Annotated in this window: 214 protein-coding genes (2 of these 214 only partly in view); 119 read left to right on the forward strand and 95 right to left on the reverse strand. The window is 50.5% G+C overall.

The genetic code is table 11. The features are described from left to right. The 9 genes from H8K29_RS10595 to H8K29_RS10635 all read right to left on the reverse strand — a co-directional run. Nucleotides 1-324, reverse strand: partial view of a Swt1 family HEPN domain-containing protein gene (locus H8K29_RS10595; RefSeq protein ID WP_222611468.1) — the 5' portion only. Its footprint begins 258 nt before the window's first position; 324 of the gene's 582 nt are visible here — the first part of the coding sequence; its start codon is at nucleotides 322-324; its stop codon lies off the left edge, out of view. Further along, nucleotides 321-941 (reverse strand): DUF5343 domain-containing protein, encoded by a 621-nt coding sequence (locus H8K29_RS10600; RefSeq protein WP_186897580.1) that lies wholly within the window; start codon nucleotides 939-941, stop codon nucleotides 321-323. The genes H8K29_RS10595 and H8K29_RS10600 overlap by 4 nt, the downstream gene beginning before the upstream one ends. Nucleotides 942-1,578: 637 nt before the next feature. Beyond that, nucleotides 1,579-2,580: a DUF535 family protein gene (locus H8K29_RS10605; RefSeq protein WP_186897581.1), complete on the reverse strand. Its 1,002-nt coding sequence runs from the start codon at nucleotides 2,578-2,580 to the stop codon at nucleotides 1,579-1,581. 352 nt (nucleotides 2,581-2,932) lie between these two features. Then, the gene (locus H8K29_RS10610) at nucleotides 2,933-3,319 is read right to left on the reverse strand and encodes a VOC family protein (RefSeq protein ID WP_186897582.1); all 387 of its coding nucleotides are present in this window, start codon (nucleotides 3,317-3,319) and stop codon (nucleotides 2,933-2,935) included. Between the two features lie 154 nt (nucleotides 3,320-3,473). Then, nucleotides 3,474-3,773, reverse strand: a complete 300-nt coding sequence (locus H8K29_RS10615) for a hypothetical protein (protein WP_186897583.1) — start codon at nucleotides 3,771-3,773, stop codon at nucleotides 3,474-3,476. 24 nt (nucleotides 3,774-3,797) lie between these two features. After that, nucleotides 3,798-4,667 (reverse strand): hypothetical protein, encoded by an 870-nt coding sequence (locus H8K29_RS10620; protein WP_186897584.1) that lies wholly within the window; start codon nucleotides 4,665-4,667, stop codon nucleotides 3,798-3,800. A 233-nt stretch (nucleotides 4,668-4,900) separates the two neighbouring features. Continuing rightward, the gene (locus H8K29_RS10625) at nucleotides 4,901-5,251 is read right to left on the reverse strand and encodes a hypothetical protein (protein ID WP_186897585.1); all 351 of its coding nucleotides are present in this window, start codon (nucleotides 5,249-5,251) and stop codon (nucleotides 4,901-4,903) included. Nucleotides 5,252-5,415: 164 nt separating this feature from the next. Then, nucleotides 5,416-6,162, reverse strand: coding sequence for an alpha/beta fold hydrolase (locus H8K29_RS10630; protein ID WP_186897586.1), 747 nt, complete (start codon nucleotides 6,160-6,162; stop codon nucleotides 5,416-5,418). Next, a complete protein-coding gene (locus tag H8K29_RS10635; RefSeq protein ID WP_186884280.1) occupies nucleotides 6,159-7,169 on the reverse strand; it encodes a M14 family zinc carboxypeptidase in 1,011 nt (336 codons plus the stop codon). Before H8K29_RS10635 ends, H8K29_RS10630 begins: the two co-directional genes overlap by 4 nt. 277 nt (nucleotides 7,170-7,446) lie before the next feature. On the opposite strand from H8K29_RS10635, the gene H8K29_RS10640 reads away from it, so the two are divergent. Then, nucleotides 7,447-8,238 (forward strand): TIGR00266 family protein, encoded by a 792-nt coding sequence (locus H8K29_RS10640; RefSeq protein ID WP_186897587.1) that lies wholly within the window; start codon nucleotides 7,447-7,449, stop codon nucleotides 8,236-8,238. A gap of 177 nt (nucleotides 8,239-8,415) precedes the next feature. Here the strand turns inward: H8K29_RS10640 and gshA (H8K29_RS10645) are convergent, their stop codons facing one another. Continuing rightward, nucleotides 8,416-10,008: a glutamate--cysteine ligase gene (gene gshA / locus H8K29_RS10645; protein WP_186897588.1), complete on the reverse strand. Its 1,593-nt coding sequence runs from the start codon at nucleotides 10,006-10,008 to the stop codon at nucleotides 8,416-8,418. A 288-nt stretch (nucleotides 10,009-10,296) separates the two neighbouring features. On the opposite strand from gshA (H8K29_RS10645), the gene H8K29_RS10650 reads away from it, so the two are divergent. After that, nucleotides 10,297-10,689: a VOC family protein gene (locus tag H8K29_RS10650; protein WP_186884283.1), complete on the forward strand. Its 393-nt coding sequence runs from the start codon at nucleotides 10,297-10,299 to the stop codon at nucleotides 10,687-10,689. A gap of 107 nt (nucleotides 10,690-10,796) precedes the next feature. Further along, nucleotides 10,797-11,300 (forward strand): hypothetical protein, encoded by a 504-nt coding sequence (locus H8K29_RS10655; RefSeq protein WP_186897589.1) that lies wholly within the window; start codon nucleotides 10,797-10,799, stop codon nucleotides 11,298-11,300. Between the two features lie 82 nt (nucleotides 11,301-11,382). Here the strand turns inward: H8K29_RS10655 and H8K29_RS10660 are convergent, their stop codons facing one another. Further along, a complete protein-coding gene (locus H8K29_RS10660) occupies nucleotides 11,383-16,359 on the reverse strand; it encodes a PAS domain S-box protein (RefSeq protein ID WP_186897590.1) in 4,977 nt (1,658 codons plus the stop codon). 146 nt (nucleotides 16,360-16,505) lie between these two features. Further along, nucleotides 16,506-17,678 carry a two-component system response regulator gene (locus H8K29_RS10665; protein WP_186897591.1) on the reverse strand — a complete coding sequence of 391 codons (1,173 nt, stop codon included), beginning with the start codon at nucleotides 17,676-17,678 and terminating at the stop codon, nucleotides 16,506-16,508. A 312-nt stretch (nucleotides 17,679-17,990) separates the two neighbouring features. On the opposite strand from H8K29_RS10665, the gene H8K29_RS10670 reads away from it, so the two are divergent. The 3 genes from H8K29_RS10670 to H8K29_RS10680 all read left to right on the forward strand — a co-directional run bounded on the left by H8K29_RS10670 (nucleotide 17,991) and on the right by H8K29_RS10680 (nucleotide 21,169). Continuing rightward, nucleotides 17,991-18,749, forward strand: a complete 759-nt coding sequence (locus H8K29_RS10670; protein WP_186897592.1) for a DUF1700 domain-containing protein — start codon at nucleotides 17,991-17,993, stop codon at nucleotides 18,747-18,749. Between the two features lie 82 nt (nucleotides 18,750-18,831). Next, a complete protein-coding gene (locus tag H8K29_RS10675) occupies nucleotides 18,832-19,656 on the forward strand; it encodes a head GIN domain-containing protein (RefSeq protein ID WP_186897593.1) in 825 nt (274 codons plus the stop codon). 406 nt (nucleotides 19,657-20,062) lie between these two features. Further along, the gene (locus H8K29_RS10680; RefSeq protein ID WP_186897594.1) at nucleotides 20,063-21,169 is read left to right on the forward strand and encodes a substrate-binding domain-containing protein; all 1,107 of its coding nucleotides are present in this window, start codon (nucleotides 20,063-20,065) and stop codon (nucleotides 21,167-21,169) included. 86 nt (nucleotides 21,170-21,255) lie between these two features. Here the strand turns inward: H8K29_RS10680 and H8K29_RS10685 are convergent, their stop codons facing one another. The 4 genes from H8K29_RS10685 to H8K29_RS10700 are packed head-to-tail and all read right to left on the reverse strand — an operon-like array spanning nucleotide 21,256 to nucleotide 27,132. After that, a complete protein-coding gene (locus H8K29_RS10685) occupies nucleotides 21,256-22,530 on the reverse strand; it encodes a TolC family protein (protein ID WP_186897595.1) in 1,275 nt (424 codons plus the stop codon). Beyond that, nucleotides 22,527-22,850 carry a DUF3240 family protein gene (locus H8K29_RS10690; protein WP_186884291.1) on the reverse strand — a complete coding sequence of 108 codons (324 nt, stop codon included), beginning with the start codon at nucleotides 22,848-22,850 and terminating at the stop codon, nucleotides 22,527-22,529. The genes H8K29_RS10685 and H8K29_RS10690 overlap by 4 nt, the downstream gene beginning before the upstream one ends. An 11-nt stretch (nucleotides 22,851-22,861) precedes the next feature. After that, on the reverse strand, nucleotides 22,862-25,942 hold the full coding sequence (locus tag H8K29_RS10695) for an efflux RND transporter permease subunit (protein WP_186897596.1): 3,081 nt from the start codon (nucleotides 25,940-25,942) through the stop codon (nucleotides 22,862-22,864). Further along, nucleotides 25,942-27,132: an efflux RND transporter periplasmic adaptor subunit gene (locus tag H8K29_RS10700; RefSeq protein WP_186897597.1), complete on the reverse strand. Its 1,191-nt coding sequence runs from the start codon at nucleotides 27,130-27,132 to the stop codon at nucleotides 25,942-25,944. Before H8K29_RS10700 ends, H8K29_RS10695 begins: the two co-directional genes overlap by 1 nt. 112 nt (nucleotides 27,133-27,244) lie before the next feature. Between H8K29_RS10700 and H8K29_RS10705 the strand changes: the two genes are divergently transcribed. The 7 genes from H8K29_RS10705 (at nucleotide 27,245) to H8K29_RS10735 (ending at nucleotide 32,972) form a co-directional block, all read left to right on the forward strand. Further along, on the forward strand, nucleotides 27,245-27,931 hold the full coding sequence (locus H8K29_RS10705; RefSeq protein WP_186897598.1) for a response regulator transcription factor: 687 nt from the start codon (nucleotides 27,245-27,247) through the stop codon (nucleotides 27,929-27,931). Beyond that, complete coding sequence (locus H8K29_RS10710) at nucleotides 27,928-29,361, forward strand: ATP-binding protein (RefSeq protein ID WP_186897599.1); 1,434 nt, start codon at nucleotides 27,928-27,930, stop codon at nucleotides 29,359-29,361. The genes H8K29_RS10705 and H8K29_RS10710 overlap by 4 nt, the downstream gene beginning before the upstream one ends. A gap of 143 nt (nucleotides 29,362-29,504) precedes the next feature. Next, nucleotides 29,505-30,782, forward strand: coding sequence for a TIGR03862 family flavoprotein (locus tag H8K29_RS10715; protein ID WP_186897600.1), 1,278 nt, complete (start codon nucleotides 29,505-29,507; stop codon nucleotides 30,780-30,782). Nucleotides 30,783-30,889: 107 nt separating this feature from the next. After that, nucleotides 30,890-31,216, forward strand: a complete 327-nt coding sequence (locus H8K29_RS10720) for a PilZ domain-containing protein (RefSeq protein ID WP_186897601.1) — start codon at nucleotides 30,890-30,892, stop codon at nucleotides 31,214-31,216. A 112-nt stretch (nucleotides 31,217-31,328) separates the two neighbouring features. Further along, a complete protein-coding gene (locus H8K29_RS10725) occupies nucleotides 31,329-31,826 on the forward strand; it encodes a YbaK/EbsC family protein (protein WP_186897602.1) in 498 nt (165 codons plus the stop codon). Beyond that, nucleotides 31,823-32,029, forward strand: a complete 207-nt coding sequence (locus tag H8K29_RS10730; RefSeq protein ID WP_186897603.1) for a DUF1289 domain-containing protein — start codon at nucleotides 31,823-31,825, stop codon at nucleotides 32,027-32,029. The genes H8K29_RS10725 and H8K29_RS10730 overlap by 4 nt, the downstream gene beginning before the upstream one ends. 22 nt (nucleotides 32,030-32,051) lie before the next feature. After that, nucleotides 32,052-32,972 carry an MBL fold metallo-hydrolase gene (locus H8K29_RS10735; protein ID WP_255423342.1) on the forward strand — a complete coding sequence of 307 codons (921 nt, stop codon included), beginning with the start codon at nucleotides 32,052-32,054 and terminating at the stop codon, nucleotides 32,970-32,972. A gap of 14 nt (nucleotides 32,973-32,986) precedes the next feature. Here H8K29_RS10735 and H8K29_RS10740 read toward each other — a convergent pair whose 3' ends face one another. Beyond that, nucleotides 32,987-33,841, reverse strand: a complete 855-nt coding sequence (locus tag H8K29_RS10740) for an enoyl-CoA hydratase-related protein (RefSeq protein WP_186897604.1) — start codon at nucleotides 33,839-33,841, stop codon at nucleotides 32,987-32,989. After that, a complete protein-coding gene (locus tag H8K29_RS10745; protein WP_186897605.1) occupies nucleotides 33,838-34,497 on the reverse strand; it encodes a TetR/AcrR family transcriptional regulator in 660 nt (219 codons plus the stop codon). Before H8K29_RS10745 ends, H8K29_RS10740 begins: the two co-directional genes overlap by 4 nt. A gap of 161 nt (nucleotides 34,498-34,658) precedes the next feature. Between H8K29_RS10745 and H8K29_RS10750 the strand changes: the two genes are divergently transcribed. The 3 genes from H8K29_RS10750 (at nucleotide 34,659) to H8K29_RS10760 (ending at nucleotide 38,061) form a co-directional block, all read left to right on the forward strand. Then, nucleotides 34,659-35,636 (forward strand): nitronate monooxygenase family protein, encoded by a 978-nt coding sequence (locus H8K29_RS10750; protein WP_186897606.1) that lies wholly within the window; start codon nucleotides 34,659-34,661, stop codon nucleotides 35,634-35,636. Nucleotides 35,637-35,838: 202 nt separating this feature from the next. After that, nucleotides 35,839-36,897, forward strand: coding sequence for a carbonic anhydrase (locus tag H8K29_RS10755; protein WP_255423343.1), 1,059 nt, complete (start codon nucleotides 35,839-35,841; stop codon nucleotides 36,895-36,897). Nucleotides 36,898-37,281: 384 nt separating this feature from the next. Continuing rightward, nucleotides 37,282-38,061, forward strand: a complete 780-nt coding sequence (locus H8K29_RS10760; protein ID WP_186897608.1) for an EAL domain-containing protein — start codon at nucleotides 37,282-37,284, stop codon at nucleotides 38,059-38,061. A gap of 150 nt (nucleotides 38,062-38,211) precedes the next feature. On the opposite strand, the gene H8K29_RS10765 is transcribed toward H8K29_RS10760, so the two are convergent. The 10 genes from H8K29_RS10765 to H8K29_RS10810 all read right to left on the reverse strand — a co-directional run bounded on the left by H8K29_RS10765 (nucleotide 38,212) and on the right by H8K29_RS10810 (nucleotide 50,546). After that, nucleotides 38,212-38,670, reverse strand: a complete 459-nt coding sequence (locus tag H8K29_RS10765) for a cache domain-containing protein (protein WP_186897609.1) — start codon at nucleotides 38,668-38,670, stop codon at nucleotides 38,212-38,214. A 480-nt stretch (nucleotides 38,671-39,150) separates the two neighbouring features. Beyond that, nucleotides 39,151-41,403: a xanthine dehydrogenase family protein molybdopterin-binding subunit gene (locus tag H8K29_RS10770; protein ID WP_186897610.1), complete on the reverse strand. Its 2,253-nt coding sequence runs from the start codon at nucleotides 41,401-41,403 to the stop codon at nucleotides 39,151-39,153. A 14-nt stretch (nucleotides 41,404-41,417) separates the two neighbouring features. Next, nucleotides 41,418-41,876, reverse strand: coding sequence for a (2Fe-2S)-binding protein (locus H8K29_RS10775; protein WP_186884307.1), 459 nt, complete (start codon nucleotides 41,874-41,876; stop codon nucleotides 41,418-41,420). A 206-nt stretch (nucleotides 41,877-42,082) separates the two neighbouring features. Then, complete coding sequence (locus H8K29_RS10780) at nucleotides 42,083-43,330, reverse strand: phenylacetate--CoA ligase family protein (RefSeq protein WP_186897611.1); 1,248 nt, start codon at nucleotides 43,328-43,330, stop codon at nucleotides 42,083-42,085. Nucleotides 43,331-43,401: 71 nt separating this feature from the next. Next, complete coding sequence (locus H8K29_RS10785; protein ID WP_186884309.1) at nucleotides 43,402-44,244, reverse strand: ABC transporter ATP-binding protein; 843 nt, start codon at nucleotides 44,242-44,244, stop codon at nucleotides 43,402-43,404. A 69-nt stretch (nucleotides 44,245-44,313) separates the two neighbouring features. Next, nucleotides 44,314-45,615: an ABC transporter substrate-binding protein gene (locus H8K29_RS10790; protein ID WP_186897612.1), complete on the reverse strand. Its 1,302-nt coding sequence runs from the start codon at nucleotides 45,613-45,615 to the stop codon at nucleotides 44,314-44,316. A gap of 82 nt (nucleotides 45,616-45,697) precedes the next feature. Further along, a complete protein-coding gene (locus H8K29_RS10795; RefSeq protein ID WP_186884311.1) occupies nucleotides 45,698-46,756 on the reverse strand; it encodes a branched-chain amino acid ABC transporter permease in 1,059 nt (352 codons plus the stop codon). A gap of 118 nt (nucleotides 46,757-46,874) precedes the next feature. Beyond that, nucleotides 46,875-47,777: a branched-chain amino acid ABC transporter permease gene (locus H8K29_RS10800; RefSeq protein ID WP_186884312.1), complete on the reverse strand. Its 903-nt coding sequence runs from the start codon at nucleotides 47,775-47,777 to the stop codon at nucleotides 46,875-46,877. A 24-nt stretch (nucleotides 47,778-47,801) separates the two neighbouring features. Beyond that, entirely contained in the window at nucleotides 47,802-48,590 is a 789-nt protein-coding gene (locus tag H8K29_RS10805) for an ABC transporter ATP-binding protein (protein ID WP_186897613.1), read from the reverse strand. Between the two features lie 9 nt (nucleotides 48,591-48,599). Beyond that, nucleotides 48,600-50,546, reverse strand: a complete 1,947-nt coding sequence (locus tag H8K29_RS10810) for a long-chain fatty acid--CoA ligase (protein WP_186897614.1) — start codon at nucleotides 50,544-50,546, stop codon at nucleotides 48,600-48,602. 473 nt (nucleotides 50,547-51,019) lie between these two features. Between H8K29_RS10810 and H8K29_RS10815 the strand changes: the two genes are divergently transcribed. Together H8K29_RS10815 and H8K29_RS10820 are read left to right on the forward strand one after the other, a co-directional pair. Further along, nucleotides 51,020-51,673, forward strand: coding sequence for a Crp/Fnr family transcriptional regulator (locus H8K29_RS10815; RefSeq protein WP_370527181.1), 654 nt, complete (start codon nucleotides 51,020-51,022; stop codon nucleotides 51,671-51,673). Continuing rightward, nucleotides 51,670-52,503, forward strand: a complete 834-nt coding sequence (locus H8K29_RS10820; RefSeq protein ID WP_186897615.1) for a Rossmann-like and DUF2520 domain-containing protein — start codon at nucleotides 51,670-51,672, stop codon at nucleotides 52,501-52,503. Before H8K29_RS10815 ends, H8K29_RS10820 begins: the two co-directional genes overlap by 4 nt. Here the strand turns inward: H8K29_RS10820 and H8K29_RS10825 are convergent. Together H8K29_RS10825 and H8K29_RS10830 are read right to left on the reverse strand one after the other, a co-directional pair. After that, nucleotides 52,488-53,948 (reverse strand): sensor domain-containing diguanylate cyclase, encoded by a 1,461-nt coding sequence (locus H8K29_RS10825; RefSeq protein ID WP_255423344.1) that lies wholly within the window; start codon nucleotides 53,946-53,948, stop codon nucleotides 52,488-52,490. The two genes, H8K29_RS10820 and H8K29_RS10825, sit on opposite strands and share 16 nt — an antisense overlap. 194 nt (nucleotides 53,949-54,142) lie before the next feature. Beyond that, nucleotides 54,143-54,649 carry a glycine zipper 2TM domain-containing protein gene (locus tag H8K29_RS10830; RefSeq protein WP_255423345.1) on the reverse strand — a complete coding sequence of 169 codons (507 nt, stop codon included), beginning with the start codon at nucleotides 54,647-54,649 and terminating at the stop codon, nucleotides 54,143-54,145. A 337-nt stretch (nucleotides 54,650-54,986) separates the two neighbouring features. Here H8K29_RS10830 and H8K29_RS10835 point away from each other — a divergent pair, with 337 nt between their 5' ends. From H8K29_RS10835 to H8K29_RS10890, 12 genes are all read left to right on the forward strand, one after another. Beyond that, the gene (locus tag H8K29_RS10835) at nucleotides 54,987-56,000 is read left to right on the forward strand and encodes an AI-2E family transporter (RefSeq protein WP_186897618.1); all 1,014 of its coding nucleotides are present in this window, start codon (nucleotides 54,987-54,989) and stop codon (nucleotides 55,998-56,000) included. Between the two features lie 76 nt (nucleotides 56,001-56,076). Continuing rightward, nucleotides 56,077-56,379 (forward strand): antibiotic biosynthesis monooxygenase, encoded by a 303-nt coding sequence (locus tag H8K29_RS10840; protein WP_186897619.1) that lies wholly within the window; start codon nucleotides 56,077-56,079, stop codon nucleotides 56,377-56,379. 138 nt (nucleotides 56,380-56,517) lie between these two features. Further along, nucleotides 56,518-57,816 carry a glutamate--cysteine ligase gene (gene gshA, locus H8K29_RS10845; RefSeq protein WP_186884320.1) on the forward strand — a complete coding sequence of 433 codons (1,299 nt, stop codon included), beginning with the start codon at nucleotides 56,518-56,520 and terminating at the stop codon, nucleotides 57,814-57,816. A 51-nt stretch (nucleotides 57,817-57,867) separates the two neighbouring features. After that, a complete protein-coding gene (gshB, locus tag H8K29_RS10850; protein ID WP_186897620.1) occupies nucleotides 57,868-58,815 on the forward strand; it encodes a glutathione synthase in 948 nt (315 codons plus the stop codon). A gap of 88 nt (nucleotides 58,816-58,903) precedes the next feature. After that, nucleotides 58,904-59,311: a PTS sugar transporter subunit IIA gene (locus H8K29_RS10855; protein WP_186897621.1), complete on the forward strand. Its 408-nt coding sequence runs from the start codon at nucleotides 58,904-58,906 to the stop codon at nucleotides 59,309-59,311. A gap of 21 nt (nucleotides 59,312-59,332) precedes the next feature. Then, nucleotides 59,333-59,602 carry an HPr family phosphocarrier protein gene (locus tag H8K29_RS10860; protein WP_186884323.1) on the forward strand — a complete coding sequence of 90 codons (270 nt, stop codon included), beginning with the start codon at nucleotides 59,333-59,335 and terminating at the stop codon, nucleotides 59,600-59,602. 124 nt (nucleotides 59,603-59,726) lie between these two features. Further along, on the forward strand, nucleotides 59,727-61,493 hold the full coding sequence (gene ptsP / locus H8K29_RS10865) for a phosphoenolpyruvate--protein phosphotransferase (protein WP_186897622.1): 1,767 nt from the start codon (nucleotides 59,727-59,729) through the stop codon (nucleotides 61,491-61,493). Nucleotides 61,494-61,721: 228 nt separating this feature from the next. Next, complete coding sequence (locus H8K29_RS10870; RefSeq protein WP_255423346.1) at nucleotides 61,722-62,873, forward strand: homoserine O-acetyltransferase; 1,152 nt, start codon at nucleotides 61,722-61,724, stop codon at nucleotides 62,871-62,873. Next, nucleotides 62,870-63,478: a methionine biosynthesis protein MetW gene (gene metW, locus H8K29_RS10875; RefSeq protein ID WP_186884326.1), complete on the forward strand. Its 609-nt coding sequence runs from the start codon at nucleotides 62,870-62,872 to the stop codon at nucleotides 63,476-63,478. Before H8K29_RS10870 ends, metW begins: the two co-directional genes overlap by 4 nt. 115 nt (nucleotides 63,479-63,593) lie before the next feature. After that, on the forward strand, nucleotides 63,594-64,484 hold the full coding sequence (locus H8K29_RS10880) for a M48 family metallopeptidase (RefSeq protein WP_186897624.1): 891 nt from the start codon (nucleotides 63,594-63,596) through the stop codon (nucleotides 64,482-64,484). A gap of 630 nt (nucleotides 64,485-65,114) precedes the next feature. Beyond that, nucleotides 65,115-67,496: a TonB-dependent receptor gene (locus tag H8K29_RS10885; RefSeq protein WP_186884328.1), complete on the forward strand. Its 2,382-nt coding sequence runs from the start codon at nucleotides 65,115-65,117 to the stop codon at nucleotides 67,494-67,496. A 109-nt stretch (nucleotides 67,497-67,605) separates the two neighbouring features. Then, the gene (locus tag H8K29_RS10890) at nucleotides 67,606-69,294 is read left to right on the forward strand and encodes a bifunctional UDP-sugar hydrolase/5'-nucleotidase (protein WP_186897625.1); all 1,689 of its coding nucleotides are present in this window, start codon (nucleotides 67,606-67,608) and stop codon (nucleotides 69,292-69,294) included. Nucleotides 69,295-69,407: 113 nt separating this feature from the next. Here the strand turns inward: H8K29_RS10890 and H8K29_RS10895 are convergent, their stop codons facing one another. Then, complete coding sequence (locus H8K29_RS10895) at nucleotides 69,408-70,181, reverse strand: exodeoxyribonuclease III (protein WP_186897626.1); 774 nt, start codon at nucleotides 70,179-70,181, stop codon at nucleotides 69,408-69,410. Between the two features lie 393 nt (nucleotides 70,182-70,574). Between H8K29_RS10895 and H8K29_RS10900 the strand changes: the two genes are divergently transcribed. The 6 genes from H8K29_RS10900 to H8K29_RS10925 are packed head-to-tail and all read left to right on the forward strand — an operon-like array spanning nucleotide 70,575 to nucleotide 81,313. After that, complete coding sequence (locus H8K29_RS10900; RefSeq protein WP_186884331.1) at nucleotides 70,575-71,393, forward strand: ABC transporter permease; 819 nt, start codon at nucleotides 70,575-70,577, stop codon at nucleotides 71,391-71,393. Continuing rightward, the gene (locus tag H8K29_RS10905) at nucleotides 71,383-72,777 is read left to right on the forward strand and encodes an ABC transporter ATP-binding protein (RefSeq protein ID WP_186884332.1); all 1,395 of its coding nucleotides are present in this window, start codon (nucleotides 71,383-71,385) and stop codon (nucleotides 72,775-72,777) included. Before H8K29_RS10900 ends, H8K29_RS10905 begins: the two co-directional genes overlap by 11 nt. A gap of 25 nt (nucleotides 72,778-72,802) precedes the next feature. Continuing rightward, nucleotides 72,803-73,405, forward strand: a complete 603-nt coding sequence (locus H8K29_RS10910) for a methyltransferase domain-containing protein (RefSeq protein WP_222611470.1) — start codon at nucleotides 72,803-72,805, stop codon at nucleotides 73,403-73,405. Nucleotides 73,406-73,437: 32 nt separating this feature from the next. After that, complete coding sequence (locus H8K29_RS10915; RefSeq protein ID WP_186897627.1) at nucleotides 73,438-78,234, forward strand: glycoside hydrolase family 99-like domain-containing protein; 4,797 nt, start codon at nucleotides 73,438-73,440, stop codon at nucleotides 78,232-78,234. Then, nucleotides 78,234-79,196, forward strand: coding sequence for an NAD-dependent epimerase/dehydratase family protein (locus H8K29_RS10920; protein WP_186884334.1), 963 nt, complete (start codon nucleotides 78,234-78,236; stop codon nucleotides 79,194-79,196). The genes H8K29_RS10915 and H8K29_RS10920 overlap by 1 nt, the downstream gene beginning before the upstream one ends. A 59-nt stretch (nucleotides 79,197-79,255) precedes the next feature. Continuing rightward, nucleotides 79,256-81,313 (forward strand): acyltransferase family protein, encoded by a 2,058-nt coding sequence (locus tag H8K29_RS10925; RefSeq protein ID WP_186884335.1) that lies wholly within the window; start codon nucleotides 79,256-79,258, stop codon nucleotides 81,311-81,313. A 21-nt stretch (nucleotides 81,314-81,334) separates the two neighbouring features. On the opposite strand, the gene H8K29_RS10930 is transcribed toward H8K29_RS10925, so the two are convergent. From H8K29_RS10930 to H8K29_RS10940, 3 genes are all read right to left on the reverse strand, one after another. Continuing rightward, nucleotides 81,335-83,020 carry a GspE/PulE family protein gene (locus H8K29_RS10930; protein ID WP_186897628.1) on the reverse strand — a complete coding sequence of 562 codons (1,686 nt, stop codon included), beginning with the start codon at nucleotides 83,018-83,020 and terminating at the stop codon, nucleotides 81,335-81,337. Nucleotides 83,021-83,184: 164 nt separating this feature from the next. Next, entirely contained in the window at nucleotides 83,185-83,730 is a 546-nt protein-coding gene (locus H8K29_RS10935) for a hypothetical protein (protein ID WP_186897629.1), read from the reverse strand. A gap of 187 nt (nucleotides 83,731-83,917) precedes the next feature. Next, on the reverse strand, nucleotides 83,918-85,675 hold the full coding sequence (locus H8K29_RS10940) for a hypothetical protein (protein WP_186884338.1): 1,758 nt from the start codon (nucleotides 85,673-85,675) through the stop codon (nucleotides 83,918-83,920). A 513-nt stretch (nucleotides 85,676-86,188) separates the two neighbouring features. On the opposite strand from H8K29_RS10940, the gene H8K29_RS10945 reads away from it, so the two are divergent. From H8K29_RS10945 to H8K29_RS10990, 10 genes are all read left to right on the forward strand, one after another. Then, on the forward strand, nucleotides 86,189-87,391 hold the full coding sequence (locus tag H8K29_RS10945; protein WP_186884339.1) for a type II secretion system F family protein: 1,203 nt from the start codon (nucleotides 86,189-86,191) through the stop codon (nucleotides 87,389-87,391). Nucleotides 87,392-87,452: 61 nt separating this feature from the next. After that, nucleotides 87,453-87,923, forward strand: coding sequence for a type II secretion system major pseudopilin GspG (gene gspG / locus H8K29_RS10950; protein WP_370527171.1), 471 nt, complete (start codon nucleotides 87,453-87,455; stop codon nucleotides 87,921-87,923). A 56-nt stretch (nucleotides 87,924-87,979) separates the two neighbouring features. Next, complete coding sequence (locus tag H8K29_RS10955) at nucleotides 87,980-88,447, forward strand: prepilin-type N-terminal cleavage/methylation domain-containing protein (RefSeq protein ID WP_186884341.1); 468 nt, start codon at nucleotides 87,980-87,982, stop codon at nucleotides 88,445-88,447. Beyond that, the gene (locus H8K29_RS10960) at nucleotides 88,444-88,932 is read left to right on the forward strand and encodes a type II secretion system protein J (protein WP_186884342.1); all 489 of its coding nucleotides are present in this window, start codon (nucleotides 88,444-88,446) and stop codon (nucleotides 88,930-88,932) included. The genes H8K29_RS10955 and H8K29_RS10960 overlap by 4 nt, the downstream gene beginning before the upstream one ends. A 1-nt stretch (nucleotide 88,933) precedes the next feature. Then, nucleotides 88,934-89,602, forward strand: coding sequence for a type II secretion system protein (locus H8K29_RS10965; RefSeq protein ID WP_186884343.1), 669 nt, complete (start codon nucleotides 88,934-88,936; stop codon nucleotides 89,600-89,602). Continuing rightward, the gene (locus H8K29_RS10970; RefSeq protein WP_186897630.1) at nucleotides 89,602-90,639 is read left to right on the forward strand and encodes a type II secretion system protein GspK; all 1,038 of its coding nucleotides are present in this window, start codon (nucleotides 89,602-89,604) and stop codon (nucleotides 90,637-90,639) included. The genes H8K29_RS10965 and H8K29_RS10970 overlap by 1 nt, the downstream gene beginning before the upstream one ends. Then, nucleotides 90,608-91,846, forward strand: a complete 1,239-nt coding sequence (locus H8K29_RS10975) for a hypothetical protein (RefSeq protein WP_186897631.1) — start codon at nucleotides 90,608-90,610, stop codon at nucleotides 91,844-91,846. Before H8K29_RS10970 ends, H8K29_RS10975 begins: the two co-directional genes overlap by 32 nt. A gap of 1 nt (nucleotide 91,847) precedes the next feature. Then, entirely contained in the window at nucleotides 91,848-92,480 is a 633-nt protein-coding gene (locus H8K29_RS10980; RefSeq protein WP_186897632.1) for a GspMb/PilO family protein, read from the forward strand. 21 nt (nucleotides 92,481-92,501) lie between these two features. After that, nucleotides 92,502-93,020, forward strand: coding sequence for a hypothetical protein (locus H8K29_RS10985; RefSeq protein ID WP_186897633.1), 519 nt, complete (start codon nucleotides 92,502-92,504; stop codon nucleotides 93,018-93,020). Next, a complete protein-coding gene (locus H8K29_RS10990; RefSeq protein WP_186897634.1) occupies nucleotides 93,017-95,515 on the forward strand; it encodes a secretin N-terminal domain-containing protein in 2,499 nt (832 codons plus the stop codon). Before H8K29_RS10985 ends, H8K29_RS10990 begins: the two co-directional genes overlap by 4 nt. Before the next feature lie 119 nt (nucleotides 95,516-95,634). On the opposite strand, the gene pyrE is transcribed toward H8K29_RS10990, so the two are convergent. The 4 genes from pyrE to gatC form a co-directional block, all read right to left on the reverse strand. After that, nucleotides 95,635-96,312 carry an orotate phosphoribosyltransferase gene (gene pyrE, locus H8K29_RS10995; RefSeq protein ID WP_186897635.1) on the reverse strand — a complete coding sequence of 226 codons (678 nt, stop codon included), beginning with the start codon at nucleotides 96,310-96,312 and terminating at the stop codon, nucleotides 95,635-95,637. 34 nt (nucleotides 96,313-96,346) lie between these two features. Next, nucleotides 96,347-97,813, reverse strand: coding sequence for an Asp-tRNA(Asn)/Glu-tRNA(Gln) amidotransferase subunit GatB (gene gatB, locus H8K29_RS11000; RefSeq protein WP_186897823.1), 1,467 nt, complete (start codon nucleotides 97,811-97,813; stop codon nucleotides 96,347-96,349). Nucleotides 97,814-97,940: 127 nt separating this feature from the next. Continuing rightward, nucleotides 97,941-99,395 (reverse strand): Asp-tRNA(Asn)/Glu-tRNA(Gln) amidotransferase subunit GatA, encoded by a 1,455-nt coding sequence (gene gatA, locus H8K29_RS11005; protein WP_186897636.1) that lies wholly within the window; start codon nucleotides 99,393-99,395, stop codon nucleotides 97,941-97,943. A 19-nt stretch (nucleotides 99,396-99,414) separates the two neighbouring features. Then, nucleotides 99,415-99,717, reverse strand: coding sequence for an Asp-tRNA(Asn)/Glu-tRNA(Gln) amidotransferase subunit GatC (gene gatC / locus H8K29_RS11010; protein WP_186884352.1), 303 nt, complete (start codon nucleotides 99,715-99,717; stop codon nucleotides 99,415-99,417). 287 nt (nucleotides 99,718-100,004) lie between these two features. On the opposite strand from gatC, the gene H8K29_RS11015 reads away from it, so the two are divergent. The 6 genes from H8K29_RS11015 to H8K29_RS11040 all read left to right on the forward strand — a co-directional run bounded on the left by H8K29_RS11015 (nucleotide 100,005) and on the right by H8K29_RS11040 (nucleotide 107,093). After that, nucleotides 100,005-101,048 (forward strand): rod shape-determining protein, encoded by a 1,044-nt coding sequence (locus H8K29_RS11015; RefSeq protein WP_186884353.1) that lies wholly within the window; start codon nucleotides 100,005-100,007, stop codon nucleotides 101,046-101,048. Between the two features lie 251 nt (nucleotides 101,049-101,299). Next, on the forward strand, nucleotides 101,300-102,319 hold the full coding sequence (gene mreC, locus H8K29_RS11020) for a rod shape-determining protein MreC (RefSeq protein ID WP_186897637.1): 1,020 nt from the start codon (nucleotides 101,300-101,302) through the stop codon (nucleotides 102,317-102,319). After that, nucleotides 102,316-102,834: a rod shape-determining protein MreD gene (gene mreD / locus H8K29_RS11025; RefSeq protein ID WP_186897638.1), complete on the forward strand. Its 519-nt coding sequence runs from the start codon at nucleotides 102,316-102,318 to the stop codon at nucleotides 102,832-102,834. Before mreC ends, mreD begins: the two co-directional genes overlap by 4 nt. A 58-nt stretch (nucleotides 102,835-102,892) precedes the next feature. Then, entirely contained in the window at nucleotides 102,893-104,893 is a 2,001-nt protein-coding gene (mrdA, locus tag H8K29_RS11030) for a penicillin-binding protein 2 (protein ID WP_186897639.1), read from the forward strand. A 2-nt stretch (nucleotides 104,894-104,895) separates the two neighbouring features. Continuing rightward, nucleotides 104,896-106,008: a rod shape-determining protein RodA gene (gene rodA, locus H8K29_RS11035; RefSeq protein ID WP_186884357.1), complete on the forward strand. Its 1,113-nt coding sequence runs from the start codon at nucleotides 104,896-104,898 to the stop codon at nucleotides 106,006-106,008. Next, complete coding sequence (locus H8K29_RS11040; RefSeq protein WP_186897640.1) at nucleotides 106,005-107,093, forward strand: septal ring lytic transglycosylase RlpA family protein; 1,089 nt, start codon at nucleotides 106,005-106,007, stop codon at nucleotides 107,091-107,093. Before rodA ends, H8K29_RS11040 begins: the two co-directional genes overlap by 4 nt. On the opposite strand, the gene rsmI is transcribed toward H8K29_RS11040, so the two are convergent. Then, nucleotides 107,090-107,998, reverse strand: coding sequence for a 16S rRNA (cytidine(1402)-2'-O)-methyltransferase (gene rsmI / locus H8K29_RS11045; RefSeq protein WP_186897641.1), 909 nt, complete (start codon nucleotides 107,996-107,998; stop codon nucleotides 107,090-107,092). The genes H8K29_RS11040 and rsmI overlap by 4 nt on opposite strands. 41 nt (nucleotides 107,999-108,039) lie before the next feature. On the opposite strand from rsmI, the gene H8K29_RS11050 reads away from it, so the two are divergent. Genes H8K29_RS11050 through H8K29_RS11070 form a run of 5 tightly spaced genes read left to right on the forward strand, consistent with a single transcriptional unit; the run spans nucleotide 108,040 to nucleotide 112,357 of the window. Continuing rightward, nucleotides 108,040-108,426 (forward strand): YraN family protein, encoded by a 387-nt coding sequence (locus H8K29_RS11050; RefSeq protein WP_186897642.1) that lies wholly within the window; start codon nucleotides 108,040-108,042, stop codon nucleotides 108,424-108,426. A 25-nt stretch (nucleotides 108,427-108,451) separates the two neighbouring features. Continuing rightward, nucleotides 108,452-109,057 (forward strand): phosphoheptose isomerase, encoded by a 606-nt coding sequence (locus tag H8K29_RS11055; protein ID WP_186884361.1) that lies wholly within the window; start codon nucleotides 108,452-108,454, stop codon nucleotides 109,055-109,057. Beyond that, complete coding sequence (locus H8K29_RS11060; protein ID WP_186884362.1) at nucleotides 109,044-109,709, forward strand: BON domain-containing protein; 666 nt, start codon at nucleotides 109,044-109,046, stop codon at nucleotides 109,707-109,709. The genes H8K29_RS11055 and H8K29_RS11060 overlap by 14 nt, the downstream gene beginning before the upstream one ends. Before the next feature lie 53 nt (nucleotides 109,710-109,762). Further along, on the forward strand, nucleotides 109,763-110,353 hold the full coding sequence (locus H8K29_RS11065) for a LemA family protein (protein ID WP_186897643.1): 591 nt from the start codon (nucleotides 109,763-109,765) through the stop codon (nucleotides 110,351-110,353). Between the two features lie 27 nt (nucleotides 110,354-110,380). After that, on the forward strand, nucleotides 110,381-112,357 hold the full coding sequence (locus H8K29_RS11070; protein WP_186897644.1) for a M48 family metallopeptidase: 1,977 nt from the start codon (nucleotides 110,381-110,383) through the stop codon (nucleotides 112,355-112,357). A gap of 82 nt (nucleotides 112,358-112,439) precedes the next feature. On the opposite strand, the gene H8K29_RS11075 is transcribed toward H8K29_RS11070, so the two are convergent. The 3 genes from H8K29_RS11075 to H8K29_RS18210 are packed head-to-tail and all read right to left on the reverse strand — an operon-like array spanning nucleotide 112,440 to nucleotide 113,850. Then, nucleotides 112,440-112,865: a BLUF domain-containing protein gene (locus H8K29_RS11075; protein ID WP_186884365.1), complete on the reverse strand. Its 426-nt coding sequence runs from the start codon at nucleotides 112,863-112,865 to the stop codon at nucleotides 112,440-112,442. 17 nt (nucleotides 112,866-112,882) lie between these two features. Then, nucleotides 112,883-113,590, reverse strand: a complete 708-nt coding sequence (folE, locus tag H8K29_RS11080; protein ID WP_186897645.1) for a GTP cyclohydrolase I — start codon at nucleotides 113,588-113,590, stop codon at nucleotides 112,883-112,885. A gap of 53 nt (nucleotides 113,591-113,643) precedes the next feature. Then, nucleotides 113,644-113,850, reverse strand: a complete 207-nt coding sequence (locus tag H8K29_RS18210; RefSeq protein WP_186884367.1) for a cysteine-rich CWC family protein — start codon at nucleotides 113,848-113,850, stop codon at nucleotides 113,644-113,646. Nucleotides 113,851-113,986: 136 nt separating this feature from the next. On the opposite strand from H8K29_RS18210, the gene argB reads away from it, so the two are divergent. The 11 genes from argB to H8K29_RS11135 all read left to right on the forward strand — a co-directional run bounded on the left by argB (nucleotide 113,987) and on the right by H8K29_RS11135 (nucleotide 125,887). Further along, nucleotides 113,987-114,913, forward strand: a complete 927-nt coding sequence (argB, locus tag H8K29_RS11085) for an acetylglutamate kinase (RefSeq protein WP_223827036.1) — start codon at nucleotides 113,987-113,989, stop codon at nucleotides 114,911-114,913. Nucleotides 114,914-114,953: 40 nt separating this feature from the next. Next, a complete protein-coding gene (locus H8K29_RS11090; protein WP_186897646.1) occupies nucleotides 114,954-115,664 on the forward strand; it encodes a pyrimidine 5'-nucleotidase in 711 nt (236 codons plus the stop codon). Nucleotides 115,665-116,001: 337 nt separating this feature from the next. Beyond that, nucleotides 116,002-116,805 (forward strand): PhnD/SsuA/transferrin family substrate-binding protein, encoded by an 804-nt coding sequence (locus H8K29_RS11095; protein WP_186897647.1) that lies wholly within the window; start codon nucleotides 116,002-116,004, stop codon nucleotides 116,803-116,805. A gap of 248 nt (nucleotides 116,806-117,053) precedes the next feature. Continuing rightward, the gene (gene slmA, locus H8K29_RS11100) at nucleotides 117,054-117,629 is read left to right on the forward strand and encodes a nucleoid occlusion factor SlmA (protein ID WP_186884370.1); all 576 of its coding nucleotides are present in this window, start codon (nucleotides 117,054-117,056) and stop codon (nucleotides 117,627-117,629) included. A 166-nt stretch (nucleotides 117,630-117,795) separates the two neighbouring features. Further along, entirely contained in the window at nucleotides 117,796-118,251 is a 456-nt protein-coding gene (locus H8K29_RS11105; protein WP_186897648.1) for a DUF962 domain-containing protein, read from the forward strand. A 217-nt stretch (nucleotides 118,252-118,468) separates the two neighbouring features. Beyond that, nucleotides 118,469-120,349 carry an aminodeoxychorismate synthase component I gene (pabB, locus tag H8K29_RS11110; RefSeq protein ID WP_370527172.1) on the forward strand — a complete coding sequence of 627 codons (1,881 nt, stop codon included), beginning with the start codon at nucleotides 118,469-118,471 and terminating at the stop codon, nucleotides 120,347-120,349. A 155-nt stretch (nucleotides 120,350-120,504) separates the two neighbouring features. Next, nucleotides 120,505-121,668 carry an ABC transporter substrate-binding protein gene (locus H8K29_RS11115; protein WP_186897649.1) on the forward strand — a complete coding sequence of 388 codons (1,164 nt, stop codon included), beginning with the start codon at nucleotides 120,505-120,507 and terminating at the stop codon, nucleotides 121,666-121,668. A 158-nt stretch (nucleotides 121,669-121,826) separates the two neighbouring features. Then, nucleotides 121,827-122,882: a branched-chain amino acid ABC transporter permease gene (locus H8K29_RS11120; RefSeq protein ID WP_186897650.1), complete on the forward strand. Its 1,056-nt coding sequence runs from the start codon at nucleotides 121,827-121,829 to the stop codon at nucleotides 122,880-122,882. Then, nucleotides 122,879-124,696, forward strand: coding sequence for an ATP-binding cassette domain-containing protein (locus H8K29_RS11125; RefSeq protein WP_186897651.1), 1,818 nt, complete (start codon nucleotides 122,879-122,881; stop codon nucleotides 124,694-124,696). The genes H8K29_RS11120 and H8K29_RS11125 overlap by 4 nt, the downstream gene beginning before the upstream one ends. Further along, the gene (locus tag H8K29_RS11130; protein ID WP_186897652.1) at nucleotides 124,696-125,466 is read left to right on the forward strand and encodes an ABC transporter ATP-binding protein; all 771 of its coding nucleotides are present in this window, start codon (nucleotides 124,696-124,698) and stop codon (nucleotides 125,464-125,466) included. The genes H8K29_RS11125 and H8K29_RS11130 overlap by 1 nt, the downstream gene beginning before the upstream one ends. A gap of 28 nt (nucleotides 125,467-125,494) precedes the next feature. Next, nucleotides 125,495-125,887, forward strand: coding sequence for a VOC family protein (locus H8K29_RS11135; protein WP_186897653.1), 393 nt, complete (start codon nucleotides 125,495-125,497; stop codon nucleotides 125,885-125,887). A 24-nt stretch (nucleotides 125,888-125,911) separates the two neighbouring features. Here H8K29_RS11135 and H8K29_RS11140 read toward each other — a convergent pair whose 3' ends face one another. The 6 genes from H8K29_RS11140 to gpmA all read right to left on the reverse strand — a co-directional run bounded on the left by H8K29_RS11140 (nucleotide 125,912) and on the right by gpmA (nucleotide 131,785). Then, on the reverse strand, nucleotides 125,912-126,697 hold the full coding sequence (locus tag H8K29_RS11140) for a spermidine synthase (protein WP_186897654.1): 786 nt from the start codon (nucleotides 126,695-126,697) through the stop codon (nucleotides 125,912-125,914). Next, the gene (locus H8K29_RS11145) at nucleotides 126,694-127,335 is read right to left on the reverse strand and encodes a glutathione S-transferase family protein (RefSeq protein WP_186897655.1); all 642 of its coding nucleotides are present in this window, start codon (nucleotides 127,333-127,335) and stop codon (nucleotides 126,694-126,696) included. Before H8K29_RS11145 ends, H8K29_RS11140 begins: the two co-directional genes overlap by 4 nt. Before the next feature lie 69 nt (nucleotides 127,336-127,404). Then, nucleotides 127,405-128,157 carry a molybdopterin-synthase adenylyltransferase MoeB gene (locus H8K29_RS11150; RefSeq protein ID WP_186897656.1) on the reverse strand — a complete coding sequence of 251 codons (753 nt, stop codon included), beginning with the start codon at nucleotides 128,155-128,157 and terminating at the stop codon, nucleotides 127,405-127,407. 41 nt (nucleotides 128,158-128,198) lie between these two features. Next, on the reverse strand, nucleotides 128,199-129,680 hold the full coding sequence (locus H8K29_RS11155; RefSeq protein WP_186884380.1) for a S41 family peptidase: 1,482 nt from the start codon (nucleotides 129,678-129,680) through the stop codon (nucleotides 128,199-128,201). Nucleotides 129,681-129,694: 14 nt separating this feature from the next. After that, nucleotides 129,695-131,032 (reverse strand): murein hydrolase activator EnvC, encoded by a 1,338-nt coding sequence (locus tag H8K29_RS11160; protein WP_186897657.1) that lies wholly within the window; start codon nucleotides 131,030-131,032, stop codon nucleotides 129,695-129,697. Between the two features lie 6 nt (nucleotides 131,033-131,038). Then, nucleotides 131,039-131,785: a 2,3-diphosphoglycerate-dependent phosphoglycerate mutase gene (gene gpmA, locus H8K29_RS11165; protein ID WP_186884382.1), complete on the reverse strand. Its 747-nt coding sequence runs from the start codon at nucleotides 131,783-131,785 to the stop codon at nucleotides 131,039-131,041. A gap of 101 nt (nucleotides 131,786-131,886) precedes the next feature. Between gpmA and H8K29_RS11170 the strand changes: the two genes are divergently transcribed. The 5 genes from H8K29_RS11170 to H8K29_RS11190 all read left to right on the forward strand — a co-directional run bounded on the left by H8K29_RS11170 (nucleotide 131,887) and on the right by H8K29_RS11190 (nucleotide 135,013). Further along, a complete protein-coding gene (locus H8K29_RS11170) occupies nucleotides 131,887-132,288 on the forward strand; it encodes a rhodanese-like domain-containing protein (RefSeq protein WP_186884383.1) in 402 nt (133 codons plus the stop codon). Between the two features lie 24 nt (nucleotides 132,289-132,312). Beyond that, nucleotides 132,313-132,573: a glutaredoxin 3 gene (grxC, locus tag H8K29_RS11175; RefSeq protein ID WP_186897658.1), complete on the forward strand. Its 261-nt coding sequence runs from the start codon at nucleotides 132,313-132,315 to the stop codon at nucleotides 132,571-132,573. Nucleotides 132,574-132,753: 180 nt separating this feature from the next. Then, nucleotides 132,754-133,227, forward strand: coding sequence for a protein-export chaperone SecB (gene secB, locus H8K29_RS11180; protein WP_186884385.1), 474 nt, complete (start codon nucleotides 132,754-132,756; stop codon nucleotides 133,225-133,227). Nucleotides 133,228-133,290: 63 nt separating this feature from the next. Then, a complete protein-coding gene (locus H8K29_RS11185) occupies nucleotides 133,291-133,740 on the forward strand; it encodes an SH3 domain-containing protein (protein WP_186884386.1) in 450 nt (149 codons plus the stop codon). A 274-nt stretch (nucleotides 133,741-134,014) separates the two neighbouring features. After that, nucleotides 134,015-135,013 (forward strand): NAD(P)H-dependent glycerol-3-phosphate dehydrogenase, encoded by a 999-nt coding sequence (locus tag H8K29_RS11190; protein WP_186897825.1) that lies wholly within the window; start codon nucleotides 134,015-134,017, stop codon nucleotides 135,011-135,013. Nucleotide 135,014: 1 nt separating this feature from the next. Here the strand turns inward: H8K29_RS11190 and H8K29_RS11195 are convergent, their stop codons facing one another. The 11 genes from H8K29_RS11195 to H8K29_RS11245 all read right to left on the reverse strand — a co-directional run bounded on the left by H8K29_RS11195 (nucleotide 135,015) and on the right by H8K29_RS11245 (nucleotide 144,957). After that, nucleotides 135,015-135,227 carry a hypothetical protein gene (locus H8K29_RS11195; RefSeq protein ID WP_186884387.1) on the reverse strand — a complete coding sequence of 71 codons (213 nt, stop codon included), beginning with the start codon at nucleotides 135,225-135,227 and terminating at the stop codon, nucleotides 135,015-135,017. 126 nt (nucleotides 135,228-135,353) lie between these two features. Continuing rightward, entirely contained in the window at nucleotides 135,354-135,869 is a 516-nt protein-coding gene (locus tag H8K29_RS11200) for a GAF domain-containing protein (protein ID WP_186897659.1), read from the reverse strand. 75 nt (nucleotides 135,870-135,944) lie between these two features. After that, nucleotides 135,945-136,142, reverse strand: a complete 198-nt coding sequence (locus H8K29_RS11205) for a hypothetical protein (RefSeq protein WP_186897660.1) — start codon at nucleotides 136,140-136,142, stop codon at nucleotides 135,945-135,947. Nucleotides 136,143-136,174: 32 nt separating this feature from the next. Then, complete coding sequence (hslU, locus tag H8K29_RS11210) at nucleotides 136,175-137,515, reverse strand: ATP-dependent protease ATPase subunit HslU (RefSeq protein ID WP_186897661.1); 1,341 nt, start codon at nucleotides 137,513-137,515, stop codon at nucleotides 136,175-136,177. Nucleotides 137,516-137,584: 69 nt separating this feature from the next. Continuing rightward, nucleotides 137,585-138,121: an ATP-dependent protease subunit HslV gene (gene hslV, locus H8K29_RS11215; RefSeq protein WP_186884391.1), complete on the reverse strand. Its 537-nt coding sequence runs from the start codon at nucleotides 138,119-138,121 to the stop codon at nucleotides 137,585-137,587. A gap of 251 nt (nucleotides 138,122-138,372) precedes the next feature. Continuing rightward, a complete protein-coding gene (locus H8K29_RS11220; RefSeq protein WP_186897662.1) occupies nucleotides 138,373-139,800 on the reverse strand; it encodes a hypothetical protein in 1,428 nt (475 codons plus the stop codon). A 259-nt stretch (nucleotides 139,801-140,059) separates the two neighbouring features. Continuing rightward, nucleotides 140,060-142,054 carry a TonB-dependent receptor gene (locus tag H8K29_RS11225; protein ID WP_186897663.1) on the reverse strand — a complete coding sequence of 665 codons (1,995 nt, stop codon included), beginning with the start codon at nucleotides 142,052-142,054 and terminating at the stop codon, nucleotides 140,060-140,062. Between the two features lie 110 nt (nucleotides 142,055-142,164). Next, complete coding sequence (locus H8K29_RS11230; protein WP_186897664.1) at nucleotides 142,165-142,539, reverse strand: hypothetical protein; 375 nt, start codon at nucleotides 142,537-142,539, stop codon at nucleotides 142,165-142,167. Nucleotides 142,540-142,762: 223 nt separating this feature from the next. Further along, nucleotides 142,763-143,167: an RNA polymerase-binding protein DksA gene (gene dksA / locus H8K29_RS11235; RefSeq protein ID WP_186884601.1), complete on the reverse strand. Its 405-nt coding sequence runs from the start codon at nucleotides 143,165-143,167 to the stop codon at nucleotides 142,763-142,765. Nucleotides 143,168-143,374: 207 nt separating this feature from the next. Next, a complete protein-coding gene (locus H8K29_RS11240) occupies nucleotides 143,375-144,448 on the reverse strand; it encodes a GTP-binding protein (protein ID WP_186897665.1) in 1,074 nt (357 codons plus the stop codon). A gap of 17 nt (nucleotides 144,449-144,465) precedes the next feature. Beyond that, complete coding sequence (locus H8K29_RS11245; RefSeq protein ID WP_186897666.1) at nucleotides 144,466-144,957, reverse strand: Fur family transcriptional regulator; 492 nt, start codon at nucleotides 144,955-144,957, stop codon at nucleotides 144,466-144,468. A gap of 282 nt (nucleotides 144,958-145,239) precedes the next feature. On the opposite strand from H8K29_RS11245, the gene H8K29_RS11250 reads away from it, so the two are divergent. Further along, a complete protein-coding gene (locus tag H8K29_RS11250; protein WP_186897667.1) occupies nucleotides 145,240-147,207 on the forward strand; it encodes a PhoX family phosphatase in 1,968 nt (655 codons plus the stop codon). Between the two features lie 245 nt (nucleotides 147,208-147,452). On the opposite strand, the gene H8K29_RS11255 is transcribed toward H8K29_RS11250, so the two are convergent. The 7 genes from H8K29_RS11255 to H8K29_RS11285 all read right to left on the reverse strand — a co-directional run bounded on the left by H8K29_RS11255 (nucleotide 147,453) and on the right by H8K29_RS11285 (nucleotide 156,452). Beyond that, entirely contained in the window at nucleotides 147,453-148,205 is a 753-nt protein-coding gene (locus tag H8K29_RS11255) for a hypothetical protein (RefSeq protein ID WP_186897668.1), read from the reverse strand. A 126-nt stretch (nucleotides 148,206-148,331) separates the two neighbouring features. Next, a complete protein-coding gene (locus H8K29_RS11260; RefSeq protein ID WP_186897669.1) occupies nucleotides 148,332-149,738 on the reverse strand; it encodes an alkaline phosphatase in 1,407 nt (468 codons plus the stop codon). A gap of 33 nt (nucleotides 149,739-149,771) precedes the next feature. After that, a complete protein-coding gene (locus H8K29_RS11265; RefSeq protein ID WP_186897670.1) occupies nucleotides 149,772-151,220 on the reverse strand; it encodes an alkaline phosphatase in 1,449 nt (482 codons plus the stop codon). A gap of 348 nt (nucleotides 151,221-151,568) precedes the next feature. After that, nucleotides 151,569-152,519 carry a tyrosine recombinase XerC gene (gene xerC / locus H8K29_RS11270; RefSeq protein WP_186897671.1) on the reverse strand — a complete coding sequence of 317 codons (951 nt, stop codon included), beginning with the start codon at nucleotides 152,517-152,519 and terminating at the stop codon, nucleotides 151,569-151,571. A gap of 26 nt (nucleotides 152,520-152,545) precedes the next feature. Further along, complete coding sequence (locus tag H8K29_RS11275; protein ID WP_370527173.1) at nucleotides 152,546-153,205, reverse strand: DUF484 family protein; 660 nt, start codon at nucleotides 153,203-153,205, stop codon at nucleotides 152,546-152,548. 8 nt (nucleotides 153,206-153,213) lie between these two features. Further along, the gene (dapF, locus tag H8K29_RS11280) at nucleotides 153,214-154,065 is read right to left on the reverse strand and encodes a diaminopimelate epimerase (protein ID WP_186897672.1); all 852 of its coding nucleotides are present in this window, start codon (nucleotides 154,063-154,065) and stop codon (nucleotides 153,214-153,216) included. Nucleotides 154,066-154,115: 50 nt separating this feature from the next. Then, on the reverse strand, nucleotides 154,116-156,452 hold the full coding sequence (locus H8K29_RS11285) for a methyl-accepting chemotaxis protein (protein WP_186897673.1): 2,337 nt from the start codon (nucleotides 156,450-156,452) through the stop codon (nucleotides 154,116-154,118). 342 nt (nucleotides 156,453-156,794) lie between these two features. Here H8K29_RS11285 and H8K29_RS11290 point away from each other — a divergent pair, with 342 nt between their 5' ends. The 3 genes from H8K29_RS11290 to H8K29_RS11300 all read left to right on the forward strand — a co-directional run bounded on the left by H8K29_RS11290 (nucleotide 156,795) and on the right by H8K29_RS11300 (nucleotide 162,345). Then, entirely contained in the window at nucleotides 156,795-160,376 is a 3,582-nt protein-coding gene (locus tag H8K29_RS11290; protein ID WP_186897674.1) for an indolepyruvate ferredoxin oxidoreductase family protein, read from the forward strand. 119 nt (nucleotides 160,377-160,495) lie between these two features. Beyond that, nucleotides 160,496-161,971, forward strand: coding sequence for a peptide MFS transporter (locus H8K29_RS11295; protein ID WP_186897675.1), 1,476 nt, complete (start codon nucleotides 160,496-160,498; stop codon nucleotides 161,969-161,971). Beyond that, complete coding sequence (locus tag H8K29_RS11300) at nucleotides 161,968-162,345, forward strand: DUF423 domain-containing protein (protein WP_186897676.1); 378 nt, start codon at nucleotides 161,968-161,970, stop codon at nucleotides 162,343-162,345. Before H8K29_RS11295 ends, H8K29_RS11300 begins: the two co-directional genes overlap by 4 nt. 94 nt (nucleotides 162,346-162,439) lie before the next feature. Here H8K29_RS11300 and H8K29_RS11305 read toward each other — a convergent pair whose 3' ends face one another. Continuing rightward, nucleotides 162,440-163,051 carry a glutathione S-transferase family protein gene (locus tag H8K29_RS11305; RefSeq protein WP_186884407.1) on the reverse strand — a complete coding sequence of 204 codons (612 nt, stop codon included), beginning with the start codon at nucleotides 163,049-163,051 and terminating at the stop codon, nucleotides 162,440-162,442. 89 nt (nucleotides 163,052-163,140) lie between these two features. Then, entirely contained in the window at nucleotides 163,141-164,604 is a 1,464-nt protein-coding gene (locus H8K29_RS11310) for a M20/M25/M40 family metallo-hydrolase (RefSeq protein ID WP_255423348.1), read from the reverse strand. 127 nt (nucleotides 164,605-164,731) lie between these two features. Between H8K29_RS11310 and H8K29_RS11315 the strand changes: the two genes are divergently transcribed. The 5 genes from H8K29_RS11315 (at nucleotide 164,732) to H8K29_RS11335 (ending at nucleotide 168,916) form a co-directional block, all read left to right on the forward strand. Beyond that, nucleotides 164,732-166,027, forward strand: coding sequence for an acetyl-CoA hydrolase/transferase family protein (locus tag H8K29_RS11315; protein ID WP_186897827.1), 1,296 nt, complete (start codon nucleotides 164,732-164,734; stop codon nucleotides 166,025-166,027). Between the two features lie 277 nt (nucleotides 166,028-166,304). Further along, entirely contained in the window at nucleotides 166,305-166,523 is a 219-nt protein-coding gene (locus H8K29_RS11320) for a DUF4124 domain-containing protein (RefSeq protein ID WP_186897677.1), read from the forward strand. A 225-nt stretch (nucleotides 166,524-166,748) separates the two neighbouring features. Further along, nucleotides 166,749-167,510 carry a head GIN domain-containing protein gene (locus H8K29_RS11325; RefSeq protein WP_186897678.1) on the forward strand — a complete coding sequence of 254 codons (762 nt, stop codon included), beginning with the start codon at nucleotides 166,749-166,751 and terminating at the stop codon, nucleotides 167,508-167,510. Nucleotides 167,511-167,641: 131 nt separating this feature from the next. Then, a complete protein-coding gene (locus H8K29_RS11330) occupies nucleotides 167,642-168,571 on the forward strand; it encodes an alpha/beta fold hydrolase (protein ID WP_186897679.1) in 930 nt (309 codons plus the stop codon). A gap of 15 nt (nucleotides 168,572-168,586) precedes the next feature. After that, entirely contained in the window at nucleotides 168,587-168,916 is a 330-nt protein-coding gene (locus tag H8K29_RS11335; RefSeq protein ID WP_186897680.1) for a cytochrome c, read from the forward strand. A gap of 655 nt (nucleotides 168,917-169,571) precedes the next feature. Here the strand turns inward: H8K29_RS11335 and H8K29_RS11340 are convergent. Continuing rightward, the gene (locus H8K29_RS11340; protein ID WP_186884413.1) at nucleotides 169,572-169,784 is read right to left on the reverse strand and encodes a cold-shock protein; all 213 of its coding nucleotides are present in this window, start codon (nucleotides 169,782-169,784) and stop codon (nucleotides 169,572-169,574) included. 536 nt (nucleotides 169,785-170,320) lie between these two features. Here H8K29_RS11340 and H8K29_RS11345 point away from each other — a divergent pair. After that, complete coding sequence (locus H8K29_RS11345) at nucleotides 170,321-172,720, forward strand: TonB-dependent siderophore receptor (protein WP_186897681.1); 2,400 nt, start codon at nucleotides 170,321-170,323, stop codon at nucleotides 172,718-172,720. A 201-nt stretch (nucleotides 172,721-172,921) separates the two neighbouring features. On the opposite strand, the gene H8K29_RS11350 is transcribed toward H8K29_RS11345, so the two are convergent. Together H8K29_RS11350 and H8K29_RS11355 are read right to left on the reverse strand one after the other, a co-directional pair. Further along, nucleotides 172,922-173,668 carry an alpha/beta fold hydrolase gene (locus H8K29_RS11350; protein WP_186897682.1) on the reverse strand — a complete coding sequence of 249 codons (747 nt, stop codon included), beginning with the start codon at nucleotides 173,666-173,668 and terminating at the stop codon, nucleotides 172,922-172,924. Continuing rightward, a complete protein-coding gene (locus H8K29_RS11355; RefSeq protein WP_186897683.1) occupies nucleotides 173,665-174,429 on the reverse strand; it encodes a DUF1045 domain-containing protein in 765 nt (254 codons plus the stop codon). The genes H8K29_RS11350 and H8K29_RS11355 overlap by 4 nt, the downstream gene beginning before the upstream one ends. Nucleotides 174,430-174,756: 327 nt before the next feature. Here H8K29_RS11355 and H8K29_RS11360 point away from each other — a divergent pair, with 327 nt between their 5' ends. The 3 genes from H8K29_RS11360 (at nucleotide 174,757) to H8K29_RS11370 (ending at nucleotide 176,896) form a co-directional block, all read left to right on the forward strand. Continuing rightward, nucleotides 174,757-175,152, forward strand: coding sequence for a VOC family protein (locus tag H8K29_RS11360; protein WP_186897684.1), 396 nt, complete (start codon nucleotides 174,757-174,759; stop codon nucleotides 175,150-175,152). A gap of 25 nt (nucleotides 175,153-175,177) precedes the next feature. Continuing rightward, on the forward strand, nucleotides 175,178-175,576 hold the full coding sequence (locus H8K29_RS11365) for a VOC family protein (RefSeq protein ID WP_186897685.1): 399 nt from the start codon (nucleotides 175,178-175,180) through the stop codon (nucleotides 175,574-175,576). A 165-nt stretch (nucleotides 175,577-175,741) separates the two neighbouring features. Next, nucleotides 175,742-176,896 (forward strand): alpha-D-ribose 1-methylphosphonate 5-triphosphate diphosphatase, encoded by a 1,155-nt coding sequence (locus H8K29_RS11370; protein WP_186897686.1) that lies wholly within the window; start codon nucleotides 175,742-175,744, stop codon nucleotides 176,894-176,896. Between the two features lie 78 nt (nucleotides 176,897-176,974). On the opposite strand, the gene H8K29_RS11375 is transcribed toward H8K29_RS11370, so the two are convergent. Both H8K29_RS11375 and H8K29_RS11380 read right to left on the reverse strand, forming a co-directional pair. After that, entirely contained in the window at nucleotides 176,975-177,640 is a 666-nt protein-coding gene (locus H8K29_RS11375) for a hypothetical protein (protein ID WP_186897687.1), read from the reverse strand. A gap of 447 nt (nucleotides 177,641-178,087) precedes the next feature. Further along, nucleotides 178,088-178,753, reverse strand: a complete 666-nt coding sequence (locus tag H8K29_RS11380; RefSeq protein ID WP_186897688.1) for a hypothetical protein — start codon at nucleotides 178,751-178,753, stop codon at nucleotides 178,088-178,090. A 509-nt stretch (nucleotides 178,754-179,262) separates the two neighbouring features. Here H8K29_RS11380 and H8K29_RS11385 point away from each other — a divergent pair. Next, nucleotides 179,263-180,456 carry an ABC transporter substrate-binding protein gene (locus H8K29_RS11385; protein WP_186884421.1) on the forward strand — a complete coding sequence of 398 codons (1,194 nt, stop codon included), beginning with the start codon at nucleotides 179,263-179,265 and terminating at the stop codon, nucleotides 180,454-180,456. A 41-nt stretch (nucleotides 180,457-180,497) separates the two neighbouring features. On the opposite strand, the gene H8K29_RS11390 is transcribed toward H8K29_RS11385, so the two are convergent. The 3 genes from H8K29_RS11390 to queC all read right to left on the reverse strand — a co-directional run bounded on the left by H8K29_RS11390 (nucleotide 180,498) and on the right by queC (nucleotide 183,485). Then, nucleotides 180,498-181,925: a bifunctional serine/threonine-protein kinase/universal stress protein gene (locus tag H8K29_RS11390; protein ID WP_186884422.1), complete on the reverse strand. Its 1,428-nt coding sequence runs from the start codon at nucleotides 181,923-181,925 to the stop codon at nucleotides 180,498-180,500. A gap of 1 nt (nucleotide 181,926) precedes the next feature. Further along, complete coding sequence (locus H8K29_RS11395; RefSeq protein ID WP_186897689.1) at nucleotides 181,927-182,670, reverse strand: metallophosphoesterase; 744 nt, start codon at nucleotides 182,668-182,670, stop codon at nucleotides 181,927-181,929. 95 nt (nucleotides 182,671-182,765) lie between these two features. Next, nucleotides 182,766-183,485: a 7-cyano-7-deazaguanine synthase QueC gene (queC, locus tag H8K29_RS11400; protein WP_186897690.1), complete on the reverse strand. Its 720-nt coding sequence runs from the start codon at nucleotides 183,483-183,485 to the stop codon at nucleotides 182,766-182,768. Between the two features lie 103 nt (nucleotides 183,486-183,588). Here queC and H8K29_RS11405 point away from each other — a divergent pair, with 103 nt between their 5' ends. Then, entirely contained in the window at nucleotides 183,589-184,887 is a 1,299-nt protein-coding gene (locus H8K29_RS11405) for a lipopolysaccharide biosynthesis protein (protein WP_186897691.1), read from the forward strand. 162 nt (nucleotides 184,888-185,049) lie between these two features. Here H8K29_RS11405 and H8K29_RS11410 read toward each other — a convergent pair whose 3' ends face one another. Beyond that, nucleotides 185,050-185,805 (reverse strand): DUF3108 domain-containing protein, encoded by a 756-nt coding sequence (locus H8K29_RS11410; protein ID WP_186897692.1) that lies wholly within the window; start codon nucleotides 185,803-185,805, stop codon nucleotides 185,050-185,052. A gap of 1 nt (nucleotide 185,806) precedes the next feature. After that, on the reverse strand, nucleotides 185,807-186,976 hold the full coding sequence (locus H8K29_RS11415) for a DUF3108 domain-containing protein (protein WP_186897693.1): 1,170 nt from the start codon (nucleotides 186,974-186,976) through the stop codon (nucleotides 185,807-185,809). A 112-nt stretch (nucleotides 186,977-187,088) separates the two neighbouring features. On the opposite strand from H8K29_RS11415, the gene H8K29_RS11420 reads away from it, so the two are divergent. From H8K29_RS11420 to H8K29_RS11430, 3 genes are all read left to right on the forward strand, one after another. Continuing rightward, nucleotides 187,089-188,360: a branched-chain amino acid ABC transporter substrate-binding protein gene (locus H8K29_RS11420; RefSeq protein WP_186897694.1), complete on the forward strand. Its 1,272-nt coding sequence runs from the start codon at nucleotides 187,089-187,091 to the stop codon at nucleotides 188,358-188,360. A 72-nt stretch (nucleotides 188,361-188,432) separates the two neighbouring features. Further along, nucleotides 188,433-189,275 carry a PhaM family polyhydroxyalkanoate granule multifunctional regulatory protein gene (locus tag H8K29_RS11425; protein WP_186897695.1) on the forward strand — a complete coding sequence of 281 codons (843 nt, stop codon included), beginning with the start codon at nucleotides 188,433-188,435 and terminating at the stop codon, nucleotides 189,273-189,275. 48 nt (nucleotides 189,276-189,323) lie between these two features. Continuing rightward, the gene (locus tag H8K29_RS11430) at nucleotides 189,324-190,013 is read left to right on the forward strand and encodes a VIT family protein (protein ID WP_186897696.1); all 690 of its coding nucleotides are present in this window, start codon (nucleotides 189,324-189,326) and stop codon (nucleotides 190,011-190,013) included. Nucleotides 190,014-190,139: 126 nt separating this feature from the next. Here H8K29_RS11430 and H8K29_RS11435 read toward each other — a convergent pair whose 3' ends face one another. The 4 genes from H8K29_RS11435 to H8K29_RS11450 all read right to left on the reverse strand — a co-directional run bounded on the left by H8K29_RS11435 (nucleotide 190,140) and on the right by H8K29_RS11450 (nucleotide 195,394). Next, the gene (locus H8K29_RS11435; protein ID WP_186897697.1) at nucleotides 190,140-191,033 is read right to left on the reverse strand and encodes a hypothetical protein; all 894 of its coding nucleotides are present in this window, start codon (nucleotides 191,031-191,033) and stop codon (nucleotides 190,140-190,142) included. A gap of 171 nt (nucleotides 191,034-191,204) precedes the next feature. Next, nucleotides 191,205-194,138: a serine/threonine-protein kinase gene (locus H8K29_RS11440; protein ID WP_186897698.1), complete on the reverse strand. Its 2,934-nt coding sequence runs from the start codon at nucleotides 194,136-194,138 to the stop codon at nucleotides 191,205-191,207. A gap of 78 nt (nucleotides 194,139-194,216) precedes the next feature. Next, on the reverse strand, nucleotides 194,217-194,765 hold the full coding sequence (locus H8K29_RS11445) for an ECF-type sigma factor (protein WP_186897699.1): 549 nt from the start codon (nucleotides 194,763-194,765) through the stop codon (nucleotides 194,217-194,219). 95 nt (nucleotides 194,766-194,860) lie between these two features. Beyond that, nucleotides 194,861-195,394, reverse strand: coding sequence for a PadR family transcriptional regulator (locus tag H8K29_RS11450; RefSeq protein ID WP_186897700.1), 534 nt, complete (start codon nucleotides 195,392-195,394; stop codon nucleotides 194,861-194,863). Nucleotides 195,395-195,543: 149 nt separating this feature from the next. Between H8K29_RS11450 and H8K29_RS11455 the strand changes: the two genes are divergently transcribed. Both H8K29_RS11455 and H8K29_RS11460 read left to right on the forward strand, forming a co-directional pair. Further along, the gene (locus H8K29_RS11455) at nucleotides 195,544-197,559 is read left to right on the forward strand and encodes an NADPH-dependent 2,4-dienoyl-CoA reductase (RefSeq protein ID WP_186897701.1); all 2,016 of its coding nucleotides are present in this window, start codon (nucleotides 195,544-195,546) and stop codon (nucleotides 197,557-197,559) included. Between the two features lie 21 nt (nucleotides 197,560-197,580). Further along, complete coding sequence (locus H8K29_RS11460) at nucleotides 197,581-198,027, forward strand: nuclear transport factor 2 family protein (RefSeq protein ID WP_186897702.1); 447 nt, start codon at nucleotides 197,581-197,583, stop codon at nucleotides 198,025-198,027. Between the two features lie 53 nt (nucleotides 198,028-198,080). On the opposite strand, the gene H8K29_RS11465 is transcribed toward H8K29_RS11460, so the two are convergent. Genes H8K29_RS11465 through H8K29_RS11495 form a run of 7 tightly spaced genes read right to left on the reverse strand, consistent with a single transcriptional unit; the run spans nucleotide 198,081 to nucleotide 203,815 of the window. Next, nucleotides 198,081-198,521 carry a nuclear transport factor 2 family protein gene (locus tag H8K29_RS11465; protein ID WP_186897703.1) on the reverse strand — a complete coding sequence of 147 codons (441 nt, stop codon included), beginning with the start codon at nucleotides 198,519-198,521 and terminating at the stop codon, nucleotides 198,081-198,083. Further along, nucleotides 198,522-199,289, reverse strand: coding sequence for an SDR family NAD(P)-dependent oxidoreductase (locus H8K29_RS11470; RefSeq protein WP_186897704.1), 768 nt, complete (start codon nucleotides 199,287-199,289; stop codon nucleotides 198,522-198,524). It lies immediately after the preceding gene. Continuing rightward, a complete protein-coding gene (locus H8K29_RS11475; protein WP_186897705.1) occupies nucleotides 199,286-199,843 on the reverse strand; it encodes a DUF3833 domain-containing protein in 558 nt (185 codons plus the stop codon). Before H8K29_RS11475 ends, H8K29_RS11470 begins: the two co-directional genes overlap by 4 nt. Nucleotides 199,844-199,868: 25 nt before the next feature. Beyond that, a complete protein-coding gene (locus H8K29_RS11480) occupies nucleotides 199,869-200,435 on the reverse strand; it encodes a chalcone isomerase family protein (protein WP_186897706.1) in 567 nt (188 codons plus the stop codon). Beyond that, the gene (locus H8K29_RS11485; protein WP_186897707.1) at nucleotides 200,432-201,676 is read right to left on the reverse strand and encodes a cyclopropane-fatty-acyl-phospholipid synthase family protein; all 1,245 of its coding nucleotides are present in this window, start codon (nucleotides 201,674-201,676) and stop codon (nucleotides 200,432-200,434) included. Before H8K29_RS11485 ends, H8K29_RS11480 begins: the two co-directional genes overlap by 4 nt. Then, nucleotides 201,673-202,500: a DUF1365 domain-containing protein gene (locus H8K29_RS11490; protein WP_186897708.1), complete on the reverse strand. Its 828-nt coding sequence runs from the start codon at nucleotides 202,498-202,500 to the stop codon at nucleotides 201,673-201,675. Before H8K29_RS11490 ends, H8K29_RS11485 begins: the two co-directional genes overlap by 4 nt. Before the next feature lie 31 nt (nucleotides 202,501-202,531). After that, nucleotides 202,532-203,815, reverse strand: a complete 1,284-nt coding sequence (locus H8K29_RS11495) for an NAD(P)/FAD-dependent oxidoreductase (protein WP_186897828.1) — start codon at nucleotides 203,813-203,815, stop codon at nucleotides 202,532-202,534. A gap of 221 nt (nucleotides 203,816-204,036) precedes the next feature. Here H8K29_RS11495 and H8K29_RS11500 point away from each other — a divergent pair, with 221 nt between their 5' ends. Continuing rightward, nucleotides 204,037-204,666: a TetR/AcrR family transcriptional regulator gene (locus H8K29_RS11500; protein WP_186897709.1), complete on the forward strand. Its 630-nt coding sequence runs from the start codon at nucleotides 204,037-204,039 to the stop codon at nucleotides 204,664-204,666. A gap of 128 nt (nucleotides 204,667-204,794) precedes the next feature. Here H8K29_RS11500 and H8K29_RS11505 read toward each other — a convergent pair whose 3' ends face one another. Beyond that, complete coding sequence (locus tag H8K29_RS11505) at nucleotides 204,795-205,373, reverse strand: glutathione peroxidase (RefSeq protein WP_186897710.1); 579 nt, start codon at nucleotides 205,371-205,373, stop codon at nucleotides 204,795-204,797. A gap of 168 nt (nucleotides 205,374-205,541) precedes the next feature. Here H8K29_RS11505 and H8K29_RS11510 point away from each other — a divergent pair, with 168 nt between their 5' ends. From H8K29_RS11510 to rfaE2, 13 genes are all read left to right on the forward strand, one after another. Then, nucleotides 205,542-206,555: a sulfate ABC transporter substrate-binding protein gene (locus tag H8K29_RS11510; protein WP_186897711.1), complete on the forward strand. Its 1,014-nt coding sequence runs from the start codon at nucleotides 205,542-205,544 to the stop codon at nucleotides 206,553-206,555. A 32-nt stretch (nucleotides 206,556-206,587) separates the two neighbouring features. Then, nucleotides 206,588-207,172, forward strand: a complete 585-nt coding sequence (gene ssuE / locus H8K29_RS11515) for an NADPH-dependent FMN reductase (protein WP_186897712.1) — start codon at nucleotides 206,588-206,590, stop codon at nucleotides 207,170-207,172. Between the two features lie 271 nt (nucleotides 207,173-207,443). After that, on the forward strand, nucleotides 207,444-208,403 hold the full coding sequence (locus tag H8K29_RS11520; RefSeq protein ID WP_255423361.1) for a sulfonate ABC transporter substrate-binding protein: 960 nt from the start codon (nucleotides 207,444-207,446) through the stop codon (nucleotides 208,401-208,403). Nucleotides 208,404-208,422: 19 nt separating this feature from the next. Beyond that, entirely contained in the window at nucleotides 208,423-209,568 is a 1,146-nt protein-coding gene (gene ssuD, locus H8K29_RS11525) for an FMNH2-dependent alkanesulfonate monooxygenase (protein WP_186897829.1), read from the forward strand. Between the two features lie 9 nt (nucleotides 209,569-209,577). After that, nucleotides 209,578-210,474: an aliphatic sulfonate ABC transporter permease SsuC gene (ssuC, locus tag H8K29_RS11530; protein ID WP_186897714.1), complete on the forward strand. Its 897-nt coding sequence runs from the start codon at nucleotides 209,578-209,580 to the stop codon at nucleotides 210,472-210,474. Between the two features lie 74 nt (nucleotides 210,475-210,548). Then, nucleotides 210,549-211,526 (forward strand): ATP-binding cassette domain-containing protein, encoded by a 978-nt coding sequence (locus tag H8K29_RS11535; RefSeq protein ID WP_370527182.1) that lies wholly within the window; start codon nucleotides 210,549-210,551, stop codon nucleotides 211,524-211,526. Between the two features lie 167 nt (nucleotides 211,527-211,693). After that, nucleotides 211,694-211,909: a molybdopterin-binding protein gene (locus tag H8K29_RS11540; RefSeq protein WP_186884449.1), complete on the forward strand. Its 216-nt coding sequence runs from the start codon at nucleotides 211,694-211,696 to the stop codon at nucleotides 211,907-211,909. 96 nt (nucleotides 211,910-212,005) lie between these two features. Next, nucleotides 212,006-212,875, forward strand: coding sequence for an EAL domain-containing protein (locus H8K29_RS11545; RefSeq protein WP_186897715.1), 870 nt, complete (start codon nucleotides 212,006-212,008; stop codon nucleotides 212,873-212,875). 175 nt (nucleotides 212,876-213,050) lie between these two features. After that, nucleotides 213,051-213,911 (forward strand): sulfate ABC transporter permease subunit CysT, encoded by an 861-nt coding sequence (gene cysT / locus H8K29_RS11550; RefSeq protein ID WP_186897716.1) that lies wholly within the window; start codon nucleotides 213,051-213,053, stop codon nucleotides 213,909-213,911. Next, a complete protein-coding gene (gene cysW / locus H8K29_RS11555) occupies nucleotides 213,911-214,816 on the forward strand; it encodes a sulfate ABC transporter permease subunit CysW (RefSeq protein ID WP_186897717.1) in 906 nt (301 codons plus the stop codon). Before cysT ends, cysW begins: the two co-directional genes overlap by 1 nt. Nucleotides 214,817-214,831: 15 nt before the next feature. Continuing rightward, on the forward strand, nucleotides 214,832-215,896 hold the full coding sequence (locus H8K29_RS11560; RefSeq protein WP_186884453.1) for a sulfate/molybdate ABC transporter ATP-binding protein: 1,065 nt from the start codon (nucleotides 214,832-214,834) through the stop codon (nucleotides 215,894-215,896). 13 nt (nucleotides 215,897-215,909) lie between these two features. After that, entirely contained in the window at nucleotides 215,910-216,842 is a 933-nt protein-coding gene (locus tag H8K29_RS11565) for a CysB family HTH-type transcriptional regulator (protein WP_186884454.1), read from the forward strand. Between the two features lie 151 nt (nucleotides 216,843-216,993). Then, nucleotides 216,994-217,473 (forward strand): D-glycero-beta-D-manno-heptose 1-phosphate adenylyltransferase, encoded by a 480-nt coding sequence (gene rfaE2 / locus H8K29_RS11570; RefSeq protein WP_186897718.1) that lies wholly within the window; start codon nucleotides 216,994-216,996, stop codon nucleotides 217,471-217,473. A 47-nt stretch (nucleotides 217,474-217,520) separates the two neighbouring features. Here the strand turns inward: rfaE2 and trmL are convergent, their stop codons facing one another. Then, nucleotides 217,521-217,991 carry a tRNA (uridine(34)/cytosine(34)/5-carboxymethylaminomethyluridine(34)-2'-O)-methyltransferase TrmL gene (gene trmL / locus H8K29_RS11575; protein ID WP_186884456.1) on the reverse strand — a complete coding sequence of 157 codons (471 nt, stop codon included), beginning with the start codon at nucleotides 217,989-217,991 and terminating at the stop codon, nucleotides 217,521-217,523. Between the two features lie 9 nt (nucleotides 217,992-218,000). Then, nucleotides 218,001-218,576 (reverse strand): ComF family protein, encoded by a 576-nt coding sequence (locus tag H8K29_RS11580; RefSeq protein ID WP_255423362.1) that lies wholly within the window; start codon nucleotides 218,574-218,576, stop codon nucleotides 218,001-218,003. Nucleotides 218,577-218,836: 260 nt separating this feature from the next. Between H8K29_RS11580 and H8K29_RS11585 the strand changes: the two genes are divergently transcribed. The 7 genes from H8K29_RS11585 (at nucleotide 218,837) to H8K29_RS11610 (ending at nucleotide 224,657) form a co-directional block, all read left to right on the forward strand. Further along, entirely contained in the window at nucleotides 218,837-219,751 is a 915-nt protein-coding gene (locus H8K29_RS11585) for a methyltransferase domain-containing protein (protein ID WP_186897720.1), read from the forward strand. A 232-nt stretch (nucleotides 219,752-219,983) separates the two neighbouring features. Continuing rightward, nucleotides 219,984-221,156 carry a cytochrome c oxidase subunit II gene (gene coxB / locus H8K29_RS11590; RefSeq protein WP_186897721.1) on the forward strand — a complete coding sequence of 391 codons (1,173 nt, stop codon included), beginning with the start codon at nucleotides 219,984-219,986 and terminating at the stop codon, nucleotides 221,154-221,156. Nucleotides 221,157-221,188: 32 nt separating this feature from the next. After that, the gene (ctaD, locus tag H8K29_RS11595; RefSeq protein WP_186884459.1) at nucleotides 221,189-222,784 is read left to right on the forward strand and encodes a cytochrome c oxidase subunit I; all 1,596 of its coding nucleotides are present in this window, start codon (nucleotides 221,189-221,191) and stop codon (nucleotides 222,782-222,784) included. Nucleotides 222,785-222,833: 49 nt separating this feature from the next. After that, a complete protein-coding gene (locus tag H8K29_RS17760; RefSeq protein ID WP_222610806.1) occupies nucleotides 222,834-222,941 on the forward strand; it encodes a cytochrome oxidase small assembly protein in 108 nt (35 codons plus the stop codon). 13 nt (nucleotides 222,942-222,954) lie between these two features. After that, nucleotides 222,955-223,545 (forward strand): cytochrome c oxidase assembly protein, encoded by a 591-nt coding sequence (locus tag H8K29_RS11600; RefSeq protein WP_186897722.1) that lies wholly within the window; start codon nucleotides 222,955-222,957, stop codon nucleotides 223,543-223,545. Then, on the forward strand, nucleotides 223,542-223,757 hold the full coding sequence (locus H8K29_RS11605) for a DUF2970 domain-containing protein (RefSeq protein ID WP_186884461.1): 216 nt from the start codon (nucleotides 223,542-223,544) through the stop codon (nucleotides 223,755-223,757). Before H8K29_RS11600 ends, H8K29_RS11605 begins: the two co-directional genes overlap by 4 nt. A 39-nt stretch (nucleotides 223,758-223,796) precedes the next feature. After that, nucleotides 223,797-224,657 carry a cytochrome c oxidase subunit 3 gene (locus H8K29_RS11610; protein ID WP_186884462.1) on the forward strand — a complete coding sequence of 287 codons (861 nt, stop codon included), beginning with the start codon at nucleotides 223,797-223,799 and terminating at the stop codon, nucleotides 224,655-224,657. A gap of 89 nt (nucleotides 224,658-224,746) precedes the next feature. Here H8K29_RS11610 and H8K29_RS11615 read toward each other — a convergent pair whose 3' ends face one another. Continuing rightward, nucleotides 224,747-224,947: a twin transmembrane helix small protein gene (locus tag H8K29_RS11615; protein WP_186897723.1), complete on the reverse strand. Its 201-nt coding sequence runs from the start codon at nucleotides 224,945-224,947 to the stop codon at nucleotides 224,747-224,749. A 59-nt stretch (nucleotides 224,948-225,006) separates the two neighbouring features. Between H8K29_RS11615 and H8K29_RS11620 the strand changes: the two genes are divergently transcribed. Genes H8K29_RS11620 through H8K29_RS11640 form a run of 5 tightly spaced genes read left to right on the forward strand, consistent with a single transcriptional unit; the run spans nucleotide 225,007 to nucleotide 228,875 of the window. Further along, nucleotides 225,007-225,735, forward strand: a complete 729-nt coding sequence (locus H8K29_RS11620) for an SURF1 family protein (protein WP_186897724.1) — start codon at nucleotides 225,007-225,009, stop codon at nucleotides 225,733-225,735. A gap of 46 nt (nucleotides 225,736-225,781) precedes the next feature. Further along, nucleotides 225,782-226,330: a cytochrome C oxidase subunit I gene (locus H8K29_RS11625; RefSeq protein WP_255423363.1), complete on the forward strand. Its 549-nt coding sequence runs from the start codon at nucleotides 225,782-225,784 to the stop codon at nucleotides 226,328-226,330. A gap of 3 nt (nucleotides 226,331-226,333) precedes the next feature. After that, nucleotides 226,334-227,407, forward strand: a complete 1,074-nt coding sequence (locus tag H8K29_RS11630; RefSeq protein ID WP_186897726.1) for a heme A synthase — start codon at nucleotides 226,334-226,336, stop codon at nucleotides 227,405-227,407. Nucleotides 227,408-227,412: 5 nt separating this feature from the next. Then, the gene (gene cyoE, locus H8K29_RS11635) at nucleotides 227,413-228,297 is read left to right on the forward strand and encodes a heme o synthase (protein ID WP_186897727.1); all 885 of its coding nucleotides are present in this window, start codon (nucleotides 227,413-227,415) and stop codon (nucleotides 228,295-228,297) included. Continuing rightward, on the forward strand, nucleotides 228,294-228,875 hold the full coding sequence (locus H8K29_RS11640; RefSeq protein ID WP_186897728.1) for an SCO family protein: 582 nt from the start codon (nucleotides 228,294-228,296) through the stop codon (nucleotides 228,873-228,875). Before cyoE ends, H8K29_RS11640 begins: the two co-directional genes overlap by 4 nt. A gap of 199 nt (nucleotides 228,876-229,074) precedes the next feature. Here H8K29_RS11640 and rpoH read toward each other — a convergent pair whose 3' ends face one another. Together rpoH and H8K29_RS11650 are read right to left on the reverse strand one after the other, a co-directional pair. Next, nucleotides 229,075-229,965, reverse strand: a complete 891-nt coding sequence (rpoH, locus tag H8K29_RS11645) for an RNA polymerase sigma factor RpoH (protein WP_186884469.1) — start codon at nucleotides 229,963-229,965, stop codon at nucleotides 229,075-229,077. 289 nt (nucleotides 229,966-230,254) lie between these two features. After that, on the reverse strand, nucleotides 230,255-230,686 hold the 3' portion of the coding sequence (locus H8K29_RS11650; protein WP_186884470.1) for an ABC transporter permease. The gene runs 483 nt beyond the window's last position; 432 of the gene's 915 nt are visible here — the last part of the coding sequence; its start codon lies beyond the right edge, outside the window — the gene reads right to left on this strand; the stop codon is at nucleotides 230,255-230,257.

Below are 230,686 nucleotides of genomic sequence, written 5' to 3' on the forward strand. Positions count from 1 at the left end.
TGTTTTCTGTCTAGTTTCAGCATGTTGTTTTACTTTTTGCGGCAGTTTATCAATCCAATCCACGCCTTCATTTTCAGATAATGTTTGCCTTATAAACTCTCGTACATGATTCTCGAAAGAGAATAGAACAGCATATAACCTAGCCATTTCAAGGGCATTGTTCCTTAAGTTAACTGGGAATGCTGCTAGAGCCTCCGCCAAAAGACGCTCTTCAGTTTCTGTTTGATCTGCCCCAATTTTTATTCCTGCTTTTTGAAAAATAGATGCTTCAGCTTCAAACAATAATCCCCTAAACAGAAAGTCTCTTAGCTCCTTGTGCTTCAAAATAGATGTTCCTTCAGCGACTTAAATATTGCGTTATAAACTTCAATATCCTTTGTTGCAGGCAAATGTACCTGAATGTTGTAATGCAACCCTGGCGTTTTGATGTGCACTGCCGGAGCACTTGTAGGAACCTCTGTTACAACACTCGCTGGTTCGTGGCTTTCTGTTGGTTCAGTTATTTTTTTTGAGGATTGTTTTGCCTTTAAATCCGCCAAATCCAGGAGGGAAAAAAATGTTCGCCTCATATTCAAGGCCACATTATCACTTGCGTTGTGATAGCTCTTAAACTTGCCCTCAATCGCAGAATGATCCGCTGATGTCGGATGTTCTTTTATAAGGAAAATGTCCGCATATGCTTCCTTTAAAGCTTCACCCATAATTTGTTTGGATTGGGAGTGGTCTCGGTAATCTTTGTAGCGTGCTGTAGGCTTGCCGTCAGGCGTTAAAAAACCAAGAGCTTTTAGCAATGGTATGTATGCACGTTGCTTGTTAGATTTAAATCCTAGGTCAATTAAGAATTGTTGTGTGAATTGAGGCGGAGCCTGTCCATCTCTTAGCTTGCTAAAAAAATCGCCTAGTTTGCCATAAGCTTCTGTGTAAGCATTTGATAAAGCCAATTTCGTCTCCTTCCTCAATTCACATAATGTGATTTAATTTTCATTTTTGAAAGATAACTGACTGCCAAAATAATTGCAATTTGTTTACATCCTTTTGAAATCTGCATGGCGCTTGATTGTTTTTAGTTATACCTGATCAATCGCAGGTATAACTGAATCAATAAAAAGTGCAGATCGAATCAACTCAACGCGCATCGTGTTAGCACCAGGCAAGCAGCAAAAAAAGGGCAGCCAAAGCCCCCGTTTCTTATCAAACCAAAAATCAGAATCTGACTACGTGCGGTCTGTGTGGAAACGGAACCACATCGCTCTTTGAATCATGTCGTTTTTGGCAAAAACAGGGGAGTATGTGTAAAAAATGCCCCTATCTCTTAATAAAACAAAGGGGTTTTAAATATACTCCAACCAGTATATTTTCAGCTCTGGCAGGTAAAAAAGAGGAAAAAACAGACAGTGCTGGTCTCAGTTCTCCAGCGATGTCAGTCATTTTGGAATGGTGAAAACGTCGCTGCGGGTGAGTGCGGACAGTGGGGTGGTGCCGATTGCCACAATGCGCCACGTTGCGCGGCTGATGTCGTCGGCGGTTTTTTCTTCTGGCGATATCCAATTACGCCAGATCGTCAGCAGGATGTGATCGTTAGTTGTGGCTATGCTGGAGATGGTGATTGCGGTCGTGGATGGCGGCGTGCATTTGTGCGCGCATGGCATCGGTCAGCGCTGCGCGGCGGCGATATTCGCTGCGTTTGTTGGATGGTCGGGATTCAATCGGCTTTTCATCCGGTGCATGCGGGATCTCGAAATTTCCTCTGTGATTTTGATATCCGCCAGCGAGCAACCATAACTGGTCGTACTCGGCATAAATACATTTTTTCAGGCGATAACGCCATGCGCGGTGTATGTGGTTTTCTTTACTGACGCATTCTATCGTTGTGCAATGGATTTGCGAGGCGAGGTTGCGTAATACGTCGATCAATAACAGGCGTGGCTGTATCCCATGCAATGCGCTGGTGGCTGTGCGTGCCAGTTGACGGCAATTGCCGCGGTTTGATTGAATGCCGCCGACCTTAATCGCATTGCCGTGGTGATTTTTCACCAGGGTGAACGTGACATAAAGCAGCGTCTCGTCATTCATACTCAGTGCAAGTGTGAGGCCGCCTTCGCGTTTAAATGCATCATCCCGCAACAGGTGAATGGTGAAGTGTTCCTCATTTTTTCCGGCAAACCTGGACAGTAAAAAACGATGGCCACTGACAATGTCTGCCGTATTTTTTGCACCCAACAGACTATGCAGTAATTCGAAATGGCAGGCGAGCATGTTAACCCGTTCCATTGCGCCGAGATTGCGATCAAAGAATGGGCGATGAATAACATCAAGCAGGTTGGCATCGCGACCAACGAGCTGCCGTAAATAACTGCTTCTGACAAACTGATACCAAGACAGGCTGGGTTTTAAATTGAGCAGCGTGCGGGCTACAAATTTACTTTTTCGCTCAAGGCTGACGGTGTCTGCGGCGGACGTCATTTTGTAGGCCCATGCCAGACTGGCTGTGACCTCATTTGTCCACTGATAGCATCGCTTCAGATGTGCAACCAGGCCGGGTGCACATAAAGCGGAAATATTTTGTTCAAGCTGTGACACAGCGCGACCTATTTATGCAACATAATGTGGCTGATTGTAACCCAATGTATCCACTTCACAATTGGAGCGATGCTTCAGGAAGGGTGAAAGCAGTACACAAATCTGGCTGATTTCTAACGATTTAACAATATTTATAGTTTTGCGGTCGCTTGTTCGTCAGGTTTGGGGCAACGGTGTCCCGTTTGTCTGGAACGCAGCAAGAACGAACCGTGTGTGGCCGGGCGCGACCCACGCCGGTGCCGGCACTGAAAGATGAGCGCGCCGCCGTTTGTGCAACAACACCGCACGCTGTTTTATCTATATTGGTAGCGGGGAAGGCATCCCGCAATTTGATGTCAAAAGACTTGCGCGCTCACTGGCCTTGCGGTGCTTGCCACAGTTCGACTTTATTTCCCTCAGGATCAATCACCCAGGCGAATTTTCCATATTCAGATTCATCTGTCTGATCGAGCACGTGACAGCCTTCGTCCTTTAACGCCTTGACTAATGCGTGCAGGTCCTCCACCCGGTAATTCACCATGAAGGAGGCCGAACCCGGTGCGAAATGATCGCTGTCTTGCGGGTGTATGCACCAGGCAGTGGTGCCCGCAACCGGCTTGCCATCGGCATCTGCCCAGTCAAAAGCTGCGCCGCCCCAGACCTGAACATCAATTCCCAGATGTTGCTTGTACCACGCCTGCAATGCCGGTGCATCTTTGGCTTTGAAGAAAATGCCGCCTATGCCTGTGACTCGCTTCATAGCAACTCCGCTGTGTGATGGTAGAAAAAGAAATGGGCTGATGATGGGGGTATCTGAGAAAACAGAAACCTGAACGCAGGGAGAACAGCCATCGGGCGTGTCCAGCCGTTGTGAAGGATACTTGTAGTGCGCTATCTCTGCAACGATACTGCGCTCAGGCGGCAGCAATCAAGGCGACGATTTTTGTGATGGCGATCAGCAAATCCTGACGGTCGGCATCGTCGCTGATGGCGGTTTGTATGGCTTTCATTTGCGCCAGTTCTGCATCACTGGTGATGGTGCCGGCTTTCAGCAAACGTGCCTGATAGTCACCGTAGTCTTGCAGCAGTTCTTTGAGTGGTGCGATCAGCACGGCTTTATCATCCAGTGTGGCAGCGCGATACTGGATTTGCAGATCGGTGATGGTGTTGCCCATCACGCGCAACATTTCAGCGTCATTGTCTTTGACAGGCATGGTGTCTCTCCCTTTAACAGCGCATTATTTCTGGCTGACGACGGCATCCAGCAAAGGACTGAGCGCAGCGTCATTTTTCAAGTTCGCTTCTACGCGGTTGATGCTGTTGATGGCACTTTGTGCTGTGGCTGCGCGGTTGGTGATGTTGCCGTACAGGGCAGAAAATTCTCTGAGTGATTCCAGCAAATCAGCCACTGTCATCTGATCGTAATGGACGCTGGTTTGCGCCAGTTTTTCTCCGAGTACAGTCGCTTTTGCAAACTGGCTGAGAATGAGGTCGCGGCTCTGTGCCTCGTTGGTTTGATTCAGCAGGATATCGTCAGCAACGCTGCCGAGCAACGCGGCGCGGGCTTTTTCGTCAGCAACGGCCATGGCTTTGCTGCGGGCTTCGATAATGCGGATGCGGGAAATATTATCTCTGCCGGTGGATGGCAATTCAGCAAAGATATGCCCCAGTCTGGCAAAACGTGCCGTGACATTGACTACTAGTTTCTGCGCTTTTTTTACCTCATCCGTTGCCAGCAGATAGCCGCGCGGCAAATCGGTATACATAGCGGCGAGCTGCCGGTGTGCCTCGCACGCCTGATTCAGGGCAGTCAGCGCCGGGGCGTTTGCGCTGTCGGTAATGCTGTTGTCGGCATAGATTAAATCGAGCTCAGTAGCGCCAAATTTTTTAGCCTGCGCCAGCGATGTGGCAATGTCTGAGCGGGTAAGTGCAGGCATTGCCACAGCCGCTTGCAAACTATCGGCACCCATTTTGCAGGCGCGGTCTGCTTCATTGCTGAATGTGGTCGCGGCAAGCTGCAACGCCTGCGCTTTTTCCTGATTGCACGCGGAAAGACAACAAACGCTCAATAAGATCAGAGCGCACTTGATTGCTGGCAGGGTATTCACGCGGCACTCCTGGTAAGTAAGGTCAAGGAAGGCAGAACCTTAGTTCATGATCAGCAATTTAACAGTGGCATTGAAAATGTCAATAATTTAATAATTTGTCTGATGTTTCTGTCGCGCCAGAATCGCATCCAGCCCAAATCCGATGTGATAAAAAAGGGAAGGCATTGATGCGATGCGCCTTGGCGAGCGGAATGTGGCCAGCAGGCGCATCTTGATTGGGGGGGATATGCAGCTTATTTTTTTACGGCAGGCAGATTGTATTTTGCACGGCAGGATTGGCGCATTTCCATTTCCTGATTCAGGCTTTCCTGTAACGGTGTCTGATTGGCGGCAGATTGCGATTTGAGTGCGCGTTCGAGGAATTTATCCGCAAAACATTTGCAATAATCATCCAGCTTAGGATTGCCTTTGAGGTCACTTTCCCCGGTCGGCATATTGACCGATTTTTTGCACATATCAGCATAACCATTCGATGCCTGAACGAGTTGTGCGGCGGTCTGTGCGGATGCCGTGACACTGAACAATGCGGCAGCAGCGCAGGCGGAAGCGATGGAAGCGAAGCGAAAAGCTGAAGGGCGATGCATAAAATTTCCTTCTGATGTGAGTTGAAGCTCTATTTTTGAAGTTCTATTTTAACAATGCACGCTTTTTTACCTCTTGATAAAAGTGTAAGTAAATGTATACGTGGCGACAGATCGGCGCGCTGCGTATGTCGCGTCGATGCGGCGCCGAGGAGATGAGGAGCTGATTAACTCAGTGTTTGCTGTATGACCCAGGCGGGATCGTCGAGTGGCAGGTCGTGTCCGGCATCAGGATGGATGCGCAATTCGACCTGCCAGCGGTGAGCCAGAGTAGCGGAGCATTGCGGGCTGACCAGCACGTCCTTGGCGCCAGCCAGCATCAGCAGCGGCACTTGCGGTGCCTGTGCGGGCGCGCGGTAGCGCATCGCGGCGACCAGTTGACGTAGGATGTTGCGGCGGCGGATAGGGTATTGCTGCGCGTAATGAACCCAGTCGTTGAGCAGTTGTTCTGCTTGAGGGGCATCGCTCTGATGGCTGGTCAGACGCAGGATCAGTTCTTCGCGCTGGCGCTGTGTTCCCGTCAGCATCGTCGCGATGATGGCAGGGTAATTGGAGGGGCGCAGGCGCTGATAAAACGGGTTGTGTGGTGCGAGGCTGGTGTTGATCAGCACCATACGTCGCAGCTCTTGCGGATAGCGTTCTGCCCACGCCACCGCGACCATACCGCCGAGCGAGATAGCGAGCAGTTTGATCTCGCTTTCGACTTGCTGCTGAAGTTCTTGCCGAACTTGCCCGCGCGCCTGTTCGACCATCGCGCCTATGCTGGTGGCGCTGGTTTGCTGATATAAAGAGCCATTACCGGCAAAATCGAGGGTGATGATGCGTTCGTTCGGATGGGCTTGTGCAAACTGTTGCGTGAAGTTGCCCCAATGCCGTTGTTCGCGCATCAGGCCGCGCAGCAGTACCCAGGTCATGGGCGATACCAGCGTTGCACGGCACGCTCTTGCAGACGCAGACGGGTCGGGCCTTGCGCCAGCCATTCCTGATGGCCACAGGTGGCGCGCATTAAAAAATCCAGCCACGAAGTATGCCGCCGTAAAACACGGTGCAGGCGATGCTCTGCCACCGGATTGAACATGCCGTGACGCGAAAATAATTGACGCGGATTTTTTTTGACCCACAGCCACGAGCCCATTTCCAGCGTCAGCGGCAGAAAGGTTTTGCCGGGCTGTTCTTGTGATTGTAGGTACAGATAATCCCAGATATCGCCATGTGTGCGGTATTGCAGGCTTTGCGGCTCAAACAGGTAGCGATGATTCGGATGAGTTTGCTGAAACAGTTCTTCCAGCGACAGAATATCGGCCAGATGCGGAATCGGATGCACGCTGTGCGCATGCGGAAACCAGACGCGGTCGCGCAGGCCAAAGCCGGAATGGCAGTCGATTGCGATGCTGAACTGGCGCGATAATAATTCTTGCTGAACCGTGCGTACCAGCGCAATATTTTCAGCTTCCATGTCAGCGTCTGCCGGCCCCCGGTACCACGGCAAGTGTTTGCTGATGCGATGCCCGCCGAGCAGGAACGGCACTTTTTCGGTTGCTTCTACCGGCGCATTGCGCATCAGATCGACGCCATTCGGATTAGCGCGCGTTGCCTGCCACATGCCGCCGGGATTCACCAGTGGCATAAAAACCAGCCGCACATCCTGCAGCATGTGTTGCAGGCTTTTATCCCATTTCAGACGGGTCAGTAATCCACGCAGAAAAGATAGCAGCACTTGCGAACCTATACGCTCCAGCCCGTGGATGCCGCCAAAAAAACCTATCGCAGGCAAGGATGGGTCGGGATTGCCCAGTGCCAGTTTGTACACCGGAAAGCGCTTGTGCTGGACATCGATCTCGCACAGTACGTCAACCTCCAGATGCGGATGTCCGAGTTGAATGATGTGTTCGAGTTCTTTTAATTCAGGCAAGGCGGGCATGGAGGTGTGCTTGAAAATGGACTGTGCCATGCTAGGGGAGTGGCGGCAAGAATGCAAGAATATCCTTGCGCAGTGCGCATGGATCAGACGCTGACGGCCGATGGGCGCTGGTGCTCAGAAAAATAGCTGCCGGGCGACGAACTGATGTGTTTTGTAGCGCGGTATTTTCAGAAAAATATTACCGGGCGAAAAACTAGCGTTCGCGCTGGTGTTCTGGCTACAATGCCGCTCGCTGTGTTTTGCACCGGTCAACCTTTTTTCATCAGGAAAATTCATCATGGCAATGGACGTTATTGATTATCAGATTTTCGGCGACGACATGCAGTTTGTCGAAATTGAACTCGACCCGAATGAAGCGGCGGTCGGTGAAGCCGGTGCGATGTTTTACATGGAAGACGATGTGCAGATGGAGACGATCTTCGGTGACGGCTCTGCTGCGCAAAGCGGCATTTTCGGCAAACTGCTGGGCGCGGGTAAGCGTCTGGTGACCGGCGAATCGATGTTCACCACGGTGTTCATGAACGGCGGCAGACAAAAACGCAAAGTGGCTTTTGGTGCCGCATATCCCGGCAAAATCATTCCTATGGATCTGGCGCAACTCGGCGGCACTTTACTGTGTCAAAAAGATGCTTTTTTGTGCGCGGCAAAAGGCGTGGCGCTCGGCATCGCATTTCAGAAACGTCTGGGTGCAGGTTTCTTTGGCGGTGAAGGTTTTGTATTGCAAAAGCTCGAAGGCGATGGCCTCGCATTTATCCACGCCGGTGGTGCGATCATAGAAAAGACCTTACAACCAGGCCAGACCTTGCGCGTCGATAGTGGCTGCGTGGTCGCCTTTACGCAAGACATCGATTTCGATATTCAGTTTGTTGGCGGCGTGAAGACCGCCTTGTTTGGCGGTGAGGGCATGTTCTTTGCGACCTTGCGTGGTCCGGGCAAAGTCTGGCTGCAGTCGCTGCCATTATCCCGCCTTGCTAACCGAATCGTCGGTGCTTCTAAAATCGGCGGTGGTAAAGGCGCTGAACAAGGCTCTGTACTTGGTGGCCTGGGTAATCTGTTTGAGGACGAATAAATTGTTCTGACTGAATAAAAAAGCCGCCAGCAGTCTGATCTGCTGGCGGCTTTTTTGATGGTCAGGACTTATGCAAAATCACCACGGCGATGTTATGACTCCTTGCCGTACTGTTCGTACTGTCTTCGTCGCCATGCCTTGCCGCGACGACTTTGCGTAAGTCCTATGGTCGCTAAATCAGCTTTCGCAGCATAATTGACTGGACGTGCGGGAACGGTAATCGGTGATGAATTCATCAAAGCTGCCGGTTTGCGAACGTTCCATTTCTTCCTGTTCGGCGACGGAGGCTTTGGCCAGTTCTTCGAAATAGCGACGTTCTTCCTCGCTTGGCGGGCGGGCGCGGAATTGTTCTGCCAGTACCTTGCTTTGTTTCAGAGCAAACTGATAAAACGAATTATTTTCGGCACGTATCGCGGCTAAAACCTGCGCGGATGGCGTCAGATCGGGGTTTTGTAATTTTTCGCGCTGCACCTGCAGAGAATCAGCATGCACACGATCGCCGCGTTGTGCATCTAGCAGTGCGGCTACCGGTGCAATTTTTTCTAATAATTCCAGCCCCCAGTTTTGCAGGGAAATTTCTTGCCCGCCATGACGCAGCATGAGACCAGGGCGGCGTCCTTCTTTGACTGTCAGCGCAAAATTGCGGGTATTTTCCTCGCCTTCGGCCTGATTGGTCAGCGGGCTTTCATCCAGCGCACAGAACAATAAAAACGCATCCAGAAAACGCGAGGTTTCCAGATTAATCCCCAGCGGATCAAATGGATTCACATCCATACAACGCACTTCAACATATTGCACACCGCGCGCGCAAAGGGCTTCGATAGGGCGCTCGCCGGTACGGATCACGCGTTTCGGGCGTATGGTCGCGTAAAACTCGTTTTCGATCTGCAGGATATTGGTATTGATCTGTACCCATTCACCGTTGACTTGCGTACCGATTTTTTCATACGCCGGATACGGTTTGCGAACAGCGATAGACAAGCTGCGCATGTAATCCATCAGGCTGTTATACGGCGGAACCAGACCATCCTGCGCATTATTCTGATAACCCAGATCGCTCATGCGCAGGCTGGTCGCGTAAGGCAGATACAGCGTATCTTCCGACAGGCTTTGTAACTGATGCGTACGGCCACGCAAAAACGATGTTGCCAACGCTGGCGAGGCTCCGAACAGATACATCAGCAACCAGCTGTAACGTTTGAAATTGCGGATCATGGCGATGTAATTTTCTGACTGCACGTACATGGCGTCGCCGCTGGTGTTTTCTGCTTTTTGCAAGACTTTCCAGATGTTTTCAGAAATCGAGTAGTTGTAATGAATACCCGCAATACATTGCATGCTTTTGCCATAACGCAATGCCAGACCGCGCCGGTACACATGCTTGATCATGCCGATGTGCGAGTTGCCATACCAGGCGATCTGTATGTCTTTTTCGTCTGGCAAAGGGCAAGGCATGGACTGGCTCCACAACATTTCGTTGCCCAGTTCGGTATAGGCGAAGCGGTGAATCTGATCCAGTTTTTCCAATGCCAGCGAGATATCCTGTTCTGCCGGCGTGATGAATTCCATCAGGGACTCGGCATAGTCGGTTGTGATCTGCGGGTGGGTCAGCGTTGCACCCAATGCGGCCGGGTGTGGCTTCGGCGACAGGTGTCCTTCTGCATCAACGCGCAGGGTTTCGCGTTCTATACCACGCAAGCCCTGTCCGAGCAGAGGGCGGTACGTGTCGTTATCCAGTAGTGCCAGTCGTCGGTTTAACAAGTTGCTCACGAGAATTCCTTCTAAATTACGGTGTTTTGCATCATCTGCATCAATTTTCGAGCAAGCATAGCCGAAATTTGCATTTGGCATCGTGACCCGCATCAGTGTTTGCTTTTCAGCGATTGATGAATCTGAAAATAAAAAAGCAAAACATTGTAATTTTGGTTATATTGTAATGATGACGCTGAGAAATTGTACGGTGGATTTATTGCAGGCATATTTTCCCGGGTGGAATCTCTTGTTGAGTCTGTTTTTAGTTCCCGGCCGCCTTAATCATTATTCATGGGGAGTCAGTTGATGCAATTCGCTTACACGATTATTTACGTACCTGACGTTGCCGCGTCGCTCAGTTTTTTTGAAAAGGCTTTTGGCTGTCGTCGTCGTTTTTTAGATGATTCAGGCATGTATGGCGAACTCGATACCGGTGCAACCAAGCTGGCATTTGCGGTACATGAAATGGGGACTTTTAATTATCCCGGTGGTCATGTTGAAGCCCATAAGTCTGCGCAACCACTTGGTTTTGAAGTCGCCTTTGTCACTGATGATGTGGCGCAGGCACATGCGCACGCTTTGCAGAGCGGTGCCAGAGAACTTTCGCCGCCTTCACAGAAACCGTGGGGACAGACGGTTTCTTACCTACGCTGCCCCGATGGCATCATGGTTGAGTTGTGCACGCCGTTGCCAGACTGAATTCGTGAACGACAGACGCAAGGAAGTGCTTAAAAAACTTGCAGATCTGTGGCGATAGTACAGAATACAGTGCTGTCCTCGTCGTAATTTTTCAGTCGGAGTCCGCCATGATGACCGTGCCTATTGTGATCGCGTTTGAAGCCTCGGGTTTTGGCAGAGGCAGTTATCCGGTTGAAGTCGGTTTTTCTCAGCGTCACGGCGAAGGCTGGTGCAGCCTGATCCGGCCAGAACATGACTGGAATCTGTGGGACGAGATTGCTGCTGGCTTACACCAGATTCCGCGTGAAATTCTGGTGGCGAATGGTAATCCCGTGCGGATGGTGGCCGAACAGCTCAATAGCCAACTCGATGGATATACCGTGTACACCGATGGCTGGGTACATGATTACATCTTGATGGCACGTTTGTTTGAGGCGGCGGCGTGTTCACCGAATTTCCGATTAGCCGATCTGCGCGAAATCATTTCACCGCAGCAGGAATCCATGTGGCAGGCAACCAAAATACAAGTTGAGGACGAACTCAATCTGGCGCGTCATCGTGCCAGCAACGAGGCGCGGATACTGCAATTGACATGGTTACGTACATTTGATGCCTGTCGTATCCTTCATTAATGAGCGCAACGCCTCATTTTTTGCGGGCGTGGGTTGTTGCAGAAACTAGCCATTTTTCTTCCTTTAACATCGGCCTGACAGGCTAGATGTCGATTCCATGTATCGCCATTGCTTCCCGCAACTGATCTGCAGCAAGAGCAAAATTAAAATCATGTATGGCGGACGCAAGTGTAATAAAACGTTCACCGAGAGCCGCCCGCATCAGCGCTTCGTGTTGATCAAAGGTATCGCTGCTGGCAAAATCATCCGCCGCAAGTTCTGCGGCGAGACGAATGCTTATTTCACGCAATTCGCCCAGGTCAACAGCCACCGCGCTCTGTACTGACTCGACTACCGGAAAGCGCTTATCGATTGCGCTAACGAGTTCTGCCAGCGTGCCTGGAACGAGTTTTAGTGTTGCTTGAATTTTCTCCTTCGGCTCTCTATTCCTGATGGACTGTTCAAGTGACTCGGCCATCGTGCGCAATTCTCCGGCACCAATTTGTCCGCATAAACCTTTGAATGTGTGTGCCAGACGTTCCGCCAACACCAGATCGCCTTGTGTCATTGCCTCTGCCAGCCGCTCTGGAAAATCTTTCTGGCCGTCACTGAACTTGCGTAGTAAAGACGTGTACAGCGCTTCTTTTCCCAGCGCATGATGTAAGCCAGCCTTCACATCAAGCCCGGCAACAGGTGCGATCGTGACAACGTCAGATTGCTTATGTGCAGGTTTGATGGTGGCGAGAGTCACTTCCCGTAGCGGTTTAATCCAGCGCCGCAGGGTCATCCATAACTGATCAGGATCGATAGGTTTGACGAGGTAATCATTCATACCGGCGTCGATGCAACGGTCACGATCGCTCGCCATCGCATTGGCTGTCATCGCTATTATCGGCAACGCCGACCACTTTGCCTGCTTGCGAATTTCGCAGGTTGCGGTGACGCCATCCATGATCGGCATTTGCATATCCATCAGAACCATATCGTAGTCCTTGTCCTGATTGTTCAGCATATTCATCGCAATCGCGCCGTTATCAGCAATGTCGACCAGAAACCCAGCCTGATGAAGCAGTTCCATCGCGACTTCCTGATTCAGTTCATTGTCCTCAACCAGTAAGATGCGGGCACCGGCAATCGCTGCCAGATCGGTTCCTGGCGCCGGATGTTCTGCCGAGCGCAACTGGCTGTTCTGGGTGGTGCCGAGGATGCGCATTGCGGTGTCGAACAAGAGTGACGAAGTCACAGGCTTGATCAGAACATCATCGATTCTTGCATCGTCCGCCGCCTTCATAACTTCGTCGCGACCATAGGCTGTGATCATCACCATGTGCGGCGCATTTATCGACATGCTGTCGCTGATTTTCCTGGCGGTGGCAATACCGTCCAGACCGGGCATTTGCCAGTCAAGAAACACAATTTCATAGGGCTCGCCCGCGTTTGCGGCGCGTACAATTTCGGCGATACCGGCTAACCCTGAAGGCGCGAGTGAAACAACAAACGACATGTTGCTTAACATGTCGCCAATCACTTCGCGGGCGTGATCGTTGTCATCAATCACCAATACGCGGCGGCCACGCAGATCCGGTGCCGGTAGCAATTGTTGTTGTTTTCCCTCGCGATGACCAAGCGGTACGGTGAACCAGAACGTGGAGCCTGTTCCCAGTTTGCTGTCGACGCCAACCTCGCCGCCCATCAGGCTGACCAGTTGGCGCGAGATGGCAAGACCCAAACCAGTGCCGCCATACTTGCGGGTTGTGGAGGAGTCGGCTTGCTCAAAACTTTGAAATAAGCGATTACGTTGTTCCTCATCCAGACCGATGCCAGTGTCGCTGACTGAAAAATTGAGAATGAGCTCACGGGACGAAGCACGCGCAACGGCGACCCGGATCGCGATATTGCCCTGCTCAGTAAACTTGACGGCATTATTGGCATAGTTAATCAGCACCTGACCGATACGCAATGGATCTCCGATCAGGCTGTGAGGAACGTCTGCATCAATTTCCAAGATCAGTTCGAGGTTTTTGGCGGCTGCTTTTTCGGAAATTAACCCGATCACATTTTCTAATACCTGATCCAGCTCGAAATCGATGGATTCGACAGTCATCTTGCCAGCCTCTATCTTCGACAGATCCAGAATGTCGTTGATGATGCCGAGCAGGTGCTGGCTCGACCACTGTATCTTTTTCATGTAATCGCGCTGGCGTGGTGTCAATTCAGTCTTCATTGCCAGATGCGACATCCCGATAATCGCATTCATTGGTGTGCGGATTTCATGACTCATGTTGGCGAGAAAATCTGATTTCATGCGCACTGCGTTTTCAGCCAGTGTTTTGGCTGCGCGCATTTGTTCTGTGGCGGCACGTTCGGCGGTAACGTCCTCGAAGACCACAACGTTGCCGCGCGTCGTATCAGCCGGATCAATGGCCCGGCTGAAGGTACGGCACCAAAGCGAGCTGCCATCTTTGCGTAACAGATTCATCTCGCGGACATCGATTTTTCCGTGCAGGATGTTCGGATAAATCTGATCGCCTGCGTTAATGTAGGCATTCTCATCATGGAACCAGATGCGGGTTGATTGTCCGATTTGTTCGCCGAAGGCATATCCCAACATTTCATCCATGCGCCGGTTGCAGCGCATGACGATTCTGTTTTTGAGCAAGACAATTCCGGTACTCGCCGCATCAAACAGCGCGTCCCGCTCGTGAATTGTGGTATTCAATTCGGCGGTTCGTATCTCTATCAGTTGCTCAAGGTGTTCACGATGTCGTTCAAGTTCATCAAGCATCGCCTTTTTCTCGGTGATGTCTTCCTTGATTGCAAGATAGTGCGTTATTTTGCCATCGGGTTGACGTATTGGTGCAATGTTGGCGAACTCCACATATTCGCTTTGATCTTTGCGCCGGTTGACGAGCTCGCCGCGCCAGATTTCACCGCGCGAAAGCGTCGCCCACATGTCGTCGTAGGTTGACTGTGGTGTACGCCCGGATTTGAGGACACGTGGATTGATGCCGATGGCTTCTTCTTTTGTGTATCCGGTGTTGCGCTGAAAAGCATCATTGACATATTCGATTCTGGCATTGATATCGGTAATGACGATACTGTCCGGGCTTTGCTCGACCGCAAGAATCAATTTACGTAATTGATTTTCCTGTTGCTTCCTGACGGTAATATCCTCTTTGATCGCAACATAATGGGAAATACTGTCATCCGGCTGGCGTAGCGGCACAATAATCGCCGCTTCTATCTGTTCCCGCCCCGCGCGATCGAGGTTGATGAATTCGCCATGCCATGTCGTGCCGTTTGTCAGCGCCTGCCACATGGAATCATAGACTGTCGCCGTTGTTTTGCCTGACTTGAGCAAGCGGGGATTTTTTCCGATCACATCTTCGCGTGTGTAACCGGTATTGCGGGTGAAGGCATCATTCACATACTCGATGCGGCAATCCAGATCGGTGATGATAATGGAGTTGGGGCTTTGTTCAATGACCAGCGACAGTTTCCGTATCTCTGCCGCGCCTGCCTTCTCAGCAGTAATATCGCGCCAGATCGCCACCAGATAGTCGCGCTCTTTTTGCCGAATTGCTTTGACGTTGACACGAACCTCGATGACTGTGCCATCTTTGCGCCGGTGACGATTTTCGAACTCCACTCGACCGTGGTCTGCGACGTTTTTCCTGAGTTCGGCGAATTTTTCTTCAGTGTCCATCGTTGCCTGCGTATCCGTCACGCGCATGCTGAGCATTTCTTCGTGCGTATAACCCAGCAGTTTGCAGCTCGTTGCATTTGCTTCGATAAAGCGCAGGGTTTCCATATCCACGAGTTCAATGGCATCCGGCGCTTCAGCAATGACAGTGTCAATCAGCGCCTGCCGGTCCGCTTCCTCGGCTGCGATAAGGTGTCGCTCGACGGCAGCAGCCATGTGGGTCGCGATGGCTTCCAGCAGGCTCTGTTCTTCGGGAATGAACGGCGCTCCCGCATCGACAGGCAGTGCTGCGGTATAGACGACGGAGACCCGCGCATTTTGCCCCTGGATGCCGATGAAAGAGGCACTCAGGCGCTCCCCCGAGGCTTGCTTACCGTAATGCTTGTCACCGCAATCGATGAATCCTGTTGCCATATCAGGAAAGCGCATCGCCGCCGGCAGCCGCGCTGCGACTAAATCAAACATACTCTCAATCGCGATGTCGTCGCGGACAGTGATACGCAAGATATCGAACAGGCATGAAAGCTCTTTCATGCGCTCACCAAGATCATACTGCGCTTGGCGGTGCGCCAGACTGGTCTCGCGAAAGGCAAGCACGGCACGCGCCAGATCACCCAGCAGACTGCCTCTTTTTTCTGCGATGACTTGTACGTCTGGCAGCAATTTCGGGGTCAGAACACCTTCTGATAAACCATCCAGAGCAGACGTTAGCATCGACAAGCGACCAGTCAGACGCATGATCAGGCGTAGCCATATCACGATCAGCATCAGTATCAACAAGCCGCCGATCACAACGTTCTGGATCGCATGTGTCTGAAAGTTTTTTTCCCGTGTTGCACTGCGCTGTGCCATCTGATCGTTGAGGTTGGCCGCGACGATGCGCACTTGTTGCGAGATATGTTGCTGACTGAGGTTTGCCTGATACGTATGGCTCATCGCACTGGACGTATCGGTTACGGCCAACGTTGTCGCCGCAAGGACGGCATCGCGATAATCCTGAAAATTTTGCTGCAAATCCCGCAGGTTCTTCTCATCCACAGCTTCTTTTGCTGCTACCAGCTGTTGTTCCATTTCGGTCAACTGGTTTGCCAGTTGCTGATGTATACGGTTGGCAACCGCCTCATCAATCTTTTGCAAACGGGCTTGCTCTATCAGCGTGGCGAGCTGAACCTGAATCGCTGTGATGCCATTGTTGATATTCCTGTTGAGTCTCAGTTTTCTTTGATCCTCAGCTGTTTCGGCAAGCGCGGTCTGATGTTCCTTGTTTAGTTCGCGGAAGGACAGCAGATTAAGCGTGCCTGCCAACAGCACAAACAGTGCTACCGGCAAAAAAAAGCCCATTATGTAAGGTAGCATCGGGCTACGTAAAAGCTTCATTTGTAATCCTGACGTCATTGATGAAATGTTTCAGCACTTACTGCAATCCCGACAAACTCTGTAGTGTTGACCTATGACCGATCGCCGCGACTAATCTGAGTGATGGCCGGTGTTGTCGGATAAATTTTCGTTGAAGTCTTTCTGACTCAGCTTTTCTCTGTGACAGGATCAGCGTATCGCGCAGCAATCTCGGCAAAGCGTTCGCGGCAAGCGACAAAAGCATCAACGACCGCTGGATCAAAGTGCTTGCCCCTCCCATCCATGATGATTTTTGTTGTCTCGTCGAGCGTCATTGGTGGTTTGTAAACACGGCGTGTCATCAGTGCATCAAAGACATCTGCCAGCGCCATCAGGCGTGCCGACACCGGAATCGCGTCACCGGCAAGACCGGCGGGATAGCCGCTGCCATCCCATTTTTCCTGATGGCTCAGAGAAATTTCGCGAGCTACCTTGAGAAACGCAAACGCACTACCTGCAATTTCTTCGATAGCGTCATCCGCACCAGCTAATGCCTGCTCCATTGCCTTGGTAATCGCATCGGCACCGATCGTCGTATGTGTTTTCATGATCTCGAATTCCTCCACGGTGAGACGACCCGGTTTGAGGAGGATCGCATCCGGTATGCCAACCTTGCCAAGATCGTGCAGCGGCGCTGCTTTGACAATCATGTTAAGTCTGGGGCCTGCCAGCGCATCGCGGAAACGTTCGTGCTCAGCCAGATTTCGTGCCAGCAAATCCACGTATATCTGGGTCCGCACGATGTGCTGACCAGTCTCGTTATCACGCGCTTCAGCAAGACAGGCGAGTGCCCGTATACTCAAATCCTGTATCAGCAGGTTTTCGCGCATACGGCGTGCCACCTCGCGTTCTAGCCAGTCGTTTTCATTGGCAAGGCGATCGCGTGCGCGCTTAAGTTCCAGTTGCGTATGAACGCGCGCCAACACGATAGAAGGATTGAACGGCTTGGTAATGTAATCAACCGCACCGAGTTCGAGGCCAAATTCTTCGTTTTCCGCAGTCGCCATGGCGGTGATGAAGATGACGGGTATGTTTTTTGTATTTCCATTAGCGCGCAGATGGCGCAATACTTTGTAGCCATTCATTCCGGGCATCATCACGTCCAGCAGAATGAGATCAGGGCGAGGGTCAGAGTCGGCTGCATGCAAAGCCCGTTCACCGGAGTTGGCAGCACGGATGTGGTAGTCCTGTTTCAGGAGTTCTCCCAGCACCTTGATGTTTTGTGGCGTATCGTCGACGATCAGAATGGTGGTGGGTGACGCAGAGTCCGAAAGGGAACTTTGCGATATGCTTTCATGCATGACATTATTCTCTTATTGTGACTGGCGATTGTAGGAGTCCCGAATTCAGTATATCTGAGATGCTTTGGTCTGGAAAGCGGTGCATCCGCAGCGTTTTATCGTATGTCCAGACTGCCTTTGATGTTGATGCGCAAGACATATTTTTCGCTGTATGTTTTCCCATCGGCATGAATATTCTTCCCCTCCTGTCTGCCGTTTCTGCATTTCATTCCTGGGTTTTGACACGCTGTCGCATGGGCATCGCTTCGTGCTGAATAAATCCGTATTCTGTTTCCATCGTATCCGGAAACAGAATCAGGGAGGGAACATAGCATGACTAAAACCGATTATATGAATGCACTCAAGCTGGCTCTGCAAGATTTGCCGGGAGATATTCAGGAAGAACTGTTGTGGACGTATGAGGGAAAGTTTATTGATGGCATGGTTGCAGGAAAAAGTGAGCAGGAAGTCATTGCCCAGCTACCTGCACCCGCGCTGGTTGCCATCCAGCAAAAAGCAGCAATACATCTTCGTCAGTTTAAAAACAAAGTCAGCGTCGGGAACCTCGCACGCTTAATTGTTGCTTTGTTTGGACTGATGATTTTCAATCTGCTGATGCTGATTCCTGCGCTGTTCTGTTTCGCCATGTTAAGCAGCGCTTTTATTACGGCATTGTCTTTGTATTTCGCGGGTATTTTGCTGACCGCTGGCGGTATTACAGGCGTTGATGAATTGCATATCCATGACATGCCGTATCAGCTTGTTGTTGGTCACTCGCCTATGACTGCAGATCGTCAGATAAATAATCAAGCCCGGGTCGATATTTCAGCGTCCGGGATTCAGGTCAATGGCGAATCTGTTGCGGAAGATGAGCAGCAGACAAAACGACTCCGGATCGCAGAGCCGGTCGACATCCAGATTAATCTCGGCAAACAACTTGATCTCTACGATGTATTCAAAGGTATCGGCATGATCATAGGATCGGTGGCTTTGCTGATGTTGAGTATGTTTCTGACTAGGCTTAGTTTCCGTGGATTCAGACAGTATCTGCGCTGGAATTTTTCGCAACTCAGACTCACCCCAGCGACCTGAGTCAATGCGAAAACCGATGAATGTCATTCCCCCGTTACTGTTACTAACAGCGATTAACCAGAACGACTGAAAGGATTAGGAAATGAAATACATACTTCGCACAGGAGCAGGCATGCTGGTGCTGGCAATCATCCTGACCGCTGCTTCGGCTTTTATCATGCAAGCACATGCCGCTACCACGCTGACAGAAGCTGCTGCCGGTAATTTTTTTTCCGGTGACAGCAACGATACCCGCCCGGTGACAGCGCAGGTGACGCAAATAGTGTTAAGCGGACCGATTGATTTACTGTTGCGCTCGTCTGCAGTTCCATCTTTGTCGGTGAAGGGCGACCCTAAGGTGGCTGGACGGGTGACCACCAAAATTGAGGGCAATACTTTATACATTGCAACGCGCGGCATTTTTATCATTTTAGGTAAGTACGAACCTATCAAGGTGGAACTGAATTTGCCCGCGCTTGAAAAATTACAGTTGTCTGGCAGCGGTGACGTGAATGTCAAAGGCTTTAAAGGAAAGAGGCTGGAGTTCAGCATGCGCGGTTCCGGCGATCTGATATTTGACGGCGATTTCACTCAGATATTGGGCGCGATGAGCGGGAGTGGCGACTTAAATTTATCGCTGGCGAATAGTGAGCAAGTCACGTTAAGCATGCAGGGGTCAGGTGATGCGATGTTAAAAGGTCAGAGTGTTGCACTGACTGTCAAATTATCGGGCTCCGGAGACTTACATGCGGAAGCGTTGAAAGCGAAGCAGGTGTTTATCGAATCCCGGGGTTCGGCAGACAGCAAGATTTTTGCGACTGAAGAGGTGAATGCGCGTCTGATGGGGAGCGGTGATCTGTCAGTACAGGGAAACCCGGTACGGAGAAATGCTGAACGACTGGGTTCCGGCGACATTATCTGGCGATAAAAGGAGAAAACTTCTGAAAAGTGTTGCAAATTGAACTCAAAATTTGCCTCGTTTTAGTGCGAAACAAAATTTTGAATGGTGCATTGAATTTTATGTAATTCAAAATATTGTTTAGTTGCCTGTATGAAAAATTAAATTGTATTTCGTCAGACTTGGTATTGAAACTCTATTTATCTCGAAAAAATTTCTGCAATAATCGTTTCGGAAATGTAAATATTTGTTTCAATTTGATTGATGCAGCAACAAGTAACAGCGGAACTCAGCGTAAACAGACTGTTTCCTTGTATCAGAGACAGTCGTGCTGGTGAATTTCGCATGACACCTGTTGTTGTCATCTGGAAAAGATGAAACGCCCATCTGCGCAAGAATTGCGCAGTTTCGTTTTTAACCTGACCAACCAAGAACCATGACTGCTAAGCTAAGTAAATGCCTGACCGTGTTATTTGTTGTGTTTAGTTTCATCGCTGGCGCGACAGCCCAAGAAAACCCCGTGCAATTCATGAGCCGTGCCAATGCTAAAGTGGCTCGCGCCGCCGCTTTAAAAAACCGCTGGGAAGGGCCGGTGGATGGCCCTAAGATACACAAGAAAAAGAAAATTATTTTTATTGCCGGTGATATGAGTGATGCAGCGATTGCAGGTGTCTTTCACGGCGTCCGTGAAGCCAGTGCGGCGGGTGCCTGGGAGACATTGTCGATTGATTGCCGTGGTCGCTGTAATCAGGGCGCAGCCATCATTTCTCAGGCAATCGATATGAAGGCGGATGGCATTATTCTGGCAGGTGTCGATGTCGCGACGCAGGCCAAAGGAATCGCGGCAGCGGCAAAAGCGAAAGTACCTGTCGTTGGCTGGCATGCGTCTGTCAAGAGTGGCCCGACTGATGGTTTGTTCACAAATATCACCTCGAATCCAAAAGAAGCTGCGCAAGTAGCGGCCTTATTTACGGTCGTCGATTCGAACAGCAAAGCCGGTATCGTCGTTTTCACCGATTCCAGCAATCCCTATATGGCAGCCAAGTCGGCGGCAATGATAGAAGCGATCAAGCAATGCGACGGCTGCCGTATCCTCAGCGTCGAAGACGTGCCGCTCAGTGACGCGTATCTGAAAATGAAAGGCGTGGTGGAGAACGTTATCAAACGTCACGGTGCGAAATGGACGCATGTGATGGCCGTGAATGACTTTTATTTTGATTTGCTGGATGCCTCAAGTATCGCGCCATTGGTGGCGTCCAACAAACTCTCGGGAATTTCCGCCGGTGATGGCTCTGCGACTGCCTACCGTCGTATCCGTAGCAAAGGAATACAAAGTGGCACGGTTCCTGAGCCTCTGACTATGCATGCGTGGCAACTGGTGGATGAACTTAACCGTGCATTCTCAGATCAGCCGGCCAGTGCGTTTGTGACGCCGGTACATCTGGTGACATCGCAAAATATCGCCTATGACGGTGGCGAGAAAAATACCTTTGATCCCGCCAATGACTATCGTAATCATTATCAGCATATGTGGGCGAAATAGCTCGCAAGCACAGAGGCGTATCATTACACCATCAATAAAAAAGGCAGCTCACGCTGCCTTTTTTATTATTCATCGATTTTTTTACATCAATCAATCACCCATAGTTTGTGCGCATCCAGCTCCAGACGGGCGTGGGCAAACAAAGCATCTATTTGCGCGGCTTCAGCGGCGAGTGTCGCATCAATCGCATTACGACGGATTTGCAATGTATCGCTGAGCGAGACCTCGCCCAGCTTATAGGCGGCCAGCGCCGTTGTTGCCTGCGCCTGACTTTGCTGCTGTACTGCGTGCATGGTTTGCCAGATCGTGTACTGCTTTTGACTTTCCGATACCACGCGCTGCGCCTCACGCGTTACTTTGAGCCGTGTGAACTGATATTTTTCTTCCGCCATTTTCGACTTCAGTGCCGCTGCACTGGCATCCGCTTTGCGAGCCGTACCTGATAAGGGAATAGAGATGCTGATGCCGTAGATACGTTCCTGCCCGCTGCGTTCGCGCGCTGCACGTATGCCCACGGTTGGGTCGGGCATCGTTTCGGCAGCAATTCTCGACGCCTGTAATTTTGACAGCGCCGCTTCTGCTTCGGCCAGTTCCAGCTCATGATTATCGTCCATGATCTGATCGACCCAATAGCTATGGCTTTGTTCTGTTTTCAAGGGCACCGGCAGTTGTGGCAGCTCGCTGATCTGCAGCCCTGAATACAAGGTTGCCAAGGCCTGTTTCTGCTGTTCTTCACGCAGTTGTGCTTGCTGCAATTGGGCTTCCACCCGTTTTGCTTCGGTATCTGCCAGCATCAGTTCCAGCCTGGCAGCGTCGCCTGCTTTCACGCGTTTTTCCGCCATGCTGCGCAGTTGTACCGTGATATCAACTTGCTCTTGCAGGCGTTGGCGATAGGCGACCGCGCGCAAGGTGTCGAACCAGTCGTTGAGTAAGCTGCGACCAGCTTCATGCCAGCTGTCGGCATATGACAGTTGTGCCATATCGACGGTTTTGTCACCGATGGCGGCATCTTTACTGGCTTTGCCAAACCAGCGCAATGGCCGTTCTATGGCGATTTCCTGATCGCGTAAGCTGTCGCCATTTTGTTCGGTGCGGCGTGCTTGCGAGACCCGCATAACCCATTCATGGCTACCGGCTTCCAGACGTTGCTTGCTGGCTTGTGCGAGTTCTTTATTCAGTGTGCCAGAACGCAGTTGCGGTAAATTTTCCAGCGTTTTTCTTACCACTTGCTCCGGCGGCAGAATCGCAGCGATATCTGCTGGCGTTGCCGGAGGCAACACATTGGTCGCTCCAGCGATTGCTGAATAACTGGCGATACTGATCAGAGCCAGACGCATGGCGGTAGGTAAGATGTTGTTCATGACAGTCTCCCGAATTGCAAAACGGGGGTAATCCAATAGCTGATGTCCTGGCTTTTGATTTCCAGCGACAATTCTTTTAACAGCTGGCGCAGTTTCTCCTGCTCGCCGACGACCAGGAACAGCTTGCGTTTGCAGCGCCCCTGCACCTGTTCCATGGAACTCAGCAGATTGGCTCCTTGTCCCATGCCTTGTGCTGCGACGATAGTGAAGCCGCTCGCCAGCGCCGGGCGGAGTAATAAGAAGTCAGCAACCTCGTCTTCGAGTGTCACCGGGATCGCCAGATTCAGCAGGGCATCCATGTTTTTTTCAGATTGAGTCATGCCATATCCGTTCAGTTTTGTTTCGCGCGTTTGTCGGTGGGAATGCCGAAACGCTGAAATAGTATCGGTAACAGGATCAGGGTCAGCAGCGTCGCTGACACCAGACCGCCTATCACCACGATCGCCAGCGGTTTCTGGATTTCAGAACCGGGGCCGGTCGCCATCAGCAAGGGAATCAGACCAAAACCCGTGATGCTGGCGGTCATCATGACCGGGCGGAAGCGCCGTAATGCGCCTTCAGAAACCACTTCTTTGAGGGCAATACCGCGCGCCACCAGTTGATTGAAATAGCTGATCATGACCAGACCATTGAGCACCGCAATCCCCATCAGCGCAATAAAGCCGACCGACGCAGGTACCGACAGATATTCGCCAGTGACTGCCAGTGCAATCACGCCACCCAGCAACGCAAACGGAATATTCACGAACACCAGTAAAGCCTGACGTATGCTGTGCAGGGTCGTGAACAGCAGCAGGAAAATCAGTGCCAGTGCGACCGGCACTACCACCGCCAGCCGTGCGGCGGCTCGTTGCTGATTTTCAAATTGTCCGCCCCAGCTTAGACGATAGCCCGCTGGCAGCTTGACCTGCTGCGCCACTTTTGCTTTCGCTTCATCAACGAAGCTGACCAGATCGCGATCACGTACATTGGCTCTGACGACAGTCAGGCGCGAGGAATTTTCGCGTTCGACTTTGACTGGCCCTTCGACTGTGCGCAGACTGGCGACTTGCGACAACGGAATAGACAGGTTATCGGTCACTGGCAGACGCAATTGCTGGAACAATGACGGTGATATCTGCATCTGATCGCTGCCGCGTATCAGTAAAGGCAGACGTTGCCCTTCCTGTATCACGACGCCGCTGATCTTGCCTTCCACCAGCGTACGCAAGTCATTTTGTATCTGCTCGACGCTGAGGCCTAATCTGCCTGCGGCTTCGCGGTTGATATCGACTTGCAGGTATTGTACGCCCTCGTTCTTGACGCTGAGTACATCCTGGCTGCCACTGACGCCAGAGACGACTTTCACGATCTGTTCTGCCAGCCCACCCAGAATCTGAGTGTTCGGGCCGTAAATTTTAATCGCCAGATCACCGCGCACACCTGACAACATCTCGGATGTACGCATTTCGATCGGCTGCGTGAAACTGAAATTCACCCCGGAAAATTCCATCGTCACTTTGCGTAACTGATCGATGAGTTCGTCTTTGCTTTTGACCTTCCAGCTGGCGCGTGGTTTCAGTACCAGAAAGGTATCGGTTTCGTTCAGCCCCATCGGGTCCAGACCGAGTTCATCGGAACCCGCGCGGGCGACAATACTGGTCACTTCCGGCACTTTTTCCAAAATGCGCTGTTGCACCGCCATGTCGATGCGGGCGGATTCCTGCAGATTGATCGACGGCAGTTTTTCTATCTGCATGATGATGTCGCCTTCGTCCAGAGTCGGCATGAATGACTTACCGATGAACGGAAACAGACAGGCGGTCAGCAGCAGGGCGGCGACGGAGGCAAATGCAACTTTGCGTCCGTTGGCCAGCGCCTTTGTCAGTGTGGCGCGGTACATCGCTTCCAGCTTCAGTACCAGCTTAGGTGTGCCGCTATGGCCGTCTTTCAGCAGGAAAGATGACAGCACGGGAATCACCGTCAGCGACAAAATTAATGACGATGCCAGTGCAAAAATAATCGTCAGTGCGACAGGTATGAATAATTTTCCTTCCAGTCCTTGCAGCGACAACAGCGGTAAAAACACAATCATAATCACCAGCATACCGGCGGTTACTGGTACCGCGACTTCCTTCACTGCGCGATAAATCACATGCAGGCGGCCAAGTTTAGGCTGACCGTGGTCACCACTATGCGCTTCAATATTTTCGACCACGACAACGGCCGCATCGACCAGCATACCAATCGCAATTGCCAGCCCGCCGAGTGACATCAGATTGGCGGTCAATCCGAAACTTTGCATCAGCAGGAAAGTACCGAGTGCCGATAAAGGCAGGATGCAGGCCACGACCAGCGCCGAGCGTACATTACCGAGGAACAAGTACAGCAACACCACGACCAGGATGGTTGCTTCCGCGAGTGCTTTGGTGACAGTGGAAACCGCACGTTCGACCAGATTGCCGCGGTCATAAAAAGGCTTGATGCTTGTGCCTGTCGGCAGCGTCTGATTGATCGTGACCAGGCGTTCACGAATGTTATCAACAACTTGCTGCGCATTCGCACCACGCATTGCCAGTACCAGTGCCTCGACCGCTTCGCCTTTACCGTCTTTCGTGACGGTACCGTAGCGGGTCAGCTGACCGATTCTGACTTTCGCCACATCGCCGACTTTGATCGATATGCCATCTCTTTGTGCGATGGCAATCGCCCGCACATCATCGAGTGTACGGATGTTGCCATCACTGCGCACCAGCAAGGATTCTTCACCCGACGACAAACGACCTGCGCCGTCGTTACGATTATTCGCCTCCAATGCCGCTTGCAGCTGGGCGAGCGAGATGCCACGCGCAATCAATGCATCAGTATCAGGCACGATTTCAAAACTTTTCACCATGCCGCCGAGCGAATTGACATCCGCGACACCAGCGATATTGCGCAATTGCGGACGTATCGTCCATTCCAGCAAACTGCGTTTTTCCATTAATGACAACGGGCCTTCAATGGTGAACATGAAAATTTCACCGAGTGGCGTGGTGATCGGTGCCAGACCGCCGCTGACGGAAGCGGGCAGATCTTTCATCACATTGCTGAGGCGTTCACTGACTTGCTGGCGGGCCCAGAACACATCGGTACCATCCTGAAAATCGAGTGTGATATCGGCAATCGCATATTTGGATTGCGAACGCAGTATCGCCTGTTTAGGAATGCCCAGAAGTTCCTGCTCAATCGGCGCAACGATACGCGCTTCGATTTCTTCCGGGGTCATGCCCGGCGCTTTCATGATCAGCTTGACCTGCGTCGTCGACACATCCGGAAAGGCGTCGATAGGCAAGCCCTTAAAGGCCTGATAACCGGCTGCGATCATCAGTATGCTGGCAACGATGATCAGCAGACGCTGAGCGAGTGAAAATGCAATCAGTCGGGATAACATTATTGCGCTCCGCCTTCTTCAGCGCCAAGTCCGGCTCGTGCGCCTTTCAGCTGAATAATACCCTGCGTGGCAATCTGGCTGCCGACTTGCAATTTCGGATTACTGCTGACCCAGGCATGTTGCCCGACTGTGCTTAACAGCTTGACTTTGACTGCTTCAAATCCCTGCGCATTTTTGACAAAGACATAGTGTTCGTTTTTACTCTGGATCAGGGCTTTCGTTGGGACACCTATGCTATTGGGCGGTATCACGCCGCTCTGGTGACGCGCATCAACGAATTGATTGAGTTTCAGACATGGATTGCCATCGATGACTTGTGTGCGTATCAGTGTGGTCTGGTTACCGCTCTGAATCTGGGACGAGATGGCGGTGACTTTGGCGCTGGCGCAGTTATTCACCTGCATCAGATCGCCGATACGGATGCTGGATGCCTGCTGTGCCGATGCCTGCAATTCGACCCAGAACGCGCCGTCTTTGCTGATGCTTGCGATCGGTGTTCCCGCCTCTATACGTTGCCCGGGTTTGACATTAATTTCAGTCAGTATGCCGTTACTGTTGGCGCTGATTCTGAGCACCGACGTCAGATTCTGATTACTGAGTAACTGACGAATCTGGGTCTCGCCCATGCCAGCGCTGCGTAGCGCCTGATAGCGTTCTCTGGCAGCGACATCGGCCTGTATCGCCGCGGCACGACTGTCTTGCAGACGGCTTTGGGCAATGATGCCTTCATTAAATAAGCCTTCATCCCGTTCGCGTTTTTCTTTCGCCAGTCTGGATTGGGTGGCGAGTTGTACGTATTCGCGCTGCATCTCCATCAGTTGCTGGCTGAAGATAGACACAATCGGATTACCGCTGCGTATCGGCTGCATAGACTGATGCTGCACTTCCTGCACAACGCCGCTGACCATGCTGCTGATCATGCTGACTGCATTGGGTGGTGCCACGACAGTACCGGATAAATGCTGACCTTCGGTCGCACTTGCTTTGCCGTCGCTTTTGGCGGTATCTGCTGCAATCGCTGCTTCGGTTTTGATTCCCGCGCGCAGTATCTGCTCGTTTGTCAGTTTGATCTGGTTATTGGTTTCTGCGACTGCCGCACCACAGCTCAATAACGCTGACAATGTACAGAAAATCAGTTGTTTGCGGACGCCGCTACGGTGTTGCAATTGTCGTTTTTTCGTGATCATCATGATGTACCCTTGGCTTGAATAGACGTATTCTGGAATGAATATCTTAAGAACTCCTTAACAACTCGCCGTTACAATGCATTCGACAGTTACAGGAGGCCACAGGAGGTATGCAATGCGCATATTATTAGTTGAAGATGATCCCCAATTAGGTCGGGCGACACAAATCGGGCTGGATCAGTCCGGTTATGCCGTTGATTGGGTGCAGACAGCGGATAGCGCCTTATCTGCGGTAAAAACACATGACTATGCTTGTATTCTGCTCGATCTCGGCTTGCCTCAGGTGGACGGCATGGTGGTGCTGACGCGGCTGCGGGCATCAGGATTTGCCGGAGCGATACTGATCGTCACGGCACGCGAACAGATTGCAGATCGTGTCGCAGGCCTTGATGCCGGTGCTGATGACTTTATTATAAAACCTTTCGATCTCGATGAGCTCGCAGCGCGTATCCGTTCTGCATCACGCCGTAGCGGCGGGCGTACGCGCGAAGTGATTCATCATGGTGACATCGTGATGGATATTGCCGCCCGCTCGGTCACGGTGAAGGCGCATCCTGTCGTTCTGACCGCCAAGGAATTCCGGGTGCTGCTGATGTTATTTGAACATCTGGGTCGGGTGCTCACCCGCGAACAACTCGAAGAAACGCTGTATAGCTGGGGCGAAGAAATCGAAAGTAATGCAATTCAGGTACACATTCACCATCTGCGCAAAAAACTCGGTAAACACCTGATCCGCACGATACATGCCGTGGGCTATGTGATTGATAAGCCCGGTGCAACTGCGTCAGAGGAGGTGCAATGAATATGAGCATGCCCGCGCGCTGGTCGCTGCGCCGCACTTTATTGGCGCTGGTACTGACGCTGACGGTCAGTATCTGGTGTTTCAGTGCCGTGGTTGTGTATCTGGATGCCGATACCGAAAGCCGCGAATTGTTTGACCAGTCTTTATCCGAAACCGGACATTTACTGCTGGCGCTGGCCGATCATGAACTCGAAGAACATGTGGAAATGGCGGCGCCGACTCTGACCGAAATACATGACGGCAAACACAGCAAATATCTGTTGTTTCAGATCTGGGACGGGCAGCATCGCCTGATCTATCGCAGCGCTGGTGCGCCGGAAACGGCGTTCACGTCCTTATCGCTGGAAAGCGATAATCAGTTTGGCTGGATACGTATGGAGGGGCAGGAATGGCGCACATACAGCAGCTGGAACGCGCGTCAGAATATGCAGATACAAGTCGCCGAACCGAGTAGTCACCGCAAGGAAATCAGCAGCCGTTTTGCGTATAAATTAATGTTGTTCGCCTTGTTGGTGGTGCCATTACTCGTCGTCGGCATGTGGTGGAGTGTGAACCGTGTCTTCCGTAGTCTGCAAACGGTGGCAAACGAGGTTTCTCAGCGTATGCCGGGAGATTTGCATCAGTTGAACCTGCGTGGAGCACCGACAGAAATTCACCCTTTGCTGCATGCGATTAACCGATTGTTTGAACGCGTCAGCCAGACGCTGGAACGGGAACAACGATTTACTGCCGATGCCGCGCATGAGCTGCGCACACCACTGGCTGCTATTAAAACCAATCTGCAAGTCATACAGCGCGCACGTAACGATGATGAGCGGGCAGAGGCCGCAGCGGGCTTAGGCACCAGCGTTGATCGTGCGACCCGGCTGGTCGGGCAATTGATGACGCTGGCAAAGCTGGAGCCACCCTACGACAAAAACCTGGTATTGCAAGAAACCGATCTGGCGAATTTACTGCAACCGCAAATGGCAGGTTGGCAGACGCAGGCAGAAAAAGCGCAAATCAGCTTCAGCGCAGAGCTGCAGTCTGGGATTGCCTTGATACATGCGGAAAGCATACTGATTTTATTCCGCAATCTGATGGACAATGCGCTGCGCTACACGCCAGTGGGTGGGCGTGTGCAAGTCTCTTGCGGTCAGACCGAAAATGGCGTGTATCTGCGTATTGCCGATAACGGCGCCGGTATCCCAGAGGAGATGCGTGAGCGTGTATTTCAGCGTTTCGTGCGCTTGTCCGATGCGACGATTCCGGGCAGCGGTCTGGGATTATCGATCGTCAAAAGCATCGCCGACAATCATCATGCGACGCTGACACTGGCTGAGGGGCTGGATGAACGAGGCTTAGGTGTGACGCTGGTCTTTCCTTTGTACGCTGCTGCGGTTCTGCCCGCCATACAGTCAACAATACCGCCAACACCGTCAGCGCAGTAATAGTGCAGTGTAATAGTGCAGTAATAGTTTTTCCGGCTGCGTTGTGGCGGGCGTATCCAGCGTAAAATGTCGCCGCTATCTACTTTTTATGCCTCGCGCGGTGTCTGCGTTTCCAGCACCGCGCATGTCCTGTTCAGCTATTCATGTCAATCCGATCCGCTCCTCATTCCACCACTTCAGCCACACCTGCGAGTAAACCTCATGTGATCGTGATCGGTGGCGGCCCTGCAGGTCTGATGGCGGCAGAAACGCTGTCGCAGCAAGGTGTGCAAGTGGATCTGTACGACGCAATGCCTTCGGTGGGACGCAAATTTTTGCTGGCAGGTAAGGGCGGCATGAACCTGACCCATTCAGAAGAATTTTCTGCGTTCATCCAGCGTTACGGTAACCGTGCCGCCGAATTGCAGCCGCTCTTGCAAGCGTTTGACGCACAGGCATTGCGCGCCTGGGCGCAGGGGCTGGGCGTAGAGACTTTTGTCGGTAGTTCCGGCCGGGTGTTTCCGGTGGATATGAAAGCCGCACCTTTGCTGCGCGCATGGTTGCATCGCTTACGTGAACAGGGCGTGCGCTTTCACATGCGGCATCGATGGACTGGCTGGGGCGAAGCACCGCAGACATTGCGTTTTCAGACACCTGAGGGTGATTTGAATGTCAGCGCCGACGCAGTGATACTGGCGCTGGGCGGCGCCAGTTGGGCGCGGCTGGGGTCTGATGGCGCCTGGGTGCCATTATTGCAGCAACGTGGCGTTGATATCGCAGCTTTGCAGCCTACCAATTGCGGCTTTGATGTGCCGTGGACAGATTTTCTGAAAAACAAATTTGCCGGTCAGCCTTTGCTGACGGTGGCCGCCCGTGCTCAGGATGCCGATGTACCCACTGCCATGCGCAAAGGACAATTCGTGATCACGGCCGGCGGTGTTGAAGGCAGCCTGATTTACGCCTTGTCTGCAGCCTTGCGCGAGCAGATCAATCGTCGCGGCCACGCTGTGCTGGAACTCGATCTGCTGCCCGATACAAGTGCTGATCGTGTGCTGAGTGAAGTCAGCGCAGGGCGCGGTTCACGCTCTTTATCGAGTCATTTGCAGAGCAAGCTCGGGCTCGATGCATTGAAAATCGCCTTGCTGCATGAAGTGTTGAGCAAAGAGCAAATGCAACAGGCAGACGTTCTTGCTGCCACGATTAAACAGCTGCCACTGCGGCTAATTTCACCGCGTCCGATTAATGAAGCGATCAGCACTGCCGGTGGCATCCGTTTTGAAGCTCTTGATACCAGTGCCATGTTACGTGCTTGTCCTGGGGTCTTCTGTGCAGGTGAAATGCTGGATTGGGAAGCACCTACCGGTGGTTATCTGCTGACCGCCTGCTTTGCCAGCGGCCGCCATGCGGCGCAGGCGGCGATGCAGTATCTCGACGCCCGCTAATACCCTCGCGCATGGCAAGGTTGTCGCCAGTATTTTTCTGATTCATTGTTACAATTCATAAAGTTTCCATATAGTAATTGTTATTGCATCAGTTGCATTGTTTCTTTATGAATGAATCCAGAAATACTCCGCGCCTTCCTGTGTCCTGGCGGGCTGCAATACAAGTTGTTCCCGGTCATATCGTTCCTGCCAAAGTCGTTAATTTTTCTGCGACTGGCATACAACTGCAAACCAGCGTGATGCTGAAAGAAAAACAGTCTTATCAGATGATGATGGAGATCCCCAGTGTCAAGGACGCATCGGCACGTACGCAGGTTGTTGTTAAAGCCAGTTGCGTATATACGATACTCAGCGGTGACGCCTATCGCGCGGGTCTGAAGTGCACCGATTATCCGCCTGAACACCGTCCTTTAATCGAGAGCTGGGGCGGCTGATCGTCAGCTTCCTCGCCAGATCCTTGCTACGTTTCGCCAGCGGATGTCCGGCAGCAGAGATGCGGCTGTGTTATAAACACTGCGTGCCAATAACAGAATTTTGTCTAAGCAGATGACTATGAGTACAGAGAATGCTCTTCCGGATACCGCGCAGCGGGTCGCCAGTTTGTTACGCGAATTAGGCCACGATCAGCCGGTCGTGATGCTGCCTGAAAGTGGCAGAACGTCCGCCGAAGCGGCCGCCGGATTAGGCTGCAGCGTTGCCGAGATTGCCAAGTCCATCGTTTTTCGTCGGGTTGCCGATGATGCGGCGGTGATGGTGGTGGCCAGCGGCAGCAATCGGGTTGACGAGAAAAAAGTGGCGGCAATCGTCGGGCCGCTGGCGAAAGCCGACGCCCGTTTTGTCCGCGAAAAGATTGGTTATGCGATTGGTGGCGTGTGCCCCGTCGGTCATCTGCAAAAAAGTGTGATGCTGATCGATCAGGATTTATTGCAATACCCTAAAGTCTGGGCGGCGGCCGGTCATCCGCACGCTGTTTTCAGCCTGACCCCACAACAACTGGTCGCCATGACCGCTGCGCCAGTTGCCGATATTGCCTTGCAAACATGAGTATTTTGTACGACTACGATCCAGATTCCGCCAGCCCTGAGCAGGCAGTTCCCTCACCATGCGTCGGCGTTTGCCACATGGATGAAAAAAAAGCCTGGTGTGCCGGTTGTTTTCGCACCATAGACGAACTGACAGGCTGGAGCACGGCCAGTAACCCAGTCAAATTGCAGATCTGGCGTCAGGTAAAAGAACGGATGTTTTAAGCCAGCCAGCGGGAAAAATCCTATGCCAGACACGCTTATTCAACTTCCTGCCAGCATGCGTGTGTTTGAGCGCGGCTGGTTGTCGTCGAACAATATCCTGTTTATGGATGACGATACAGCGGCGCTGGTGGACAGCGGTTATGTGACCCATGCGCCGCAAACGCTGGCGCTGTTACAACATGCCTTGCAGGGTCGTGCGCTCGATTTGCTGGTCAATACCCATTTACATTCAGATCATTGCGGCGGCAATGCCTTGCTGCAGCAGACTTACGACTGCCGCACTCTGATTCCCGTTGCCGACATGCCTGCCGTGGCAGCGTGGGATGAGGAGGCGCTCACCTACGCCGCGACCGGCCAGCAGTGTGATCCTTTTCGTTTTGATGGCAGTATCGCGGATGGCGATCAGCTGAGGCTGGGCGGACTCGACTGGCAGGTGTTGGCGGCACCCGGGCATGATCCGCATTCGATGATTCTGTGTTGCCCGCAAGAAGGCATACTGATTTCAGCCGATGCCTTGTGGGAACATGGCTTTGGTGTGATTTTTCCTGAGTTGGAAGGTGAATCCGGCTTTGCAGAGCAGGCGGCCATTTTGCAAACCATCAGCGAACTCGATGTGCGGCTGGTGATACCGGGTCACGGTGCGCCATTCAGTGACGTGCAGGGTGCATTGCAACGCGCCCGACAGCGCCTCGATTATTTATGTGCTGACCCGCAGCGTAATGCCCGCAATGCGCTGAAAGTCCTGCTGGCGTTTATTTTGCTCGACACGCAAAAGCTGCACCTGGATCAGGCATTATTGCAATTTAACAGCAGCCGTCTGATGCGTTCTGCCGCCCGTCAGCTAGCTATGCCAGCGCAGGAATTGCTGCAACAGATCGCTGCCGAGCTGGTACGTGCCGGCGTCGCCCGCCTGGAAGACGGGCTGTTACTGAATAATCGCTAAGATCTGAAGCTGACTTATTTCAACTGATAGTTCGCTTCTGTGAATGGATGCAGCGGTGCCAGATCACCAAATTGCGTCGCGCGTCCCTGCTGTTTTGCCATAAACGCTTCCATCAGATTTGCACTTTGCCAGATACCCGATTGCAGCCAGCCCATTTGTTGCAAGGCATCGTGGGTAGAATGATCGCGGGCATAATGTATCGCCTGCTTGCTGCCCCAGATCGCGACCGGTGGCTTTTCAGTAATTTCTTTCGCCATTTGCAAGGCTGCTTCCAGCATCGCTTCTTGCGTATCAAATACCTCATTCACCAGACCCACCGCTTGCGCACGCTGGGCTGGTAAACGGCGTCCGGTGTACGCCATTTCATGCACAATACCTTCCGGGATCAGTTTCGGTAAGCGTTGCAGTGTACCCAGATCAGCCGTCATGCCAATATTGATTTCCTGTATGCAGAAGAATGCGTCCTTGCTGGCAAGGCGGATATCGCTGGCGCAGATCAGATCGACACCACCACCGATACAGCCGCCCTGAATGGCGGTGATGACTGGCATACGCAATTGCTCGATCAGGTTGAATGACTGATGCATATCCTGCAGCACCAGTGCAATATTGGCGCGGCCAATTGCATTGTTATCATCCAGCGTGATGCCGTTACCGGAAAACACATCCAGTGCCATGCCCGCAGTGAAATGCTTACCAGTGGATGAAATAATCAGCACTCGCGCCGACGCTTCTCGCTGTAATTTTTGCAGTATCTCGACCAGCTCGCGGAAAAAAACCGGTTGCATGGTATTCAGGCTGTCGGGGCGATTAAAGCGCAGATGGGCGATTTTCTGATCGATGCTGAAGTCAAAACACTGATATGTCATAAGAGTTCCTTGTTTGAAGGCTGGGGAGATTGCAGAGAAATCAAAACGGCACTTACAGCAGACTGGAACAGCGCATCAGCATGTTCCTGTTTCAGATAAAACCCTTTCAGTTCCAGGCTGATGACGCCATGCATGGCAGCCCATAACAGACGCGCCGCAGCACTGGGGCTGGATGGCGGCAGGCTACCGGTTTGCATGCAGTGTTCAAATTCGTCTATCAGCGGCGTGAACGATTCCCATGCGGCCTGGCGCGATTCCGGCGGCGGCACAAAACCGGCAATCGCATCGCCAAACATCACCATGTAATAGCTGGGATAACGGCGCGCAAACGCATGATAATTATTCGCATACAGCCATAAGCGCTGTATGCCACGGACTTTCTTTTCTACGGGGAGCGTCGCTTCGTATGCCAGAAATTCCTGCTTAAAACGCTCAAATCCTTCCAGATACAGCGCATTGGATAAGCCGTCTTTGCCACCGAAAATCGAATACAGCAAGGTCGTTGAGCAATTCACTGCTTCCGCCACTTTACGCACCGTCAGCGCGGCAGCGCCTTCGGTTTGCAGCAAATGGCTGGCGGCATCCAGCATTCCTTCGCGTAGCGAGCTGCGCAGCGCTTCCTGACTCTGGCGGAAATCAACAACTTTCGGTTTCATCGGTATCACTTTATGGCGAATGGGCTTGCTTCTGAGTTGGTTCACGCTGATGCTTGTGAATAACAACGTTTTTTCTGATAACATCATATCAGGCATGTAAAAAATTACCAAAAAAAGCAGCAAAAATATCTACTACGATCTGTTCACCGGAGACCATCAGTATGACCAGTACCTCTCATCTGCCGAAAGCCTTACAAAATCTGGCTTTACCTGTTATCGCCTCACCTATGTTCATCGCCAGCGGCCCGAAGCTGGTCGCCGCCCAATGTAAAGCGGGTATCGTTGGTTCGTTCCCTGCGTTGAATGCCCGTCCTGCCGAGCTGCTCGATACCTGGCTGACCGATCTGCAAAATGAATTGGCCGCCTACAAAGCCGCCAACCCTGATGCGAAAGTTGGCCCGATTGCCGTGAATCAGATCGTGCATCAGTCAAATGACAGGCTCGCGCATGATGTCGAGGTGTGCGTCAAGCATCAGGTTCCCATCATTATCTCGTCGCTGCGCGCGCCACCGCCAGAAATGCTGGATGCGATACACAGCTACGGCGGCATCGTATTGCATGATGTGATTTCTATCCGTCACGCGCAGAAAGCGCTGGAAGCCGGTGTCGATGGCCTGATTCTGGTCGCCGCTGGCGCTGGTGGTCATGCGGGTGGCTTATCGCCATTTGCGCTGGTCGGTGAAGTCCGCAAATTTTTCAAAGGGCCGATTGCGCTGTCCGGCTCCATTGCAACTGGCGACGCGATTCTGGCGGCACAGGCAATGGGTGCCGATTTCGCGTACATCGGTTCACGCTGGCTGGCAACGCCGGAATCGAATGTGGATGAGGCTTATCGCCAGGCCATCATAGAATCGAGTGCAGCGGACATCGTGTACACGAATTTGTTTACCGGTGTGCATGGCAACTACCTCAGAAAATCGATTATCGCCGCCGGGCTTGATCCCGACAACCTGCCGGTTTCGGACAAATCCAAAATGAATTTCGGTTCCGGTGGCAACAGCGGCGCGAAAGCCTGGCGCGACATCTGGGGTGCCGGGCAAGGTGTCGGTCTGATGGACGATGCGCCGAGTGTCGCCGAAGTCGTACAGCGCTTCAGTGCCGAATACCAGGCAGCAAAAGCACGTCTGCTGGCGCTGTAAGCAGCAACCTAATCACACAGAATGACCGAAGACGGACCGGCAAGCGCAGCATGTCTGTCGTCTGCCAGTCTGTGGAGGATTGTTAAATTGCCTGATGGAATTCAAGCGGAATTCAAGTTTAAACAGCGCAGGCCGTAAACAGACTATCCCGACCTGAATCCGTCTAATTATGCGCCGCTGCTCTGCTCTCCTGATTTCCCTGATGCTTGCGATCTCCGCTCAGGCGAATGACGCATCAACACCTCCGTCCAAGCCGATTAAACAGGCATCTGCTTCTGCCAAAGAAGAGGCGTCCGCGCCGAAGGAAAAAGAAAAAGAGACGCGCAAATCTTCCAAAGAAAAAGAGTCGAAGGAAAGCAAAGACGCTGCCAAAGATGCCATGGCTGCCGATGAGCTGGCGGTCAAAATTGCAGAACGTCTCGCCCTTTTGCGTAAAGAAAAAGACGATGTGGCACGCGCCTCAACCCGCGCCGTTGCTCGTTCTCCAGCGTATGTGGCGCCGGTCAGAAAAGTAACACCAGCCAAACCGAAAGAAGGAAGCGAACACGGTTCTTCGGCGATTATCGCGGCGATGGGTGGACATGGCGCCGTGCATTGGAGTTACGATGGCGAAGGCGGCCCGACCAACTGGGGCAAGCTCAACTCGGCAAACGCGAAATGTGATATCGGTGATCGTCAGTCACCGATCGATATCCGTGACGGTATCCGCGTCGATCTCGAACCGATCAACTTTGATTACAAGCCATCCGGTTTCAATGTGATTGATAACGGCCACACGATACAGGTCAATGTTGCGGCGGGTAATTACATCAGCATCATGGGCCGTAATTACGAACTGCTGCAGTTCCATTTCCACAAACCATCCGAAGAGCGCGTCAATGGCCGGAGTTTTGATATGGTCGTGCATCTGGTGCACAAAGATGCCGACGGCAAACTGGCGGTGGTCGCCGTATTGTTAGAACGCGGCAAAGCGCAGAATATCGTGCAGCAGATCTGGAACAATTTGCCGCTGGAAAAAAATCTGGCCCTGGCCGCACCGACAGCGATTGATATCAACCAGCTCTTGCCAGAGAAACGCGATTACTACACCTATATGGGTTCGCTCACCACGCCACCCTGCAGCGAAGAAGTGTTATGGATGGTGATGAAAGAAGCCGTGGAAATTTCCTCTGAACAGATCGCGATTTTCGGTCGCCTGTATCCGATGAATGCCCGCCCTTTGCAAAAAACGGCAGGCCGCCTGATTAAAGAATCTCGCTGAGAATTCAGCATACTCCCCCCTTATTTTATACAAAACCCCCTAATCTCCTTGAGAATAAAGGGCTTCAAAATATACTGGGGGGAGTATATTTTACGCCCCACCACGCGTCCACGGCTCCTGGCTATGCGCACCTGCCAGATACCATTTCTGATTCCTCTGTGCAGATTCAGCTAGCAGCACTTATTTTTTATGCGGACATGGCTTGTACAGAGGTTGTCGCTGACGACCAACTTAGCGCTTCCGGTGATGCGCGCATCCCATTGGACTACATGACGATCGTACCGAATCGGGGTACCATGTTCTACATAAAATCAGATGAGCCTGATGTCAGGCCACAAATAGCGGTCTGAAGCGGCGCTGTTTTCTCCAAAAAATAGGTTCGATATGAATTTGCATCCTCTCGCTCAGAGCAATACACCGTCGCCTGCTTGCCAGAAATGTAAAGAAGGTCAGCAGCTGGATTTTGATATTGCGTTTGCTTACCAGCCCATCGTTGATCTGGGCAGTCGTACTATCTACGCGCATGAAGCGCTGGTGCGCGGGCCGAATGGTGAGTCGGCTTTTTCGGTGTTGTCTAAAGTGACGGATGAAAATCGCTATTCATTCGATCAGGCCTGTCGGGTAGAAGCGATCCGGGGTGCAGCAGAACTCGGTTTGCAGGAATATTTGTCGATCAATTTTCTGCCAAACGCGGTCTATCAGCCAGCCGCTTGCATACGCAGCACGTTTGAAGCGGCGCAGCGCTATCAGTTTCCTATCGAGCGTATTATTTTTGAAGTGACCGAAGGCGAGCGGGTCGATGACCGACCACATCTGGTCAACATTTTCCGCGAATACAGTCGCTTCGGTTTCCGTACTGCCATCGATGATTTCGGTGCCGGTTATGCAGGTTTGAATCTGCTGTCAGAATATCAGCCGGACATTGTCAAAATCGATATGGATCTGATCCGCAATATCGACACCAGCAAACCTAAACAAGTGATCGTGCACGGCATTGTGGCGATCTGTGCCGGTTTGAATGTGCGCGTACTGGCCGAAGGCATAGAAACCAAAGCGGAACGCGACTTCCTGCGCGATGCCGGTATCGAGTTAATGCAAGGATATTTATTCTGCAAACCAGCATTTCGCGCAATCGGCGTGATCGATCCTGACGCCTGGGATTAAGCTGGCAGTTGCTGCTGATCTGGTTCCTGAACTGAGTGCCAGGAAATGCTTAAAAAACACGGAAAAATGGCGTATGAATGAACTGGTTCATGCGCCATTTTTATCCCAGATATGCTGCGTCACACGGGATGATATTGTGGTCGCGACAGATTATTTATAAACACCGCAAGCGAAAACCAGATCGCCTGCTTTTTCATAATAAGTGGATTTCTGCTCGATGGCCTTGGTAGTCGGATTGGGCCACTTGTAATCAACCCAGCCTTTTCCTTTGGTTGCGACGCCGGCCAATACTTCTTCAATAAATGCCTTGTTATCGACATCACGCAGACTACGTAAATCTTTGCCGACCAGACGTGCATTCGCACCGTGTGCCAGCGCTTTGCCATTCAGTTCAGTGACCCAGATATACAAGTCACGATCAACGAAACTGCCTTTAGGATTATTGAATTCGGCCAGCGCTTTTTCCTGACCATTCGCCTTCAGATAGGCTATCGCTTTTTTAACCAAGGCTTCCGCTTCCTGCTGCGTCCCATGTTCCGCCGCCATCACCGACTGGTTGATGAACAAAGAGAAAAAAGCAAAAGTAAAAAATTTCAATATTGCACGCATAAACTTGTCTCCGGTTTAGATATTTAAGATTTATTTTTTTTAAAAAATACTGAGCACGTTGCCAGACTTCAGCAGCTCAGATGCCTGTTCGTAATCGGCTTGCCAGAATTACCCACAGGGCATGAATGATCTTACTTCAGGTGCTACGGTTGTCGCTCTGTTTTTGCATGTTAACGTCGCGTTTTCGCAAAGAAAAAGTATCTCAGGATTGAAATTTTTTCTACGTGATGCTTTGGTCATCGTATGGAATCCCATACTCATTCCGCTACTGGCAGCGACAAACGGAAAAACCTGATCCAGAATCAAATTTAATAGCGACCTGCGTGAGATTTTTTCCGTCGTAGAATATTCGCCGAAAGTGATGTGAATAAATAAAAAAGCGGCGCATCGCTGAGTTAGCCGATGCGCCGTTTTTTTGTGTCAGAAAGAAGAGCTGATAAAGAGTACTATCAGCTCATTCTATTTCTGTTGCCGGATAATTTATGCCATTTTAAATGGCAATTCGCGTAAGCGCTTTCCGTTCAGACGGGCCAGTGCATTCGCAAATGCCGGGGCGAGTGCTGGCAAGCCGGGTTCACCCATACCTTTTGGTGCGTCGGCGCTTGGCACGATATGCACGGCAACTTTTGGCATGTCGGTAATGCGTGGCACAACGTAGTCGCCGAAATTGCTTTGTTCGACCACGCCGTCTTTGAGTGTGATCGCCGCGCCTGGCAGGCACATCGATAAACCCATCAAGGCGCCACCTTGTACCTGTGCTTCCACGCTCTTAGGGTTGACTGCCAGATTGCAATGCACGCCAGCGGTGGCGGTCAGCAGTTTCGGCACGCCGTTTTTGATCGTGGCAGTAACGACATAGGCCACCACAGATTCAAAAGACTCATGCACGGCAACGCCCCACGCCTGACCTGCGGGCAGTTTCTTTTTGCCATAGCCGGATTTTTCCACCGCCATCTGCAGCGCTGCCTCATGACGCGGATGTTTGCCCGCCATGAGTTTCAGGCGATAAGCAACCGGGTCTTGTTTTGTGGTGGCAGCGATTTCGTCGATCAGCGTCTCCATCACAAAGGCGGTGTGGGTTGAACCGACGCTGCGCCACCACAATACCGGCACATTTTGTTTAGGATGATGCACGGTCAGGCGCATCGGCATGGTGTATGGTTCTTTCATGCCTTCAACCGCAGTGCCGTCGATACCGTCTTTGATCATCATAGATTCAAATAAGGTACCGGCAACGATCGATTGCCCGACAATCACATGATCCCAGCCGAGGATATTGCCGCTGGCATCGAAACCCAGATGCGCGGTGTGCAGATGCATAGGACGGTAGTAGCCGCCTTTGACGTCATCTTCGCGGCTCCATAAAGTGCGTACCGGCGCTGCCAGACCTGCGCTCTGTGCGGCCTTGGCAACCTGACAGGCTTCGCTGACGTAATCGCTGGTGGTGACGCCACGTCGGCCAAAACCACCGCCTGCCATCAGTGTGTGTACCAGCACTTTTTCAGGGGCAATGCCGAGTATTTTCGCGGCAGCCAAGCCATCGAAACCCGGCATTTGCGTGCCTGTCCATACTTCGGCGCTATCGCCTTTAATCGCAACGGTGCAATTCAGCGGCTCCATTGGCGTATGTGCCAGATACGGGAATACGAACTCGGCTTTGATCTGATGCGGCGCGGTTGCCAGCGCAGAAATATCGTCTTTGTATTTCTGATTGCCGGCTTGTTTCGCCAGCGCTTTGTAGCTCGCTAATTGCGCCACGCTGTCGACTTTTTCAACGGCGCTGGTATCCCAATCTATTTTCAGCGCATCGCGGCCTTGTTTTGCTGGCCAGTAGCCATTCGCAATGACGGCAACGGATTCGCCACCACGGTCGCCAGGAATGCGCAGTACTGCCTGTACGCCTTTGATCGCTTTGGCGGCACTGTCATCGACGGATTTTATTTTTGCGCCGAATACCGGTGGGCGGGCGATCACGGCAGTCAGCATGCCGGGAAGATGCGCGTCGATGCCGTAGTCTTGCGTGCCGGTGGATTTGGCTTTTGCATCCAGACGCCCGATCGGTTTACCGATCAGTTTGAATTGTTTCGGATCTTTGAGCACCACGGTTTCCGGCACAGCTTGTTGCATCGCTGCTTCTGCGAGTTCGCCGTAACCGAGCTTTTTACCGCCAGGCCCGACGACGAAGCCATTTTCAGTGACTAAACCAGCAGCATCGACTTTCCATTGTGCTGCTGCGGCATTCACCAGCATGGCTTTGGTGCGGGCACCGAGTTCGCGATATTGAGTGTATGAGTGCTTGATGGAGTTAGAGCCGCCGGTCAGGTGAATGCCGTAGGCCGGGTCTGCATAAGCAGGGTTATTGGTGCCGTGTACGCTGCGGACTTTCGACCAGTCGGCATCAAGTTCTTCAGCGAGTATCAATGGCAGGCCGGTTTGCACGCCCTGACCGAAATCGAGACGATTAATCGTGACGGTGACGATGCCATTTTTGTCTATGCTGACGAAAGCACCGGGTTGTTGTGTCGGCTTTAATGCGCTGGCGGCCTGTGCCGCTGCATCTGTCTTATTGTCGGCCGCGCTTGCCAGCAAAGGGTAGCAACCCAGTGCAAAGCCGGAAGCACCGGCAATTTTCAGGAAAGTACGACGCGGTAAGTGTTCTGTTTGCGGTAGATTTTTTTCTGTAAGTGCCAGTAGGTGTTTCGGCATGTCCAGATGATGAGATTCAAAATGCATGTTGGTTCTCCTGATTAAGCCAGCATGCTGGCAGCATCGTGAATCGCAGCGCGAATACGCACATACGTGCCGCAGCGGCAGATATTGCCTGCCATGGCCGCATCGATGTCGGCATCGGCAGGTTTTTTATTGGTTTTGAGCAAAGCCGTGGCGCTCATGATCTGGCCGCTCTGACAGTAACCGCATTGGGCGACATCATGTTTGATCCATGCTGCCTGCACCGCTTTGCCGACTTTGTCGTTGCCTATGGCTTCAATCGTCGTGATTTTTTGTCCGGCTACTGCCGATACTGGCGTCACACACGAGCGTGTCGCCTGACCGTTGACGTGAACAGTACAGGCACCGCACAGCGCCTGACCGCAACCGAATTTTGTACCGGTCAGACCCAGTGCGTCACGTAATGCCCACAGTACGGGCGTGGATGGATCAACGTCCACCTGATGTTGTTTGCTATTGATATCGAGCGTCGTCATGGAATGGGTCTCCGGCCAGATGAGGGTAGGGAATATTAAAAACGGGCAAAAAAGCGTTCCGTGCGGATGCGCTTTGCCGTGCACTATAGGATATTTTGAACTTTTCTGCGCGGGAGCGAAAAAAAGGGCGCTGTTCAGCGCCCTCAACAGGTGAACAATCAGTGTCGTGTCTCTTGAATTCTGCGTAATCAGCAGTTCAGAGCGCCTCATTCATAGCGGCGTGTGTCGTCGATCACTTTGCCATCATTCGGCAGACTGCCGGCCGCTACAAACAGCACCTCGCCACGCAATTTGGTCACATCGCGCAGAGTGGCGATGATACTGGCTTGCAGTGCATCACTGCGGTCTGCCGTTTCGCAATGCAAGGTCATGACGTCATTCGCCATTTCGCCGCTGACGACCAAACGCGCTTTTTGCACTTGCGGATGGCGTTTAACAACTTCCGCGATCTGCGACGGATGGACGAACATGCCTTTAACCTTGGTGGTCTGATCGGCGCGCCCCATCCAGCCTTTGATGCGTTGATTGGTGCGGCCGCAGGGTGAAATGCCGGGCAGGATCGCGGACATATCGCCGGTCGCGAAACGTATCAGCGGGTAATCCGGGTTGAACGAAGTCACGACAATTTCACCGACTTCACCTTCAGCGACAGGATCGCCGGTGCCAGGACGCACGATTTCGAGAATGATCTCTTCATCCAGCACCATACCCGGATTGAGCACACCGTCGGTCATCGTTTCATAGGCGATATTGCCGATATCGGCGCTGGCATACATTTGTAAGACATGCGGCACGCCGTGATCTTTCAGCCACTGGCGCAATGAAGGCGGCAAAGCTTCTGCACCGACCAGCGCTTTTTTGATACTGGAAATATCGGCACCGCTATCGGCGGCTTTTTCCAGAATAATTTTTAAAAAACTCGGTGTGCCGATATACGCGTCCGGACGCAGTTCTGCCATTGCCTGCACCTGCATTTCAGTCTGCCCTATACCTGCCGGAATCACGGTGCAGCCGAGCTTGGTCGCGGCGCTTTCGACCATAAATGCCGCCGGGGTGAAATGATAGGAAAAACAATTCTGTATCAGATCACCGCTGCGCAAGCCTGCCGCATACATGGGTCGCGCAAAGCGCCACCAGTCCGGCGATGTTCCTTCAGGGTCAAAAATCGGGCCGGGCGACATAAAAATCCTGGCTAGTGCGCGCGGTGCGGTGGTCGTTAATCCACCGAATGGCAACTGTTGCTGCTGCAAGGTCTTCAGGTCTGATTTGCGCGTCACCGGTAACTGCGCGAGCGCCTGCCGGGAGTTGATGTCATTTGCCGACACATCTTTCAGTATCGTTGCCCATCCTGCGGCAGTCTTTGCCTGTGCAATCAGTAATGGCAGCCGCTGCATCAGCGCCTGCTCGCGGCTGTGCGGGGTGCGGGTTTCCAGCGCGTCCAGATATTCAATCATGACGTTCTCTTCGTAAAAGGAAAGGGGAGGCCGATGTTCTGCGATGTTTTACGATATGTTGTTGTGTACGGCTATGCCAGCCAGCGCTTGCGACGACGATAAAATTTCATGTCGCGGAAACTCTTGCGACCGGCACCGGACACACCGAGATAAAATTCTTTGACGTCTTCATTACTGGCGAGATCACTGGCATCACCTTCCATCACGACGCGACCGTTTTCGAGGATGTAACCGAAGTCGGCATAGCGCAGCGCGATATTGGTGTTTTGTTCGGCCAGTAAGAAGGAAACCTGTTCCTGCTGATTCAGGCTTTTGACGATCTCAAAAATTTCTTCCACCAGTTGTGGCGCGATACCCATCGACGGTTCATCCAGCAAAATCATGCTGGGCTTGGCCATCAGCGCCCGGCCTATCGCGCACATCTGCTGTTCGCCACCCGAGGTGTAGCCGGCTTGCGAATGGCGGCGTTCACGCAGGCGCGGGAAGTAGTGATAGACCTTTTCCAGTTCTGCTTTCAGGTCAGCCCGGCTGAGCTTGCGTGTGTAGGCGCCTGTCAGCAGATTTTCTTCCACGCTTAAATGGCCGAAACAATGGCGTCCTTCCATCACTTGCGACAGGCCGCGTTTCACCAGTTCGTTCGGCGTCAGATGATCGACACGTTGTCCCTGAAACGTAATGTCGCCCTTGGTGATGTCGCCACGTTCATTTTTCAGTAGAGTGGAAATGGCTTTCAGCGTGGTCGATTTTCCAGCGCCATTCGCACCCAGCAGCGCGACAATTTTTCCTTGCGGTACTTGCAGGGAAATGCCTTTCAATACCAGAATCACGTGATCGTAGATCACTTCGATATTGTTGACGCTGAGATAGGCGGGGTTGTTGATGGCGCTCTCAGACGAAATGGAGTGTATGCTCATAATATGCCTGTATTGACGGTCGGCGTAACAGAGATATCCGTTGCCGGATATCTCCTGATTCAGGAAAAATTACTTCAGACAAGCCGGTGTGATTTTTTTCTCTGCGGCATATTTGTTGGAAGATTCTTCCAGCATTGCGCGGGTCAGCGCTTTATCACCGACGACCCAGTTCGGTGTGATGGCTTTCCACTTGTCGCCAGTCCATTGCTGCACTTTGACGGCACCTGAGCCTTCATGGTCTTCACACGAGGTTTTCACCGGCGGGAACATGCCAAGTGCACCAAGAGCTTTCTGACGTGCTTCATCCACATTCAGATTTTCAAAGCCCCAGCGAATCTGCTCGGAAGTCATCTGTTTGCCTTTACCGTATTTTTCCTGGGCTTTCAGAATCGCTTCTGACCACAGGATGGCTGCTGTCACACCGCGCATGTGATAGACAGAACCGATACGGGATTTGTCGCTGAGATTACCTTTGCCAGCCGCATAGACTTTATTGCGCAATTCATCGAGTACAGGATAATTGCCCGGTGTGTTAAAGGTCATCGAGGTGTAGCCTTTTGCTGCGTCGCCTGCAGGCACTGCATCTTCCTCAGAACCCGCCCACCAGACGCCCAGCATTTTTTCACGCGAATAACCATTACGCTGCGCCGTTTTAATCGCGACCGCATTCATCACGCCCCAGCCCCACAGAATCACATAGTCAGGATTGGCCTGACGGATCTGCAACCATTGCGATTGCTGCTCATTGCCCGGATGCGCGACCGGGATTTTGATCAGCTCAAAACCGTATTGTTTGGCCTGGGCTTCGAGGACAGGAATCGGCTCTTTACCAAAAGCGGAATCGTGATACAGATGAACGATTTTTTTCCCTTTGAGTTTATCCAGACCGCCGGATTTATCACCCAGATATTTCGTCATTGCCGCAGCCTGATTCCAGTAGCTGGTGATCAGCGGGAAAATATACGGAAACACTTTGCCGTTAGCCGCATCGGAACGGCCATAGCCCAGCGTGGTCATCGGAATTTTATCTTCGGCAACGCGATCCAGAATGCCGTAAGCAATGCCGGTGGACAGCGGTTCAACTAATGAAGCGCCGCCCTGGGATTTTTTCAGACGTTCATAACATTCCACACCGCGCGAGGCATTGTATTCAGTCTCGCACTCTTCCCAGGTGATTTTGACGCCATTGAGTCCGCCTTTGGCGTTGATCAGATTGAAGTAATCGATGACGCCGCCGTAAAAACCGGAGCCACCCGCCGCATAAGGGCCGACGCGGTATGAGAGCAGTGGAATGTACTGGTCATCTGCCTGTGCGACATTCACTGCACCTATCATTGCCGATGCCAGTAGTATTGATTTCATCAGTTTCATGTTGTCTCCTGTTGGTTGGATGGGTAGAACGACGCCTTCAGCATGGCGCTCTGTATTGATAAAAAACGACGACGGTAAAAACTTAATGCGGGAAAGGCCACAGTCTCAGTTTCTCTTTCGTGATCTGCCACAAACGTGCAAGGCCATGTGGTTCCACAATCAGGAAGAAAATAATCAGTGCGCCGAATACCATCAGCTCGAGATTCGATGCGATGTTGGTCGGTAGCGACAAAAAATGGGCGATCAGATTCAGAAACACCGGCAGTAAAACGATAAATGCTGAACCAAGAAACGAGCCGAGAATAGAGCCGACGCCACCGATAATGATCATGAACAAGATGCGGAAAGACAGATCGAGGTTGTAGGCTTCCGGTTCGACCGTACCCAGATACGCATACGCATACAGCGCGCCCGCGATGCCGCAGTAAAACGACGACACCGCAAACGCCAGCAGCTTGGTGCGCATCAGCCGGAAGCCAATCACTTCGGCTGCCACGTCCATGTCACGCACCGCCATCCACGAACGACCGACATTCGAGCGCACCATATTTTTTGCCAGTAAGGCCATCACGCAGACGATGCCCAATGTCAGCAGATATTTTTTGACTGGTGTGTTGAAGCTCATGCCCATGATCACAATTTCCTGCGCGGTGATCACACCGGAAGAACTGTAATTGGTGAACCATTGAATTTTTGTCAGACACCAGACTACAAAAAACTGCGTTGCCAGCGTCGCAGCAGCGAGATAAAAACCACGTATGCGCAAAGACGGCAAACCAAAAGCAATGCCGACCATCGCTGCTGAAATCCCGCCGAGGACAAATGCCAGCAAGATGGGAATACCAGGCACGCGCAGCATGAAATTGTAGGAAGCAAACGCACCGACTGCCATGAACGCAGCTGAACCCAGCGATAATTGTCCGGCATAGCCGGTCAGGATATTCAGTCCCAGTGCCGCCAGTGAAAAAATCAGAAACGGAATAAAAATCGCGGAAAAAGCGTAATCAGAGGCGAGCAATGGCACGGCAAAAAAAGCGGCGCATAGCAACAGGGCAACGCCGATTCTGTCCTGACGTAATGGAAATATCTGGTTGTCTGCCTGATAGCTGGTTTTAAATTGTCCTGCTTCACGATAGAACATAGTGCTTCCTTAAGTCTTAATATAAGTCTTAGTATGAATCTTAGTATTCATGCGCCTTCCCAGCCATTTTTGTCTGGTAAGGCAGAATATGATTGGGGTTTGCTCAGAACAAGATTGTTTAAATCCTGCGTATGATTTTTTCGCCAAACAAACCTTCCGGCCGCACCAGCAAAAACAGCAATGCCAGCACATACGGGAACCAGCCCTCGATACCGCCACCGACCAGCGGGCCGATATACACTTCCGCCAGCTTTTCCGATGCACCGATAATCAGACCTCCAACGATTGCACCGGGAACCGAGGTGAAGCCACCAAGAATCAGCACTGGCAAGGCTTTCAGCGCGACAAACGTCAATGCAAACTGCACACCATTACGTGCACCCCACAGCAAACCCGCCACCAGTGCGACAAAACCGGCAACCGCCCAGACGATGCCCCAGATTTGTTGCAGGGGAATGCCGACCGCCAGTGCGGCCTGATGATCGTCAGCAACCGCCCGCAGCGCCCGCCCGATTTTTGTTTTGGAAAACAGCAGTGCCAGACCAGTGACGAGAATGGCGCAGATCAGTGCGGCAATCACATCGAACTGCGATACCAGAATATTGAATTTTTCCATCAGAAATTCGATAGGCACATCTTCGATCGGCAGCGTCAGCTTGTGCGGTTGCGAACCCCACAGTAATTGCGCCAGCCCTTCGATGAAAAAGGTCAGACCGATGGTAGCCATGAAGAGTGTGATCTCCGGCTGATTGACCAGTGGCCGCAAGACGATTCTTTCTATTGCCAGACCTAAGACGATCATCACGGCCATCGTCAGCGGTATGGCGACCCACATCGACAGATCAAATTTTTCACTGAGGCCGACGCAGGTCAGCGCAGCAAAAAACACCATCGCCCCCTGCGCGAAATTAAACACGCCGGAGGCTTTGTAAATCAGCACAAAACCTAGCGCAACCAGTGCATACATCACGCCGGACAACAGGCCACCGATGAGCACTTCAAAGAAAAAACTGAGATTCATTTTGTTTTCCTCAAGACGGTGGTGTCAGTGTGTAACGCCAAGATAGGCATTGATTACTTCCTGATTTGCCAGCACTTCTGCCGGTGTGCCATCACCGATTTTTTTACCGTAATCCAGCACGACAACCCGGTCAGAAATATCCATCACCACTCCCATATCATGTTCGATCAAAACGATGGTGGTGCCGAGCTGATCATTCACATCAAGGATGAAACGGCTCATGTCCTGTTTTTCCTCGACGTTCATGCCTGCCATCGGTTCATCCAGCAATAAAATTTCAGGCTCCGCGGCGAGTGCGCGACCGAGTTCAACCCGCTTTTGCAGACCGTAAGATAAGCGTCCGACTGGCGTTTTGCGGATGTGCTGAATTTCCAGAAAATCGATGATTTCTTCGACTTTTTCACGGTGGGCAATTTCTTCTTTGCGTGCAGGCCCGAGATACAGCGCCTGCATCAGAAAATTACATTTCATTTTCAGATTACGCCCCGTCATGATGTTGTCGAGCACACTCATGCCTTTAAATAAGGCGATGTTCTGAAACGTGCGGGCGATGCCGCTTTTGGCGGCTGCATAGGTATTCATATCCTTGCGTTGGCGGCCACGGTAGGTGATCTGCCCTTCCTGCGGCCGGTAGACGCCATTGATCACATTCAGCATCGAGCTTTTACCTGCACCGTTCGGGCCGATAATCGCGCGGATTTCATGCTCTTTGACGTTGAACGAAATATTTGTCAGCGCTTTGACGCCACCAAACGACAAGGAAATGCCTTGCAAATCAAGAATGACTTCACCGGTTTTTCTGTTATTGGTCATTGCTGTTCCTTATGCCGCATGCTGCTGGGCAGCAAATGTCTTGACATCACTGATGTGCAGATCCGCACTGACAGTACCCTGACGGCCATCTTCAAATTTGACTTGCGTTTCTATGTATTGCGAGCGTTTGGCTGAATACAAAGCTTCTATCAGCACCGCATATTTTTCTGCAATAAATTTGCGACGGACTTTGCGTGTGCGGGTCAGTTCGTCGTCGTCAGGGTCAAGTTCTTTATGCAGGATCAGGAATCGATGTATCTGTGTGCCCGCCATCAGCGTTTCATTGGCCAGATCGGCATTCACTTTTTCTATGCACGACATGATGAGCTGATACGTCTCGGCTTTTGCGGCCAGATCGGTGTAACCGGAATAGGCGATGCCGCGTCGTTCTGACCAGTTACCTACGGCTTCCATATCAATGTTAATGAAGGCGCAGACATGGTTTCTGTCATGACCGAAGGCAACGACTTCTTTAATGAAAGGGAAGAATTTGAGTTTGTTTTCGATGTAGTTAGGCGCAAAGATATCGCCGTTGGTGAGCTTGCCGACATCTGCTGCGCGGTCGATGATTTTCAGATGTCCTTCGGCGTCAAAAATGCCGGCATCACCGGTATGGAAATAGCCCTGTTCATCGATGACTTCGGCGGTGGCATCCGGCCGTTTGTAGTAACCGGTCAGCATGGCGCTCGATTTCACCAGCACTTCACCATTGTCTGCCAGCGTCACTTCCACGCCGGGCGCAGCCTGACCGACGCTGTCAAATTTGATGTTGCCATCCGGTTGCAGGCAAACGTAAGCACAGGTTTCGGTGGAGCCATACAACTGCTTCAGATTGATGCCGATAGAGCGATAGAAACGGAACAGATCAGGGCCAATCGCGGCACCAGCGGTATAAGCGACCCTGACGCGGGATAAACCGAGTACATTTTTCAGCGGTCCGTAAATCAGAAATTCGCCGATGCGGTAATTGAGTCTGGCTAACGCAGAAACCGGTTTTCCGTCCAGAATGTCGGAGCCATATTGGCGGGCGATTTCCATGTAATACTGAAACAGATGTTGTTTGACAGCGCCCGCATCTTCCATGCGTATCATGACGGTGGTCAGCATGTTTTCAAACACGCGTGGCGGTGCAAAATAATACGTAGGGCCGACTTCACGCAGATCGGTCAGCACGGTTTCGCTGGATTCCGGGCAGTTCACAGTAAAGCCGGTGACCAGCGCCTGCGCAAATGAAAACAAGTGATCGCCGACCCATGCCATCGGCAGATAGGAAAGTATATCTTCGTCGGCACTCAGGTGATCAAAGCCTGCACCGCCGACAGCAGCGGTCATGAATGAGCGATGACTCTGGCATACGCCTTTCGGCTTACCGGTGGTGCCTGAGGTGTACAGCATGACGGCAGTGTCTTCTGGCTGACCGAGTTCGATCTGATGCATGAAAAATTCAGGGTGGGTACGGTCATACATGCGCCCGGCTTCCTGCAAGGCGGCGTAAGAACTCAGTTCGGGCTGGTGGTAATGCCGCATACCGCGTTCATCTTCAAAGCAGATGTGCTGTATGCCGGCATATTGTTGTTTGATGTCGAGTAATTTATCGACCTGTTCCTGATCTTCGACAATCGCAAAAACGATCTCGGCATTCTCAAGTACATACGCCATATCGGCTGCCGGCGCGTCCTGATACAAGGGTACAGGGATACCACCGAGACATTGCGCTGCCATCATCGCCCAGTAAAGACGCGGCCGGTTGTCGCCGATAATCGCGAGGTTCATGCCGCGCTGAAACCCTTGTGCCGCCAGACCGCAGGCGAGCGCGCGTACTTCGTCGTTGACCTGTTGCCAGTTCCAGGTTTGCCAGATGCCCAGATCTTTTTCACGGAACGCCGGATGCTGCGGGCGCATTTTTTCATGTTCCAGCAATAATCTTGGGAACGTTGTGTTCTCTGTCTTTGTCATGTCTCCACCACCAGCCTTATTTGTATTGGCCTGTCTGGTCAGCTGTACGATACTTTGATCGTTTAAGCAGCCAGTATGATTGCTACTTTTTTTATGAGTTTCTGCACTACGTCTTACATCAGACTTACTGCAGGTGTTATCTGCGGCTATTGAAGCTGTCTGGCATTGTCGATACCGGTCTGCGTATAGCAATCAACGGTGTTTAAGTGGCTCGATTGCATGTCAGCTCGCTTACAATGTCTCCATCAGGACTAACGTCATTTATTCCAGCAAGTCAGTGTGCAGTGTGGCAACGCGCTGGATGATTCTGTGTCAGTTCTGAATAATTTTTTTGTTGATCAGATACTAGTTACTTGTACCCGCTGCGGCTGTCGTTTAACTGACAATCTGACGGAATGAACCAACTTTCGGTGGTGCGTTGCACAAATATGGCGAATATAAAAAGTGAACTGAAACAAGGCTTGGCAAAGACAATGTGGGCGCACATGCTGGCGCCGGATCATGTGCAAAAAGTCGAGGATGAGATCATCGAGCGCTTTATCCCGGCTGGTGGTTATGTTTGCCGCAAAGGCGATCCTGTCGATCATTGGATGGGAGTGCTCGATGGTTTTCTGAAAATGAGCAGTATTTCGCCGGAAGGAAAAACGGTCACCTTCAGTTGTATGCTGGCGGGCGGCTGGTTCGGCGAGGGTTCCTTATTAAAAACTGAACCGCGCCGTTACGACGTCGTTGCGCTGCGTGATACCCGCGTCGCGTATATGCCGCGCAGCACCTTCACTTTTTTGCTGGATAACAGTATTCCATTCAATCGCTTTCTCTTGCATCAGTTGAACGAACGGCTGGGCTTGTTTATTTCTTTGGTGGAATATGATCGCATGCTTGATCCGGACACCCGCGTCGCACGTTGTCTCGCAGCGATGTTCAATCCCTATCTGAATCCCGGTAGCAGTATGCAATTGCAGATATCGCAGGAGGAAATTGGCTATATTTCCAGCGTGTCGCGGCAACGAGCGAATCAGGCTTTGCAATTGCTCGAAAAGAAGCAATTGCTGTCCGTTGATTATGGCGGCATCACGATTTTGAATCTGGAAGGTTTGCGGCGTTATCCTGAACCGGTGGTCGCATGAAGACCTTGACGATAGTTGGTGCGGGTAAAGTCGGTCAGGTATTTGGCCACTGTTTTCAGCAGCAGGCCGTGTTTTCGGTCACGCAAATATTGAACCGGACACTTGCCAGCGCCCAGGCTGCCCGGATGTTTATCGGCGTCGGTGCTGCACTTGCCAACTGGCAGGAGTTAATCGCAGCGGATGTCTGGATGCTGGCGGTCGGTGATGATCATATTTCTGAGGTCTGTACTGCCTTGTGCGAACGAGGACTGATCAATGAACATACCGTCGTGTTTCATTGCAGCGGCTCGAAGGCATCCACAGAACTCGCAGCGGCGGCGGCATCAGGTGCTGCGGTTGCCAGTGTGCATCCGGTGCGTAGTTTTGCAGATCCGCAAGCAGTGGCGGAGCATTTTTCTGGAACCATATGCAGTCTTGAAGGCGATCGCCGGGCGCTTGCTGTGTTGCTGCCGGCGATGCAGGCCATCGGTGCACAGACGGTTGAGATCAGCGCTGAATCAAAATTGTTGTATCACGCAGGCTCTGTGTTTGCCAGCAATTATCTGGTGAGTCTGATGGACGTTGCCTTGCGCGCTTATCAGTCGGCGGGGATTCCATCTGAACTGGCGCTGGCCATGGCTGCACCGTTGGCGAGACAATCGCTGGAGAATGTCTTCACGCTGGGATCAGCCGCAGCACTGACCGGGCCGATCGCGCGCGGTGATATGACAACGGTCAGCAGGCAGCAGGCGATCGTGGCGCAGTGGGATCCGGCTGCGGGAGATTTATATCAGGCATTCGTTACTCCCACTGTCGAATTAGCGGCCCGCAAACATCATTCAGAGAAATAGACACTGTTACGCCCGTTGGCTTTTGCCTGATACAAAGCCTGATCCGCACGCTCAAATACACTATCCTCGGTTTCATTGCTGCGGCATTCTGCAACGCCCATACTGACAGTGACGCCGAGTCGTGTGCGGGTGAGGTCGGTGGTACGTGAAAAATCGTTGTTCTCAATGGTACTGCGCAGGTTTTCTGCGATTGAGGTTGCTTTTTCGAGTGTGCAGTTTTTCAGCAGAATAAGAAATTCCTCGCCGCCCCAGCGACAGAGCACATCGCTCTCGCGTAAGGAACGTTTCGCGATGGCGGCGATTTCTTTGAGCACGTGATCACCGACCAGATGCCCGTGTTTATCATTCACCTTTTTGAAAAAATCAATATCCAGCAAAATCGCACACATAGGTTGGCGTGTACGCTCGGCGTCGAGCAGGCTTTGCTGAAAGACGAAATCAAATGCGTGACGGTTCAGCAAATTCGTCAGTGAGTCCGTTGACGCCGATTTTTCCAGACGTTTCTGGTAGCGACGCACAGTGAGCAGAACCATGACCATGATCAGAACGGTGATGGTGGCGCTGATACCAAGATTCAGCAGGAACACATTCTGAATCGGCCTGATACCAGAATTCGCCTCTTGTTCCACCAGCAAATGCCAGCCGAGTTCCGGGATATAACGCGAGTTGACCAGTACGGTTCCATTGTCTCCCTGATATTCCAGATGCATGGATTCACTTTGGCGATTCGCCAGAATTTTCTCGGAGATACTCTGGATACCGCTGATCGTCTGGATGTTGTCGCCTCGTTTACTGAAATTACTTCCGGTCAGAGTGACTTTACCTTTCTGATCAGCGAAGTAAATCTGGCGATCAAAGCGTTTTTGATAGCTGTCAATCAGATGTTTCAGCGTATTCAGCGTCAGCCCTATACCGGTTGCTCCGATGAATTGACCCTGATAGTCAAGAATCCGGTAATTGACGAAGATCGTGACTGCGTCGTGATTGGCGAGATCCAGATCGACATTGGTTTCGTAGGCGGATTTGAGATTTTTTACACGAAAAAACCAGGTGTCACGCGGTTCGCCTTCTTTGATTTGCTTTAATAAGCCGTCAGCATGGTAGTAGTTGCGGGATTTATCTGAAATCAGAAAACTGGATATCGCTTTATTCTTGAGTTTGATTTCTTTCAGATATTTCGTGATTCTTTCCTGCTCTTCTTCACCGTTGATGATCCAGTCGCGAACAAAAGTGTCATGTGCCATTTGCGAAGAAACGAAAACCGGTCGCAGTATGTCTTTTTGTATCTCAGAATAAACATTGTCTCCGGTGATAGGCAGTGTTTGTTCCGAAATTCCTTGTTGTATCGTATCGCGCGAGACGATATATCCGGCAACGGTGGTGAAGACAAAACCGGCAATCAGAAATAGAGATAGCCATACCAGCAGACCGTATTTTTTTAACATGTTTTTCATGGACTGTAGACGGAGCGAATGCATTAAGTTTGGGCAAGATCATACTATAAACCCATGCTATTTCGGTCGGATATGCGCCGGAAATTACTTTCCATGTGGAAATGTTGACGAAAAAAATGCCGCATTTAGCGGCATTTTGTATTCAAGCAACGGTATTTAGCAATTTCTGCTGACTGTCAGACGGTTTAAGGACGAGGTGTCAGGGAAACGTGCAAGCGCAGACGTGAACCAGGATCATATGGCATGACTGAGGTGTAAGTCCGACCGTTGTACTCATAAGTGACGGCATAACCATTCGTGCGGGTTTGCCAGCTATCGACGGTTCTGCATTGACGAACCGGACGGCTCTCGTAACCTTGCTGACCATTGTTGCCATTGTCCATACGATCGCCAACCAGAGCGCCAGTAATTGCCCCCGCTGCAGCAGCAGCGATCTTACCGTTGCCACCACCAACCTGACTACCGAGCAGACCGCCGGCAATACCGCCGATAATACCGCCAGAGTTGCTGCGTTCTTGTGGACGTTGATAAGTTTCGTATTCAGTCCGGCAATCCTGACGTGGCATGTTGATCTGTTCAACTTGCGGTGTGACGTTAACGACGCGTGCATAATCCTCAAAATCAGCTGCCCGCGCAATGGAACCGGCGCTGGTGATCGCCAGCAAAGCAGCGGCAGTGGAGAGTTGTTTCATTGTGAATGTCATATATACCTCGATGCAAGTGATCATCAGTTCAGTTTAGTCCTCATTTAACGCATCAGGTTCCGATAAGGACGACAAGAAAGATGTAAATCTATGTTTCAGCCATGTTTCTGAACATTGCGTACAGATTCCAACGCGGGTTGTCAGATCGCGCGTAACGATACTGGCCGCAAAAATATTGCTGGAATGTCGATTAAATATCCTTGTTTTTACCGTCGCTGGGTTCGCCTGCACTATGTTTTAATGCGCGTATTGTGGCAGTGACGCCATTTATTGGTCGGTGGTTTTGATGACGGCAGTGGGTCATCTCTTATAAAAAGGAATTCGCATGATGGTAACGCCAAAACTCAGTGCTTCGGTTTATGCATCGTATATCGTAGTGGCAGTCAGTTTATTTTTAGTGTTGAAAGCGGGCTTGTTACTGGCTTTATTTTCCGGATTGCTGGTGTATTCACTGGTACACATGCTGACGCCGATGATTGCGCAGAGGTTCAGTCATCGCCAGCCGCGCATGATTGCGGTCGCATTATTGTCTGCGATATTAATCATCAGTTTGTTGTTGGCAACCTGGGGGTGTCATGTGTTTTTACGCAGTGATGCCGGGAATTTGCATAATCTGCTGCAAAGACTGGCAGATATTCTTGAGTCATCGCGTAGTCAGGTACCGCTGTGGATGAGCGCCAATATTCCCGAAGACGTTGATGCGCTGCAGACGATGATTACACATTGGTTGCGTGAGCACGCGGGGGAGGCAAAATTGCTGGTACCGGAAGCTGGTCATCTGATCGTGCATTTATTGCTCGGGATGATCATCGGCAGCATGGTGGCCTTGCGCGATGCCAGTGGTGACAGCAATCACAAACCGTTTGCTGCCGCGTTGCATCAACGGATTGCCGCCTTTGCACAGATATTTCATAAAATTGTCTTCGCACAATTCAAAATTTCGCTGATTAATACGGTATTAACCGCGATTTATCTGCTCGTCATTCTTCCTTTGGCCGGCGTGCATCTGCCGCTGACCAAAACCATGATTGCAATTACCTTTCTGGCTGGCCTGATTCCGGTCGCTGGCAATATCATTTCTAACTCTGTGATCGTGATTGTTGCGTTATCGCACTCATTGAATATGGCTATGGCTTCATTGGTCTTCATGATCGTAATTCACAAAGCGGAATATTTCCTGAATGCGCGCATCATAGGAGAGCAAGTCAATGCGCGGGCCTGGGAGCTATTGACTGCCATCTTGGTAATGGAAACCCTGTTCGGTGTGCCGGGTGTTGTCGCCGCGCCAGTGTTTTACGCGTATCTGAAGAAGGAATTGAGTGATCGCGGCTTAGTCTGATTTTGACCCGTTTGGTGCCATAATAGGATTCTGCAACAGACACTTCAGACATTTCATTGTAAATAAAGAGCTAAACATGATTCTAGAACTTGCCGACATCCGCATTCACCCAGGACAACAAGAACAATTTGATGCTGCCATTCAGCGTGGGCTGGATGAAGTTATTTCCCAGGCCAAAGGGTTCAGCGGTTTTAAAGTGAATAAGGGGATAGAGTCCCCTGAACGCTATGTTCTGATGATTTTTTGGGAAACACTGGAAAATCACACGGTAGATTTCCGCGAATCTCCGGCCTTTTTGCAATGGCGCTCTATCGTTGGTCCGTTTTTTGCGGCGCCACCAACTGTTGAGCATTTCAGCCTGCTGACAAAATCATCCTGAATTCCGTAGGGATATTCCCTGGCTTGACTTGATTCTCTGCGTTTCACCCCAAGCTAAGAGAGTCTTAAAAAGCCGGCACGCTCCCCAGATATTTGCGAAAGCTGCCGGCGACTCAGGCAGCTTATCAAAAAGGTCACTATGGTTCCGCATCTTGTCACGGCTCTCAACGGGCCACTGCACGATCTCGAAAAGAAAATTCTGGAGGCAACGCCCGCCATCGAACGTTGGTTCCGTCTGGAGTGGCAGGAACATACGCCGCCATTTTACTGTTCCGTCGATTTACGCAATGCGGGATTCAAATTAGCCCCTGTCGATACCAATTTATTTCCGGGTGGATTTAATAATCTGGCAACAGAAATGTTGCCATTGTCAGTGCAGGCAGCAATGGCGGCGATAGAAAAATATTGTCCCGATGCCAAAAACCTGTTGCTGATCCCGGAAAGTCATACACGCAATACCTTTTATCTGCAAAACATCGCCCGCCTGATGCAGATATTCCGTCAGACTGGTCTGAACGTGCGCCTCGGTTCTTTATCTGCAGATATTACCGAACCGACGCCGATTGATCTGCCGGATGGCAGCCAGCTGATACTCGAGCCGCTGGAGCGCTCTGAAAATGGGCGCCGTCTGGTGCTGAAAAATTTTGATCCGTGCACCATCGTTCTGAATAACGATTTGTCGGCAGGCATACCGGCAATTCTGGAAGAGCTCAATGAGCAAACCTTGTTGCCGCCGCTGCACGCGGGCTGGTCTATGCGCCGCAAGAGCAATCATTTTTCATCGTATGATGAAGTGGTGAAAAAATTTGCCAAACTGGTCGATATTGATCCGTGGATGCTCAATCCGTTTTTCACCAAAGTGAATGGGATTAATTTTCACGATGGCACAGGCGAAGACGCGCTGGTCGCCGCAGTTGATACGATACTGGCAAAAATTCGCAAGAAATATAAAGAGTACGGCATCAAGGAAAAACCGTTCGTGATCGTCAAGGCAGATGCTGGCACTTATGGCATGGGCATTATGACGGTGCATCATTCCGACGAAGTCCGCGAGTTGAATCGCAAACAGCGCAATAAAATGTCCGTTATTAAGGACGGAATTGCCGTCACTGATGTGATTGTGCAGGAAGGTGTGTACACCTTTGAGCAGATCAAAGATTCCGTCGCGGAGCCCGTAGTCTATATGATCGATCGCTATGTCGTCGGCGGCTTTTACCGTGTGAATGAAGAGCGCGGCATCGATGAAAATCTGAACGCACCGGGGATGCAGTTTGTGCCGCTGGCTTTTGCCCAGCAACATGCGGTGCCGGACATGAAAGCAAAACCGGGGACGGCAGCACCGAATCGTTTTTACATGTATGGTGTGGTGGCGCGGCTGGCATTGCTGGCGGCATCACTGGAACTGGAAAAAACGGATCCTGATCCTGAAATCTATTAATTGGCCTGCCGGCTTGTCGCCGGTGTGCCGTCATTTTCTTTAAAAATTGCCATGAAAATCGCCTTTCTGACTGACCCGCTGTCGCAATTCAAGACTTATAAAGATTCCACCTTCGCGATGATGCGCGAGGCAGTCAGGCGAGGTTACACGGTGTATGCGTTTGGCCCGGCAGACATGGCGCTGGAAGGTGGCAAAGTCATTGCCAGCATCAGCAAGATCACGCTGACTGGTGACAGCGAAGACTGGTATCGCGCCGAAGCGCCACAGGCATTGCCGCTGAGTGCTTTCGATGCGGTATTGCAGCGTAAAGATCCACCGTTTGATATGGAATATATCTACGCGACCTATTTGCTGGAGCTGGCGGAACAACAGGGCGCACGCGTCTTCAACAAACCGGCAGCGATACGCAATCACAATGAAAAACTGAGTATCGCGCAATTCAGCCAGTTCACCGCACCGACGCTGGTGACCCGCGATGAGCAGCGTATCCGCGCGTTTCACCGCGAACATCAGGACATCATTCTGAAGCCGCTCGATGGCATGGGCGGTGCCGGTATTTTCCGGATTCGTGCCGATGGCATGAATCTGGGCTCCGTGATCGAAACGCTGACGCTCAATGGCAGCCGTACCATCATGATCCAGCGCTATATTCCCGAGATCGTCAATGGTGATAAACGTATTTTGCTCATCGGTGGCAAGGTCGTGCCATATGCGCTGGCGCGGATTCCGCAAAACGGTGAAGTGCGTGGCAATCTGGCGGCGGGCGGTGTTGGCGTGGCGCAGGAATTGTCGGCGCGCGATCTTGAGATTGCGCAGACTTTGGCGCCGCAGCTTTATCAAAGAGGCTTGTTGCTGGTAGGATTAGACGTCATTGGCGATTGCCTGACCGAAGTCAATGTGACCAGCCCGACCTGTTTCCAGGAAATTACGCAGCAAAAAGGCGTGGATGTGGCCGCGATGTTTATTGATGCGCTTGAAACAGCCGTTTCAGGGCGTTAATATACTCCCCGGGGTATGTCGTAACCCCCTAATGAAATCAAGGAGAGTAAGTGCAAATTGGCACATACTCCCTCTATTTTGAGAAATTATGGTTGGAATACTGTTGATGACCCACGCGCCGCTAGGCTCGGCATTTATCCAGGCTGCAGCCCATGTTTTTCGCGGTATGCCGGAGCGCCTGGAAGCGATCGATGTGATTGCCGATCAGAACACCGATGACGTGCACCGTCTGGCGCTGGAAGCGGTACAACGACTCAATGACGGCTCCGGCGTGCTGGTGATGACCGATATCATGGGTGGAACGCCATCCAATTGCTGCCGCCAGCTGGGCGAACCCGATCAGGTTGCCACCATTGCCGGTATCAGCCTGCCGATGTTGTTGCGGGCGATTACTTACCGTAATGACGCGCTCGATGTGGTCGTGGAAATGGCACTCGCGGGCGGTCAGAATGGCGCGCTGCGGATTGATAACCGTATCCGGCTGTCACCGAATTAATCAAAGAGTTGAAAGTAGAGCATGATCCAACAAGAAATTGAAATTGTGAACAAACTTGGTCTGCATGCGCGCGCATCGGCCAAATTTACGCAACTGGCCAGTAAATTCAAAAGTGAAGTCTGGGTGACACGCAATGGTCGCCGTGTGAATGGCAAGTCGATCATGGGCGTGATGATGCTGGCGGCGGGTAAGGGCAGCAAAATCATGCTGGAAACCGATGGTGCCGATGAGCAGGAATGCTTTGATGCCATCGTCAATCTCGTCAATGATAAGTTTGGTGAAGGCGAGTAATGAATTTTTTCCGCGCAGACCATGTGAAGTGTTCCAGGTGCGATGGTTCTGCAGTGTTGTATCCGTTTGCTCATTTTCCTGAAGGCAGGTGAGTAAAGACAATTAAGAACATGGGGCACGAGGCATGGCATCATTTACATTGCAAGGCATCCCTGTTTCACGCGGTATCGCGATCGGTCGCGCGCATTTATTGCGTCCGGCTGCGCTGGATGTGAAGCATTATCTGGTTGCGCAGGAATTAGTCGAAGCGGAAGTACTGCGCCTGCAAAACGCAATTGCGCAAGTCCACGTTGAATTACAGGCGATCTGGGCTGATCTGCCGCAGGATGCGCCGACCGAGCTCGGCGCTTTTCTGGATGTACACGCTCTCATTTTGTCCGATCCCATGGTATCGGAAGCCCCGCTCGATATTATCCGTACCCGCCATTACAACGCCGAATGGGCGCTCGTGACTCAGGTCGATGAGCTGTCCGCACAGTTCGATGAAATCGAAGACGATTATCTGCGCGAACGCAAAGCCGATATTCAGCAAGTTGCCGAGCGGGTGTTGAAAGTGCTGACCGGCTCCTCCAGTCAGGTTCCTTCTTCTGATGGGATAGATGAGCGCACCGCCAATATGGTCGTGGTCGCCAGAGATATTTCTCCGGCAGATATGATGCAATTCCGCGATGTTGCTTTTACCGGGTTTGTCACCGATGAAGGCGGACAGAATTCGCATACCGCAATCGTGTCGCGCAGTCTGGGTATTCCTGCCGTGGTCGGGATGGGAAATGCTTCGCAACTGATAGAACAGGACGACTGGCTGATCATCGATAGCGATGCTGGCGTGGTCATCGTTGCGCCGCCGACGATGGTGCTGGAACAATATCGTGAACGTCAGGCGCTGCTGCTCAAACAAAGAAAAAAACTCTCCAAACTCAAAAAAACCCCGGCGGTGACGCAGGATGGGGTTGAAATTACCTTGCTGGCAAACATTGAATTGCCGGGCGATGCCACACCTGCGCTTGAGGCTGGCGCCAGTGGTGTTGGCCTGTTCCGTTCTGAATTCCTGTTTATGGAGCGCAGCGGCGAACAGCATCAGTTGCCGAGCGAAGAAGAGCAGTTTGATGCTTATCGTAAGGCGGTACTTGGCATGAAAGGCCGTCCTGTCACCATCCGCACTTTAGACGTGGGTGCTGACAAACCGCTGGAAGCGGCTGAACACAATATTCTCAATCCTGCCTTAGGTTTGCGGGCAATACGCTATTGCCTGGCTGAGCCGCAACTGTTTCTGACGCAATTGCGGGCAATCTTGCGTGCGTCTGCATTTGGGCCGGTCAAAATTCTGATTCCGATGATGGCGCATGGATTTGAAATCGAGCAGACCTTGCAACTGATCGCGCAGGCCAAGAAAGAACTGACGGCAGAAAAGAAAGAGTTTGATGCGGGCATACCGATCGGCGCGATGATAGAAATACCCGCTGCCGCGCTGGCGCTGCCGATGTTTGTGAAAAAGCTCGACTTCTTATCTATCGGCACGAATGACTTGATCCAGTATACGCTGGCAATTGATCGTGCCGATCACGAAGTTGCACACTTATACGATGATTTACATCCGGCGATTTTGCAGTTATTGCAGATCATCGTCAGTACGGCAGAAAAAGCCGGGATTCCTTTGTCGATTTGTGGCGGTATGGCAGGCGATTTGCGCCTGACCCGCTTATTGGTCGGCATGGGATTCCGGGAATTATCTATGCCAGCGGCGTTGTTACCAGAGATTAAACAGGCGATTCTGAATACCCGGTTTGACACCTTGCAACCATATGTGAAAAAGATCTTGCGCAGCTATGATTCTGCGGTAATACAGGAAACGCTGAGTAATATGGAAGCGCTTGGCAAAACGCTGCATTGAATCCGGAACAGGTTTGACGATGAGGCTGGAGTTCGTTATCCTTGCCAACTTAGATGCAATTAGATACAGGCGCCGATTTGAAAATCAGCTTGCGGGCGCGGTCTGGAAAATTTCCGGACAATAAATACGGCTAAAGCGAGCTTGAATGCAGCTTTCCTTCCTTCACATTCAGCCCTTCTTTTAGCCTTCCTTAGTTTTTGAACGAGAATTTTCTCGATGGAAGAGTGTATGTCAGCCTTACCAGGATCCGTTGGTGCCGTGACACCACAGGCGTTTCAATTTGAAGCACCGTTGCCTTTACAAAGTGGTGCATCAATTGCCGGTTATACCTTGATGGTGGAAACCTATGGCAGCTTAAATGCAGATAAATCGAATGCCGTACTTATTTGTCATGCCTTGAATGCCTCTCATCATGTTGCTGGCTACTACGCCGACCAGCCAAAGAATGTGGGTTGGTGGGACAACATGGTCGGCCCCGGCAAACCGGTGGACACCAACCGTTTTTTTGTGATCGGCGTCAATAATCTTGGTTCCTGTTTTGGCTCCACCGGCCCCATGCACACGAACCCCGCCACGGGCAAACCTTATGGCGCTGATTTTCCGGTGGTCACCGTAGAAGACTGGGTCAACGCGCAGGCGCGTCTGGCAGATGTTCTGGGGATACAGCAATTCGCTGCGGTCATGGGCGGCTCGCTTGGCGGTATGCAGGCACTGGCGTGGAGTATTTTGTACCCGGATCGTTTGCAGAACTGCGTGGTAATCGCATCGACGCCAAAACTGTCGGCACAGAATATCGCGTTTAACGATGTGGCGCGGCAGGCGATACTGACTGATCCGGATTTCCACGGCGGTGATTTCTATGCGCATGGCGTCGTTCCGCGCCGTGGCTTAAGAGTGGCGCGCATGATAGGTCATATCACCTATTTGTCGGATGACGATATGGCCGAAAAATTCGGACGTGATCTGAAGTCGGATGATTACCAGTTTGGCTACGGCGTCGATTTTGAAATTGAATCTTATCTCCGCTATCAGGGCGATAAATTTTCAGATTACTTTGATGCAAATACGTATTTGCTGATCACCAAAGCGCTGGATTATTTTGACCCGGCCCGCCATACCGATGGCGATCTGACCAAAGCGCTGGCGGCAACCAAAGCACAGTTTTTACTGGCCTCATTCACTACCGACTGGCGTTTTGCGCCTGAGCGCAGCCGTGAAATTGTGAAAGCCTTAATCAGTAACAAACGCACCGTCAGCTACGCTGAAATTGATGCGCCTCACGGACACGATGCATTCCTGCTGGACGACTCCCGTTATCTGAATCTGGTTGCGGCGTATTTCGATCGCATTGCGACAGAACTGAAAGGAGTGTCAGCATGAATTTTTCAGAATTAAACCAATTACGTCCCGATCTGGCTTTTATTGCCGACTGGATTCAGCCGCAGTCGCAAGTCTTGGACGTGGGTTGCGGTGATGGCGTCATGCTTGATTATCTGCAAACCGACAAGCAATGCAGTGGCTACGGCATAGAAATCGCGGACGACAAAACACTTGCCTGCGCGAAACGTCATATTAATGTGATACAGCAAGACATGGAAAATGGTCTGGGCATGTTTGATGACAATGCTTTTGACACTGTGTTGTGCTTATCGTCATTACAGATGATGAAGCATGTGGAACCTTTGTTGCGTGACATTGCCCGCGTCGGTCGTGAAGCCATCGTCTCTTTTCCGAATTTTGGTTATTGGCCGCATCGCACCGCATTATTGCTGGGGAAAATGCCGGTATCGAAATCCCTGCCGTATCAGTGGTATGACACGCCGAACGTTCGTTGTGCAACGATTTATGATTTCGCCGATCTTGCCAACGAAGTCGGTCTGGAAGTCATGCAATGTGTTGCTCTGCATGAAGGTCAGCCAGTGAATTTTTTACCCAACTTGCGTGGCAGTCTGGCAGTGTTCAGATTGCGTAAGCGTCAAGCTTAGTGTTTAAGAGATCGATTCGGACAAATAGCGATTTTTATTGCGGTATCTTTAAAACCGGCGGCATGATCACCATTTCTCTGGGTAACCTGTTCACTGGCTTATTACTGGCTTAAATATGAAACTGCATACACTCTTTGCTGCTGTTCTTTTTGCTACGGTGGGCACCGCATTTGCACAGAATGCAACGTCGCAGGATGGCGTCAAAATTGGCGGCAACTCTCTTTTAAGCAAATTCGCTCCGGTTGGCGCGCTGGAAAACCAGGCTGCGACGCAGTATGCACAAACCATGCAGCAAGCTGAAAAGCAACATGCGCTGGGACCGGATAACCATCCGCAGGTATTACGTTTACGTGCGATTGCCAATAAGCTGATCCCCTATTCTTTAAAATGGAATGAGCGAGCGAAGCAGTGGAAGTGGGAAATTAACTTGCTGGGATCCAAGCAAATCAATGCCTATTGCATGCCCGGCGGTAAGATTGCCTTTTATTCCGGGATTCTGGATACCTTGAAACTGACTGATGACGAAGTCGCGATAGTCATGGGGCATGAGATCGCCCACGCCTTACGCGAACATGGTGCCGAAAGAGCAGTGAAATCGAGCGCCGCTAATTTATTCGTCAAAGGGGTCGAGATTTTTGCCGGAGCGAAAGGATATGATCCGAATATCGCTGGTTCGATTGCAGGCGGTGCCGCAAACATGACCATGCTGAAGTTTTCCCGCGATAATGAAACAGAAGCGGATATTGTTGGGCTCGATATCGCGGCACGTGCCGGTTACGATCCTCGTGCCGGCGTTGCTCTCTGGCAAAAAATGGGCATGGTCAATAAAGGGGCTCCGCCGCAATGGCTGTCTACCCACCCCGCCGGTCAGAACCGGATTGCTGAAATTCGCCGCCATTTACCGGAAGTGATGCCTTTGTATGCGAAGGCGAAAGCATTGTCTCTGGATGGAATTGCGCCATATCGGACCAACGTCAAAGGTATTGATCCGGTTACCTATCCATAGTTACTATGCCTGTGGAAGCCGTTCGCCACCACCTTGATTTTCCTTCATTTGAAAAAAAAGTTTCTTTTCAAACATCTCAAAAATAAAAATTGCGCAGATTTCACCCAAAGTAAGCAGATTCGCTAAAAAAAGCACATCTGTTGTGCATTTGTGACATTTTCATGCATGGAAAACCACGATGTCATCGTCCTTTCACAATTGGGTGTAACACTTTGTAATGTTGAAAAAATTATGTGATAGACTATTTTCACATATCAATATACAGCTGATTCACTCGAATTTACTTGTCCGGTCAGCACACAAAAATCAACAGTGTCATATAAAAATAGACGATAGAACCTGGTGTCTGTTTTTTTAAAATCAAAAGAGCAATCGTTTGCGTATCAGCCAATTTATGTTTTTCAGCGGTCGCAATCGATTGCGTATTGAAATCAGGCATAAAAAATGCATTACACCGTTGCTCGTAAGCTTTTTGTATCGCGGTTGCAGGTTGAAGTTTTTATAAAGCCAGTGTGTTGGCACTAAAGTGTGGTGATGGAGATGTCATCAAGCGGTGTTAAAAGCTTGAGATGATGAACAGGGTTCAGCGCAATTTTATTTATTTACCGTAATTTGATCCGGGAGCAGTCAATGAAACAATCTACGAAGCCTTCAGCGTTTCCATCACGTTTGTCGATGGTCGCGATAGCATGCCAGTTGGCATGCATGGGTATTTCCACTGCGCAAGCACAGGAAGTCAGCAACGAACAAACAAGCTCAACACAAGTCACTATTACCGGCAAAAAAGTCGGTATGGGTTTGATGGTTCAGGAAAATGCGCCAAAAGCACGCAGTACAATTACTGCAGAAGAGTTGGCAAAACAACGTCCTACCGGTAATGCGTATGAAGCGTTGGAACTGATGCCTGCGGTCAACAGCTACAACTATGACGCAACTGGTTTGTTCGGCGGTGGCCTGACTCTGCGTGGTTTTAACAGCGATCAGATCGGTGCAACAATCAATGGTGTACCTGTTAATGATTCCGGTAGTTTCTCTGTGTATCCACAAGAGTTTGTGGATCAGGAAAATACCTGCACACAGTTCGTCACACAAGGCTCGACTGACGTTGATTCTCCACAAATCGGTGCAACTGGCGGTAACTTTGGTATTACGACATGTGACCCTTCCAAAGAGAAGCGTTTCCGCGTAATGCAAACTGTTGGCGGCCTGAATCTGTCCAAAACGTATCTGCGTTACGATACAGGTATGCTGTCGGATAACCGTTCCCGTTTGTTCATTTCCTACTCTCATGCGCAAGCTGATAAATGGAAAGGTGATGGCGGAGCTAAACGTGATCACGTCGATTTTGGCTTCCGTACAGACTTCGATAAATTCAACTCTATCAGCGGCGTTGTTCTTTACAACCGCGCGATCAACCAAAATATCAGTTCATTCAGCCTGGCTGATCTGAACAAAAATGGTTATTACTACGATTATTCTACGAAATTTATTGGTCATGTGACGCCGACCAAAGGCAAAGCAGACAACGATCCTAGCCAAGCCAATGCTGATTCTTTCTATAAGTTGACACAGAATCCGTTCGAAAACGTTATTGCCTCTGTCACTGGGAAAATGCGTATCGGCGAAAACACCGACGTCAAAGTTATTCCTTACTACTGGTATGGTTACGGTAATGGTGGCGTTCAACAAAAACTGGTTTCCGAAGTTGGTTTCCTGAACGTTGCAACTGGCAAGAATACCGGTGCAGTGGATCTGAATGGCGACGGTGATACGCTTGATAAAGTGATTGTTGCGAATGCGAGTGTGACACGCACAAACCGTCCTGGTATTACAGCTTCCGTTACCCATAACCTTGGTAATCATCAGTTGCTGGCTGGTTTCTGGTACGAACGTGCAACGCATGAGCAATTTGGACCGATGGTTTCTGTAGACGCTGCTGGTAACGCGAGCGACATCTGGTTGCAGAACGGCATGATCATGCGCCCTGATGGCACGCCTTATCAATCCCGTGACTGGAAAACAATCAGTACGGCATATCAATTCTTCGCTCAAGACACCATCAGTCTGTTAGACGACAAATTGCAAGTCAACATTGGTGTACGTGCACCAACGATGAAGCGCGATTTCACTAACTATGCGAATGAAGGTTCAAGCTCGGGTACGACATACAATATTTCTAAATCATATTCAGAAGTATTGCCACAATTAGGTGCTCGCTACCAGATCGACAACAATAATCAAGTGTTCGCAAGTTTGGCTAAAAACATGAAAGCGCCGCCAAACTATGTTTACTCGACAACGAACAACGTTGTACTGGTCAATGGTGTTCCAACGATGCCGGTTGATGTGAAAGCAGAGACATCGGTGAACTTGGATTTGGGCTATCGTCATCAAAGCGACAAACTCACAGGTCAGTTCACGGTATATTCTGTTGATTTCCGTGACCGTCAGGCGACTGCGTACGATGTAATCAGCAACACCAGCAGTGTTACTAGCGTTGGTAAAGTGAAGACCAAAGGTTTTGAAGTTGAACTGGGTAATACTCCAGTCAATGGCTGGTCTTTCTACAGCTCAGTTGGTTACGCTAAGAGCGAAATTCAGGATAACCTGATCGCAAGCAAAACTGCCGTATTGCCAACAGCAGGTAAAGAAATGACACTGACGCCAAACTGGAAAGCAGGCTTGAGCGCCCAGTATGAGACAGCAGTATGGTATGCACGTCTGAAAGCCAAATATACAAGTAGCCAATGGGCAACGATGACTAATGATGAATTGGTTCCTAGCTACACATTGCTTGGTCTGGACGCTGGTTACCAGTTCGCAAACACTGGCTGGTTGAAAAAGCCAACAGTACGTCTCAGTATCAGTAACCTGACAAACGAGAAATATCGCAATCCATCCAGCTTCAACGTGACAAATGCTCAGGCATATGGCACAGCGGCTGCGAAGACTGTGTTCTACTACCTCGGTGCACCACGCTTCACATCTGTTACATTCTCTGCAGATTTCTAATCGCATGAATGCGCAGTTGCTGTAGTCAGTTTTCAAGGTAAAGCAACGACAATTCAGGCCTGCAACGATTTCTTGTTGCGGGCCTTTTTTATTTGATAGTGGCAAAGATATGAATAAATTCAAACTCATCAGCCTTGCTGTTCTTGTCGCCATCGGTGGCTGCTCGACAACGACAGACAAGAATGCAGGCCTGAGCAATATCACCATCTTTAGTATCAATGATTTTCACGGCAATCTGCAGTCCGATCAGCCTGTACCTTATCTGGCAAGCAAGGCAGATGTTGCTAATCCGGGTAAAACAGTGAATGTTCCCTCTGGTGGTTATGCTTATCTGGCGGCGAAGTTAAAAGAGCGTCGCGCAGCGGTGCCATTCAGCATACTGGTGGGGAGCGGTGATTTGATGGGCGCATCTCCTATGGGCTCGGCGTTGCTGAAAGATGAACCGGTGATCGAAGCCCTGAATCAGATTGATCTGACAGTGACTGCAGTCGGCAATCACGAATTCGACTCTGGTACGGCTGATCTGATGCGGAAAATTAAAGGCGAATGTGCTCCCTCTGGCTGCGCATATGCAGATTTTCACGGTGCTAAATATGCGTATCTTGGTGCGAATGTCTATGAGCAGGGTAGTAATACGCCTTGGCTGACCCCTTATGTGATACGCCAAGTCGGGGATGTGAAGGTCGGCTTTATCGGTGCGGTGACGTCCGATGTTCCTAATCTGGTGGCTGGTGACGCGATTAAACGCCTGCGTTTTGACGATGAGGCGGCTTCGATTAATCGCTATGTGCCTGAGTTGCAAAAGCAAGGTGTCAATGCGATTGTTGCGCTGATTCATGAAGGTGCAAGCTACAAAGGTGCTGAAAACGATCCGACTTATCGCTGTGAAGGCTTGCAAGGGCCGATTATCGATATCACTAAAAAGCTCGATAAAGCCATATCGTTGGTTGTCTCCGGTCATACTCATCAAGGCTATACATGCAAAATTGATGGTCGCCTGGTTGTACAAGGCCGTAGCTATGGCGCGTTTCTGACAGAGTCCACGCTGACCATAGACCGCAACACCAACACGGTGGTGAATGCTGTCGCTATCAATCACCTGATTGATCAACAGCAAATTAAAGCCGATGCAACGGCGCAGGTGCTGGTGGATAAAGTGGCGATACAAACGGCGGCGTTGCGCCAGCGTCCAGTCGTTACGATAGACAAAGCATTATTACGGTCGAGTGAGTCAGGTCGTTTCGACAGTGCATTAGGTAACATCATCGCCGATGCACAACTGCATTACGCTCAGCATCATGGCGGTGCAGACATTTCGTTGATGAATGCAGGTGGAATACGCAGTGATTTGCCATCCGGCAGTCAGAAAACACCGATTAATGTCACTTTTGGCGATTTGTACGCGGTGCAGCCATTTGGGAACAACATCGTACGAATGACATTGTCGGGCGCCCAATTATTGCAGGTACTGCAGCAGCAGTGGGCCGGTGGACGCCCTGCAGAAGAGCCGAAAAAACTGTTTGTCTCGCACGGTCTCAGCTATGTCTGGAATCCGGCAGCGGCGATAGAGCAGCGTATCACCGACGTTAAGATCAAAGGTAAAGCGCTTGATCCGACGCAGCAATATCAGGTGGTCGTGAATAATTTTCTGGCGGATGGTGGTGATGGCTTCAGCGTACTGAAGCAGGGGACAGATCGCCAGCTGATCGGGCGCGATCTGGATGCGTTTGAATCATATATCCGTGAACGCGGTGACCGCATTACCGATGTGCAGCTGGATCGTGTGCAGCGCCGTTAGTAGGACGACTCATCAGGAAGAATCGCGAGAAATTTAAACCACTTCTCCTAATATCTGTGCGGGTTCCCAGTCATTTTGGCTTGGAAACCCGCTTTTTTATTAGGACTATCGAATTAAACGTAGCTGATAATCAGTGGTGAGTGGTCAGAAAAGCGCTGTTCTTTGTAAATGGACGCGGTGTGTGCTTTCGCTGCGATACCGGGCGTTGCGACATGGTAGTCAATTCGCCAACCAACATTATTCGCCCAGGCCTGACCACGATTACTCCACCACGTATAGGCTTCGCCGGTGGTGTCAGGATGCAGGCGGCGATACACATCAACCCAACCTTGCTCGTCCAATAAACGTGTTAGCCACGCGCGCTCTTCAGGTAAAAATCCGGAGTTCTTTTGATTGCTCTTCCAGTTTTTTAAATCGATTTCCTTGTGGGCGATATTCCAGTCGCCGCAAATCACCAATTCCCTGCCTTCTGCCATCAGCATTGCCAGATGTGGAAAAAATTCATCCATAAAGCGGAATTTTGCTTCCTGTCTTTCCGGTGATGAGGATCCGGAGGGGCAATAGACAGAAATGACCGAAACGTTGTCAAAATCGCAACGTACGTAGCGGCCTTCAGGGTCGAATTCTGCGCTGCCAAACCCGATGTGTACTGCGTCTGGTTTTTTCTTGCTATACACACCAGCTCCGGAATAGCCTTTTTTTTCCGCGTAGTGAAAGTGCCCGTGATAACCGTGCGGATTCAGAAAATCAGCCGTCATATCCGGCGCCTGCGCCTTCAATTCCTGCACGCAAACGACATCCGGGCTTTCTTTCTCCATCCATTCAAAGAAACCTTTTTTTGCTGCAGAGCGAACGCCGTTTAAGTTGGCGGAAACGATTTTGGTCATATTGTGACGATGTGATGATCAAATTTTAAAAAAATTAAGAAATAAGACCTAACTTAGGTACAAAAAATGATGTAATGATTCAGACAGGACGGATCATGTATAAAACAGTCGGATTATACGTGACCTGACTGTAATGTCCGTTAGCGCATTCTATAAGAGCGAACAGGTATAATTCACGTTCTTAGTTACTCGCGAAGTTCACACATGTTATCTGGTGGTGTTGATAATGCCAATAAAGCACTAATTAAATAAGCAAATGTAACTTTTCTTGCTTGTATGGAGTTTGGTAAGCACCCTATTCGATAAATTCCATCATCTGAGTAACGAACCCTATAAAATCGTGCGTTTTGAAAATATCAGTCCATCTTATTCGAAGCGCGTCTTTAGATCCTAATGACTAAATTTTCAATTTCTCCGTTTTTTGCACTGAAATCTCTCTGGTCGCATCGCCGTCTGATTGCAGATATGGCGAAGCGTGATGCTTTGGGTAAATATAAGGGCTCTTTTCTTGGCGTGTTTTGGTCCTTATTAACGCCAGTGTTTATGCTTGCAATCTATACCTTTGTGTTTAGCGAAATTTTCAAGGCGAGATGGACTGCTACCAGCACATCAAAGACAGAATTTGCCATTGTTTTATTCGCCGGCATGATCATGTTCAATTTTTTTGCTGAGGTAGTTAATCGGGCTCCTGGTTTGATTTTAAGTAATCCCAATTTTGTAAAAAAAATTGTTTTTCCTCTAGAAATTCTTTCGTGCATTAATTTGTGCTCAGCGTTATTTCATCTCGTAGTTAGTGTGATCGTTTTACTGATATTTCAATTAATTGTATTTGGTCACATTCCATGGACCGTATTACTTTTGCCCATGGTGATTTTTCCGCTGGCGCTGATTTGCCTCGGATTGAGTTGGTTTCTGTCAGCTATTGGTGTGTTCTTGCGTGATGTAGGGCAGACCATAGGCATTTTTGTTACTGGTTTAATGTTTCTTTCACCAGTTTTTTTTCCTTTATCAGCAATACCTGTGGATTGGCAAATGGTGGCTAATTTGAATCCTATGGTTTTTCCGATTGAGATGGCGCGCCAGATACTGGTCTGGGGAAGTCAACCTGATTGGCTTGATTGGATTTTGTACCTATGTGTATCAATTTGCATAGCTTGGGCGGGCTTTGCTTGTTTCCAGAAAATTCGCCGGGGATTTGCTGATGTCATCTAAGTTCGCTATCAGTGTCAGAGGGGTGAGTAAGTGTTATCAGATTTACGATCAACCGATTGACCGCTTAAAACAAGGAATAATCGCTTTTGCGGCAAGAGTTTGTCCCAGTCGGAAAATCAGAGATCGCCTGTCAGTCTGGGCTCAGAGATGTGCCAGACAGTATTGGGCGCTTGAAGATATTAGTTTTAATTTAAAAAAAGGCGAAACTTTCGGCATTGTCGGTCGCAACGGATCAGGTAAAAGTACCTTGCTCCAGATTTTGTGCGGAACATTGAGCCCAACTCAAGGAGAAGTGCAGGTCAATGGCCGGGTAGCGGCTTTATTGGAGCTTGGGTCCGGTTTTAATCCCGAGTATTCTGGCCGAGAAAATATTTATATGAATGGCCAGTTGCTGGGATTGAGCAGACAAGAGATCGATGAGCGGATTGACGATATTATCGAATTTGCGGATATTGGTGACTTTATCGATCAGCCAGTTAAAACATATTCAAGCGGCATGTACGTACGTGTTGCTTTTGCTGTTATCGCTCATGTGGATGCAGACATATTAGTGATTGATGAAGCGTTGGCGGTGGGCGATGCTTTTTTTACGCAAAAATGTATGCGTTTTTTGCGTAAATTTATGAATAGCGGCACCATATTGTTTGTAAGTCATGATACGGCAGCAGTTAAAAATTTATGTCAACGCGCTATCTGGCTTGAAAAGGGGAAAATACAGGCCAGTGGTACCGCGAAAGAGGTATCTGAACGTTATTTGCAGGCATTCTATGAAGTGGCGCAAGGAAAAAGTAGTTCAACAAAAATGCTTACATCGCCTCAAGTACTTCAGCTCGCAAAAAAGTCAAGGGGGAGGAGAGATGCGCGTTTGGCTTGGATTAATCAGAGTAATTTAAGGAATGACATTCAGGTTTTTGAGTTTGATCAAAATGCAAGCAGTTTTGGAACAAAAGAAGCCAGAATCAGCACAGTTGAATTTTTCGATGAAGACGAAAATCCGTTAAGCTGGATTGTCGGCGGTGAAATAGTTCAATTGCACATCAGTGCATTTGTGACACAGGATATTTTCTCTCCTATCATTGGCTTTTATATCAAGGACAAGTTAGGTCAGATTCTGTTTGGCGATAACACTTATCTTACTTACCATGATGCACCACTGAGTGTTGCAGCCGGTAACGAAATAGAGGCTGTGTTTAGTTTCATGATGCCTATTTTGCCAAAAGGCGATTACTCAGTTTGTGCAGCAATTGCTGTTGGCACGAATGAAAACCATACCCAATTAGAGTGGGTACATGATGCGATGATTTTACGTTCAGAATCATCGCATGCGACAACAGGTTTGGTTGGTGTACCTATGCAAGGAATTGAGATTAAAACAATCTCTTAAAATATATTATTTAAAGTTAAAAATTATGCATACAAGTTCAATGGATAAAATGAGGGCATTTAGAGATAAATACCTCGCAGCAAAAAGAGATCAAGAAATCAGCATTCTTGATATTGGTAGTCAGGAAGTTCACATCAATGGTAGCTACAAGCCCCTGTTCAGCGATGAACCGAAATGGAAATATCAAGGTTGTGACATGGTCGCGGGCAACAACGTTGATATTGTCTTGACGGATCCGTACAACTGGAGTCAGATACCATCGAATTCAGCTGATGTCGTCATTTCCGGTCAGGCGTTTGAGCACATAGAGTATTTCTGGATCACGATGATGGAAATCGCAAGAGTGCTTAAACCAGGTGGTTATGTCTGTATTATCGCTCCATCCTCTGGCTACGAACATCGTTATCCGGTTGATTGTTGGCGTTTTTATCCGGATGGCTTTAGTGCTCTTGCCAGATACGCCAGATTGAATCCGCTTGAGTCTTATACTCAGTGGGAAGATTCTCCGCTCTATGATGACCATACAAATTGCTGGCATGACTCTGCTTTAATTGCGCAGAAACCGGCTGGTTCTACCATCCGGGATAGCTTAAGAAGATTTTTGATTCAACTTAGCCGCAAGCTATAGAAAAAAATCTGCAAATAAGCAAATATCCGATTATGCAAGATGGCCAGATAGATTTAGTGGTAATGGAAAATCATAACAAATACAGCAGAGATGTCATTCCTGAGACGGAAGAGTCTCTTTCAAAGATCGTTGCACAAATTCACGCAAACTCTGTTGTGTTGGATATTGGTTGCTCTAGTGGAATGTTAGGGCGTTATCTGGTTTTGCAAAAAGAATGCGTGGTTGACGGCGTCGATATTGATCAAGGTGCAATAGAGGTATGTCGTCCCGTTTATCGGAAAGTTGTTATCAGAAACCTCGAAACCGATAGTATTATCGGCGATTTCGTTCATGAGTCTTATGACTACATCATTGTTGCCGATGTCATCGAGCATTTGAATAATCCGGATAAGCTTTTGACACAACTGCGTTTGCTGGTCAAGCCGCATGGTGCCATTATTTTCTCTGTACCAAATATCACCCATATTGCCGCATCTTTAGAGTTACTTACAGGGCAATTTAACTACACACAAAATGGCTTGCTTGATAACACGCATCTGAGATTTTACTCATACCAAAATCTGATCAGGAAATTAGCTGATTCTGGAATTTATCTATGGGCATTGGATACGGTTCAAAGAAATTTGACTGAAACCGAATTCGCAGACGCGCAGACCAGGCTTTTCCCTAAACAGTGGCTGGATGCGATGATTGAAAGTCGCCCGGACGCGTTGGTATACCAATGGATAGTCACGACCAAAATATATCCAAGTATGCATGCCGTACCAGATATTTCCAGATTTAAAAAAAAGCTGACCAGTCCTATTTTTACGATGGCCCTGTATTGGCAGAGCTTACAAACATCGGGGTTCAACGAAACGAACAAGCTCCCCGGATTTAAATACGATAGGGTACCCAACGAATTTGTAGTGGAGTTTCATTTTCCAGCTTTAGAAGATGAGCGTGTTAGCAAAATACGCATTGATCCTGCATCGGAAATGAAGTCAATCTGGATTAAGAATGCGTACATTACTGACGCACAGGGCAGCGTGTTGTGGCAATGGTCAGGAGCAGGTACTGATGCTGATTTGATTAACGCTTTTTGGAGTGCCGGCATCCCGGCTGAGGGTCGTATATTATTTTCGGAAAATAATGATCCTCAATGGTATCCGGATGTGCCATCCGATGTGTTAGCGAGGTTAAATAAGGGTGATAAATTTGTTTTTACTCTTTGTGACGACAGTGCCTCGATAGACACGCAACTGGAAATTATTTGGGGACACCGACTTGAATTGAGCGCAGAGGAATTAAGGCAGATGTCTTTAAAAGTGTCACAAACGGAAGACGTAGTTTGTGAGCTTGAAAAAAACAATGTACAGAAAATTCAGGAAATTAATGAACTGATACAAAGTAATGTTCGGAAAGCTCAGGAAATTACTAGTTTAATCCAAAGTGACGCTCAAAAAACTCTGGAAATTAGTGAGCTTACGCTCGTACTGAATGAAAAAGAAACTTATCTGCAATCTATCATTGATAGCAAATCTTGGAAGATTACTAAACCATTGCGTTACATCCGGCGAAAAATGAGTACATCAATAATAACAAGAATGCGCCTGTTTACATTTGGTAGTTTCAGGGTTTTCTGGCAAATACTCCCTCTGCCACTGACGTTAAAAAATAAGCTGAAAGCCGCATTGATTAAGAACTTTCCATCGCCGTTTCATCAATACAGCAAATGGATTACTACCGGCCAGCACAATACTCAGCAAGGTGACTCAGCGTCAGCTTTGTCCATTTATGAACCAGTTTCGACAGAAGTGGAAACTGTGCATTATGTCGCGCGCTTGAACTCCACACCTTTAGAAAACAAGCCAGTCAGATTAATTTGCTTTTATTTGCCACAGTTTCACGCGATCCCGCAAAATGATGTATGGTGGGGTGAAGGATTTACAGAATGGTCAAATGTCAGACCTGCACAGCCGCAGTTTCATAACCACTATCAACCTCATGTTCCAGGTGAGTTGGGCTACTATGATTTACTTGATACTGAAGTACAGCGTCGTCAGATTGAATTAGCGAAGTTGTATGGAATAGAAGGCTTTTGTTTTTATTTTTATTGGTTTGGTGGCACACGTCTTTTAGAAAAACCCGTAGAAAACTACCTGAATGATCGTTCGTTGGACTTGCCATTCTGCCTCTGTTGGGCCAATGAAAACTGGAGCCGTCGTTGGGATGGCCTTGATCACGAAGTTCTTATTGCGCAACAACACAGTCCCGAAGATGATCTTGCATTTATTGAACATGTTGCCAGGTACATGCGTGATCCGCGCTATATCCGTATCAATGGCAAACCGCTGTTGCTGGTTTATCGTCCGGGATTATTGCCTTATCCAAAAGAAACAGTAGCCCGCTGGCGCGACTGGTGTCGTCAGAACGGGATTGGCGAAATTTATCTGACGTACACGCAATCCTTTGAGGCGCTTGATCCCGCAACGTATGATTTCGATGCAGCGGTGGAATTCCCACCGAATAATTCGGCGCCGCCAGATGTGACGAATACAGTGACTCCGCTCAGCACAGATTTTGCCGGCAGGGTGTATGACGCGCGTATCTTTGCTGAAAGAAGTGAAAACTATCAACAGTCTCTCTACACCTTATTCAGAGGGGTATGCCCGTCCTGGGACAACACAGCACGCAGAAAGAATAAGGGTACGATTTTCCTGCATTCAAGCCCTTTGCTTTATCAGCGTTGGTTAGCGAATGCAATCAGGGATACCGTACAACATCGTACTAATCGCGATGAGCGGCTGATATTTGTGAATGCCTGGAATGAATGGGCGGAAGGTGCGCATCTTGAACCTGACGAGCGCTATGGTTACGCCTATTTGCAGGCGACCAGAAATGCGATCACTCGCAGTGCCTCATATCCGGGAAAATCCGTACTTCTTGTTACGCATGATTGTCATCCGCACGGAGCGCAATTTTTGATTTTAGAAACTGCAAAGCAATTGAAGGAATGCGGTTTTGATGTGACGATAATGGCTTTGGATGGAGGGAATTTGTGGGACGACTTTAATCGGGTCGGTAAAACCTTCAACATAAAAAACCGCGATTCTGAAGAGGTATATGCTTTTTTAGAAAAATTGAATGCAGTCGGAACCGTAGACGCAATTACCAATACTGTCATTTGCGGAAGCATTTTGCCTTTATTGAAACGCACAGGATTTAAAGTGTTGAGCCTGATTCACGAAATGCCAGGTGTTATTCGTGACATGAAGCAAGAGGAAAATGCCAGAACGATTGCGCAACTGGCGGACAAAGTCGTATTCCCAGCTGCGTTGGTGCATGAGCTTTTTAATGAAATTGTTCCCGTCAATCCAAATAAGATTGTTATCCGGCCACAAGGCGTATTACGCAAAAACCCATTTAAAGGCCGCCAAATAGAGGCACATAAAGAAATTTGCGAATTACACCATTTACCGTTGAATTCGCAGATTGTTTTGGCAATCGGATATCTGGATATGCGCAAAGGTGCAGATTTATTTGTCGAAGTTGCTGCAGATGTCATTCGGCGTAATCCGAACGCCGTATTTATCTGGGTAGGACATGCAGAAGCTATTTTTGAGCAAAAAGTAAAACTCAGAGTACGTGAATTAAAGCTGACGGATAAAGTGATTTTTGCCGGCTTTGTACGTGATCCTATGGCGTATTACGCCGCCGCATCTGTTTATGCACTTACTTCTCGCGAAGATCCATTTCCCAATGTTGTTTTAGAGTCGGCAGAAGTCAATGTTCCCGTTGTTGCTTTTAAAGGTGCATCCGGTACGGAAAACCTGATTTTAGAATGCGGTGGACGCCTGGCGAATTACCTCGAGTCCGGCGATTTTGCAGAGCAGGTGTGTGCGTTGCTCAGTACTCCAGCTTCAGCTACGAACAAACCGGCTTTATCGCTGAGACAGTATTCGTTCGATTTGATGCATTATCTGAATGGTTGTCCCCGTGTGTCTGTTGTTGTACCTAATTACAACTACGCACACTATTTAACTCAGCGATTGGAAACTATTTGTACGCAATCATTTCCGATTTATGAGTTGATTATTCTCGATGACAATTCCAGCGACGACAGCAAAGAAGTGGTGACGTCGTATATGCAAGCATGTCCAGTGGACAGCACGTTTGTCGTGAACCCTGAAAATTCCGGATCTGTATTTTTACAGTGGAAAAAAGGAGTGGATCTTGCTAGAGGTGATTTGATCTGGATTGCTGAGGCAGATGATCTGGCAGATAAGAAATTTCTGGAGACATTAATTCCGGCATTTTTTGACCCATCAGTGGTGCTTGCTTTTGCCCAGTCAAAGCAAATTGATGAGCATGGGAACCTTGTTGCCGAAAATTATTTGGACTATACAAAAGACATTTCAGATGATTGGAGTCGTAGCTATTGCCGCGATGGTGCCGAAGAAATTGCAAAAGCAATGAGTATAAAAAACACGATTCCAAACGTGAGTGGTGTTCTTTTCAAGCATCAGACTTTGAAAAAGGTATTTGATGAGATGGGTGACAATTTAACTCAATATAAAATTGCAGGTGACTGGCTGATTTATATCCGGGTTTTATTGGAGGGAAAAATTTATTTCAATCAGCATCCCTTGAATTTGCATCGCCGTCACACAAACAGCGCGACGAATACCTTGAAAGCCAATCTGCATCTGCAAGAAGTAATCGCCTTGCAAGAGGTCGCAAAGTCAGTAGTAACGCCGGGTCAGGACATATTAAACAAAGCCAGCCTGTATGTAGAGTATTTGCACCATCATTTTGGTTTGCCTTTAAACAAAGAGAAAAACAGTTAATGAGCTTGCCAGCACAAAAATATAAAAAAGCGTTGATACTCGGTGCTGCCGGATTTATTGGCATTAATCTTGTGAAGGAACTGGTGCACGCGGGATTTGAAGTTGTTTGTTTCGATATAGTGATATCAAAACAGTGGCCTGATGGCGTCCGGGCGATTGTGGGAGACTTTTTGCAACCACCGGCTGAACTGTTGTCTGAAATGGATCAGGCATATATTTTTCACCTAGTCAGCTCCTGTCGTCCTTCACCGAGTACCACACAAGCTGCGAATGAAGTCAGCCGGGATTTGGTCTCTACCATTAACTATCTTGAGCACACAAAAGATAAAGATGTCCGCTGGATTTTTTTATCTTCTGGCGGAACCGTTTATGGACAAAAAGATGCAGGACTTATTTCTGAGTCCAGTACGACGGATCCCATCAGCTCATACGGGCTGGTGAAGCTGTCTATCGAGCGCTATTTTGATTTGTACAGAAAATCATATGACCTCGATTTTATTGTGATCAGGCTGAGTAATCCTTACGGCCCTTGGCAAGATCCTCAGCGGGGGCAGGGGATTGTCGCTGCGCTGATATATAAGGCTCTTACGCATCAGACAATTGATATTTGGGGAGATGGTTCGATCGTCAGAGATTACATCTATATAACCGATGCAATAGACGGCATTTTGCAGGCGGGCATTCTTGGCTTATCCGGTGACATTTTTAATGTGGGGACGGGAATTGGCACGTCCATCGTTGAGTTGGTAGAAAAGATCAGCCGCAGTCTTGACATACCTATCTCCGTACAACACAGTGCTCCGAGATTTGTTGACGTGCAGAGTAATGTGCTCGATTCACGCAAATTACTATCGAAAACTTCATGGTCCGCTTCGACTAACCTTGATGTCGGTATTTCGTCGACGGCGATGTGGATGAAAAATACTTTTTTGCAGAGTCATTCATCATCTGCTGACCGCTAGCCGGATTCCGCTGGGTACATCAGCGATTTCAACTTCAGTTTGTTTTCAAATTTAATTCAATGACACTAAAAGATGTACATTTGCCACCTTTGAAATATCGGTCTGACATTGACGGATTACGGGCTATTGCTGTTATTGCCGTTGTCGTTTTTCATGCATTTCCAGATGTACTTCGTGGTGGCTTCATTGGCGTTGATATTTTTTTTGTTATTTCTGGCTATTTAATATCTACGATTATTTTTGAGAACTTAGAATCAGGAACTTTTCGTTTTTCTGATTTTTACACCCGGCGCATAAGGCGCATCTTTCCTTCGCTTCTTCTTGTGTTAGCAGCGTGTTTTGTGTTCGGATGGTTTGCTTTACTACCAGACGAATATAAACAGCTGGGTAAACACATGGCCGCTGGTGCCGGTTTCATCTCAAACATCGTTTTGCTGGGAGAAGCAGGTTACTTTGATAACGCCGCAGAGACCAAGCCTTTACTGCATTTATGGAGTCTGGGCATAGAAGAGCAGTTTTATATCGTCTGGCCGCTCCTGCTGTGGTTTGCATGGAGACGTAAGTTTAATCTCCTGACGATGACCATTTTCTTTACCATCATCTCATTTGTTTTGAATTTCAAGGGCGTCAGACAAGACGCCATCGCAACTTTCTATTCGCCACAAACACGTTTTTGGGAACTGTTATGTGGCAGTCTTCTGGCATGGCTGATGTTATATCAGAGGCAGAAATTGAGTCATATCGCCAACAACATTGATGATTTTCTTGTTGCCGTTCTTTATACAGAAAAGCAGAAAATCCAGCGACAAACTCTCGCCAATTGTTCGTCGCTTCTTGGTTTGCTATTGGTCACTTATGGCTTATTGCACATAAATAAAGAACTCCGGTTTCCCGGTGAGTGGGCATTGATACCGGTCACCGGCGCGGTGTTATTGCTTGCTGCAGGTCCTGATGCAGTCGTTAATCGAAAAATTTTATCCGCGAGATTACTTGTTTGGTTCGGTTTAATCAGCTTTCCACTGTATTTGTGGCATTGGCCGCTCTTATCTTTTGCCCGAATCGTTGAGAGTGAAGTGCCGAGCATCGAGATTCGTCTTCAAGCTGCTGTTTTATCAATAGTACTTGCTTGGCTTACTTATTTGTTGATTGAACGTCCGATGCGTTTCGGAAAATATGGCAGGGCTAAGATTATTACTCTCGTTTTTCTGATGATTGTTATCGGATATGTCGGGTTCAATACATATCAACGAGATGGATTGAAATTCAGATTGTTAAGCAGTAAAGCCCAAATTGGAAATATAAACTCTGCAGATTTGTTGAACGAATCTATCAATAACTGTCTTGCGTATTTCCCTGACTGGGATAAAGTGACTGATAACCCTTGCAGGTTCCAAAGAAAAACCAAGAATTCGATCGCAATTATTGGCGATTCCCATGCCGGTCATTTGTATGCTGGATTAAGCGAGTCCGTTGATTCTGGTGATGGAGTCATCGCTTTTGCTGCAAGTTGCGCGGCGCCGTATATAAATATTGCAAGCGCTACCAGCGACATCAATGCTCGCAAAGTCAGGGAAGGAGCTTATAAGTTAATAAATGCCGCCTACGACTTTGTCATTCGTGACCCGGACATTAAAATTGTTATTCTGGCGCATAACCCTCTTTGTTCTTCCGGAGACGTGAAAGACATGGCAAATCCCGGAAACAAGGATGAGAATCGTGTGCTGAAAGACGGGATGATAAGGACTTTTCAAGCTTTAACACAGGCGAATAAAAAAGTAGTCGTATTATTTGACAATCCTTTTCTGCCATTTGAGCCGAATTTATGTGTCAACCGGCCGTTCCGACTCACCAATAATCGGAATAAATGCTTATTCCCGCGCGAGGAATTTGACTCTCTGACGCCTTTTTCAAATTATAAGTCCGTCGTGAATTCGGTTCTGAAGGAGTTTCCGCAGATTCGTACGTATGATCTTGCCGATCCGTTTTGTGATGCTCAATATTGTTATCTCGCGAAAAACAATGCGCTACTTTACAGGGACAGAGGTCATTTAAACGACAGTGGCTCACGCTACGTTGCTCCTTACATCATGAATATGATTGGAAGCCCTAAGAAGTGAGCACACTGCGTTTATTTTTTCTCAGGCACCCGCCAAACTCAGAACCTCTTCAACAGTTGTGATGCCTTGCCATACTTTCAGCATTCCATCATCGCGTAAGGAGCGTACCTGGCTTTCCCTTAAATATTTGACGATATCCGCTTCACTCGCATGAGATAAGATCTGGTGCTGAAGTGTCGCATCAACTTCGAATAATTCGTAGATCGCAACACGTCCTGCAAAGCCGGTGTGGTTACAGGTACGGCAACCAACAGGTTGCCGTAATTGTGGTTGTTTCACTAATTTTTCTTTCCAGTGTTTGACGCCCTCAAGTAAAATACGATGTGCTTCCTGATTTATTTCGACTGGCTGAGCGCACTCTTCGCATAAGCACCGCACTAGCCGTTGTGCCATAACTCCTTTTAAGCTCGAGCCAAGTAAAAACGGCTCAATTCCCATATCCACCAGCCGAGTTACCGCACCCGCAGCACTATTCGTATGTAAAGTTGAGAATACCAGATGCCCGGTGAGTGCTGATTGCACGGCGATAGACGCTGTTTCCTGATCGCGGATCTCACCGATCAGCACCACATCGGGATCATGGCGCAGGATAGAGCGCAAGGCAGAGGCGAAAGTAAAGCCGATATCGGCATTCACCTGAATTTGCGAGATGCCTTGCAGACGATATTCGACCGGGTCTTCGACGGTGATAATTTTATTTAAACCATCGTTACCTATATCGAGAGCCGTGTAGAGCGTGGTCGTTTTACCGGAGCCAGTCGGCCCTGTCACCAGCACGATCCCGTTTGGCATCTTGATCCAGCGTTTAAATAAGGCCGCGTGATCAGGCATCATCCCCAGATCTTCGAGGTGATAAGGTTTGCGATCCTGACGCAACAGACGCATTACCACCGATTCGCCCATGGCGCTGGGTAATACCGAGACACGCACATCAAATACTTCGCTGTTGACCCGCGCGGTCATGCGGCCATCTTGCGGTAAGCGCCGTTCAGCAATATCCAGCTGTGACAGGATTTTAATACGGCAAACGGTCGCATCGAATTTATCCAAAGGAAAGCGGCTCAGATCCTGCATTACGCCATCGACCCGCAGGCGAATAGCGAATTCATATTCACCCGGTTCTACGTGAATATCCGATGCGCGCCGCGTCACAGCTTGCGATAACACGGTATTCACCAGTTCGATAATCGGGCCTTCTTCCGCCAGTTCGCGCAGATGCATGACGTCGCCGCTCATTGCCATCTTCGGCTCGCGTCGCTCCAGTGCGGCATAGAAAGCCTCAAAAGAAGAAGGGCGTATCAGTGAATATTTCAGTGAGATGGCGCTTGGAGACTTCAGCCTTAAGACTTCGCGCACATTGGCAGCGATCACTTCTTTCGCGGCACAATGAACAATATTACTGTCCTCTTGCTGCCATAAAATTAATCCTTGCGCCTGACACCAGTGGGGCAATAGACCCCATTGATTAACGGTGGTTTGAAATGCGGCTTGTGCGGCATGCAAGTCATCATCGCCGACCAATGGCATACCACTATGCAAAGCCATTTGCTGATATAAAACTTCCTCGGACAAGGCTCCCATTCTTACCAGCAATGCAGGTAGCGGGGTAAATTGTTCCTGCTGCAGTAATCTTGCGTTCTCTAGTGTTTCTGCAGGAACGACCAGGTTTTGCTCTAGAAATTGTTCAAAGGAAAGTAGCGTACTCATAACAGAATGATCGTTGATGATTAAATGGATAGGATTAAGGCAAAAGCGTTCCTGCAACAGTATCGCGCCTCGTTAACCGGTGTTGGATTTGGTGAGCAGGTATGGCGCTTGGTTGCCAAGCACGGTTGGAATAGGTTTACGATAACTTAAAGTAATAATAAAGATTATTTCGTCGCAATCTTTATGTCATTGATTGCGCTATACCATTTGCCACCAGCGCGAACCACCAGCAGTAGCTCGCTACTTTTCGTCAGTTTAACTTTGACCCGAATATCGGCCTTTGTTCTGTTAGGTATTTCCTGAGCCGCTAATACAGTCGGCTCACCTTTGGATGGCGTTGCATTGAGAAGAAGAAACAAGTCTGTCCCCGGTAATTCACTCATCAGATGCACTGACAACAGGCCTGCAGGCGCAATGGCAGGAGAATCTAAGAGCAGGTAATCAGATGTCATCAACTGCGATTTGCTGACGGAGGGTTTAAATGCCGTTAGCGCTTTATCTATGCTATCTGCTTTCAGTAGCTCAGGCATGAGACTATCCAGCGATATGGTGGGAGTGCTGCTCATTGTTTGTGCATGTGATGTTACAGAAGTCGCAGTCATGAGCAGCGCAGCGATTACTTTAGCTAAAGTGTGAACATGGCGTTTGGACATACGAAATGAGAAAAACATAAATAGATCAATTTTTGAATAGGCTTTAGCGAGCTTCAATAATGTGAAGTAGCATTAAGTTGGATTAGGCAGCGTGAACCGGCTAACAATATTGTACACCGTACTGTTACACAGATCGGATGTGAAATTAGATGGGTGAAAGCGAGAAAATGCAGAAGTAATGAGTAAATACAGGCATAAAAAAAGGGAGGCTTACGCCTCCCTTTTTAGTGACTAACTAGAGAAATTATTTTTTCAGGCCAGTTTGTGCATCTTGATCTTGGTATTGACCTTCATTGACTGGTGCACGGTCGAGTGTGCCTTCAAAATCAACACCTTGAGTAGAAGACGCTTCGATGAAGTTTTTGCTATCTGGGTTGTACAGATAGTTTTGTACGCGCAGAGAAGAAACGCCTTCTGCTGTTACACGCAGACGATCACCAGCACCATTAGCGTTTGCTGTTGGCTGAGCAGTACCCAATGTTGTGCCAGAGATTGTAGTCGGTGTGTTTGTCAACAGAGCATTGATCGCAGTTGCTGTCATGTTAGAAACAGCGCGTGGTTTCAATGTTGCGATTGGACCCCAGTTACCATAAGAACCATCAGCGTGGATCAATTGACCGTAGACTGTGGCTGTATTTGTTTCACTTGGGTTGATCAAACGCAGAACACTAGTCCAGTTACCACCAGTAGATGGTGTCGCGTAGTTACGAACATCAATCTTCACGCTGCCAGACAACGGATACAAAGCACCCGAACAAGAGTTATTTTGTTCTTGTGTGTAAGCAGTAGCAACAGCATCAGGCGCTTTGACCAAAGTTGCAACTGCATTGAATGTCGATGAAGGGATGGTGTTTGTACCAGCAGCTTGGTAGCAGACAGAAACAGCATTAGTTGCAGTTGCAGCAGGAACTGCGTATGTCAGACTTGCTGGGAGACCAGCAGTAGCTGCTGTGAATGTTATTGAACCAGCGCCACCAACGGATGTGCCGCAAACCATACCAGTGGACAAGAACAGCGTGCCGCCAGCTTGGAAGCCTTGAGATGCTGTAACGTCAACTTTAAGGAATTTCTGCTCAACTGCACCGTTAACCAGTGTTGCTGTAGCAGCAGCGCCACCAGCAGTCAAGTTAGCCAACAGGTATTGTGTTGTCGCATCAGCATCGTAGCCATTAGATGCTTGAGACAAAGACACCGTGCCCAAGTTAACCAGAGTGTTGCTCAGGAACGTATCGTAAGTGCTCGGTGTGCCCAAAACATCCGCTGCCGTACCAGCAACACCAGCAAATTTAGTGTTCAAAGATGGGTTTGATGGATCGATTTTTGCAGAGCCGTCAGCAGAAGCTGCAACTGTGACTTTGATGTTCGTTGGGAACGTGTACAAAGTACCTGTACTTGTGTTGCCAGTACGCAGGTGTTCATCAGCGATACCGTTTGTAGTACCGTCAGCGATATTTGTTGACGAAACTGAAGTAAAGTGTTTGAACGCGAATGGCAGATTTGGTACTGCATTTGTACATGGGTTAACTGCACCAACTACGCTGTACAGTTTAGTTACTGTAGATGCAGTGCCTGCTGGATCGTTGAAACGAACCGCTGGTGTTACCAAGCTACCTGTTGCTGTTGCTTTCAATACTGTAATTGTTGCATACAGTGTTTTATTGTCAGCACTGATCGCTGGAGCAGAAACTGTGTATTTAGCTGGAGCAACTGGTGCACCAGCATTGTCTACGAGGACTACAGATGCTGCATTGCCTGCAGTTTTCCATTCACCGCCGCCTGTCAGTACCAGTTGAACCTGAAATACTTGGTCATTGTTAGTTGCATCAACGTCACCAGCGAAGCGATAAGTGACTGAAGGTGCTTTGATTGCTTGTGCATCAGCAGTAATAACTTCGTGAGCGATCTGGATCGAAGAAGATTGGATTTGACCCGCGGAAGCTACGTTAGCAGCGAAAGCAGCAACCAGGCTAGCCGCCAGGATACTTAATTGTTTTTGTTTCATTTGAATAGCCTCTCTAGAAAAGACATTAGATTGTTACGTAATAAATGTACAACGTACGTTTGCTACAAGTACTTGTCATACGAGTACTCATATGACTAGCCGATGAAGATTAAAACATGTTTTTTCAATTGCAGCAAGTTTCCATGTGCAGTTATGTCGAAAATATAACTTTCTCTTCTCTCGCCAGGCATATTCCTAAGATCGACAACGATATAATACGTAGCGGCGTGATTTTGCGCTGTATTTCTTACGTTTGTACACATGTGTGTTGTGTATAAGATACAATTGAAGGTATTAAGTTTGATTGATTCTGGATTTTGACTTGCTTTCTCATTCTTTTTTAAAATGAGGCGACTTGTGAAGCAACTTTGAGTGAGTGTATGTAAGAGTTTCACTACTGTTGTATTCCGTTGTCTTATACAATCCGTGCACATTCGCTGCGCCATGCTTTTTTAGTCTGGAACGGTTTTTTTTCGCTATATATATATATGCTGAGTTTTTTAATTTTCCTTTATGCCCGAATTTCGTTATCAAGCTACTGACGCGCAAGGCGCAGTGGTGAAAGGTGTACTGACTGTAGAAGATCAGGCTGAGGCGATGACGCAATTGCAACGTCGCGGTCTAATGGTGTTTGAAATGCAGGAAGTCGCTGCTTCCCGCAGCAGTCGTATCTCTCAACCCAAGCGCGCGGGGCGCGATGCGATTCTGGTGGTACTGCAGGAACTGGCTACTTTACTGGATGCTGGTGTAACGCTGGCAGATGCGGTGGAGAATGTTGCCAGAGGATATCAGGACTCACCTTTAGGTATTGCCTTTAATAAAATCTATTCACAATTACGTGGTGGTATTGCTTTCTCTAAAGCGTTAATCGATGCTGATTTGCGCTTACCTAATTATGTTGTCGAGCTGTGCCGTGCCGGTGAATCTACTGGTAAGTTGGCGGGTTCTTTGCGTTCCGCCGCGGAACAGCTTGAATTAGAACAAAACTTCCAGCGCGAGGCGCGTAACGCACTGATTTACCCTATGGTGCTGATCGTTAGTGGTTTTCTGGCAACATTGCTGGTATTTGTCTTCGTGGTGCCGAAGTTTGCCAATATTCTGAGTAACCCTAAAGCGGATATTCCTCTGTTATCTGTGTGGGTGTTAGCAACCGGTATGTGGCTAACCAAAAATAAGTTGCTGTTGGCACTAGTCGTTGCCGGAGCCGGTATCTGTAGTTATCTGTTACTTCGTCAGGAAAAAGTGCAACAAAATCTTTGGAATCGGGCGGCAGGTTTGCCAGTCATTGGTAGTTGGATTATGCATACGGAAATGGCGCGTTGGAGTTCAATGTTCAGCGTATTGCTGCAAAACCATGTATCTATATTAGAGGCATTGGCACATGCGCAGAATGCGTTGCGAGGTGACGTCTGGCGGCAAAAAGCAGCGCTGATTCTCAGTGATGTGAGAGGTGGTAAGACTTTAGCAGAGTCACTACAATTGCATCAGTTTATTGATGCAACGGGTGTTAATCTGGTACGGGTAGGTGAGCGTTCAGGTGCGTTGGGTAAAACGACCGCGTCATTGGCCAATATGCATCGACTGCACAGCCAACAGCAGATGCGGCAATTTTTAATATTACTGGAACCCGTCACTATATTATTAGTGTCGGTTGTGTTGGGCGGGATTATGATTTCGGTCATGCTGGCGATTACCAGTTTGACGAACGTCATTTAAGAATCGCGGTCTAAGTCGTTTTTGAAAGGGTGTTATGCGTAGTTATTTTGTGAAAAATTTAGTGAAAAACACGTCAAAAAATACAGTAAAAAATAGTCTGTCGGGTAGAGTTACAGGCTTTACTTTGCTGGAAATGTTGGTGGTTATGGTGATTATCGGTCTGTTAGCGGGCTTGGTTGGTCCGCGTATTTTTGGCAAAGTGGATTCGTCAAAGGTGCAAACAGCGCAGACGCAAATCAAAATGTTGGAAAGCGCATTAAATATTATGCGGCTTGATGTAGGACAAGTACCACCTCCGGAGCAGGGATTGCAATGGTTGTTGACGCCACCTCTTGACCCTAACTTGCAACCTTTATGGAAGGGGCCCTATATCGAAGGCTCCATCCCTGTGGATCCCTGGAGTAATCCTTACCAATACAAAGCACCAGGGATTGATAACAAACCGTATTCTGTGTATTCGTTTGGTGCGGACGGTAAGCCGGGTGGCGAAGGTCTGAATGCAGATATTGGTCTTGGTTCTGTAGTGAAATAATTCGTGTTATTTGTATTAGTGTCGTTGGATGTGTACATGTTGATGGGGTTCTTCGAGTGACGACTTTTTCTGTACGTTCTCAGACTGAATTGGTACGTCGGCAGGTCGTTGTTCGGCGGACGTTTTCTTGTGGCTTTACCCTTATTGAAATGATGGCGGTGTTGACGCTGGCTGCATTGATGGCCGGCGTTGCGTTGCCGGCAATGCAGAGATGGTTTGATTCTATTTCCGAGCGGGCGCAATTGACGGAGATCTCGATTCAGTTTCAGCGGCTTGCGTCACGTGCCGCGCTTTTGTCCGAAACGGTGAAATTAAGTAAATTGAATTGGACGGATAAGTTGGGCGATGGGAGTGCGACACTGAGTTTGCCAGACGACTGGTCGATTGCGAATGAGAAACCCGTTGTCTTTTTTCATAGTGGAATATGTGAGGGTGGGATTGTTGAGCTCACAGGCCCTCAGGCACGCAAAGTGAAATTAAATATCGCAGCTGTCAGCTGTGACGTGAGTGTGATCAAACCATGAGTGCATTTATGTTTAGAGCTGGTTCTTGCAAAGCAGACTGCTCACGGTTTCGTTCGGTAAGACTAAAACAAATGGGCTTCAGCTTGTTAGAAATGATTGCTGCCCTGACGATCTTGACGATAGGCTCAGTCGTATTATTTAGCTGGCTTGGACAGACAATGGGTCAGCTCAACCGTTTTCAATTACAGGAAAAAGAATCACTGGCTAAATTGCAGGCAATTGATTTTCTATCGACACAAAATCCGGCACTGGCTTCGGAAGGTAAACAGGTATTTGACTCTTTTAAGATGGAGTGGAAGAGTGAGCCCGTTGCAGAAACCAGAGACGCGGTGTCACCTACCGGTGGTTTGGGTTTGTATCAAATAAGTATGTACAAAGTTCAAGTGAAAACGTATGACAAATCAGACCGTACGTGGTTTGAGTTTCCATTGAGGTTGGTTGGATACAAGCAGGTTCGCCAGCCTGCAACAGCGACGCCGTTTTAATATGTCAGGTATAAAAGGCGTTGATACGAGCGGGAGTTATGCAGGGTTGCGCAAAGCAATTCCTGGCCTGAATCAAGATGGGCTGACGTTGATTGAATTGCTCGTTAGTCTGGTGATTTTGGGGTTTGTTGTCGTGATTATGTCCGGGGCTTTTTTCCAAGTTGCGCAAGTCGTGCGTATTGCTGAAAATGTGAATGGTCAATTTCAGTCCCAATGGATACGCATTAATTCTCTGAAAGACCTAGTGGGTAATCTTGTATTGCCTGAGAGTATAGAAAAGCCATTCCAGGGCGATGGTAATGGCTTTGAGGCTTATTCTTTATCCTTGCCGCAAAATGATTGGGGTGATTTACAACAATTCAGGGTGAAATTAAGTTCCGTTAAACAAGGTAAAACTGATTTGGTGGTCACCGTTGGTGATGCACAACCGGTCGTCATTGGCTCTTGGGATATGCCGATTCAACTGGAGTATCTTACTGTGGATGGTGCTGCTGTATCGATGTGGCCGCCTCTGGGTAGGGTAGTGGAGGATATGCCTCGGGGAGTGATCGTGCGTGCGAGTTCAGGTGAACGGTTAATACAAATGATTGCCTCTTACAATGGTGCGCATAAGGTTGAGCCAAATGGGAAAAGCGATATGGGTAAGTTGTTTGGGGTTGATGTGAAGTGATGCACCGAATTTACTCAGGGCGTACCATAATATTGAAACACTCAAACAGTGGCTTTGCTCTCGCTGCTGTGTTGTGGCTGTTGGCTGGACTTACTATATTGGCTGCGATGATTAGTCAATCTAATCAGATACTGGCGGAACGCCAAGCAAAGCTCAAACAGCGCGCAGACGCTGAACAGGCATTTTTGTCCAGCCGTAGTGAAGCTTTGTATTGGTTATCAACTAGTAAAGCCACCGAGAGCGGTTTTGGCTGGTCTGGGCAATATTTACGTGTTGACGGCAGGGGATACGCAGGTGCAAATCGCAGCACTATACAATTACAGGATGTCCGGGGGTTATTAAATTTAAACCGCCCAAAACGGAATTTATTATCACGACTTCTTGTTAGCTGCGGTGCTGACGAATCTGAAACAGATGCGTTGATGGATGCATTAGAAGATTATGCCGAGCCAGGTAAATTGAAACGATTGAATGGCGCGAAGGATTTTGAATACTCTATGGCTGGCTTACCTTCACCACGTGGGGCACCGCTATTGTCTGAGCCCGAGATCTGGCGTGTCTATGGCTGGCAAAAGTTGCGATCGACATGGAACGCTCGTCATTGTTTTGAGGATGTCACGGTTTGGGGTGATAGTAATTTTAATCCTGGCACAGCAACAGCTAAGACCTTGGCAGCTTACGGGGTGACATCTGAACAAGTAGCGACTATTGAAAAAGAGCGTGCCGTTGGCGAGTCGACCACGATCAACGCACTGCAGCAAAGCAATCAGGCAAATAATTTTTTAGGTTTGCCTGATGGCCGCTATCCTGCACGCACCTTGCGTGTAACGCATTCTATGCAAGATATGTCGTGGGTTTTTCGCTATGAATTAAAATTACGGTCTAACGCTGAAGGAAGTCCATGGGAGATATCATCTCCGCGCCGAATTCCATTGGCTTCAGTTATCATGCCGGCTGGTCGTGCCGAGTGGCCAAAAATCGACCACATTTCTGATACGGATAAGAATGCAATTACGCAACCGATACTACCTTTCTGATTTTGCCGCATCTGCCAATTCGTCCAGCAGCGACAATGGCAAAGAGAAATTCGTTCTACGTGCAGGTTGGATCAAACCATTATGGATATTACCTCGTGCATGGTGTGTCACGACGTCATTGCAAGCGAAAGGTGTGCCGCGCCATAAAACAGCTGCACTGGTACAGCTGCATTTAGGCCGACTGGCTCCATTTGCAGATTGTGGTGTTTATGCCTGTCGCTCAGGAGACTGGGTACATCTCTGGTTCTGGGAAAACAGGCGTGTACGTGAGCTGTGTGCAGAAAATGATCTGGACTTTGATTCTCTTCAGCTTGCTCCGGAAAGTGTCTGCTTTCCAAAGCGTAAAGAGGGCGCAGTTGTATACCAATGTAAGGATGGTATCGAGGCACAGTTATGGTATCAGGGGGTATTGATAGATAGTGCCTGGTGGCCAGATCGCATTAGTGCAGAGGAATGGGATGTGTGGCGGCCGACCTCTGCTGGTGGAACTCGCTCTCAGCTTGTAAGTTGGCCAGAAAAAATGCCCTCTTATATAACACCTGGTGAAGTGTCGCCTGTTGATAAAACCGCGCGATTGGCGGAACCTTGGGGGCGAAATCTGCTCGGAGTCCAGTGGTGGCACGCGATCAAAGCGTTTCGTGTTGACACGCTACTGGTATTCGCTGGAGGACTTATGGCTGGATTTACTGCCTACTTATCCATGCAGTGGTGGACATTACAATCGTTGCAAAAAGAGACGGAAGAAAAAATTGCAGCCTTGTCGGTTCGTGTTGATCCTCTGAATGAGGCCCGCAGCAAGGCATTATTACAGCAACAATGGATTAGTAAACTGGTAGCGTTGCGTAATCAGGATGGTATTCAGGATCTGCTCAAAAGCTTGCAACCTGTTTTGCAGCAACAAGAAGCTGTTTTACGTGAATTTGAGTATCTTGATGGCGAATTGCGATTGACGTTGGTTCCTATCAATACAGAACTGAATATTGCCTCATTGATACAGGACATAGAATCATTGCCCAAATTAAGCAATATACGATTGTTGCCAGACAGCGATGTCAGAGTCGTCAGACTATCTGCCAAGATGCAACGTGTTGGGAAATCATCCGTCGACGCGAAAATTTTAGGGCAAGTGCAAAAAACAGTTGAACCAGTAAAAAATGATCAGCCTCTTTCCATTTACAGAAGCGGCAAGCGCGAGAAGGGGGAGTGAAATGAAAACGGGTGAACGTTTTTGGCAATTGCTTGGGATGGTGATGTTGCTACTTGTTGCTTACGGACTTGCCGAATTATATGACGTGAATGTGGCGCAACAAAAGCAGCTGGAAAGCCAGAGTCAACTGTTGGATCGTCAGGAAATTTTGCTTAAGAATAATCACTGGCCTGAGAATTTGATTGCCGTGCAAAAGGTACAAAAAGCCTGGGTTAGTTTTTTGCCGACTGAAAAGTCACCTACTTTTGCTAAGGCGAGATTATTGAGTGATATTCGTGATTTAGCGAAGGACGCGGGGATACCTAATTTGGTAGTCAGCGCTACCGATGCTGAAGGCGGTGACAAGGCGGACTTGTCCGGGTATGGAGAGAAGTCCACTTATCAGTCAAACGCGGATAAAAATAAGCTTGATGTGTTACCTTCGGGTGTTCAAGTGATCAAATTGACGGTGACGGGACGCTTTGATCCAATGGCGTTTATGAAGTTACTTCATTCTATGGAAGAAGCGCAGCGATTTATCATTGTAGAGCGAGCAATAGTTCGTGGAGTACAGATGGAAATTGGTATTCGTTGTTATTGGCGTGTTGGGACTGCGTTAACTAAAGACAAAGCAGAGGGTAAATCTGTTTCATAGGTGCTTTGATTGCACATAATTATGTTGAATTTAAAGAAAATTTCTAGCAAGCAGTGGGCTGCTTCCTTTTTTGTAATAGCTTGTACAGTTATCGGGGCTCTCTTAGGTCGGTATGTGTTGTTTGACTCTTTAGTACAAACACGGTTTGAAAGTCAACAAAAACAAACACAATCAGATCCTGCTTTTTTAGTGCCAGCGGCACCACCTGAAAAAGTAGTAAAGGATGAAAAAAAGAGTGCAGAAAATGCGCAAAAAGTGGCGATGGATTTCAGTGAGCTTCGCGTTTGGGAGGTGGCGGTTCGGCAGCCCTTGCCTCCGAGGAAAGAGGCGTTGACACCACCTCGCTGGAGAATTGTTGGCGTCACCTCTGTTGGGAGTGAAAAAAGTGTACTCCTCTTGTTTGACAATCAGCCAGCAACAGAGGCTAGAAAAATTGGTGAGAAATTACCAGGTGGAGCCAAGATTGTTGAGATCGCCCAGGACCAATTAAAAATTTCTTTGAATGGTCAAATTATGAAACTGAATTTACGTAAGCAATGAAAAAATCATCTTCCCGACTTAATACAAGATTGCTGGTACAGCGTATCGCTCCAGTGTCTGCGATAACTATTTTGTTATGTTTATCCGGATGTGCTGACACAAAATTAAATGTTCCAAAGAAAATAGAGTTTGAACGTAGCCAGCAATTGAATTCAGCGTCTGTATTGGGTGACGAACAGTTACAGCGCAAATACACGGAAACCGATACGCCGAAATTGCCTTTACAGCGATTAAGTAGCGCTCAGCAAAATCAAAATAAATCACATGACCTTGCCAATGAAAAAAGTGAATTGACTGTGTCATTTGATCAAATGCCATTGCCAACGTTCATTCAAGCCGTATATGGAAGTGTGTTAAAGACAAATTACTCTATGGACGGTGCTGTTGCTGCCCGTACTGATTTGGTTACTTTTCATACGCCACGACCACAAACGGCAAGCCAGATGGCAAATCTGGCTAGGATGCTTTTGAAAAGTTATGGTATTGCAGTGCAGGATTTTGGCGGTGTGATTCGAATGGTGCCAGATACTGCGACCAATAGTTATTCGCCAGCGATCAGACGCGGGCGAGCTCAACCAGATACGCCGATGAGCTTGCGGCCTGTATTTCATTATGTAGAACTTGACGCCGTTCGTATAGGTGATTTTAGTGGCTTGTTGCGGACGATGTTTGGTTCCAAAATCCAAATTCAAGATGATCCCGGTCGTAATGCATTATTGTTGAGTGGTCAGGCTGACGACATTTCTGCTACGATGGAGGTTATTCAGGTCTTTGATCAGCCCATTATGCGTGGTCAACGTACTAAGAAAATTACACCAGTTTTCTGGACTGCTGATGAGTTCAGTAGACGACTGGTTGATGTTTTATCTGCGGAAGGTTACGCAGCTAGCACTGCTATCACATCCGGAGCACCTATATTAGTTTTGGCAATTCCTCCAATTAATAGCATTATTATTTTTACTTCTTCTGAGACGATATTAAATCACGCATTAACATGGGCTAGAGAATTAGATAAGCCATCCGACAGTCAGGCTGGTGGTGCGTTTTTTACGTACCCAGTCAAATATGCAGATGCTCAGGCATTAGCGAAGACCTTATCCGAGCTGATTGGTGGGGTGACTGGTGCTACGACTGCGGCTGCTTCAGGTCAGCAAGCGGCAACTGCTTCGACGTCCAGGGGCGGCTCAAAAATTGTCGTGAACAATGCGACAAACAGCTTGATTATTCAGGGAGGTGGCCCAGATCAGTATCGTCAATGGATGGCATTGCTGGCAGAACTGGATAAACCGACTAAATCGGCTTTGATTGATGTGATGGTTGCAGAGGTGACAGCAGGAACTGCAAATACTCTTGGGGTGGATTGGAATTTCCGTAATGCTAAATCTTCTGCCGGCGGTATACCAGGTACGGTTACTTCGGGGAATGCTGGTTCCGGTTCTGGTGGTCTTACTTTTAGTTTCTTGAATTCTGCAGGATTACTGCGTGCAGATATTTCTGCTCTGGCATCAAAAAATGATGCTCAGATTTTGTCCAGCCCTAAATTGATGGCACGAAATGGTGAAACTGCGACGATTCAGGTAGCTGATGAAGTTCCTATTTCTACTGGCGTTACTACTACGCCTGGCTCAATCCTTGGTGGTGGTTCGGTAGCAACTTCGATCCAATATCGCACCACCGGCATGATTTTGAAAGTAAGGCCAGTTATCAATTCTGGTAACAGAATTGACCTTGATATTTCTCAGGAGGTGAGTAACGTTAAATCTTTAACTAGCGGGCCACTTAATTCTCCAACTATTGGGACTCGTAAAGTCGATACGAAATTAACTTTACGGGATGGCAGTACGGTCATGCTTGCAGGCCTGATTTCTAATGACAATAGTTCTTCTGATGCGGGCGTTCCTTTACTCAAGGATATTCCAGGTGTTGGTAGTTTGTTTAAAAATGAAACTTTCAGCAAGAGCAAAAAAGAGCTGATTATCCTGATCACACCTTACATCATCAATGATGATTTTGAAGCGGAATCGATCAGCAATGCTTTTCAGAGCTCTCTTGGTGATTGGGCTAAGGATTTGAAGGAACGAACCGATCTCAATGCGCTCAAGCGTATGCCACCGCCAGTTGACAATGCTGCAAAAGACAGTGTGCCTGTAAAAATCGATGACCGCGCCAATCGACCTGTTGCGCAGCCACCTGCGAAAGAGGTCATGTCTAAGGAGTCCGCTCCGAGAGAACATTATGAAGATCAGGCAAAAGAAAAGATAAGTACTGAAGAATCTTTGACTAATAAAGAGTCTCTTGCACCTTCAGATGTCATTATGAGTAAGCCGCTACCTGCAACATCACCGGTACAACGTTCAACTGGAAAAGCAGATGAGGGTAAAAAAGTTAAAACAGGCAATACAGGTGCAAAAGCTGCACCTGTATTGCCGGGAACTAAGCCTGTTGAAAATACAGATTTGTTAGAGGAATTGAGGCGTGCTGTAGATAAACGTTAAATAAAAAGGGTTTGCGATGAGCAAACTCTTTTTATTTTGAGGCGATGGAATTCTATATTAGCGTGGACAATTGATTGTTTATGTGAGTGGCAAGTTTTGTTGATTTCCGTTGATATAAATCATTTCTGAGTTTCAGCTGCGCCATATTTTGAGCGGTAGGCCGCAACCGCATCTTTGTGCTGGGTCAGTTGAGTATCTGCGCCTTCTGCGGACAGGTAGTCAAACAAGTCATTCAGGTTGCCGATAGAGACGACAGGCATGTTGTACGCCTGACTGACTTCCTGCACTGCGGATTGCGCAGAGAGGTTGTCATCTTTACCGGAGCGTTCCATGCGGTCAAGCGCGATCAGCACAGCACATGGCGTGGCACCAGCCGCGCGTATCATTTCTACCGATTCGCGCACAGAAGTACCGGCAGAGATCACGTCGTCGATGATGACGACTTTGCCTTTCAGTTCAGCGCCGACAATGGTGCCGCCTTCACCGTGGTCTTTGGCCTCCTTGCGATTGTAGGCAAATGGCACATTACGACCCCGCGCTGCCAGCGCGACGGCAGTAGCACTGGCCAGCGTGATGCCTTTGTAGGCAGGGCCGAACAGCATGTCGAATTCGACGCCGGAATTAATCAGGGTGTCCGCATAAAATGCAGCCAGTTTGCCGAGATTTGCGCCGTCATTAAATAAACCTGCGTTAAAAAAATACGGTGAATTGCGTCCGGCTTTGGTGACAAAATCACCGAAGCGGATGACGCCGGCATTGACCGAAAATGCAATAAATTCTTGTCTTAAATTGCTCAAAATAGTCTCACTTGATTAATTGGGGATTGCGCAATCAGCCTGCCAGCTTTTTCTTCAGCAATTCATTGACCTGCGCTGGATTGCCTTTGCCTTTGGTTGCTTTCATCGCTTGACCGACCAGCGAGTTGAATGCTTTTTCTTTCCCCGCGCGGTATTCATCGACCGACTGCTGATTCGCTGCCATCACTTCATCGATAATTTTTTCGAGTGCGCCGACATCAGAAATTTGTTTCAGGCCTTTTGCTTCAATCACCTGATCGGCCAGATTGACGTCTGCCGATGGTGCTTGCCACATTGCCGCAAACACTTCTTTGGCAATTTTGTTGGAGATCGTGCCATCGACAATGCGTTGCAACAGCACTGCCAGTTGCGCTGCGCTGACCGGGATGGCGCTGATATCAACGCCTTCACGATTCAGTGTGGATGCAACATCGCCCATCATCATGTTTGCTGCAGGTTTTGCCTGAGCGACGCCAGCCGCTTGTACGACGGCTTCAAAATAGGTTGCGATACCTTTTGATTGCGTCAGGATGGTGGCATCGTATTCAGGCAATCCGAATTGCTCAATGAAGCGCTGGCGCATTGCCGACGGCAGCTCTGGCATGGTGGCGCGCACTTGCTCGACCCACTCACGACTGATTTTCAGTGGTGGTAAATCCGGGTCAGGAAAATAGCGATAATCCTGAGAGTCTTCCTTGCTGCGCATGGAGCGTGTTTCTTTGCGGTCAGGATCATATAAACGGGTTTCCTGCACCACGGTGCCGCCATCTTCTATTAGTTCAATCTGGCGACGCACTTCGATATTGATCGCTTCTTCGAGAAAGCGGAACGAGTTCAGATTCTTGATTTCGCAACGTGTGCCGAATTCTTTCTGACCGACCGGACGCACAGAGACGTTGGCGTCGCAACGGAAAGAACCTTCCTGCATATTGCCATCGCAGATATCGAGCCACATCACCAGCGAGTGTAATGCCTTTGCATAAGCGACCGCTTCGGCGGCACTGCGCATGACTGGTTCTGTGACGATTTCCAGCAAGGGCGTACCTGCGCGATTGAGGTCGATGCCTGTCATGCCCTGATAATCTTCATGCAGGGATTTACCGGCATCTTCTTCCAGATGCGCACGGGTCAGCTCAATGACTTTGACTTCGGATTTACCATCTTTCTCCACCACGCACGACACAGTCCCACCCTGAACTACGGGGATTTCAAACTGACTGATCTGATAGCCTTTTGGCAGATCGGGATAAAAATAGTTTTTACGGGCGAAGATCGATTCCGGCGCGACGACCGCGCCGACAGCGAGACCAAACTGAATCGCTTTTTCTACCGCACCTTTGTTCATCACCGGCAAAACGCCCGGCAATGCCAGATCGACAGGGCTGGCCTGGGTATTGGGTTCTGCGCCAAATTGAATCGAAGAACCGCTGAATATCTTGGAGTTTGTTTTGAGTTGCGCGTGCGTCTCAAAACCAATAACGACTTCCCATTGCATAATCATTCCTTGTTTCGTTGTTGCATGTGGTGTCAGCAAATGCGCGACACACTTCATCCATCAATCGGATGCTGCCGTTGGGGCTGGTTGATGTACCAGCGGCAGCAATGTTTGCCTATTACTTTTATGCCGCTTATTCCGGTGCGCGTTGATGCCAGTCAGTGACTTGCTGGTACTGATGCGCGACATTCAATAAACGTGCTTCATCAAAGTAATTACCTATCAGTTGCAAGCCGACCGGACGTTTTGCATTTTTGTCGCCCTGACCAAAACCGCAAGGGATGGACATGCCAGGCAAACCGGCAAGACTGGTCGATAAAGTAAAAATATCGGCCAGATAGTTAGCGACCGGATCATCGGATTTTGAACCCAGATCCCAGGCCACTGTCGGTGCTACTGGTCCCATGATTACATCGCACTTTTCAAAGGCAGCAGCAAAATCCTGCGCGATCAGGCGGCGGATTTTTTGTGCCTGCAAGTAGTAGGCATCGTAGTAACCATGCGATAAAACATAGGCGCCGACCAGAATGCGGCGTTTCACTTCCTCGCCAAAGCCTTCGGTACGCGATTTCCTGTACATATCGTTGAGGTCTTTGTAGTCAGCCGCGCGGTGGCCGTAACGTACACCATCAAAACGGCTCAGGTTCGATGACGCTTCTGCTGGCGCAATGACGTAATAGACCGGAATCGATAACTCGGTTTTTGGCAGCGAGATATCAACCAGTGTCGCGCCAAGTTTTTCGTATTCGGCGAGTGCCGCACGTACTGACTGTTCCACATCCGGGGCCAGACCTTCACCGAAAAATTCTTTCGGTACACCAATGCGCAGACCTTGGATTGATTTGTTCAGGTCACGATTGAAATCTTCCGGTTTGCGATCCAGCGAGGTGGAATCTTTTTCGTCAAAGCCGACCATGGCATTGAGCAACAGGCCGCAGTCTTCGGCGGTCTGGGCAATCGGTCCGCCCTGATCGAGCGATGAGGCAAACGCGATCATGCCGTAACGGGAAACGCTGCTGTAAGTCGGTTTGATACCGGTGACGCCGCAAAATGCGGCTGGCTGGCGAATCGAGCCGCCGGTATCCGTGCCTGTGGCTGCGGGGGTCAGGCGAGCCGCGATCGCGGCAGCAGAACCACCGGACGAGCCGCCAGGAACTGCGGTTTTATCCCACGGATTTTTGACCGCGCCAAAATACGAGTTTTCATTCGCTGAACCCATCGCAAATTCATCGCAATTCAGCTTGCCCAGCGTGACCATGCCTGCTTCAGCCAGTTTTGTGACGACCGTTGCATCGAACGGACTGACATAGTTTTCCAGCATGCGTGAACCTGCAGTAGAGCGCAGATTTTTTGTTACAAAAATATCTTTATGAGCGATGGGGATGCCAGTCAGTGCCGTCGCATCGCCATTGGCAAGGCGTACATCGGCAGCGGCCGCCTGTTGCAGCGTCAGTGCCGGATCGACATGCAGAAATGCATTCAGATCACTGGCGGCGATACGTTGCAGAAAGTGCTGGGCGAGTTCAGTCGCGGAGATCTGCTTGCTATGCAGCAGTGCGGATAATTGGGCAAGAGTTTTGGTATGCATAGAATCTTTTCCGGGAAGCTTATTCAATGACCTTAGGCACCAGATACAGGCCGTCCTGAGTTGCCGGTGCTGGCTTTTGGTATTCGTCGCGATGATTGGTTTCAGTAACCACATCGTCACGCAGGCGCAGTGCGAGTTCGGGTAACAGGGCACCGATAGGGTGGCTCAGTGGCGCAACGCCAGTGGTATCAACGGCTTTTAATTGTTCCGCCAGTAAAAAAATACCATTCAGCTTATCAAGCGTGGAATTCGCCTCGGACTCGGAAACTTCAAGCTTTGCCAGATTCGCGATGCGGGTAACATCATTAAGTGTCAGTGACATGATTTAAGGGCGCGGCAAGGCGCAAAAGGGTGTCAAAAATAATGCAAAAATATACAAATTCCGATACTGAATTTTTAGGTGTTGGTATCGAGTAAATTTAAGAAGATTATAAGGTAGAATGGCGGGTTAATGCCCTATAAGGTGCGCTAAATCCCCGAAGTTGCTGCGGACTGGCCTTGAATATGAGGATCCGGTTGATGCGGACAGGGTCAAATTTTGATGAAATTTCGTGGAACAGCGATCTGCTTGAGACGCTGTACACACAATTGTTAAATACAGGACAATACATGTTTGGTTTTCTACGTAGCTATTTTTCAAATGATCTGGCAATCGATCTTGGTACTGCAAATACCTTAATTTATGTCCGTAGTCAGGGCATCGTGCTGGATGAACCTTCTGTGGTGGCGATTCGTCAGGAAGGCGGTCCTAATGGTAAGAAAACCATCCAGGCCGTCGGTAAAGAAGCGAAGCAGATGCTGGGCAAAGTGCCCGGCAATATCGAAGCCATCCGCCCGATGAAAGATGGCGTGATCGCTGACTTTACGGTGACTGAGCAGATGCTCAAGCAGTTTATCCGCATGGTGCATGACACCAAATTCTTCAAGCCTTCCCCGCGTATTATCATCTGCGTTCCTTGCGGCTCTACGCAGGTCGAACGTCGCGCGATCCGTGAATCTGCGCTGGGCGCCGGCGCATCTCAGGTATTTTTGATTGAAGAGCCGATGGCGGCGGCGATCGGTGCCGGTTTGCCGGTTTCTGAAGCGACCGGTTCTATGGTGGTGGATATCGGCGGTGGTACGACTGAAGTTGGTATTATCTCGCTCGGCGGTATGGTGTACAAAGGTTCTGTGCGGGTCGGCGGCGATAAATTTGACGAAGCGATTGTCAATTACATCCGTCGTAACTACGGCATGCTGATCGGTGAACAGACTGCGGAAGCGATCAAAAAAGCGATCGGCTCTGCCTTCCCTGGTTCCGAAGTCAAGGAAATGGAAGTCAAAGGGCGCAATCTGTCCGAAGGTATTCCGCGTTCGTTCACCATTTCCAGCAATGAAATTCTGGAAGCGCTGACTGATCCGTTGAACAATATTGTATCTGCGGTTAAAAACGCGCTGGAACAAACGCCGCCGGAACTTGGTGCCGATATTGCAGAAAAAGGCATGATGCTGACAGGTGGTGGTGCTTTGCTGCGTGATCTGGACCGTTTGCTGATGGAAGAAACGGGGCTGCCGGTAATCGTTGCCGAAGATCCGTTGACTTGCGTGGTGCGCGGTTCGGGCATGGCGCTGGAGCGCATGGATAAATTGGGCTCCATCTTTTCTTACGAATAAAACTCTGGACCAGGGGCGGGATGGTATATCACCCCGCCTATGCAGATCAGAGTATGAGCAATACGATCCGGCGAGGCATGAAACCACAATGTATGTGTCTGTGAATGTAATTCATTGTCTTGTCGGTAGGACGCATCAGTTCTGCAGGTAGCAGAGTCGGCATTTATGTCGGCTTTTTGTTTTTTGAGCGCATGCACATAGCCTAGGCTTCTGCTGTGGATAGGTAACCGGTTTCTGACGATTGATATAGTATGGATTACAGTCCGCCACCCCTCTTTAAACAAGGTGCATCTGCACGTGTCAGAGCCGTTTTTTTTACCGTTTTTGCGGTTTTCCTGCTGGTCGTTGATTCCCGTCTGAATACCTTAACGTTTGCCCGCCAGGTATTAGGAACGGTGTTGTACCCAGCACAAATGATGGCAGTGATTCCTGCCGACATTGCGCGGCAGGTGTCACATTATTTTGTGACGCAGACAGATCTCGAAAAAGAGAATTCCCGCCTGAAACGCCAGCAAATTATCAATGCAGATTCTTTGCAGAAAACTGCTCAGCTCCAGTCGGAAAATAATCACTTGCGTAACCTGCTTGGTGCACGTGAACGTTTGCCGGTGAAATCAGTTCTTGCTGAAATTATTTATGATGCGCGCGATGCCTCGACCAAAAAAGTTATTGTTGACCGAGGTATCAAAGATGGCGTCGCGCTGGGGCAACCGGTGATCGATGATCTTGGTGTCGTTGGTCAGGTCACGAGAGTTTTTCCATTCACGGCTGAAGTGACGTTGTTGTCCGATAAAAATCAGGCGATTCCGGTGCAGATACTCAGAAATGGTTTGCGCAGTGTGGCGTATGGACGCGGCAAGTCATCCTACCTTGATATGCGCCTGACCTCGAATGCAGATGTCAAAGTGGGTGATCAGCTTGTGACCTCAGGTATCGATGGTATTTATCCCGCCGGACTGGCGGTAGCGAACGTCGTGCAAGTCGAAAATAAGGCGACGACCACTCTGGAAAACATTTTATGTGCTCCGGTCGCTGGCATAGACAAGAATAAGCAATTGTTGATTTTGCAGGTATCGACGACCAATCTGCCGCGCCCTGACACTGAAGATGTGCGGGCGAAAAAAGAAAAATTCAATCGTAAAGTAACGCGTGACACTGCACCGCCGGGAAGTGATGTGAAACCGGTCGATCATCAGGCAACCACGCAGACCGACATGAAAGACGCGGTAAAGGAAGTGAAACCTGAAGATAAAAAGGATGCCACAAAATGAATCAGCCCCATTACATTTTGTTGCCAGTTAATTCGCTGTTTATTGCGTTCAGTTTTATTGCTGCTTTTTTTCTGAATTTTTTACCTTGGGGTGGCATGGCTGGCGTGCCGGACTTCGTTGCCCTGGTATTGGTTTTCTGGAGTATTCATCAGCCGCTCAAGGTTGGCATAGGTGTCGCTTTTGCGATGGGTCTGGTGATGGATGTGCATGATGCGATTTATCTTGGTGAAAACGCGCTGGCATATACCTTGTTGTCGTATTTTGCGATCACCATACACCGGCGCGTATTGTGGTTTCATCCTGTGACTCAGTGCCTGCATGTATTTCCGTTATTCCTGTTTGTACAAGGATTGCAGACGGGCGTCCGCCTGTTGATCGCACCTGAGGCGCATTTTCCGGGCTGGTTGTATTTCTCTCAGAGTCTGGTGACGACATTATTGTGGCCGGTAGCAACACTGATTTTGCTGGCGCCACAACGACGTGCCATCGATAAAGACCATAATCGTCCTATCTGAACCGCTGCGGACGTGCGTCAACAGTGTGCCGCATGTTGCTGAGTAAATTTAAGAAATCATGACTGAACTAAAGAACACCGAGCGCGAGCTTTATCTTTTTCGCCTGCGGCTGATTTTCCTCGGCATATTTGTGCTCGCCTGTTTTTCCGCGTTGGTCACACGTTTTGTCTGGTTACAGATAGTCAAGCATGACGATTACGTTTTACTGGCGGATGAAAACCGCATTGACGTTGTTCCGGTGGTACCTAACCGTGGTCTGATCCTGGACAGAAATGGCGTCATTCTCGCCAGAAATTATTCAGCCTATACGTTGGAGATCACTGCTTCCAAGATCAATCAGGACATGGATGTGCTGATTGATGAGCTGGCGGATTTGGTCGATATTCAGCCTAAGCATCGCAAGCGTTTCCGCAAATTGCTGGAAGATTCCAAGAGCTTTGAAAGTGTTCCTATCCGTACCCGTTTAACCGATGAAGAAGTTGCCCGGTTTACTGCACAACGCTTTCGCTTTCCCGGAGTCGATATACAAGCCCGCTTATTCCGCCAATATCCTCAGGGCGATGTGGCTTCGCATGTGATTGGCTACATTGGTCGTATCAGCACAAAAGATGCTGAAATTATCGATGATATGGAGGACAGCGCGAACTATAACGGGACGGACTATATCGGCAAGGAAGGACTGGAAAAAAGCTACGAAAAGATTTTGCATGGAAGTACCGGGTTTGAAGAGGTGGAAGTATCCGCCGGTGGTCGTGCCGTGCGCACCTTATCGCGCACGCCGCCGACGTCCGGTAAGAACCTGATTTTGTCGGTCGATATTGAGCTGCAGAAAGTCATTGAAGAAGCATTTGGTGATCGTCGTGGTGCGCTGGTCGCGATTGAACCGGCGACTGGTGACGTATTGGCATTCGTATCCAAACCCACCTATGATCCGAATTTATTTGTCGAAGGAATCGATCAGCAAAGCTGGAATGAGCTTAATACTTCTGAAGACAAGCCGCTGTTAAACCGGCCACTGACCGGAGCGTATCCACCCGGCTCGACCTATAAGCCGTTTATGGCGCTGGCGGCATTGGAGCTGGGCAAACGGACCGCAACGCAGGCGATTGCCGATCCCGGTTTTTTTGCATTCGGTAATCACATTTTCAAAGACGATAAACCCGGTGGTCACGGCATGGTGGATATGTATCGATCGATCGTGCAATCGTGCGATACGTATTACTACATGCTGGCCAATGACATGGGTGTCGATGCGATGCATGATTTTATGAAACCGTTTGGATTTGGTCAAAAAACGGGTATTGATCTTGAACATGAGCGTACTGGTTTGCTGCCGTCGACCGCCTGGAAACGCACAGCATTCAAGAAGCCTGCACAGCAACGCTGGATACCGGGTGACACGATTTCACTGGGCATAGGACAAGGGCAAAATACTTTTACGCCATTACAGATGGCGCATGCAATTGCAACGCTGGCCAATAACGGCGTAGTGATGAAGCCGCATCTGGTGAAGATGACGGAAGATCCGCAAACCCGTGCCCGCACGCTAACGGTGCCAAAAGAAAGTTTCCGTATTCCATTGAAACAGGAAAACATCGATTTCATTAAAAATGCGATGGTCGGGGTGGTGAAAGAGGGAACTTCTGCGCGCGTATTCGCGAATGCAGAATATGTATCCGGCGGTAAAACCGGAACAGCGCAGGTCATCAGTATCAAGAAAAATGAAAAGTACGATGCTAAACGGATGGCGGTCAGACATCTGGATCACTCTTTGTACACCGCCTTCGCGCCCGCCGATCAACCTAAAATTGCATTGGCAATTATCGTAGAGAATGGTGGTTTCGGCTCGGAGGCGGCTGCACCGATTGTACGTAAGGCGCTGGATTATTATTTGCTGGGAAAACGCCCTGAAGTTAAGGAAAACAAAGAGCTTCCTGTGCCGGTACCGAAAGCGCAAAGTGACATGGCTTTGTACCGCTCTGATGCTGAAGTAAAAAATCCGCCAGAGCCAGCCCCGGGCCCGAAACCTGGTGGTGAAACAACTGGGAATAAGGACTGATCATGCATAATTTCGGTGTCTACTGGCGTTCCTTGCGTTCTCGCATCATGGTGTTTGATGCGCCGTTGGCAATCATCATTTTTCTGATTTTATCTTGCGGAGTGGTGACACTGTATTCTGCCGGGATTGATTTCCCTGGCAGGCTTGAAGATCAGTTGCGCAATATCGTCGTGTCATTTGTCATTATGTGGATAGTGGCGAATATTCCACCCCGCACGCTGATGCGGTTTGCGATTCCGATTTATAGCTTTGGTGTGGCTTTGCTGATTGCGGTCGCTGTATTTGGCCTGGTAAAAAAAGGCTCGCGCCGCTGGTTGCATATAGGTATAGACATGCAGCCTTCAGAAATGATGAAAATTGCGACACCGCTGATGCTTGCCTGGTATTTCCAGAAAAAAGAAGGCGCATTGCATTTCAAGGATTTTGTCATCGCGACAGTCATACTCGGTGTGCCGGTCGGCCTGATTGCAAGACAACCAGATCTGGGTACCGCATTATTGGTGGTGGCGGCCGGATTTACTGTGATTTTTCTGGCAGGTTTGTCTTGGAAAGTTTTATTATCGATCGTCGCTTTTATCGCCGTGGTGACGCCGACAGTGATCTGGCCATACCTGTTACATGATTACCAAAAAGACCGGGTGCTGACTATGCTGGACCCGACGCGGGATCCGTTAGGTAAGGGCTTTCATATCATTCAATCGACGATTGCGGTTGGTTCCGGAGGCGTGACGGGTAAAGGTTTGCTCAAGGGAACACAAGCGCATTTGGAATTTATTCCTGAACGCACAACCGATTTTATCTTTGCCGTTTTTTCAGAAGAATTCGGCTTTATCGGCAATGCTATTCTGGTTAGCTTGTATTTTTTGCTGATCGTCCGCTGCCTGATGATCGCTGCGAATGCCCCAACGATGTTCTCCCGTTTGATGGCCGGTTCCGTGTCTATGATATTCTTTACTTATTCATTCGTGAATATGGGCATGGTGAGTGGAATTTTGCCGGTAGTCGGCGTTCCTTTACCTTTTCTCAGTTACGGCGGCACCGCATTGGTGACCTTGGGAATGGCGGCAGGAATTATGATGAGTGTGCAGCGTAATCGTAAGCTGGTGCAGACATGAAAATTTTTTTTTCTCAGTCAGTCAATTTCAGACGACCAGCTTTGCTGCTGGCGTCGGCATCATCTGTATTGTTAGTCGCTTGCGGCACTGCGCCTAAGCAGCCCATCATCATTGCTGATCATCCCCGCCCTGCATCAACCAATAAGTCTGCCACAACGACCGCTCCCGCTCTGCCAAAAGCCAACTCAGGTAAAGGCGGATATTACAAAGACGATGGCCCTGGCGATAATCCACCGGAAGGATTGGAGTTTACGGTAGACCCGATTCCTGTCGTTGAAGATTTTGCCAGGGGAGCTAACCGGCCCTACGTAGTTTTTGGCAAGACCTATACACCGATTACCGACACGACCACGCCTTATGTGCAGCGCGGTGTGGGCAGTTGGTACGGTAAAAAATTTCACGGACAGAAAACGTCTTCCGGTGAACTGTACGATATGTACAAAATTACGGCGGCGCATCCTACCTTGCCCATCCCGTCTTATGCCAGAGTAACTAACCTGTCGAATGGTAAGCAGATTATTGTGCGCATCAATGATCGTGGACCATTTCATTCAAGCCGCATTGTCGATTTATCATATACGGCCGCATTGAAACTGGACATTCTTGGTAAAGGAAGCAGCCAGATTGAAGTCGAGCGCTTACTTCCAGCAGACATTGAGCGTATGGCGGAGAATCGTAAAAATCAGCCTCAGACGACGGCGGTGGCTACTGCAAGTAACGACAATGTCGCCAGACCTGCCGCCGTGGTTCAGGCGGTTTCTGCGCCGGCAAGCAATCAGATGACGATGGAAGAACTGCTGGCTGCGCAGGATAGTCGCCCTGTAGAAAAGCTGAACCCGCCTGTGCAGGCGAGTGGCGGTTATTACCTGCAATTTGGTGCTTACGCAATCCGTTCAAATGCTGAATCCATCATGGCACATCTGAAAAACCGAATCGAGAACCGCTTGCCGGGCTTTGATATTGTGCAGCAAGGAAGTTTATATCGCCTTGTCAGCGGCCCTTTCAGTAGCCGTTCCGAGGCAATGTCGGCGATTGCACAAGCAGGCGATCTGGGTGTCGGACGCCCGCTGGTTGTGCAGCGTTAGTCTTCGGCTTTCATTTCCAGCGCAAGCTGATACAGGGCATTTTTTTTCAGACCAGTCAGCTGCGCCGCCAATCCTGCTGCCTGTTTGACTGAACATTCTTCCAGCAAAATACTGAGCACGCGGCGCGCTTCGCTATCGTCGTTTCCTTCCGCGACTGGCTTGGCATCGACCAAGATTACATACTCGCCTTTTTCGCGGTGGCTATCGGCACTCAGCCAGGCTGGCGCATCGCTCAGCGAACAGCGGTGGATTTCTTCAAACAATTTGGTGAGTTCGCGCGCCAGCACGACCTGTCTCTCACCGCCAAACACAGCGAGCATCGCCTGAACAGTGTCAGTAATACGATGCGGGGCTTCGTAAAAAATCAGCGTTGCATCAGTACTTTCAAGCTTGTGCAGCATGCTGTCGCGTTGTCCTGCTTTTGCCGGTAAAAAGCCGACGAAATAAAAGCGCTCATGCAAGAGCCCGCTGGCGGATAAAGCACTGATAGCGGCAGACGCCCCGGGTAATGGCGTGACATGAATACCGGATTGCTTCAGCACTTCAACGATTTTTGCACCAGGATCAGAAATCCCCGGCGTACCGGCGTCAGACACCAGCGCAATACGTTCGCCCGCTTGCAGGCGCGTCAGAATTTTTTCTGCGACTTCGCGCTCGTTATGCTGATGTGCTGCAATCAGTGGTTTATTGATACCATAGCGCGAAAATAATTGCGCCGTATTCCGGGTGTCTTCGCAGGCAACCGCATCGACCAGAGAAAGCAGATGCAAGGCTCGTAAAGAAATATCGGCGATATTTCCAATCGGTGTCGCGACTACATATAATGTGCCAGCCGGATATTGTTGTCGGGTGACGGCTTCAATAATGGTGTTGCTCGTGAACAGTGTGGATTCTGTGCTAGTCATACCTGTTCATTCCAATTTAATCAAAACCAGATTGTACGACAATGAGACGTACGCCGACGCTGTCAGATGCAAACGAAGACAAACGTACCAGTCGTCGCCGTGCTGGCGATGAAGGTGAATTACAGGCGCTGCACTATCTGGAGCAAGCTGGCCTGTGTTTGATACAAAAAAATTTTTTGTGTAAAGGCGGCGAGATTGATCTCATTATGCGCGATGGCGACAGTCTGGTATTTATTGAAGTAAGAACGCGTACTTCCATGCAATTTGGCGGAGCCCTTGCCAGCGTGACTCCTGCCAAGCAAAAGAAAATGTGGCATGCTGCCCAGGTTTTTCTGCTTCAACAGGGTGGGCAACCTGCATGTCGTTTCGATGTCGTTGCGATTGATGCGGGTAAAATCCATTGGTTACAAAACGTAATTCTAGGCTAGTCCCTGCCTTATAATCTGACACACTATGACAAACCAACTAAACCAACGTATCTTGGCGCACTTTCAAGAAAGTGCTGAATTAAAAATCCAGGCTGCCAACGAACTGGCCGTGCCTATTTCACAGGCAGTGGAACTCATGTTTCTGGCACTGTCTAACGGTAACAAAATCCTGGCATGCGGCAATGGCGGTTCGGCTGCAGATTGTCAGCATTTTGCGGCCGAGTTAGTTGGGCGGTTTGAACGTGAACGTTTGCCTTTACCGGCGATGGCGCTGACGACAGATACCTCCATCATGACTGCGGTGGCGAATGATTACAGCTTTCAGGAAGTATTTTCTAAGCAGGTGCAGGCGTTTGGTCAGTCCGGTGATATTTTGCTGGCGATTTCGACTTCCGGTAATTCAGCCAGTGTGGTGAATGCAATCAATGCTGCTCTTGAGCGCGATATGCGTATCGTTGCCTTTACCGGAAAAGGCGGTGGTGAAATTAAGAAGTTGTTAAGCGAAGCGGATGTACATATCTGTGTTCCGCATGACCGTACAGCGCGGATTCAGGAAGTGCATTTGTTAACGATACATTGTATTTGCGATGGCATTGATGCCGCGCTATTTGGAGGTGATGCAGATGATTAAAAAAAACTGGAACGGATTGAGCCGTACTCTTGCCACTGTCAGTCTGTGCTGTGCAGCGGCGATGAGCCTGCAGGGATGCGTCGAACTGGTCGTTGGCAGCGCGGTGATGGGGACTTTTGCCGCAAGTGATCGTCGTACATTCGGCGCACAGACTGAAGATAAAGCGATCGTCATCAAAGGCGAAACTCGTCTTGCCAGATCTCTTGGGGATACTGCGCATGTGAATGTGAATTCTTTTAATCGCCGTGTGTTGCTGACGGGTGAAGTCGCCGATGAGCAAACCAAAGCTGCTGCAGAGCGTGAGTTGCGTGGGGTGGAAGGTGTTTTATCTGTGATGAATGAAATTCAGATATCCGGTATTTCCAATTTCTCCGCACGTTCAAACGATGCGCTGATTACGACCAAAGTAAAAGCGTCTCTGGTTGACACTAAAGATTTGTATGCGAATGCGTTTAAGGTCGTTACCGAGGGGAGCGTTGTCTATCTGCTGGGGCGTGTTACGCAGCGTGAAGGCAATCAGGCCGCTGAGGTTGCGGCCAGCGTCGGCGGTGTCCGTAAAGTCGTGAAGGTGCTGGAATACATCAGTGAAGAAGAACTCAAAGCGATGACAGTTCAGCCGAATAAGACGGAAAAGACAGAAACCAATAATTAAGTGAAACAAACCGGCGAATTTTCGCTGGTTTTTTATTTTTATCCGGAGAAATTATGATTGCTTTACTCGTTCTGTTGGTCATTATTGCGGTTATCGTATTCTGGGTTATCGGTGTGTATAACCGTCTGGTCAGCTTGCGTAACCGCTTTAAAAATGCGTTCGCTCAGATCGATGTGCAACTGAAGCGCCGCTATGATCTGATCCCGAATCTGGTCGAAGTCGCTAAAGGCTATATGAAGCATGAGCGGGAGACGCTGGAAGCCGTGATTGCAGCGCGGAACCAGGCAGTGACTGCAAACAGTAAAGCGGTGGTGGATCCATCAGATGCCGCATCGGTACAGCAACTCGCTGCAGCGGAAGGGACGCTGACTGCCTCGCTCGGAAAAATGTTTGCCCTGTCTGAAGCCTATCCTGATCTCAAAGCGAATGAGAACATGATACAACTGACCGAAGAGCTGACCAGCACAGAAAATAAAATTGCGTTCGCCCGTCAGGCTTACAACGATAGCGTCATGCAATACAACACCGGCATAGAGCAGTTCCCCGGTTCAGTGATTGCGAATTCTTTCGGCTTTAAAGCCGGCGAATTATTGCAGGCAACCGAATCCGCTGAAGAGCGTAAAGCGGTCAAAGTTTCTTTTTGATTTCATATCGCCCGGCTCGCAACGGATATGGATTTTTTTGAGCAGCAGGATCAGGCACACCGCCAGACCAGAAAATTATTGTTTCTGTTTCTGTTGGCGGTGATTGCCATAGTCATTACTGTTAATGTCAGTCTGGCGCTGATCTGGTCCTGGGGTTTTGGCGGAGCGCACGGCTCGGTTGCTCCGGCATATCCACGCGGATTTTTTCTCGTCAATACCTTTGTGACCTTGCTGTTTATTGCTGGGGGAACCTTGTTTGAAACCTGGCGCCTGCGCGACGGAGGTGATGCGGTTGCCAAAATGGCTGGCGGCAGATTGGTTATGCCGTCGTCGACCGATGTGTGGGAGCGTCGCTTACTGAACATCGTTGAAGAGATGGCCTTGGCATCGGGTATCGCCTGCCCGCGTGTGTACATTCTGGATAACGAAGACGCGATCAACGCTTTTGCCGCTGGCTATCACCAGAATGAAGCGGTAGTTGCTGTGACGCAGGGAACCTTATCCCGACTCAGCAGAGATGAGTTGCAAGGTGTGATAGGGCATGAATTCAGCCATATTCTGAATGGCGATATGCGCATGAATATCAAGCTGATCGGGATCTTATTCGGCATACAGATGATCGCTGGCCTGGGACAGGAATTACTCTATTGGGGCACGCGTTTCGGCAGTTCTCGCAGTCGCGACGATAAAGGCCCGCCGCTGCAAATCATCATGCTGGCGGTTGGCGCTGCACTGTTTGTAATCGGTTACGTCGGTATTTTTTTTGGTCGCCTGATTAAATCTGCTGTGTCGCGTCAGCGTGAATTTCTGGCCGATGCGAGTGCAGTGCAATTCACGCGCAATCCCGATGGGATAGGCGGCGCCTTGCGTAAGATCGGCGGGTTGACTGCGGTCAATCATTGTGGTTCGCGCATTGATAACCCGCACGCGGAACAACTGTCCCATTTATTTCTTGGTGCTGCCCGGCCACAATTGTTGTCCGGTTTGTTTGCAACGCATCCGCCGCTGGAAGAGCGTTTAAAACGTGTTTATGGCAGAAACGTGGCATTTCTTGATGCCAGTGTGATGTCAGAGGATACTGCGGCGCAGAAAGAGTTACCAGAGGGTGTGTATGGCTTTGGCTCACGTAACGTCGAGGCGATGCGGCAGGCGGCGATTCCGCCACACTCAGCGATAAATATGAATAGCGCTCAGCAACCGGGCATCGTTTCTGCGCAGACTGACGAACGGCGTAAGATGAGCTTCAGCCCTGTGCTGCTGCAGGCCGCACGTGATACGCAATCTGCTTGCGCCCTCGTGTATGCATTGCTGCTCGATCGCAATCAGCCTGAAGCCTTCGTTGTGCAACAGAACCTGATCAGTCAGGTAGCAAATTCTCAGGCAAATCTGGCGCAACAATATCTGCTTGAAATCGAAGCGATGAAGAACAGCGTTCGCTTGCCTTTGCTGGATCTGGCAATGCCGGCTTTAAAACTGCTGACAACGCCGGAAAGAGCGCAGTTGTTGTCAGTGGCAGCCAAGTTGATTGCCGCTGATCAGCGCATGACGCAATCCGAATTTGTCGTGCTGGCTGTGTTAGAGCGCCGCCTTGGGCCGCAGGCCGGGCGTTCGGTTCCCGTGCGCTACGCGAATGTCGCAGCGTTGCGTTCAGAGGTCTGTTTATTATTATCTCTGGTGGCGCACAGCCATACTCAGCAAAATATCGCGGAGGCCGCATTTATGCGCGCTGCTGCTATTTTGCCCGAGTTGGAATTCAATGCTACAGACTTGATGGCAACGGCCTCTTCAGATTTTTTTGACGTCAGGCAAGCACTGGAAAAAATACATCAGTTGGCGCCACTCGCCAAACCCTTCCTGATACGTGCGATGCTTGCTGCTGCAGCACGTGCACCGGATGTCCACATCGAAGCGCCGGTTGCTGATTTATTGCGCGGTGTTTGCGCTGCGATTGATGCGCCTGTACCGGAAGCTGTTGTTAATGCCGGTAGCAACAGTAGCAACTGACAAATAAAAAAAGCAGGTAAGCACGGCGGTTCAGTGCTTACCGGCTTTCCCGTATTTATTTGCGATATTTCCTGAGATGATGTCAGGTGCGCCCGACGATCGATGCCGTCGCCATTAATTCGTCTATCAGTGACAGCAGCATTTTCCCGGACATCCCATGTGGATCTAACACCGGCAACGGTGAGTATTTCAGCAGAATAGATGGGTTAATTTTGCTCATGTTGGCCTGTCCCATAGTCCAGCAGGCATAGCGGCGTTCTGTGATTTCTTCGTAATCAAGCAGCATCACATCTTTATGGCGCGGGTCGCGCAAGATATGACCGTACAACGTGTTGACCGCCTCACGCCCGCCTTCCAGTACTTGCATGAACACTTGGTCAGTATGGCACAGTACACCAGTGATGCCATTCGCCGGATTATGCAGACGTGATTGCTGCATAATCAGTTGGACGGTATCGCAAGTTTTTTCATCAACGGCACGGCTGGCATATAGCAGGCGGACTAACATGATCTTTCCTGTCTGGATTAACGTTTAATGAGGGATAAAAATTCGCGGCGCAGATTCGGGTCTTTCAAAAACGATCCGTGCATGACGCTGTTAATCATCTTTGCTTCGGTATCTTTCACACCGCGCCAGTGCATGCAGAAATGATCGGCTTCCATGACGACGGCAAGGCCATCCGGCTGCATTTTTTCTTGCAGCGCATCTGCCAGTTGTACGACAGCTTCTTCCTGTATCTGCGGGCGACTCATGATCCATTCCGCAATCCGCGCATATTTGGATAAACCGATCAGATTGGAATGCTCATTCGGCATCACACCAATCCATACTTTCCCCATGATCGGACACAGATGATGAGAGCATGCGCTGCGCACGGTAATCGGGCCGATGATCATCAGCTCATTCAGATGTGACGCATTCGGAAATTCAGTCACCGAAGGCATAGGGACATAGCGACCGCCGAAGACTTCGTTGATGAACATCTTAGCGACGCGACGACCAGTATCTTGCGTGTTGTGATCGCTTTCCGTATCGATCACCAGGCTTTGCAAGACCGCACGCATTTTTTCTTCGACTTCTGCCTGCAATTCGGCAAGTTCGCCAGGCTCAATAAAACGGGCGATGTTATCGTTGGCGTGGAAGCGTGTTTTGCTCGCCTGTATCCGTTCACGGATGCGTTGCGAGACTGGGATATTGACCGCTTTGTAAGCGATGGAGGTATCGTTAGACATTGCAGTATTCCTATCAGGAAGGCTGATTACTCGAACGCGTATGGTAACTGAATTCATTCAAGTTTGTTTTTTCCTGCTGCAATTTCCGCTTTCCATTGCGGCAGACAAATCGGGCATAAACAACTGGCATTGGCGGGGATTTTCCCATCCGGAAAACAAGAGAAATCTACTGGTGGCAGAGCGGTACACCAACACTCCTGCCCGGTATTGTCAGCCATTGCGCAGGTGAATTCTGTATGACAACGCTGGCAAATGCTCATGCTGATTTCCTTTTATTAATTGATCCGCTGCTAAAGTCATGCGTTCGGGGTGAATTGGCCATCGGTTCGCCTGCATAATCCTGTAAAATCCGGGATAACCGAATAAACCTTTCATGATCTTCAGGATACCGTCATTATGAGCGATTTGAACGCAAACCCAGCAGCAGAAGCAGAAGATAAATTAGCCGGTGTCGAGCCAGTGATTAAAGCCGAAATTCTGGCTGAGGCGTTGCCTTATATCCGCAAGTTTCATGGAAAAACCATCGTCGTTAAATACGGCGGTAACGCGATGACAGAAGAGCGCCTGAAACATGGTTTTGCACGTGATGTGATTTTGTTGAAGCTGGTCGGCATGAATCCTGTGGTGGTGCATGGTGGTGGTCCGCAAATCGATAACGCACTGAAAAAAATGGGTAAGCAGGGCACTTTTATACAGGGCATGCGTATTACCGATGATGAAACGATGGAAGTCGTTGAGTGGGTGCTTGGTGGTGAAGTTCAGCAAGATATCGTGATGCTGATTAACCACTACGGAGGTCAGGCTGTTGGTCTGACTGGTAAAGACGGTGGCCTGATTCGTGCCCGCAAAATGATGATGCCGGATAGGGAAAATCCGGGAGAAATGCTGGATATCGGCTTTGTCGGTGAAATTGATGCAATCAATCCGGCCGTTGTGAAAGCCTTGCAGGACGATGCTTTCATTCCGATTATTTCTCCTATCGGTTTTGGTGACGACGGTCAGGCATATAACATCAATGCTGATCTGGTGGCAGGCAAGATCGCTGAAATTCTGAAAGCAGAGAAGTTGATCATGATGACCAACATTCCTGGTGTGCTGGATAAGCAAGGTAATCTGGTCACCGATTTGTCGGCGCGTGAGATTGATGAGATGTTTGCGGATGGCACCATTTCCGGCGGTATGCTACCGAAGATCTCGTCGGCACTGGACGCCGCCAAATCTGGCGTCAATACGGTGCATATCATTGATGGCCGCATTGAGCACTCGTTGTTACTGGAAGTGCTGACTGAACAGGCTTTCGGTACCATGATCCGCAGTCATTAATCCGGATGACCATCCTTCGTCTGTCTTTGCAGTTGCAGACATGAGGCAGCGTGCGTCGCAGCGGGTCTGGCTATTTGATCTGGACAACACCCTGCACAATGCCTCACATGCGATCTTTCCGCAGATTAATCTGAACATGAATGCCTACATCGCCCGTTTGCTGGGTGATGCTGGCAAACCGGCGGATGAGGCGACTGTCAACGCATTGCGGCTGGACTATTATCTTCGCTATGGTGTGACGATGATGGGGCTGGTCAGGCATCATGGCGTTCAGGCAGAAGAGTTTTTGCAGCATGCGCATACCTTCCATGATCTGCCATCCATGATCCGTTCGCAGCGTGGCCTTGCCCGTTGTTTGCGAGCGCTGCCCGGTAAGAAAATTTTGCTGACGAATGCGCCAGCGCATTATTCCCGCCGGGTGTTAATGCATCTGAATCTGCACCGACAATTCATGCAGCATATTCCGGTGGAGGAAATGCGTGTCCATGGAAAATTGCAGCCTAAACCATCACGTCCTTTTTTGCGTAAATTTCTGGCAAAAAACCGCCTGCGTGCTTCGCAATGTATTCTGGTTGAAGACAGCATTGATAATCTGCGTGCCGCTAAAAAAGAAGGCTTACAGACCGTTTGGGTGCACGGATACATTCCGCCGCAGCAGCGGAAAATTACCCATCTTCGGCCACGCGCTGCTTGCATCGATGTGCAGTTACGCTCGGTGCAGCACTTACTGAAGTGCAGAAGGCTGCGATAAATTAGCATTTATAGATGATAAATAGCTATTCTTAGTTACATTTTGCAAGAATATGCGTGTTTGCTTATATCTGTTATATAAATAAAAAATGCCTAAATTTTGTGCAGGTGCACAAAGAAGCGATTACAATACAGCCTTAAAATTTTCCGTGTGGAAATTGTGGGTCGCCGGATAAACTAATTTATCCCCTTCGTTATTCCCTCCGCGTTCAACGCCATCCCGCCAGTTCCATTTCCTTAAACCGTTTGCCAGGTGTTACCCGGTAGGCGGCTGTATTTTTATTGATTGTATAAAGATGATATTTCGTATTCTGTTTCTGAGTATTTTCAGTGTTTTTTTGAGTTTGAATTCTATTTCTATCGCTGCGCCTGCCGCCGGTCCTGCGCTGCGTCTGCTGGTTCAGGAAGGTACTTCCAGCAGCGGCGAATCTGAGTACAGTTCGAAAAAATATCAGCAACTTGCCACGGTTCTTGGTACTTACCTGAAGCGTGAAATACAGGTAACAGGACTATCTCCTTTGCGTCAGTACGATGCGGACGCAATACGTCAGGGTGATATTCTGATTGCCCGCCCGAACGCGGTTGCCGGAATGGCGATCCAGACTTTAGGTTTTGTCCCAGTTGTTGCCCTTGATTCAGGCATCAAAAGTCAGATGACACTGGTTGGACCGGCCAGCCTGAAAAAGAATTTTAAGTCGCCTGATGAACTGAAAAAACTACGCTTTGCGATGCCACCTGCGGACAGTGAAGTGACACGTCAGGCATTGCGTCTGCTTGCTGGTATGGGATTCAAACCGGAGACAAGCAATGTGTACAACGTACAATTACAGGCAACAATTCCTTTTGCCTTAGAAAACAAACTGGCGGACGTCGGTGTGGTGAAATCGGATTCCACGGTTGCGCCTAAAATGGCGGCTGCGGGTTACGTTGTTCTGGCTGAAGGTGAGAAGGCAGCGCCGTGGGTGATGTTGGCGAATAAAAAACTGGGCGCTGAACTGATTGATCAGATCCGTGTGGCGATGACGGGTATGATGTCAAATGCTGAACATAAAGCTGCATTGCAAGCTATTCGTGTGCAAAATGTTGTTGAGGCAGATCCGCAGCCATATGTGAATGCATACAATCGTTATAACGGTAAATAAGACCATCAGCTAAAACCGTCTCTGGTAACCATCAGCCAGTATTGAACGAAGAATGGATAGCTGTATAAAAAGCCAGTTGTCAAGAGTATTTGAAAAATTAAAGTTTGCAAGATTGCTTCACATGAGCAGCGGGTTTCACATAGAATCTGACACCCGCTGTTCACAGGTAGTGAGTCAGTAACAGGCAAGATCATGCATCTACACGATGCATTTTGTACTTTTGTACCTTTCATTCAGATCAGAGAAAAATGGCTAGTACCAAACCGGGCGAGCGTAAGCACCAAATTTTGCAGACGCTGGCAGCAATGCTGGAAAATCCTAAAGGCGAGAAAATCACCACCGCAGCCCTGGCGGCAAAGGTGGAGGTGTCTGAGGCCGCTTTATATCGTCATTTCGCCAGCAAAGCGCAGATGTTTGAAGGCTTGATCGAATTCATTGAAGCATCCATTTTTGGTCTGATTAATCAAATCAGCGAGCAGCAGGACGATGGCTTGTTGCAGGTGCAGGCGATTGCACAAATGCTGTTAAATTTTGCAGAACGTAACCCCGGCATGACGCGGGTACTGACTGGCGATGCGCTGGTGAACGAAGATGAGCGCCTGCAATTACGCATGAATCAACTGGCAGAACGGATAGAAATGGCGTTCCGGCAGTCTTTCCGTCTGGCCGCCAGTCAGGGCAACGCGATTGACACTGAAGCGCAGGTCCGGGCCAGCCTGTTGTGTAGTTTTGTCCTTGGACGCTGGTTGCGTTTTGCAAAGACCGGATTCAAAAATTTACCCACCGAGCAGGCAACGTTACAGATCGCGATGATGTTGCATTAATTCTGCCATTCTTGGTATTCAACAGATTTCCAAAGTATGATGCTGTACGCCGACAGCGCGACAGACGCTGACAGGTCATATCACATAAAAATCGACAACGCATATTGTTACCGCAGCAGAAAGTTCGCTGGTGTGGTGCGCGATATGACGAATATCAGGAGACAACATGGAACAAACCCAAACCCACGCCAAGCGTCGGCAGGTGGATATTTTGCTGACCAAATATGCCGAAAGTCACTTACATCCGACGAATGAAATCATTCATTGCATCTGTGTACCGGCGATTGTCTTTTCTTTTCTCGGTCTGATCTGGGCCGGACACCCGCTAGCAGCGTATGCCGCCGTGATGACCAGCCTGATTTACTATTTCTTTTTATCGCTGCGCTTCGCGCTCGGCATGCTGCTGATGTCGATGCTGATACTGGCGGTTTTGCAGTATCTGCCGCAGGGCAGAATCTGGCAGATTTCTCTTGCCGTTTTCATCGTCGCCTGGATAGGTCAGTTCATCGGGCATAAGATCGAGGGCAAAAAACCATCGTTTTTTGATGATATCCGTTTTTTGCTGATAGGCCCTTTGTTTGTGCTGGGCTTTCTGTACCGGCGTATCGGCATCACGTATTGAATCTTTACCGGCGGAACATCCTCTGTTATACGCAAGCAATGCATGTTCCGCCGGTCTGATTTTTCTGCTTCGACTTTGGCCTGCCGGCGATGTTGTATGGTATTCGCAACCGTAGTTATGAACAGCGCCGCCAGCCGCTGCCTTGATAAGTTCAGATGCCTGCAAGGCTGCTCATCTGCGGGTAAACTGCGACTCTGTCTCCTGCTTAAGTCTGACCGTGTCTGATATTTTTCCATCCAATTTTTCTTTATCACAGCTGTTGCATTCCGCTCAGCCGTTTGCATTGCTTGATGATGCCCAGGCGGATGCGGCGCAGTCGCGCTTGTATTATGGCTTTCAGAGAGTAGTCGAATGCCGGAATTTACAAGACTGGCCCGGTTTTATTCAAACGCTGGAAGCGGCGTTACAGGATGGGTATTATGGCGTGGCCTTGTTGTCCTATGAGACCGGCGCGCAATTACAAAACATAGCTCCGCGTGACACTGCTGCCGTCTCAAGGGTGGCGATTTTTCAGCATTGTCAGCGGCTGAACGGAACTCAGGTAGAACAGCTATTGAGCGAAATCCCGGCTTCTGTGGCGGGGGTGGCAGATATCCACGCGGATGTGGATGAGTCAGCTTTCATTGAGGCGATAGAAAAAATACAGACCTATATCGCCGCCGGTGATACGTATCAGGTCAATTACACTTATCGCCTGCACTTCGATGCCTATGGCGACCCGTTTACTTTATACCGGCGTTTGCGCGAACGTCAGCCTGTGCCTTACGGTGCCCTGATTTACATGCCGGAGGGTGACATCGTGATTTCCATGTCACCGGAACTCTTCATCCGGCATCAGCAAGGAAACTTATACGCCAAACCCATGAAGGGAACGGCGGCCGCCACGGGCGAGACGCTGCGTGATCAGCAACTGGCAAAAGAACTGGCCGCAGATACCAAGAACCGTGCAGAAAACCTGATGATCGTCGATCTGCTGCGCAATGATCTCGGTCGTATTGCGGATATCGGATCGGTGCAAGTGCCGCAATTATTTGAAGTCCAACGATTTTCCAGTGTGCTGCAGATGACCTCGACGATACATGCGCGTCTGCGTGCTGATCTGGGGCTGGTCGACATACTCAACGCGCTGTTTCCTTGTGGTTCGATCACGGGCGCACCTAAGCACAGAACCATGCAAATCATCCGTGAAATTGAACCAGCCGCACGTGATTTATATACCGGTGCGATAGGCTGGTTTGATCCGCCGCAGCGTAGCAATATACCCGGCGATTTCTGCCTGTCGGTACCTATCCGTACTTTGCAATTGCAGGCACCAGATAAGGGGGCAGGGGAGCGCACCGTTGTGCGGCGAGGCGTCATGGGGGTGGGAGCCGGAATAGTGTACGACAGTCGCGCAGACGAAGAATTTGCCGAGTGCCAGTTGAAGGCAAAATTTCTGACAGGATTACCAGCGCAGTTTGAATTGTTTGAAACCATGTATGCCACGCGTGAGCAAGGCTGTCGTTACTGGACGCGCCATTTACAGCGTTTACGCCGGTCTGCCCAGTATTTCGGCTTTGTCTGGAATGAAAAAGAGATCATCCGCACAGTACAAGGGTTCTGTGCCAATTTGCCGCCACAGACCGCATATCGCTTACGTCTGGCGGTTAATGCGCAAGGTCAGGTGGCGATTACGTCAGGCGTGTTAACACCGCTGAACGCGCATCCCGGCGTGATGCTGGCGCAACAGACTACATCCAGCGATGAATTATTTTTGCAGCATAAATCGAGCATTCGGCAACGCTACGACGAAGCCTGGAAAGCAGCTGAAGCCCAAGGTGCTTTTGACATGCTGTTTTTCAATGAGCAAGGACATCTGACCGAAGGTGGTCGCAGCAATATCCTGATTCAGAAACAGGGAGTATGGCTGACCCCGACTTTATCTGACGGCGTGCTGCCCGGGGTGATGCGTTCGGTATTACTGGAAGAGCCTGAGTTTCAGCAGCAATACCGGGTGCGCGAACAATCGCTGACCCTTGCTGATCTCGATAATGCCGATCAGATCATGTTGTGCAATGCCTTGCGCGGCGCATTTACAGTCAGGCTCTTACAACGGTAGTTGCTGCATATTGCCTGCTGAAATCATTACGGGTTGTGCCGCAGATCGCTGACGGGTTACACTCGGAATGGCAACAGCAAGCATATGCTGACAAATTCCAACGACAGACAAAAAATAGACAAGATCATTTGCATGATCTCAACAGGAGATGACCGATGAAAAAACGCTACGCCCTCGCAGCTTTGCCTGCATTGATTGCCCTCATGTTCAGCGCGAATGTCGCGGCTCAGATTAAAGTCGGCGTGAATGTTTCCGCTACGGGTGCCGGTGCCTCGTTGGGCATACCTGAAAAAAATACTTTTGCTTTGTTGCCGAAAGAAATTGGCGGAAAAAAAGTCGAATACATTATTCTCGATGACGCTTCTGATTCGACGACGGCAGTCAAAAATGCGCGCAAACTGGTATCAGAAGATAAGGTAGATTTATTGATAGGGTCGACCATCGTGCCGACTTCTCTGGCGATGATCGATGTAGCGGCGGAGACAGAAACGCCGATGATATCAATGGCAGCGGCCGCCTCCATTATTTCTCCGTCGGATGCAAAGCGTCACTGGATATTCAAGACGCCACAAAATGATTCGCATATGTCTACGGCGGTCATCAGTCACATGGCCGATGCTGGTATTAAGACAGTAGGCTTCATCGGCTTCAATGATGCATACGGCGAAGGCTGGTACAAAGAATTTTCCAAACTGGCAGAATTACGCAAAATAAAAATCGTGGCAAACGAACGCTTTGCCCGTCCGGATACGTCGGTCACCGGACAAATCCTGAAAATTATCGCCAGTAATCCCGATGCGGTGTTCATCGCTGGCGCTGGCACGCCTGCAGCCTTGCCACAAAAAACTTTAAAAGAGCGCGGTTATAAAGGGAAGATTTATCAGACGCATGGCGTTGCGAACAATGATTTCCTGCGTGTTTGTGGCAAAGATTGCGAAGGCACTTGGTTACCGGCAGGCCCTTTGCTGGTCGCTGAGCAGTTACCGGCAGATAGTCCGGTGAAAAAATCTGCTTTGCGTTACACCGGCGTCTATGAAAAAGCGTACGGAGCAGGCTCAGTCTCGACCTTTGGCGGGCATGCCTGGGATGCCGGATTATTGCTGGAAAACGCAGTTCCAACGGCGTTGAAAAAAGCCCAGCCGGGAACCAAAGAATTCAGGGCAGCGTTGCGGACGGCGATAGAAAACACCACAAATCTGCCGGTTTCTCATGGCATCGTGAATATGAACAGCGGCGATCATGTTGGCCTGGATCAGCGTTCCCGCGTGATGGTGCAGATTGTCGGCGGCAAATGGAAACTGGCGGGGCAGGCGAAATAAGCCTTAGCATTCGCTATAAAAGGGAGCTGCGGCTCCCTTTTGCTTGGTCTTCGGGATGTACTTTGAAGTCGGCTTTTAAATGTAAATCAGCAAAGACTGTCACGCTTCATCGGCAGCGATAGTTCAGATCTGTTTGTTTCAGCGAGAAAGTTTTTTCCATGGATTTTTCGATTGCCGCCATCCTCGCGCAGGATGGCATCACCAGTGGTGCGATATATGCGCTACTGGCGCTGGCACTGGTGCTGGTGTTTTCTGTTACCCGCATTATTTTTATTCCTCAAGGTGAATTTGTCGCTTTCGGTGCGCTGAGTCTGGCCGCGATACAGTCGGGACAATTTCCACATTCGGCAAGCTTGTTGCTGTCATTGGGCGTGCTGTGTCTGCTCAAAGAAATTTATCAGTCTCTGCGCGCGCCGCAGCGCAGCGCGAATTTTTTACGTGCATTGTTGCCAGATACAGTAAAGCTGTTGTTGTTGCCGTTGCTGCTCTGGCTGTTGATGCGCTATCTGCCATTGCAGGAATTGCCTATGCTGGTACAGGTCGTGTTGGCGCTGCTGCTGGTGATACCTATGGGGCCGATGATGTACCGGCTCGCCTATCAGCCGCTGGCTGAGGCCAGTACGCTGGTTTTGCTGATCGTTTCCGTCGGGCTGCATCTGGCGCTGACCGGTCTGGGCCTGGTGATGTTCGGTGCCGAGGGCTCACGAACTGCTGCTTTCAGTGACGCACAATTACAGCTAGGTTCTCTGATGATCTCAGGCCAGAGTCTGGTGGTGATTGCCGTTTCTGTCACGCTGATGATCGCTTTGTATGTCTATTTTGAGCGCAGTTTATCTGGTAAGGCGTTGCGGGCGACTGCCGTCAATCGTCTTGGTGCGCAACTGGTCGGGATAGGTACGACGCAGGCAGGTCGTTTGGTCTTCACGCTGACGGCAGCCTTAGGTGCCTTGTGCGGCGTATTGATTGCACCAATGACGACCGTGTATTACGACAGTGGTTTTCTGATCGGGCTGAAAGGTTTTGTCGGGGCGATTGTCGGCGGCTTGTTCAGTTATCCGGTGGCTGCTGCCGGTGCCTTACTGGTTGGTTTGCTTGAATCGTATTCTTCATTCTGGGCCAGCGCTTATAAGGAGGTGATCGTGTTTACGCTGATCATCCCGGTGTTGCTGTGGCGTTCTCTCAGTAGTAAACACAATGACGAGGAGGAATCATGAGTCACCTCCTGCGTTATGGAAAATACGTATTGCTGGCGCTGGTGTTCATTTTCCCGGCATTACCGGTTCCCGAATTCTGGATCACTTTATCGAATTACATAGGCTTGTATGCGATCGTTGCGCTGGGTCTGGTTTTGCTGACAGGTGTCGGCGGCCTGACGTCTTTCGGGCAGGCGGCGTTTGTCGGTATCGGAGCGTATGCCACTGCTTACCTGAGCACGACGGCGGGCTTATCACCGTGGCTGGGTTTGCTTGCCGGTTTGCTGATCACTGTCGTGGCAGCTCTGGCAATCGGGATGATTACGATGCGCTTATCCGGGCATTATCTGCCACTGGGGACGATCGCCTGGGGATTGTCCCTGTTTTTCCTGTTCGGCAATCTCGAATTTCTGGGGAAATACGATGGCATCAACGGCATTCCGTCGATTGCGATCTTCGACATCAGGCTTGATAGCGGCCGCAGCATGTATCTGCTGATCTGGGCCATATTGTTGCTGGCAACGCTGGCGGTACAACATCTGTTGCAGTCGCGTCCCGGTCGTGCGATACGTGCGCTCAAAGGGGGTGGTGTGATGGCGGAAGCGATGGGGGTGAATACCGCCCGCATGAAAGTCATCATCTTTGTGCTGGCCGCGATGCTGGCGAGTATTTCCGGCTGGTTGTATGCCCATTTACAGCGCTCCGTGAACCCGACACCATTTGGCTTGAATGCCGGTATCGAATACTTGTTTATGGCCGTGGTGGGTGGCGCGGCGCATGTGTGGGGAGCTTTGCTGGGCTCGGCATTGCTGACCATTCTGAAAGATAAACTACAAGCGATCCTGCCTGCTTTGTTGGGCAGTAATGGTAATTTTGAAGTGATCGTTTTTGGCGTATTACTGATTTTATTGCTGCAAACGGCGCGTGATGGCGTCTGGCCTTATCTGCTTCGCGCTGCGAAAAATATATTCCGGCCGTGGTTGGCGACAGAACCGGCTATCGTGATCAACACTCACAGTGCGCCACTCGCCAGTCGTATTAAGCCAGCCAGTGGTAATGTGATTTTAGAGATAGCGCAGGCGCGCAAAGAGTTTGGTGGTCTGGTTGCTGTGAATGACATGCAGTTCAGCGTCAGCGCTGGTCAGATTGTCGGTCTGATAGGGCCGAATGGTGCTGGTAAATCGACGATGTTTAATCTCGTAACAGGTGTGTTGCCGCTGACTAGCGGCGCGGTACGGTTTTATAGCAATGGTCAGTTACAGGACATTACAGATTTTGCCTCCCGCGATATCGTCAGACTCGGCATCGCCCGCACGTTTCAGCATGTGCGTTTGCTGGCGGATATGAGTGTGCTGGAAAACGTGGCGATAGGAGCGCACCTGCGACACAAGCAAGGCGATGTCAGCGAAGTCTTCGCCAGTATTTTGCGTCGCGACCGGAAAATCGAAGACAGCTTGCTGGCCGAAGCAGCACGCCAGCTTGAGCGGGTCGGATTAGCGCAATTAATGCATGAAGAAGCAGGCAATCTGGCGCTGGGTCAGCAACGTATTTTGGAAATTGCACGTGCGCTGTGCTGCGACCCGGTTTTGCTGTTGCTCGACGAGCCTGCCGCTGGTTTGCGTTATAAGGAAAAGCAGGAACTCGCAGAGTTGTTGCGAAAATTGCGTGCCGAAGGAATGAGTATTTTGCTGGTGGAACACGATATGGATTTCGTGATGAATCTGACCGATCATCTGGTCGTGATGGAATTCGGCAGCAAAATAGCCGAAGGTTTGCCGCAAGAAATTCAACAACATCCGGCAGTATTGGAAGCGTATTTAGGTGGAATAGACTGATGACACAAGAAAATTCACAGGCAAATTCACAAGCGCTGCTGGTCACCGATCAATTGCAGGTGTTGTACGGCAAGGTCGAAGCCTTGCAGGCGACGAATATCCGGGTGGAGCGTGGGCAGATCGTGACCGTTATCGGCCCGAATGGCGCAGGCAAATCAACGATGCTCAACGGCATCGCTGGCGCCTTGCCTGCCAGCGGTAGCCAGCGTGGACAGGTTCTTTTTAACGGGCAGGATTTACGCGGCATCAGCATAGAAAAACGCGTCGCGATGGGGATGTCGCTGGTGCCGGAAAAGCGCGAATTGTTCGCCAGCATGAAAGTGGAAGACAATCTTTTGTTAGGCAGTTATCGGCGTTATCAGGCAGGGGAAAAAAACTATGCCGATCAGCTCAGCGTGGTGTTTGATTTATTTCCGCGTTTGAAGGAGCGGCGTCATCAGGAAGCGGGCACCTTGTCCGGCGGCGAGCGACAGATGCTTGCGCTGGGGCGCGCACTGATGGCAAAACCGCAGTTGCTGATGCTCGATGAACCCAGCCTTGGTCTGGCGCCATTGATCGTCAAAGAAATTTTTCACATCATTCAGCGACTCAGGCAAACCGGCGTCGCCATATTACTGGTTGAACAGAATGCGCGCGCTGCTTTACAGGTGGCCGACTATGCGTATGTGTTGGAAACCGGTGCGATTGCACTGCAAGGAAATGCCGCAGAACTTGCCAATGATCAGCGCGTGATCGATACCTATCTGGGGCTGACGAAAAAATCTCACTGATGTGGTATGAGCATAATGAGGGAATGCGATGCTATCTCATGTATTTATTGGCGTGAATGATTTCCAGCGCGCTTTTCACTTCTATTCGGGAGTGATGACTGAACTGGCATTACAACTTAAATTTTCTGAAGAAGATAAGGCGTGGGCAGGATGGATTAAAGCTGATCAGCCGCGCCCTCTATTTTTGATCGGCAGACCATTTAATGGAGCGCCAGCCTCGGCAGGAAATGGGCAGATGATTGCCTTACTGGCGTCTGATCGCGCGATGGTCAGGCGAGTGTACGCAAAGGCGATACAGTTGGGGGCGACTTGCGAAGGTGCTCCTGGGCTGCGGCCGCAGTATCATGCAGATTACTACGGCGCATATTTTCGGGATCCGGATTGCAATAAATTATGCGTCTGTTGTCATACGCCGGAGTGACAACAGACTAACAACAGGCTGACATCACTGCGTATCCTGCATCCAGGCTTTCAGTCCGTTAACCCATTTTGCCGCCGGCAATTTCATGCTGACTCTGATCTCTGTTGCGCGTTCATACAGCACATCGAAATCGACTGCCGGTGCCTGTTTGAAGGCGATCGCGACGGTGTTCGCATCGTGCACCATCGGTAGCCAGACGACCGCATCAAAGGCCGCATTCAAGGCGTCCAGATTCGCATTGCAATTGGCTTCGTAGTGTTCCGGGTTGCCGAATAAATTGACCGTCAGTATGCCGTCATCTGTCAGACAATCTGCGCAAGCCTGATAAAACTCCGGGCTGCCGAGTGCCGGTGCTTCGGCGGCGGCATCGTACAGATCAACCTGCATCACGTCGGCTTTGCCGTGATGCGCGGTATCGGTCACGTATGTCATGGCATCCATGGCGACGACATGCAGCCTGTCATCGTTGGGTGGCAGGCGAAAATGCTGATAGCAGGCAGCGATCACATTCGGATTCAGCTCGATGGCGGTGACTTGCGCATGTGGGAATTGGCGGTAACAGAATTTAGTCAGTGCGGCTGCACCGAGTCCCAACTGCACGATGTGTTGCGGCGTCTTGTTGAACAGCAGCCACATCATCATTTGTTGCACGTATTCCAGCTCAATCTGATCTGGCATGGCCAGTCGCATGGAGCCTTGTATTGCATCGGACGATAAATGCAGAGAGCGCACACCGATGAATTCGGAAATACTGATTTCCGGATAACCGGCGATCTGGGTGACAGCGTATAAATCGGTTGGCTTACTCATACGGTTTTGTCCTCAGGCCAGATATCCACGCCTTCTATTTCCATCATTTTTTTCCAGCTCGGGCGATTGGTGATCAATTGCACCAGATGATTCAGTGCCGGCCATTCGGTTGCCGGATGCGGCATGTTACGTGACCAGCGCATCAATACTGTCAGATACAGATCGGCGACTGAGAATTGTGCACCGAGAAGATAAGGGCCATGCGCGTTCAGGTGCTGATCTAACTGATCCCATATTTTTTCTATACGCGTTTGCAGGGCATGACGTACCTCATCGGGATGCGTTGCATAACCCAGTTCTGACGGATAAAACCAGAAACGATATGTGGCCTGCAGATTGTGACTCAGATAAACCATCCACTGACGCCATTCCTCGTATTGTTCCGGCGTGCCGGCCAGACCCGCCGCCGGATGGCGCTCAGCGAGCAACATCATCAACGCGGCCGTTTCTATATATGGCTTACCATCGCACACCAGCGTCGGCACGACCCCGTTCGGATTCAGACGCAGGTAAGCGGGATCTTTCTGCTGATTTTTTTCAAAATCAAGCAGTTGCAGTTCGTAGGGCGCACCTGTTTCCAGTAAGGCCAGATGCACCGCCATGCTGGCGGTCGCCGGAGCGTAATAAAGTGTGTACATGATTTTTCTGGGAAATCGGGCTGAGCCGGAAACATTCGCCGGCAAACATGATTGAAATGAAGGAAGCGCTTAGTGTTGCTCACCGCAAACCGGGCAACGCGGATTTTTTTTCATTCCTATCGTCGTCCATTCCATACTCATTGCATCCAGCAGCAGTAAGCGGCCTTGCAGAGATTTACCCGTTTGCATGATCAGCTTCAAGGCTTCGGCTGCCTGCATGGTGCCGATGATGCCGACCAGTGGCGCAAAGACACCCATGCTGGAGCACAGGACTTCCTCGAATTTCTGATCTGGTGGAAACAGACATGCATAGCAAGGCGATTCTGTATTACGCGCATCGAAGACGCTGATCTGGCCATCAAATGCAATGGCCGCACCGGAGACCAGCGGTCGTTGATATTTGACACAGGCAGCGTTCACCGCATGACGCGTGCTGAAATTGTCACAGCAATCAAGCACAATGTCCACTTGCTGTATCAGCTCTTCGAGCCGCTGATCTTGAGCCCGTTCTTGCAGGGCGATGACATGAACATCAGGATTGATCTGTTGCAGCGCTGTCCGGCCGGATAAGACTTTCGCCATGCCAACACGCTCAGTGGTATGCAGAATTTGTCTTTGCAGATTTGTCAGATCGACGAAGTCATTATCAACCAGGGTAAGGCTACCGACACCGGCGCTGGCAAGATACAGAGCGGCAGGCGAGCCAAGGCCACCGGCACCGATGATCAGAACTTTGGCTTCAGTAATTTTTTTCTGGCCTTCTATGCCTATCTGTTCAAGCAGAATATGGCGCGAATAGCGCAGGAGTTGATTGTCGTTCATGAGATAAAAAAGGCCGCTGTGCAGCGGCCTTGAAGGTCTGATTATTTTTTCTTGTGATCAGATTTGCCGTCTTTGTCGGTTTTCTCTGATTTTTCCGCACCGTCTTTTGCTGCGTCTTTTGTTTCTTTCACTTCTTTTGGCTCAGTCACTTTGACCGGCAAGCCTTTCAGATGATTCAGCGCCTGCGCTAACTGGAAATCTTCTTTGCTGCCGTATTCCAGTGGTTTGCTTTTCTTGGCCAATGCCAGCAGGCGTTGTTCTTCCTCCAGCTCGTCCACTTTCGGGCGGACAACTTCTTTTTCTTTGTCGTTCGTCAGATGTTTTTGCAAATCTGCTTCACGTGCGCGGAAACTGTTGAAACCATCGCCTTCGGCTGTTTCTTCCACATTCAGATCCGGCACGATGCCTTTTGCCTGTATCGAGCGGCCATTCGGTGTGTAGTAGCGCGCAGTCGTCAGTTTGACTGCTGTATCAGCAGAAATCTGGCGTATGGTCTGCACAGAACCTTTACCGAAACTCTGGGTACCGATCACCGTTGCACGTTTGTAATCCTGCAAAGCACCGGCGACGATTTCAGATGCAGAAGCAGAACCGGTATTGATCAGCACAACCATAGGCACATTTTTAATGGCTTCCGGTAATTTGGCCAGCGGGTCGCCCATTGCGCGGCCTGCATAATATTCGCGTTTGGCATAGAAGGTTGCTTTCGAGTCTGCCAACTGTCCATTGGTGGAAACCACCGGCACATCCTTAGGCAAAAACGCAGCGGACACACCGACGGCGCCTGGCAGTACGCCGCCCGGATCATTGCGTAAATCCAGCACCAGACCTTTGATTGCAGGGTCTTGCGCATACAAAATCTGGATTTTCTTGGCCATATCTTCAACGGTTGGCTCCTGGAATTGCGAGATGCGCAGCCATGCATAACCAGGTTCAACGATCTTGGCCTTCACACTTTGCTGTTTGATCAGTTCACGTGTGATGGTGACGATAATTGGTTTGTCTTCCGTTTTGCGGGCAATCGTCAGCGTGATTTTGGTATTCGGTTCACCACGCATTTTTTTGACGGCTTCATCGAGCGTCATGCCTTTGACTGGCAGCGAATCGAGGCGTGTGATCAGATCGCCGGGTTTTAATCCAGCACGGTAGGCAGGGGAATCTTCAATCGGTGAAACGATTTTGACATAGCCGTCTTCCATCCCGACTTCAATGCCGAGGCCGACGAATTTACCTTGTGTGCCTTCCTTTAATTCTTTAAAGGATTTCTTATCCAGATAGGCGGAGTGCGGGTCCAGCGATGCCACCATGCCAGAGATCGCTTCTGTCAGCAGTTTATTATCATCGACAGGTTCGACATAATCTGACTTGATCAGACCGAAGACATCAGCCAGCTGGCGCAACTCTTCCACAGGCAGGGGGCTGCCGGCATTTTTTTGCGCGAGAGCAGAAAACTGCATGGAAACCGCCACGCCAGCGACCATGCCCAGGCCGATTAAACCGAAATTCTTAAATTTACTGCCCATGATTCACCTAATGCCTATTTAACGACGATCCAGTTAAGTGGATCAAATGCCCGTCCCTGATGACGGATTTCAAAGTATAAACCTGATTCTTCATTGCCGCCGCTGTTACCGGCACTGGCAATAATGTCGCCCGCTTTGACGCTGTCGCCGACATGTTTCAATACTGCCTGATTATTGCCATAGATGCTCATGTATTGGTCGCCATGACCAACAATAATCATATTTCCGTAACCTTTATACCAATCTGCAAAAATGACTTTGCCCGCTGCGATGGCTTTAATTTCACTGCCTTCACCGGCTTTGATGAATAAACCTTTCCAGCTTGGACCATCGCCGCGCTTGCTGCCAAACTTCGCCAGAATTTCGCCTTTGACTGGTAGTCTTAATTGCCCTTTCAAGCGATCAAATTCTCCGGCCGGTGGTGCTTCTGACTTCGCCTGTTTCGGTGGCGGTTCATCGGCATCAATCGCATTCGGATTCGGCTTCTTACCGGCTTTCTTGTCCAGCGCCGCCTGCTTTGCTCTTTCCTTTTGCGCCGCAATTCTTTCCTGGCGCTGTTTCTCTTCCTGTTCCGCGCGCAGTTTATCGGCTTTCAACTGCTCTTCTATCAGTTGATTCAGACGTGAGACAAGATTACTCAGTCTTTGTTCATCTTTTTGCAGATTATCTGCCTGTTTTTTTTGTGCGTAGAGTTTGTTTGATAACTGTCCGACCAGCGTCGCATGTTTTTTCTTTTCTTTTTCTAACGCGATCTTGTGGTCTTTTTCTTCTTCAGCGATTTCATCGAGTTCAGCCTTGGCCTCTTGCGCATCCTGGGTATTTTTTTCTGCCGCTTTCAGACTGCTGCGCAGGCTTTCTATCATTTTTGCCTGCGTTTGCGAGACATAGCCCATGTATTGCAGATCGCGGTTAATCCGGTTCGGATTGTCACCGGACAGCAGCAGCTTGATACGATCGCTGTCGCCATGCATGTACTGCCGGCGCAGGAACGTCGACAGTTGTTTTTTTTGCTTTTCTATCTGTGCGCTTAAGGCTTGTTGTTGCTCGGTCAGTTGCCGGAGTTTTTCTTCGGTCTGCGCTTGTTCGTTCTGCAAATCGCGTAAAGACCGGTTCGCTTCCGAGATGGCTTTTTCAGACTCGGCGAGTGCATCGCTGGCCTGATCTTTGGCGCTCTCGGTCTTATTGATGTCTGTTTTTAATGCTTTCAGTTTTTGCTGCAACTCTGCACGTTCAGCTTCTGCTTTATTTTTTTGCAGGGCGCGCGAGTTACTGGCGGCAAAGCCTGATGCTGCTGTACCTGTGATCGACAGGCACAGCAGACTGGAAAGCAAAAAGCGTGTGTGTTTTTGCATCTAGGATTACTTGGATTTACCCTGGCTGGCAACGGCTTTCAGTGCGGCTTCAATCGCCGACTGGTCACCGAGGTAATAATGTCTGATTGGTTTCAGATCAGCATCCAGTTCATACACCAAAGGCTGACCATTAGGAATATTCAGATTGACGATATCGTCGTCGCTGATGCCATCGAGCATTTTGATCAGGGCGCGCAGGCTGTTGCCGTGTGCTGAGATCAGGATACGTTTGCCAGAGCGGATCGCAGGTGCAATGCTGTCTTCCCATGCCGGTACGACGCGTGCCACTGTGTCTTTCAAACATTCTGTCAATGGGATTTGTTTGCGATCCAGACCGGCATAACGCGGATCATTAAACGACGTGCGGTCATCGTCTTCTGCCAGCGGATTTGGCGGTGTGTCATAGCTGCGGCGCCATACCAATACTTGGTCATCACCGTACTTGGCGGCAGTTTCTGCTTTGTTCAGGCCTTGCAGCGCGCCATAGTGGCGCTCATTCAGACGCCAGTCGTGCACGACTGGCAGCCACATCAGATCCATTTCATCGAGCGTGCCCCACAGCGTGCGGATTGCACGTTTGAGGACGGAAGTGTAGGCCAGGTCAAATGTCAGCCCGGCTTCTTTGAGTAATTTCCCCGCTTGTGTCGCCTCGGCGACGCCTTTCGGGGTCAGGTCAACGTCGGTCCAGCCGGTGAAACGGTTGTCAAGATTCCAGGTGGATTCACCGTGTCGCATTAATACGATTTTGTACATAGTGGTCAGTTTAAGTCGTGGTTAGTATGCATTTAAATATGTTCGCTGCATCTATTTTATAATGACGGGCTTCTGATAACCATTTTTACTACTGGAAACCTGTGAAATTCATTCTTGATAATATTTTTCTGATCGGTATTGCGTTGATTTCTGGTGGTGCTTTATTGCTGCCTTTGTTGCAACGCCGTGGTGCCAAAGTGTCGCAATTACAGGCGACACAATACATCAATCAGGGCAAAACGCTGGTGCTGGATGTGCGTAGCGCAGACGAATTTGCGACGGGCCATCTGCCGAATGCAAAAAATATCCCGCTGGCAGAAATCAATAATCGCTTGAAAGAAATCGAAAAGTCCAAAAATGCAGTGGTGATCACTGTCTGCGCGACGGGCGTGCGTTCTTCGAATGCCGTTTCTGTGTTGAATAAAGCCGGATTTGCGCAGGTATTCAGTCTCGATGGTGGCACCGAAGCCTGGAAAACCCAGGGTATGCCGATTGTTAAGTAAGCTGTAAAGTAGCTGGAGAAGTGTATGAAACCGCAAGTTCGTATGTATAGCACGGGCGTTTGTCCGTATTGCACGATGGCTGAACGCCTGTTGAAATCCAAGGGCGTCGATGAAATCGACAAAGTGCGCATTGATCTTGATCCTGCCGAACGCGACGCGATGATGCAGAAAACCGGGCGCCGCACGGTGCCGCAGATTTACATCGGCGACACCCATGTCGGTGGTTTTGACGATTTGTCGGCCCTTGATCGTGCCGGTAAGCTCGATGCTTTGCTGAATCCTTGAGTAGAAAATCCGGCTTTGACCGGATTTTCTACGGGCTTGCTGTTGAAGTGTCTGCGAAGTTGTGATTTTTGCAGTCTCCTTGCTACAATAAGGCGGCGCGATCTTGAAATGGCCAGAATCGGCCCTATCTGCCCATCTCGCTGTTCATTATTAATCTTTTAGAATTTTAGAAAGTCTCACATGTCTGACGAAAATCTGCAGCCCGTATTCCAAATCCAACGCGTATATCTGAAAGATTTGTCGCTTGAACAGCCAAATTCTCCAGCGATTTTCCTGGAACAAGAAGCCCCTGGCATCGAAGTTTCTGTTGATGTCGGCAATGAAAAACTGGCGGATGGCATTTTTGAATCCACAGTGACAGTGACTGTGACAGCTAAAATCGGCGACAAAGTAGCGTTCCTGGTTGAAGGCAAACAAGCGGGTATTTTCGAAGCGCGCAATATCCCTGAAGATCAGCTCGATCCATTGCTGGGTATCGGTTGCCCGAACATCATCTATCCATACCTGCGTTCTAACGTCGCCGATGCGATCACCCGCGCTGGTTTCCCACCGATTCATCTGTCGGAAATCAACTTTGAAGCCTTCTATGCGCAACGTTTGCAAATCGCAGCAGATCAGGCTAACGCAGCTGAAGCACCTGCGACTATCCAGTAATTTTCCTGATACCCGCCGGATCGCCATCTGATTGACGATCCGCGCTGGTGAAGAAAGAAGTTCATGCGCGGCTTGATTTCCATTTCTACCCTGAGTCTGTTGGCGACGCTGGTGACAGCGCCGGTGCAGGCGATGGAGTTCCGTTCGGTTGGTGCGACGCCTGTGATTATGTACGACGCGCCATCGGTCAAAGGTGGCAAAGTCTATGTGGCGCCACGCGGCATGCCGGTGGAAGTGATTTTCACCTCGGGTGCGTGGAGTAAAGTCAGGGATATGGCGGGCGACCTGAGCTGGGTCGAATCCAAGGATCTGATTACCCGCCGCAATCTGATTGTGCGGGTTGCCAACGCGAAAATCCGCGCCAGTGCTGATGACAGTGCCGCACTGGTATTCAGCGCTGAGAAAAACGTCTTGCTGGAAATGGCCGAACCTGCTTCGGCCGGTTGGGTCAAAGTCCGGCATCGCGACGGGCAACTTGGTTACGTAAAAGTGAACGAGGTCTGGGGTTTATAATTCCGCCCTGATCGCTGGTTTGACGGCAGTAATTCAAAAGAGGACAGCGTGCTGTCCTTTTTTTGTATGTGATGCGTAATGACAGATTGTATTTGCGGGCGTAAAGCTGGCGGAATCGATCACTGAAGACAGCCGGTATTTCAGGGCGAAATTCGCATACTCCCCCTGTTTTTATAAAAAAACCACCGATTGTCGGCATAAATAAAGGGCTTCAAAATATACTGGTGGGAGTATATTTGAGCCGTTTCTGATGATTTCCATCGTAGGTAAGAGCATGAATATCAGCGTATTAGGCGCAGGTGCCTGGGGCACAGCAGTGGCGATTGCCCTGACAGCAAAAAACAAAGTATTGATGTGGGGCCGGAATCAGGCCGCGATGCAGGAAATGCAGGTGCAGCGTGAGAATGTCGCCTATCTGCCGGGTTTTCCGCTGCCAGACAATCTCGAAATCACTGCGGATTTTTCCGCTGCAATGGCGCATGTTGCGGGGAATGACAGCCTGCTGGTGATTGCGACTTCGGTATCCGGTCTGCGCCCGACTTTAGAGGCTTGCCTGCCGTATGCGCCGCAAAATGTGATCTGGCTGTGCAAAGGTTTTGAAGAGGCGACGCAGTTACTGCCGCATCAGATTGCCCGCGAAATACTGGGCGATGATGTGGCCATCGGTGCTTTGTCCGGTCCATCGTTTGCACAGGAAGTCGCGCAGGGATTGCCTTGCGCGCTGACGATTGCTTCGACTTCACCGGCACTCTGCCAGCGTGTTGTGCAAGCTTTGCACGTCAATGCGATGCGGGTGTATTCCAGCGACGATCTGGTCGGTGTCGAGGTCGGCGGGGCAGTCAAAAATATTCTGGCGATTGCCACCGGTGTGGCTGACGGACTGGGTCTTGGCCTGAATGCGCGGGCGGCCTTGATGACACGCGGTCTGGCAGAAATCAGTCGGCTTGGCGTTGCGCTCGGCGGTAAAGCGGAAACCCTGATGGGCCTGACTGGCGTTGGCGATTTGATCCTGACCTGCACCGGTGATTTGTCGCGTAACCGCAAAGTCGGCCTGGCGCTGGCACAAGGAAAGTCGCTCGCGGTGATTATCGAAGAGTTGGGTCATGTTGCCGAAGGCGTACGTTGCGCGCAGGCGGTGCGCAGTCTGGCAGCCCGACTGGGCGTCGATATGCCGATTACGAACGCGGTGGCGGGAGTTTTATTTGATGGCGTTTCTGCCAGAGAAATGAGTATGCGCTTGTTAGCTCGCGATTCTAAGCAGGAAGTCAGCTGAATCAATAACGGCGGCGTTGTGCTGGGTATTCCAGCACCCGCGTGATCACCGGTTCGGCAATTGCGTGGCGCTGCATCAGCTCTCGGGTTTTTGCGAATCCCAGTATGTCCAGATAGTGCAGCCCGATATCCACCAGTAAGCGTGAAATCACATCTTTGCGCCGCAATGGCTGACAATATTTGCGTAAAGCTTTACGGCGGCGGCTTCCTGGCATGACGGGCTCCGGCTGGTGGCAAGAATCCAGTATAAAGCCAGCCATGCAGCTTTGCCACTATCGCGTTGTCAAATGTGCATAGATCATCATCAACTTGCCCTGTGTCATTGCCGTTCTGAGCGACGATCAGAGCGTGGGAAAATCGGTGGCGTTGATGAATTCAGCCAGCAGTGCTTCCAGTCCTTGCTGATCTTCTGCTGAAAAGCGGTTCAGATGAGGGCTGTCGATATCAAACACACCGGCGACCTGTCCATTCACGATCACAGGAATCACGATTTCAGAATTCGATGCAGAATCACACGCGATATGCTCGGGAAACGCGTGTACATCGGCAACCAACACCGTGCGTTTTTCCGCTGCTGCAGTACCGCAGACGCCACGTTTAAACGGAATGCGTGCGCAGGCGACTTTGCCCTGAAACGGCCCGACCAGTAAATCATGTGGAAATTCTGTCGTGGGTTTTTTTGCCGGTGTACACAGATAAAACCCGGCCCAGTTCAGCCCCGTCAGGCTGTGATAAATAAAGGCTGAAAATTGCGACGCGTTGGTGCTCAGATTGCGTTCGCCTTCTAAGATGCTGCGAATCTGTTTTACCAGCAAGGCATAATCTGGTTTTTCGCTGGCGGCCGAAGTTTCAAACATGGTGTTTTCTCTTGAAATAAAATGTCGCGCTGACTTAAGTTGAGTAAGGCACGCGCGATAAAAAATGCTCAGGCTTTATTCAGCCTTGGCCTTTAGCCTGGGTTTCGCTTTTGCTTTTGCTGTTGCGTTCGCTGTGGCCGGTGCCGGATGTACTTTGGGCTTTGTGCCGGATGCCAGCTTTGTCGCATGATGTTGTGCTAAGTGGCGACCCACCTGCGAAGGCTCAACACGGAATTGCATACGCTGCCGTGTTGCCAGTGCTTTGTTTGCCATGTTGAACCTCGCAGAATGATCAGGGTCGCCGCTTACAGCACGTAGCGCGACAAGTCTTCATTAACCGACAATGCGCCGAGTCGCTCTTCAACATAGGCCGCGTCTATCGTCACCACTTTTCCGGCGTTTTCGTGTGCTGCGTAAGAGATTTCCTCCAGCAGTTTTTCCATCACAGTGTACAGCCGGCGCGCACCGATATTTTCGGTTGTTTCATTGACGGAATAAGCGATGCTGGCGAGTTTTTCCACGCCTTCCGGAGTGAAGTCCACCGCAACATCTTCGGTTGCCAGTAGTGCCTGATACTGACGTGTCAGGCAAGCGTCGGTGCTGGTCAATATGCGTTCAAAATCGGCAATCGATAAGGATTCAAGTTCGACGCGGATAGGGAAACGGCCTTGTAATTCCGGGATCAGATCCGACGGTTTGGCAAGATGGAATGCGCCAGAAGCAATGAACAGAATATGATCGGTTTTGATCATGCCATACTTGGTATTGACCGTCGTGCCCTCAACCAGCGGCAGCAAATCGCGTTGTACACCGGCGCGCGAAACTTCGGCACCGCCGGTTTCTGAGCGCGATGCAATTTTATCGATTTCATCCAGAAAAACGATACCGTTCTGCTCTACGTTTCTGATCGCGTCCTGTTTCAATTCTTCTTCGTTGACCAGTTTTGCCGCTTCTTCTTCAATCAGCAATTTGAATGCTTCTTTGATTTTCAGTTTGCGGGTTTTCTTGCGGCCATTGCCCATGCCAGAGAACATGGTTTTAATCTGCTCGGTCATTTCTTCCATGCCCGGCGGTGCCATGATTTCCATGTGGGTTACCGCTTCAGCCACTTCCAGTTCGATTTCTTTGTCGTCCAGCGCGCCTTCACGCAGACGTTTGCGGAAAGTCTGGCGGGTCGCATTGTCAGCGGCTGGCGCAGCTTCACTGCCTTCAGGATGAATGCCGAAATCGCGTGCCGGTGGCAATAGAATATCGAGAATGCGGTCTTCTGCCGCATCTTCCGCGCGCAGCCGGACTTTGCGTGTCGCAGACTCGCGGGTCTGCTTGATGCCGATATCGACCAGATCGCGGATGATGGTATCAACGTCGCGCCCGACGTAACCGACTTCGGTAAATTTAGTCGCTTCAATTTTAATGAAAGGGGCATCCGCCAGTTTCGCGAGACGACGGGCGATCTCTGTTTTACCGACGCCTGTCGGGCCTATCATCAAAATGTTTTTTGGCGTGATTTCATGGCGTAACGGTTCTTCGACCTGCTGGCGACGCCAGCGATTGCGCAGGGCAATTGCGACTGCCCGTTTCGCTTTGGCCTGACCAACCACGTGTTTATCGAGTTCAGAGACGATCTCTTGCGGAGTCATATTCATGCTGTTTCCTATCTGCTTCTTAAATCCATACCGGCGCCGCAGGCGCTCATCAGGCATGGTGAATCAAAATTATTCCAGGGTTTCTATGGTGTGCGACAAATTGGTATAAATACACAATTCACCTGCAATCGTCAGCGACTTCTTGACGATTTCGACTGGCGACAAATCGGTATTTTCAAACAGGGCAATCGCGGCTGATTGTGCAAAGGTGCCGCCAGAGCCGATTGCGCCTATGCCCTGATTCGGTTCGAGCACATCACCATTGCCGGTGATGACCAGGGTCGTGTCTTTGTCTGCCACCAACAGCATTGCTTCCAGGCGACGTAACATACGGTCGGTACGCCAGTCTTTGGCGAGCTCCACCGATGCGCGCATCAGATGCCCCTGATGTTTTTCCAGTTTAGATTCAAAGCGTTCGATTAATGTGAATGCATCTGCGGTACCGCCAGCAAAACCCGCCAGTACTTTATTGTGATACAGCTTGCGCACCTTGCGCGCTGTACCTTTCATAACGATATTGCCAAGGGTGACCTGGCCATCGCCGCCGAGGGCGACTACATTGCCGCGCCGTACCGTCAGGATGGTGGTGCCGTGAAATTGTTCCATAAGGACCTCATAAATGGTTGAAACTATGTCGCGAAGCTTCGCAGGCTCGCGCCGGCAGAGATTGAAGCAGAACGAGACTGCGTACTGAGCGGATCTTGTTACGTGAGTGCTTGCTACCGCTATACTTATTTGAAAATCGTCTTTGTCAGACGGATGACAGATAGGCGCAAGAATAAAAAGCGACAACACACACGCGATGGCGCATCGGAACCAGAAAGAAAATGGGGTGTGTCGGCAGAATTACAAGAAGTCTAGTGCTTACGCAGTGAGATGCTGGCGATATTTTTTAAACCCATCGCGTTAAATAACATCATGACCAGATAATTCACTTCTTCAAACCGGATAGTTACGCCGGGTTTGCCGACGATGGGTGCCAGGCCGTTTAATAACTCAGCGGAGGCACTGAATTCCACGCGGTCAAGTTTCGAGCAATCGATGATCAAAGGCTGGTGCTGTGCTGCTTGTTCAGCAATTTTTTTCACCAGCGTGTCGACGCTGCCATCCACCATTGCAGGCATGAAGAAACGATCAGAAGGCGCTTCTTCCTCTTCATGATTGAGCTCTGGGAAGGCATCGGTGACATTATTCTGAGGTGCTTCGAACGATGGCGGAGACACTTCAAACGTAATGCAGTAATCCATGCTGGCTTCTTCGAATGCTTTTTCAAAGTGCAGCAATTGCAGAATTTCCAATAACAGCAGCCACGGTGCTTCTGTTTCATCACGCCGCCCGACCTGCAAAATGGCGCGAATTTTATCTGTCAGGCTTTGTGCGCCGACCAGCATCAGATCATGCCCGGTCTTTTTCAGATTTTTGAGTGTCCGTAACAATAAGCCGCAGCCGACAGGATCAACTTCTTTAATTTTTGAGAAATCCAGACGCAGGCTAGGACTTTTTGCGCTCGCAATATTAATTTTTTCCAGTATTTTGACAATGGTAGCGTCAAGTTTTACCGGGAAAAGTATGCTTGGTCGGGACGCATCCTTAGGATGCGTGTCGGCTTCTGGCTGCGGTGTATTTTCAGGCCACAATGGAGGCGAGGTTTCAAATTTGTTGGCGTAATCGAGCGAGAGGCTTTCAAACTTATGCTGATTATTCGTGATCCGGTATAAATCAAATAGCATCTGCCAGCCTATTTCGGTCGCCAGTCCCAGATGTTGGTGATGTACAGCGGCATCCAGCATTTGCTCTGCCACTTCATTTTGTCCGCTTGCAAACAAAATAGCTGCTTCTTCGAGAACCGGTACGGATTCACTATAGGCAAGTGCTGACCCCGGAATTTCTGTATTGTGGCCGAGCAGATAATCTGACGGCATCGGCATTGGCAGCGTTGTTTGAAAATCCGCTATAGGACCGCGATTTGTCAGAGGTTGTGTGTGTTCGGTGAGATCAAATTTACTGTTGCCGAGTTTTTTTGAAATATCGGTTTTGGTGATGACCGGCGGGCGCGTCTTGACGATGTCGCGCGACATTTCAAATTCTATGGCATCAATTTTTCGTTCAGTAGCACGAGCGACGTGGCGCTGGGCAATGACAGAATTGCTGAAAACCTCGCTGTCATGGAAACCTGTAATAACAGTGTTACCAGATTTAGAGCGAGCTTTTCTTGAAGAAGATTTCTCGGTGGAGCGATCTTCTTTTTTGCCACCTTTTTTACCGAAAAGAGAAAAAATCCCCACACTATTCCTAAAAAAATACGTCTTAAACGAGTGAAATTTGTACTTGCTAAGTATATTCTTAATTGAGCGTAAATAGTAAGCTGCGCTTTTCTGACTTAACAATGTTTTATTTTTTACAAAAATCAGTTTTTTTAAAATATCTTAGAGAAGTTAGCATATTAAGCTCATATACACAAAAATGGAGGCATTTAGCCTCCATTTCGCATTTAACTACGCCATCTGTGTAAATTTAATTTTACATTTCGTAACAAGGCAGAAATTAAAAACTGGTTCTGACTCCGGCGATAAAGCTTCTGCCTGGTTGTGGAACACTTTCTCTCAATATCGAAGTGGACAGGCGTATATCCTGATTCAGCAAATTTCTGGCCATCAGGAACCAGGTAATTTGTTGTCCTTGATACGGATGAGAGTAACTCAGGTTGGCGTCTATTTTGGTATACGAAGGTGTGACGTAATTTTCGAAACTGGCCAGTCTGTCCTGACGCTGTGCATGCAGGATATTCAGCGATGTGCGCCAAGCCCCTTGTTTGAATCCCAAATCGAAACCAGCACGTGTGGCCGGTTGCAACGGTAAGTTTCCGAGATCAGTCAGTGTACCGCGCGAGATATCAGCAAAGGCGCGCGCAGAAAATCCTTCTCCCAAGTGGTTATAACTGATTTCCGCTTCGCCACCGCGAATCTTCGCAGTCGCCTGTGACCAGTTGCGCAAAGTAAATTCAGCGTCCGCCTGAGGGATACCTTCTCCATCTACTTTGGTGCCATCCGTATGACCATAGATATAGTTGTCGACTTGATTAATAAATGCATTCAACTTCCAGCGCAGCAATCCGGTGGATTTTTGCAGGGTGAATTCGAGATTATGTGAAATCTCTTTTTTCATGTTGATATTGCCGATATCGAACGTCGCTGTTGATTCGTGCGGGCCTGCTGAATACAATTCTTCTGTTGCCGGAGCGCGTTGCGCGAGTGACAAACTCAGACCGGCGCTATAGCCCGGAGTAAATTGCCATAAACCACCGGCAGACGCGGAATACAGATTGAAGTTTCTGTGAGCGAGTGCACTGATTTCGTCTGGTTCACGGCTGACATTTTCAAGGCGTACACCTGCGCTGCCAAGAACATCACCAAACTGACGTTGTTCCAGCGCGAATACCGCAACCGAGGTTGATTTGGTTGAAGGAACGGTATCAGCGCGGCCACTTGCAGCCGACAATGCTGAGAATTTGGTCTGTTCCGTCTGCAGCCCCCAACTGCCTTGCCAGCCGGACCAGTTCGCATGCGACAGGACGATGCGACTTTCCAGCATTTTGTTTTTAAAGTTTGTGACCGGGGTGCCGTCTTCAGCTTTTTCGGTGTGCTGATAATCAGTGCCGCTGAGTTTAAATTTCAGACTATCAAAACCTTTTAGTGGCGAGTTGAGCTGGCCTTCCAGATCAAGCCTGTTCTGCCGCAGATCGATAAAGGATTTTTCTGCAGTTGGTATGCCGTAATGGTCGTTCAGAGTTTGCACCGCTGCGCCCAGATAACCCCACGATTGAATCAGGGATGCACCGGCAGCGAGACTGTTTGAACGGGTGAAACTGGAAGGTAGTTTGCCATCTGCTGATGCCGGATCTGACAGGTTTGCTTTACCCGGGATATCATAATTTCCGGTTTCACGGCTGTTGCCGTCTACATGTAATCCTATGTTGCCGCTGGAACCATCCACGGAGAATGAGCCACTTTTTTCCTGATTCACTGTGCCGTATCTGAGCTCCGCTTCGCCAGTGATTTTTTTATTTAATACGGTGGGAATGCGATTGTCGATGACGTTGATCAGACCACCGATGGCACCGCTGCCGTAGAGCAAAGCCGCTGGGCCGCGCAAAATTTCGATTTGTTGTGCGGTCGAGCTTTCACTGGCGACTGCGTGATCGTTAGACAGGCTGGAGACGTCGGCAACACCCATACCGTTTTGCAGAATTTTTACCCGTGGTCCTTCCAGACCGCGGATGATAGGTCGCGATGCGCCTGCACCGAATCCTGAGGCGGATACACCGAGCTCGTTACCCAGCGTTTCACCGAGTGAGGTGCCAATTTTTGCGCGAAGCTCAGGGCCGGACAGTATTTTTGCCGGCGTCAGTACTTGCATGTCTTCGCCATTTCCCAGTGGGTTGGAAGTGACTGTGACAGTATTGATCGCTTGTGCGTTGGCGTTGCAATGAGCAAGGGCGGAGAGGACGGCGGCTGCGGCAATGGTGCGGTGAAATTGCATGATTTTTCCTGAAACATGAAAATGAACAAAGCAGACCGCTCAGAAGAGCGATCTGAAAAAACGAGCTGAGTGCCGGATGAAATTGAATTCCGGCTGAGATTTTCAATGCTTCAGAAAGGCGGGGCGCGTGAAGAGAATGAGAGCTGTATGCTGGCCAGCCAGACGATATTGGCGGCAAAGGTGTTAATGAAGTCTGTTGTATCGATGGCCGAAAGTGTCGGCACTCTGGCATCGAGATAATCCGCAGCAACGGTCGCGTCAAATAAGGCGCAGGAGTGCAGTGCTCTTTCGTCGGAATCCGAAGTGGCTTGCCAGAACGTGTAACTGTTGCTGAGCGCGGTGACTTGCGCTTTGCCACCAGGCCAGCCCGCGTGCGCGAGTTTATGAGAAAGACTGACCCATTGCGCCAGCAATAAAGCGGGCAGCAGCAGACACAACAGCCAGTGGCTGCTGCGTCTGTGTCTGAATGGATAAGATGAGCTCATTTGTATCGAAAACTTGACCGGATATTGCTATGGGTATTGCGTTGTAAGTTGTGTTGCAAAAAGCCAACATTCTTTCCTTGATTGGCAGGTGCAAGACGCGGCTTGGATAGCTGAATATCTACAAAGTTCCTTATTGGTGCAACACTGTTGCAGTTCCTTGAGTAAAAAAAGCGTGTAACTGATCACACGCTTTTTACTTTAACGCTTTTTTGTGACAGTGGAATTAATCACCGTACAGTTTTTGTTTCATTTCGCGTCGTTGCTGAGCTTCGAGTGACAGCGTTGCTGTCGGACGTGCCAATAAGCGTGGAACGCCGATAGGCTCGCCTGTTTCTTCGCACCAGCCGTAGTCACCTTCATCGATGCTGGCGATAGATTGCTGAACTTTTTTCAGCAATTTGCGTTCGCGGTCACGGGTACGTAACTCAAGCGCATGTTCTTCTTCGATCGTGGCACGGTCTGCCGGATCGGGAACTAATACGGTTTCGCGAAGATGCTCGGTAGTTTCGTCGGCATTCTTCAATAAATCCTTTTCAAGCTGTTGCAAACGGGCCTTGAAAAATGCCAGTTGTGCAGCGTTCATATAGTCCTTCTCTCCCATCGCGAGGATTTGTTCCTCGGTGAGCAGGGCTTCGGGGGCGCTGACTGTAGCAGTCGATTTAGATGATTTAGTTGCCACTTCGCTTACTTTCGATACAACGGGTTAACACATAGAAAAAGTCTGAAACGATGAAGTTTTCAGATAATTTATCCTCCCCTTACTGATATGAAAAGCAGCATTTTTACTCATGCCACTTGCACAACAGACAATGCCTGATATCAGTAGCCCGACAGTTTATACTAAACAATGCTCCAGACCTTGAATAAATATGTCTTTTGGTAGATTTTTGCCAATAAACACCATTTTGCTTTCTTTCGTTTCTTTATCCCCCCATTTCGCGCCGACATCAGTTCCCATGATCTGATGCACGCCCTGGAAGATCACCTTACGGTCAGCACCTTGCATGTACAGCACGCCCTTATAACGCAGCATGCGCGGGCCGAATACCTGCACCAGTCCACCTAAAAATTCGTCAAGCTGCCCGGTATTGAATGGGCGTGTGCTTTTAAATACAAATGCGGCGATATCGTCAGAATGATGGGCGTGATGATGATTATGCGCATGTTCGTGCCCGTGTTCATGCGTGCAATGTTCATCACAGTGTTCGTCATCGTGCGCATGTTCAGCATGATGTTCGTGGGAATGTTCTTCTTCACTTAAAAATTCGGGATCGAGATCCAGTTTTGCGTTCAGGTTGAAGCCTTTCAGATCCAGCACTTCAGCAATGGCAATTTTGCCGAAATCGACAGTGCTGATTGGCGCACGTGGATTGATATGCGTCAGACGTGAACGCAGACTCGCCAGTTGTTTGGCATCAACCAGATCAATTTTAGACAGCAGAATCTTGTCGGCAAAGCCCACCTGACGCTGCGCTTCTTCATGTTCATCGAGTTGCTGCATACCGTGACGCGCATCAACCACGGTGACGACTGCATCAAGCATGTAGTAGGTGCCGACTTCTTCATCAACGAAGAAAGTTTGCGCCACCGGGCCAGGATTGGCCAGACCTGTGGTTTCGATAATCACACGGTCGAAATCAATCTTGCCTTCGTTCTTTTGTTGCATCAACTTACTGAGTGCGATGATCAGATCGCCGCGGACAGTGCAACAGATACAACCATTGTTCATTTCGACGATTTGTTCATTGCTGTCCTGAACCAGAATTTCATTGTCGATATTTTCCTGACCGAATTCATTTTCGATCACGGCGATTTTATAGCCGTGGTTTTCCTGCAGGATGCGATTGAGCAGGGTCGTTTTTCCCGCGCCCAGAAAGCCGGTAAGAATAGTGGTTGGAATCAGTGCCATAGTGTCAGAAGGAAAAGTTAATTGGAACAGTCAGCACACCAGCCCTTGATGGTCAGCTCGATGTCATGACTTTGAAAACCGCGCCCAAGCGTTGCCTGCAGGGTCGCTTGCAATTGCTCGCGTAAAGACGCCGGTTGTTCTGCATCATCGAGACAAAACACGCGGGCGCAGCGGGTGCATTTGAAATGGCCGTGCTGGTGCTGCGTCACGCCGCTTTTCGAATCGCCTGACTGTTCACTGCCGGTGCTGTAGCGGAAAACCCGGTCATCGCCCGGAATTTTATGCGTCAAGCCAGCTTCCGTCAGGCAATCCAGTGCGCGGTACAAGGTGACTCTGTCCATTTCAGGCAGCGCATCCTGCACTTCCAGATGCGACAACGCACGTTTGGTATCCAGCAATACAGACAATACGCCCAGCCTCGCATCGGTAACGCGGACGCCACTGGCCCGCAACAAGTCCGAGGCTTGTGCCTGATCGCTGACGGAGTGGCTGTGATGCGCAGATTTCATATTGAATGCAGAAAAGAGTAAGCAAGAATAAGTAAGAGTAAGCAGGCATTATGCCTGAAAATGCAATTCAGTTGCAAAAGTGCGTCTGATCAAAACAACGTCAGGCAGACGTCGTGTGAGCACAGCAGTGTTTCTATTCATCGTCTTGTCATATTTACTTTTTAAACTGCGCACGGTGAATCCGCTGATGCGTCTCGTTCTGCGTCCCGATTCTTACTAAATTTGTGCGCCGCGCATCGCTGATGCCCGCGTTTTGACGTCAATTATTCTGGAATTCTACTCATGTCAGATCAACCTCAATCAGGTCGCCGTAAGGCATTAAAATTCCTCGCTGGTGCACCGTTGCTGCCGCTCGGTGCAATGTCCACTGCATCGCTGCTTTCTGCCTGTGGTGGCAGCTCGGCGGTTGCTGCGGCTCCGGCTGCTCCTGTGGCGAATTTTGTTTCTGCAGATTTCACTGCAATGACTGCGCCAACATTGACGAATGCCGCCGCGATGGCAACGACGACAGTGGCTTCCAGCCTGAATGTGACGTTTAGCGACAACTCTACGCAAACCTACAAACTGGCCTATCAGCCATTCTTCCTGACCGGTGACATGGTGCCGAACGGTAACGGCGGCACAGTGTTGGCCGGTGGTTACTACGACATCAATAACAAACCGATTATTGATGCGACCGTTGCGGGCAAAGAACGTCAATATTTCTCAGATTCGCCGGATGGCACTTCCCTGTTATCGTTGCCGAATCCGACAGTGACAGGCATCAAAGGCAAAGCAGTATTTGCGGTGGTGCAGTTCGAATACACAACCTGGGCGCAAGATGGCAAAACCGATATGTACGGTAAATTGCCTTCACCTATCGCTGTACTGACACTGGATCAGGATCAGACAACCGGTAAATTGAGCCTGGTGAAATACCATAACGTCGATACATCCAAAGCCAATGGTTTGTGGATTACCTGCGGTTCCAGCCTGTCGCCGTGGGACACACATCTGTCTAGCGAAGAGTATGAACCAGATGCGTTCACGATTTCGTCGAACGCGATGTTCGCGGCATACAGCACCAATTTGTTTGGTGACGCAACGAAAGCAAATCCGTACCACTATGGTCATTTGCCAGAAGTGACAGTCAATCCTGACGGTACTGGTTCGATCAAAAAACATTATTGCCTGGGTCGTATTTCGCATGAGCTGATACAGGTTTTCCCGGATAACCGCACGGCATTGATGGGTGACGATGCAACGAATGGCGGCTTGTTTATTTTCGTGGCAGACAAAGAAAAAGACCTGTCTTCCGGTTCTTTGTATGTGGCTAAAATAGGTGCGGGTTTCTCACTTGATACTGCAGCTGCCGGTGCGTCACTGAGCTGGATTAAACTCGGCTCTGCGACCAGTGCAGAAATCGAAGCATTGGCAAACAAGCTGAAACCAACTGACATCATGGATGTGGCCAATACCGATCCAAAAGATGCGACTTACACCAAGATTTATATCAGTGGAAAAATCCAGTGGGTACGCGTCAAAGCTGGTATGGAAAAAGCAGCGGCTTTCCTTGAAACACATCGTTATGCGGCGTTGATGGGCGGCAGTATGGCCTTGACGAAGCTTGAAGGCACGACCGTGAATGCAAAAGACAAGATTGCTTATTCTGCTTTGCAAAACATGCAAAGTTCCATGGTGCGCGGTAATGCGGCATGGAACGAAGCATTCGGCGTGACCTTAGAAAAAGCCTTGAACGCAGGCGGTATTCTGGCGCATACGCTGGCGGGCGGTCAGAAAGATACTTCTGGTGCGGCCATCAACAGTGAATGGGTGCCGACTGTCACCAAAACATTGCTGATCGGTGAAGATATTGCGGCGGATGCGTTGGGCAATACAGCGAATCCGGACAAAATCGGCGCGCCGGATAATCTGAAATTCTCCGAAAAACTGCGCACCTTGTTTATCGGCGAAGACAGCAGCTATCACGTCAACAACTTCCTGTGGGCTTATAACGTCGACACCAAAAAGCTGACCCGCGTTGCATCTATGCCTGCCGGTGCTGAGGCAACTGGTTTGTCGGTGGTGGATAATCTGAATGGCTGGACCTACATCACCAGCAATTTCCAGCACGCTGGCGATTGGGGCAGCATTCACAATATCGTTAAGCCTACGCTCGATCCGTTGGTGCGGGCGAACTACAAAGATCGTTTCGCTTCTGCGGTTGGCTATCTGACTGCCGATGTCAGCAGTGTCAAACTGGCGAAATAAATTCTGATGAATGCACTTCCGGCGCAGATCTGACCGGAAGTGCGACGCAGGTTTGAATGAAAAAGGGCAGATGATTCTGCCCTTTTTTACGTCTGAATATACTGGGGGGAGTATATTGGGATGCCCTTATTCTATAAGGACATCAGGGGTATTGATGGCTCAGTAACGGGGAGTATCTGCTCTCTGTGTTTGAGCGCTCATCTAAAAACGAGCGCTCATTACAGCGCGGTTGATCTGCGTACAAATCAATCAAGAAAATCCGCATATTCTTTTTGCGCATAGCCTTTTAAATTTTGCCATGGCAGCTTAGTGCTGAGCGGAGCTTGCAGTTTGACTTCAACGCGGCGGAAGAAAGTACCGGCTTTATCACCGCTTTCGATGATCAGCGGAATTTGCTTTTGCTCATCCCACAATACTCTCTGGAAATTACCATTCATTTCGCGTTCACGCCATTGCGCACCGCTGACGGTCGATGCCTTCTTTGATAGCGGCATGGCTTTGACGAGTTTAGGATCAAGCAGATAAAACGCGTTTTCCCACGAGCCATCGAAATTCACGTTGTCGTATTCAGAAACAGGAATAGCGATAATTTCTTTATCTTTCGTGTTCACGAATTCGATCTGGGTTTTATTATTTTCCTGGAACACATGGCGCGGAAGCACCACATGATTGAAGTGTTTGTGCTTGGCTTCTTTCGTGTTGCCAGCATTATTTTTCTTGTTGGTTTTCTCATCAGCATGATCGCCGTCTGCGTGGTCATGCATACCGGCTGGCAAAACGCGGGCGATCCAGACGTGTTTGGCGCGGCGTAACAGGGTTTCTTCGTAACGTGCTTCGCGCGTCACACCTTCTGGTGTTAACACACGACTGTAATTTTGTATCCGGATATCCAGATCCGGCGCCGCCGTCTCAGGCGTCGCTGGCGCTGCCATTGCAAAATGGCTGACGGTCAGTGGCAGGGTCAGGCTCAGTGCGGCGATAAGGTGCTTGAATTTCATTTTTAAATAAGACTTTCGTACTCGTGAATATTGCGATATCAGACGATATGCGCTGATAGCTGTAAAGATGAAAAAAACCAGAGGGCAACACCCTCTGGTTTTTGTATATATTCAGCGATGGAGGAATCAGAAGCCGTAAGCTGATTTCAGCAGTGTGAATACTTTAGTGTTGTCCAGTGTGCCTTTAAACGATTTTGCGCCTGCACCGGTGGCAAACAACTTCACATCACCACCACCGTGCGTTTCACTGGCCAGACGAACGCCGGTTTCTTGCAAGTAGTTATCGGCCAATACGGTTGCACTGTCCAGATTCGTACGCAGGTTAGGGCGATTAGGACCGTTACCGAACACCAGTGTGGTGTAAGTATTGCCATCGGCATCGAGACTTGGCTTGCCGTCGCGGTAGCCACGGTTGATATCCAGAATCGGATTGCCGCGTTTGCCATAGCCATTGAATGCCAGCGTGTGGTCATGATCTGCGGTGACTACGATCAATGTATTGGCCAGCGTCGGATCAGTCAGTTTTGCTTTGTCCAATGCTGCCTTCACAGCATCATCAAATGCGATGGTGTCTGTCAGTGCACGTTTCGCGTTGGTGCCGTGCAATGCATGGTCAATGCGGCCGCCTTCAACCATCAGGAAATAACCGTTCGAATTTTGCGACAGAATATCCATCGCTTTGGTCGTCATCTCGGCCAGGCTAGGCTGGTTCGCGCCTTCGCCAACCGGCGGTGTTGCAGTACGATCGAGCTCATATTCCAGATGGCTTTTACTGCTGTACAAACCGATGAATTTTTTATTCGTCGGCGCTGCCAGCATGTCCGCTTTAGTCGCCGCAACGGTGTAGCCTTTGGCTGCGAATTCATTCAGCAGATTGCGACCATCGGCACGACCGAGTTTACCAACACTGGTCGTTGCATCGTAAGGCAGGAAGTGGTTGCGGCCGCCACCCATCAGCACATCCACACCATCCAGCAAGGCGCTGTTGTAGCCTGCGCCACCTGGCACTGCCTGCGCCGCAATCGCGTATTGCGCATTGCGGTTACAGATATGCGAGAAAGTTGCGGCTGGCGTTGCATGTGTCAGCTCAGTCGTGGTGATGGAGCCAACTGCTTTGCCTTTGGCTTTTGCCAGTTCCAGTATGGTTGGTACCGAAGTGCCGTTACCTGTCGCGGCGCAATTGTTGATACCCAGATTGCCATTCGCATCTTTGCCCGGATTCGTCGCAACGGTGTCGGCAGACATGGAGATGACTTCGTTGTTCATCTTCACGCCTGTCATGTAGGCTGCCATCGATGGTGCGCTGTCGGTCGTCTGCGCATCATTAGAATAAGTCTTGATACGGGCCGTGCGTTCCAGCTTGTCCATATTCAGGCTGCCGTCTTCACCGTATTTAAAAATGCGGGATGCCGTGATGGTTGATGGGCCCATGCCGTCGCCCAAAAAGAAAATAATATTTTTTGCTTCGCCTGCAGCGTTTGCAGCATTGGCAAAAGTCATCGCCAGTGTGGCGGCTAAAAGTGTGCGTTTCATAATCAGTTATCCGTTCTCAACAATGTTGAATAATCACAAGCCAGAGGCCGATTTCACCAGACCGAAGACTTTGGTGTTATCGATCGTACCGAGGAAAGTATCGGCGCCTTTACCAATCGCACCGAGGAATACGTCAGTACCGCCATGTGTTTCGCTGCCTGCTGCCACGCGTACCACCGCTTCCTGATGGTAGGTATTGGCGCTGGTTGTGGTTTCATCGAGACTGATCATGCTGCTGCGGCTGCCTTGTGTACGATTTTCACCATTACCGAAACCGATGATGGAGTACGGTGCACCATCCAGATCTTTTTCGACTGCGCCGGTCACATAGTTTTTCACCACGCCGAGTACACCCGGATTGCCGCTGGCTGTTTTACCGGTACGTTTGGCGTAGCCGTTCAGTACCAAAGTATGGTCATGGTCAGCAGTGACCACGATGAGCGTGTTTTTCAGATCAGGGTCGCTGATTTTCGCTTTGGCAATCGCAGCTTTGATTGCATTGTCGAAAGCAACCGTGTCTTGCAATGCTTTCTTGGCGGTTGTTTCATGCAGAGCGTGGTCAATACGTCCGCCTTCAACCATCAGGAAATAGCCTTTGGAATTTTTCGCTAACACGTCCATCGCTTTGGTGGTCATGTCCGCCAGGCTTGGTTCTTTGGCCGGATCACGATCAAGGTCGTAGCTCATATGGCTGGAAGTGAACAGGCCGAGCAGGCGATCTGTTTTGGTACCGTCAATCGCATTGAATTCGGTCGCATTGCTCGCGTAGGCGTAGTTTTTCGCTTTCATTTCAGCGACTAAATCACGCCCATCGGCGCGTTTGCCACCGTTTTTAAATGGTGTGAAAAATTGCAGACCGCCGCCCATCAGTACGTCCAGACCTGTTGTGCCTAGCGCTGTGTTGTAGCCAGCACCGCCAGGAACGGCTGCCGCAGCGATATCATTTTCCAGATCGCGATGGCAGATATGTGAGTAGGTTGCTGCAGGTGTCGCATGTGTAACGCGGGTGGTCGTGACAACGCCAGCGGACAAACCTTTGGCTTTGGCCAGTTCCAGTAATGTGGTGGCGCTGGTGCCATTGTTGGTGCCGCAATTATTTGCCAGTTTGTTGCCGTTAACGTCGGCAACCGGGTCAACCGCGACGGTGTCCGGGGACATGGAAATCACTTCATTATTCATCTTGACGCCAGTCATATACGCTGACATCGACGGTGCGCTGTCAGTGACCTGTGCATCGTTAGAGAAGGTTTTAACGAAAGCGGTTTCTGGCAAGGTATCCATGGTCAGTTCGCCATCTTCACCGACAGAGTAAATACGCGCTGCTGTCATGGTCGTCATGCCCATGCCGTCACCCAAGAAAAAGATCACGTTTTTCGGTGCTTCAGCGACCGGTGCCGGATCGTTTGAGCTGGTGCCGCAACCTGTGACCGAGAGAGTAAGTGCGGCGCCGAGAACAGCGACGTAAAGAGGCTTGAATTTCATTTTCGTTTGTCCAGAGGGGTTAAAAGTATCCCAATGTAACAAGGCATTATTACCTGTCAGTGACGCCGCTGAAGGATGACGTAGACTGTTGTATTCATCATGTTTCTCTTGTTTTTTATAGAGAGATGAGGCAACCGCAAATGCGTGGTGATTGCCGGGATGGAATAGAATGCGCTGGCGGTGACTGCCCGGCCGCCGTGGCCTCGGTCGCAGTTGGTTGCAGGCGTAGCCACCAGAATTCATCGCTATTGATGAAATAAGCTAAAAATATACTGGGGAGAGTATATTTTGACGCCCTTATTTTATAAGGACATCAAGGGTGAAATCATGAAAACGAGGGGGAGTATGCTATTTCTTGGCGCGCGGATGCGCCTGATCATAGACTTTTGCCAGATGCTGAAAATCGAGCGAGGTATACACCTGCGTCGCGGCAATCGAGCTATGTCCCAGCATTTCCTGTACCGCGCGTAAATCGCCGGAGGATTGCAATACATGCGATGCAAAGGAATGACGCAGCATGTGCGGATGGACGTTGGCTGGTATGTCCAGACTTTGTGCATGGGCTTTGATGCGCAACTGCACCAGACGTGCCGAAATCCGTGTGCCGCGCTCACTCAGAAACAGCGGATGTGGGTCGGCTTTGACCAGACTGCCGCGGATAGCCAGCCAGTCGCGCACGGCTTCCAGCGCTGGCGCGCCGACTGGCACGATGCGTGGTTTGTTGCCTTTACCAGTCACGTGCACTTCGCCTTGATCCAGATCGATCCAGCCTGCCGATGCATAGCCAGGCTCTTGTACTGCAGCGACATCCAGGTCGACCAGTTCGGAAACGCGCAAACCACTCGAATACAAGAGTTCAAACATGGCGCGATTTGCGCGCGGCGTTGCCTCATCGCCACCGCGATGCGACACCAGACGCACAGCATCGTCGGCGCCAAGTGCTTTGGGCAAAGGCTTATTTTTTTTCGGCGCGCGTATACCTTCGACCGGGTTGCTGCTCAGGTCATGCTGCTCCATCAGCCAACGGTAAAAGCCGCGCCAGCTCGACAGTTTGCGTGCGATGCTGCGGGCGTTCAAACCTTGGGCATGGAGTTGTGAGGTAAAGCGGCGGATTTGCGTAGTGCTCAGTTCAGCGATTGCCTGTGACCCGGCGCATCGCTGCAATTCCCGCAGATCGAGTGCATAGCCACTGAGCGTATGCGGTGACAGCTGGCGCTGACTGCGTAAGACTTCCAGATACTCATGCAGTAGATTGTCGCCAGCGGCAGTCGTTTCCGGTAGGTGATCTGGCGTTGCCATGGCGACTCCGGTCTGGCGTCAGTGAATTAAATATCGATCAGGCAGGTCAATGCAGCGCTGCTGGTATCGGCGATGTTGACCAGAAAATCGGTAGCCATGTTTTTTGTGTAACGCGCCGGATCGGGCGAACCCAGCACCAGCAAACCGAAGGCCGGTGATGTTGGCGACAGACGCAGCGGCAGCATGGCGATGGATTGTACCGGTGCGCTGGCTTCTATCCAGCTGGCTGCCTCGAAATCCTGATTCGGACCGCAAAACGGCGTTGTCAGGCCTTTTGCAAACAGAATGGCATCTTCACTGGCGGGCGCAGCAAACCAGGTGTGAGAAAACTCAGGAGCGACATTCCACAGGCGCAAGGTGGCGTGCGGCAGCTGGAAAATATCCTGTAAACCCTGGGTCAGAACAAACGGCAGATCGACATCATTGCGCGCCAGCAGCAGGGCGCGCGTCCATGCCTGAAATTTTTTGCTGATGTCGTGATTTTCTTCCGCGATCCGCATTAATTCGGACAATCTGAGTTCCAGCGCGCGATACTTTTCACGCACGACTTCCATTTGTCGTTCTTGCAGAGAAATGGTACGACCCATGACCGGGCTCGTCAGTTTGACCGCACTCAGTAATTCTGCGTGCTCTTCAAAAAAATCCGGATTCTGGATCAGGTAGGTTGCGATGTCAGTTGAATTCATTACATTGATCAGAGATTAATTTCGCCTTCGAAGACCGTGACTGCCGGGCCGCTGAGCATAACAGAGCTGCCTTCGCCTTGCCACGCGATAGAGAGTTCGCCGCCATGGGTGGTGACGCGCACCGGGCTGTCGAGTAAGCCGCGCCGTATACCTGCGACAACCGCCGCGCAGGCACCGGTACCGCAGGCCAGCGTCTCACCCGCACCGCGTTCATACACGCGCAAGCGGATATGATGACGATCGTTAATTTGCATAAAACCAGCATTCACGCGCTTGGGGAAACGCGGATGATGTTCGATCACAGGGCCATCGGCCGCGACCGGAAAAGTCTCTGCATTGTCAACCACCTGTACCGCGTGGGGATTGCCCATTGAGACCACAGAAACAGAGACGGTTTTGCCATTCACATCGAGTGGCCACAGCGTATCATCGGCCTGGGAAATCGCAGTCAACCCGGAATTGTCGAAAGGAACTTTTGCCGGTTCCAGTATCGGCGCACCCATATCAACGGTGATGCTGCCGTCGCTTTCCATGCGTGGGGCAATAATGCCGGACATGGTTTCAACACGGATGGTCGATTTGTCGGTGAGTTTTTTCTCAATGACGAAGCGCACGAAAGCGCGTGAGCCATTACCGCATTGCTCGACTTCGCCGCCGTCGGCGTTATAAATGCGGTAGCGGAAATCAACATCCGGCGTGTCGGATTTTTCGACGACCAGAATCTGATCTGCACCGATGCCAAAGCGGCGGTCAGCGATATGCTGCCACTGTTCGCGGGTGAATTGTATCTGCTGATTAATCGCATCGATCACGACAAAATCATTGCCGGCGCCATGCATTTTGGTGAATTTGAGTTTCATGGATGCATTATATCGCGGGATAAGCGCGATGATGCGCCCGATGCTGTGATTTAGCTGCCGTCGGCTTTATATACGCCGCAACCCAAAACAATGTCACTCGTCACCGCTTCGATATACGAAGTTTTACCTTCGACTTTATTCGAGACAGGATTCAGGATGGTGTAATCGACCCAGCCACCCGATGCCGGCAGGCTGAACGCATCGGCCACCAGTTTGCGGCCATCGAGGCCCGTCAGTTGGAACAGATTCAGTTTCAGTTTTTCTGCATTACCGCCGAATGCCAGATACTGGCCATCCCGGTTGAAGGCAAACACATACATGTCTTTGTGGCTGAAATAGTGGTCTTTATCGCCGGTGATTTCTGCTAATGCAGCCCTGCCTTTACGTTGGAACAGTTCGATCGCTTTCTTGACCATCAGATAGGCTTCGTCAGCCGTACCCTGTCTGAGGTGGAAGCTGGCGACGGCTTTGGTCAGATAGGCGGCACGCTGTTCGAGATGAATCGCGGTGCTGCGCGCTTGTTCTGCCATACCGCCGTTACTTTGTGTGATTTCATCGAGATGCTTCAGCGCTTCAGAAATTTGCGCCAGACCATTGCTTTGCTCCTCTGACGCGCTGGATATTTCGTTAATATTGCCCGCCAGATCGCGTATGCCAGAGACGATGTTATTGAGTGTGGTGTTGACGTCGTTGATCTGACCGACGCCATGTTTGACCTGATGTACCGATTGATCGATCAGATCACGGATTTGTTTTGCCGCGTCAGCACTGCGCTGCGCCAGACTGCGGACTTCGGTTGCCACCACGGCAAAGCCGCGCCCTTGTTCACCGGCGCGCGCTGCTTCAACCGCTGCATTCAGCGCGAGTATATTGGTTTGAAAAGCGATGCCATCGATCATGCTGATGATTTCATGCATCTTCAGCGCACTTTGTTGTATGCCCTGCATAGACGTTACTGCGGCGTGCATCGCGTCACCGCTGGAAGCTGCAATCTGACTCAGATTCGAGGCCAGATGATCTACTTCGCGGGCGCTTTCAGCATTTTTTTTTACTGTTACCGACAGGTCTTCGACACTCGCCGTTGTTTCTTCTAGGCTGGACGCTTGCTGTTCGGTTCTGACTGCCAGATCACCGATATCGCTGGCCAGATTCTGTCCAAGCTGTGACACCTTGCTCGCATTCGTGCGTACATTTGCTACCAGACCCGACAGGCTCAGATTCATAGTTTCAAGGGTATTGCCGGTTTCCGCCAGTTCATCTGTGCCGTCGATATGTATTTGCTTGGTCAGGTCACCGGAAGACACCGACAACGCGGATTCACGCACGGCGTGCAGCGCTTGCATAAAGCCGCGATAAAATCCCACTAACAGGTAAGATACCGTCAAAAATAAAAACACCAGAACGGTAAAGATCAGATTTCTGCGGAAGCTTTGTTTTGCCACGCGTTCGCTGAGCAGGTCAGTCAGTCGCTGATGCAATTGCTGTTGCAGTCTGACGGTTTTTTCGATGGCCTGCGTCCCTTGTTCGAAATAGCTGCTGGCGTCACCGCTGACGTTTTCTCCCAGCAAATTCTGCTTTGCCAGTACGGCGAATTCCTCACTCGCTTTGATGCTTGCCTGCTGCTCAGTCGGGACGGTTTCGCCAGCCCGTTTCAGTTGTTGTTCCAGATCGTTGACCGCTTTGATTGCGGTCTGTAAAGCGCTCAGGCGCGAGACTATCGCCGCTTTACCGGAAAAATCGATCGTACCTGATTTGATATAACCGGCACCCAGGCCCCGCAGCAGAGCCACTTGTTCTATCCATGTGGGAATCTTGATGATGGCGGCATCCATCAGGAAATAAGTGGCCGCTTCGGGGTCAAAAAATAAGCCACTACGTTCACTCGCATACAAAGAGAAATCCTGAATTTTGGCAATCAGACTGGTATGCTGAGCGAGGCTGGCGGCGGACGTTTCTGCGATCTGCCCCGCTGCCAACTGGCGTAATTCGGTTTCCAGCGGTTTCCAGTTATCGGCGAGCTTGAATTCGGGGTTGGTGACGATTTCCTGACTCAGTCGTGACAGGCTATCCGACAAGGCTTTTCTGGTTGTCGCCAGATCGGCATCAATATTCCCGCCAGATAATTTCAGATTGACCTGACCGCGATGTTTTTGGGTCTGGATCATCACATCCATAACCTGACGGTTGATCTGTATGCCGCCCAGCTCATTTTGCGCGACTTCAACATCCGTCTGCATTTTCGACAACATGTACATGACCAGCAGCAGCGTCGGCAGCATCAAGACGATAAACATCGACAGCAGTTTGGTGCGCAAGCTGAGCTTGCTCATCATGGCGGCACTTGGCCGCATGAGCGTGGACAGCAATTTGTCTCTTGAGGCAGGCATAGTTTTTTTCGTTGGATTAAAAGCGCTCTTGCATTTTCCCAGAAAAGAACCAGCAGAACATTGTCTTCAATGGAAAAACAACAATAACAGCACGATTACAGCACGATACAGCTGTATAGATGATAGCTTAAAAAACAGGCTATATTGTTTCTCTCAGGAACCAGTACACTTTATCTCACTGTCAGTCGTACTGTACTGGTATTTTTGTGCGTGACTGTGCATGGGGACGTACCATGCTGCATGCTAATGTGCGACCAGAATTAAAAAGTATATGATTCACTCACAAGGTGATTCTGATTAGTGGCAAATACCAATGCCATACAAAAAAAGCACGGAGACCCCATGAATGCACCTCTCAGACCCGAGCAGCAGGCGCTGATCGATAATTCTATTTCCCTCGACGATAAATTTACGCTGGAGCGCGGACGCGCTTTCATGACCGGCACCCAGGCCTTATTGCGCCTGATGATGCTGCAGCGGCAGGCGGATGAAAAAGCCGGACTCAATACTGCTGGCTTTATTACCGGCTATCGTGGTTCGCCTTTGGGCAACGTCGATCTGACCGCCAGTAAAGCAAAAAAATATCTGGAAAAAGCGCACGTCAAATTTCATCCAGGCGTGAACGAAGATCTGGCGGCAACCTCGGTATGGGGTACGCAGCAGGTGAATCTGTTCCCGGGAGCGAAATACGACGGCGTGTTTGCGATGTGGTACGGCAAAGGTCCGGGTGTTGATCGCTGCGGTGACGTGTTTAAACATGCGAATCTGGCGGGAACATCGAAACATGGTGGTGTACTGGTCATTGCCGGTGATGACCATGCTGCAAAATCGTCTACCGCGGCACATCAGTCTGAACATATTCTGAAAGCCTGTGGCATTCCGGTGTTATATCCATCATCGGTACAAGAATATCTGGATTATGGCTTGCATGGTATTGCCCTTTCGCGCTACACCGGCCTCTGGGTCTCGATGAAATGTGTGACCGAAGTAGTGGAATCCGGCGCTTCCGTCGATATCGATCCTGAACGTATCAAGCCAATTATTCCCTGCGATTTCCAGATGCCTGCTGATGGCATCAGCATACGCACGCCTGATCCTGTGCTCGCGCAAGAGTCGCGCATGATCAATTACAAATGGTACGGTGCATTAGCCTATGCCCGCGCCAATAAACTGAATCAGATCATCTGGGATAGTCCGCGTGCCCGAGTCGGCATTATCACCGCAGGTAAATCGTATCTCGACACCCGCCAGGCGCTGGCGGATCTGGGCATCGATGAGCAGGCGGCGGCCGACATTGGTATCCGTCTGTATAAAATCGGCATGACCTGGCCGCTGGAATCGCAAGGTGTGCGCGAATTCGCCAAAGGTCTGGATGAAATTCTGGTGGTCGAAGAGAAGCGTCAGATTCTCGAATACGCGCTCAAAGAAGAACTATATAACTGGCAGGATGATGTGCGTCCACGCGTGGTCGGCAAGTTTGACGATACCGGTGAATGGAGCGATCTCGACCATACCGGTCATGGCGACTGGTTGTTGCCAGCGACTTATGAACTCAGCCCGGCGCAGATCGCCCGCGCGATTGCGTCCCGTATCACCAAGTATTTTTCCGGCCATCCGGTCGAGCAACGCGTCAAACAGCGTGTCGCTTATCTGGAAGCCAAAGAGGCAATGCTGAACGTTGCAGCAAAACCTGATCCAAACAAAGATCGTGTCCCGCATTTCTGTTCAGGTTGCCCACACAATACCTCGACCAAGTTGCCAGAAGGCAGTCGTGCTTTGGCGGGTATCGGTTGCCATTACATGGTGACGTGGATGAATCGCGAATCGACGATCTTCAGTCACATGGGCGGTGAAGGCGTGACCTGGGTAGGTCAGGCACCGTTCACGAATGAAAAGCATGTGTTCAGCAATCTGGGTGACGGTACGTATTTCCATTCTGGTTTGCTGGCGATACGTGCAGCGGTTGCCGGGCACGTGAATATCACCTACAAAATTTTATTTAACGACGCCGTTGCGATGACGGGTGGTCAGGAATTTGACGGCCCGCTGGACCCCGGCATGATTTCACGCCAGATCGCGGCAGAAGGTGTCGCACCGATTATCGTCGTGACCGATGAACCGGAAAAATATCCGGCCAATTACAACTGGGCTCCCGGCGTGACCGTGCGCCATCGTAGCGAACTCGATGCGGTACAGCGCGAGTTGCGTGAAATCGAAGGCGTATCCGCGATGATTTACGATCAGACCTGTGCGTCTGAAAAGCGTCGCCGCCGGAAAAAATTTGACAAAGATGGCAAGCCTGGCTTCCCTGACCCAGCCAAACGCGCTGTGATCAATGAAGCAGTCTGTGAAGGTTGCGGCGATTGTTCGGTGCAATCAAATTGCCTGTCGGTCGAACCGCTGGAAACCGAATTCGGGCGCAAGCGTCAGATCAATCAATCGTCATGCAACAAGGATTATTCTTGTGTGAACGGCTTCTGTCCAAGTTTCGTTACCGTCGAAGGCGGCAAGCTGAAAAAGCCAGCGAAGGCCAAAGTAGAACAAGGGACTGCGCTCGATGTTGCCAGTTTGCCTGCGCCGGCTTTACCTGCAACGAAAGAACCACTGAACGTGCTGGTGACCGGTATCGGTGGCACCGGCGTGATCACGATTGGTCAGATCATGGCGATGGCGGCGCATCTCGAAGGTAAGGCGTGTTCCGTACTCGATATCACCGGTCTGGCGCAAAAAGGCGGCGCGGTTATGTCGCATGTGCGTCTTGCGGATAATGCTGCCGATTTGCATTCCACCCGTGTCGGTACCGGCATGGCGGATCTGGTGATCGGCTGCGACGAAGTCGTGACCGCCAGTCGTGATGCGCTGTCGCGTATGGGCGAAGGGCGTACCCGTGCGGTGGTCAATTCGTCCATTTCACCAACCTCGACCTTTATTAAAAATCCTGACTGGACTTTCCCGGGCGAGAGTGCGGAAGCGGAAATCCGTCATTCTTGCGGTGAAGACCGCGTCGATATGGTTGACGCCACCCGCATGGCAACGGCACTGATGGGTGACAACATTGCCTCGAATATGTTCATGCTGGGTTTTGCATGGCAAAAAGGCTGCGTGCCTCTGAGTGAAGCTGGGTTGATGCGCGCAATTGAACTCAATGGCGTCGCGATCGACTTTAATAAGCAGGCATTTAACTGGGGACGTATCGCAGCGCATGATCTGGCGGCAGTGAAAAAGCTGGTGGCTCCGGCACAGGTGATTGAGCTGAAACGCGCACCGACACTGGATGACATCGTCTCTAAACGGATTACTTTCCTGACAGATTATCAGGATGCTGCTTATGCCTTGCAATACAGTGACTTCGTTAATAAAGTCAAAGCGGCTGAGGCTGCGATTGCCGATGGTAAGCCATTACGTCTGACTGAGGCAGTGGCAAAATATCTGTTCAAACTGATGGCGTACAAAGATGAGTACGAGGTCGCACGTCTGTACACCGATGGCAAGTTCCAGAAAAAAATTGCCGATATGTTTGAGGGAGATTACGCGGTTCATTTCCACCTCGCACCGCCGTTGTTTGCCAAACACGATGCACAGGGACACCTGATCAAGCAACATTATGGGCCGTGGATGATGAAAGTATTCGGTGTGCTGGCGAAGATGAAATCTTTGCGTGGCAGTATGTTCGATGTATTTGGATATACTGCAGAACGCAGAACCGAACGTGCGCTGGTGATTGAATACAAACAGACGATACTGCAACTGTTGCCGTTGCTGAATGCAGGTAATCTCGCCAGTGCGGTTGCGGTTGCCAGTGTGCCCGAAGATATTCGCGGTTACGGTCATGTCAAAGAACGTCATTTGCTTGCCGCTAAAAATAAACAAGCGACATTGCTGGCGGAATTTAATACGGTCGCGGTGCCGCAAAAAGCAGCGTAGTTCAGACTACTTAAAAGAATGGTCGACGAAAGTCGGCCATTTTTTATTTCCTTATCCGGAAAAGAGCAGGATGCCAGCGCTCTGCTTTACAATGCACCCGACATTCAAAGGAGTACATTTTGTCCACGATTAAACAAAAGCTTGCCACCATACCTGAGGGCTCGGCAGCCCTGTTTTTTATTCAGATATTTGCGACACTCGGTTTCGCTGTGTTGTATTCGACACTGGTGTTGTACGCAACCAAGAAACTGAATTTTTCCGTCAAAGAAGCCACAGCTATCATGGGTGTGTTTGGTGCCTTTAATTACGGGTTGCATTTATTCGGCGGCTATCTGGGCGGACGCTTTATCAGCAACCGTAATCTGTTCGTCGGCGGCATGGTATTGCAGGTGTTGGGCTGCGGCTGTATTTCTTTAGGCAGTGCCGAGCAACTGTACTGGGGGCTGGGATTATTCCTGACCGGCAGTGGTCTGAATGTGACCTGCATCAACATGATGCTGACCCAGCGTTTCAAGCCCGAAGACGACAGACGCGAGAGTGCGTTTCTGTGGAATTACGCGGGGATGAATCTCGGCTTTTTTGTCGGTTTTAGCGCAGCCGGTCACTTTCAGCTGCTGGAAGATTATGCCGGTCTGTTTGTCTTTGCGACGATAGGCAATTTTATGGCGATTGTGCTGGCGCTATTGAACTGGAAGCGGCTGGTCGATCTGAATACGCCGTTGTTGCAGGCAACGCCAACGGAATTCAAAAAGCGTCTGGCGGTCGGGCTGGTGATTTTGTTTGGCCTGGTACCGGTGATTTATTTCATGCTGCATAAAGCCGAGCTGACCGGCAATCTGGTGCTGATCATCAGTGTCTGTATCGCCTTGGTCATCGCCTATCTGACATTCAGGCACAAGGATCAGCGTGAACAGCGGAATATGTCTGCATATATTTTGCTAACCATCGGTTCACTGGTGTTCTGGACGCTGTATCAGATGGCACCGATGGGCTTGCAACTGTTTGCGGTGAATAATGTGGACCGCATGGTCTGGGGCATAGAAATCGCGCCGCAATGGATACAAAACATCAATAGCTTCGTCATTATGGTCGGTGGCCCGCTGATGGCGATGCTGTTTAAAAAACTGCGCGATAAAGGCTGGCAGATTGATGTGCCGATGCAGTTTTCTGCCGCATTATTACTGATTGGTATCGGCTTTCTGGTGCTGCCTCTGGGCATAGGTTTTGCTGCCAGCAACGGTCTGGTGGCATTCCGCTGGATATTCATCAGCTACCTGTTGCAAAGCGTAGCTGAGCTGCTGATTTCACCGGTTGGTTACGCCATGATAGGCCGCCTTGCACCAGCGAAGTATCAGGGTGTAATGATGGGCACATGGATGCTGACGACGGGCACGGCATCAATACTCGCCAGCTATTTTTCCGGCATGATTCCTGAGGCCAGCGAAGGCATGGCAGCGTCGACGAATCCGACGTATCAGCATATTTTTTCCATGCTGGGCTGGGGCGCTGTCGGTGTTGGCGTTGTCTTGATTTTGTTAATTCCTTTCCTGCGCAAACTGATTACAAAGAGTGCAGATCAAGAGGCAATAGCATGAAACCACATCACTGGATCAGTATTGCCGCAATCAATATGATTATTGCAGTCGGTGCCGGGGCATTTGGTGCGCACGGACTGAAATCTGTGTTGAGTGCCGACATGCTGGCGATCTGGCAGACGGCGGTACAGTATCAGATGGTGCATGCACTGGGCTTGCTGGGATTAAGCCTGTTGCAGGCGCAGTGGAATGAGCGTTTGCTACGGTATGCAGCGTGGACGATGTTGTCCGGCATCGTTATTTTCAGTGGCAGCCTGTATGCGCTGGCGTTGTCTGGTTTGCGCATACTCGGTGCGATTACGCCGGTGGGCGGCGTCGCATTTTTGCTGAGTTGGGCAATACTGGCGCGGTGCGCTTACCGCCGTCAGCATTGATGTTCCATGCCGTCACAATCTGGCCACCGGATAGCGTGTCAGATTGTGATCTGATGACAGTGCTTGCTAAGACTGGCGGGTGAAGCGGCAAAGCTTACTCGCCATTTTTTTCGACTGCGCGTTGGTAGGCAGGGCGTGCTTCTATCATATCGACAAAACGCGTCAGATTCGGAAACGCCTCGCGTCCGGCGCTTCTGACGCCGATTTGCACCACAAAAGATAGCTGGACATCTGCACCCGTGAGTTCATTGCCGACGAAGAAATCGCGCCCTTCTAATTCCGCATTCAGATAGCCAAGATGATTGGCGATTTCGCTGTTGATACGTGGATGCAATGGAGCACCTGCCTCGCCGAGCCGACTGACGTACAACTTCAGCAGCAAAGGCAGCATGGCCGATCCTTCGGCATAGTGCATGAATTGGAGATAGCGGTAGTAATCAGTCGAGCCTTTTTCCGGTACGAATTTGCCGTTGCCATATTCAGCGATCAGGTATTCCAGGATGGCGCCGGATTCGATCAGAATTTCTTCTTTATCGCGCAGCACCGGTGCTTTTCCCAGTGGGTGAATCTTCTTGAGTTCTGGCGGTGCGAGCCGGGTTTGCGGATCGCGGTCATAGCTGATCACCGCATATTCCTGGCCTAATTCTTCCAGCATCCAGGTGATACGACGTGAACGGGATTCTTTCAGGTGGTGAACTTCAATCATAGTAATCCTCAGGGGTAAAAAGAGAATGCTGATTATGCCGATATTTCCGCATCCTCGTTGGCATCAGCGTGAAATGGCTGTTTCTTCGTTCATTTTTTTTCTGGCATAGGGTAGCTGGCGACACTGATGTTGCCGTCTTTATCGACTGCCTGTACGCCAAAGAAATAATTGTCCTTGGATTTCCCTTTGACGGTATAGGAGAGGACATTCCCCACCATCACACTGCCTTGCCAGACGCTGCTGGTCGTGTCTCGCCAGACAATGCGGTAACCCGCAAGATCGGCTTCAGTATTGGCATTCCAGCGCATGCTGGTGTCATTTTCAAGTTGCGAGGTATTCATCTGCACCTGTGCCGGTGCCGTAGGTGCGAGCGCCAGGCTGGCCAGTGCGGCCGCATTGATGCGGGCAACGTTAGCGGTGTAATCGGTATCGACAAATTCCGGTAAGTCACCCAGCTGCACGCCGTTTTCCACACGGACATTCTGATGCTGATGATGGAAATCTTCATTCGGCTCAGTAAAGCGCAGTGCGGCATAACCCTGTTCGAGGAAAGGGATATGATCGCCACCACGCAGATAGCGATCACGCCGGTGGATGATATTCACAGTGAAGCCAGGCACATAGCGTTCACCGGTTTCTTTGACGTGGCGTGCCAGTTGGCGGGAAATTGAATCGCTCTCACCACCCGTGGCAATCAAATTGCGGGTTGCGTCCGGTAATTCTTTGACGGCGGGTATCCCTTCTGCAAACAGGCGCACCGACTTGTTATCGATCTCGCCGTGTTCCGAGCGTGAGCTGCCGATAATGTCATTCGTGAACATGCCGGCGATATTCAGATTTTTTTCTCTGGCTTGTTTCGCCCAGTGTGTTGCGCCATACAGCCCTTGCTCTTCCGCAGCGACCGCCATGAAAACGATGCTCGCATCAAAACGATGTTGTGCCATCACGCAGGCCATTTCCATCACGGCGGCAGTGCCTGACGCATCATCATTCGCGCCAGGCGCAAACGACGTGGCATCCATTACATCAGTGGCGCGCGAATCATAATGCCCGCTGACGACGTAATAACGGCCGGGGTCTGTTTTCCCCTTCAGGGTCGCGACCACATTCACAATTTCGGTTGGTTTGCTGATACGGCGGCTGCCTGCTTCGACATAGCTGTCGAATTGCACATCAAGCTGACCGGCACCACAGCGCTCGAGTTCTGCTTTGATCCAGCGTCTTGCCGCGCCGATGCCGACAGTATCTGACTGCGTTTCTGACATCGTATGACGGGTATGAAAGCTGACCAGTTTGCGGACGTAACCATCAATCCGTTGCGCCGAGATCTGTTGCACTATCTTTGTTATTTGCGGCTTTGTTTCATTGATGTTTAGTTCGGTGATCTGGGCCGACGCTGGTAGTGCGCAGGCCAGTAATGTGATACTGAGCAGCACGGAATGAGTCAACGGCGATTGTGGCATGGTGCATATTCCCAAAAAAATAAGAGAAAAATACGTGGATGGTGTTGAGCAGATATTACGTGAAACCACGCTGGCAAGCAGAGACGACATATTTTTTGCGCCAGCACAAATCTGGTGCAAATGTCGTCTGCATGACTGCGCTGCAACATGCTTTAACGCTAACATAGACTTTCGCAGGAGACCGACTAATTAACACCAAAGAGAGTGCTACAACATGATGTCTGTACAGGAATTGTATCGTCAAAAACATCTTTCCCCGGAAGATGCCATCAACCAAGTTAAGGATGGCGATTTCATCGTCGTACCAACAGGCGTTGGTGAGCCTCCCGCTTTATTGTCCGCCTTATCGGCACAACGCCGGCGCTTTCACGATGTGAAGGTGGCGCAGATTCTACCAATCAGAAAATTCGACTATTTTGATCCTTCGACGGCAGAGCATGTCCGTCACGTTTCTTTCTTTTTTGGTGCGGCTTCACGCGCTGGCGGGCAAGCAGGCGACATCGATTTTATTCCCAGCTATTTTTCAGAAATGCCGATGTTGATAGAGCGCGGCATGATCCCTTCCGATGTGGTGTTCACGCTGGCTTCTCCTATGGATGAGCATGGCTATTTTTCCCTGAGTCTGGCGGCCGATTACACCATGGCGGCGATTGCCAAAGCGCGTGCAGTGGTGCTGGAAGTGAATCCCAATGTACCGTTTGCGAATGGTTCCTGCCACATTCATATTTCTCAGGTGGCAGCGCTGGTTGAAAGCAATGAAGCCGTCACCGAGGTCGGTCTGCCGGTAATCGGCCCTGTGCAGGAGGCTATCGGCAAATACGTTGCCGATATGATTGATGATGGTTCGACCTTGCAGATCGGTTACGGTGGTATTCCAGATGCGGTGGTGATGCAACTTACCAACAAGCACGATCTTGGTATTCATACGGAAATGATCGGTGACGGCATACTGACACTGGTGGAAAGTGGTGCCGTCACTAACCGCAAAAAGACATTCATGCCGGGAAAAATGATTGCCACTTTTGCGCTTGGTTCAAAAAAATTGTATCAGTTCATCCACCGCAATCCGGCACTGGAAATGCATCCGGTGGACTTTACCAATGATCCGTATCTGGCGGCCAAAAATGACAAGCTGATCGCGATTAATGCGACCTTGCAAATTGACTTGCTGGGACAGTGCGGATCGGAAAGTCTGGGGCCAGTACCGTATTCGGGCACTGGCGGTCAGGTCGATTTTGTGCGGGCAGCGAACCGTTCCCGCGATGGCAAGGCGTTCATCGTCTTACCCGCAACGGCGAAAGATGACAGCATCACCCGTATCGTGCCGATGCTGACACCGGGCACCCATGTCACAACCGGAAAAAACGATATTAACTACGTTGTCACTGAATTCGGCGTCGCCCAGTTACGTGGAAAATCGGCGAAGCAACGTGCGCAGGAAATGATCGCGATTGCTCACCCGGATTTCCGCGCGGAATTAGCACAGGAAGCCAGGCGCTTGCATCTGCTGTAAGCGCGATGATTGTCCTGAGTAAATGCCCCTGATTCGATGCGCCTGCTGGCATGAAAATGCCTTGCAGGCCTTATTTTATGCGGGGTTTTCTTTTAAGCGATGCGCGATAAAAAACTGCTCCGATTGCATGATTTATCGTGATTTGAGCAAAGGAACAGAAAGCATAGCTTATAATTGTTTAAATTTTAACAATAGAGACGTTCGGCTGGCTTGCCAGCCTGCGTCAGTCACAGCGATGCATGCATCCTGCAATCGATTAATTAATCAGGTAACGAGAATGAATAAATTACTGAGTGTGCTGATTTTGTCTCTGGCTTTTCCTATGATCAGCGCGGCGCAGACGCCGGTGTTCAAATGTGAGGTCGACGGCCGCGTCGTCTGGTCGGATAGCCCATGCAAAGGTAAAGGCAAAGTAGTGCAGGTGAAATCCGTTGCCTCGTCCGAAAAGAAAAAGAATGGTGAAGCTGCCGGAGCCCCGCCGGACGCAAGAAAGTAAACTGATCTTGCTATGCGGTGTGCTGACTGCATATTCATGGAAAAATTTGATGATGCTGATTAAATCAAATCAGCATCCCGCAAATTTGTTGTCTCGGGAATGAAGCAGTCTCGTCCCGGCACGGGCGGACGATGAATGATCTCTGAACCAGAATCCGCTTTTCGCTGCTGTCACTTGCGGCTACACTGACGCTCTTTGTCCAGATCGTCTTGCCGGAGCCCATCTATGAAAACCTCATCTTTACGTCGTACTGTTATTGCTGGTTTGTTGCTGGCGACGACGCTACCTGCGAGTGCCGGTTGGCTGGATATTTTCCGCAAAGGTAAAACAGTGGCCGGTTCCGGCAATATCCAGAAACAAGTCAGAGTCGTGAGTGGATTTAACGAAATTGCGCTTGATCTTCCCGCGTATCTGGAATTGCGTCAGGGAGAAAAAGAAGGCGTCGAGATCGAGACCGATGATAATTTACAGAGCCTGATTGAAGTTGTGGTGGAAAGCGGCGCGTTACAAATACGGCCGCAGCAGAAAAATGTTTATCCTGACAGTAAAGCGCTGAAGATTACGGTGTTTCTGAAAAATCTGGCGGAGCTGAAAATCAGCGGCTGGGGTAAGGTAAATGCGGAAAAATTATACATTCCCGGTCTGCATATTGCGGTCAGTGGTTCCGGCGATGTGCGGATACAGGATTTGCGTACCGAGATACTGGAAATCGATATCAGCGGCAGCGGTAGCTTCAGTGCCGCCGGAACTTCAACGGAAATCAGCGGGAAAATCGGTGGCTCCGGCTCGTTGCTGATGGATACGCTGGAGGCCAACGATGTGCGTATCCGCATCGGTGGTTCCGGCCATGTCCGTACCTGGGTTCATAATAAGCTGGATGTGACTGTCGGCGGCTCCGGCGAAATCGAATATTACGGTGATCCCGCCGTTACCAAAACCATAGGCGGCTCTGGTCGTCTGATTCGACTGGGCAGCGCGCCGCACTAATCACCGCTGCTGAGCAATGCTATTCTTCCGGTAAGAAACTGCACAGGAAAAAGGCGATGCATCCTATAATCTCGCTCTCTTACTGAATTGTTTTTTTTCTGTCATCAATGAGTGTTCGTCAACGCGTTTCTATGGCTGTCCTGAGTCTCTTTATCTTGTTAGCCGGTGCTTTGTTTCTGGGTTTAGCGATCGCCTGGGCACCTGACAAATCTGTCGATGACCTGAAACAAAAATGGGCACCCGCACCTTCAAAATTTATTGATGTTCAAGGTTTGCAGGTGCATGTGCGCGACGAAGGCCTGGCGGACGATCCCGTTCCGGTGATGCTGATCCATGGCACCTCATCCAGCCTGCATACCTGGGAACCGTGGGTGAAAGCCTTGAAGGCAGAGCGCCGCGTGATCACCATGGATTTACCCGGTTTTGGCCTGACAGGACCGAATCAGGAAAACGATTACAGCACGACGGCTTACGTGCGTTTCATTCTGGATCTGATGGATAGCTTGCATCTGTCTAAAGTCGTGTTGGGTGGTAACTCTCTTGGTGGGGAAATCGCCTGGGAAGTCGCTGCCGCTGCACCGGCGCGGGTAGACAAACTGATCCTGGTGGATGCAGCTGGTTATGCGTTCACACCAAAATCGATACCAGTTGGTTTTCAGATTGCGCGCATGCCTATGATGTCGTGGGTGATGGATCACTGCCTGCCGCGCTCTATGGTTGAATCCAGCGTCAAGAATGTTTATGCCCGCCCGGAAAAAGTCACGCCAGCCTTGGTTGATCGCTATGAAGCGATGATGCTGCGCGAAGGAAACCGCCCCGCTTTACGTCAGCGCATCAGCCAGCTTGCCATCGGCGATCATGCTGAACTGATCAAAACGATACGCGTACCGACCCTGATACTCTGGGGTGGCAAAGATCAGTTGATACCGCCGGAAAACGCAGAGTGGTTTCAGCGAGATATTGCTAACAGCAAGCTGATTATGTTTGATGAACTCGGCCATGTTCCACAGGAAGAAAATCCCGTAGTGACCGTCGCTGCGGTTCGCATATTTTTGCAGTAATCTGAGGAGCCCGTTATGTCCGCTTTTCGCTTGTGTATTTCTTACGGTCTTGTCGTGCTGAGTTTGCTTGGCACCGGTATTGCAGCCGCCGAAGATGTGATAGCCGAAGGCAAGAAAATCTTCAATCAGAAAGCCGAGCCGAAATGTGCGATGTGCCATAGCCTGAAACATGCAGATTCGTATGCAGAAGGCGGCCCCGATCTGGATGAATTGAAGCCGGATACGGCGCGGGTAGAAAAAGCAGTGCGTAACGGCATAGGTGAAATGCCGGTGATTACCGGATTGACTGATGCAGAAATCAAACTGGTGGCGCGCTATCTGGCAGAAGTCGCCGGTAAGAAATAAGCTGGTAAAAAATAATTCAGTGCAATCTGCACAGACCTACAGAAGCACAAACCTTATATCTGTGCTCGTTTTGATCGGCCAAAACAAAAGCGGCAGACAACAAAAAGCCCACCATACGGTGGGCGATCCATTCATTGCAGTGACTCGTCAGCAACCCATGCTATCTGCGTGGTGCCACTGACTGTAACAATGCCCGTGCTATCTGCGCGGTGCTTGTCGTGGTGAGTCACTTTTTTCTGCGTTGTCAGTCAATACTGGCAACCTCAGAGGGCAAAACGAATGCGTACCTTCGCAAGATCGACCAACGCATTTTTTCATGATGCACACGCATCAGTAAAAAAGAGATGGACGATTGCATAGCAAAAAGCAGATGCTTTCCAGTGAAACTCACTGATCAACTACGCCATTTTCCGATAACCCATACTATCTGTATGGTGCCACCAGCCGGTGAGAATTGATTGCCGCCAGAGTACACTGCGTGAGAGCAGCGTACTGGTATGCGAAGGCTTGCTGTAACGGTCAGACTTTGTTCATCAGCAACCCATGCTATCTGCATGGTGTCACTGGCCGGTATTGCAGAACAAATTTTTCATCACAGCAAAAACGGTTGGCGCTGTTCTGGCAAGCATCGCCTGCCGGAATATGCCGGGAGACTTTAAGCCAGAATCTGGATATTGCCTGCTTTGTCGCCTTTAGGGCCTGTCGTGCGTTCAAAAGAAACGCGCTGATTTTCGCTCAGACTTTTGAAGCCGCTCGATTGAATGTCCTGAAAGTGGGCGAACAAATCTGCACCACCTGCATCAGGAGCGATGAAGCCGAAGCCTTTAGCGTCGTTGAACCATTTTACGATACCTGTTTGAGTACTCATGTTTTTATTCCTTTACGTGAAACATAGGCGAAATTGCCTTGGAGGCACTTGAAACCAAGAAATAAAACCGGAGGAGAAAAAACAGAACAGCCAGAGGATACAGCTATGCGGAATTGGGACCAACAATATAAGGACTTGATGCAAGTACGGAACGGAATATACACGGGAAAACAACAAACACCAAACTTTATTTTTAATCCGATCTGGCATTGATCACACAAAAGAGCATTCTTCCACCACAAAAAAATGCCAGCTTTTCATAGACAAAAACAGGCTCTGCATCAGGTGTTTAAGTGCTTGTTTTTATTACGAAAATTAATTGAAAATATTTTTCATTGTTGGTGATTCATATGATTTTTCCGTGGTGTTTTTTATATTCCATATATCTTTTTCATCTTTTCTAAGTGAAAAAAGGTCGTTGGGCAGCCAGCTCTCAGCACGTAGCATAAATCTCCATCGCTGCAGTCATTTTCTGACTGCGTTATCAGGCGTTCGTTATCAGGCGTCCGTTTTGCCAATTACAAAGAGGTTTATTCATGCGTGCGTATCAAACTTTTTCTATTCCCGTTCCCCGCCGTTCCATCAGTCTGCTGATCGGTGCTTTATTCAGCGGTCTGGTGGCTCCGGCTTCGGCTGTGTATGCGCAACAAGCCGAAATCGCGGCGGCCGATACCGTCATCGTCACCGGCACGCGCAGCATCAAGCGCACGGTTTCTGATTCCGAAGCACCTATCGATATTCTGACCAGTAAAGATTTGCAGGCCAGCGGCACCGGTGAATTAGGTACTGCCTTAAGCCGCTTGCTGCCTTCATTGAATTTCCCGCGTCCGGCGGTCGCTGACGGTACTTCTGCGAGTCGTCCGGCACAATTGCGCGGCTTGTCACCCGATCAGACGCTGGTGCTCGTGAATGGCAAGCGCTGGCACACGACGGCGATTGTCAACGTCAACGGCACGGCAGGGCGCGGATCTTCACCGGCTGATCTGAATACCATTCCTATTTCTGCGATTGAAAAAGTCGAAGTGCTGCGTGATGGCGCCGCAGCGCAATATGGTTCTGATGCGATTGCCGGTGTGATCAACATCATCCTCAAAAAAGGTGCGGCGGGCGGCGAGTTGCAAGCAGGTGGCGGCCAATACAGCAAAGGCGACGGCACGCAAGGTGCGCTGAGCGCCAACTTCGGTACTCAATTGGGCGACAAAGGCTGGGTGCGTTTTACCGCAGAACAAAAATATCAGGGCGAAACCAACCGCGCCGGTGCTGATTTGCGTAATCCGGCCGAGCCTTTGTATGGCAAGGTCACGCAGAAACAAGGCGACCCGAAAGTACAGCAAACCAATCTGGGACTGAATGCGTCTTTGCCGCTGAGTAATGATCTTGAACTGTATGCGTTTGCGAATGTCAGCCAGCGTGATTCCGATGCGGCCGCAACCTGGCGCACGGCTTACACCAGCGGCACGACTTTGCGCACACCGCTGTATCCACAAGGCTTTTTACCGAATGAAGCGGCAAAAAATACCGATGTTTCCACCGTGGTCGGGATCAAAGGGCGGGCCGATGGCTGGCGCTGGGATGCGAGTGCCAATTACGGTTCGAATGAATTCAGCCTCGATGTGAATAACAGCGTCAACCTCAGTTTAGGTGCTGCCAGCCCGACCAGTTTTTATGCTGGTAAATTAAAAAATTCGCAGACACTGGCGAACTTTGATGCGGCCAAGGAATTTGAATTTGCCGGTTTGGCGAACCCGCTGACATTGGCGGTCGGTGCCGAATACCGGCGCGACCAGTATGAGATCAGTGCCGGCGAACCGAACTCGTATTTCGGCAGCGGTGCGCAGGGTTTCTCCGGCTTCCAGCCATCGAATGCCGGCAGCTTTAACCGCCACAGCACATCGGTGTATGCGAACGTCGAAGCCGAGCTGACAAAACAACTCAGCGCCTCAGTCGCTGTGCGGCATGAAAATTACAGCGATTTTGGCAGCGTCACTTCCGGCAAATTATCGGGTCGTTTTGCTGTGACACCGGAATTTGCGTTGCGTGGTGCAGCGTCCAATGGCTTCCGCGCACCATCGTTAGCGCAGCAAAATTACACGATCTCAACCACCAATCTGATCACCATTAACGGCACCTCGCAATTGGTCGATACCGGCACCTTTGGCGTTGCTACTGCGGCGGCAAAAGCGTTGGGTGCGAAACCGCTGGAAGCTGAAAAATCGCGCAACTACAGTCTGGGCGCGGTATTGCAGCCGAATAAAAATGTCTCGCTGAGCGTCGATGCGTATCAGATCGATATTGATAACCGCATTTTGTATTCCGGTAATCTGGTGTTGCCAGCCGCCTTGCAAAGCGTGCTGGCGAAACAGGGCGTGCTGGTCGGTGCGGCGCGTTATTTCACGAATGCGCTGGATTCACAAACACGTGGTGTCGATATCGTCGGCACATATCAGCTGAGCCTGACTGGCAGCGATAAACTTGGGCTGACGCTGGGCTATAACCACAATAAAACTACCGTCAGCCATGTAGCCGCGAATCCGGCGGTGCTGGCGCAAAATAATCTGTTGCTGATTGATCGGCAATCGCTGTTGCGTGCGACTGATTCTGCACCGAAAGACAAGCTGACACTGAGCGCTGATTATGCGCTCAATCAATGGACGGCGCGTGCGCAGGCAACCCGTTACGGCAGCTTCGTTTCACCGCAAAATAATGCAACGCTGGATCAGACTTATGGTGCGAATGTGGTGGTCGATATTTCTGCCAGCTATCGCATCGGCAAGTGGACGCTGACTGGTGGCATCGACAACCTGGGTGACAAATATCCGGATCAGGTGACATCAACCGGGAACCTGAATACCGGCGGCACTTTGCCTTACAGCACCTTCTCGCCGTATGGTTTCAATGGTCGTTATTTCTATGCGAAGGCAGCTTACGCCTGGTAATTTTCAGGTCAGCAGCAAGTACGCAAAAAGCCGGAAAAATTTCCGGATTTTTTTCTGCATTTTTGTGCATTTTGGGGGAGTATATGGCGATTTTGCATTATTCTCAGCGTAAATACTGGGCTTTAAAATATACTCCCCCCAGTATTTTTTGGCAAAAAATGCCGTTTTTTCGCCTGTTTTTAGCTCATTTTTAGCCTGCTTTCAGTTTACCTGTGACAAAAAATCGCGCAGATATTCCAGCAGCATTTGCGGCTGTTCGAGTGGCGACATGTGGCCGCAATCGTCGATGATGCGGAAAGTCGGATCCGGCAGCGCGGCGACGATATCTTCGGCTTCCTGTAAACGGCGCATCTGATCTTCGCGGCTGGCGACGACTAGCACCGGGCAAAAAATCTGCGCGCAATCAGCATGCCCGTCTTGCCGGATGATGCTTAACTGCTGCATGAAAATATCTGCTCCGAGGTTCAGCGACATCGCCTGCAGATGTTGCAGTAACACGGCGTTGTCGCTACGCGCTGGATGCAACGCGCGCTTGAGTGCAGTGACGGTCTGGCCTTTATACGGAAAGACCTTGAGCATCTTGATTTGCTGCTGATTGCGGGCGATTTCTTCGGTGCTGGTGGCGCGTGCCGAGGTATTCAGCAACACCAGCTGACTGACGCGTTGCGGCGCTTTCGCGACAATGCGGCGGGCGACGTAGCCACCGAGAGAAAAACCGATCAGCACGCAGCTTTGCGGCAGGCTGGCAATGATGCGGTCTGCCATCGCATCGATATCGGTGCCCTGATTCAGATCCGCAAACGAGACCATGCCGAGTTGCTGCAAACCGCCCAGCACATCCTGCCACAGGCTGGCATCGCACATGAAGCCGGGAATCAGTACGATATGGCGTTGTGTTGTGGCGGCGCTTTCTGAGCTGGGCGTGATGTTCATTTCTGAGGCTGTCATGACTGCGATTTCATTTCATTCAATGTGGCTGTGGTGATGTCGTTTGCTGCGCCGAATGCATAACGCTGCAACAGTTGAAACGGTGCGCCCGGTGCGCTTTCTGTGAACAGCGCGAGGCCGTTCAGCTGCAAAGGCGCATCGATCGTAAAGAAGTTTTGCGCTGCCTGACAGATCGCCTCTGCCTGAACTGGTTCATGCAATGCATCGGTCAGCGTCATATGAAAACGGAACTCTTCTTCGGTGTATGGATAACCCCAGCGCTGCAAGAGCTGCATTTGCCGGTCGCTGAGCGGATGCCGCTGGCGGCGCGCAATGTCGGCGGCACTCAGCGGTGCGCGGAAATAATCAAAGTTGCTGACGCAATCCATCGCCAGACGATGTATCGCGCTGACGTCGCCATGTGGACGCAGCGCCAGAAAATTTCCCATCCAATCGACTCGCGGTGCCGGAATCGTCAGGCTGTGCTGTTGCCTGCAAAAATCGCGCAGGGCAGCATCAAGTTGCGTGTGTGTGTAGCCTTCAGCGAGCTTGAACGGTGCTTTCAGCGTCGCATGAAAACCATAACGGCGGGCGTCGCTGGTCAGTTGGTGAAATTCTGCGGCAGTCACGTTGCTTAATGCCGGTTGCGGCAGAGCGGTTGCCGATGCCGGATCACGTCCCAGCCACTGGCAGCCAGCCTGCCACCAGGGGCTGTTTTGTTCCGGCGCAAAATACAGCGCATAACGTGCTTGGGGTTTGGGAGTATTACTGGACTCGTTCATCAGTCGTTTTTCTCACATTTTTTCATGTTCATTTTGTTCGCTATCCCGCATGGCGTAACGTTGTGGCGACATCGTGATTGCTCATGTAGCCGCCGTTTCTCAATACAGGAAACCAAAGTAAGCGCATTTTCAGAAGAATATTTTGTGTCTGATATGACATAGTATGCGGTGAATGCGTTGTCATTCATTATTCTTATTCCATAGGACTGACGCAAAGTTTCCCCGGCAAGGCATGGCGACGAAGACAGTACGAATAGTACGGCCAGGAGTCATAACGCCGCTGGGGCAGCTTTGCGTAAGTCCTGCATCTGAAAACCGGGAGAACTCATGATAGATCACCTCAGCACTTATGCGACAGATTATCCGGTCACAAAATTATTTTATGAAGCGGCTTTTGCGCCATTGGGATATACCCTGCAAATGGAATTTGTCGCTGAGTGGAATGCCGATTTTCCTACCCAGCGGATGTGTGCGTTTGGTGTGAATGGAAAGCCGACATTCTGGATTATCGAAACCAAAGAAAAATCGACGCCACGGCATGTCGCTTTCAGTGCTGCGTCCCGCGACGCTGTCGATCAATTCTATGGGCAGGCGATGACGCATGGCGGCAAAGACAATGGACAACCCGGCCTGCGCCCGCATTATCATGAAAATTACTACGGTGCTTTCACGATAGACCCTGACGGGAATAACGTTGAAGCCGTGTGTCATGCGCCGGTGTGAATCACACGTGCAGTAAAGGAAAAGCATGATTTCAGAAAAAGCAGTGATGCGGGTGGCTCGACCCACCGATCATCTCAGCGTGATCACCAGAATGTATATCGACGGGCTGGGGTTTGTTTTGCTGAGTCAATTTGCAGATCACGATGGCATAGACGGCGCGATCATCGGACATCCGCAGCACAACTATCATCTGGAATTTACTCAGCATGCCGACTCGTATGCATGTAAAGCACCGAGCCAGGATCATTTGCTGGTTTTTTATCTTCCCGACGAGGCAGAATGGCGGCGTGCTTGCGAGAACATGCAACAGGCGGGATTTTTTCCGGTGCGCTCCGCTAATCCTTTTTGGGATGTCGCCGGTAAAACGTTTGAAGATGCCGATGGGTACCGGGTGGTGTTACAAAATCGCGCATGGCCTTTGTAGTGCATTGCTGAGATCAGATCTTCATCACGCCGGAAAGTTTTGCGTAAATTCTATTCCTGTTCAACAATACCGGATCGCAGCAGTAAAAAGTCACAGGTACGACCGGTAATTTTTTTCTCAGATTCATCTCAACTTGTTCACCGCTTTTCAAGGATGTATTACTTCATGAATTTTGCTTCGCATACAGCGTTCTCTATCCGCAACGCACGCGTCGTCACAGCGGATCAGGTGTTGACTGGCGGTATCGCCGTTAGTCACGGGCGTATTGATGATGTTAATTCAGGCGCGGCAACGCTGACGGGTACTGACTGGCATGGCGATTATCTGTTACCGGGTCTGGTGGAGTTACATACCGATAATTTAGAAAAGCATCTGATGCCGCGCCCGAAAGTGAGCTGGCCGGTGCTGCCCGCCATCATCGCGCATGACGCGCAGATCGCCTGTTCCGGTATCACCACGGTGCTGGACGCGATTGCCATCGGCGATATCGACCCCGACAGCGTGCGTACACAAATGATGCAGGCCTGCGTACAAGGGCTGGCCGGTGCCAGGCAGGCGGGGGTGCTGCGCACCGATCATTTTCTGCATCTGCGGCTGGAGTTGGCAGAGGCGCGTTTGCTGGAATTATTTACGCCATTTTTAAATGACGAGCGCTTGCTGCTGGTGTCGCTGATGGATCACACGCCGGGGCAACGACAATGGACAGACCTTGAACATTACCGCGTCTACGTCACTGGCAAGCGCGGCTGGACGCATCAAAAAGTGGATCAAATGCTGGAAGTGCTGAGTGATCGCCAGAAGCAGTATGCAGAACAGAACCGCGCGCAGGTCGTCAAGCTATGCCGTACACAGGCGCATGGTATTCCACTGGCGACCCATGACGACACCACCCATAATCACGTGCTTGAAGGCGTGCGCGATGGCGTGACGATTTCTGAATTTCCGACCACGCTGGCAGCAGCACAGTTTGCGCATCAGCACGGCTTATCCATCGTCATGGGCGCACCGAACCGGGTGCGTGGCGGCTCACATTCCGGCAACGTCTCTGCGAGTGAATTGGCACGCCATGATTTGCTCGATATTTTGTCGTCAGATTATGTTCCGGCCAGCTTACTGCATGCCGCATTTTTATTGCAGGAAGATGGTTACTCTTTGCCAAAAGCCGTGTCCACCGTCAGCCTGCAACCCGCACGGCAGATAGGTTTGCAGGATCGCGGTCAGATCGCCCCCGGACTACGCGCTGATTTTATCCGCGTCCGCATCATTGAAGGTATTCCTGTTGTGATGGGCGTTTGGAGGCAAGGTTTGCAGATTGCTTGATGCGTAGCCAAAGTAGATAATGTCTGAGGATGAGAACACGATTCGTCGGCGAAACAGGCGGTACTCTCCTCCGAATTTTTAGTCTTCAATAATATTCAGATCTTTTGCGCTAATACTTGTTAACGCTTTACATGCTGTGATCTTCAATTCTGTTCCATTGCACAAATAAACGAAATTACCGGTTTTTTTTACCATACGATGGTGTACCGATAATACGTAAAGTCCACCTTTTCTGCTGCTAATATTGTGAAACATCTGCTTCACCTCAGCCGGAAGTTCATGAAGTGTCCGTTGCTCAATCCAATCAAACAACAATTCGTTATAGCTAACGTCGATATCGTCTTTGTCTGCAAAAAAAGCAGGATGCAGCATTACTGCTGAATCGGTAGCAGTATGGGAAAAAACTCGTGTTTCCCCGCCTAACATAGCGATAGCGCAAGCCGAAGCGCATATTCCCTCGACTTTGACAGTTAGCTTACGCTCATTTAAATATTTACCGATTGCCAAACCAGCGTCAAACTTACCTCCCCCAGAGTTTCTAAATATGACGTGATTTATAGAATGTTCATCAACGATCTTACTAAATACATTGGCATCGTCAAAAGTGATTTTCCCATCAACGATCAATTGGTTCTCATTAATTAATAAGACTGATTCTGCGAGAGGTGTGTATCCTAAAATTGGCAAAAGTAATAAATTTCTCGCTAATCGCAACAAATAATGTTTTCGCATTTTTTCAAGCATAAGACTTTGAAGGCAGTTTTAGTTTTTACGGTTTCCTCTTTAGTGGCTAAAGAAGAAACGACAAGGTAGTTTAAAAGGATGCTAGCTTGTACCTGACTGAGGTATAAAAAAGCGCTTGGTCTGGTGCTTCAGAATCATTGAGTCCAGAACCGACAGCACCACATGGCGCTCATCATTATTCATTTGAGCAATTGCTCCAAACTTTAATTTCAATTCATCTTGTGGTTCCCGCTAGCCTTCCTCAAAAATCAGCTAGTCGGTTGATACGCCGAAGGCCATAGCAATCTTCTTCAAGATATCCAAGACGGCTGTGGTTTGCACACGTCATAGCGCAATCATCATGTGTGTCTCGGCCTGAGTCCAGACTCAGAGGTGAATGAAAAACTGAATACTGTTTGCTTGCGGAAATTAGTGCGCTTGCACATAGTTGAAGAATAAATACGACGCTTATTCTTCTTCGGTGATGTTAATACCAAGGTCTGCAGGCGTTAAATCGCTGATGGGCGTTGCTCTTATTTTTTTCGCCAGGCTCTTGGAAAATAAGATGTATTTCCCTTCTGAATTGGGCTCCCGCAGAATAAATATTCCGCCACTTCCATCTTCGGCGTCATACATCTTATTCAGTAATTCGATAGTCAGTTTGCCTTGGCTACGTTCAGAGATTTGTTGATTAATTTTATCTGTGAAGAAAACCTGAATTTGTCCGACACCATTTTTGTTTTCTTCAAACACACGCCTCACTGGATGCAATAGCAACGTGGTTGGTTTTCCGTTGGGATTAGCGAGCAGGTTTCTTTGGTAGCCGAGCAAAAAAATATTTGCACAAGCGGAGGCACATATACCGCGCGCAAAAGTAGATAATTTTTTTCGCTCAATACGTTTTCTGAATTCTTCTACAATCTCAACGCCATCATTCGCCGCACCGAGAGAATTTGATAAAAGGATGCCTTTGATCTCAGGGTCAGCAACCAACGCCTGATCATAATTTTCAAGATGTTTCTTTGTTATTTGTCCGGTTATTTCAAATGTTTTTGGGAGAGCGGCGTTATCAGCTAATGCGATTTGTGAGACTGAGAATATCAAAGCAATCACACTGAGTTTTTTAAAGAACATATACGCCTCAACATTTTTCAAAAAAAGAATTAACTATTAGTCAGTATACCTCTTCCGAAAATTCGAACCATGCACAATTAACGCTCTCCAGGCAGACTCAAGTTCAAAAAAAGAACAGAACTACGCCAGGCCAGATACACCGAAATTCAGTTCGCCAGAATATTAAAAGCCGCTAGTCCTATTGCCTGGTCGTTACGAAAATCACGCGACAGTAGCGTGTGAAATTACAACACTTGAGTAATTATTTTGCACTGACAAAAATGCCTGTATCGCAAACTAATTCTGGGTAGTCTGCCAACCTTTACTCAGGCATACGTATTGATACGTATTGCATTGCGGAAATTTTATGCGATTGATTTATGTTGAAAATCAAGAAGGCACTTTGTTTTTTAATTTATATTTCCAATTGACAACTATATGGTGCGCGGTTACGTTCTCAGCACGAGAAAATCTGCCCTGCAATTTGCGGTGTCAACATGCCGGGGTGTTTAATAAAATTGGAGATAAAAATGCGCATTCGTTCGCTACTGAGTAGTCTTGTATTGTGCCTGTGCGGCGCAGCATACGCGGAGGAGCCGCCGATCCGGATCGGGGTCATTGGCCCGTTCACCGGCAAATCATCAACCGATATGGGTGAAAGCATGCGCGGTGGCGCGCGTGTATTTCAGGCTGATCTGAATCAGATTGGCGGCGTACTCGGGCGCAAAATTGAACTCGTTGAACGCGATGATCAGGCCAAGCCAGAGCTGGGTGTGGCGATGGCAAAAGAACTGATAGAAAAAGAAAAAGTCGTAGCAGTGGTTGGTTTTGCGAATACGGGTGTTGCGCTGCAGGCGGCGAAAGTATTTCAGGACGCGAAAATTCCACTGATCGTCAGCGTTGCCACTGGAGCTGGCTTAAGCAAATTCATGCCGCCAGCGGTTCCGCACAGCTATGTGTTCCGTTTATCGGCCAGTGACAGTATTCAGCCGGTTGCGATGCTGCATGATGTGGTCGACAAACGTAAGCTGACGCAGATTGCAATTCTGCATGACGACACGCCTTACGGTCAGTTCGGTAAAGATAATCTGGTTGCTGAGCTGCAAAAACGTAAGCTGGCACCAGTCAGCGTGCAGAGTGTGAAAATCGGTGAGCAGGATATGACCAGCCAGATGACGCAGGCGAAGCAGGCTGGCGCGCAGGTCATTATCTTGTATTGCCTGTCGTCTGAGGCTGCAGCAGCCGCGAACAGTATGAGCAAGGCAAAAGTGAATCTGCCATTGGTCGGCAGCTGGATTCTGTCGCAAAAGAGTTTTGCTGATACTGCCGGTGGAAATGCAGAAGGTGCGCGTATGCCAGTGACATTTATCGAGAGTGATTCCACCCGCAGCAGCAGTTTTTCTTTATCTTATCTGCGTTTAAATAATGCCAAAATTATTCCTTCGGCGGTGGCAGCGGCGCAGACTTATGATGCCCTGCGCTTGTTAAGTCTGGCGATCATGCAGGCGAACTCGACCGAATCTGAAAAGATCAAAGATGCGTTGGAAGATATGAAATACGAAGCCACCTCGACGGTCGTGACACGCTATAAAAAGCCTTACACGAAAGCAGATCATGAAGCGATCACGCAATCGATGGTCGTCATGGGCGAGATTCGTAAGGGCAAAGTTTCCTACGCGTATAAAGAGGATGCCAGCAGCGGCCTGATTGTGCGTACTAAATAATTCAGAAAGCACCTGACTTTTCTGCAAAGGCAGCAGGCAGCTTATTTTTCGGTCGTTTTAACGACCGTCACAGTACAGGCTGCCTCTGCCACCACCTGCGCGGATACGCTACCCAGATAGCGTCTTAACGCTGACGTGCCGCGCGAGCCAATGATGATGTGATCGACATCGTTGTTGTGCGCATATTCGATAATCGCACCTGCCGGATCCGGCGCTTCAATCACGTGAAACGTGATTTTGTCCGCACTGATATTCAACGGTCTGGCCCAGTGTTTGAGATCGACCAGTTGTTTGACGTGGATGTTTTCGCCCTGTTTGATCAGACTGTCGTCCATTCCTATGCGACTGGTTTTGCGTATGGTCAGGCAGGCCAGCCTTGCACCAGGTTCGGTCTGCAGCATCCGCCGTGTGATATTTCTCAGGTTTTCTGCCAGTGCTTCAGAGCCGCGCGTCAGATCAAGTGCGGCGACAATGATCGGCGCCTTCGCTAATTGTTCCGAAATACTGTGTTGCAAGACTGGCTCTATGCCCGAGGCTTTCAGACGGCGTTTGATCACAGACAGATAGCCATCTTGTTGCGCTTTTTCTGCACGCCCGGTCAGCGTCAGTTGTTCCGGATACTGCAGCAAAAACGCTAGCTGTGACGCCGTGTCAAAGCGCGCCGCCGGTTCTACTTCCAGGCAACGCAGAATAATTTCTTGCAGCCAGGCTGGGATATCCGGGCGATGGCTGCGTGGTGGAATCGGGTCGCGGTATAAGCGTTTCTTTAAACCTGAAACGGAGGTCGGATGACCGAAAGGCCGTTCGCCAGTCGCCAGATGGTAGAGTAAAACCCCGAGTGAAAATAAGTCGCTGCGCGGTTCATTGCGCACACCCAGCACTTGTTCCGGTGAGATATACGGCCCTGTGCCCATAGGCAGACGAAATTCTTCATCCAGCAGATCAGGCAAGCGATCATGGCGTGATAAACCAAAATCGATCAGCACCGCTACCCCATCGCGGAACATGATGTTGCTTGGTTTGATATCCAGATGAATCACATTCTGCCGGTGTAAATCCTGTAAAGCATTCGCGACTTTAATGCCGATAGTAACAACTTCGCTGATCGGTAACGGCGCTTGTGCGAAACGACTGCGTAAGGATTCTCCGGCTATCTGTTCCATCACTATATACGGCTGCGCATCAAAATCACCAGAGCCGAAAAAACGCGGCACGTGTACGCCTTTGAGCTTAGGCATGATCATCTGTTCGACTTCAAACGCGACGATGGCGGTCGGGTCGTCAGAGGAATACAGCAGTGGTACTTTCATGATCAATGGCGGCACACCGTCTTCCAGCCCAGGTTTGCCGACATGACGTTGGCGTAAATCGGTGACGCGCCAGAGTGCCGCCATTCCGCCGGTATGTAATTTTTCTTCTAAGCGGTAGCCATCAAATTCCATCCCGGCCTGCAGGCTGTGCGGGCTCATCTTAATTTCCCGTCAGAAGGCGGGATGCCAGTGCGGCTGGCAGACCCGCGCGCAGAATTTTTGCAGAAGCGGTTTCGTGATCGTAAGGAACGCGGTAATAGGTCAGTTCCAGCGTCTCGGTATCGAAGGTCGCGTAGCACGCCGCAGGGTTACTATCGCGCGGCTGGCCGACAGAACCGGGAATGACCAGCCAGCGTCGCTGCTTGCTCAGCGGTATTCCATTTTCTGGCGTTGGCAGAAACTCCCCGGTTTTTCCAGTCATCGTCATGTGATACAGCGTTGGCACATGCATGTGCCCGCAAAAGGTGATAGCTGCTTTCGACGCATGCATGCTGCGCATGGCTTCCATCACACCGTCGATGTATTCCCATTTTTCCGGCGCCCAGGCATTGGCGTGGACTAACAGCAGATCCTGTAATTCAATCCGGTAAGGCAGCTTTGCAATAAAATCGATTTGTGCCGGATTCAACTGAGCACGTGTCCATTCAATCGCCTGACGCGCGGTCGGATTCATGCCTTGTTTATCTTCCTGCAGAATCGCGACGTCGTGGTTACCCATCAGAACGTAAGCGCCTTTGCCGACATACTCCATCACGGTTTGTACAACCCAGGCAGGATCAGCACCGTAGCCTATCAGGTCACCAAGGAAAGCGTAGCGCGTTACGTTTTGTTGTTCTGCATGTGCCAGACATGCGGCAAATGCTTCGCGGTTCGCATGCAGGTCGGTCATCAGCGCGAGCAGCATAGGTCTCTTCCATTTATATAATTAGTTTTATCTGTCTTGCGGATATCATTTTAAGTTAGCTGGCTAACGGCCAGCTTACAAGCTTATTTTTAAGCTTATTTGGGTAATGATGCCTGATATTGATGATAGCCGCGTGCGCGCAATTCGCAGGCAGGGCAGGTACCGCAACCATGACCCCAGTCGTGCAATTGACCGCGTTCGCCGAGATAGCAGGTGTGGGTATCGGCGCGGATCAGATCAATCAGGCTTGTACCGCCGAGCTGTCCCGCAAGTTCCCAGGTTTGCGCTTTATCTATCCACATCAGTGGTGTTTCTAGTTTGAGGCGGGTTGCCATGCCCAGATTCAGCGCGACTTGCAAGGCTTTCATGGTGTCGTCGCGACAATCCGGATAACCGGAAAAATCTGTTTCACACATGCCCCCTACCAATACATTCAAGTCGCGGCGATAGGCGAGCGTGGCCGCTACCATCATGAACATCAGATTGCGCCCCGGTACGAAGGTATTCGGCAAGCCGTTAGCCTGCATTTCTATGGCAATATTTTCCGTCATTGCCGTATGGGATAATTGCGAAATCAGTGACAGATCTATCATGTGATCTTCGCCAAGCCGCGCTTGCCATTCTGGCGAGAAACTGCGGATTTTCTCCAATAAGGTCGGACGTACCGTTAACTCGATCGCATGGCGCTGGCCATAATCGAAACCGATGGTTTCCACGTGGGCATAACGCGACAATGCCCAAGCGAGACAAGTGGTAGAGTCCTGCCCGCCGCTGAACAACACCAACGCACGGTCGTTATTACTAAATTTATTCATTTTGCAAACTAAAAATAAGGATGGATGAAGTAGGGAGAAACCCTTTGTACTTCATTCTGTCATGATGGTAAGGTTCGTGTGAGATGAATGTTATCGCAAGCCCATGAGTTTTCCTAAAAAATTTCTATCCTCCTCGTTTTTGTCCGTCATCGATCAGGGCATGCTGAGTGCCCTGAACTTCTGCATCGGCGCTTTGCTGATCCGCCTCGTAGATAAAGACGATTATGGTCTGTATGGTCAGTTATATGCTGGCGGGCTGCTGGCGGGCCTGATTGTCGATTCCTGGATTGCCGGCCCCTTGACGACGGTCGCCAGTGCTGTGCATGAAAATACTCGCAAGCTATTGTTGCGCCGTTACTGGCAGCGGCAGATATTCTGGACGGTGGCGATGGGTATAGCGGCGTTTCTGATCGTCGAATTTGTCCCAGCCGCCACGCATCATAGTAATAAAAACTGGTTAATGGCGGCCGCGTTCGGCCTCTACGTGATCGGCAATGGCCTGCGCGAATATGGTCGCACTGTCGGCTTTATACAATCCGACATTCACAGCGTATTGCGGCAGGATCTGGTGTACGTCGCGGCGGTGTTGGCAGGGATGCTCAGTTTGTATTTATTTGAAGTGATCGATGTTGCCCATGTTTTTATCGTGCTGGCATCTGCTTCATTTCTGTGTGCGTTATTTGGACGCCATCGCATCATGGATCGTACGGCAACGCAGGCCAGTCAGGTTGATGCGGAAGACGTTGATATTCTGCATGAACATCAGGAAACCATACGCGGCCATGGTCGCTGGGCGGTGCTGGGGGTTATCGTTGGCTGGCTGTCAAATTACAGTTACGTTTATCTTTCCGGTGCCTGGCTGGGGCTGGCGGCGATTGCCGACCTGAATGCGTCGCGTTTGTTGCTAATGCCTATTCCGTTGGCAGTGGCAGCCTGGTCCCGGGTCGCACGACCAGAAGCGAGTCGTCTGATGGCAGAACATAACTGGAGCGGTCTGCGCAAGCTGACCATCGTTTCTATCTTAGGCATCGAACTCGTTGTGTTTGCGTATGTGGGTGCGATGTTACTGACTTTGCCGTGGCTGGAAGCGTATGTGATCGGCAGCAAATACAGCGGCCTCGGACCTTTGATTATGCTGTGGGGTGGCTATTTCGCAATCAATTCTGTACGCACGATAGGAACGTCATGGCTGATGAGCGGCGGCGCTTTTCGCTCTATGTTTTTTCTGGGAACGGTCACCTTGATACTGGTGGTGCTGATTACCTATCAGGCGATTCCGTATTGGGGCGCTGCCGGTGCAATCTTTGCGCTGATCGCTGTTGAGTTGTTTGAAACGGTGGTGGTCTGGAAATATATTTTGCCCGCTTTACAGAAACACCCTCAACCGCAATCACCCGCCTGAACAGCGTTGTTACGACTGCCTCATCGGTGTGGATGGCATTCTGAAGCATTTTTTGACTGGCTGGAGACCCAATAAATACGCGGGGTTCCAGCGGTCATTCATTTGTCGGTATTGGTGCAGCGATGCACGCCATATTCCATCATTCTGGTCACGCTCATCGCTTTATTTCTTCACGCTTTCTATGATCTGATCAACATAGTCGCCATCCGCATCGCTAAATTTCAGACGTACCGGATACCAATCCAGCGCTGGGGCGAGCCAGATATCGAGCGCCTGATCTTTAGAATCCGGCGGCGGAGCTTTACTGATATGGATCGTCGCGAACTCACCCAGAGGCGTACTGGTTTTTTCACTTGCCAGCACTTTGAAACTCCAGGGCTCTGCATCGCGCCGTCCGGCGACAAACATTTTCCACTCGCTGCCCGGTTTGAACTTATCACCGGCGGCACGCGCATACGCAATCAGTTGCCAGGTGGCGCTGGTTCTGTCTTGTTCTCCGCCTTTCAGAACGTAGGTCTCATCCGAGGCGGTAAAGCGCAGGGTTTTTCTATCGTGCTCGAAGCTGGTGACGGTCTCAGGTTTGCGAAAACGTTTTTCGACAAATTTTTCCGGTGCCAGACCGTAATCACTGATATGACCCTGACTGCTGGCATCGAGGATTTTGCCGACCAGCATCGCGCGCGTTTCTGTCACGACGCTATATTTTTTGTCGCTGACTTCCCATTTGACGGTCGCCGCACCACCCAGCGGAATGCCGCTTTGCTTTGCCTTGATGGTGTATGAAAGCTCGGCCGCCGGTGGCAGATTAAAGGCCAACTTATTGAAATGTTCCGTTGTGCCTGCGTTTGCCAGCGTAGTGCTAAGAGCCGCACTGGTAAGTACAGCGGCGATCAGACGAAGAGAAAAAGTGTGAGACATATCATTTTCCAGAAGTGGATTGAAGCTGAATTTTACTGACCGTCTGCGTCGTGACGGCGCCGTTTGTTTCAGTATTGCGGATTTGTATCGGGTACCACTGATAAGCAGGTGCGAACCAGAGTTCCAGCGTGGAGTTATACAGTCCTGTGCGCGGCGGGCGCTTGACGTGCCAGGTCATGATTTTGCCGAGAGCCGTATCAATTTCTTCCTGACCGATGACGACAAAGATGAACTGGTTCGCATCGCGATCCTCGGCAACCTGCACCGAAATTTGTCTGCCCGGCTGAAACTGTTCGGGCGAGGCGATCCCTAATCCCGCCAGTTGCATAAAGATTGTCGCCCGGTCTTGCGCACCTTTGTTCAGCTCGGTGTTTTTATTCGATGATGAAAAGCTGAGTTGGTTGGCATCGTAATCAAAATGCGTGGCCGTTTCGCTGCGCCCGCGCCGCGTTTCGCTCATACGCTTAGGTTGTATGCCATTCGCGGACAGATTGCCTTCGCTTTGCAGCTTGTACAAATTCAGGCTGGTGAACAGCAAATCCAACGATGCCTGCACCTGCATCTGATATTGGCCGTCCTGCGCTTGCCAGCTGATCTCGCCGAGGCCATATACCGGGTTCATGTTCGGCGAAATACGCACGACTTTCATATTCATTTTGCCGGATGGCGGTGCGGTGATTTTCAGCCCGGCTAATTCGGTCACCGGATTATCCGCATTATTGGTGCTGGCTGCCGACGCTGCGGCTGTTGCCGGCACTGGTTCCGGCGCAGATATCTCTTGTGCCGGAGATGCAAGCTCCTGATTTGGCGTGGGTTCGGTGATCGCTGCTGTCGGTGGAGTTTCCGCATCGCTTGCTGCCGTGGGCGGCGTGTCGTTCAGAGTTTGATCCGACCTGGCTGCTGTGGTCGCCGGTGTTGCTGTCTTTCTGCGTGCCTGTGGTTTTGGCTTTACTTTTGGGGGAGCTTGAACAGCGTGCGCGATGGTAGCCGGGGCTTCTTTTAACTGAACTTCTATGCTGGTGGTTGCCGGTGTCGCCGCTGGCTTTTCGGTAACAAGGCTTCCCGACAGTAAATGCCATAAAAATAGGTGAAAAGCGATCGCCATGCCTGTGAAGATCAGGGCGCGAGAGCGGAAGCGGGCAGGTAAAGTGGAAAGGGTAATGCGATTCATGGCGACAGTGTAAACGCTTGCAGGTTTAGCTGCGATGACATTGCAGGAATTTTATACGGCGTAGAATTCAGGTCTTTGCCTCAGTATTACTTTTGATTATTTATTTCTGGTTATGACTTTTTTTCTGCGCGTCACTATAGCTGCATTCCTGAGCCTGCCGTTTTCAACATCCTTTGCCGTAACGTCTAAAGAACCTTTGCCACCGATACGCATTGCGATGATCGATGGGATGAGCGCAGCGTTCACGAATGCCGGCGAAGCAGTTCAGCGTAACCTGCAAATCGCGATCGACAACATCAATGCGCGCGGTGGTGTCCGTTTGCCGGATGGCCAGCATGCGCTGAGCCTGAGCGTGTTTGATAACAAACAGGGTGTGGAAGAGTCATTGACTTTGTTACGGCAGGTGACTGACCAGAAAATTCCTTTCGTGGTGCAGGGCAATAGTTCTGCTGTCGCTGCGGCGCTGATCGATGCGATCAACAAACATAACCAGCGCATGCCTGATCACCGCGTATTGTTTCTGAATTATTCAGCGGTTGACCCCGTGTTGACGAATGAAAAGTGCAGTTTCTGGCACTTTCGTTTTGATGCGCATGCGGATATGCGCATGAACGTGCTGACCGAGGTTATTAAAGACGATAGCCGCGCCAAAAAAGTGTATCTGATCGGGCAGGATTATAGTTTTGGCCGCCAGGTTGGTAAATCGGCACGCGCGATGCTGGCGCGCAAACGGCCGGATATCAGCATCGTCGGTGAAGATCTGCATCCGATAGGCAAGGTCAAGGATTTCGCACCGTATGCCGCAAAAATCAAAGCCAGCGGCGCGGATACTGTGATCACTGGCAACTGGGGCAATGATCTGACTTTGCTGGTAAAAGCAGCCAAAGAAGCCGGGATGAACATCAAGTTTTACACTTTCTATGCGAATGGGTTGGGCGCGCCGGCCGCGATCGGTGATGCAGGCATAGGGCGGGTGCGTGCGGTGGCCGAATGGCATCCGAATGTCGGCGGCAAAGTGAGCGATGATTTCTATCAGGCATTCCGTAAGCGCTATCCTTTGGCAAAGGATGATTACGTGCATCTGCGTATGCAACTGATGGTGGAAATGCTGGCCAGCGCGATAGAAAAGGCGAAATCTACCGAAGCAGCAGCGGTAGCACGGGCGCTGGAAAATGCGAGTTTCAGCAATGGTTTTCACCAGGCACTGATGCGCGCGGAAGACCATCAGTTATTGCAGCCTTTGTACGTATCCGTTATGCAGAAAAAAGGCGAGGCCGGAACGCGTTTTGACAATGAAGGCAGCGGTTACGGTTTTAAAACCGAGCGATTCTTTGAATCCGGATTGACTGCATTACCCAGCTCATGCAAGATGGAGAGACGTTAGCAGAACGCTATTCAGTCTTCACATGCAGTGTCATCATGGCGTGCAGACAGCGCCTACATAAGGAGTACACCGATGAGCAATCCTTTTTCTGGTTCTGATATTCCCGGCATGAATTCTATGGGTGATCCGCTTGGGTTCATCAAAAAACTCTGGGGCAGTATGAATGTTCCGGGCATGGTCGCACCGCCGATGTCGGTTGATGAACTGGATAAAAAAATTCAGGATCTGAAAACAGTTGAATCGTGGCTGAATGTGAATATGAACATGTTGCGCGGCACGATACAGGCGCTCGAAGTCCAGCGTGCCACGATTGCGACATTGCAATCACTGGGTGAAAATTTTGCCCAGCACATGCAGCAGGCAAGTGCGCAAGCCAATGCACAAGCCAGTGCGGCGCAGACGGATATTCCGAAACCCGGTTCGTCTAACGCGTCTGATCATACTAGCTGGCCTATGCCACCGGCAGCGGCGCCAGCACCAGCGCCAGAGCAGGAGTCTGCACCTGAGCCTGAGCCGGAAAGTATCCCGCCGCAAGCAGCGGAGACTGCAGAGAAAACGCCAGGCTTCGCCTCTGGCAATGATGCCGGCACGCCGTTTGCGAACCCGGCAGCCTGGTGGAATCTGCTGCAGAATCAATTCAAGCAAGCGGTCAGCCAGGCAATGGAAGGCGATGGTCTGGCAAAAGAAACACTGAGTAAAGCGGATGCGACAAAGCCAAAAACGAATGCCCGTCCAAGAAAATCTGCGACAGCTTCAGCAAAAACAGCGGCAAAACCAACAGCGAAAGCGAGTGCCTCTGCCGCTACCAAATCAAAAAATAAAACCGGAGTGAGCAGCAAGACGGCGAGCAAAAGTACGCCAAAAACGGCCACAAAAACAGCAGCCAAAACAACTACAAAAACGCCGCAAAAATAATAAATCATCTGTGTCTTTTGCCCCGAAAATTCAACGTAAAGTGATCTCATGCGACATATAGAACGACACAAAACGCACCGCATAGGCTGGCTGCGTGCCGCTGTGCTCGGGGCGAACGACGGTATTGTATCTACGGCCAGTCTGGTACTCGGTGTGGCAGCTGCGGGAGCAGCTTCCAAAGATATTCTGATTGCGGGAGTGGCTGCGCTGGTGGCCGGCGCAATGTCGATGGCAGCGGGGGAATACGTATCGGTCAGCTCGCAGGCGGATACCGAAACGGCGGATCTTGAACGTGAGCGCAGGGAGCTGGCGGCAGATCCTGCGCATGAGCATGAAGAATTGCGGGATATTTACATTGCCCGTGGCCTCGATGCAGAACTGGCGGCTGCGGTGGCGACACAACTGATGACACACGATGCACTCGGTGCGCATGGACGCGATGAGTTGGGGATTTCCGATGCATTGGCGGCAAGGCCTGTGCAGGCGGCTCTGTCATCGGCAGCCACGTTTGCAATCGGTGCGGTTTTACCTTTGCTGGTGGTTTTCTTGTTTCCCGTCCATTGGCTGATGTGGTCGGTCGCGATCAGTGCGCTACTGTTTCTTGCTTTACTGGGGTCGGTTGCGGCGTATGCCGGTGGTGCCTCGGTGACGGTGGCTGCTGCCCGCGTTACCTTCTGGGGAGCGCTGGCGATGGCGCTGACGGCCGGCGTCGGTGCCTTGTTTGGCATTGCGGCCTGAAACGGCTGATGTTTCATGACCAGCAGATCTGCCTCAAAGGGAACATCGGCAGTCGATAGTCTAACGGGCAATATCCGCAACGGGAGATGGAATACCTTTCCGTCTCCCGTTTCTCATACCGCGTATTTAGCTGCGGGCACTGCGCAGGGCGCTCTGCACATCCGTATCACTCCAGTTCACAGTACGTGATTCACTGGTTGCACTGCAACTGATTTTTACCTGATTGTTGGCCAGCATTTGTACCCCGACGTTCACACAACTGGTGGCAATGCCGCCAACGGCAACGTTATAGGTGCCGCTTGCAGGACGGTTCGTCATGCCGCTGGCATCGCTGCTGAAGATCAGATTCTGTGTCGTGACCACGCGACTGGTGGCAGCATTGCTTTTGCTGTAGAAAAAGCCAGCATTGCTGTTGAGACTACTGCCATTATTGACTGCGGTACTGCCAACCGATGTGACAGCGTAGCTGCTGGCTGTGCCAATGACGAATGTGGCGCTGCCGTTACCGATCTGGCTGGTATCTCCGCTGTCAGTATTATTGTCTGTACCATTGAAGTTGGCATTGCTCATCACGTACTGCGTCACAGTGGGATTATCTCCGGCATTGACGTTCAGGTTGCCAGCGCTCTGGAAATTCAGACTTTTGACTGAGCCCGTGAATACTGGTGTGCCACTGAAATTACCGAGATAGGCATTATCTGCCGGGAAGCGCCGCACACAGTTGCTGAGACTGGTTGTGCTGCCGTTAAAGCTGACGCTGCCGCCTTTCGGGCAGTTACCGCTGTTGCCAGCCATAATCAGCAGATCGTGCAGATTCAGCACAGCCTGCATACTGATCCAGCTTTCTGCAAAAACTTTCATTGCTTCTGTCATTCCGGATGATGTACTACCCGTCCCGCCAGTACCTCCGGTGCCGCCGGTACCAGTGCTATTGCCGGAATTGCTGCCGGAACCTGAACTGCCGCCACCACATGCACTGAGTGCGCTGATCAGACTCATTACCAGAAGAGCTTTTTTCATGCCGTATCCTTATAAATGAAAAGAAAAACAGGTCGCTGCACTATCGTATTGACAGGCAGGACGACGCTTCCTTTGTATGAACGGAATTTTTGAGAAAAAAGCGCCACGCGGAGGCACTTTTTTTAAAAGGCAGAATAAAGAAGGAAGACAGACGTGATACGCATTCATCGCTCAATGCGAGGATGGTGCTTGCCAGCGACAGGCGGGATATTGTCCGCAAATGGCACTGGCGCGTTGTCGTAACTGAGCGGATTGTCCGGTAGCGTCAGACTGCATGGCGTCAGCGAGCCGGAACATGGTCAATGCGTACCAAATACCATTGCGGGTATCGTCGGCCTGTTCGCGTATGGCGAGTGCTGCTTTCATTGCTTCTTGTGCAGCCGCAGTCTGACCTCGCGCCAGATAGACATTGCCGATAGCCTCGCGCATGCTGGCTTCGAACCCTGCCCAGTAGTCGCGTTGGCCCGGACGCAGGAAAAATTCCAGCTCAGCCTGCATCTGTGGCAATGGCAGCAATGTCTGGTCACTACCGGCCAGCCTTGACAGGCCAAGCCATGCCTGAGTGCGGGCGAAATGATTTTTTCTTGCCGCACTGGTCAGCACTGCGCGGTATTCGCGGATGGCTTCTTCACGATGGTGTGATGCTCTGGCAATTTCGGCATTCAGCAAATGTATGCCGCTGGCCCTGCTGGGTTGTTGCGGCCAGTGTTGTTTCCATAGTGCGAAATTGTCACTGGCAAAGCGGCGTGCGGTCTCTGTATCACCGAAATACAGCGCAACACTACCGCAGTGGTTGAACATAATGTTGCGCAGGATGGGATAGCGAATCGGTGTTTTCCAGGGGAACTGGTCGCAGACGCTGCGCATTTCCTGCAAATTACCGCTGCGGTACAAAATTTTCAGATAGCTTGCGCTGGCATTTTCCAGATAATCCAGTTTCTGATTGCGCCAGTCAGGCAGCAGCATAATTTCATAGGCCGCCCGCGCATAGGCAAGGCCCTCCGGGCGGCGCAGGGCATCGATCAGCATATCGGCCAGATAAGCTTTGCTTTCCGACACAAAATAATGATTTTTGCCCCAGATATCTTCCATGCTTTGTAATGCCTGCAGGCGCGCTGCGGCAGATTCTCCGGTTCTGCCCAGAGTATCCAGCGTGATGGCGACACTTTGCAGAGATTCTGCGGTTTGCCACGCATGTGCGCCATACAGTTGTTGTCGCAGTTGAAGGGATTCGTTAAAGGCCGTTAACGCGTTCTCAGGACGGTCAGAATTCAGATAAGCGAGTCCCAGATTTTCCAGCGCAGATGAGAGTTCTGCGCGGTCTTTTGCGGTCCGGGATAAACGTACCGCCGTTTCCAGATACTGAATATCTCTCGGAAATCCGGCGGGGTGCAGGTTGACGCCGCAATGTCCGGCCTTGCGGTAAGCGACCGCCAGTTTTTCGTCGGGGGCATGGTGACGGCGGTAAATTTCCAGCGCCCGGTCTGCATATTGGCAGGCTTCCTGACTGCGGTTATTTCCACTCAGCCATTCAACCGCATCGAGTAACACTCCCGCGTATTCATTGCTGTCCTGACCGTATCTCTGCCTTGCCTGTTCCAGACTGACTTGATAAATACGGGCGGCTTCATCCTGCAGTCCCAGTTGTACCGTGAGCTGTCCCAGATCATGTAACAGTTTTGCCCGCTCCTCCGGATGTGCCTGCAGTTCGTTAATGAGCCGGTCGGTACCGAGGCTGACCAGATCTTTCAGCGTCATCTGGCGTCTTGCCAGATCCAGATCCGGCTTCTGATCGGGATTGAACAGACTGACGACGAACTGATACATTGCTTTCGCTTTAATTGCCTCGGTCTGAGCAATGCGCGCCTGATGCAGGGAAACTGCGGTTGCTGCAAACAGAAAGCAAATCAAAAACAGGCCGCTGGCAGCAATCCAGCGGTGTTTGAGCAAAACGCGGCTGCTGCGATACCACAGGCTATCAGGCCTGGCACTGACAGTGTCTCCCCGCAGATAGCGTTTCAGATCGGCCGATAACGCATCGACCGTGGTGTAGCGCTCCAGCGGCGATTTTCGTAGTGCTTTGAGGATGATCGCATCCAGATCACCGCGCAACTGGTGGCGCTGTTTGTTTTCCTGCAGAAGTTCTGAAGGTGGTGCCACCGGATCATGCAGAATTGCCCGCTCCAGCGCGGCACGTGAACGGTTTGCCGGTTGATATGGTGTGAGGAACGTTAGTAACTCGTAGAAAACGATCCCGAGTGAATAAATGTCACTGGCAATACCCGGTGCTTCACCGAGTATCTGTTCCGGTGAAGCGTAGCGCCAGGTGACCGGGCCTGTACTTTCTCCGGTTGGTGCCGCCTGAGTCATAGCGACATTGTTGCCACCCTGCAGAATTTGTGCGATACCAAAGTCGAGCAGGCGCACATAACCCTCTTCTGTGACCAGAATATTGTTGGGCTTCAGATCACGGTGCACTACCAGATGCGAGTGGGCATATTGCACCGCCGAACATACCTGCACCATCAGTTGGATACGTGCGTGCAAATCCAGCTTTTGTTCGCGGCACCAGTCAACGATGTGTCTGCCCCTGACGTATTCGAGCGCCAGCCATGCCTGTTGTTCGCTGCTGATCCCTGCATCGTATAAGCGAGCAATATATGGATGTGTCAGTTGCGAGAGAATGTCGCGTTCGCGGATAAAGCGCGAGACTATCGTTCCATTCAGAGTATCCGGATACGGCAGTTTTAAGGCAATTTCACGTTTAAATTCGCTGTTTTTCTGTACCGCGAGCCAGACGCTGGCCATACCGCCCTGGCCGATTTTCTTGCGCAGCTCCCATGGGCCTATCGTCATTCCTTCTTCATACATCACTGGCAAAGGACTACGTGTACCGTCATCCAGCGTGATTTTCGGCGTGGTCAGCAGAAAAGCATGTTCTTCCGCCTTGTCATGTGCTGCGATTAGCTGACAAAGACGACGATGGTGCTGCGGATTCTCAGTCTCCAGCCTTGCCAGTCGTTGTTGTCTTTGCGCCGGGTTCAGATCCATGACTTCATCAAACAGCACCGATATCAGATGCCAGTCTTCACTGGGAAGTACCACCGAATGTCTCCAGAAAAAAGGGATGCTGATCAGAACGGAAAAATCACAGGAAAAGCGTCACCGGATTGATAAAACGCTTCAGCACAGTGCTTCAAACAGTAAGGCTCTTGCCTTCAGCCAGTCACGTTGTACTGTACGTCTGGCGATGCCGAGAAAGTCGGCCGTCTGTTCTTCACTGAGTCCGGCGAAGTAACGCAGTTCCACGACTTGTGCCAGACGCGGGTCGATCTGCTCCAGTTCGTTCAGCGCATCATGTACACGTAAAAGCTCAGATTCATCGGGGGCATTGAGATCGGGCTGGGAACTGAGTTCGACATGTTCTGCACTGCCGCCATGACGCTCCGCCTGACGGCGGCGCGCATAATCAATCACGATAGAACGCATCGCACGTGAGGCATAACCGAGAAAATAATGTTTTTCTGCGAGCTGAAGCTGGGTGTTGGCATTCAGACGCAGCCACATTTCATTAATCAGGGCGGTGGTATCAAGCAAAGTCAGGTGACCGCTCTGGCGCAAACGCGCGCGCGCCATGATGTGTAATTCAGGATAAATTTTCTGCATGAGTTGTTCCGCTGCAAGCGGGTCTCCTGCCCGTGCGCGCGTACACAAAGAAGCAAAATCATCCATAAGCGAGTCATTTATCCGGTTCGGGAAATCGGCTATTTTAAAGGACGCTGTCTCTTTGTCGCAGGAAAAAGTATCCCGGATGTCAGGCGCTTAGCTTACTGTTGTTGTCGCAATGTGGTCAGTGCCTGTTTTGTCCATGCGACCCGGCTTTCTTCAAAACTGATACCGGCCTGCAAAATCAGATAATGAATTTGTGCTTCACGCAACAAAGGCCTGTGACTGAAATCGCGTTGTTCTATTGCCTTGTAATTTTCTAATTCCTGTTCATGCAACTTCAGACGACGCGCCATTTCTTCTATCAGGCCGGGCGCACCGACGGCAGCGTCGGCCCGTAGTCGTACCAGCATATCATCACGCAGGCGCATAGGCTCTGTGCTTTCGGCGGCCCAGCGTTGCAATTCAGTTCGTCCTGCCGGTAATACCTCGAATCGCTTTTTACCCGCACGGCCACCTTCGACCTCACTCGAGCTGACCCAGCCGTTTTCCTCCATACGTGCGAGTTCACGATAAATCTGCTGATGCGTCGCATGCCAGAAATAACCGATGGATTTATCAAAGCGGCGTGCCAGTTCATAACCGGAACAGGGTTTTTCGATCAGGGAGGTCAATAAGGCGTGGGGCAGGGACATAGCAGTACTAGAGTAATTATTCGAGCTTGGTTGGCGACATTTTATATGCAACCAGTTGCATATATAAAGTTGTTTCGTTATTCTCTCGCTATCCCTCGTATCGTCCGCTTCATGCGACTGATACTGTTTTTCTCCAATAAGGAAACGCCATGTCTTTCTATCCTCACCTGAGCAAACCGCTTGATCTGGGTTTTACCACTTTGCCAAATCGCCTGTTAATGGGTTCCATGCACGTTGGACTGGAAGAGGTGGACAATGGTTTTGAACGCATGGCGGCCTTCTATGCTGAACGCGCGCGCGGTGGCGTTGCTCTGATCGTGACAGGTGGGATCGCGCCGAATGAGCGCGCGCGCCCTATGCATGGCGGTGCGATGCTGACGACCGAAGCAGAAGCGGCACATCACCGCATCGTGACCGATGCCGTGCATCGTGAAGGTGGAAAAATCGCGATGCAGATTCTGCATTTCGGACGTTATTCGTATCAGCCTACGCTGGTCGCACCAAGCGCGATCAAAGCGCCGATTAACCCGTTCACGCCGCATGCGCTGACGACCGAGGAAGTCGCGCAGACCATAGATGACTTCGTCCGCTGTGCCGGTCTGGCGCAATCTGCAGGCTATGACGGTGTGGAAGTGATGGGCTCGGAAGGCTATCTGATCAACGAGTTTATTGCTGCCCGCACGAACCAGCGCGATGATGAATGGGGCGGGGCGTATGAAAACCGCATCCGTTTTCCGGTCGAAATCGTGCGCCGTATCCGCGAAAAAGTCGGCAGCAATTTCATCATCATCTATCGCCTGTCTATGCTCGATCTGGTCGAAGGCGGCTCCACGCTGGACGAAGTCATTCAACTTGCCAAAGCAATTGAGGCCGCAGGAGCGACCATCATCAATACCGGCATAGGCTGGCATGAAGCACGTATCCCGACGATTGCAACTAAGGTGCCGCGTGCGGCCTATGCCTGGGTAACGCAGAAACTCAAAGGTCATGTGAGTATCCCGCTGGTCGCGACGAACCGTATCAATACACCGGATGTGGCTGAACAATTGCTGGCGGATGATTTCTGCGACATGGTCTCGATGGCGCGTCCATTGTTGGCCGACCCACTGTTCATGCGCAAGGCAGAACAAGGCAAGGCAGATGAGATTAATACCTGCATCGGTTGTAATCAGGCGTGTCTGGATCATACGTTTGGTGGCAAGATTACGTCCTGTCTGGTGAATCCACGTGCGTGTCATGAAACCGAGCTGCTCAATGCAAAGCTGGACAAGGCCAAGCGTATCGCTGTTGTCGGTGCCGGGCCAGCCGGTCTGAGTTTTGCGACGACCGCCGCCAGTCGCGGGCATGACGTCACCTTATTTGATGCGGGAGCCGAGATCGGTGGGCAATTCAATATTGCGAAACAAGTGCCGGGCAAAGAAGAGTTTTATGAAACCCTGCGTTACTTTGCGAAGCAGATCACGCTGACCGGCGTCAAACTCCGTCTGAATACGCTGGTCACTGCCGATGAATTGAGTTCCTTTGATGAGATCGTGCTGGCAACGGGCATCACACCACGGACGCCGGAAATTGAAGGCGTGACTGATCCAAAAGTATTGAGCTACCTCGACGTGCTACGGGAAAAGAAAGCCGTTGGTAAGAGCGTGGCAATTATCGGTGCCGGAGGCATAGGTTTTGACGTAGCGGAATACCTGAGTCATAGCGGCACCAGCCCTAGTCTGGATCCGAAAAAATTCTTTGCCGAATGGGGTGTGGATACCAGCTATCAGACCGTGGGCGGTTTGGCAGAAGCAGATATTGAAAAGCCGGCACGACAAATTTTCTTGTTACAGCGTAAAGTCTCTAAAGTGGGCGACGGACTGGGTAAAACCACAGGCTGGATACATCGTACCGGACTGAAGAACCGCGGCGTGCATATGTTTGCCGGTGTCACTTACAACAAGATTGATAATGCGGGCTTGCATGTGACGATCGATGGTCAGCAAAAGATACTGCCAGTTGATAACGTCATTCTGTGTGCAGGTCAGGAACCGCGCCGTGATCTGCAGGCGGCTTTGGAAGCAGCAGGAAAAACCGTGCATCTGATCGGCGGCGCTGATGTTGCAGCCGAACTGGACGCCAAACGGGCGATTAATCAGGGTACACGCCTGGCAGCAACGATCTGATAAAAAAGGGAGGAGACATTGATGAATCAACTGCACCCACAAGCAGCTGCATCTTTACAACGTTGGCATCAGATGATTGCTGCACGTGATCTTAACGGGCTGGCGGAGATCGTTCATCCCGAAGCGGTATTCCGTTCCCCGATGGCGCATCAGCCGTATGCCAGCGCGCAGGCGGTCGTGCTGATCCTGGGTACGGTGACACAGGTATTTCAGGATTTTACTTATCACCGCGAATTCGTGTCAGACGATGGGCTCAATGTGGTGCTTGAATTCAGTGCCCGGGTTGGCGACAAGCAGCTCAAGGGCACTGACATGATTGCTTTCGACGATACCGGCAAGATACGGGATTTTGAAGTGATGGTCAGACCGATGAGTGGCTTACAGGCGCTGGGTCAGGAAATGGGCGCCAGACTGGCACAATATTTACCTGCTTATAAAGCTGCTAAAACTGCTAAAGCGGCAGAGTGATTCTGACAAATACCGGATACTGCGGCAGGTATTGCCGCATATTCGGTATGCGCTTACTTGTTCGCTGCCCGCTTTAAAAAACGCATCAGACCGCCGAGCAACGGGAGCTTTTCGTACAGTTCCTCGGCGGCATCCCAGTAATCCCTGTGCATGGTGACGCGTCCATCGGTGGCAAAGCAGATGTGGGTTGCACCGCGTATGCATTGTTCTTCCCTGCTGAAACGCTTCATCGTGAACAGGAAATCCCAGCATAAAAATGCATTGTCGCCTTGCAGTACGGTAGAGGTCACCAGAAAACGCGGTTGATCCACCTGCTCAAACATATGCAGAAAAATCCGCCTGATATTGTTGGTGCCACACACTTCATTAAACGGGTCTTTGAAATACGCATCTTCGGTATAAATCCGGCCAATATCATCGACCCCGTTGAGGCTGATGGTTTCAAAAAAACTCACCAGTTTATCCAGACTGGCCTGATGTTCCTGAGGGCTCATTTATAGTCCTGTCACTTTATGTACAAGATAAAAATAACCGCGATAAGGCAGTAAACGTGCCAGCCGCAGCCAGTTGGTAAAACGTTTAGGGAAATGAATATGAAATTCCCCTTGCTCCAGACCCCGCACCAATGCTTGTGCTGCAGCCGGTGCTGTCATTAAGGCCGGCATATCAAAATCGTTATTTGCCGTCATCGGCGTGGCGACAAAGCCGGGATTAATCATATACACCCCAATGTTTTTCGGATGCAGATCCACATACAGTGATTCGCACAGATTAATGATCGCCGCCTTACTTGGCCCGTATGCCAGTGCTTTTGGCAAACCGGAATAGCCAGCAACCGAACCGACGATGCCTATGCCGCCTGCACCCTGTTTTAACAAGGTGGGCAGTATTACCTCCAGGCACTGGTAGACCCCACGCACATTGACGTCGAGCACGTGGTTGGCGTCGGCGAGATTAAAACTGTCTGCCCGCATTTCATTGTAGGCGCCGGCGACCACTAAAACCAGATCAAGCTGTTGCCACTCTGCGAGCAACTGTGTATGCGCTGTTTGTAAACTGACGAGATCTGTCATGTCCAGTGGCAAGGCCAGTGCTTTCGGGTAGGCTTGAGCGATGTGTCGCAGTTGCTCCCGATTACGAGCAGAGAGAGCGACTGTCGCGCCTTTAGTCAGTAGCAGCCGCGCTACTTCGGCGCCGATCCCAGTTGATGCGCCGATGATCCAGACACGCTTTCCTTGCCAGTCGCGTATGCGTGGATTCATTTTTTCTGTCCATCGCGTTTTGTGAACGACAAAGTCACACTGCCGAGATCAACGCCAAATTTGCGCATGATCGCGCGGTTCAGCATGACTTTGTCATCCATCAGCACCATCACATCGTCAAAATCAACGTGATACACAGTGCCGTCAACCGGAAGTGCCAACACATAATTCCAATGCAGAGTGTTACCGGAAACGATGCCCTGCGCTTCTCCGATCACGTCCGGGGCAGTACCCGTAAAGCGGTCGGGCGCAGTCTGTTTCAAGGTCCAGATGCGTTTTTGTTTAGTGCCGTCAGAGTAAGTAAAGTCTTCATCCAGCGTGCCGGTATCGCCATTCCATTGGCAACGCATGACGACGGTGAAGCGTTCGACTATCTTGCCGGAACGGTCCTGAAACATACCCCAGGCGTCGAGCGTGCCATTAAAGTATTGCTGCAATACGAGCTGCGGCTTTTCCTTCGCATAAAGAGCCGGGTCATAAGTGCTGGCGCAGGATGCCAGCAACAGACTGGCAGCCAGCACGACAATATTTTTAAATACGTGATGTAGTTTCATAGTGTCTTTCAGCGGAGACATTCAGTCATTGATAGGTTTGTTCCGAATTGCCCAGCAACTTGTTGCGTAAATCCGGCGCAGAGGTTTTTTTGTCTAACCAGATCGCAAAAAAAGAGTGTGTAAATTCCGGGTCGCGAATTTCACCGAGAAGTTTGCCGTTCAGATAAAAACGCGCCGCCTCATTTGGAATATGAATGCCGGTAATCCGGCTGCCTTCTTTGACATCCGGAAAAATTCCCTTCATCTGAAGCAGCCATTGCTGCCGTTTTTCCGTTGTGCCGAGCTTCAGTTTGCCGATTTCATCGATGCTGGCTTCAGCGATTTTGCTGCCATAGAGATTTCTGGCGTAGGTCAGATCCAGCGCGAAACGTTGCCGCATGTCGGATGGATTTCCCGCTGAAATCCACAGCGCCGCGTCATAAATGGCCAGCCCGAACCAGCGATAACTACCGGTTCCCTGTAATACTGCCTGCGGTATCTCATCACGTATTGGTGGCGGTGCCTCAGTTGCCGCAGCCTGAACACTACAGGCCAGACTGCAGATGCTTAGCAAGAGAGTCGACAGATAACGGTGTACGGCAACGGTTATCATTTTTTGACCAAGGTAAATTGCGCCACGTCGATATTGCCAGCGCGGAATCCTGCTTCGCAATACGCGAGATAAAATTCCCAGGTACGTAAAAACTCTTCATCAAATCCCTGCGCTCTGACTTCCTCCAGTTTTTCCATGAATGCTTTACGCCACTCCAGTAAAGTGCGTGCGTAGTCGAGGCCAAAGGTAAAAGTATCAATCACCTGTAAGCCGTGTTGCTCTGCCAGCTGGTGAAATTTTTCTATCGACGGCAACATGCCGCCGGGAAAAATATATTGCTGAATAAAATCGGTGCCTTTGCGATAACGCTCAAATAATTCATCCGCAATCGTGATGCTTTGTATGCAGGCTCGACCGCCTTGTTTCAGATTACGTTGCAGACAGGCGAAATAGCCGGGCCAGTATTCTTCACCGACTGCTTCAAACATTTCTATCGAAGCGATGGCATCGTAGTCACCATGGGCATCGCGGTAATCCTGTATCTGCAGATCGCTGCGTGCATGCAGACCGGCACGTTGTAGGCGTTCGCGGGCAAAATGTAATTGTTCGGTCGATAGCGTCAATCCTGTCACATGGGCTTGTGCATCGCGTGTTGCCATCTCAGCGAAACCACCCCAGCCACAGCCGATTTCCAGCACTTTGGCTTGCGTGGGCAGATTCAGTTGTTGCAGGATGCGGCGGTATTTCATCTGTTGCGCATCGTGCAGACTTTCCACCTGATCCGAGGAAAAGATGGCGCTGGAATAGGTCATGGAAGGGTCCAGCCACAGACGATAAAAGTCGTTACCGATATCGTAGTGGGCATGAATATTTTTTTTACTGCCCGCTTTCGAGTTCCGGTTCAACAGATGTTTGATGCGGTACAAAAGATTACCCCACCAGGTGCCGTAGATGACGGATTCGAGTTGCGCGCGGTTGCGCGTGATCAACTCTATCAGTCCCGCCAGATGCGTGCTTGTCCAGTGACCGGCAATATAACTTTCGGCAAAGCCGATGTCGCCGGATTTCAGTACTGCGCGGCAGAGCTGCCAGTTATTCATTTCCAGCATCACGTGGCGATTGCCATCATCAATACGGCCAAAGCGCGCGATCTGCCCATCCGGAAACTGTATGCGCAGACTACCGTGCTCCAGCCGGTTCAATAAGCCAATGACAAAGCGGGCTTCGGCAGGAAACTGCGTGGTGTCCAGTTGTTTTGTCTGGCTGCTGTCGGGTGACAAAGTTGGATGCAAAGTGCTCATCGGCTAACCTCTTGCGATGGTGGAGTTGGTTTGGAAAAAAATGGAACTCGTTTTAACCACAGGCGTAATGCTTGCAGATGGATGCGGGCAACGACACCGAAAGTCATCAGCGGGTAGCGCAACATCACTTTGACGATCTGTTGATCCGTCATTGCCTGCTCCTCACCAGAGACGCTGGTGATCAGCACTGGCCCCTGACGATCGTCATAATCAATTCTGGCGACGTGGCGTATGTTGTGCTGCGTATCGGGCTGCTGTGTCTGCAAAAAACGGAAGCGGTAATTGCCCTCTACTGCACAGAAAGGCGAAACGTGAAAGATTTTTTTTACATGTAGTTCCTGCCCGTTGAGCAGCGTGTCGCCTTGCTCCAGTAAATAGACATGCTTTTCACCAAAGGTATTGCGAACCTCACAGACAATCGCTCTGAGGCTGCCATCGCGGCGCTGGCAAAACCAGAAAGACACAGGATTAAACACATAGCCAAACACACGTGGAAAACATTGCAGCCAGATTTCGCCATCAGCATCGCTGATGCCGTGCTTGTGCAATATCGCATCGAGCCAGTTGCTGAGCGGCTGTTGACCATCGCCATGATCTTTGTCGAAAAATGACAGCAGATTAAAACGATTGTGTGAAAAAAAGCGGGCATGCACCGGCAAGGTTTGAGACGTCAGCGCACGTACAGGTACACGGATAAAAAAGATGCCGTAGCGAAACGCATTTATTGCCGGGCGCAGGCGTTTATGCATGACCTCACCGGTACACAGACGTATCGTCGGTGATGCGGTCTGCTGTTTCCGTGTAGCGTTATCTGCTTGTGTCATTGTTTATTGGGCTGAGAAAAAGCGATCGGTGTCAGGCTGCAAGTGGCCTCACCAGCGTCTGGCTGGCGATAATATTTTTTGCGACGCGCAAGCCGGATTTCAGGCCATCTTCGTGGAAGCCGTAACCCGTCCAGGCCCCGGCAAACCAGATCTGTCGTTGGCCCTGTATCTGATTCAGCATGGTTTGCGCTTTCACTGCTGCGGCATCGAACACAGGGTGGGCATAATCAAAGCTGGCAATGATGTTTTCCGGTGCCGGGTCCTGAATTGGATTCAGGCTGACGATAACCGGGGTTGTGAATGGCAGCGGCTGCAATTGATTGATCAGATAATGCACGCAGACTTGCGGCTCTTTTCCATTCGCACTCTGGTAATTCCAGGCGGACCAGGCTTTACGGTTCTCCGGCAGGAAGCTGGCGTCGGTGTGCAGTACCGCGCGGTTAGGCTGGTATTTCACTGCCGATAATATCTGTTGTTCGACGGTGGTGCTGTCTGTCAGCATTTTCAACGACTGATCGCTGTGTGTCGCCATGACGACGTGGTCAAACTCTTCAATGCCTCTTGCCGATATGACGCTGACCCGTCCTGATGCACTGTTCTTTACCGCACTGACTGGCGCATGCAGATAGGTGTGGGCAATATGTGGCAGAAGCTGTTCAACATAATGTCGGGCACCGCCTTTGACGGTACGCCATTGCGGCCTGTCGTTGACCTGCAATAAGCCGTGGTTGTGGCAAAAATTGACGAACGACGATAAAGGAAATTCCATCATGGTCGCAGTCGGGCAAGACCAGATGCAGGCGGCCATCGGCAACAGATACCAGTGAATAAACTCGTCACTGTAACGATGCTGCCGCAGAAATTGACCTAGCGGAATGTGGAAATCATGCGTTGCTTCTGCTTTTGCCATCGCGGTTGTCTGTTTATTGAAACGCAGGATGTCGCGTAACATGCGCAGAAAGCGTGGATTCAACAGGTTACTTCGTTGTGTGAACACGGTATTCAGATTGGCACCTGCCCACTCCAGTGTTCTGCCGGCGACAGGCATTTTGACCGAGAACGACATATCAGTCGCGACAGTTTCTATCTGCAGTTCTTTAAATAACCGGACCAGATTCGGATAGGTTTTGTGGTTAAACACCAGGAAGCCGGTATCGACACCATAGGTTTTTCCTTCCAGCGTCACATCAACGGTATGCGTGTGTCCGCCAAAATAACTGTCTGCCTCAAACAGACTGACTTCGTGGTGTGCGCGGGATAATTCATAAGCGCAGGAGAGGCCGGAGATGCCGGAACCGATGACCGCAATTTTCATCATTTTTTAACGATAAATTTTTTTGTAATGAATGCCGCCCAACAAGCTTGCATTCCCGACTTACGCTTATTTCAGCCATGCTCTGTTACCGACCCGACCGGGAGGAAATACAGATTTCTACCCGTTGCCGATACGCCTGAGTTAAAATATGACCTGATGTTTCATTTAGTGACTGATCAGTCACGAAATATACTACAAAGTTTAAAGTTGTACAGAAAAAAATGATAAAGCTAAAAATTCCCTTTAAAAAACAGCAGTTTGACGCGCGTGAAGAAGCGATCATTGATGCGGTCAATCATCTTTTATCTGATAAAGGGTATGACCTGATGACGATGGATGATGTCGCTGATGCGGTCGGCATCGCGAAAGGTAGTCTGTACAAACACTTTTCTTCGAAAGAAAAGCTGGCAGCGGCCGCGCTGACCCGTCTGCTGAAAGCAACACTGGAAGAATTAGACACCCTGCCGGAAGACATGCCTGCGATAGAAAAAATCAGGCACATTCTTGCCTGGTCACTGCGTTTGCGTTTGCAAGGGGGCGTGCCGCATCTGCCATCGACAAGCCGCGCTTTGCAACGTAGCCTGATGCTGAATCTCGATTACGTGACAGTGGCTTTGCGGATCAACAAGCGTTTTTATGCACTGGTGGCAACGGCACGTAAGCAAGGCGCTTTGACGGCGTTGGTGCCGGATGATGTGCTGGTGTACACCTTGTATTCACGTGCCTGTGATCCGACGATGGAGTTTCTGGTGCGCGACCAGCGGTTGACGCATGAGCAGATCGTCGCAGCGATGGTGCATGCGACTATCGGTGGATTTTTATCAGAGCAGGCCAGAACACCGGTTGCGTAACGCAAACTCTCTTTTCTGGCTGTTCCTGCAAACCGACGCTGTACCACATCAGAAAAAAAGGCTGGAAGCCCGCATAAACAGGGGCTTCCAGCTTTTTTTTCAACGGCGTTTGTATGTAGGTCGTCAGCTTATTCCGCCAGCGCTTTTTCTATATCGGCGACCAGCTTTTTATCGTCCGGCTTAGTCATGCTGCTGTAAGCGGCAACAACGTTGCCTTTACGATCGATCAGGTATTTATAGAAATTCCACTTCGGCGTTGTGCCTGTCGCTTTGACCAACTGTGCATGCAGCGGATTGATGTCTTTGCCAGTCACGGATGACTTGGCAAACATAGGAAACTTCACACCATAGGTGTTGTAGCAAAAATCGGCGATTTCCTTACTGTTGCCCGGCTCTTGTTTGCCGAAATCATTCGACGGAAAACCGAGTACGACCAGACCTTTGCTGCTGTATTTGGCATAGGCTTTTTCCAGCCCCTCGTATTGATTGGTAAAGCCGCAATAACTGGCGGTATTGACGACCAATGCGACTTTCCCTTTGTACTGACAAAGATCTTGCGGCGCATCGTCTTGCAGGCGATTGAATTTGTGATTCAGGATGGTCGGGCAGGCATCCGCTTCCTCAGCGAAGGCCGGGCTGCTGATTGCAGCCAGACTGCCAATGATGGCGGAACAGACAACAGAATACACAACAGAATGTCGCAGCATGGAGGTCTCCTTCATGAAAGAAGCACATAGTAGCCCAGCCGGTAAAAAACTGCTGATCAGGCTCTTTATATGAAAAATGAATATAGATCGTAAAAATACTTCGTTTTCAAATATAAAGTCGCGAATTATTCTGACATCCTCGTTAAACACTGATTCCAAGGATTCCAGATGAAAGCAAAAAAATTCCTGCTCCTCGCCAGCTTCGCGTTTGCCGGTGCGATTCACGGTGCTTCCCAAGCTGCAGACATCACGCTGCTGAATGTTTCCTACGATCCGACACGTGAACTGTATCAGGACGTGAATCAGGCGTTTGCAAAACAATGGCAGGCAAAAACCGGTGACAAAGTCACGATCAAACAGTCGCATGGTGGCTCTGGCAAACAGGCACGTTCGGTGATCGATGGTCTGGATGCCGATGTCGTGACACTCGCGCTGGCGTATGACATCGACGCGATTGCGAATGTGGGTTTGCTGTCAAAATCCTGGCAAAAACGTCTGACACACAATGCCTCGCCTTACACATCCACCATCGTTTTCCTCGTGCGTAAAGGTAATCCTAAAGGCATTAAAGACTGGGCCGATCTGATTAAGCCCGGCGTATCTGTGATTACTGCGAATCCGAAAACTTCCGGCGGTGCGCGTTGGTCGTATCTGGCGGCGTATGGTTATGCGCTGAAATTGCCAGGCGGTAGCGACGCGTCGGCAAAAGAATATGTGCAAAAGCTGTTTAAAAATGTGCCTGTGCTGGATTCCGGTGCGCGCGGTTCAACGGTGACATTTACCGAACGCGGTATTGGCGACGTGCTGTTGTCATGGGAAAACGAAGCCTATCTGGGACTCAAAGAATTCGGCGCGGATAAATTTGAAATCATCACACCGTCCATCAGTATTCTGGCTGAGCCACCGTTGTCCGTCGTCGATAAAGTGGTCGATAAACGCGGCACACGCAAAGTGGCTGAGGCTTATCTGAATTACCTCTACACCGACGAGGCACAAGACATTATCGGTAAAAATTTCTATCGTCCGGTCAGTGAAAAAGCGGCGAAAAAATATGCCGGGCAATTCTCGAAAATCAAGCTATTCAATATTGATGACACCTTCAGTGGCTGGACTGTCGCTCAGAAAACCCATTTTGCCGATGGCGGTGTATTTGATCAGATTTATCAGCCAAATAAAAAATAATTGACGCTATCGAGCGCATTGAAGGAATCACTATGACTATTCTCCTGCTTTCCGGTAGCCCGTCTTCGCCGTCGCGCTCCACTCGTCTGCTGCAGTATGCCGGTGAGAAACTCAATGCGCTCGGACAACGTACCGTCAGCCTGCATGTCCGCGATCTGCCGGCGGAAGCGCTGATGAATGCGGATTTTTCCGATACTGAACTGAACGTCGCCAGATTATTGGTCGAACGTGCCGATGCGCTGGTGATTGCCACACCGATTTACAAAGCAGCTTACAGCGGTTTGTTAAAAGCATTTTTAGACATACTGCCGCAAGATGGCCTGAGCGGAAAAATCGTATTGCCATTGGCGACAGCCGGTAGCCAGTCGCACATGCTGGCACTCGATTACGCCTTGCGCCCGGTGCTGACATCGCTATCGGCACGTTATGTACTACCGGGCGTCTATGCAACCGATGCACAGGTTCAGTGGCACGAACAGCAAGGCTTACAGTTGGATGCCGCGATAGCGCAGCGAGTTGCTGACGGAGCACAATTACTGGCCGAGAGCCTCTCGTCTTTACGGCATATACAGGCATCGAAACCGGCAGTCGCAGAACTGATGTGCTGTCGTGCCTGAATTGTGCCTGACTTGCACCTGAGCTCATGCCGGTTCAGGTAATGACAGGTTCATCAATCGTGGTTTTCTGAACCGCTGCAACACCGGATATTTACCAGCAATCCCGTAAGCGTTACCGCAATGCCAGATTTCCGGCAGGGGTAAGTCTTGCCTTATCAGTCAAGGAAATGAAATGAGTGAAGATCAGAATACTATCCCGCAACACCGTCATACACGTTACGTTGAACAGGTGAAAAAGACCACTGCACTGCGCCGCAGCGTGCTGACAGGCATGCTGGCATTGACGGCGATTGCTTTTGCCGGAGGCCTGAATGTCGCTCATGCGCAAACGAAAGTCGCAGCGAAAAGTGTCTTGCGCATCGGCTACCAGAAGTACGGCACGCTGACTGTGCTGAAAGGCAGTGCCAGCCTCGAAAAACGCCTTGCACCGCTGGGTGTGGAAGTGAAATGGACAGAGTTTCCGGCGGGCCCGCAATTGCTGGAAGGTCTGAATGTCGGCAGTGTCGATTTCGGTACTACTGGCGAAGCGCCGCCGATTTTCGCGCAGGCGGCCGGTGCCGATTTACTGTATGTCGGCAATGAACCTGCGGCTCCTGCGGGCGAAGCGATCGTCGTACCGAAAGGCTCTGCACTCAAATCGGTGGCGGATCTGAAGGGCAAAAAAATCGTGCTCAACAAAGGCTCGAATGTGCATTACCTGCTGGTGAAGCTGCTGGAAAAAGCCGGGCTTGCGTACAAAGATGTGGAAGTCGTATTTCTCGCACCCGCCGATGCGCGTGCCGCATTTGAGCGCGGCAGCGTTGATGCCTGGGCGATCTGGGATCCGTTTCTGGCTGCCGCTGAAAAGCAGCTCGGCGCCCGCGTGCTGGCCGACGGGAAAGGCGTAGTCAGTAATCACCAGTTCTATCTCGCTTCACGCTCTTACGCACAGAAGCATCCCGAGATCATCAGTGTGATTCTGGATGAGATCGCCAAGACCGGCGACTGGAGCGCAAAGAACATCAAGGCAACCGCAGCAATTCTGTCGGTGCAGGTCGGTTTGGAACCGACCATCGTTGAACTGTCCGTCGGCCGTTTTTCTTATGGTGTGAAGCCCTTGTCTGAGGCCGTGATTCAGGAACAGCAAAGCATTGCAGATACCTTTGCCGATCTGAAGCTGATCCCGAAACGCATCAACGTACGCGAAGCAGTCTGGCTGCCGTCCGGCGCGAAAACATCTGTCCTGAAATAAAGAAAGAAATGCGATGAGCTTGAATATTTTCTGGTTTATTCCTACCCACGGCGATACGCGCTATCTCGGCACCAGCCACGGTGCGCGCGAAATCAGTTATGACTACCTGCGACAAATCGCGGTGGCGGCGGACACTCAGGGCTACGATGGTGTGCTGCTGCCGACCGGTCGCTCTTGCGAAGATGCCTGGGTCGTTGCTTCCAGCCTGATCAGTGCGACCAAAAAACTGAAATTCCTGGTGGCGGTTCGTCCCGGGCTGAGCAGTCCGGGTTTGGCAGTGCGCATGGCGTCCACCTTTGATCGCTTATCGAACGGGCGCTTGCTGGTCAATATCGTTACCGGTGGCGATCAGGGGGAACTCGAAGCCGATGGTGTGTTTGCTGATCATGAAAAACGCTATGAAATCACGGAAGAATTTCTACGCATCTGGCGCGCATCGCTGGCCGGTGAAGGTGGTGATGCCGGTTATGATTTTAGCGGCAAACACCTGACCGTGAAAGGCGCGAAGACCCTCTATCCACCGGTGCAAAAGCCGCATCCGCCTTTGTATTTCGGCGGCTCATCGGCACCGGCGCACGAGCTCGCAGCGGAACAGGTTGACGTTTATCTGACCTGGGGTGAACCACCTGCGGCCGTGGCTGAAAAAATTGCCGACATGCGCGCACGCGCCGCTAAGCATGGCCGCACTTTGCGCTTTGGTATCCGCTTGCATGTGATTGTGCGTGAAACCAATGAAGAAGCCTGGGCGGCAGCAAATGATCTGATCCGTTACGTTGATGATGAGGTGATTGCGCGCGCGCAGAAAGCGTTTGCGAAGATGGATTCGGTCGGTCAGCAAAGGATGTCAGCGCTGCATGGCGGCAAGCGCGACAAACTCGAAGTCTCGCCGAATCTGTGGGCGGGCGTCGGGCTGGTGCGTGGTGGTGCCGGAACGGCGCTGGTTGGTGATCCGGAAACCGTGGCGGCGCGCATTAAAGAATATGCGGCACTCGGTATCGAGACCTTTATTTTTTCCGGCTATCCGCATCTGGAAGAATCATATCGTTTTGCCGAACTGGTCTTTCCGCTGATAGGAAAATCGGTACCGCGTGTCACGAGTTCGCTCACAGGCCCTTTCGGCGAAGTGATCGCCAATTCGATTGCACCGCAGGTTTCGCAAAGCTAGGAGCACAGCATGGCGTCGCCGCTTATAACTGAGATCAATGAATTCAATGAATTCGCAGGGCTTGCAGACGACTTGTCGCAGACCTTCCGACGTCGCGAATCGGCGCGCCCCGCCCCGCCGTGGCGTCGCCATGCCGTGCGTTTTTTGCACACCTTGGCACCGTGGGCGGTGCCGCTGTTATTGCTGGTGATCTGGCAGGTGTCGGCGCAACAGGGCTGGTTATCGAGCCGTATTCTGCCGGAGCCGCTAGCGGTGGCGAAGGCGTTCTGGAATCTGAGCGTTTCAGGTGAAATTTTTATCCACGCAAAAACCAGCCTGTGGCGTGCGGTGTCGGGTTTTGTGATTGGCGGCGGTCTGGGCTTGTTGCTCGGTCTGCTGACCGGTACTTTCCGCACCGCTGAAACCCTGCTCGATACCAGCCTGCAGATGATACGCAATATCCCGGCGCTGGCGCTGATACCGCTGGTGATTTTATGGTTTGGGATCGATGAAACGGCGAAGCTGTTTCTGGTATCGGTCGGCGTATTTTTTCCGGTGTACCTGAATACTTTTCACGGCATACGTTCCGTTGATCAGGGCTTGGTAGAAATGGCGCGCAGCTACGGCTTGTCGGGTTGGGCTTTATACCGCGATGTGATTTTGCCCGGCGCTTTGCCTTCTATTCTGGTCGGCGTGCGTTTTGCGCTGGGGCTGGTGTGGGTCTTGCTGATCGTTGCTGAAACCATTTCAGCGCAGGCGGGTATCGGCTACATGACCATGAATGCGCGTGAATTTTTGCAGACCGATGTCGTGTTGGTGGGGATTTTGCTGTACGCCCTGTTGGGAAAAATCGCCGATGTGTTGTCACGCGCACTTGAACATTACTGGCTGCGCTGGCATCCGGGTTATCAGAGAAAGCTTGCATGATGCCGAACATTTTATATTCACCTTCACCAGCGGTGGCGCGTATCGCCGCGCTCAGGCAAGAGCTGGACGATGGCATCAGCCAAGTCACTGAATATGCTGCGCAGCCGACATCTGCTGCGGACGTGATCAGACAATACAGTGGGCAGGACAGCAGACAAGACAGTAGAAAAGAACTGAGCTCAGCGCAGAAATCGCCGCAGATTTCACCTCTGCCACATTTGCCACGTCAGACGCCGCAATCAGGCACGGCCATCCGTATTCAGAATTTGCAAAAATCGTACAAGGCCCGCAGCGTGCTGAAGTCGTTGCAACTAGATATCGAAGCCGGTGAGTTTGTCGCGGTGATCGGTCGCAGCGGCTGCGGTAAAAGCACCTTGCTGCGCCTGATCGCCGGGCTGGAAAAAGCCGACGGCGGCAGCCTGGAGTTTGCCCAGCAGGATGCTCAGCACGATGGGCAGAACAACGGGCAAAACAACCGTCGCCCGGAAACCCGCGTGATGTTTCAGGATTCGCGGCTGCTGCCGTGGAAAACCGTGCTGGATAACGTCGGGCTTGGTTTGCGCGGTCGTCGCAACGATGCGCTTGCAGCGCTGAACAAGGTCGCGCTGGCTGAGCGCGCTGGCGAGTGGCCATCGGTATTGTCCGGTGGTCAGCGTCAGCGCGTTGCGCTGGCCAGAGCGCTGGTGCATGAGCCGACCCTGTTGCTGCTGGACGAGCCGCTGGGCGCACTCGATGCCTTAACGCGCATTGAGATGCAAAGCCTGATTGAGCAACTCTGGCAGCAGCGCGGCTTCACTGCTTTGCTGGTCACGCATGATGTGCAGGAAGCGATTGCGCTGGCTGATCGTGTGATTCTGATTGAAGACGGTCAGATCACGCTGGATCAGAAAATCGATTTGCCGCGGCCACGCGCGCGTGGTAACCCGGTCTTTGCCGCTCTGGAAGAACAGATACTGGCGCGGGTGTTGCAGCGCCCGGCGCAGCAGCCGGATGCGGAACTCGGCGACGTGTCGCTGCTCCGCACGGTCAATCAGGTAACCTGGGCGATTTAGGCCTCAGCTCTGCTGACAGCTTCAAATCAGCATCAAATCAGTATAAAAATACTCCGGGGGAGTATGTTTTAAACCCCAATGAATTCAAGGACATTAGGGGTGTTTTATTAAAAAAGCGGGGGAGTATCTGTTTTTCGGGATATTTTCCGCATCACAAAGGAAGAAAAATGACAATTCAGGCGATTAATGTACGTAACCAGTTCCGCGGCAAAATCAAAGCGATTATCGAAGGTGATGTCGTCTCCGAAGTCGATGTCGAAACCCCGGCCGGCATCGTGACTTCCGTGATCACGACGCGTTCTATCCGCGATCTGAATCTGGTGGTCGGCAGCGACGTGGTGGCGCTGGTGAAGGCAACCGAAGTCTCGATCGCGAAACTGTAACTGCGCGTACTACGTGTCTTCACAGCGACCACGCACTGACTTACTACTGAAGGCGTTGCAGCGCGAAACAAAGCGTGGCCGCTGAAGGGAGGAAATATGCATCATCTGACATTGCAAAATTATCTGAGCCGCCTGCGTCATTCCATGGCCAGCAGCCATCTGTGGCTGGACGAGCAGGGGCGCGCCCGCGGACGCTATTTCAATGCGAGCCTGACCAGCGCGTTTCAGGCGATACGCTCGGGTGTGGATCATCAGATCGTTGCTTATGAAGCCTATGCCCGCAGCTATGATCCGGGCGATCAGGGGCTCAATATCTGGAAGTTGCTGGAATATGTCGCGAATGATGATGAATCGGTGGAGCTGGATCGTCTCTGCCGCTTGCTGCATACGCTGAATTTTTATCGTCAGCAGCCAGAGCCGGGGCTGGATTTGTATCTGAGCGTGCACAGCCGCTTGCTGGCTGCCGTGGAAGGCAATCACGGCAACGCGTTTCGCCGCATACTCAATACCCTGGAAATACCGCATGAACAGATTATTCTGCAACTGCCGCTGATCACGCCGAGCCAGCGCTGGGTGCTGACGCATGTCGCCGAAAATTATCGCCGCAATGGCTTTCGCATCGGCGTCAATGCCAGCAGCTTGGAACAAGCGGGTGATTTACTTGACCGCATACGGCCTGACGCGATCAAAATCGACATCAGCGCCGCCAATCATGCGCCAGCGCAGATCAGTTTGCTGCAACGCGCAGATCAGGCGCAGTGCAATATCATTTTCCGGCGCATAGAAAATGAAGCGCGCTTGCTATCGCTGCAACAGGCGAACGACACGGCCAGTCCGTATCTGGTACAGGGCTTTTTGTTTGACTTACCGAAAGCAACGCTGGTCGGACCAGCAGCGGCGCTGCCAGCGGCCGCATCCCATGTAAGCGCGACCGTTGTGGCTACCGGGGCGGAACTGTCGGGCTGAGCCGCATTGTTTCGGTTGCCTCGGTTGCTGCCGTCGTCGCAGTCGCCCTGGTGACTGACTTCGGCCTGGCTATATGTGTTTATCATCTAAAGACATAACAAAAAATTCGTTTTTCTTATATCAAAATCCTGCCAATATTTGCCATCTTTAGTTGAATCAGTAATAAAGGCTGACTATGGCATCTGCTGCAATTGCAACAGGCGGTCAACCGACCAGTAAACGCGTGCTTCCCGGCTTTCATCTTTCGCTGGGATTTACCTTGTTTTACCTGGCGTTGATTGTCTTAATCCCGCTTTCTGCGGTTTTTCTGAAAACCTTTACCATGACCTGGCAGGCGTTCTGGGAAACCGTGACATCTGATCGTGTCATGGCATCGTATCGCCTGACTTTCGGTGCGTCTTTTCTGGCCGCGCTGATCAATGTGCTGTTTGGCGGCATCGTTGCCTGGGTATTGGTGCGCTATAAATTTCCCGGCAAGCGCCTGATTGATGCACTGGTCGATCTGCCATTTGCCTTGCCGACAGCAGTCGCCGGTATCACGCTGGCGACCTTGTATGCGCCGAATGGCTGGATAGGCAAATTGTTGACGCCGCTCGGCATCAAAGTCGCGTTCACGCCTTTAGGAATACTGATTGCCCTGACATTCATAGGCTTACCTTTTGTGGTGCGCACGGTGCAACCGATACTCGAAGAAGCCGAAAAAGAACTCGAAGAAGCCGCGCTGAGTCTGGGTGCCAGCCATTGGCAAGTATTCGCACGGGTGATTTTCCCGACGATATTGCCTGCGATGCTGACGGGCTTTGCGCTCGCGTTTGCGCGGGCGACCGGCGAATACGGCTCGGTGATTTTTATCGCTGGCAATATGCCAATGATTTCAGAAATTACACCGCTGTTCATGATTACCAAATTAGAACAATACGATTACGCCGGTGCCACCGCCATCGCCGTTGTGATGTTGTTGCTGTCGTTTGTATTGCTGTTGTCGATTAATGCTTTGCAGGCATGGACACGCAGCCGGCAAGGAGGAAAAGAATAATGAGCACCGCCACTATTTCATCAGCCTTACCGGTAGCAAACCAACGTCGTGCTGAACCCGCGATCACTCCGGCAGCGACGCTGGAACCTTTGTGGATACGCGTCACGCTGACACTGATCGCATTCGCGTTTCTGACTCTGTTTTTATTTGTGCCGCTGGCGGCGGTGTTTGCCGAAGCCTTGAAAAAAGGCTGGCAGGTGTATCTGGAAGCCATCGTCGAACCGGATGCTTTGTCGGCGATTAAATTAACGCTGATTGCGGCGGGCATTGCGGTGCCGCTGAACCTGATTTTCGGTGTTGCCGCCGCCTGGACGATTGCGAAATTTGAGTTCCGCGGCAAGAGCGTTTTACTGACGCTGATCGATTTACCATTTTCCGTGTCGCCGGTGATTTCGGGTCTGGTGTATGTGTTGCTGTTCGGTGCGCAGGGCTGGTTTGGCGAATGGTTGCGCGATCACGATATCAAGATTCTGTTCGCAGTTCCCGGCATCGTACTGGCGACGATTTTTGTGACTTTTCCGTTTGTCGCGCGTGAGCTGATTCCGTTGATGCAGGAACAAGGCAGTGAGGAAGAAGAAGCCGCGCTGGTGCTGGGCGCATCAGGCTGGCAAACCTTCTGGCATGTGACTTTGCCGAACATCAAATGGGGTTTGCTGTATGGCGTGATCCTGTGTAATGCGCGGGCGATGGGCGAATTCGGCGCGGTATCAGTGGTGTCCGGCCACATTCGCGGCGAGACCAACACCATGCCTTTGCAAGTCGAAATTTTATATAACGAATACAACTTCGTGGCGGCGTTTGCGGTGGCCTCATTGCTGACCTTGCTGGCCTTGCTGACGCTGGCATTAAAAACGATCGTTGAATGGCGCACCAATGAGAGTCGCGCCCCCATTTCTGAAGAATAAGCTGGAGCGAAAATCATGAGTATCGCCGTTCATCAATTAAATAAACGTTTCGGTCAATTTACCGCGCTGAATAATGTCTCGCTGGATTTTCCCGATGGCGAACTGACGGCCTTGTTAGGGCCATCCGGCTGTGGCAAAACAACTTTGTTGCGCATCATCGCCGGTCTGGAATTTGCCGACAGCGGCCAGGTCTTGCTCGATGGTCAGGACGCGTCGCAACAGCATGTGCGTGATCGTCAGGTCGGTTTTGTGTTTCAGCACTATGCCTTGTTCAAACACATGACGATTTTTGAAAACATCGCATTTGGTTTGCGGGTAAAGCCAAAAAACGTGCGTCCGTCGGAAGCGCAGATCAAAGAAAAAGTCACGAAGCTGCTGGAGCTGGTGCAGCTGGACTGGCTGGCCGACCGTTATCCGCCGCAATTGTCCGGCGGTCAGCGGCAGCGTATCGCGCTGGCACGTGCACTTGCCGTAGAGCCGCGCGTGCTGTTGCTGGATGAGCCTTTCGGTGCGCTCGATGCGAAGGTGCGTAAAGAGCTGCGCCGCTGGTTGCGTCGTCTGCATGATGAATTACATGTGACCAGTATTTTCGTCACGCATGATCAGGAAGAAGCGCTGGAAGTCGCCGACAAGATCGTGTTGATGAATCAGGGTCAGGTCGAACAGGTCGGTGCGCCTGCCGAGGTGTATCAGCATCCGGCAACACCGTTTGTGTATGGATTTCTGGGTAACGTCAATCTGTTCCGTGGTCGTGTACATGAAGGCATACTCGATGCAGGTGGCGTGCCGTTTGAAGCACCGGGCCATGCAGACACCAAAGATGCCTTCGGCACGGCGTATGTACGTCCGCATGAATTCGAGATCGACCGCTACGCGCCGGGTGCCGAGGGGCTGGTTGTGCAATTGCGGCGCGTGCACAGCATAGGCCCGCTGGCGCAACTGGAAATGGAGCGTGATGATAACGGCGATCTGGTCGAAGCGATGATATCGAGCGAGCGTTATCTGCAATTACAACTGAAAGTCGGTGAGTCTCTGGTGGTCAAACCCAAGCGCTTACACGTCTTTGTCGATAACAACTGACCGGAGATATACCATGAACTTTCAACAATTACGCTCGATCAGAGAAGCATCCCGACGTGGTTTTAATCTGACCGAAGTCGCCAATGTTTTATTCACTTCGCAGCCAGGTGTCAGCCGCCAGATTCGCGAGCTGGAAGAGGAACTGGGCGTGGATATTTTTGAGCGCAATGGCAAACGTCTGACCGGCCTGACCGAGCCTGGAAAAGGCATCCTGCCGATCATAGAACGTTTGCTGCTGGAAGCTGAAAATCTGCATCAGGCCGGCAGTGAATATTCGGATCAGACCAAAGGCACGCTGGCGATTGCGACTACGCATACACAGGCGCGTTATGTGTTGCCGAAAGTGGTGCAGCAATTCCGTCAGGCGTTTCCGGAAGTACGCATCGCCTTGCAACAAAGCTCACCCGAACACATCGCCGAATGGGTGATGTCAGGCAAAGCTGATATCGGCATAGCGACTGAGGGCTTATCGCAATTCAAGGATCTGGTGTCGTTCCCATGCTACGAATGGAATCACGTGATCGTCGTGCCGGAAGGCCATCCTTTGTTGCGTAAAGAAACGCTGACGCTGGAAGATCTGGCAAATTATCCGTTGATCACGTATGACGTTGGCTTTACCGGTCGTGGCCATATCGACGCCGCATTTGTCGATGCCGGTTTGCGCACCGACATCGTGCTGACCGCGATGGATTCTGACGTGATTCAACAATATGTCGCGCTTGGATTGGGCGTTGGCATCGTGGCGTCGATGGCGATAGAAACGAATCGTACCAATGGCTTACGCACCATCGCTGCCGATCATTTGTTCACGCCGAATGTGACCCGGCTGGCGGTGCGGCGCGGTGCGTATTTACGCACCTACACTTATGATTTTATCCGCCAGTTTGCGCCAGCGCTGAGTAAGGAAGACATCCGTAAGGCAATTGCGGACGCTGACAATAACTGATTTGCCGCAAACGCCGCTTGCGCCGCCCGCTTCATAATCGACATCAGAACCGGCATTCGTGTCTATCTGCGTGATGATAGAAATACGCCGTGTACAATGGCCGCTTTTCCTGGCGGCTATTTTTTCGTCGCTATTTTTTGAATGAATCCGTATGCCTGCATTTGAACAAAAAATCTGTACCCGCGCTGCATTGGCCGAACGGGTTGCTGCATTACCCAAACCTGTGGTGATGACGAATGGCGTCTTTGATATTTTGCATCGTGGTCATGTGACCTATCTCGCACAGGCCAGAGAACACGGCGCGTCGCTGGTGGTGGCACTGAATACGGATGCTTCGGTCAGACGTTTGGGTAAGGGGGATGACCGCCCGGTGAATACCTGTGCTGATCGCATGGCCGTGGTTGCGGCATTAGAGGCAGTCAGTCTGGTGGTGGATTTCGATGAAGATACCGCGTTGGAAGCGGTACTCAGCGCGCATCCGGATATCTATGTCAAAGGCGGTGATTACGACATGAGCGCGATTCCTGAAGGGCAGGCGGTGCTGGCGTATGGCGGTCAGGTGGCAGCGATTGACTTTGAACATGATCGTTCCACCAGCAAGTTGCTGGCGAAAGTCCGGGCGCAGAACTGATATCGGCGTCCGGTATTTTTGCAATGCCGGACACATTTTTTCTAAGGTCAGGCGCCACCGGCAAAGCCGTTCTGGCGCCAGGCTTCGTAAATGACGACAGCCACGGTATTCGACAGATTCAGGCTGCGATTGTCTGGTCGCATCGGCAAGCGTATGCGCTGACTGAGAGGAAAAGATTCACGCAATTCGGTCGCAAGTCCGCGCGTTTCTGCACCGAAGACGAAATAATCGCCGGGGTGAAAGGCGACGCTGGAAAATGCCGTAGAACCATGCGTGGTCATTGCAAACATTCTTTGTGCGTCCGGTTGTTCACTCGCCAGAAACGCTTCCCAGTTTTTATGCACTTTCATCGTCGCATAGTCGTGATAATCAAGACCAGCGCGTTTCATCTTACTGTCATCGAGAGGAAAACCCAGCGGTTCTATCAGGTGCAGCTGGGCTCCGGTGTTTGCGCATAAGCGGATGATGTTGCCGGTATTCGGCGGAATTTCAGGTTCTACGAGGACGACGTGAAACAAGGCGTTTCCTTAATAAGTGTGATGTGGAGTGCGGGCAAAAACATAGTTGCTGACTTTGCGTGCGCCAAAACGTTTCAGCATTGTAGCGATTTCGTGCAGGGTCATGCCAGTGGTTATGACGTCATCGACGATACCTATATGCCTGCCTTTGATGGTCTGCAGCAGTTGATCATCGGGCACGAAGGCATTTTTTACATTGCGCATCCGTGCATCGGGCGCCAGACTGCTTTGTTTGGCGGTTTCTCTGGTTTTGTGCAATGCCTGTGGCTGCAAGGGGATGCCCAGATGTTGCGCCAGTGGTCTGGCTATTTCCAGTGCCTGATTGAATCCACGTTCAGTCAGCCGATTTTGGCTTAATGGCACGACGCAGAGAAAGTCGGGCAAATCCTGGTGGCTCTGACGCAGTATGGCATCGCGCAACATTGCGGCAAACACCGGGGCGAGTGCCAGATGATGGCCGAATTTTAATGACAGCACCAGACGGTCTTGCGGCGCTTCGTAATCGCAGGCAACGATCGTGCTGTCGAAGGCTGGTGGATTTTGCAGGCAGTCGCCACAACGCGGCGTATTGGCACCCGGCGGCATACTCAAACCGCACTGTTCACAACGACAGATGTCGCGCGGAAAATAGGTGTCCAGACACTGTCCGCAAATGACATCCGGATTCTGGGCATGACATAAGGCACAACTGCACGGCAGCAGTTGTGTCAACGAAGCTTGCCAGCTTTTATGCAATATTTGCCGTAAGTGCATCATCTGTTTGTGCCGTCATGCAGCGGCCGTAATCACAAGCGTGTAAACTCCCGCATTATCTCACTCAAACAGACGCCAAGATCGTTTTCCTTATGCTCAGTGCACCTATCGACACAAGGCTGGTTCGTCAGCTTTTTTCCCATCCGGCAAAAGTCGCCGGTTCTGATTTTTTACGTCGGGAGATTGCCGGGCGTATGCGGGAAAAGCTGGAACTCGTGCGGATCACCCCCGCGCAGATACTCGATGCCGGTTGTGGAACCGGTGCCGATGTCGCTGAGTTTCAACGCATGTATGCGGGAGCGCAAGTGCTGGCACTGGATGCGGCACCCGCGATGCTGGCAGAAATTCAGGAGCAAGAACAGGCAGCGATGAGTGCGGTTGGTCGTTTGTTTGCAAAATGGACACCGGTCGCCTTGCGTGGCGAGCAGGGCGCCAATCTGATTTGTGGTGACTTTGCCAAATTGCCTTTGCCATCGCAGTCACTCGATCTGATCTGGTCGAATCTGGCGTTGCACTGGCATCCGCAACCCGATCTGGTGTTCGCAGAATGGCGTAGAGCCTTGCGCACCGATGGCTTGCTGATGTTTTCATGCTTCGGACCGGATACTTTGAAAGAATTACGCCAGGCTTATTCAGACGTTGATGAATTTCCGCATACCTTGCCGTTTGTGGATATGCATGATTTCGGCGACATGTTGGTGAATGCCGGTTTTTCCACACCTGTGATGGATATGGAAAAAATCACGCTGACGTATCAGGACACAGAAAAATTGCTGGCCGACGTGCGTGCGCTTGGCGGCAATCCACTGCTGAGCCGTCGCCCGGGTCTGAGCGGAAAACACGCTCATCAGGCAATGCTGAAGGCGTTGGAGCAGCAACGCGCTGCCGATGGCCGTATTGCCTTGAGTTTTGAGGTGGTTTACGGGCATGCTTTCAAGCCAGTCAATAAGAAAACGGCTGCAGGCGAATCCATCGTCCGCTTCGATTTGCCAAAAAAACGACCTTGATTTTGTTTGATCTGGATTAAAGAAGCATCTTAAAGTGATAAGCAAGCGCTATTATTCGTTGTTTCATTTGCGCCAGATCATTGATTTCTTGTTTGTATTCTGCTTGATATCCTTTTAAGTTACACCTTATACTCACGACGTTGTAGAAGTTGCCAGCACGCACTTTGTAACAATATTCCGCGTCCTGGTACGACAAATTCATAAGAATTCTAAACGGGGTTTTGGGGATATCATGAAACATGGAAAGCGATTAAAGTCGTTCATGCTGGGTGCCTCGCTCCTGGCGGCAGGACTGCCCGCGTGGGCAGTGGTCGACAGCCAGGGTGGTCCGGCAGTGCGCCAGTTAAATTTACAAACACCTGTCACACAAATAGCGGAACAAATTTACTCGATACATAACCTGATGCTGGTTATCTGTCTGATTATTTTCGTTGCCGTCTTCGGAGTCATGTTCTACTCCATCCTGAAACACAGGAAATCTCTCGGCCATAAGGCAGCCTCTTTTCACGAAAGTACGACAGTCGAAATTGCATGGACTGTGGTGCCCTTTCTGATCGTGATCGGCATGGCGCTGCCAGCGACCAAAACAGTCGTGGCAATGAAAGATACCTCGAACGCTGACATCACGATTAAAGCCACCGGTATGCAGTGGAAATGGGGTTATGACTACCTCAAAGGCGAAGGCGAAGGCATTTCTTTCTTATCGACCTTGTCCACACCCCGCACGCAGGTTGGCTCTCCCGGCGTTGCGCCGACCGAAGCCCGTGGTGATAATTATCTGCTTGAAGTTGATAATCAGGTCGTCGTCCCCGTGAATAAAAAAGTACGCATTATCACCACTGCCAACGACGTGATTCACTCCTGGACGATTCCGGCTTTCGGTGTGAAGCAGGATGCGATTCCCGGCTTCGTCCGTGATACCTGGTTCAAAGCAGAAAAAATTGGCGTCTATCGCGGTCAGTGTGTGGAGCTGTGCGGTAAAGAACATGCGTTTATGCCTATTGTTGTGAATGTGGTTTCTGACGACGACTATAAAAAATGGGTCGATACCAAGAAAAAAGAAATGGCCGCCAAAGCGGATGACCCGAATAAAGTCTGGACGGTCGATGAGTTGAAACAGCGTGGTGAGAAAGTCTATGCCGCCAACTGTGTTGCCTGCCATCAGGCGAGTGGCAAAGGTGTTCCGGGTGCATTCCCTGCATTAGAGGGGTCGCTGATTGTCAACGGTGCCAAAGCGGGTCAGGTTGGTATTTTGTTGAACGGCAAAAATGCGATGCCATCGTGGAAATCCACTTTGTCCGACACGGAAATCGCCGCCGTCATCACCTATACCCGTAACAGCTGGTCTAATAAAGCCGCTGAAAATATAGTCCAACCAGCTGAAGTTCTGGCTGCGCGTAAGTAAACGTACTAAACGTACCGGAAACAGGAGACAAGATGAGCACCACAACTGTTGATCACGCTCACGATCATTCGCACGACCACGCGCACGACCATCCTCATGGTTTCCGCCGCTGGTTGTTTGCCACCAATCATAAAGATATCGGTAGTCTGTATTTATGGTTTGCATTCACGATGCTGTTATCAGGCGGCGTTCTCGCCCTGATTATCCGTGCTGAGTTATTTCAGCCCGGGCTGCAACTGGTGCAACCGGAATTCTTTAACCAATTGACGACCATGCATGGTCTGATCATGGTGTTCGGTGCGATCATGCCGGCCTTCGTTGGTTTTGCCAACTGGATGATTCCGCTGCAAATCGGCGCATCCGATATGGCATTTGCGCGAATGAATAACTTCTCATTCTGGCTGATGCCACCCGCCGCGATTCTGCTGGTGTCGTCATTCTGGGTGCCGGGTGGTGCAACTGCAGCAGGCTGGACGTTGTATGCACCGCTGTCGACGCAAATGGGACCTGGTATGGACATGGCGATTTTCGCAGTTCACATCATGGGTGCATCGTCCATCATGGGCTCGATCAACATCATCACTACGATTCTGAACATGCGAGCTCCAGGCATGACGCTGATGAAAATGCCGATGTTCTGCTGGACCTGGTTAATTACTGCTTACCTGCTGATCGCGGTGATGCCGGTTCTGGCTGGTGCGATCACCATGACGCTGACTGACCGTCATTTCGGCACGTCCTTCTTCAACGCGGCCGGTGGCGGTGATCCTGTGATGTATCAACACATTTTCTGGTTCTTCGGACATCCAGAGGTGTACATCATGATTCTGCCAGCGTTCGGTATCATTTCCCAGATCGTGCCTGCGTTTGCGCGCAAGCCTTTGTTCGGCTATGCATCGATGGTGTATGCAACTGCATCCATCGCGATTCTGTCGTTCATCGTCTGGGCGCATCACATGTTTACAACCGGTATGCCAGTGACGGCGCAGTTGTTCTTCATGTATGCCACCATGCTGATCTCGGTTCCTACCGGTGTGAAAGTATTTAACTGGGTGGCCACGATGTGGAAGGGCTCGATGACATTTGAAACACCGATGCTGTTCGCCGTTGGTTTCATTTTCGTCTTTACCATCGGCGGTTTCACCGGTCTGATACTGGCGGTAACGCCGATTGATATTCAGTTGCAGGATACTTACTACGTGGTCGCGCATTTCCATTATGTGCTGGTCGCCGGTTCGCTGTTTGCCTTGTTCGCGGGTTACTACTACTGGAGCCCGAAATGGACAGGCTTCATGTACAACGAAACCCGCGGTCAGATTCATTTCTGGCTGTCGCTGATCACCTTTAACATCACTTTCTTCCCTATGCATTTCCTGGGGCTGGCCGGGATGCCACGTCGTTATGCTGATTATCCGGCGCAATTTACTGACTGGAATACGGTCGCTTCGGTCGGTGCGTTTGGTTTCGGTCTGATGCAGGTGTATTTCATACTGGCGGTCGTGATTCCTTCGATCAGAGGTGGAAAAGCTGCACCAGCAAAACCATGGGAAGGCGCAGAAGGGCTGGAGTGGACAGTACCAAGTCCAGCACCGTTCCACACCTTCGAAGAGCCTCCTGTCGTTAAATAATGAATAAAGGCAGAGGTGCCGGATAATTTTCCGCTACCTCTGAATAAAAATGAAAAACGACAACAAACCTAACAACTTACGCACTGCATTAATCCTGCTTTCTGTCGCACTGATATTTTTTATCGGCGTGTTTGTCAAACAGGGCTTATTGCGGTGAAGCGGAATACCTGATGTCCGGATCAGACGAAAACTCGAAGACTGAAGCTCATCAGCTGAATGCCAGAATGTTTGGCAAGCTGCTGTTGATCGCGGTCATGATGTTTGGTTTTGGCTATGCGTTGGTACCGATTTACAAACAGATTTGTGAGTTGACTGGTGTGAATATCCTGACGCCAAAAGATATTTCGTTAAAGGAAGTCAGCAATTCTCAAATCGACAAAACGCGTGAAATTACTGTTGAGTTTGATGCGAACACGCAAGGGCCATGGCGTTTCCGCCCTACGGTTTCCAGCATCAAGGTTCATCCCGGTGAAATGGCGCAAGTTGTTTATGAGGTAGTGAACAAACAGTCTTACAAGATGGATGCGCAGGCGATACCGAGCTACGCACCGCAGCAGGCAAGTAATTACTTCAAAAAGATGGAGTGTTTTTGTTTTCAACAGCAGACGCTGAATGCGAACGAGGCACGGCAAATGCCAGTGGTGTTTTACATTGACCCTGCGTTGCCAAAAGACGTGAAAACCATCACCTTGTCATATACGTTTTTTGAAGTTGGTGGTAAGAGCAAGGTAGCAAGTTCTGGCACACAAGGAAAAACATGAGTGATCTGAAGCAGGCGACGCAACGTAAGGTATCGTTTCTGGCGACGATGAAAGCGGTGTTCTGGTCATTTCTGGGGATCCGTAAGAAAAATGATTACGAGCAGGACGCCGCGCATCTGAATCCGGTGCACGTGATCATTGCGGGCATCATCGGCGCCCTGATCTTCATTTTTGTGCTGGTGCTGGTCGTCAAGTCTGTCGTCGCAAAATAATAATTCGAGTAGTACATTCAAATGTATCGGGAGATGGAAATGAGTACTTCAAACGCGAAAGCCCCTTATTACTTCGTGCCTGGACCGTCAAAGTGGCCGGTGCTGGCGGGAGCCTCCTTGTTGCTGACCATGATAGGCGCCTCTGCCTGGGTGAATGCAGTGAGCTGGGGCTCTTATGTCAACTTTGCAGGTATTTTTCTGACACTGGTGGTGTTGTATAACTGGTTTGGCGATGCGATTGCCGAATCGGAAAGCGGCAAATACAGCGCCCGGATTGATGTCTCTTACCGCTGGAGCATGAGCTGGTTCATTTTTTCCGAAGTCATGTTCTTTGCTGCTTTTTTCGGCGCATTGTTTTATGCCCGCAGTATTTCCATGCCATGGCTGGCCGATCTGGATCACAAAGTATTATGGCCGGATTTTTCAGCGCAGTGGGGTAATGCTGGCCCCGCCGGCACGGTTGAAGCGTTTAAAACGATGGGACCATTTCCTATCCCGACGATTAATACCGCGTTGCTGCTGACATCCGGCGTCACACTGACAATCTCGCATCATGCCTTGCGTGCCGGCCACCGTGGCACCACGGCTTTCTGGCTGGCAGCAACCGTCTTGCTGGGCGCTGTTTTCATGGGCTTTCAGGTCTATGAATACATGCATGCTTACAGCGAACTGAACCTGAAACTGACCTCCGGCATTTACGGTTCGACTTTCTTTATGCTGACCGGCTTCCACGGTTTCCATGTGACGATGGGAGCGATCATGTTGTCGGTGGTGCTGTACCGTGTTCTGAAGGGGCATTTCACACCAGAACAGCATTTCGCTTTTGAAGGCGCAGCGTGGTACTGGCACTTTGTTGACGTGGTCTGGCTGGGCTTGTATGTCGTTGTCTACTGGCTGTGATCCGCATAACAGACTGAGCTGATTCATTTTCAAATAAAAAAGCCGCACATGTGTTGCGGCTTTTTATTATCGCTAAAGATGTTGGTGACTTATCTGATGCCGGTAGGCTGAATCAGCCCGAAATGATTGGCCAGTAATATCAGGATAAACAAGCTGATGGAAAAGCTGACACGGAAAGCGAGTGCTTTGACAGTACGGTTACTGCGCCCTTTGTCCTTCATCAGATAAACTAATGCCGATCCCATGCTGAAGATGATGAGAAAAAAAGCAATGGCGACGAGAATTTTCATACTGACTCTTTGACTAAGCGTTATGCTGGGTTGACCGATTTCTTATTGTAATGCTTTTCATGCCTATTTCTTTCCGTTTCAGACTATTACCTTTCCTCGCGACCATTGCTGTCGTTGTCGTGGGGCTGAATTTGGGCATGTGGCAAAGCCGGCGGGCTGCGGAAAAAGAAGCGATTGCCGCAAAGATGGCGGAACGCATGCACAGCCCTGCTACGCAATGGCGCAGCGACACACCGGAAGATCAATTACAGCCTTTCAGTAAGGTGATGTTGCGTGGCCAGTTTCTCGATACCTGGCCTATGTATCTGGATAATCGCCCCATGCAAGGCCGGGCGGGACTGTATGTATTGATGCCATTTAAGCTTGAGGGTAGTCGCCGCCATATTTTGGTTGCACGTGGTTGGCAAGCCCGAAACCCGCAGGACAGAACCGTGTTGCCGCGCTTGTTCACACCTTCAGGTACGACAGAAATTCAAGGCATTGTCAAAGAGCATCTTGATCGTGTCATGCAACTGGGACAGCCTGAGCCGTATAAGCCCGGTGCGATTTTACAAAATCTGGAGATCACCAGCCTCGCGGCTGAAACCGGGTTACAGTTTTACCCTTTGATCGTCGAGCAGACGTCGTCAACTGAAGACCATCTGCAACGCGATTGGCCAGCGCCTTCGCTGGGGATCGATAAACACAAAGGATATGCATTTCAGTGGTATGCCTTGTCATTAATGGCAGGGATTTTTTTTGTAGTGACAGGAATACGTCGTGGAAAAAACGCAGAATCAAAAAATTAAAGGACGCTGGAAATTATTTATCGTGCTGGCCGTTTGTGCCGCACCGATGATAGCGTCTTATCTCGCTTACTACGTGATTAAGCCGGAAGGCCGAACCAATTACGGCACGATACTCGATCCGCGCCTGTACCCCATGCCAGAGTTACATGCGCGCTTGCTGGGTGCGAGCGATGCCAACGATACAAACAATGCGGATAAACAGAATGGCTTGATGGCGTATCGCGGTAAATGGATCATGCTGACGATCAGCAGCGGTTCCTGCGATTCCGCATGTCAGAAAAAGCTGTATGACTTGCGCCAACTGAGGCTTGCGCAGGGCAAGGAAATGGACAGAATCGAACGGGTCTGGGCTGTCGTTGATGAACAAGCTGTTGATACCTTGTTACTGCGTGAATACGATGGCATGCATGTGCTGAAAGCTGATGCAGACGCGCTCAGAAAATGGTTGCCGACAGAAGATGGAAGCCAGATCAGCGAGCACATTTATATGATCGACCCATTGGGTAACCTGATGATGCGTTTCCCGAAAAATGCCGATCCGAATAAGATCAAAAAAGATATCAGCAAGCTGTTGCGTGCATCTGCGATAGGGTGATGCATGTTTTTACAACTCGCTCTGATAGCTTTGTGTGTCGCCGTTTTGCCCTTGTCTGTCGTACTTTGGTCGCGGGACACCGACAAACACCGCAAGCTGATTGCGGTTACCGTGGCACTCACGTTTGAACTGATCATGTTCGGTGCTTTCACCCGTTTGACCGATTCCGGCCTCGGCTGCCCTGACTGGCCCGGTTGCTACGGTCAGGCGAATCCTTTGCAATCACACGCCGATATCCGTGCGGCAGAGGCGGCGATGCCGCATGGCCCGGTGACACTGCAAAAAGCCTGGATAGAAATGATTCACCGTTATCTGGCGATGAGTGTCGGCGTACTGATCATCGCTCAGGTTGTTCTCGCGTGGCGACGACGCCATGCCACAGGCATCTCGCCGTGGCTGGCCAGCTTTTTGTTGGCATTTGTTTGTCTTCAGGGCGCATTCGGTGCTTGGACCGTCACACTCAAACTGCAACCCGTGATCGTGACTACGCATCTGCTACTGGGGATGGGCTTGCTGGCGCTACTATCGGCATCGCTCGAGCAGCATAGTCAGGCGCATGTCATTCAGACGGCGCAGGTATCCGGCTTGCGCTGGCCTGCGACTATTGCCTTAGTCTTACTCTTCATACAAATTGCATTGGGTGGCTGGGTTAGTACCAACTATGCAGCATTGGCTTGCCAAGATTATCCATTGTGTAACGGTGCGGTGGTACCGACAATGGATTTTGAACACGGATTCAGTTTGTGGCGGCAACTGGGGCAGACCGTGAGCGGCGATTATTTACCATTTACGGCCTTGGTTGCCATTCATTGGGTACACCGCAATTTCGCCCTGCTGGTCGCGGTTGTGGTTGCCGTGGTTGCGTGGCGCGCCATGCACTTACCCGGATTCGAACGTCTGGGTCGCCAACTCATGCTGGCGATTGCAGCGCAATTCCTGATCGGGGTTTCGACTGTCTTTTTTTCCTGGCCCTTATTGCTGGCGGTATTGCATAACGGTGGGGCGGCTACCTTAGTGTTATTGCTGACCATGTTAAACTACCGGGTCAGGCAGACGAAACTGATTGCCACACACTGATTGATATGACGACAATAAGCCTGACCTCCAACCGTTTTGCTCAATACTGGGCGCTGACCAAACCGCGCGTGACGCAACTGGCGGTGTTTTGTGCCGTCATCGGCATGTTTCTGGCCACGCCCGATTTACCCGACTGGCGTGTCGTGGTCGCCGCAACCATAGGCATCTGGCTGTTGGCGGGTGCCGCTTTTGCGGTGAATTGCCTGGTCGAGCGCGAGATCGATTCGCGTATGGCGCGTACCGCAAGGCGCGCCACAGCCGCCGGTGAAATCAGTGCATCCCAGACCTTATTGTTTTCAGGCGTGATCGGTGGCGCTGGTATGTGGGTGCTCTACACGCTGGTGAATCCGCTGACGATGTGGCTCACCTTTACCACCTTTGTCGGTTATGCCGTGGTGTACACCATTATTCTGAAGCCAGCGACGCCGCAGAATATTGTGATTGGCGGTTTGTCTGGCGCGATGCCTCCGGCACTCGGCTGGGCCGCGGTAGCAAACGATGTTCCTATGCAAGCGTGGTTGCTGGTGATGATTATTTTTGTCTGGACGCCGCCGCATTTCTGGGCGCTGGCGATGTACCGGCGCGATGACTACGCGCGCTCAGGTCTGCCTATGCTGCCGATTACGCATGGCCCCGAATTTACCCGTTTTCATATCTGGCTATATACCATCGCCTTGTTTGCCACAACGATGCTGCCGTATGCCGTGCAGATGAGCGGCCTGATTTATCTTGTCAGTGCTGTCATTCTCGGGGCGATTTTCCTCTGGTACGCATGGCGGATTTATCGCAATTACAATGATATTCTCGCCCGTAAAACATTCGCTTATTCGATCATTTATCTGTCGCTGCTGTTTGCGGCGCTGCTGGTTGATCATTACATACGACTATGAACTTACTCAAAAAATTATTCGCCTGCATTCTGATCGCAGGGCTGGCGGCTTGCGGCAAACCCGGAGAAAAATTCAATAATACCGACCTCACCGGGCTCGATTATGCGCAGGATTTTGCCCTCACCGATCACAATGGCAAAGCCCGTACGCTGAAGGATTTTCGTGGCAAGCTGGTGGTCATGTTCTTTGGTTACACCCAATGTCCTGATGTCTGCCCGACCACGATGGTGGAAATGGCGAATGTGATGCAGAAAATGGGGCCACAGGCAGATAAGGTGCAGGTCTTGTTCGTCACGATAGACCCAGAACGCGATACGCAGACGTTGATGGCGGCGTATGTGCCGAACTTTGACCCGCGCTTCCTCGGTTTGTATGGCGATGCCGCCGCGACGGCAAAAGTGGCAAAAGACTTCAAAGTGTATTACCAGAAAGTGGACGGAAAAACGCCGACCAGTTACACCATGGATCACACGGCGGGCAGCTATGTCTTTGACACCGAAGGCCGCATCCGTTTATTCCTGCGCCATGGACAAGGTGCGGAACCTATCGTTCACGATTTAAAGCTGTTACTGAAGTAATTTTGCTGAACAGGCTGGCGCGGGCATATAAAACGGCCTGCTGAGCCTTAAATATACTGGGGGGAGTATATTTAAACCCCCATTGTTTTCAAGGAGATCAGGTGCAAAATCACAGATACTCCCCCTTTTTATCGATTTTCAGGGAATAAACAATAAAAAAAGGCACTCCGCAGAGTGCCTTTTTTCATGTGCGGTGTGATCAGGAAAAGCTGACCAGCGCACCTTTCATTTTTTTCAGCGCCGCACTTTCAATCTGACGAATGCGTTCGGCTGAAACACCGTATTCATCTGCCAGTTCGTGCAGCGTCGCACCAGAGCCATCGTCATTTTTCAACCAGCGCGATTCGATAATGTGACGTGAACGCGCATCCAGTTTTGATAACGCCGATTCCAGCCCTTCGCTTTGCAAACGATCGTATTGGCGTGATTCCAGTACCTGCGTAGGCTCTTCTGATTCTGTTTTCAGATAAGCGATCGGTGCGAATTTATCGTCATCATCATCAGTCGGTGCATCCAGCGCGATATCGCGACCAGACAGACGCATTTCCATTTCGATCACTTCTTCGCGTTTCACATCGAGGGTCTTCGCCAGCGCATCAATTTGCTTAGGCGACATGGTTTCCAGACCTTCTTTGTGGCTGCGCAGATTGAAAAACAGTTTGCGTTGCGCTTTGGTCGTCGCAACTTTGACTAAACGCCAGTTTTTCAAAATGTACTCATGCATTTCGGCTTTAATCCAGTGCATCGCGTATGACACCAGACGTACGCCCTGATCAGGGTCAAAGCGTTTAACCGCCTTCATCAGGCCGATATTGCCTTCCTGGATCAGATCGGCGTGTGGCAAGCCATAGCCGAGGTAACCACGGGCAATGGATACAACCAGACGCAGATGCGACATCACCATCTGTTGCGCAGCGGACAGGTCATTATTGTCACGCAGGCGGGTCGCCAGATCGATTTCTTCTTCATGCGTCAGCATAGGCAGGCGATTGACCGCAGAAATATAAGCGTCAATATTGCCCAGCGTACCTGTAAAGCCGAGCGCCAGCGCTGTGCTGTCTGATGCTGGAATAAGTTGTCTTGAAGTCATTGTGTTGTTCCTCTCAATTACTGCAGTCCGAGCAAAAAAATAACTCTGAACAAACGTACTATTTCCTAATATTAGCACTCTCTTGAGAAGAGTGCTAATTCTCGTGAAAATGATGATTTCATCAAGATGAGGTCAGAGGTAAAAGCGGGTATTCCAGACCCTCGCCGAGTATTGTTGCCAGTGGTCGCCACTGGTAACCCAGCAGAAATTTCTGGAATCAGCTTTCTTACTCTGCTTTAACCAGGCGGTTAGAGCAGCGATTTTTGGGAAAGTTGCAAATCATTATGTATCAGTTTGTTCGCGCCAGTTGACGGCGGACGGACAGATAAGCGCCAGCCAACCCCAGTAACATGCTGACACCCAGCAACATCAGGCTGGGTAATATGCCCAGCGGTACCAGCCGGAATTCGGAGGCATACAGTTTGGCAAATTCCGCAATGGCCTGATTCAGTGGCTGCAGAGAGGCAGCAATGGCGGCCAGCGCCAGGCTTCCCGCCAGCAGCCCCAGCAGCGCGCCAGTGTAATAGTAGGGGCGATGAATGAAGCTGTTGGTCGCACCTAATAAACGGGTAACGGAAATCTCAGCCTGATGCGAAATGACTTGCAGACGGGTCGCATTAAACACGACCACAATTACGACTACGCCCAGTGTCGTTGCCAGAAACAGCAAACCTATCTGCAATATCTGCACAAGAGCCGCCAGTCGCTTGACCCAGGCTGA

The sequence above is a fragment of the Undibacterium sp. CY21W genome, from assembly GCF_014284265.1.
Lineage (GTDB): Bacteria > Pseudomonadota > Gammaproteobacteria > Burkholderiales > Burkholderiaceae_D > Undibacterium > Undibacterium aquatile.

Bases quoted from the DNA above. Each gene is read 5' to 3' on its own strand.
- grxC (WP_186897658.1), top strand. From the start codon at position 132,313: ATGAAACCGCAAGTTCGTATGTATAGCACGGGCGTTTGTCCGTATTGC.
- H8K29_RS11060 (WP_186884362.1), top strand. From the start codon at position 109,044: ATGCAGATGATTAAAAAAAACTGGAACGGATTGAGCCGTACTCTTGCC.
- H8K29_RS11075 (WP_186884365.1), bottom strand. From the start codon at position 112,865: ATGTTAGTCCGCCTGCTATATGCCAGCCGTGCCGTTGATGAAAAAACT.
- H8K29_RS10825 (WP_255423344.1), bottom strand. From the start codon at position 53,948: ATGTTAAAAAAATACGGTCTGCTGGTATGGCTATCTCTATTTCTGATT.
- H8K29_RS11485 (WP_186897707.1), bottom strand. From the start codon at position 201,676: ATGAGCACTTTGCATCCAACTTTGTCACCCGACAGCAGCCAGACAAAA.
- H8K29_RS11205 (WP_186897660.1), bottom strand. From the start codon at position 136,142: ATGGCAAACAAAGCACTGGCAACACGGCAGCGTATGCAATTCCGTGTT.
- H8K29_RS10820 (WP_186897615.1), top strand. From the start codon at position 51,670: ATGAAGACCTTGACGATAGTTGGTGCGGGTAAAGTCGGTCAGGTATTT.
- secB (WP_186884385.1), top strand. From the start codon at position 132,754: ATGTCTGACGAAAATCTGCAGCCCGTATTCCAAATCCAACGCGTATAT.
- H8K29_RS11105 (WP_186897648.1), top strand. From the start codon at position 117,796: ATGGAACAAACCCAAACCCACGCCAAGCGTCGGCAGGTGGATATTTTG.
- H8K29_RS11405 (WP_186897691.1), top strand. From the start codon at position 183,589: ATGAGTTTTCCTAAAAAATTTCTATCCTCCTCGTTTTTGTCCGTCATC.
- H8K29_RS10695 (WP_186897596.1), bottom strand. From the start codon at position 25,942: ATGTTATCCCGACTGATTGCATTTTCACTCGCTCAGCGTCTGCTGATC.
- H8K29_RS11330 (WP_186897679.1), top strand. From the start codon at position 167,642: ATGGCTGTCCTGAGTCTCTTTATCTTGTTAGCCGGTGCTTTGTTTCTG.
- H8K29_RS11135 (WP_186897653.1), top strand. From the start codon at position 125,495: ATGCTATCTCATGTATTTATTGGCGTGAATGATTTCCAGCGCGCTTTT.
- H8K29_RS11430 (WP_186897696.1), top strand. From the start codon at position 189,324: ATGCGACATATAGAACGACACAAAACGCACCGCATAGGCTGGCTGCGT.
- ptsP (WP_186897622.1), top strand. From the start codon at position 59,727: ATGGCATCATTTACATTGCAAGGCATCCCTGTTTCACGCGGTATCGCG.
- H8K29_RS11015 (WP_186884353.1), top strand. From the start codon at position 100,005: ATGTTTGGTTTTCTACGTAGCTATTTTTCAAATGATCTGGCAATCGAT.
- H8K29_RS10690 (WP_186884291.1), bottom strand. From the start codon at position 22,850: ATGACTCAATCTGAAAAAAACATGGATGCCCTGCTGAATCTGGCGATC.
- H8K29_RS11610 (WP_186884462.1), top strand. From the start codon at position 223,797: ATGAGTACTTCAAACGCGAAAGCCCCTTATTACTTCGTGCCTGGACCG.
- xerC (WP_186897671.1), bottom strand. From the start codon at position 152,519: ATGGCAACGCCAGATCACCTACCGGAAACGACTGCCGCTGGCGACAAT.
- H8K29_RS10920 (WP_186884334.1), top strand. From the start codon at position 78,234: ATGAGCTTGCCAGCACAAAAATATAAAAAAGCGTTGATACTCGGTGCT.
- slmA (WP_186884370.1), top strand. From the start codon at position 117,054: ATGGCTAGTACCAAACCGGGCGAGCGTAAGCACCAAATTTTGCAGACG.
- cysT (WP_186897716.1), top strand. From the start codon at position 213,051: ATGGCATCTGCTGCAATTGCAACAGGCGGTCAACCGACCAGTAAACGC.
- H8K29_RS11395 (WP_186897689.1), bottom strand. From the start codon at position 182,670: ATGCTGCTCGCGCTGATGACCGACCTGCATGCGAACCGCGAAGCATTT.
- H8K29_RS10685 (WP_186897595.1), bottom strand. From the start codon at position 22,530: ATGAACAACATCTTACCTACCGCCATGCGTCTGGCTCTGATCAGTATC.
- H8K29_RS11190 (WP_186897825.1), top strand. From the start codon at position 134,015: ATGAATATCAGCGTATTAGGCGCAGGTGCCTGGGGCACAGCAGTGGCG.
- H8K29_RS11290 (WP_186897674.1), top strand. From the start codon at position 156,795: ATGAATGCACCTCTCAGACCCGAGCAGCAGGCGCTGATCGATAATTCT.
- H8K29_RS10860 (WP_186884323.1), top strand. From the start codon at position 59,333: ATGATCCAACAAGAAATTGAAATTGTGAACAAACTTGGTCTGCATGCG.
- mreC (WP_186897637.1), top strand. From the start codon at position 101,300: ATGGATTACAGTCCGCCACCCCTCTTTAAACAAGGTGCATCTGCACGT.
- rfaE2 (WP_186897718.1), top strand. From the start codon at position 216,994: ATGCCTGCATTTGAACAAAAAATCTGTACCCGCGCTGCATTGGCCGAA.
- H8K29_RS10960 (WP_186884342.1), top strand. From the start codon at position 88,444: ATGAGTGCATTTATGTTTAGAGCTGGTTCTTGCAAAGCAGACTGCTCA.
- H8K29_RS10635 (WP_186884280.1), bottom strand. From the start codon at position 7,169: ATGCCCGCCTTGCCTGAATTAAAAGAACTCGAACACATCATTCAACTC.
- H8K29_RS10740 (WP_186897604.1), bottom strand. From the start codon at position 33,841: ATGACATATCAGTGTTTTGACTTCAGCATCGATCAGAAAATCGCCCAT.
- H8K29_RS10895 (WP_186897626.1), bottom strand. From the start codon at position 70,181: ATGACCAAAATCGTTTCCGCCAACTTAAACGGCGTTCGCTCTGCAGCA.
- H8K29_RS11130 (WP_186897652.1), top strand. From the start codon at position 124,696: ATGACACAAGAAAATTCACAGGCAAATTCACAAGCGCTGCTGGTCACC.
- H8K29_RS10760 (WP_186897608.1), top strand. From the start codon at position 37,282: ATGAATTTGCATCCTCTCGCTCAGAGCAATACACCGTCGCCTGCTTGC.
- H8K29_RS11185 (WP_186884386.1), top strand. From the start codon at position 133,291: ATGCGCGGCTTGATTTCCATTTCTACCCTGAGTCTGTTGGCGACGCTG.
- H8K29_RS10915 (WP_186897627.1), top strand. From the start codon at position 73,438: ATGCAAGATGGCCAGATAGATTTAGTGGTAATGGAAAATCATAACAAA.
- H8K29_RS10800 (WP_186884312.1), bottom strand. From the start codon at position 47,777: ATGAATCTCAGTTTTTTCTTTGAAGTGCTCATCGGTGGCCTGTTGTCC.
- H8K29_RS11345 (WP_186897681.1), top strand. From the start codon at position 170,321: ATGCGTGCGTATCAAACTTTTTCTATTCCCGTTCCCCGCCGTTCCATC.
- H8K29_RS11245 (WP_186897666.1), bottom strand. From the start codon at position 144,957: ATGAAATCTGCGCATCACAGCCACTCCGTCAGCGATCAGGCACAAGCC.
- H8K29_RS10785 (WP_186884309.1), bottom strand. From the start codon at position 44,244: ATGAGCATACACTCCATTTCGTCTGAGAGCGCCATCAACAACCCCGCC.
- H8K29_RS11040 (WP_186897640.1), top strand. From the start codon at position 106,005: ATGAAAATTTTTTTTTCTCAGTCAGTCAATTTCAGACGACCAGCTTTG.
- H8K29_RS11415 (WP_186897693.1), bottom strand. From the start codon at position 186,976: ATGAATCGCATTACCCTTTCCACTTTACCTGCCCGCTTCCGCTCTCGC.
- H8K29_RS11090 (WP_186897646.1), top strand. From the start codon at position 114,954: ATGAGGCAGCGTGCGTCGCAGCGGGTCTGGCTATTTGATCTGGACAAC.
- H8K29_RS11470 (WP_186897704.1), bottom strand. From the start codon at position 199,289: ATGAATCCACGCATACGCGACTGGCAAGGAAAGCGTGTCTGGATCATC.
- gshB (WP_186897620.1), top strand. From the start codon at position 57,868: ATGAAAATCGCCTTTCTGACTGACCCGCTGTCGCAATTCAAGACTTAT.
- H8K29_RS11600 (WP_186897722.1), top strand. From the start codon at position 222,955: ATGTCCGGATCAGACGAAAACTCGAAGACTGAAGCTCATCAGCTGAAT.
- H8K29_RS11630 (WP_186897726.1), top strand. From the start codon at position 226,334: ATGTTTTTACAACTCGCTCTGATAGCTTTGTGTGTCGCCGTTTTGCCC.
- H8K29_RS10830 (WP_255423345.1), bottom strand. From the start codon at position 54,649: ATGAAACAACTCTCCACTGCCGCTGCTTTGCTGGCGATCACCAGCGCC.
- H8K29_RS10670 (WP_186897592.1), top strand. From the start codon at position 17,991: ATGACTAAAACCGATTATATGAATGCACTCAAGCTGGCTCTGCAAGAT.
- H8K29_RS11465 (WP_186897703.1), bottom strand. From the start codon at position 198,521: ATGAGCCCTCAGGAACATCAGGCCAGTCTGGATAAACTGGTGAGTTTT.
- H8K29_RS10735 (WP_255423342.1), top strand. From the start codon at position 32,052: ATGCCAGACACGCTTATTCAACTTCCTGCCAGCATGCGTGTGTTTGAG.
- H8K29_RS10905 (WP_186884332.1), top strand. From the start codon at position 71,383: ATGTCATCTAAGTTCGCTATCAGTGTCAGAGGGGTGAGTAAGTGTTAT.
- H8K29_RS11375 (WP_186897687.1), bottom strand. From the start codon at position 177,640: ATGCTTGAAAAAATGCGAAAACATTATTTGTTGCGATTAGCGAGAAAT.
- H8K29_RS11225 (WP_186897663.1), bottom strand. From the start codon at position 142,054: ATGCAATTTCACCGCACCATTGCCGCAGCCGCCGTCCTCTCCGCCCTT.
- H8K29_RS11545 (WP_186897715.1), top strand. From the start codon at position 212,006: ATGCATCATCTGACATTGCAAAATTATCTGAGCCGCCTGCGTCATTCC.
- H8K29_RS11565 (WP_186884454.1), top strand. From the start codon at position 215,910: ATGAACTTTCAACAATTACGCTCGATCAGAGAAGCATCCCGACGTGGT.
- H8K29_RS11350 (WP_186897682.1), bottom strand. From the start codon at position 173,668: ATGACAGCCTCAGAAATGAACATCACGCCCAGCTCAGAAAGCGCCGCC.
- H8K29_RS11605 (WP_186884461.1), top strand. From the start codon at position 223,542: ATGAGTGATCTGAAGCAGGCGACGCAACGTAAGGTATCGTTTCTGGCG.
- H8K29_RS11050 (WP_186897642.1), top strand. From the start codon at position 108,040: ATGAGACGTACGCCGACGCTGTCAGATGCAAACGAAGACAAACGTACC.
- H8K29_RS10885 (WP_186884328.1), top strand. From the start codon at position 65,115: ATGAAACAATCTACGAAGCCTTCAGCGTTTCCATCACGTTTGTCGATG.
- H8K29_RS11310 (WP_255423348.1), bottom strand. From the start codon at position 164,604: ATGTCGTCTCTGCTTGCCAGCGTGGTTTCACGTAATATCTGCTCAACA.
- H8K29_RS10705 (WP_186897598.1), top strand. From the start codon at position 27,245: ATGCGCATATTATTAGTTGAAGATGATCCCCAATTAGGTCGGGCGACA.
- H8K29_RS10925 (WP_186884335.1), top strand. From the start codon at position 79,256: ATGACACTAAAAGATGTACATTTGCCACCTTTGAAATATCGGTCTGAC.
- folE (WP_186897645.1), bottom strand. From the start codon at position 113,590: ATGTCTAACGATACCTCCATCGCTTACAAAGCGGTCAATATCCCAGTC.
- H8K29_RS11460 (WP_186897702.1), top strand. From the start codon at position 197,581: ATGAATCAACTGCACCCACAAGCAGCTGCATCTTTACAACGTTGGCAT.
- H8K29_RS11620 (WP_186897724.1), top strand. From the start codon at position 225,007: ATGCCTATTTCTTTCCGTTTCAGACTATTACCTTTCCTCGCGACCATT.
- H8K29_RS10610 (WP_186897582.1), bottom strand. From the start codon at position 3,319: ATGAAGCGAGTCACAGGCATAGGCGGCATTTTCTTCAAAGCCAAAGAT.
- H8K29_RS10980 (WP_186897632.1), top strand. From the start codon at position 91,848: ATGAAAACGGGTGAACGTTTTTGGCAATTGCTTGGGATGGTGATGTTG.
- H8K29_RS11580 (WP_255423362.1), bottom strand. From the start codon at position 218,576: ATGCCGCCGGGTGCCAATACGCCGCGTTGTGGCGACTGCCTGCAAAAT.
- H8K29_RS10675 (WP_186897593.1), top strand. From the start codon at position 18,832: ATGAAATACATACTTCGCACAGGAGCAGGCATGCTGGTGCTGGCAATC.
- H8K29_RS10630 (WP_186897586.1), bottom strand. From the start codon at position 6,162: ATGACCTGGGTACTGCTGCGCGGCCTGATGCGCGAACAACGGCATTGG.
- H8K29_RS10985 (WP_186897633.1), top strand. From the start codon at position 92,502: ATGTTGAATTTAAAGAAAATTTCTAGCAAGCAGTGGGCTGCTTCCTTT.
- H8K29_RS10940 (WP_186884338.1), bottom strand. From the start codon at position 85,675: ATGAAACAAAAACAATTAAGTATCCTGGCGGCTAGCCTGGTTGCTGCT.
- H8K29_RS11445 (WP_186897699.1), bottom strand. From the start codon at position 194,765: ATGGATGATTTTGCTTCTTTGTGTACGCGCGCACGGGCAGGAGACCCG.
- H8K29_RS11160 (WP_186897657.1), bottom strand. From the start codon at position 131,032: ATGCAAAAACACACACGCTTTTTGCTTTCCAGTCTGCTGTGCCTGTCG.
- H8K29_RS11420 (WP_186897694.1), top strand. From the start codon at position 187,089: ATGACTTTTTTTCTGCGCGTCACTATAGCTGCATTCCTGAGCCTGCCG.
- H8K29_RS10965 (WP_186884343.1), top strand. From the start codon at position 88,934: ATGTCAGGTATAAAAGGCGTTGATACGAGCGGGAGTTATGCAGGGTTG.
- H8K29_RS10665 (WP_186897591.1), bottom strand. From the start codon at position 17,678: ATGCATGAAAGCATATCGCAAAGTTCCCTTTCGGACTCTGCGTCACCC.
- H8K29_RS11625 (WP_255423363.1), top strand. From the start codon at position 225,782: ATGATAGCGTCTTATCTCGCTTACTACGTGATTAAGCCGGAAGGCCGA.
- rpoH (WP_186884469.1), bottom strand. From the start codon at position 229,965: ATGACTTCAAGACAACTTATTCCAGCATCAGACAGCACAGCGCTGGCG.
- H8K29_RS11125 (WP_186897651.1), top strand. From the start codon at position 122,879: ATGAGTCACCTCCTGCGTTATGGAAAATACGTATTGCTGGCGCTGGTG.
- H8K29_RS10775 (WP_186884307.1), bottom strand. From the start codon at position 41,876: ATGACGACGCTCGATATCAATAGCAAACAACATCAGGTGGACGTTGAT.
- H8K29_RS11585 (WP_186897720.1), top strand. From the start codon at position 218,837: ATGCTCAGTGCACCTATCGACACAAGGCTGGTTCGTCAGCTTTTTTCC.
- H8K29_RS11070 (WP_186897644.1), top strand. From the start codon at position 110,381: ATGGATTTTTTTGAGCAGCAGGATCAGGCACACCGCCAGACCAGAAAA.
- H8K29_RS11360 (WP_186897684.1), top strand. From the start codon at position 174,757: ATGATAGATCACCTCAGCACTTATGCGACAGATTATCCGGTCACAAAA.
- H8K29_RS11435 (WP_186897697.1), bottom strand. From the start codon at position 191,033: ATGAAAAAAGCTCTTCTGGTAATGAGTCTGATCAGCGCACTCAGTGCA.
- H8K29_RS11615 (WP_186897723.1), bottom strand. From the start codon at position 224,947: ATGAAAATTCTCGTCGCCATTGCTTTTTTTCTCATCATCTTCAGCATG.
- H8K29_RS10855 (WP_186897621.1), top strand. From the start codon at position 58,904: ATGGTTGGAATACTGTTGATGACCCACGCGCCGCTAGGCTCGGCATTT.
- H8K29_RS10930 (WP_186897628.1), bottom strand. From the start codon at position 83,020: ATGAGTACGCTACTTTCCTTTGAACAATTTCTAGAGCAAAACCTGGTC.
- queC (WP_186897690.1), bottom strand. From the start codon at position 183,485: ATGAATAAATTTAGTAATAACGACCGTGCGTTGGTGTTGTTCAGCGGC.
- H8K29_RS10780 (WP_186897611.1), bottom strand. From the start codon at position 43,330: ATGATTGAATATCTGGACGCGCTGGAAACCCGCACCCCGCACAGCCGC.
- H8K29_RS11390 (WP_186884422.1), bottom strand. From the start codon at position 181,925: ATGAGCCCGCACAGCCTGCAGGCCGGGATGGAATTTGATGGCTACCGC.
- coxB (WP_186897721.1), top strand. From the start codon at position 219,984: ATGAAACATGGAAAGCGATTAAAGTCGTTCATGCTGGGTGCCTCGCTC.
- H8K29_RS11355 (WP_186897683.1), bottom strand. From the start codon at position 174,429: ATGAACGAGTCCAGTAATACTCCCAAACCCCAAGCACGTTATGCGCTG.
- H8K29_RS10755 (WP_255423343.1), top strand. From the start codon at position 35,839: ATGCTTGCGATCTCCGCTCAGGCGAATGACGCATCAACACCTCCGTCC.
- H8K29_RS11505 (WP_186897710.1), bottom strand. From the start codon at position 205,373: ATGCTGCGACATTCTGTTGTGTATTCTGTTGTCTGTTCCGCCATCATT.
- H8K29_RS11065 (WP_186897643.1), top strand. From the start codon at position 109,763: ATGATTGCTTTACTCGTTCTGTTGGTCATTATTGCGGTTATCGTATTC.
- hslV (WP_186884391.1), bottom strand. From the start codon at position 138,121: ATGGAACAATTTCACGGCACCACCATCCTGACGGTACGGCGCGGCAAT.
- mreD (WP_186897638.1), top strand. From the start codon at position 102,316: ATGAATCAGCCCCATTACATTTTGTTGCCAGTTAATTCGCTGTTTATT.
- H8K29_RS10900 (WP_186884331.1), top strand. From the start codon at position 70,575: ATGACTAAATTTTCAATTTCTCCGTTTTTTGCACTGAAATCTCTCTGG.
- H8K29_RS11115 (WP_186897649.1), top strand. From the start codon at position 120,505: ATGAAAAAACGCTACGCCCTCGCAGCTTTGCCTGCATTGATTGCCCTC.
- H8K29_RS10815 (WP_370527181.1), top strand. From the start codon at position 51,020: ATGTGGGCGCACATGCTGGCGCCGGATCATGTGCAAAAAGTCGAGGAT.
- H8K29_RS11320 (WP_186897677.1), top strand. From the start codon at position 166,305: ATGAATAAATTACTGAGTGTGCTGATTTTGTCTCTGGCTTTTCCTATG.
- cysW (WP_186897717.1), top strand. From the start codon at position 213,911: ATGAGCACCGCCACTATTTCATCAGCCTTACCGGTAGCAAACCAACGT.
- H8K29_RS10790 (WP_186897612.1), bottom strand. From the start codon at position 45,615: ATGAAACTGATGAAATCAATACTACTGGCATCGGCAATGATAGGTGCA.
- H8K29_RS11255 (WP_186897668.1), bottom strand. From the start codon at position 148,205: ATGAAATTCAAGCACCTTATCGCCGCACTGAGCCTGACCCTGCCACTG.
- H8K29_RS11560 (WP_186884453.1), top strand. From the start codon at position 214,832: ATGAGTATCGCCGTTCATCAATTAAATAAACGTTTCGGTCAATTTACC.
- H8K29_RS10680 (WP_186897594.1), top strand. From the start codon at position 20,063: ATGACTGCTAAGCTAAGTAAATGCCTGACCGTGTTATTTGTTGTGTTT.
- cyoE (WP_186897727.1), top strand. From the start codon at position 227,413: ATGACGACAATAAGCCTGACCTCCAACCGTTTTGCTCAATACTGGGCG.
- metW (WP_186884326.1), top strand. From the start codon at position 62,870: ATGAATTTTTCAGAATTAAACCAATTACGTCCCGATCTGGCTTTTATT.
- gpmA (WP_186884382.1), bottom strand. From the start codon at position 131,785: ATGTACAAAATCGTATTAATGCGACACGGTGAATCCACCTGGAATCTT.
- H8K29_RS11640 (WP_186897728.1), top strand. From the start codon at position 228,294: ATGAACTTACTCAAAAAATTATTCGCCTGCATTCTGATCGCAGGGCTG.
- H8K29_RS11495 (WP_186897828.1), bottom strand. From the start codon at position 203,815: ATGAAAATTGCGGTCATCGGTTCCGGCATCTCCGGCCTCTCCTGCGCT.
- H8K29_RS10615 (WP_186897583.1), bottom strand. From the start codon at position 3,773: ATGCCTGTCAAAGACAATGACGCTGAAATGTTGCGCGTGATGGGCAAC.
- H8K29_RS11240 (WP_186897665.1), bottom strand. From the start codon at position 144,448: ATGGCACTGATTCCAACCACTATTCTTACCGGCTTTCTGGGCGCGGGA.
- H8K29_RS10945 (WP_186884339.1), top strand. From the start codon at position 86,189: ATGCCCGAATTTCGTTATCAAGCTACTGACGCGCAAGGCGCAGTGGTG.
- H8K29_RS11055 (WP_186884361.1), top strand. From the start codon at position 108,452: ATGACAAACCAACTAAACCAACGTATCTTGGCGCACTTTCAAGAAAGT.
- dapF (WP_186897672.1), bottom strand. From the start codon at position 154,065: ATGAAACTCAAATTCACCAAAATGCATGGCGCCGGCAATGATTTTGTC.
- H8K29_RS10835 (WP_186897618.1), top strand. From the start codon at position 54,987: ATGATGGTAACGCCAAAACTCAGTGCTTCGGTTTATGCATCGTATATC.
- H8K29_RS10910 (WP_222611470.1), top strand. From the start codon at position 72,803: ATGCATACAAGTTCAATGGATAAAATGAGGGCATTTAGAGATAAATAC.
- H8K29_RS11480 (WP_186897706.1), bottom strand. From the start codon at position 200,435: ATGATAACCGTTGCCGTACACCGTTATCTGTCGACTCTCTTGCTAAGC.
- gatC (WP_186884352.1), bottom strand. From the start codon at position 99,717: ATGTCACTGACACTTAATGATGTTACCCGCATCGCGAATCTGGCAAAG.
- H8K29_RS10810 (WP_186897614.1), bottom strand. From the start codon at position 50,546: ATGACAAAGACAGAGAACACAACGTTCCCAAGATTATTGCTGGAACAT.
- H8K29_RS11230 (WP_186897664.1), bottom strand. From the start codon at position 142,539: ATGAGCTCATCTTATCCATTCAGACACAGACGCAGCAGCCACTGGCTG.
- H8K29_RS11385 (WP_186884421.1), top strand. From the start codon at position 179,263: ATGCGCATTCGTTCGCTACTGAGTAGTCTTGTATTGTGCCTGTGCGGC.
- gatB (WP_186897823.1), bottom strand. From the start codon at position 97,813: ATGATTATGCAATGGGAAGTCGTTATTGGTTTTGAGACGCACGCGCAA.
- H8K29_RS10750 (WP_186897606.1), top strand. From the start codon at position 34,659: ATGACCAGTACCTCTCATCTGCCGAAAGCCTTACAAAATCTGGCTTTA.
- H8K29_RS10650 (WP_186884283.1), top strand. From the start codon at position 10,297: ATGCAATTCGCTTACACGATTATTTACGTACCTGACGTTGCCGCGTCG.
- H8K29_RS11155 (WP_186884380.1), bottom strand. From the start codon at position 129,680: ATGGGCAGTAAATTTAAGAATTTCGGTTTAATCGGCCTGGGCATGGTC.
- H8K29_RS11425 (WP_186897695.1), top strand. From the start codon at position 188,433: ATGAGCAATCCTTTTTCTGGTTCTGATATTCCCGGCATGAATTCTATG.
- rodA (WP_186884357.1), top strand. From the start codon at position 104,896: ATGCATAATTTCGGTGTCTACTGGCGTTCCTTGCGTTCTCGCATCATG.
- H8K29_RS11365 (WP_186897685.1), top strand. From the start codon at position 175,178: ATGATTTCAGAAAAAGCAGTGATGCGGGTGGCTCGACCCACCGATCAT.
- hslU (WP_186897661.1), bottom strand. From the start codon at position 137,515: ATGAATATGACTCCGCAAGAGATCGTCTCTGAACTCGATAAACACGTG.
- H8K29_RS11540 (WP_186884449.1), top strand. From the start codon at position 211,694: ATGACAATTCAGGCGATTAATGTACGTAACCAGTTCCGCGGCAAAATC.
- H8K29_RS10725 (WP_186897602.1), top strand. From the start codon at position 31,329: ATGACTATGAGTACAGAGAATGCTCTTCCGGATACCGCGCAGCGGGTC.
- H8K29_RS11305 (WP_186884407.1), bottom strand. From the start codon at position 163,051: ATGATTGAAGTTCACCACCTGAAAGAATCCCGTTCACGTCGTATCACC.
- ctaD (WP_186884459.1), top strand. From the start codon at position 221,189: ATGAGCACCACAACTGTTGATCACGCTCACGATCATTCGCACGACCAC.
- H8K29_RS10975 (WP_186897631.1), top strand. From the start codon at position 90,608: ATGCAATTACGCAACCGATACTACCTTTCTGATTTTGCCGCATCTGCC.
- H8K29_RS11340 (WP_186884413.1), bottom strand. From the start codon at position 169,784: ATGAGTACTCAAACAGGTATCGTAAAATGGTTCAACGACGCTAAAGGC.
- H8K29_RS11265 (WP_186897670.1), bottom strand. From the start codon at position 151,220: ATGAAATTCAAGCCTCTTTACGTCGCTGTTCTCGGCGCCGCACTTACT.
- H8K29_RS10730 (WP_186897603.1), top strand. From the start codon at position 31,823: ATGAGTATTTTGTACGACTACGATCCAGATTCCGCCAGCCCTGAGCAG.
- H8K29_RS17760 (WP_222610806.1), top strand. From the start codon at position 222,834: ATGAAAAACGACAACAAACCTAACAACTTACGCACTGCATTAATCCTG.
- H8K29_RS11500 (WP_186897709.1), top strand. From the start codon at position 204,037: ATGATAAAGCTAAAAATTCCCTTTAAAAAACAGCAGTTTGACGCGCGT.
- H8K29_RS11275 (WP_370527173.1), bottom strand. From the start codon at position 153,205: ATGAATTCAACTGACATCGCAACCTACCTGATCCAGAATCCGGATTTT.
- H8K29_RS10990 (WP_186897634.1), top strand. From the start codon at position 93,017: ATGAAAAAATCATCTTCCCGACTTAATACAAGATTGCTGGTACAGCGT.
- H8K29_RS10840 (WP_186897619.1), top strand. From the start codon at position 56,077: ATGATTCTAGAACTTGCCGACATCCGCATTCACCCAGGACAACAAGAA.
- H8K29_RS10805 (WP_186897613.1), bottom strand. From the start codon at position 48,590: ATGACCAATAACAGAAAAACCGGTGAAGTCATTCTTGATTTGCAAGGC.
- rsmI (WP_186897641.1), bottom strand. From the start codon at position 107,998: ATGACTAGCACAGAATCCACACTGTTCACGAGCAACACCATTATTGAA.
- gatA (WP_186897636.1), bottom strand. From the start codon at position 99,395: ATGCATACCAAAACTCTTGCCCAATTATCCGCACTGCTGCATAGCAAG.
- H8K29_RS10765 (WP_186897609.1), bottom strand. From the start codon at position 38,670: ATGCGTGCAATATTGAAATTTTTTACTTTTGCTTTTTTCTCTTTGTTC.
- H8K29_RS11335 (WP_186897680.1), top strand. From the start codon at position 168,587: ATGTCCGCTTTTCGCTTGTGTATTTCTTACGGTCTTGTCGTGCTGAGT.
- H8K29_RS10640 (WP_186897587.1), top strand. From the start codon at position 7,447: ATGGCAATGGACGTTATTGATTATCAGATTTTCGGCGACGACATGCAG.
- H8K29_RS11300 (WP_186897676.1), top strand. From the start codon at position 161,968: ATGAAACCACATCACTGGATCAGTATTGCCGCAATCAATATGATTATT.
- H8K29_RS11510 (WP_186897711.1), top strand. From the start codon at position 205,542: ATGAAAGCAAAAAAATTCCTGCTCCTCGCCAGCTTCGCGTTTGCCGGT.
- H8K29_RS11380 (WP_186897688.1), bottom strand. From the start codon at position 178,753: ATGTTCTTTAAAAAACTCAGTGTGATTGCTTTGATATTCTCAGTCTCA.
- H8K29_RS11490 (WP_186897708.1), bottom strand. From the start codon at position 202,500: ATGACACAAGCAGATAACGCTACACGGAAACAGCAGACCGCATCACCG.
- H8K29_RS11140 (WP_186897654.1), bottom strand. From the start codon at position 126,697: ATGAGTAAGCCAACCGATTTATACGCTGTCACCCAGATCGCCGGTTAT.
- H8K29_RS11150 (WP_186897656.1), bottom strand. From the start codon at position 128,157: ATGAACGACAATCAACTCCTGCGCTATTCGCGCCATATTCTGCTTGAA.
- H8K29_RS11475 (WP_186897705.1), bottom strand. From the start codon at position 199,843: ATGAAACTACATCACGTATTTAAAAATATTGTCGTGCTGGCTGCCAGT.
- H8K29_RS10890 (WP_186897625.1), top strand. From the start codon at position 67,606: ATGAATAAATTCAAACTCATCAGCCTTGCTGTTCTTGTCGCCATCGGT.
- H8K29_RS11120 (WP_186897650.1), top strand. From the start codon at position 121,827: ATGGATTTTTCGATTGCCGCCATCCTCGCGCAGGATGGCATCACCAGT.
- argB (WP_223827036.1), top strand. From the start codon at position 113,987: ATGAGCGATTTGAACGCAAACCCAGCAGCAGAAGCAGAAGATAAATTA.
- H8K29_RS11195 (WP_186884387.1), bottom strand. From the start codon at position 135,227: ATGCCAGGAAGCCGCCGCCGTAAAGCTTTACGCAAATATTGTCAGCCA.
- H8K29_RS10795 (WP_186884311.1), bottom strand. From the start codon at position 46,756: ATGTTCTATCGTGAAGCAGGACAATTTAAAACCAGCTATCAGGCAGAC.
- H8K29_RS11325 (WP_186897678.1), top strand. From the start codon at position 166,749: ATGAAAACCTCATCTTTACGTCGTACTGTTATTGCTGGTTTGTTGCTG.
- H8K29_RS10625 (WP_186897585.1), bottom strand. From the start codon at position 5,251: ATGCATCGCCCTTCAGCTTTTCGCTTCGCTTCCATCGCTTCCGCCTGC.
- H8K29_RS10700 (WP_186897597.1), bottom strand. From the start codon at position 27,132: ATGATGATCACGAAAAAACGACAATTGCAACACCGTAGCGGCGTCCGC.
- ssuE (WP_186897712.1), top strand. From the start codon at position 206,588: ATGACTATTCTCCTGCTTTCCGGTAGCCCGTCTTCGCCGTCGCGCTCC.
- H8K29_RS11145 (WP_186897655.1), bottom strand. From the start codon at position 127,335: ATGTACACACTTTATTACGCTCCGGCGACCGCCAGCATGGCGGTGCAT.
- H8K29_RS10870 (WP_255423346.1), top strand. From the start codon at position 61,722: ATGTCAGCCTTACCAGGATCCGTTGGTGCCGTGACACCACAGGCGTTT.
- ssuC (WP_186897714.1), top strand. From the start codon at position 209,578: ATGGCGTCGCCGCTTATAACTGAGATCAATGAATTCAATGAATTCGCA.
- H8K29_RS10770 (WP_186897610.1), bottom strand. From the start codon at position 41,403: ATGCATTTTGAATCTCATCATCTGGACATGCCGAAACACCTACTGGCA.
- H8K29_RS11250 (WP_186897667.1), top strand. From the start codon at position 145,240: ATGTCAGATCAACCTCAATCAGGTCGCCGTAAGGCATTAAAATTCCTC.
- H8K29_RS11315 (WP_186897827.1), top strand. From the start codon at position 164,732: ATGTCTGTACAGGAATTGTATCGTCAAAAACATCTTTCCCCGGAAGAT.
- H8K29_RS11455 (WP_186897701.1), top strand. From the start codon at position 195,544: ATGTCTTTCTATCCTCACCTGAGCAAACCGCTTGATCTGGGTTTTACC.
- H8K29_RS18210 (WP_186884367.1), bottom strand. From the start codon at position 113,850: ATGAGCATTTGCCAGCGTTGTCATACAGAATTCACCTGCGCAATGGCT.
- H8K29_RS11450 (WP_186897700.1), bottom strand. From the start codon at position 195,394: ATGTCCCTGCCCCACGCCTTATTGACCTCCCTGATCGAAAAACCCTGT.
- H8K29_RS10710 (WP_186897599.1), top strand. From the start codon at position 27,928: ATGAATATGAGCATGCCCGCGCGCTGGTCGCTGCGCCGCACTTTATTG.
- mrdA (WP_186897639.1), top strand. From the start codon at position 102,893: ATGACTGAACTAAAGAACACCGAGCGCGAGCTTTATCTTTTTCGCCTG.
- H8K29_RS11370 (WP_186897686.1), top strand. From the start codon at position 175,742: ATGAATTTTGCTTCGCATACAGCGTTCTCTATCCGCAACGCACGCGTC.
- H8K29_RS10880 (WP_186897624.1), top strand. From the start codon at position 63,594: ATGAAACTGCATACACTCTTTGCTGCTGTTCTTTTTGCTACGGTGGGC.
- H8K29_RS10660 (WP_186897590.1), bottom strand. From the start codon at position 16,359: ATGAAGCTTTTACGTAGCCCGATGCTACCTTACATAATGGGCTTTTTT.
- H8K29_RS10720 (WP_186897601.1), top strand. From the start codon at position 30,890: ATGAATGAATCCAGAAATACTCCGCGCCTTCCTGTGTCCTGGCGGGCT.
- H8K29_RS11200 (WP_186897659.1), bottom strand. From the start codon at position 135,869: ATGTTTGAAACTTCGGCCGCCAGCGAAAAACCAGATTATGCCTTGCTG.
- H8K29_RS10655 (WP_186897589.1), top strand. From the start codon at position 10,797: ATGATGACCGTGCCTATTGTGATCGCGTTTGAAGCCTCGGGTTTTGGC.
- H8K29_RS11285 (WP_186897673.1), bottom strand. From the start codon at position 156,452: ATGCCTGCCTCAAGAGACAAATTGCTGTCCACGCTCATGCGGCCAAGT.
- gshA (WP_186884320.1), top strand. From the start codon at position 56,518: ATGGTTCCGCATCTTGTCACGGCTCTCAACGGGCCACTGCACGATCTC.
- H8K29_RS11520 (WP_255423361.1), top strand. From the start codon at position 207,444: ATGCTGGCATTGACGGCGATTGCTTTTGCCGGAGGCCTGAATGTCGCT.
- H8K29_RS10745 (WP_186897605.1), bottom strand. From the start codon at position 34,497: ATGAAACCGAAAGTTGTTGATTTCCGCCAGAGTCAGGAAGCGCTGCGC.
- H8K29_RS11410 (WP_186897692.1), bottom strand. From the start codon at position 185,805: ATGTCTCACACTTTTTCTCTTCGTCTGATCGCCGCTGTACTTACCAGT.
- H8K29_RS10970 (WP_186897630.1), top strand. From the start codon at position 89,602: ATGCACCGAATTTACTCAGGGCGTACCATAATATTGAAACACTCAAAC.
- H8K29_RS11260 (WP_186897669.1), bottom strand. From the start codon at position 149,738: ATGAAACGCACACTTTTAGCCGCCACACTGGCGATGACTTTTGCCAAT.
- H8K29_RS10715 (WP_186897600.1), top strand. From the start codon at position 29,505: ATGTCAATCCGATCCGCTCCTCATTCCACCACTTCAGCCACACCTGCG.